The sequence below is a fragment of the Adhaeribacter swui genome, assembly GCF_014217805.1.
GTDB classification, from domain to species: domain Bacteria; phylum Bacteroidota; class Bacteroidia; order Cytophagales; family Hymenobacteraceae; genus Adhaeribacter; species Adhaeribacter swui.
The window spans coordinates 5075085-5305770 of record NZ_CP055156.1 but is presented as its reverse complement, the minus strand read 5'-3'; the positions used below and the strand labels follow the sequence as shown (position 1 = coordinate 5305770).

Sequence of the window (230686 nt, the reverse complement as noted above, 5' to 3'; positions counted from 1 at the left end):
ACGGCTTTCTCAACGAACCACTCCATCCGGTCTAAATTTTTGGTAGGCGCTACGGCTATATGTACTTTAAACGGCTTTTCTCCAAAATGTTGTACCTGATTAATAATTTGTAGAGCACATTTTTTAGGATTAGCATCCGTAATTTCGGCGGTGTAAAAGCCACCCTGTCCGTCTATTAAATTTACTTTGTCGCCTTTATTTAACCGCAAAACCCGGATACTGTGTTTCGATTCGTCTTCGGTTAAAATATAATTATCCTGGTTAATATCGGGCGTGTAGAAGAGGTGCATGAACTATTTTTAAAAAATTTAAAATTTGATAACGGTATTCTGCTTTTTTAAGAATGGCGTTTCAATATAAAAAGGATCCTGTAGTTGCGCCTACACTTTGTATATATAATAAATGTAGCATTTTCTTTTATTAGAAAATTATTAAAGTTGTAGAAATGAGCGGCAGATTGTAGATTTACTTTATTCAAATTTCGTATTTTTTTTAAAATTTTCTAAATCTAGTACATGGAACAAACTACAAAAGCCGCAGGGCACCCTAAAGGTTTATATCTGCTTTTTGCCACAGAAATGTGGGAGCGGTTTAGCTATTACGGCATGCGGGCGGTGCTGGTGCTTTTTCTAACCAAAGCAATGCTGATGGACAAAGCGTTTGCTTCTAAATTTTACGGGGGTTATACCAGTTTAATTTACCTTACGCCTTTAATTGGCGGCTATATTTCCGATAGGTACTGGGGCAACCGTCGGTCTATTTTGGTTGGTGGTATTTTAATGGCGGTAGGCCAGTTTATATTATTCGCGGCCGGTAGTGCGTATGGTACGCCGCTCGGGCAAGGTTTACTTTATTTGGGCCTGGGCAGCATGATTATCGGGAACGGCTTTTTTAAACCCAATATTTCGTCGATGGTGGGTACTTTATATTCGGCTACCGACAAACGGCGCGATGCGGCTTATACTATTTTTTACATGGGCATTAACTTAGGTTCCTTTATTGGTAACACCATTACCAGCTTAATTGGCGATACCGGTCGGCCTGAAGATTTTAGGTGGGCATTTTTAGCTTGCGGCATTGCGATGGTATTGGGTACCGGACTTTTTCAGTGGGGTAAAAACAAATACCTGCATACCCCCGAAGGCGAGCAGGTGGGTAATACGCCCATTAATTCGCCCGGCGTGAAAGGTGTGTTTGCCATTTTACCGGTGATGCTGGCCCTGGCCCTAGGATTTTTGTGGCTGGATTCTACTACTTTACCGGTAATTATGCCTTTGTTAATTTTATCGGCCGTAGGTATTGCGGCGCTGATTTTACTGGATAAATCGTTAACGCACGGCGACCGGCAACGGGTTTACGTTATTTTTACGGTGGCTTTTTTCGTGGTGTTTTTCTGGGCCGCCTTTGAGCAGGCGCCGGCCTCCCTTACTTTTTTCGCCGACGAGCAAATGAACCGTACCATTATGGGTTATACTTTGCCCGCCAGTATTTTTCAAAATTTAAATGCCTTTTTTATTGTTACCTGCGCTCCTTTAATGGCAATGCTCTGGACCGCCCTCGGCAAAAGAGGACAAGAACCACCATCGCCCATGAAGATGGCCATTGGTTTAGCTTTACTTGCATTTGGCTATTTGGTAATGTGTTTCGGAGTAAACGATTTGCAACCGGGCGTTAAAGTAAGTATGTTTTTCTTAGTGGCCTTGTACTTTTTACATTCCATCGGGGAGTTGTGCTTGTCGCCGATTGGCTTGTCGCTGGTAAATAAACTGGCACCTTTAAAATTTAGCTCGTTGTTAATGGCCGTGTGGTTTTTAGCCAACGCCGCCGCTAATTACCTGGCGGGCTTTATGAGCAGTTTATATCCGGAAGCCGGTAAACCTAGTCCTAAACTGCTAGGTTTCGAGATTACAGATTTGTACAGCTTCTTTATGGTATTTGTTTTTGCCGCGGCGATAGCTTCTTTAATCTTATTTTTGGTGAACCGTAAATTGGTAAAAATGATGAATGCACCGGCTTAGTCACAGCTAGCCAAATAAACAAAAAAGCCGGTTGGTATTATTACCACCGGCTTTTTTAGTTAGAATTTTTTACAAATAGATTTTAAATAAATATAATATAGCCAAGATTACTATGGTATATTCACCTGTAAACTGAATTAGCGGATTGGCAAAAGAACTTAGTTTAAGCGCTACTATGTTGGTACATTAAATCAAAAACAATTTCTCAGATTCATGTTTAAATATACTCTTTATCTGGCATATGCTGTTGCCTGTCTTGTATTTACCAGTTGTGATAAAATCGAAAAAATAGTACCCAAAGAAGTTATTGATAAAGGTACCGATAATTTTACTTCCTACGTAATTCCGGAAAACAACCATTTTACGAGCAATAACATTGGCCTGGTTACCTCTAACAAGCTTAAGTTTATTGTTAAATTCGACGAATCGGCGGAGTATACTACCCGCGATAAAGCAAACCAAGCCGATATAAATAAGCTATATGGTTTTTCGGACTGTGGCACCGACCACCAGAGTAACAGTGCGCGTTTTGGCTGGCGTTGGTATAATAACCGGTTAGAGATTTTGGCATACACCTATAAAGATCAGGTGCGGGCCGACAAGTTTATTACAACTGTTGATTTTAATAAAGAGTACGAGTATGAATTAGAAGCGCAGGACAGCAAATACATATTTAAACTGGATGGAAAAACCGTAGAAATGGAACGTGGTTGCAACGGTAATACCAGTAAATATAAGTTGTTCCCTTATTTTGGAGGCGATGAAACGGCGCCTCATGCCATAACTATTCAGATTAAGGATTTACCCTAAATAAAAGTGGAACAGATAAAATTTAAAAAATAATGCCAATAAAAAAGCCCCTGAAAACTCAGGGGCTTTTTGTTTATATAATGGGAGTGGATTACATCATGCCGCCCATGCCGCCCATGCCACCTGGCATACCAGCACCAGCACCAGCTTTTTCTTCTTCTGGCTCGTCAGAGATTACGCAGTCAGTAGTTAATAACAGACCGGCAATAGAAGCTGCGTTTTCTAAAGCTAAACGGGTAACTTTAGTTGGGTCGATGATACCAGCCGCGAATAAGTTTTCAAATTTATCTTCGCGAGCATTGTAACCGAAATCATCTTTACCTTCGCGAACTTTCTGAATAATTACAGAACCTTCGCCACCAGCGTTAGAAACGATCGTACGCAACGGAGCTTCCAAAGAAGTGCGGATAATGTTTACCCCAGTTAATTGGTCGTCGTTTTCTACTTGTACGTCTTTTAAAGCTTCAATAGCACGTACCAAGGCAACACCACCACCAGCAACAACACCTTCTTCAACGGCAGCGCGAGTAGCGTGTAAAGCATCATCTACGCGGTCTTTTTTCTCTTTCATTTCTACTTCAGTAGAAGCACCAATGTAAAGAATAGCTACCCCCCCAGATAACTTAGCTAAACGCTCTTGTAATTTTTCGCGGTCGTAGTCAGATGTAGTGGTTTCCATTTGCGCTTTAATTTGCGCAATACGGCCAGTGATATCGGCTTTTTCGCCTTTACCATTAACAATAGTAGTATTGTCTTTGTCGATGATGATTTTTTCGGCTTGGCCTAAGTAATCTAAAGTCGCGTTTTCTAATTTAAAGCCTCTTTCTTCCGAAATTACCTGACCACCAGTTAACACGGCAATGTCTTCCAACATCGCTTTACGGCGATCGCCAAAGCCAGGAGCTTTAACCGCTGCAATTTTTAATGAACCACGCAGCTTGTTCACTACCAAAGTAGCTAAAGCTTCGCCGTCTACATCTTCGGCAATAATAACCAAAGGCTTACCAGTTTGAACTACTTGCTCTAATACGGGCAGTAATTCTTTCATGGTTGATACTTTTTTGTCGTAGATTAAAATGAAAGCATTGTCTAAATCAGCTTCCATTTTCTCTGGGTTGGTTACAAAGTAAGGAGAAAGGTAACCGCGGTCGAACTGCATACCTTCTACCGTTTTTACTTCGGTTTCAGTACCTTTTGCTTCTTCTACGGTAATAACGCCGTCTTTACCAACTTTGTCCATCGCATCGGCAATCATTTTACCAATTTCGGAATCGTTATTAGCCGAAATGGTACCTACTTGCGCGATTTCGCTCGAATTTTCGATTTTTTTAGACTGTGTTCTCAGGTTTTCAACAACAGCGGTAACTGCTCTTTCAATACCTCTTTTTAAGTCCATAGGGTTAGCACCAGCTGCCACGTTTTTAGAACCGGCCGTGTAAATAGCCTGTGCTAATACGGTAGCCGTAGTAGTACCGTCACCAGCTTGGTCAGCAGTTTTAGAAGCTACTTCTTTTACCAGCTGAGCGCCCATGTTTTCAATAGCATCTTTCAGCTCAATTTCTTTTGCTACAGTTACCCCATCCTTGGTAATGGCGGGTGCACCAAACTTTTTGTCAATTACTACGTTCCGGCCTTTTGGTCCGAGAGTAACTTTAACAGCGTTGGCCAGTTTATCTACACCAACTTTAATTTTATTACGGGCATCGGTATCAAACGAAATGTTCTTAGCCATAATTTTAATTTTAAATTTTTAAAAAGTTCTTGTTATTAAATTACTGACAAAAGTACGGTTACCTTAAACTACCGCAAAAATATCAGACTCGCGCATGATTAAATAATCCTGGCCATCTACGGTGATTTCAGTACCAGCATATTTACCATAAAGCACTTGGTCGCCTACTTGCAATTGCGGTTTAACCAAAACGCCTTGCTCCGAAACTTTACCTTCGCCTACTGCCACTATTTCGCCGCGCTGTGGTTTTTCTTTGGCAGTGTCCGGAATAATAATACCTGATTTGGTTTTTTCTTCTGCTGCTGCAGGAGCAACAATTACTCTGTCTGCTAATGGTTTAATGTTAATTGCCATAGGTTTTTCTATAGTTTAAAGTAGATATGTTAATTTTTATTTAAATTCTGGGAGTAAAGGCTTCAGGTAGAACCTGCGTGAACCATTGCTACATTTCCTGTGCCAAGCGCCAAAAGCACTTAATAATCGTCAAAATTTCAGTTTTCTATTTTGTATCTCTGCCATAATTGTCAGAATTACGCTGTCATACTTTATGAAAACTGACAGGCACCAAACTGGTGAAACAGGTGAAATTTAAAAATTTATTTTTACTGTAAAAAAAAACCGGTATTGCAGGTGGCAATACCGGTAAATCGTATTCGGGTGTAATATCTTTTATTTAGCTGAATCTATGGTAACACCAGGAGTGCTTACGGCAGGCTGTTGCGCCGGAGCAGTACCACCTGGAGCCGCGTTGGTTCCAGCTGGATTAGTAGTACCGTTACTAGCTGGCGGAATAGCAGGTGCTTGGGTAGCCGCTGGTCGGTCTTGTTGCGCTTTTTCAATGTTCACGCTTCTGGATTGTACGGCGCCGCCGGCAGTATCTAAAATAATGTGCGAGGTTAAAGTTAATAATACTAAGCCTATGGCAAAACCCCAGGTTAATTTCTCCAGTAAATCACCGGTTCTTTTTACGCCCATTAACTGGCTGGAGCCAGCACCAAACTGGCTAGATAAACCCCCACCTTTAGAATTCTGAGATAATACTACCAAAATCAGCAGAACACAAACAAAAATAATGATACTAATCAGGGCAATGTACATAAACTATATTTGATTTCTAAGTTTTTCAATTTGAGCTGCAAAGTAAGTTCTTTTTTCCGGTATTTTCACTATTAGATGCTCATAAATTTTAATCGCTTTTTTTATTTTTCCTTGTTGCACCAAAATATTGGCGAGGTTTTCGGAAGCCAGGTTTTTCGTGTTTTTAGTGCTTTTAAAAGCTAAATCATCTTGTGGCTCCGAACGCAGCTTTTCGTTCGAAAATGTTTTTAATTTTGGATTAGCTTTTAAAAACTGGTCAATAATCTCGAACTGCCGGTTTACCGCAGTGGCTTTCGGCGGATCGGTAGGAGTAAGGTAATTTTGTTTGCTGTATTCCAGAATTAAATCCGGATAGAACTGCAGCGGCGTATGGTGCGTTAGCTCATCTTTTACCTGTAACAATTCTCCTAACCGGCTGGAGCCCATCCAGTAGCCTAACTGGTTTGAGGTGTATACTTCCTTGATAAACTCCTCATTGGTTGCAGGTTTTAATTCGCTGTTAAAATATTCGTCCGATTCTGGTTTAAATAAATAAGAATCAAAGCTGGCCAAGGTTTGATCCAGGGTATTTTCTTCCGTTTCGGCGGGTACTTCTAACTCATAGCGAATAATTTCGGGCGAAGCTGGTTGCCCGGTGTTACTTGCTTCAGCCGTAGTCGGTTGGTCTTCCGGAGTGGGTTCAGCTTCTTCTGTTGGTTGCGTTGTTTCGGAGGTACTCGTCCACTTTTCAACCTGCAGCATTTCTTCTAACTCCGACAGCGTTAAAGTATAAGCCGGCTCAAAGCTAGGCAACAGGATCGTTTCTTCTGTAATAGCAGGCTCAGGTTCCGGAATTTGATTTACGGCTTCATCCCGAATAAATACCTCTGCTGGTGCTAATGATAAGGTCTCTGGTTGGATTGTTGTATCCTCAGAAACAGCTTCGCCCTCGTAAATTTCATACTCTGCTGCTATTGCTTCATCTGTCGGAGTAGGTGTCATCTCAACCAAATCAGATACTGCGGTATCTTCAGCTCCTTCTAAATTTTGAGTTTCTGGCTCCGAAATTTCGGCACTAACCGGTTTATCTGGTTCCGTCTTAGTTTCCGGTAAATGCGTGATTTGGTTTTCTGCTACAAAAGCAGCTTGGTCTAAAGCCGTACCATCGGTATTGTGGCTGGCTACGTTGGTAGTTTCGGCAATAGCCGTTACCGGAATAGCGGCATCGGTGGTATAAATAAGTTTTTTTAATAATTGCCGGTTGGTGGCATAAGCAGCCGCTTTGCGCAACTTTTGGTTCGACAGCATGCTGCCTTTGTCGTAGGAAGCTTTGGCAATAAGTAAATGCGCCGTTTGGCAATACGGAAAATTGTTCACCAGCTTTTCCATTTCTTCCACATCCTGATCCGACAAAGTCGACACGTTGCGTATCATGTGGAGTAAAGCTGATTTATTCATGTTATATAGTTGGAAGATTGAAAAGTTAGAAAGTTGAAAGGTTGGAAAGAATTAAGTTTAGCTGAACTTAATATTTTTAAAAATTGAAGACGAAAGCAGCAAGATTTACAAGCTTATTTTCGAATCAATTTAATATCGAAAATAAGGAGAACTTTCTAACCTTTCAACTTTAAAACTTTCCAACCCATCTACCAATTAGCCAGGGATTTATTAAAAACATCCATAACTAACTGTTCAGTAATGCGGCGGATATCCGCATCGTTTATTTGGGAAATATTTTGGTTCTGCGGAAAGTCCCGGAACGCTGAAAATGATTGTTCAAAATCTTGCTTCGAATCTTTGTTGTTTTTGTAGCGAACCTGCAAACTAATAGTTAACCGGTTTACCGAAGCTACATCTAATTCGCCTTGCCGCTGCAAAGCCGCCGGGCTGAAATTAAAAGATAATATTTGTCCTTCGAACTGTAAATCCCCGTTTTGCGGAATCAGTTTTAAGTTGGTGTTCCGTTGAAAATAATCCCGGAATTCTTCACTTACCAATTGCGTCAGGTTAGAAGGGCCTTGCCCGGAGTTGTTTTCAAAATTGAGCACACTCATGGTTTTAATAGAAGGATCGATGTTTGTGCCCGTAAATGAATAAACGCCGCAGCCCGATAAACCAAAAATTAAAAAAAGAATAAAGTTGAAGGCAATGAGATTATAATTCTTCAATGTCGTACTGTTTAAGTTTACGGTAAAGCGTACGTTCCGAAATACCTAAATCATGGGCCGCATACTTCCGTTTGTTATTGTGTTTTTTAAGCGCTTTCAAAATCATTTCCTTTTCTTTACTCTCTAAAGATAAAGTTTCCTCTTCGGTTTCATGCGGAATATCTTCTACCTTATCGTAATCATCGGTGTGATGATCTACGGGCAGTAAGCGGTTATCCGGGGCTTCGGCGGCAGGGTAGGAGCGTCGGTCCAGATTATCCAGGTTTTCGAATAAATGACTATGTTCCTGCAAAATAGAAGCTTTGTTCGATTGCGGACTAATAAACTCGTACACTAGTTTTTTTAAATCCGTCACATCTTTTTTCATGTCAAACAAAACCTTGTACAGCAAGTCGCGCTCCGAAAAGTTTTGATCCGTGGCGCGGCTGCCCGGCAGTATCATGGGAAGGGTGCTAACTTCTTCCTGGGGTAAGTAGTGGCGCAGTTTGGAGCTGTCAATCTCGCGGTCGTACTCCAGTACCGAAATTTGCTCGGCAATATTTTTTAACTGCCGGATATTACCCGGAAAGCGGAAACGCTGCAATTCTATTACAGCATCAGGGGTTAAAGTAACCGGTTTTACGTGGTATTTCTCAGCAAAATCGGCGGCAAATTTCCGGAAAAGTAAATAAACGTCATCGCCCCGTTCCCGCAAAGGCGGTACGGTAATAGGCACCGTATTTAAACGATAATACAAATCTTCCCGGAAGGCACCTTCGCGTACCGCGTTTAATAAATTAACGTTAGTGGCCGCAACCACCCGAACATCGGTTTTTTGTACTTTTGAAGAACCTACTTTAATAAATTCGCCGTTTTCAAGTACGCGTAACAGGCGGGCTTGGGTGCCTAAAGGCATTTCGCCAATCTCATCCAGAAATATGGTACCGCCGTTGGTTACTTCAAAATAGCCTTTGCGGGCTTCCTGGGCACCGGTAAACGAGCCTTTTTCGTGCCCGAACAATTCCGAATCAATGGTGCCCTCGGGGATTGCGCCGCAGTTAATAGCAATAAACTGGCCGTGCTTCCGCGGACTAAGGGAATGAATAATTTTTGAAAAAGATTCTTTTCCGCTCCCGCTTTCGCCTGTAATAAGTACCGTCATATCGGTAGGTGCTACCTGCACGGCTACCTGAATGGCGTAGTTCAGCAAAGGCGAATTACCAATTATACCGAACCGTTGTTTTATACTTTGGATCTCTGATTGATTCATTTAATATAAAGTCCATGAACCATATTCTATGGTCCACAGAATTTTTAAAATTTTAAAAAAGGATCCTTCCTAAACTGTTCCTGCAAGAATCTAACATGTAAGGAAGTATCAGCAGTTGGTAGTCCATCAATAGTGGACTACTGGCCAATCGACTAATTTATGGCTTCTCCCATTAAAGTACCTACCGAGCAATCCGTGATTAATACATCCACATAATCGCCTTTTTTAAAGTGCTTTTTAGGGAATACCACTACTTTATTCTGGTCGTTGCGGCCACTTAAATGTTCCGTTGATTTTTTAGAAAAACCTTCGACTAATACCCGGTGCACCTGGCCGAGCGCTAATTGGTTACGCTGTAACGAAAGCTGTCTTTGTTTTTCAATGATTTCGGCTAAGCGGCGTTTTTTAACTTCCAGGGGTACGTCGTCTTGCAGTTTACGGGCAGCCAGAGTACCAGGACGCTCGGAATAGTAAAACATGTAGGAGTAATCGTACTGCACGTAATCCATTAAAGTAAGCGTATCCTGGTGTTCTTCTTCGGTTTCGGAGCAAAAGCCGGCAATCATATCCGACGAAATGCCACAGTCTTCGCCTAAAATCCGCCGGATAGCATCTACCCGGTTCAGGTACCAGGCCCGGTCATAGGTCCGGTTCATAAGTTCCAGAACGCGCGAATTGCCGCTTTGTACCGGCAAATGAATGTATTTGCAGATGTTGTCGTACTTTTTAATGGTGTATAACACCTCGTCGGTAATGTCTTTGGGGTGCGAGGTAGAAAAACGAACGCGTAAATCCGGACTTACCTGCGCCACTTTTTCCAGCAAACCGGCAAAGTTTACCTGCACCAGGTTATCTTCGGAAGCATAATGGTATGAGTCTACGTTCTGGCCCAGTAAAGTAACTTCTTTAAAACCGTTGTTTACCAACTCCTGCACTTCGCGGATAATGGAAAAAGGATCGCGGCTGCGTTCCCGGCCCCGGGTAAAGGGCACCACACAGAAAGAACACATGTTATTGCAACCCCGCATAATGGATACAAAAGCAGAAACGCCGTTGGAGTTTAACCGGATTGGGTTAATATCGGCGTAAGTTTCTTCCCGTGATAGCAGCACGTTTACCGCTTTCTGCCCGTTATCTACTTCGTTAATCAAGTTAGGCAAGTCGCGGTACGCATCCGGGCCCACCACCAAATCCACAATTTTTTCTTCTTCCAGGAAGTTCTTCTTTAATCGCTCGGCCATACAACCCAAAACCCCTATAATTAAACCGGGCCGGCGTTTGCGCAATCCGTTGATGTGCACTAACCGGTGCCGCACGGTTTGCTCGGCTTTTTCGCGAATGGAACAGGTGTTCAGAAAAACTACATCAGCTTTTTCAATATCGGAGGTGGTGTCAAAACCTTCTTTGTACAGGATAGAGGTTACAATTTCACTGTCCGAGAAATTCATCTGACAGCCGTAACTTTCAATATATAATTTTCGGGAAAGGCCGGTATTGGTTTCAGCGCTGATTTTAGTTTCGCAAGCAGCTTGTTCGGCGGTGCGATTATCGATAAAATCCAGATCTACCACTAAGTTATTCATATACTAATTTTTGAAAGGCAAATTTACGAATTTAATTTTGAATGACAGAATGGCAGTTATACTTAATTTAAATTTGGTAATTACTTATAAAAACGTAATTATCTAATTAGTTATTTGCCAGGGTAATGAGGAAAGTGGAAAATAGGGTTATAAAGTTGCGGAAGCAACGGGGAAAGTTGGAAATTTTAAAAATTGCTCTACTATGGCTTACTATGGCGCGGATTTACTTCCGTGACTTACTATTTATTGGAGCAGTAATAGTTATCGTTCGCATAGCGGCGGCTGTTACTTAATTTCTACTTGAAGTTGTTTCATTGCTCAGGTTCTGTTCTTTTTGTCTTGACACAAAAAGAACCAAAAAAGTCAAGGCGCTAAAAACTCGCTGAACGCTCGGACAGTTTAGCGTCAAACTCTTGCACCTGGCTAAAGCTACTTGTTGCATAGTGTCCAAGGGTAATTTCCGGTGAATGGGAAATTTACTAAGTTGAGTTGTATGTGTTTGTATACGTTATATACCTTATGTACTTTATTACAGCTTAGGTTGGAGGACTTGCAGGAGGGCGGCGGCTTTTAGTAAACATTCCTGGTATTCTTGTTCCGGGTCTGAATCGTAGGTGATGGCGCTGCCCACCGCAAAACTGAGGTGCTTGGTCGAGGCATTGTACTGCATACTCCGGATTACCACGTTAAAATCAAAATCACCGTTGGGCAAAATATAACCCAGGCTCCCGGAATATAAACCTCTTGCAAAAGCTTCGTATTGTTCAATCAAACGCATGGCGGCAATTTTAGGCGCGCCGGTCATGCTGCCCATCGGGAAGGTACTTTTTAATATTTCTGTTAAAGAAGTTTGATTTGACACCTGCGATCGAATGGTGGTAATCATTTGGTGCACCTGCTTGAAACTGTATATGGCAAACATTTCTTCTACCACCACCGAACCAGTTACAGAGCAACGGGCCAGATCATTCCGCACCAAATCCATGATCATCATGTTTTCCGCGATTTCTTTTTCGTTTGTAGCCAGTTCATTTTTTAAAAAATTGTCTTCCGGGGTAGTTTTGCCGCGCCGGATGGTGCCTTTTATAGGTTGGGCAATCAGCATGTTTTGTGATTTTTTTAAAAAACGTTCCGGCGATGCGCACATCACGTATTTATCGTGCACTTTATAAAAGCCAGCAAAAGGCATCGGCGATAATTCATTTAAACCTAAAAACGCACTCACCGGGTCAAACCCTGGCGCTGACGCGTAAAACTCCTGGCAATAGTTTATCTCGTATACATCGCCTTCAATAATCCGCTGTTTAATGTTGTTTACCTGATTAATATATTCTTCTTTTGAAATGCGCTGTTCTATTGTTAAATTTCTATTATTTAGTGTTTTAGATTCCTGATATTCAAGAATGGCTTGATAAATTTTTAAACAATTGTCCTGAGGAGAGTTAATTATAATTTTATCCGCGGCAAAATGTATTTGTACTTCCGGGTTGAAAAAATGAATAACTGGAAATTGAATAAAATCCGGATGAGCGCTGCGAAGCGGTTCGATTTGGTTTTTAAGTTCGTAGCTCAATGTGCAACAAAGCACCTGTTTTTGCCGGCGCATTTCGGCTTCTAAGGATGCCAAAGCCTGATCTGAGTGAATGGGTAGAAACGTATTACTGGCGGCCAGAAAATTTAAAAATCCGTGATGCGGAAAGTCTATTTGGTTGGATTCGTAATAGGCTACTTGTTGATATAAGCTATTGGCCCATCCCAAAGCTTTTGTTTTAAAAGCGGTTAAAGGTTCCGGTAAGTGTATATGTAATATTTCTAGTTGGTACATAATGGGGCCGCTATTTTTAAATTTTTAAAATTTTAAATTTTTATACCGGTGCTTAAAACAAAAAAGGATGACCAACGGCCATCCTTTTTTGTTTTAAATTTTTGTTGATCTTATTAAATAACTGCTTTTTGTTCTACATCAGCGAAAATACGGCCGCAGTGCTCGCAAACAATAATTTTTTTGTGTGAAGCAATATCCGACTGACGTTGCGGGGGAACGGTGTTAAAGCAACCGCCGCAGGCATCGCGTTTAACCGTTACAACTGCTAAACCGTTGCGTACGTTTTGGCGGATGCGGGTATAGGCATTTAATAAACGGTCTTCAATATTTTTAACGGCTTTTTCCCGGTCCGATAACAGTACACGTTCTTCTTCTTCGCTTTCCGATACAATTACGTTTAATTCACCGGTTTTAGAATCTAAATCTTTGCGGCGTTCTTCCAGTTTTTGTTTGGTACCGGCTATTTCGTTGTGTTTTTGATCTATTTGGTAGTGAGCTTCTTTGATTTTTTTCTCCGAGATCTGAATTTCTAATTTTTGTAATTCAATCTCTTTGGTAATGGCATCGTATTCCCGGTTGTTACGCACATTAGATTGCTGATCTTCGTATTTACGAATTAAGCTCTCGGAGTCTTTAATGGCTTGTTTCCGGGCAGCAATCGTTTGATTTAAGTTTTCAATCTCTTCATCAAATTTGTTTACCCGAACTTCGTAACCGGCTATTTCATCTTCCAAGTCCCTAACTTCTTCCGGTAAATCACCCCGAACACGTCTGATTTCATCTAACTGAGAATCGATTTGCTGAAGCTTCATGAGGGCTTCTAATTTACTAGCTACGGTACTTTCCATGTAGTGCTTAACTATATCTGACAGGATTGGTATTTACTTTTGATAACAAGACTGCAAAATTAGAAAAATTATTTTTAATTATATCATAAAATAATTCCTTTGTGTAAACTTCGCTTTCGTAATGGCCAATATCCGCCAGTACAATTTTGTTTTCGGCGTCAAAATACTCATGGTATTTTAAATCAGCGGTTACAAATACATCGGCCTGTTGCCGGATAGCGTCTTTTATTAAAAAACTACCGGTGCCGCCGCAAACGGCTACCCGCTTTATTTTATTTTTTAAAAATTCGGTATGCTTCACTACCGATAATGCCATTTTTTCTTTTAAGTAACCAATAAATTCTGGTCCCGAAAGCCCAGCGGGTAATTCGCCCAACATGCCGGCGCCCACTTGTTGGTTCAGGTTAGCTAAAGAAATTACATCGTAGGCCACTTCTTCGTATGGGTGAGCAGCCAGTAAAGCCGCTACTACTTTACTTTCTAAATAACCCGGCAGTAATACTTCAATCCGGTTTTCGTCTACAAATTCCTGCTGGTTTATTTCCCCAATTGCCGGATTTGCGCCAGCCACCGGCTGAAAACTTCCAATGCCTTTTGCCTGAAACGACACATTCTGGTAATTCCCTAAAGTGCCCGCCCCGGCCTGGTGTAATGCATGCAGCACTTTTTTGGTATCGTTGAGCGGCACAAAAGTGATTAATTTTTTAAATAATCCGGATTTTGGCGCCAATATACGGGTGTTAACCAAGCCCAGTTTCTGACAAATTTTATTGTTTACTCCCGTAGACACGCTATCGAGGTTGGTATGGCAGGCATAAATAGCCAGATTATGTTGAATGGCTTTAATGATTATTTTCTCTACTGCGTTTTGGCCGGTAAGTTTTTTTAAAGGCTTAAAGATAACCGGATGATGGGCAATAATCAGGTTGCAATTATTCGCAATAGCTTCTTCCAACACGGCTTCGGTGCAGTCCAAGGTTAATAATACGCCCGTTATTGCATCCTGTGGGTTGCCGGTTTGCAGGCCCACGTTATCGTACGATTCCTGGTAAGCCGGCGGGGCAATTTGTTCCAATAAAGCAATTACCTCTTTAATTTTAGTCATTTTTGTTAACAGAATTAATGATGCCCAATAGATTGAAAGCTTGAAAATAGTTTATTTTTGCCCAAAATTACAGAAACATGAAGGTTATCGCGCGCTTACTGTATCCTTTTTCGCTGCTTTACGGTGGTGTCATGCGGGTGCGCAATACCTTGTACGATCAAAATTTTTTAAAATCCAACCATTTTACTGTACCCGTAATTAGTATAGGTAATTTAACGGTGGGCGGCACCGGCAAAACCCCGCACGTAGAATACCTTTTACGTTTACTCAATCATAAAAAAACAGCAACCCTAAGCCGCGGTTACAAACGGAAAATCAAAGGCTATATCCTGGCCGATGCTTCTGCCTCCGCCGAAAGCCTAGGCGACGAACCTTACCAATATTATTTAGATTACCCGCAGGTTACCGTAGCGGTTTCAGAAGACCGCGCCTTAGGCATTAAAAACTTGCTGGATCAAAAACCGGATTTAGACGTTATTGTTCTGGATGATGCGTTTCAGCACCGGGGGGTTACGCCTTCGCTGAATATTTTGTTAACGGATTACGCCCGTTTGTTTTACCAGGACTTGGTTTTACCGGCCGGGCGGCTGCGGGAATTTCCGGCGGGCGCCAACCGAGCCGATGTTATTATTGTTACCAAGTGCCCGGAGTTTATAGCGAACGCAGAAATGCAAAAAATTAAAAAATTGGCAGTTTCTTACGCCCAAAAAGAGATACCCGTTTTTTTTACGCGTTACCAATACGGTAATTTAGTTCCGTGCATTGCAAAGCAGCCGGTAAGTAATCAAATACTGGTTATTACGGCTATTGCTAATGCCAAACCATTAATCGGGTATTTACAAGATCAAGGTTATCAGGTGTTGCACCATTACCAATTTCCCGATCATCATGCTTTTACCAAATCTGATTTAAAGAAAATTTTTGCGGACTGGCAACGTTATTCCCAAAATAATCCGGTAACAATTATTACCACCCGGAAAGATGCGGTGAAGCTCGCCAATTTAATAACAGCACCCAACTGGCAAAACGTACCTTTATTTTACCTGCCCATAAAAGTTGCTTTTATTAAAGATCAGGAAGATTTTGATGCGCTTATTTTAAACCATATAGCTAACCAAAGTAAACCGGAAAATAACTAATTTTGAGCGTGAAGTATATTCTGCCCGTTGTATTAGCCCTAACCTGTTGCCTTTCCGGCTTGTTTGATGCCCAGGCTCAAATCTTAAACGACTCAACCGTTAACATTTACAGCCCCAAAACTACCCGCATAATTAAGGAAAATGATATTTTCCGGGGTAAATACGAATTGAGGCAAGTAGATACTACCTTAAATAACCTGCAACAAATTCGGAACTGGTACCACGATACTACTTTTTACCAGGACTTAGGCAATCTGGCTACGCCTGCTAAACGCTTGCATTTTTCGTTGCCCGACCAGATTGGTGCCCGGTATGGCCGTTCTATTTTCGACCGGTATAACTACAATCCGGCCAATCAAACGTATTTCGACTCTAAATCGCCTTATTCTCGGTTAAGTTACGTGCAAGGGGGCAACGGGCAACAAATTTTCGACGGTACTTTTAGCCGGAACGTGAACGAAAATGCCAGCGTAGGTTTTACATACGAACGGATTTCGAGCGAAAAGTTTTACGGCACCGCCACCACCCGGGGGGCCCGGCAAGTAGAACGAACCGGATTTACTTTGTTTACGCATATTCAGTCCAAAGAAAACCGGTATCATTTGTTTGCCAACGTAAATTATGCTGAACATGCCATTGTAGAGTCCGGAGGGATTCAGCGGGATGATCCCGAAAGCAGTGTTGATAGTTTATACCAAACCGATAACGTACAGGTATTTTTAAACACTGCCACGAACAAGGAATATCGTAAAAATGCCCATTTGGGTCAGGTATATCGCATCGCCAAAGATTACTTTAAAGTGTACCACACTTTAGATTACCGGTCGCAGTTTAACCGCTTTAAAGACACCGGGTTAAATTATTTTACTGTAAATAAAAAAAATGACAGCACCTATTTTTACCCCAATGTTTATTACGATACTCTTCGAACTTCCGATGCGAGTGAGTTCCGGATGTTCGAAAACTCCATTGGAGTAATGAGCGATAGCAAACTGCATTTCTTTCAGGCATATTTTAAAAACAGGAATGTAAGTTACCGCAACCAGTTGCTTAACGTGGAACAGGTTTTGCCAGGCCCGCTAAATGATTCCGTTCAGGTAGGATTCAAGAAGAATTTGAAGCAGTACTTTTTAGGCGGACACGGAGAATTTATTTTTCGGGATGTTTTTAATATTACCGTTAACGGCGAGTATCAGTTATTCCGCGATTACCGTTTGGATGCAGCCTTGCGGCTCAAGTTTTTAACCGTATCGCAATCGCGTACTTCTTATTCGCCTACTTTAACCCAGCAGCAGGTAATCTCTAACCATTTTGAATGGAAAAACGACTACCGGAATGTGGTGGCCGACCGGTCCGCTATTCGGGTAGATGGTACTTTGTTCCGGAATACGGTAAACCTGGAATTTGCCCGGACTAACCTGCAAAACTTTGTTTACTACAACGAAAAAGCTATTCCGGTGCAGGCTCCCGGCCAATTGCAGCTGTACACTTTAACCCTGAAGCACCATTTAGCATTGAAGAATTTTCATTGGGAGAACAATTTTAACTACACCGATAACAGCAAGGCCGAGGTAATTAGAATACCCCAATGGATGGTGAACAGCAAAGTGTATTTCCAAGGGCATTTGTTTAAAAAAGCTTTGTACGGTCAGGTAGGAGGGGAAGTGTACGTGCAGGACAAATACTTTGCTGATGCCTACATGCCTGCTACCCAGCAGTTCTATTTGCAAAACGGTTTTTCCATTCCAACCTATCCTTTAGTTGATGTTTTTGTAACGGCGGATATAAAGTCTTTTAACATTTTCGTGAAAATGGCGCACGTAAACCAAGGCTTCCCGGCAGATGGTTATTTTACTACGCCTATTTACCTGGGCCAGCCCCGCAACTTAACCTTCGGCATCCGCTGGATGTTTTTTGATTAAAGAGTTGGAAGGTTGGAAAGTTAAAAGGTTGAATATTTAAAAATTAGTATTAGTTGTTCTCCGATTTTCAGAAGATTGGTGCGTTAATTCTAACTGACCAATGGGATACATTTACTTGAGTTGAAAACAAAACATTTCTAGACAGAAGTTGAAGGTTAACTTTTCAACTTTAAAACCTTCCAACTTTTCAACTAAATAACCTGTAACTTTACACAATGGAAGAAATAAATAATCCGGGCAAAACTATATTAAAATTAAAATTACCGACCGACCCAAGGTGGGTAAATATTGCCGAGAAAAACATCGAAGAAATTTTGGTAGATCACGCCTACTGCGAACAAAAAGCGGCTACATCGGCTATTTCGTTAATTGTGAAATACCCCGACAAAACCAAATTGGTTGACGAAATGACGGCTTTAGTGGCCGAAGAATGGGGACACTTTGAGCGGGTACTGGAAGAGTTAAAAAAAAGAGGCTACCAATTAGGCCGTAACCGGCCCGATGAATACGTAGTGGAGTTAAGTAAACACATCCGGAAGGGCGATAAGCGGGAACGCCAATTAATGGATCACTTACTCATTAATGCCTTAATTGAAGCCCGCAGTTGCGAACGGTTTAAATTGCTCTGGAAAAACATTGCCGATCCGGGTTTGCAAAAATTCTACTACGAATTAATGGCATCAGAAGCCGGGCATTACGTGAGTTTTGTGAAACTAGCCAAAGAATACATGCCCGCCGATGTAGTAGATGCCCGATTGCAAGAATTGTTAAAGATTGAAGCCGATATCATTAATAACCTGGAGCACCGACCCGACCGAATGCATTAAGTACCGTTTACCAAAGTCTATTAATCTTTTCGCCTTTGAGGGTGTCTCCACCACCAAAACGGGATAGCTCCACAAAATACTACTCCTAAAAGCTATTGGTTGGTACCTTTAATTATTTGATTTTAGAATGCGAAACAGCTTTCATGTTAGTTGTTGTCCGTTAGGCGCTATCTGAAATTAATAAATTTTTAAAATTTTATTTAGCAGCTAGAAACGAATAACGAGTAACAACGACCAACTGCTACGTCTTCAGCTTTTTCTTTTTAGCTGCCGGGAATAAAATGTTGTTTAGAATTAAGCGGTAACCCGGCGAATTTGGGTGCAAGGCCAGGTCGGTGGGTTCTTCGCCCACGTGGTGCTGGTAATCTTCCGGATCGTGGCCGCCGTAAAAAGTCCAGGTACCTTTGCCCAACGTACCGTGCATATAGCGCACTTCGTTCGCCGATTTGGTTTCGCCCATTACAATCACATCCGATTTAACTAATTGCTTTTTAAAAGCGGTAGTCTGGCCCATAAAACCTTTTACCGTTTTTTCGTGGTTTTGGGTAAGCATGGTAGGGATTGGGTCCCACTTGGCCGAAAAAGTAAATAATTGAAAAAAGTCGTTACTTTCCATTAAACCCCGTTCGTGCTGCTGGTTATCAATGTTAGAGAACTCCGGATCGTAGGGATTGCGGCTTATGATAAAATCTTTAAACGCAAATGTTTTGCTGTAATCCAGTTTTTGCTGGGCATTGGGATCGGCAGCATCGCCGTCAAACATGGCCTCTACAATATCAACACCGTTGGCGGCCAGGGCAATATCGTAGGTATCGGTGGCCGAACACATGGCAAACATAAAACCGCCGCCGGCGCAAAATTCTTTGATTTTATTTGCTACCGCTAATTTTAACTGAGATACTTTATTAAACCCATTTTTCTTGGCAGTGGCTTCAGATTCTTGTTGCTGGGCAATGTACCACGGGTAATTGCGGTAAGTCATGTAAAACTTGCCGTATTGCCCGGTAAAATCTTCGTGGTGCAAGTGCAGCCAATCGTACTTGGGTAACACGCCTTCCATTACTTCTTCGTCGTAAATAATGTCGTAAGGTATCTCGGCGTAAGTAAGTACCAGCGTAACGGCATCGTCCCAGGGTTGCTTGGTTTTAGGGGAGTATACGGCTACTTTCGGCACTTTTTCCAATTTCATAACATCCATGTTCGATTCCGGCGCCGCAATTTGCGCCAATATTTGATTGTATTGCGCATCCGAAATAACCTGGTAACTTACACCCCGCACTACCATTTCGTTTTCCAGCCGGGAACTGTGCGGAAAAGCAAAAGCCCCGCCTTTATAATTTAACAGCCAATCTACCTCCACCTGGTTTTTAAGCACCCAGTAAGCTAAACCATACGATTTTAAGTGATCTTTCTGGGTGGCATCCATGGGTATGAGCACCTGCGACGCCAAGCTTTTTAAGGCGATACCTAGTAACAGCACGCAAGTGCCTATAAACTTATTAATCATTTGCTTTCCGGAATATTAAACTAGTGTAACTTACACATTTTTACCTTATAAACGCGTACTTTTTCAGAAATTGCCCTTAATTTTAAACAAACTTACCTGAACTGGTTTTAACGATTAAAATTTAAAGGTGGGTTACTTAAATGTAGAAAACGCATGAATTTAATTGAAAATATTAAAGAAGGTTTACGCTCGATTCAAAGTAACCTGTTGCGCACGATTTTAACCGCTTTAATTGTATCCATCGGCATTATGTCGTTGGTGGGAATATTAACGGCGGTAGATTCTATAAAATACTCCATCGATCAAACGTTTTCTTCGTTAGGTGCCAACTCTTACGATATTGTGAGCAAAGGCTATACCAACCGGTACTCCGAAAATGGCCGGCAAGGCCGGATTTATCCGCCCATTACTTACTTGCAAGCCCGGCAGTACAAAGAACTTACCGGCGATAATGGCCGGGTAAGTTTATCGGCTTTTATTTCGGGCGCTACCATTGTTAAAAACGGTAACGTTAAAACCAACCCCAACATTAACGTACAGGCCGGCGACGAAAATTATTTGCTCAACGAAAACTACAACGTAGAAGTGGGCCGGCCATTTTCTAACAGTGAGTTAGAAAATGGTGCCAATGTAGCCATTGTGGGTAACGAAATCAGTGAAAAGTTATTTAAAGGAAAAAGCCCGGTGGGCCATTCCATATTTATGCTGGGGCGCCGGTTTAAAGTGGTGGGCCAATTAGAAAAAAGCGGCAATAACATGGGGGGCGGTGGCGCGGACCGCTTAATCATTATTCCTTTAGTTACCGGCAACCAAATGCCTCGCCAAAAAGCACTTACCTACGAAATTAAAACGGTAGTTTTATCAAAAGAAAGCTTGTTTTACGCCATGGCCGAATCTACGGGCATTATGCGGAAAGTACGGCGCGACCCACTGGGACAGGAAGATTCTTTTGAAATTAACCGCAGCGACTCCATGCTGAAATCCATGAACGAAATAACCGGTTATTTAAAAGTAGGCGGCGGCTTGGTTGGGTTTATTACATTGCTGGGTGCTTCTATTGGTTTAATGAACATTATGATGGTTTCGGTAACCGAACGTACCCGGGAAATCGGCGTCCGAAAAGCTTTGGGCGCTACTGCCAAACAAATCAGACAGCAATTTTTAATTGAAGCCATTGTGATCTGCTTTTTGGGCGGCATAGCCGGCGTACTTTTCGGGGTATTGATGGGCAATGCCGTTGCTTCTTTAATTGGGAATGGGGGCTTTATAGTGCCCTGGTTGTGGGTATTTGTGGGTTTAATGGTTTGCGTGGGCGTAGGCTTAATTTCGGGTTATTATCCCGCATTCCGGGCTTCGAAATTAGATCCCATTGAATCGCTGCGTTACGAATAGGTAGTGCATTACAGGTCTGTACCAGGTGCAGCGTTGTACTTGTCCTCAAACTTTTCGATGGAATCCAACACTTTCTCCGGGTGAACATCTTGTTCCAGTTCCGAGATTTCCGGATTATGCGATTCCAGAATGTCCATTTTTTTGGCGATTTGGCTGACCAAAGTAACTAAGCGGGTAATTTCGTGCTCGGCTAGTAAACTTACCTGTAAATCTAAATCCGCGCGTTTATCGGCCATGGCGGCCATCCGGTTCTGGCTAATCAGCACAAAAGTTGACAAGAAAATGGCCTCTACCGAAGCAAACATGGCCAAAACTACCAACGATGGATCAAAAGGTTTAACCGGAAATAACTTGGAATTCCACAAAATCCAGGTGCCAAATAAAACCAGGTGAATGATAACGAACAGCATGCTGCCGGCAAATTTTGTGACGCCATCCGCTAGTTTATCTTGCCAGGTTCGATTGGCGGCTTCATGCTGCCGGCGCTTTAAAAGCGCGTTTATGTTACGTTCTACAATTTGCGCCATCCCGGAGGTTGCCTGTTGAGGCGTCACCGGTCCTTTTTCTACACTCATGCAATTACTTGTTTGCTTTTAACTCATCTTACGGCAATCAAGCACATTGTTTATACTGAATTTTTAAAATTTTAGCCAATCTCACCAGATCAGGTTTGTTTTTAGGTGCTCCGGGAAAAGAAAAAATTTAAAAAATGCAGAACTTCTGATTTATACATACTTATTTATCAGAAGCTCTGCCGTAGGTATAATTTATAGAAATTAAGCGTTATAAATCTTTTTGTAATACTCATCGGCCATCCGGCCTGATTCGAAAGTGGGAATAATTTCGGTCATGCTGTTTTTTACCATCTGCTGCCATTTTTCCGGCTCATCGTAGTACATGGGCAAAATTACGTTTTCGAGCATGTCCAAAATATTGCTGTGGTCAAATTCATCCATTTCAAACTCGGTCATGTTGCCTTCGGCGGGCGGCACGATAAAACTGTTGTGCTCGTGTTGAGCAAATTCCGGAATCCAGCCGTCGGGTATCGAGAAATTTAAAGCACCGTTCATGGCCGCCGTCATGCCGCTGGTACCCGAAGCTTCTTTGCGGATGCGGGGGTTATTTAACCAAATATCGGCGCCACCTTTTAATAATTTAGATAGTTTTAATTCGTAGCCCACCATAACGGCGCAATTCGGAAACTTTTTAGATTCCTGCACCAAACGGTCGAAGGTGCCAATGGCGCCGTAATCCATGGGGTACGGCTTGCCCGCCCAGATTATTTGTACTGGGTATTGGGTGTTGGTTACCAACCGCTCGAAACGAGCCAAATCCCGGAGCAGCAAATCGGCCCGTTTGTAACCGGCAAAGCGGCGCGCCCACACAATGGTAATTACATTTTCTTTATAAATATCGCCTACCTGGTTGGCAACTTCTTCGAACAATTCTATTTTTAATTCTTTTTTTCTTTTCGATAGGCCTTCATTGTCGTTAGTTTTTAAGGTCTGGTACAATTGGCTGTCAGCCCAATAATTAAAATTTTGGGCATTGGTAACGTGTAAAATCGGGCAAATATCGGGGTAGGCATTCCACATTTGGCGGGCCACTTCGCCGTGCATTTCCGAAACCCCGTTGGCAATTTTGGCCATGCGCAAAGCCACCAGCGTATGATTAAATATTTCGCCCCATTCGCCGGTAATTTGCCGCACTTCTTCGAGCGGGGTACCGCAGAAGTAGCTCATTTTGTTTAATAAATGAATGTCGTTTTTTTCGTTACCGGCTTCTTCGGGGGTATGGGTGGTAAATACCACGCGTTTTTTAACTTCGGCTAAATTTTTAAATTTATTGTACAGGTAAAAAGCCGCGGGCAAAGGGTGGGCTTCGTTAAAATGATAGATTTCCGGGTTGTATTCGAGCAGGTCCAGCAGTTTGGCGCCCCCTACGCCCAGTAAAATACTGGCGCCAATTTTGCCAGCCGTATCGGAGTTGTACAGGTAATAAGAAGTGGTACGCGCCAGGTAATCATTCTCCGGTAAATCCGTAGAAAGAAAAAACATCGGCACCGTGTTAAACACTTCAGGAGCCAGGTAATAGGCGGCTACCGTAACCGGTGAGTTGTTGATATCAATTTGAAACCGAATACCCGTATCTTTTACGAAATAATACAGCTTTTCCTGAAACAATACGTTCATGGATTGGTCGGCTTTGCGAATCTGATCGTAATAACCAAACTTCCAGAGAATGCCCACGCCAATTAAGTTTTGTTGTAATTCGTGGGCGCTGCGCATGTGCGAGCCCGCCAAAAAGCCCAGGCCTCCGGAGTAAATTTTTAACGGCTGGTGAATGGCGAATTCCATGGAAAAATAAGCTACCCGGGTTTTATAAGCGCTAGCGTAGGTGGGCGAAGGTTGTAAATCAGCGAATGTCATAGAATAGGCCTTGGTTCTTAAAACGTTAGATTTTAAATTTTTAAAAAATAAATGCGCGCTTTTCTTTTAAGTGGCAGCAGTTACTTGTTAAATATAGATAAAGTAATTTAAAAGCAACCCTTAATTTTGAGTTTGCGAAAAACACCGAACACAATCAACCGAAAAGTTTAAATTACAGTTATTGTGCTTAAAAAAGATTAAAGTAAAAACGATACTTATTGGTACATGAAAACAGTAGTAAAAAGTTGGGGTTTAATGGCTTTGTTGGTAAGCCAAACTGCCTGCGACGACAAAATTCAGTCGCCGTTCAGCCAAAAGGAAAAATTTAAAAAAACACCTACCGAAGTAACGGTTACCCCCATTATTGAAGAAGCCTCCGGCATTGCCGATAGTAAAACAAACCCGGGTAAAATGTGGGTGCAGGAAGATAGTGGCCGCCCCAACCAACTTTACTTACTGGACCATAACGGAACAGTAGTAAAACAGATAACCATAAAAGGGGCCGTAAACCGCGATTGGGAAGAAATGGCTTTAAGCAACACGGATGTTTTTATTGGTGACATCGGCGACAACGACAGTAAATACCCGGAGTATACCATTTACCAGTTTGCCGAACCAGCCGCTACCGCCACCACCGTAGATAATGTAAAAAAGATAAAATTTAAATACCCCGATGGCTCGCACGATGCCGAAGCCTTTCTCGTGGACCCTACCACCCAGGACATTTACATTATAACCAAGCGCGATAGCCCGGGTAAGTTGTACCGCTTAACTGCTCCTTTTAATTATGCCGCGGTAAATACGGCTACGTTGGTAGGCACTACCAAATACAGTGGCATTGTAGCCGCGGCCATTTCGCCGGATGGCAAAGAATTATTACTAAAAACCTACACCAGCCTGTACTATTATGCCCGGCCAAATAACGAAACACTGGCCGACGCCTTGCAGCGGGATTTCACTAACCTGCCTTATAATATTGAGCCGCAAGGCGAAGCTATTACTTTTGCCACAGACAATTCCGGATTTTTTACCTTAAGCGAGAAAGGTTTAGCCCAGCAAGTAAAGCTTTACTTTTACGGACGCGAGTAAAAACCCGCCACTTATTTCGGCCAGTTTAAATTGGAAGTGTTTTGCTTAAATAGTATTTAACCGGAAGCTACGCAGGCAAAAATTTAAAAAATCACTTTGTTCGGCATTTTTTAACCGGTAAACTGCCACAGAAAAACAACTACTGCGCATTTAAATTCCGGTGTGAACACCATAAGGAGCAGTTGCGTACTTGTAAATTCATGAATAATTTAAAAAATGATACGGCTGGTTCGGTAGCCATTACCTTGAGCCAGGCTACTTTTACCCGCCAAAACCAAGTAGTTTTCTCTGACTTGAGTTGGCAATTTAAACCCGGCGAACAATGGGCCATTTACGGAGCCGTGGGGGCCGGTAAAACTACTTTCTTGTCGGCTCTAGCGGGGCAATTGCCTTTGCGGTCGGGTAATTATGAATTGAAGGTACGGGTAAATACGGACGCTGAACTGCAAACCGTGGATCGTTCTAGCTTCCGGGCGCATTCGGCCTTAATTACTTTTCAGCAGCAAAACTCCTTTTTTAATTACGAGCGGGCGTTTTACCAGCAACGCTACCAAAGTTTGGAAAGTGAAATTGCCATACCTACCGTGCGCGAAATACTTGCCAATGTAACCACAACCTGTACTTACGCCGAGATAGAAGAAATTATAGACCTGCTACAATTAAAAGAGTTATTGCCCGAGACCTTAATTAAACTATCCAATGGCCAAACCCGCAAGTTGCAAATTGCGCGGGCTTTGCTGCAAAAACCAAAACTACTCATCCTGGATAATCCTTTTACCGGTTTAGACGAAAAATCGCGACAGCAACTAAACGCTATTATTAACAATGTAATAAAGCAGGGCACGCAAATTTTACTGGCCACTAACCAACAGGAAATCCCCGAAAGCATTACCCAAGTGCTTTGGCTGGACGATTTTAAAATAAAAGCTGTCTTATCGCGCGCCGACTTTTTTAAAAAATTACAAACAGAGGGCGCCGCAAAGGATGAGAATTCGGATCAAAGCCAAGATTTACAATTAACTACTATACCTAAAGCAAAAATTGACTTTGCAACTGCCGTAAAGTTTGAAAACGTATTTGTGCGTTATCAGAATAAAACCATTCTGGAAAACATTTCCTGGACGGTGCAGAAAGGGGAGAAGTGGGCCTTAATCGGGCCTAACGGTTCGGGTAAAACCACCATTCTATCTTTAATTTATGCCGATAATCCGCAGGCTTTTGCGAATAAAATTTATTTGTTTGATAAACGGAAAGGCACCGGCGAAAGCATCTGGGATATTAAAAAACGCATGGGGTTTGTGTCGCCGGAGTTGCATTTGTATTTCCGGCAACCCTTATCGGGGCAGCAAGTAGCGGCCACCGGTTATACCGATACCCTAACCCGGCCTAAAACTTTAACTACCGAGCAGGAAGCGCAAATTCAGAATCATTTTGCTTTTTTTGACCGGTTAGATTTACTCACCAAACCATTCCTGCAAATGTCAGCGGGCGAACAACGATTGGTTTTACTTATCCGTTCGGTGCTTAAAAATCCGGCTTTGTTAATCTGGGACGAACCTTTACAGGGATTAAGCCGGGAGTACATCCAACGGGCTACCCAACTTTTAAAAAATTACTGCACCCCCGATACTACTTTAATTCTGGTATCGCATTACGCCGACGAAGTACCGCATTTTGTAAATAATTACTTTTACCTGAAAGAAGGACGGTTAGACCGGATGATGCAATACCCCATAGAGGAAGAAACAATCGCCTGATTTTAATAAAATGTAGGTAAAAGCTTCTTGCCAAAAGTTAAACTTTATGTTATAAATCAGGTTATTAGGTTAGAAATAAAGCGGATTAGATTGCTGAATTTTGAGAAGCGTTACGTTTTAAGATTTTCTGGAATAATATATTTATAAACCCACAATTGCAGCAGCGAGTACATTCAAATTTTTAAATTTTTTGGGATGCGGCGTACTTTAAGTAACCAGTTTAAGCGAGTTTGGGTTGTTGTGGGACTACTTTCGGTCGGGTTAACGCAAGAAACCTTTTCCCAAAACTATTTCGGCATTAAGTACTTTGGTTTAAGCCTGCATCCCAAAGGAGACCCTAATGCACCGTTAATGCCCCTTAACCCCGATAATAAAGGGTATTTTGTTTTTAACTTAGGCGGCATGGCCTCCTACGAAAGCTTTATAAAACCAGATAAATTTTCGGTGAAAGGCATTCAGGCGCTTTATACCGATTGTGCAGCGCTCCTGGGTGGGTTTACGCACATTGGTTTCCGGGCCATGATTTTTAAAAATAAGCGACACGAGCTGAGTGGGGGCATGGGGCCCACCTTTATCTACCGCCGCAACTGGTATAGTTTGCCTGGCTACCAGGATTCGGGTTTTTTTAACGGAAAACCGGATGCTAAATGGCAGTATAAGTTTATTCCGTACGCCGGCGAGCTGGAGTACAATTACCAACTAACCGATAAACTGGATTTCTCGACTACCTTTGTGCCCGGCTATCCCAGCTTAATCAGTTTATCTTTTGGGGTACGTTTTCGGTTACATAAAGAACGGGAGAAACAGCCTGTAATTCCGGAAACTCCGGTATCTGCGTTACCGGTACTCACTAATTAATGCTGATATACTTCCGCGTATACTTCTTCGGCCTCCATTAAACCTGCCGCGTTTACCCCGGTTAAACGAACCCGTTTTAACTCATTTACCAGAATAGGATCATATTTCACCTGTACCCGCAAATAATTATTGGTAAAGCCTTCCATCAGGCCATTGGTTACATCGGCCTCAAACAATACGGTAGTTTCGTAACCCACGTGTTGTTCGTAGAAAAAGCGCTTTTTCTTTTCAGATAAAATGCGCAACATATTGGCTCGCCGGTTTCTTTCGCCTAAGGGCACGCTGCCTTGCAAGTTGATGGCTTTGGTATTTTGCCGCTCCGAATACGGAAAAACGTGCAGGTAACTAATATTGAGTTCGTTTAAAAAATTATAGGTATCGATAAAATCTTCATCGGTTTCGCCCGGAAAACCCACGATTACATCTACGCCAATGCAGGCGTGCGGCATTACTTTTTTAATTTCCATTACCCGCTCGCGGTATAATTCCCGCTGGTAGCGCCGCCGCATTAATTTTAAAATTTTGTTCGATCCGGATTGCAAGGGAATATGAAAATGCGGCACAAACCGTTGCGATTGCGCCACAAAACGGATAATCTCGTTGGTTAATAAATTAGGTTCAATGGAAGAAATCCGGAACCGGTCGATTTGGGTAACTTCGTGATCTAGTTGTTGGATTAAGTGGTAAAATGTTTGCTGGCGGCCTTGCCCCGGCAAAATGCCGAAATCGCCGAGGTTTACGCCGGTTAACACAATTTCTTTAACGCCAGATGCCGCAATTTCCTGGGCCGAATTTACTACTGAACTAATGGTTTGGCTCCGGCTCTTGCCCCGAGCCAGTGGTATGGTGCAAAAAGAACAGGAATAATCGCAGCCATCCTGCACTTTTAAAAAAGTACGCGTTCTATCGCCAATGGAGTAAGCATTATGAAACGTATTGGCTTCCGAAATAGCGCTTGCGTGTACTTGTGGCTTGTCTTTTTTTACAAAACCGTCCAGAATATCTACTAACTGAAATTTTTCGGCAGCGCCTAATACGGCATCTACTCCCGGAATATTCGAGATTTCTTCGGGCTTTAACTGGGCGTAACAGCCCACAATGGTAATAAAAGCGTCCGGAGAATGCTTTAAAGCTTCTTTAACTACTTTCCGGCATTTTTTATCGGCGTTGTCGGTAACCGAACAGGTATTAATTACATAGATATCCGCACGGTCTTCAAAATTCACTTTTTCAAAACCGCGCTCCTGAAAAATCCGGGAAATAGACGACGTTTCCGAGAAATTCAGTTTACATCCCAACGTATAGAAGGCCACTTTTTTCATTGCGCCGCAAAGGTACTTATTTTAGATGACAGACCCTAGTTTACGGAGTACATTTATCTAAACCTTTGATGTTTAGAGATGGTTTGTATTTTGAATTTTCGTGTTTTTTGTACTGGAGTTAGCATTATAATGATATAATTATCTTTTACTTCGTTGCGGCTGATGCTGGTTTATTCTCACACTATGGCGCGGATTTACTTCTGTGCCTTACGATTTATAAAGTGGATTATCGTTCGCATAGCTGCTGTACCAGCTTTGATGGCTTACTGGAGTTGTTTCATTGCTCGCTTCTTGTTCTTTTTGTCTTGATACAAAAAGAACCAAAAAAATCAAGACGCTAAAAACTCGCTGAACGCTCGAACAGTTTAGCGTCGTTCTTTGCACCTGGCTCAAGCTATTTGTTGCATGGGTGGCTTGTAAAATTTTAAATTTTAAAATTTTACTTTTTTAGTATTTCATAAAAAGCTGTTCTTTAGAATAGGAAACAAGAAACCTCTTGGGGGTAAAGGTTTGTCTAACTTCTAAGCACAAAACAAAATAGTAATGTGGTCTATGATCTGTTGTCTATAAATTACAGAATATGAGTTATCGACTATGGACTATGGACTATGACTAAAAACTAAAGACTATTTATCAATATAATCGCCGAAAGAAAGCTGCATGTAGGCTTTGCCGGTGGTGATTTGTTGTTCTGGAACGCCTGGGTCTTGGGTAATTACTTTTTTGGCGATGTTATCGTAGGTTACTACGCCCGCTGGCGTTACAAAGCCGAAGCCATCGTTAAACACGTAAAAGGCAAATGGTTTAGACGCGGGATTTAATAAATCTTTGCCCCACTTAAACTGCTCTGCCGGCAATTGCAATTGCTGCAAAACGGTGGGTACAATATCGGTTTGCGAACCAATTAAGGTGTTAGCCGGATATGCTTGTTTCAGGGCTCCGCCGGTAAGTAAAAAAGGAATCCGGAATTTACTGGATTTATAATTTGGGTCGTCGTTCGGAAAGCGGTGGCCATGATCCGCAGCCATTACGATTAAAGTATTAGCCCACCAAGATTGTTTTTTAGCTTCGCGTATAAATTTGCCGATGGCCCAATCGGTGTAATACATCGAATTTTTAAAAAGGGTAGCCTCATCTGTTCCCGGAAATTTAGCCGGTATCGGAATATCATAAGGTTCGTGGCTGCTCAGGGTAAATAAAGTAGAGAAAAAAGGTTGTTTTTCGGTTTTTAAATCAGATAACCACCTTTCTAATAATACGTGGTCGTGTACGCCCCATTTAGAGTTATAATCACCGGAATTAAAATCAAATTTACTTACCAGCTTTTCGTAACCGGCATTTAACAAATAAGATTTAATATTAGCAAAAGCCAGTTCGCCGCCATAATAATAACTGGTGGTGTACCCTTGCGCCTTCATTATAAGATTTAAATGTGGCAAGTGTTCGGTTTTGCGCGGCAGTTTTATAATAGAGGTAGTAGTTTGCACCGGATAACCACTTAGTAAAGCCACCAAACCTTTTTCGCTACGGTCGCCGCTGGCATAAATATTTTTAAAAAGTAAGCCTTGTTGCGCCAGCGAGTCCAGGTTGGGCGTAACCCCAGGTTCGCCGCCTAAGCAACCCACTAGTTTACCCGTATAACTTTCCAGAATAATAAATAAAACGTTCGGCCGGTTTACTTTTAAAATAGAAGGAGATAAATCTTTATCGGTAGCCGGCAGCGCGTACAGCGAATCCACCAGATTTTTAGCCAGCCTAGGCTCCAGGTAATTGTAAGGGTTTTTAGTAGATACCAGATTGCGCTTGTTCAAAGAGTACAAAACGTTCCAGGGTACATTCACTGCTGCGTGGTTGGCGAATAATTTATTAGAAAAATAAACATCGCTTTGGTTTAGCGGAATATGTTGTAAGCCGCCGCGCATGGGCACAATAAGCACCAGCAAGCACCAAGCCGCCATTATTTTAGATTTTATAGAAGCTTGCTCCGGCGAATTTGCCTGTAAATGAGGTTTAACTATCCGGAGGTAAACAAAAATTAAAAAGGCGATTAGTAAAACCAGCAAGCCGGAAAGTAAAAAAATAGGCGTAGCAGCTACCGAAGCCATCATTTCGCCGGGCGTATTCAGGTATTGCAGGGGAGTAGCATCTAACCGAAATCCCCAAGCTTTGTACAGTTCCAGGTCGGCGAGGCATATAATAGAAGTAAGTACGATAATGAGCAGCGTATAAATAGTTACTGCTTTGCTCAGGTTGATGCTTTTTTCAAAAGTTTCCAGCAAAAAACAAAAAAAAGGCAAAATGCACAGGTACGCCGCAAAAGAAGCATCCATGCGCAACCCATTAACAAAAATTTTTAAAATTTCAACAGGATTCAGGTCAGCGGTTTGGGTGTGTTGGTACGCTAAAAATAAAGCTTTAATAATTAGGCCAACAAACAGCCAGAAACCATAATACAGGGCAGGTCGGAGGTAAGCTTGTTTCACTTAGCAAATATATATTTAATTTAAATTCACCGGAGAAACTTGTTTATTGTTAAAATTGAAAAAACGATGTTAAAATTATCTGTTAACCTTTAAAAACAGTAATTTTTAAAAAAATACTCTTTGATTTAAAGCAATGTGTTAACATATTTCTATCATTTTTAAAAAAAAATGTTTAAAATTTTAATCGATGCATTTTGAGGGAAAAGATTAATTATTACCTTTGACCATATCATAAACCTTTAATCAAACTATGGCCGTACTTCGTTTTAAAGCGCTAGAACTGGTTGATCACCGCAAACCAGTTGATGTACCACTAACCACTCAAAAAATTTCTGAATACTTTGGTAAGAACGTTTTTGGCATGGAAGCCATGCGTACTACCATGTCTGGTGAGTATTTTAAAAAACTGGTTGCTTCTATTAAACATGGCACCAAAGTAGACCGCGCCGTAGCCGATGCGGTTGCTGCCGCTATGAAAACCTGGGCTTTATCTAAGGGTGCTACGCATTACACCCACTGGTTTCAGCCACTAACCGGCGCCACTGCCGAAAAACACGATTCTTTCTTTGATTTAAATAACGATGGCCAAGCCATCGAAAACTTTAAAGGTTCGGCTTTAGTACAGCAAGAACCGGATGCTTCTTCTTTCCCGAACGGTGGTATCCGGAATACCTTCGAAGCCCGCGGTTATACTGCCTGGGACCCAACTTCTCCGGCATTTATCATGGAAACTTATGGTGCTAAAACCTTATGTATTCCTACGGTATTTGTTGCTTACACCGGCGAAGCTTTAGATTACAAAACGCCTTTACTTAAATCTTTAACTTTCCTGGATCAGGCAGCAGTAGAGGTTTGCCAGTACTTCGATAAAGATGTTACCCGGGTAACAGCTACATTAGGTATTGAGCAAGAATACTTCTTAGTAGATAAAGCTTTGTACGAAGCGCGTCCGGACTTAGTAATGACAGGTCGTACTTTGTTTGGCCACGCGCCAGCGAAAGGTCAGCAGCTCGAAGATCATTATTTTGGTTCTATTCCGCCGCGGGTACACGCCTTTATGGTTGATTTTGAGCAGGAAGCTTTAAAATTAGGTATTCCGTTGCGTACCCGCCACAACGAGGTAGCTCCGAACCAATTTGAGTGCGCTCCTACTTTTGAAGATGCCAACTTAGCCGTTGACCACAACCAGTTATTAATGGATGTGATGAGCAAAGTAGCGGAGCGTCACAACTTTAAAGCTTTATTGCACGAAAAGCCGTTTAAAGGCGTAAATGGTAGCGGTAAGCACAACAACTGGGCAATTTCTACCGATACCGGCGTAAACTTATTAAGCCCCGGCAAACGGCCAAAAGAGAATTTGCAATTCTTAGCGTTTTTTGCTTCCACCATTATGGCGGTTTACAAGCACGCTGACTTAATGCGTTCTTCTATTGCTTCGGCTAACAACGACCACCGTTTAGGTGCCAATGAAGCGCCACCCGCTATTATGTCGGTGTTTATTGGTTCGCAGTTAGATGCCGTATTAAACGAACTGGAAAACAACTCGCAAATTTCTATTGATAAAGGTGATAACCTGTACCTGAAATTAGGTATCGATAAAATCCCTGAAATCTTATTAGATAACACCGACCGTAACCGTACTTCGCCGTTTGCTTTTACCGGTAACAAGTTTGAGTTCCGGGCAGTTGGTTCTTCTGCCAACAGTTCTTCTGCAATGACCGTTCTTAATTCCATTGTGGCTGATCAACTAATTGACTTTAAAAAGAAAGTTGACGCCTTAATTGATAAAGGCAAGAAAAAAGAAGTAGCTATTGTGGAGATCATCCGCGAGTACATTAAAGCTTCTAAAGCGATCCGTTTCGAAGGCAATGGTTATTCACAAGACTGGGAAGATGAAGCCGCCAGCCGTGGTTTATCTAACGTACGTACCACCCCACAAGCTTTAGACTTTTTAGTAAGCCCTACTTCAGAAGATTTATTTATCCGGAATGGTATTTTCTCGAAAGTAGAATTACACGCCCGTCACGAAATTTTATTGGAAGAATACACCAAGAAAATTCAGATAGAGGCCCGGGTGTTAGGCGATTTAGCCAATAACCACGTAATTCCTACGGCAGTAGCTTATCAGAACAAATTAATTAATAACATTAAAGGTTTACGCGAACTAGGTTTAGATCAAGGCGAGTATACTGAATCAACCATTGAATCCATTAAATTTATTTCGAAACACATTAACATTATTAAAAAGAATGTGGAAGAAATGATTGAAGCGCGTAAAGTGGCCAACAAAATTGAAGATGCCCGCGAACGTGCCATTAATTACTGCGATGTGGTTCGGGCTTACTTTGATGTAATCCGTTACAGCGTAGATAAATTGGAACTAATGGTAGACGACGAAGACTGGCCTTTAGTTAAATACCGCGAAATGTTGTTCAAACATTAATTTATACAAACCCATAATAAAACAAGAAAGGCGCTGAAATCAGCGCCTTTCTTGTTTTTAAAAAAAATCATATTTTTAAAATTTAAAAATTAAGCCGCCGCCGCATTATTATCTTTTTTAAAAAAGTTTTTAAGCGCATTTATCTGGGGCACAATTTTGCTATGGTTAATCTGGGTAAGCCAAGTTTGTATATCGGTATTTTTAAGTACTTTTTTACTTACTCCTTTTAATAATACCGGCACCAATAAAGTAGCAATATTTACCGCTAAACCACCCGGAATACCTAAACGTAAAATTAAACGAGCGGCAACTTTCTGAATAATTTTATCAAAAAGCAAATTTTTACCGTGCCGTACCGATTGGTCCACCAGAAATTGCAATACAACTTTATATTGGCCATTTTTAATTTCGGCTTGTAATTCTTCTTTAATAGCGCTTTTGGTTAATGTCAGAATATCTAACACTTGCTGGCTCTTCATACCAAAAGCCTCTGCTTGCTGAAATATTTTACCCCGCCAATTAGCCCGGGAATGAAGTGGATCCATGTTCTTTAAAATCAAAAAATTAAAAATTAATACTTAAGTTAAAACAATTAAACGGTTAATAAGATTTATTATTAAGTTTTTTAAAATAATTAATGCCTTGTGTTAAATCGAGGAGTAACTAGTAATTTTGTGCATCCGGACACTAAGCTGCCCGGAAGTTTGTTTTAAAGAAAAACACCCGCATTTAACATGAATAATACGTATTGCCGCAGCTTAACGGAATACCTTCGTCGGCAAACTCGCGAAGTTTACATTGGAGAAATACCCTTGGGCGGAAATAACCCCATCCGGGTGCAATCCATGACTACCTTCGACACCATGGATACCTTAGGTTCGGTGGAGCAAACCATCCGGATGGTAGAAGCCGGTTGCGAGTACGTGCGGATTACCGCCCCAAGCGTGAAAGAAGCCGAAAATTTAAAAAATATTAAAGCCGAACTTCGCCGCCGCGGCTATCAGGTGCCTTTAATTGCCGATATTCACTTTACCCCGAACGCAGCCGAATTAGCGGCCCGTATTGTAGAAAAAGTGCGGATTAACCCGGGTAACTACGCCGACAAAAAAAGATTTGAAATAATTGAATATACCGATGCTACTTACCAGGCCGAACTGGACCGGATCCGGGAACGGTTTATTCCGCTGGTAAAAATTTGTAAAGAATATGGCACCGCCATGCGTATCGGTACCAATCACGGTTCTTTATCTGATCGGATATTAAGTCGCTACGGCGATACTCCCCTGGGAATGGTAGAAAGTGCCCTGGAGTTTCTCCGGATCTGCGAAGATTTAAATTACTACGACATTGTGCTTTCCATGAAGGCCAGCAATACCCAGGTAATGGTGCAGGCCTACCGGTTATTGGCGCAAAAACTGGAAGAAGAAGGTTTGCAGCCTTATCCTTTTCATTTGGGGGTAACAGAAGCCGGCGAAGGAGAAGATGGCCGGATAAAATCAGCGGTAGGTATTGGTACCTTGCTGGAAGATGGCATTGGCGATACGGTACGGGTATCTTTAACGGAAGCCCCGGAATTTGAAGCTCCGGTTGCCCGGTTATTAATTGACCGTTACGCTGACCGGGCCGGACACCAGCCTATTAAACCTGTTTGCCAGGTACCCCTTAATCCGTTTGCCTACTCCCGCCGCGAAACCCAGGAAGTTGGAAATATAGGCGGGCAAAATGTGCCCCGGGTAGTGGCCGACTTAAGCCGCTTAACCAACATCCAATACGCCGACCTGAAATGCGTAGGCCATTTATACTCCATGTTGCTGGATAAGTTTAACATGAACGATTTAGGGGCGGACTACATCTATACCGGCCAAAACCCTATTTCTTTTATGCTCCCCAATGGCTTAAAGGAGATTGTTGATTATCCGGTGTGGTTATCAGCCTTAAACCGATTGGATCGCTACCCTTGCATGCGGGCTAAGGAGTATGTAAATAATCCGGAACAACATCCGGAAGTTAATTTTGTATTGGTTACCATTAATGATTTAACTGAGCCTTTTCTTTACAAACTCCGGGCAGATTCTTCTGTTGTTTTAATGATAGAAACAACTAATGCCCATGCCATGGCTGAATTGCGTAAATGCTTTTTCCGGTTAATGAACAATGGCTTGCAAACGCCAGTAATTATAAAAAGAAGTTTCCCGAAACAGTTGGCAGAGCAAACCCAGTTATACGCCTCCACAGATGTTGGTGGTTTGTTGATAGATGGTTTGGGTGACGGCGTTTTACTAAGTACGGAGCTTTTAGTTGATAAACCGAAACCAGAATGGTTGCACGAAATTGATCAGTTAAACCGCTTATCGTTTGGTATTTTGCAGGCCGCCCGTACCCGCATGAGCAAAACCGAATACATTTCTTGCCCGAGTTGCGGCCGCACTTTGTTTGATTTACAAGAAACAACTGCCATGATCCGGAAGCGGACTGACCATTTAAAAGGAGTAAAGATAGGTATTATGGGCTGTATTGTAAACGGCCCAGGCGAAATGGCTGATGCAGACTACGGTTACGTAGGCGTGGGTAAAGGAAAAATAGCTTTATACCGCGGCCAGAGTGTAATTAAAAAATCAGTGCCGGAAGATGCCGCTGTAGATGAGCTTATTGAATTAATAAAAGAAGATAACCGTTGGGTAGAACCCGCAACTATACCCGTAGAACTTACCTCATAAAATTTAAAAAATCAGTGACTCAGCAGATGTTACTTTTTTAAATATTTGCCCGGAGTAAATTCTTTTATCTGCATTTTTGTTTTAAGTTAGAACCTTCATAACCAATAGCATATCTCATGGGATTATTCGATTTTTCAGAAGTGGCCACTTATTTCTTTCGTAAGAAAGATCCGAGACGTAAATCTAATTTTAACCTGCGCACCATGCATTTTATTAATAAGTTATCAATGAGCATGTTTTTGGCAGGATTAATTTACATGGCAATTAAATACCTGTTTTAATGAACATTGAAGATTTTCGGGATTATTGCCTCGCCAAACCTGGTGTTACCGAAGAAACTCCTTTTGGTGACAATACTTTAGTATTTAAGGTAGCCGGCAAAATTTTTGCCTTAACCGATATCAACGAGTTTGCGAGCGTTAATTTAAAATGTGACCCAGATAAAGCAATGGAGTTGCGGGAATTACATGATGAGGTGCAACCCGGTTATCACATGAATAAAAAACATTGGAATACCGTGAGCACCCAGGGCAATATTTCAGATAATCTTTTACGGGAATGGATTGACCACTCGTACGAATTAGTTTTTTCTAAACTTACGCGTGTTCAGAAACTAGACCTCGAATAGTTAGGAGCCTTCTCTTATATTAATATAACCCGGTAAGTTCAGTAGTTCTTACCGGGTTTTTATTTTATTTTATAAAATTCGTTTGTTTTAACCTTAGTAAAGTTTAATAATAAAAGTGTGCTATAAAAGTGAACTGAACTATACCTGGCCAAATAAATAAAATTTTAAAAATAGGACTTGTGCTATAATGCTAGATTTATCTTTAATTTAAAAGATAGAAACAAGCTTTGTTTAACACTAAGCAAAATACAATTAAGCGAAACTACTTGGCTTTAAATTGAGCCAGCCATTCTAAAGCACTGTTTACATCGGTAAACAATTTTGTTGGGTTTTTAGGCTTATTTACCATTACATAAAAGTTAGCCATCATTTTAAGCATCGGATTTGACACAATCATAGCACTTGCCAGCACCAATTCGTTCCCTTCATTGGCCATAAAGTCCCTGGCTTCCTTAGTGGTTTGTTTTACTTCCGATATATCAAACAAAGACGGATAGGAGTTTTTCTTCAAAAAGTTCAATCTATCTCTTACCGTAACGTGCGCAACGTTAATATCCAGAACTTCCATGGGCTTGAAGTAGCATTGGAATATTCCGTCTTGAACGAACATGTTGACATATTCGGTTTCTTTGGCTAGGGTTCTATCACCTTCTTGGAATTGTGACATTTAATTTGAATATAAAATGCAATATTGGTGTTGTTAAAACTCAAGAGCACAATAATAGCAAAAAAATATGGCAAAAATTAGACATAACAACATCATAGATACGGTTGATTCTGTATTATCGGTGTCTAAAAAGAAAGGTATTATTCATTTACATGCGCAAGACCAAACTTTAAACGGTCAGGTTTTAACTTTAAATGGCCACCAGGTACTTCATTTTGGTACTTGCGGTTATTTAGGATTGGAACATAATCCGAAGCTGAAAGAAGGTTCTATTGATGCAATCATGCGTTATGGTACGCAGTTTCCTATGTCGCGTACTTATATTTCCAACCCATTATACAGTGAGTTAGAGAGTATGATCCGGACCATGTATAATGCCCCGGTTGTTATTTCCAAGAACTGCACACTTTCGCACCTTACAACTATACCCAGCATTATTCGGTCCACTGATTTAGTTATTCTGGATCATCAGGTTCATGCCAGTATCCAGGAAGCTGTAAAAAAACTGCTGAGCCAAGGGGTAGCGGTAGAGATGATCCGGCATAATAATTTAGAAATGTTGGAAGACCGCATTAAAAAGCAAAGAAACAAATACGATAAAATCTGGTACATGGCCGATGGCGTGTATTCGATGTACGGCGATTTTGCCCCGGTTAAAGAGCTGATTGCTTTAGCGGAAAAATATGAGCAGTTGCATTTATACGTAGACGATGCCCACGGCATGAGCTGGGCTGGCAAACATGGTACAGGTTACGTAATGAGTCAAATGCCGGAAGGCTTGTACCGCAAAATGATTTTAACGGCAAATTTGGGCAAAGCATTTGGGGCCTGTGGCGGTTTGTCGCTTTTCCCGAACGAAGAATGGTATAATAAAGTAAATAACTTTGGTGGCCCTTTAACCTTTTCGGTACAAATTGAGCCGGCCACCTTAGGCGCTGCTATTGCTTCGGCCCGCATTCACTTAAGCGATGAGATTTACGAGTACCAGGAAGAGCTGCAACATAAAATAGAATACTTTAACCAGTTATTAAAGCGAACCAATTTACCATTGGTGCACGAAAATAACAGCCCGATCTTTTTTATCGGAACGGGTTCTATGGATACCGGAAATTACCTGGTGCAGGAATTGATTAACGATGGTATCTACGTAAATTTAGCTACTTTCCCAGCGGTACCAGCCAAAAATATCGGCATCCGGATCACCATTTCCTTAAACAATACCTTGGAGCAAATCGAAACTTTGGTCGACAAGTTACAACTCCACTTTAAGCGGGCATTAGAAGAAACTAACCAAACCGATGAGAAAATCCGGAAGGCCTTTAAAATGGCTCCTTTAGCCACATCAGTTGAAGTTAAAACTCCTGCAAACCCGGCCTCTTCGCAATTAATAGTTAAAAAATTTGATACCATTCAAAATATAAATGCCGCGGTTTGGAATAATTACATCGGCAACGACGGGATGGTTGATTGGAACGGCATGAAGTTTTTAGAAGACTCTTTCCGGGATAATGAAGAACAGGAAAATAACTGGGATTTTAAATATTACGTGGTAGAAGATGCCCAAGGCGAATTGGTGTTACTAACTTCGTTTGTAGTGGCGCTGCATAAAGAAGACATGTTTTCGCAGGCTTCGGTATCTAAAGTTATTGAGAAGGAGAGAGAGTTTAATCCTTACTACTTAACCTCGACAGGTATTTTCATGGGAAGTTTATTTACGGAGGGCAACCACCTTTACTTAAATAAAAACAACGCCCAATGGAAAGAAGCTTTTAAGTTGGTAATGGATGAGCTTTACCGGGTGCAGGAAAATACCCAAGCGAGTAACATTGTGCTACGCGACTTTGATGCGGAAGATAAATCCATGGATGAGTTTATGGTGGATCAAGGCTTTGTGAAAATAGATATGCCGGAGTCCTGCGTAATAGAAAACCTAAACTGGACTACAGAAGAAGAATACGTAGAAAGCCTTTCCCGCAAGAACCGGAGACACTATGTTCAGAAAATTAAAAGAAATGAGCCATTTTTTGATGTTAAAGTAAAAGCCCAGTTGGCAACGGAGGAACTAGAACACGCCATTACGTTGTTCAAAAACGTAAAAGACAATAACTTTTCATTAAACAACTTCTTATTCCCGGAAAAGCTTTTCCATTTAATGAACGAAAGTAAAGATTGGGAATTTGTAGTGCTGTATATTAAAGAAGAGTATTCTCAAAATAAATTGCCGGTTTCTGTTTGTTTTTGCCACATTAATTCGGCGCAAGTGTATAGCCCAATGTTAATTGGTATGGATTATGATTACTTAATGGAATATGGTGTTTATCGCCAAACATTATATCAGGTAATTAAGCGGGCTAATGCTTTAAAATGCGCTAAAGTAAACTTTGGTATCTCGGCCAGCATTGAAAAGAAAAGAGTAGGTGCCACGCTTTACCCCAAAGTAGGTTATTACCAGGCTAAAGATAATTACGCCATGGAGTTAATAGAAGCTACGATTGCCGTAGAAAAAGAGTAAAACTATTTTAAAAATATAGAAACTATTCAATTACGTGAATATTCTGAACGATAGAATCGAGGAAATTTCTACTCTGATTGCGGAAGTAGCCAATGGTAATTTTGACTACAAAATAGATGCTTCGGAAACTGGGGATGAGTTAGATGCCATAATTGCCGGCGTAAATATGCTGGGCGAAGAGCTTAAAAATTCTACCGTTTCCCGGGACTTTATGCAAAGCATCTATCAGGGAGTGGTGGATATGCTCTTGATTCTGAATACAGATTTTACTATCCGTAATGTTAATCCAGCCTTTGAAGAACTTACTGGTTATATAGAGTATGAACTGCATGATCAACCACTTTCTGATTTTGTTCAGCTACAGGATAACCCTTTTTTCTCAGAATTACTGGGGCGGTTTAAAACCGACGGCAAATGCTTAAACGAAGAATTACTTTTTACAATCAAGGATGGACATAAGCTGCCAACTTCCTGTTCACTATCTTTACTAAAAAATAATACTAAAGGAACCGACGGCATTTTAATTATTGCGAAAGATATTTCGAAGCAAAAACAAACGGAGCAAGAATTAATTGAAGCTAAAAACAAGGCCGAGGCAGCAAACGAGGCAAAAAGCAGTTTTTTATCTACGATGAGCCACGAAATACGGACTCCCATGAATGCCGTTATTGGTTTTACCCATTTACTTCTGAAAAATGATCCCCGACTGGATCAGGAAGAATACCTAAAGGTGCTTAAATTTTCGGCCGACAATTTATTAACTCTTATAAATGATATTTTGGACTTTAGTAAGATTGAAGCGGGTAAGATAGAATTCGAAAAAATTGATTTTAATCCAAAGAAGCTTATTAGTAACATATGCGATGCTTTTCAGCAAAAAGCTGACGAAAAAGGTCTGCGACTGAAGCTTTTATTGGATCAGGATTTACCATCTATGATTGTGGGCGACCCGGTTCGCTTAAGTCAAATATTAACCAACCTGATTAGTAATGCCGTAAAATTTACCAAAGAAGGTAGTGTGATGGTAATGGCGGAAGTAATTAAAATTACCCAAGCGAACACCACCATAAACTTTAAAGTAACCGACACGGGAATTGGTATTCCGGATAACAAGTTGGAGCTTATTTTCGAGAGCTTTACGCAGGCTAAATCAGATACCACCCGGGAGTATGGCGGTTCCGGTTTAGGTTTAACCATTATCAAACATTTGCTTAAATTGCAGGGCAGCGACATATTTGTGGAAAGTAAAATAGGAAAAGGCAGTTCATTTTATTTTGATCTTACTTTTGAAAACAGCAACCGTCCGGCGGCTAATAACAAAGAAACCGTAGTTTCTGCGCCAAAAAGCTTAAAAGGAACCCGTTTATTAATTGCCGAGGATAACCAAATTAATATTTTTCTGGTACGGCAGTTTTTAGAGCAATGGCAAATTGATTTTGATATTGCCGAAAACGGGTTAGTAGCGTTAGATTTGGTAAAAGCCAATGATTATGATTTAATTCTGATGGATTTACAAATGCCGGAGCAGGATGGTTATGATACTACGTTAGCTATTCGCCAGCTAGATGATGAAAAATACCAGAAAGTGCCAATTATTGCGCTAACCGCTTCGGCCATGTTGGATATTCAGGACCGTGCGTTTCAGGTGGGGATGAATGATTACTTAAGCAAGCCCTTTAACCCGGACGAACTTTATAACCGGATTGTTAAGTATTGTTTGCCAGCAAATGCAGATTGCGACTAGACATTGATATTGCTTCAATAGAATTTTAAAAATTCTTATTTTTATAAATTAAAAAAGCGGCTTAGGAGTTATCCTGAGCCGCTTTTTGTTTGCTGTAGATTTTATTAAACTACTACGTTTACAATTTTATTTGGCACTACAATTACTTTTTTCGGCGATTTTCCTTCTAAATATTTATCAATCACTCCCGAGCCAATTACTTCTTGTTCAATAAGCTCTTTAGCCATGTTGGTAGGGAAAGTAAGTTTACCGCGCATTTTGCCGTTCACCGAAATCGGGTATTCAAACGTGCTTTCTGTCAGGTATTTTTCTTCCCAAACCGGAAAACGGGCGTACGAAATACTATCCTGATGCCCCAGTAAATGCCATAATTCTTCAGCAATATGCGGCGCGTATGGCGATAAAATGATGGTTAATGGTTCCAGAACAGCCCGCTTGTTACATTTTAACGAAGTAAGCTCATTCACACAAATCATAAACGTGCTCACGGATGTATTAAAGGAGAAGCGTTCAATATCTTCTTCTACTTTCTTGATCGTTTTATGCAAGGTTTTAAGTTCGGCGGCGCTTGGCTCTTCCTCCGAAACGGAAAAACGGTTATCGGCATCGAAGAACAATTTCCAGAATCGCTTTAAAAACTTGTGTACCCCATCAATGCCGTTGGTGTTCCAGGGTTTAAACTGCTCCAGCGGGCCTAAAAACATTTCGTACATGCGCAAGGTATCGGCCCCAACTTTATGCACCAAATCGTCCGGATTAACAACATTGTATTTGGATTTAGACATTTTCTCGACTTCCCAACCGCAGATGTATTTGCCCTCTTCCAAGATAAAATCAGCGTCGCTTAAGTCTGAACGCCAGTTTTTAAAAGCCGCTATATCCAAAACATCGTTCTCCACGATGTTTACATCTACATGCAGGGGGGTAACTTCATGTTTATTTTTTAAATTATAGGAAACAAACGTATTCGTGCCGTTAATCCGGTATACAAAATTAGACCGGCCCTGGATCATGCCTTGGTTAATGAGCTTCTTAAACGGCTCTTCATTTGATACATAACCCAGATCTTTTAAAAATTTATACCAAAAACGCGAATACAACAAGTGGCCGGTAGCGTGTTCGGAACCACCAATGTATAAATCAACGCTGTTCCAGTATTTTTCTGCTTCCGGCAATACAAATTGTTCGTTATCATCCGGCGACATGTAGCGCAAGTAATACCAACTAGAGCCGGCCCAACCCGGCATTGTAGTTAACTCGTAATGATACTGGTCCTGATATTTCCAATCTTTTGCGCGACCAAGCGGCGGTTCTCCGGTTTCGGTAGGTAAAAACGCATCAATGTCGGGTAAAATTAACGGCAATTCACTTTCTGGTAATGGGTAAGGCGTTTCGTCTTTGTAGTAAATCGGAATAGGTTCGCCCCAGTAACGCTGCCGGCCAAACACCGCATCGTGAATCCGGTATTGTACCTTGCCTTTACCAATTCCCATTTCTTCAAATTTAGCAACTGCGGCTTTTATAGCTTCCTTCACGGTTAATCCGTTTAAGAAACCCGAGTTCATCATGATGCCTTCTTTGGCTTCGTAAACTTCGTCGGGCGTAGAGCCTTCGATTACCGGTATAATGGGTAAATTAAAGTGCTGGGCAAAGTTAAAATCGCGGCTGTCGCTGGCGGGTACGGCCATTACAACGCCTGTTCCGTAACCGGCCAACACGTAATCGGCAATCCACAATGGTATTTCGTCGCCGCTAATAGGATTGATAACGTAAGAGCCCGTAAAAACCCCGCTAATGTGTTTCACATCGCTCATGCGGTCGCGCTCAGAGCGGTTTTTGGCCGTGTTTACGTATTCTTCTACAGCTTCTTTTTGTTCCGGCGAAGTTAACTCGGGCACCCATTCGTGCTCCGGCGCAATTACCAGAAAAGAAACCCCGTAAATGGTATCGGGCCGGGTGGTAAATACCTTAAGTTGTTGCTCAGAATCTTTAATTTTAAAATTTAGTTCGGCACCAATAGATTTACCAATCCAGTTGCGCTGCATTTCTTTAATGGGTTCGGTCCAATCAATCTGATCGAGGTCGTTCAGTAAACGTTCGGCATAAGCTGAAATCCGTAAACTCCATTGCTTCATTTTTTGCCGGATTACCGGGTAGCCTCCCCGTTCCGATACGCCATCTTTTACCTCGTCGTTAGCCAGCACCGTACCTAAAGCCGGGCACCAGTTTACCGTAGCATCCGATAAAAACGCCAACCTGTAGTTTAATAAAATGGCTTGTTGTTCTTTTTCTGAAAACTGCTGCCACTCCTGGGCGCTAAACTGCGGAATTTCATCTTCGTGGCCCGCTGCCTTAACCTGGGTGTTGCCGCCTGCTTGAAACTTGGCAATTAAGGTACTAATGGGTTCGGCTTTATCGGTTTCCTGGTTATACCACGAATCAAATAATTTTAAAAAAATCCACTGTGTCCATTTGTAATACGCCGGGTCTGAAGTGCGCACTTCGCGGCTCCAATCAAAAGAAAAGCCCAGGTTAGCTAATTGTTCTTTGTAGTGGGCAATGTTTTGCTCGGTAGTTACGGCCGGGTGCTGTCCGGTTTGGATGGCGTATTGTTCGGCGGGTAAGCCAAAGGCATCAAAACCCATGGGGTGCAAAACATTAAACCCCTTAATACGTTTGTACCGCGCCACAATATCAGAAGCAATATAACCTAACGGATGACCTACGTGCAATCCCGCGCCGGAAGGATACGGAAACATATCCAGCACGTAGTACTTAGGCCGGTTAGGGTCTATCGTAACTTTAAACGTTTGTTGTTGATTCCAGTACTGCTGCCACTTTTTTTCAATTTGGTTAAAGTTGTATTCTGACATTGGGTTGCTTGATGTATAAGATTCGCAAGTAAAAGATTCCCGATAAGATTTAGACCAAACGCAAAATTACTTTTTTTTACGAATGATTAATATTTACCCGTAAAACATTGCATGAATTTTAAAAATGTTTTAAGTTAATTAAGAAGTTTAAGGAAGATGACTTGCCCCAGGGAATATCAGGAAAATGAGGCGGCTGTTTCGTTATTCGGGTTAGCGGCGGGTAGAGCTATAGTATTAATCCGCTTGTGCATTCTTCCTTTTTAAAGCCGGCTTATTGGTAAAATACAGGAAGCACCCGGACAAAGTGGATACGGACTAAGTAAAATTAAAATTTTTTAAAATTCTGAAACCTAAGAAAATTACCTGATTTAATTTTTGCATATAATAGCCAGATACTTGTGTCTTTTTACTTAAAATGATTGAGGTGCTTGCGTTTGTTGCTGTAACGGAATAAAATAACTCTTAACGTATACTTCTTGCTTGTGCTCTATGGAAAAAAGTGCTTTTAATCCTTTAAATGTAGCTGCGCATCAATCGACTGCAGCTACTGCCACTGCGGCCCATTCCGAAAACGAGGGGCTAGATTGGGAAACCGAAGAACTCGACGCGGATTATTTACAAACCGAATTTGAAACCGATCCAAGTTTACAAACCAAACCCGATGATCCGCGGATTCCACCTCTTTCGGAAACCGATACAAATATAACCGTAGGAACGTTTGCGAACCGGCAACCACCAATATCCTGGTCATTTCCGTCGTTACAAACCAATGCTACTTTATACAAGCAGGTTTTATCTGGCGATTCCGATCGCATTTTTTTAAAAAATGCAGTTAACCGGCTCGAATCGATTATTGCCAATAATAATTTGCTGGACAAAGCGCCGTACGGCATTGCTCCTAAATTAAAAACCTATAGTTACACCGATACTAACGGAGCCACTATAACCAAGCCCATGATAGCTACCAGCTCGCCCAACGATTATGTGAGCCTGGCAACCTACTGGTGGCCCGATCCGAATGCTGCCAACGGATTGCCTTACCTCGTGCACGATGGTAAAGTGAATCCCGAAAACAATGCCATTCCGGATCATAAGTTACTGCGTGCTATTTGCGCCGATATTCAGTTACTAGGCTTGGCTTATTATTTCACCAAAAAAGATGCTTATGCCAGTAAAGCTATTGCGCTGTTGCGTGCTTTTTTCCTGGATCCGGCTACCCGCATGAATCCGCATTTAAAATATGCGCAAATAATTATGGGGGTTAATGAGGGCTATGGCCGAAGTATCGGATTTGTAGATGCAGAGTTATTGCCCGAATTACTAAACGGCTATCAATTATTACAAGAATCGCCAGCGTTAGTAGATGCTCCCGAAGTAGATGCCGGCATGAAAGCGTGGTTCCGGGAATTTTGGAAATGGTTAACTACCCAATACTCCGCGGTACCCAAAAAAGGAACCGAGGCTTTTTATCATTGCCAAATGATGAAAGAAATAAAAGCGGCTAAAAACAACATCCGGAGTGCCTTTGAGCTGCAAGTAATTAGTTATGCTTTGTTTCTTGGCGAAGAAGCCTGGGCCATTAACGAAATTAACCAGGTTTTAAAAGATACCGAAACTTCCAAAGGGTTAATATCGGAGCAAATATTACCGGAATCTGGTAATTTTATAACAAAAGATAGCAGTGGCACCGAACAAACATTTCCGGTACCCGCCGGGGCAATGCCAAAAGAAATAAAGCGAGCGAAACCCGCCACCTACTGTCAAAAAAATCTGGATTTGTTACTGCGACTTTGCATTCTGGCCGAAAATGTAGGCATTGATTTATATAATTACACCAGCTCTACTGGTTCTTCAGTTAAAAAAGCCATTATGGCTATGCTACAGTTTACCTTAAATCCGCAGGATTGGCCCCGGTCGCAGTACGAAGATTTATCAGATCCCAAAGTGTATCGGCTGTTCCGGAATTCTATGCGGCGGGCAAGTGGGGCCTGGACCGATGATAAAGAGGTGCAGAATAAAGTACAAACCTACCTTCAGCAACTAGATAGTTTATTAGGCACCAGCTCGGGCTACTCCGAAGCCGCTTTCCGGAAAGGCATGGATTGGCAGTTGTTAATTCAAAAAATTGGTTACACTTTTTAAAAATTAACCAACCAACTACTTTACAATATTTGCGGAATTATATAAAGACCAAATTAAATCACCGGGTTAATCATCTTAAAAGCGGCAGAATTTAAAATTTTTAAAATTTTAGATTTTACCTGACTAAAACTTAGTATTTTAAAAGTTTCTAATTTTTAAAAACTTCTATGAGAAACAAATACCGGTGTTTTAGTGCAGCCTTATTCTTCCTGTTTTTTACTTGTAAAGGGCCGGAATCCGTTACCACCAATAATTCTTTTACCCGGACCGTAATAGATAAAGATCCGCCAGCCCTGCCTTTAACTCCGGAAGAAAGCATGAAAAAAGTGCAGCTACTGCCCGGTTATAGCCTGGAGTTAGTAGCCAGTGAGCCGATGGTGCAGGAACCGGTTGCCATTGCCTGGGACGGCAATGGCCGCTTGTTTGTAGCCGAAATGAATACCTACATGCTGGATGTTTACGGCACTGATAAATACAAACCCGTTAGCCGCGTTAAATTACTGGAAGATACCAACCACGACGGAAAAATGGATAAGGCTACCGTTTTCATCGACAACCTGGTATTGCCCCGCATGATTTTACCGCTCGATGACCGGTTACTAGTGAACGAAACCAATACCAACCATTTGTGGAGCTACCGCGATACAGACAACGATGGCATAGCCGATGAAAAAAAACGCGTATACGAAAACAACCTGGTAGATACCCGCAACCTCGAGCACCAGAAAAGCGGCTTAATCTGGAACCTTGATAATTACTTGTACGTTTCCCGGGACCCTATCCGGTTCCGGTACAAAAATGGCTTGATTGAGGCTGATTCGTTGGTGGAAGATCCGGGCGGGCAATGGGGCGTGGCGCACGATAATTATGGCCGCTTATTTTTCTCGGCGGGAGGGGCCGAAAGACCGGCCGTTTCTTTTCAGCAAAACCCGGCGTATGGCCGCCTCGATTTTAAAGACCAGTACAACGAAGCATTTTTAGCCACATATCCCATTATCGGAACCCTGGATGCGCAAGGGGGCCGTAAAAGAATGCGCCCGGAAGATAATACTTTAAATCATTTTACTTCCAGCGGTGGCCAAACCATCTTCCGCGGCGACCGCTTACCCGCTGGTTTACAGGGTGATTTCTTCACACCGGAGCCGGTAGGCCGGTTAATCCGGCGGGCAAAAGTAATTAATCAGCAAGGGAAATTAACACTGCAAAATGCCTACGAGCAAAAAGAATTTCTGGCTTCTTCCGATATGAACTTCCGGCCGGTAAATATGGCTACGGGCCCCGATGGTTGTTTGTACGTGGTTGATATGTATCACGGCATTATCCAGGAAAGCGAGTGGACCAAAGAAGGCAGTTACATTCGTCCGCAAATATTAGCCCGGGGTTTAGACAAAAACAAAGGCCGTGGCCGTATTTACCGCATTGTGCACGAGGCATATAAACCGGACACTACCAAACCTAACCTGTTAAACGAACCCGCCGAAAAGTTGGTCTCTTACCTGAACCACCCTAATGGCTGGTGGCGCGACAATGCCCAAAAGCTCCTTATTATCCGGAATGAGCAAACCGTAGTGCCAGCATTAAAAGCTTTGGTCACCGAAAAAGCCTCCTGGCTGGGTAAATTGTTTGCAAAAGATAAAAACAACCATTTAGGTAAAATTCACGCTTTGTGGACTTTAGAAGGTTTAGAAGCCATCGATCAGAAAACTTTACTGGCGGCTTTTAAAGACGAACATCCGCAGGTGAGAAAAACGGCAGTTTGGATCAGCGAAAAATTTGTAAAACAAAACAATGCTGAAATAATAGCGCAGCTAAGCCAACTCATGAACGATCCGGATGCCGAAGTAAAAATACAATTGGCCTTAACCTTACGGCAACTTAAAAACGAACAGGGCCGCAAAATGGTACAAAACCTGATCGCTCAAAATCCCAATGTACCCATGCTGGCCGAATCGGAGAAAAGCCGTTTGAAAACCGAAGAAACCTTAGCTCGCAGGAAAGAAGAAAACCGGAAACTAAGCCCCACCAACCGAGCTCTATTAACCAAAGGAGCCGTTATTTTCCAGCAGGTATGCGCCGCCTGCCACGGCCAGGACGGCAAAGGCATTGCCTTAGGGAGCAACGATATGGTAGCGCCGCCACTTTCCCGATCCAAAAGGGTTAACGGCGAAAAAGCCAACCTTATCCGGATTTTACTCCACGGTTTATCTGGTCCGGTAGAAGGGAAAACCTACCCCGATGTAATGCCCGCTATGGGCCATAACGACGATGAATGGATTGCGGCCGTTCTGAGTTACGTGCGCAACGACATGTACAACAAGGCGCCCCTCATTCAACCGGAAGAAGTAAAAGTTATTCGTTCGCAAACCGTGAGCCGCCAGAAGTACTGGACCTTAGATGACCTGGAAGCCTCCGCAAAATAGAAAATTTTAAAAAATTTCTTTTCGGGGAAAATGGATTTATATAAAAAGCTGATTAGCAGATATGGGATGCTGTTAATCAGCTTTTTATTTATAATTGCTCATTTTAAATTTTTTAAAAATGAACGTTGTTTAACAGCAATAGCTTTGATTTTGAATAAAATTTTAGAAACGTATAAACTGGCTAAAGTAAAATTTAATGTTACTTGTTTTATAATCAATCATTAAGTTTAGCGTTAAGCAAAAATAAATTTTAAGCAAATACATCCGCCTTAATTTAATTGGCAAGGTAAGGCTGAACCGCATTTTTTCCGGAATATAGCCTTTTATGTAAGCAGGATAAAGTATATTTACGTCCGTTTTTTTAGCGAATGGCAGGGTTCCATTCCTTATTGTTGATTTTGTTTCGATAGAATGGCTGAAAAGCAACATAAATCTGGTTACCAAAAGGTTGTTAATTTTCTCTGGCGGGGTTTTCTGGTAAGTATCGCTTTGCTGGTAATTTACGTAGTTTTTGTTTCGGTAAATTTTCTTTATTTGTTTGGCTCCTCGCCCGGTTTAGAAAAATTAGAAAATCCCAGTAGCGAAATTGCCTCCGAGTTATATACCACCGACGGTTTATTAATTGGCAAGTACTTTACCGAAAACCGGAGCCCGGTTCCTTATTCTAAAATTTCGCCTTTACTTATAAAAACCCTGGTAGCTACCGAAGATGTTCGTTTTTACCAGCACTCCGGCATCGATGCCCATGCTTTGGGTTCGATTCTATACTTTACCTTACGCGGCGAAAAACGCGGTGGCAGTACCATAACCCAGCAGCTTGCCAAAAACCTGTATAAAACCCGTACCGATGATTCCCGCGGGGCTTTAGGTCATATTCCTGTCCTGAATACCGTTATTAGTAAAACCAAGGAGTGGACTTTGGCGGTGCAGCTCGAGCGTAATTATACCAAAGAAGAAATCTTGGCCATGTACCTGAACACCGTGGATTTTGGCTCCAATTCTTACGGGATAAAAGTAGCGGCTAAAACCTTTTTCAGTACCTCGCCGGATAGCTTAAAGCCCGAAGAAGCCGCCATGATGGTGGGTTTGGTAAATGCACCATCGCGCTACAGCCCTAAGTTTAATCCTAAAAATGCATTGGCTAAACGCAATTTTGTGATTGACAAAATGGCCAAATATAAAATTGTAAGTAAAGTCGCCGCCGATTCTTTAAAAGCTTTACCTATAGCCCTGAAATATAAAGTAGAAAAACACTACGAAGGGCCAGCTACTTACTTCCGGGGAGCGGTAAATGATTTCGTTAAAAAATGGTGCGAAGAAGAAAATAAGAAAGTTGGTTACGAAAAGTATAATATATACACCAGCGGTTTAAAAATTTACACCACCATTGATTCGCGCATGCAAGCCTTAGCCGAGCAAGCCGTGGAAGAAAAAATGCGCGATTTGCAAAAGAAATTTAATCGGCACTGGAAAGGTAAAAACCCTTGGGTAGATGAGAAAGATCAGGAAATCCCCAATTTTATCGAAACCATTGCGCAACGCACCGAATACTACCACAAGTTAAAACGCCTTTACGGCAACGACCAGGCGAAGATTAACGAGCTAATGAATACCCCCCGTAAAATGACGGTTTTTACCTGGCAAGGGGAAAAAGACACCACTTTGAGTCCGCTGGATTCTTTGCGTTTTTATAAGCGGTACTTGCACGCCGGCATGATGACCATGGACCCGTTTACCGGCCAAATTAAAGCTTGGGTAGGAGGGATTAATTTTAAATATTTTAAATACGACCACGTGCGTCAGGCCAAGCGACAGGCAGGTTCTACCTTTAAACCCTTTGTTTACTTAACCGCCATTGATAATGGCTACTCGCCCTGCGACCGCATCCGCGACGAGCGGATTACCATTAAATACGTGGAGAACGGTAAGCCCATGGAGTGGCAGCCCAATAACGTTACGCGCTCCTACACGGGCATCAACATGACTTTGCGCCAAGCCATGGCGCGTTCGGTGAATTCAGTTACGGCGCAACTAACCGAGCAAGTAGGCTGGGACCGGGTAGCGCAGTACGCCCACCGCTTAGGCATTTCTACGCCCTTGCAATCGGTGCCTTCTATTGGCCTTGGCTCGGGGGGCGATGTGTCGGTGTACGATATGGTGAGCGCCTATGCTACTTTCGTGAATAATGGTTTCCGGAGCGACCCCATGTTTGTTACCCGCATCGAAGACCGTAATGGCAACGTAATTCATCAGTTTAGCCCACGGCAGAAAAAAGTTATCAGCGAAGAAACGGCCTTTTTAATGGTGCACATGTTAAAAGGAGGGATGGAAGAACCCGGCGGTACGTCGCAGGCTTTATGGGAGTACGACCTCTGGAAAAACGGCAACGAAATTGGCGGAAAAACCGGTACTACCTCTAATTATTCGGATGGCTGGTACATGGGCATCACCAAAGATTTAGTTTCGGGCGTTTGGGTAGGCGGCGAAGACCGCAGCATCCATTTCCGCACCTCAGCTACCGGTGAAGGTTCTAAAACAGCTTTACCTATTTTTGGCTTGTTTATGGAAAAGCTCTACAAAGAAAAAGAACTAGGTTATAAAATGGGCCGCTTTCCAAAACCAACTGTTAAAATCCGGAAGAATTATTATTGCCCTACGCCGCGGTACTCCGCCCCAAAAACCGACTCTTTGTCGACGGATCAATTATTAGAAAGATTAAACGACAGCTTACCCACCGGAATTTAAATTTTTTAAAATAGGCTTTTTATATATTTAAATTAATATATTTTTACTTCGATATGATAGAAGTTGTTAATTTAAATTATATAATTTATTGGAAGCAAATACCAACTTGTCGCTGGCACCTAAACCGGTGCGGGTAGATGGGATAGTAAAGGAAATAGTAGCCTGGATTTTAGTAATAGGCTTGTTTAGCACTACACTAACCTATCTGTATATCTGGCCCTATGTAGTCTTAAGTACCTGGCAAATTGCAGCCCTATGGGTTACGGGCATTTTATTCACTTTTATTCCATTTATTCAGAAATATTTTTGGGCTTTAAACCTTAGGTACGAACAAGATTTACTAATTCGGGTAGCCTTTATTGTACCAACCTTTATATCGGTTTTACTGCTCATTAATCATTTTGTACCATTGTCGGTTTACCACGAATCGCATCGTATAACTGGAACTTACGAAATCATCATCCGCAAAAAGAGAGCGGATGTCAGCTATGTAGGCCTTTACCTAGAAAACAATGCCTACGCAGGAGTAGAAAAAATCAGAACCATGCATCCCCGCCATGTGCCAACCCACCCACAGCAGATTACCTATACATTTAAGATGGGCATAATAGGTATAAAAACCGTTGAAAAATTTTTATGTGGAATAAAGGGAATAGTGCCGATATTAATCCTGAAGTCGTTACCCACATATTATCGGCACAATTGGTCAAATATTGAATAATTAAATAACTTAATGCCCTTATTTTTAAAAATTTTAAATTTAGATAATCTGGGTAGTGCTCTAGTTTAAAATTATGCAATTAATTATGTCACAATTTGCTTTAAAATCGTTATAATAGAGTATTGTAAGGGGTTTTAATGCAAGTGTGCGATGATGAAAAGCGTATCTAAATCAATAATAATTTTTATTTTTCTACTCATAGGTTTTAGTTGTATTTCTATAAATAGCCAGGCGCAACGCGTCGATATACAGGAGTGGCCGAAAGGCCGGGTTGTTTTAACTTCCGGTGATACCTTAAGCGGCCCTTTAACCTACCACCGCACTGAAGATATTGTGCGGGTTACCAGTCCGGATGGTTCGATCCAGGCTTTTGCACCGGTAAATGTGGCAAGTTTTACGGTATCAGATGGTCGGTTCTCCCAGACTTTTAAACCTTATATGTGGAACCGCGGGAATGATTACAGCGACTACAAAGCGCCTGCTTTTTTTGAACAACTGAGCGATGGCAATTACAGTTTAGTAAAACGCGAAACCATAGTACGCCGGAATATGAACGCAGGCCCGATGTACGCGGGCTATGGCCGGTATTACGATCCTTACGGTTATAACACCATGGGCCGATACGTAGAACAAGTGCAGGAACTATTTTACCTGCACACTCCCGATAATAACATAATTGCGTTGCGCAAACCTAAACGCGATTTAGAAGATCTGTTCGGCAAGAAAAGTAAAGAAATGAAAGCGTTTATTTCGGCGAATAAACTAGACTACGACAATGCCCGGGATCTGGTGTTGATTGTAAGCCATTATAACAAAATTATGCAGTAGATTGAAGCAACATCATTTTAGTAGCTAGAAGGCCATTCTTATAAAGAATGGCCTTTTGCTTTTAAGTATTTGGGGTTTAACCATTAGAAGAAATTTAAAAAAATAATTTTAAAATTTCTTCTAATGGATCTGGATTGGTAAAAAAGCGGCTTTAAACATCGGTAAAGCTGTTTTTTTTTAATGTAGAGCAGCTTTTTTGTGCTATTACCGAACAGTAATGACGGTTTAGCGTCCGTTTGCGAACAGTTTTTAGTAGTTAAAAGCTTGAAAAACATTGATTTTAAGCCGTATAGGCCTTTTTTCCTGGTTTGGCATACCCGTTGCAAACCTGATTAAAGAGATCAAGGGATTTAGGCTTGATTTAATCGCAGAATAAAACTAAAAACTAAAATAATAAAACTATGAAAAAGCTTATTCTTTCTTTCGTGTTATTTGTTCAGTTAGGCTTTGCCATGGCCAAGGACAACAAACCAACAATGGTGGTGCAAGTAAAAAACGACAACGTTAAAATGTTTCAGCAAGCCGGTACTTCCACCCCCATCTTGTACGCTATCTCTACCAACGACCGAGTTGAAATAATCCGTAAATGGAACACTTACTGGACCATGGTTAAAGTAAACGATAAAGTAGGTTATGTTTTACATTCGGAGTTAACGTATTTAAAAGAAAAACCAGAACCCCGGGCCATTGCTAAACGCTGATTTTTTAAATTTTTAAATTTAAAAAGGTGAACCTGTAAGTTCACCTTTTTTATTTTTTAGGAGCGAGTTCTTATATAAGGAACCTTAAGCAATGAATTTAAAAATCCGGAACCAGTAGTACTTCTTTCATGGGGTTTACGCCATTCCAGGTTCCTTCGGAGCTTAATACCTGAAAACGCGCAAACAGTTCTTCTTTATACCATTTGCCAGTCCGGGTTTTTTGCATTACTTGCCGGTGCGCCGGGTTTTGGTAGGCATAAGCCTGCATGTGTTTTTGATTTTGCCAAATGCTAAAAGTTGCTTGCCTTACAAACGGTAATTCGCCTAAACCAATGGAGGCCAATACCCCAGTTGCTTTTTCAAGAGCCTGGCTGGTTAAGGTACCGTTTTTCCAAAACGCCGGCAAAGCGCGCCAATTAATGGCAGCGCGGGTTAGTACCGCAATAGGTTGTTCCGGCTCAGGTTCTTTAATTAATTCCGGAAAAGGATTAAGCCCATCCCATAAACCGTGGGCTTTATACGGCAGCAAGTTAACGGTCCATGTTTCCTGGCAATGTTTCCGGTATTCATGAAATAAAGCAGAATTTTTAAAAAAGTCCTGAGCTGCGGCTGGGTTTTGCCAGGTAGCAAACAAGCCATACCGGTTAAAATCTGGTTTTAAAGAAAATACCCGACCCTGGCCACTACCCAATAATTTAAAAAATGTTAAACCCGGCACTTTTTTAAGAAGGGGAGGAGAAGTGCCCATCTGGGCTAAGCCCCAACGAACCTGCCCGGGTTTTAAACCAAACAAAGTTAATGTGGTAAAAGAGGCAGGTAAAGGTGGTGCGAGCAAAACAGCTATTTTTAACTTCCTAATATTATTAAAAACGAAAAGGAGCGATCATCGCCCCTTTTCGTTTTGGTAAGCTACAAATTAATTTTCTTATTTTCTCCCGGGTGGGCCGGTTCACCGGTTATAGTGGCTTTTACCATACCATATAAATGCACCAGGGTGCTGGAAGGGGCATCCCAGTATTCGGCCTGGTCAATAGTAACTTTAATCAAAGAAATATTTGGATCGTCTTTTCCCTGCGGGAACCAGGCTTTAAGCGGTTCGTGCCAGAGTTCATCAATTTTGGCTTTGTCCTTAACGTTGCGGGCTCTCCCGGATACAGATACATAGGTATTTTTTGCATCGTCCATGTAACTTACATTCACGTGCCGGTCTTGTTGGATTTCGTACGTTTTAGCAGAGTCCTCGGCGTTAAAAAACCAAAGAAAACCATCGGGTTTTACTTCCTGGGTGCGCATGGGGCGGCTCCGCAAAGTACCATCGGTTTCGGCGGTGGTAAACATGGCCGTTTTAATGTCTTTAATTAAATCAACAAGCTTTTCCAGATCCTGGTTGGGCGTATTTTCCATAGTTCTATTCAGTTTTATTTTGTTTGTTTCAGTACGATTCGCAACCCGAAAAGTTCTTTTGGGTATTTATCCTGCGTCTATACCTGGCTAATAGTAGCATCATCAATAACTTTCTGTAGTTTTAACCAATTGGCTGTAAAATGGTTTATCAGGTAAGTATATTTTAAAAATTTGAATTTTTTAGCCCACGCGTATTTGTCCGGTACCAACCAAGAAATTATGGTCGGTAATTTTATTGCGGATTCGGTAAAAGGCCGGCAAAAAGAGGCTTACCCCGAAGAAATTAAAAAAGGCATTGAGCTGCACCGGCTTATAGATACCTTTACTGACATGCATCCGGTGGTAAAAAGAACCAAAGACCGGCTACGGCCCGGTTACGGAAAGTTTGCGGGCGTAATTACCGATATGTTTTACGATCATTTTCTGGCGGCCAATTTTAATCGGTTTAGCGCTACTCCTTTGCTGGAATTTACGTTGCTGGTTTATGCCACCGTGCAAAAATTTGAGCCCTACTTACCCGCAGAGGTGCAGTATTTTCTACCTTACATGATTAAACAAAACTGGCTATTTCGCTACGCCCAGATTAGTGGAATCCAGGCTTCGCTGGAAGGGTTAAGCCGCCGGAGCGCTTTTGCCTCCAACATGGCTACTGCTACGCAAGCCCTGGAAACAGATTACCCATTATACCAGCAGGACTTTGAACTATTTTTCCCGGAGTTGCAAAATTATGTTAAACAGGCAATGGTTTAGGTTGATCGAGTTTATACCTGAACTATTAGCCATGTAATTGGAAGAGCGCTTTCGGGTAAACTACCTATGCAATCAGAATAAAGGTGTGTCGTATTTTAGGTTTCTTGTATTTTAAAATAATCTCGTCTAGCAAATAAGTTTCCTTCTGAAGGACAAAATAGATATACGAATAAAATTTTAAAACTTTTAAAATTTAAAATTCTGCTAGCCAACTATGCAACAGATAGCCGTTCCAGGTGCAAGCATTGACGCTAAACTGTCCCTTTGTTCAGCGAGTTTTGAGCGTCTTGCGTTTTTTTTGTTCTTTTTGTGTCAAGACAAAAAGAATCAGACCTTAACAATGAAACAACTCCACTCAACAATAAAGCAACATCAGCAGCTATGCAAACGAGAATTTACCGCTCAAATAGCAAGTCACGGAAGTAACTTCCGCGCCATAGTAGGTAAAAGCTCGAACGATAACCTGCTAACAACCAGTTAAGCTTTGCAAACCAGTGAACATTATTCCAAATAACTCATAAAAAAAGCGGGATGGTATTTCCCGCTTTAAATTTTAATAAATTTTGATCTAGATTAATGATGATGACCGTGTTCGCCGTGAACGTGACCGTGCGCTAATTCTTCTTTAGTAGCTTCGCGCACACCTACCACTTTGCCATCGAAGTGCATGGTTTTGCCCGCTAAAGGGTGGTTAAAATCCATTTGTACTTCCTCATCGCCTACTTCCACTACCTGGCCTTGCATTTGATTGCCTTCGCTGTCGGCCATCGGTATAAAGTTGCCGGGTTCCAACATGCCATCCGGAATAGCGCCATCTACCTCAAAAACATTTTTCGGAATATTTACCAGCGCGTTCTCGTCGTAGTCACCGTAGCCATCTTCTGATTCCAGCGAAAAAGAAAAAGTAGCGCCTTCTTCCAAACCGTTGAGATGTTCTTCAAATTTGTCGGGCAAACCGCTAACACCGTACAGAAAAACCATAGGGTTGTCGTTGCCGGCAGTTTCTACGTGGCTCTTTTGGCCGTTTTCGTCTATTACGCTAAGGTCGTAGGTGAGCGACACTACGGTATTATTGCTGATTTTCATATATCGTTTGAGTTTAGGTGAACAAAGGTAAGAATATAATTAAGCTTACCAGATTAATTTTGGGTATACGGCTATTCTGAAATATGGGTCAGCTCCCAGGCACTTTTATATGCACCAATGCTTTCGGTATAATTTAAAAAATCGGTGTAAAAAGGGTGCCGGGTTAAGGTAGCGCTGTCGCCCACAATAACCAGTTTTTTCCGGGCGCGGGTCATGGCCACATTCATGCGCCGGATGTCCGCTAAAAAGCCAATTTCACCCGCATCGTTGCTACGTACCATGCTGATGTAAATAATATCACGCTCTTGTCCCTGAAAAGAATCAACAGTACCTACCGATAACAAGCGCCGGTTTTGCAAATCAGCTAATTGCGGCTGGTGCTCCATTTCGTCTTTTAAGTAATTAATTTGAGCCCGGTATGGCGAAATAATGCCGATTTTTAAAGGGTGCTCCGGCATTTGGGTTACATCGTAATCTTTAAGTAAATGTAGAATATGCTGCAACAATAAATCCGCTTCTTCGGGGTTAGCCACGCTGGAACTTTCGAAAAAAGCTTTTTCGGTAAAGCCGCAACCGGCGGTATCAATAAACTCTACAGCTAAATTACCCGCGAATATCTCGTGAAAAGCTTCCAGGTCGGCCGCGGCTACACTATCGTGGGCCGTTAATTCGCCCCCGTAAAATTGTTGGTTCGAGAAACTCATAATTTGCTCGTGCATGCGGTATTGCGTTTTTAACATTACGGCTACCTCAGGTTGCCGCTCGATGCACTTCTCGAACAAAGTTTTGCTTAAACCTTTTTTATCTGCTTCCAGGGATTTTACGGTAGGAGGTAGCTGGCAATGATCGCCCGCCAGAATAACCCGGTTAGCCCGCGTGATGGGGATCCAACATGCCGGTTCCAGGGCCTGCGCCGCTTCGTCGATAAATACCGTGTCGTAGGTTAAATGCCGGATTACCCGGTTAGCCGAACCTACCAGCGTACAGGTAATTACCTGCACCCGGTCGAGCAAATCTTCAATAATATACCGTTCCAGGTTTTCGGCTTCCTGCAGCATGCGGCGGCTTTCTTCTTTCATTAAGCGACGCTGTTCCCGTTCTTCCCAGCCAAACTTGCGCTTAAACTGAAAAGCCATGGATTTGTACTCTTCGGCATTTTTGCGCAGCAGTTTAATGTTTTTATAATCCCGATGCGCCATAATCTGGGCATCCAGGGTATGTTCCAAGAGCAAATCCGACACCCGCGAAGGGTTTCCAATCCGGATAACGTTGATATCCTGAGCGGCTAGTTTTTCGATAAGTAAGTCGACGGCGGTGTTGCTGGGCGCGCACACCAACAAGCGGCGTTCGCTTTGTAAAGTGCGCATAATGGCTTGCACCAGGGTAGTAGTTTTGCCGGTGCCCGGCGGTCCGTGAATAATGGCTACGTCTTTAGCCAGTTCGATATTTTGTACCGCTTGGTTTTGCGATTCGTTTAATTCCGGAATCGGTAGGTAGCCTTTGTTTTCCCGGAAACGGGCCGGTTCCAACCCCAATACAATGTCCCGCAACTGGGCTAAGCGGCTTTTTTCCGCGTCCATTACCTTGCGCAAGGCAATTTCCATTTCGCGGTAACTCATCTCGTCGAAGGTTAAGTCAATGCCCAATTTTCCTTCGTCGATCCAATCGGGTAAATCTTCTTTGGTGGTAGCAAGCGTGAGTTTATTTCGCTTTAAGCTGGTAATTACACCCGTAAGTACTTGTCCGTCGTGGCCTTGCGCCCCCGAAGCATTGGAAAAAATCTGGGCGGCTTTGCCCGTCTGAAATAAATGCAGTTGATCTTTACCCTGGGTGCGTTCCAGTTCCACCACTACTTTACTGCCAAAGCCAATTTCGGTTTTAGTAATAACAATGGGATACCAGCACAAACCATTTTCTTTTCTTTCGCTAATGGGGCTACGGGTACTTTTTAACTTATACTGATTTAAGTCTTCTTCTTGCTCTATTTTGAGTAAGGCTTGCGTGCGCCTTAATTCTTCTAAAATGTCTATCATTTAGTTATTTAATTCGCTACTAATAATTTTTTAAAAATCAGTAGCTTAGGTAAGTGGTAAAAACTATAAACCATCTTATATAATCAATTTTAGGGGCAAAAGGTTTCGCTGTTTTAAAGTAAGCAGTTAAGTTAGATGTCCCTGTTTTTTGAAAAATTCAGGCTCAGGGTTTAGCGCCTTTTTTTACCGGTGTAGGCGGCCAGTTTCCGGCGAAGGTTTAAAGTATATAATAGCAATGCCAATAAACCCATACCGGTTAAAGCAATAATTTTATCCCGGTCAATTCTTTTGTTGCGCTCTTGCTCGGCCTGGCTGGTTAATTCGTTTATTTTCCGCTGCCGCGATTTTTGCAGATTTTCTAAATTGGCAATCTGGGTTTTTAAGGTGTATATGGTATTGGCTACGGCTACCTTATCGTCTTTTAATTGCTCGCTTACTTTGTTTTGTTCTACGGTTAAGGTGGCGGCTTGGCGCAGGGTAGTAGTTTTAATGGTATTTATAATTTCCGAGTCTTTCCGGATGATTCCTTTTAAGGTATCTATAATCCGGAGTAAGTCTTTTTTTGATTTTTTGCCCCAAAAGTTGCTGTTCTGGGCATTATAAAACTGATAGTCTTTTACTAATTGTTCGCGCTGGCTCAGTAAAGTCCGTAAGCTATCCTGGGTTTGGGCCAGAAGGGTAAAATTAAAAACCAGTAAAAGCGAAATCAGCAAAGTTTTTTTTAACATACAAGTACTAATAAATAAGTAGAGAGAACCATTGGTTTTGCCAGGAAAGATAGGCAAAAAGTTTTCCTTCTTACAACCTTACCCGCTTCCGGGACTAAGCCGCCTTGGTATTTATAGGATTGCTAACTGTTCTGAAAAGTAAAAATTTTAAAAATTTGTCGAAGTTATGAATCAGCATTACTTGAGTTTAATTAAGATAACGGCACCGGCATTTCGGCAGATTGGGATACAGGTTTACTTTTAGGCCGGAAGAAGTACACCACCAGAATAGGAAGTAACAGTAAATCTGAGAGTACGGCAAATAATAAGGTTAAACTAATGAGTAAGCCCACGTAAAAAGTACCTTCAAACGTCGAAAAAATTAAGGTGCCAAACCCGCCCATTAAAATACAGGACGTAATAATTACGGCTTTACCGGTAGTTAAGTACGTGCGTTTTACAGCGTAGTACAACGATTTACCCGCGAGTAACTCCAGCTTGAGTTTGCTGATAAAATGGATGGTATCGTCGATGGCAATGCCCAAAGCAATGGTAAAAATAATGGACGTAGATACTTTTAAGTTAATATCTGCCACACCCATAAAAGCACCGATTAACAGAATGGGCAAAATATTGGGCAGTAAAGTAATGACAATCATCTTCCAGGAGCGGAACATAAAGCCCACAATGGCTCCAATGAATAATATATCGAGCAGCAAACCTTCCATTAAGTCTCGGGTGAGGGTATCGTTGTTTTTATCCAGTAACACTGAGCTGCCGGTAAGGTGAGTTTTTAGCAAAGCCGGGTTGGTTTGTTTTTGCATAAATTCCCGGAACTGGTTGTTTAACTTAGTCGCTTTGGCGCTGCCAATATCCCCCATTTTGCCACTCAATCGGCCTTCTTTTAAATCGGTGCTTACTAACCGGGTGAGTTCGGGCCTTTTTTTAAAAAATTTTAATTGCTGTTGTAGTTTACGCCATTGGGCCTCAGTAGCGGGTAATTTATAAAAGCCGGGAGAACCGCCATTTACGGCCTTGTTTAAAGTTTTTACTACCGTAACCGGCGACAAAATAAAATTTAACCCGTAGGTGTTACCCAGATATTGCTCTATTTCTTCTATTTCCCGAAGAACCGGCAAACTATAAAGGGTTTGGTTCGGGCCGGCTTTTAAGAACAGCTCAAAAGGGCGCACGCCGGCAAAGTTTTCTTCAAAATATTTAAAATCCAGCTTTACCGGGTCATTATCCGATAAGTCATCCAATAAAGTAGTATCAATCCGGATTAGGGTAAGGCAATATACCGCACCCACGATAATCAGACTAATGGCGACTAGTATTTGAGTCCGGAACCGAAACACAAACAACAGCAAACGCCGCAGTAAAAAAGGCCAGGTGAGTGCTTCTTTTTTGGGGGCTGTACGGGGTGGTAGCGGCATTAGCAGCATCATGGCCGGCAGCATGGTCATGGAAAGTACGTAAGCCACAATAACCGCCACGCCCGTAAAAGCCCCAAAATTGCGGATGGGGCCAATATCGGCGGTAAGTAACGTAAAAAAGCCAATGGCTGTGGTAATGGCTGTAATAAAAGTAGCTAAACCCACGTCTTTTACCGTAGTAATAATCGCCTGATTTTTGGGTTTCCCTTCGGCTATTTCGGTTACGTACTGGGTTAAAATATGCACCGAGTCCGACATGCCCACCACAAACATGATGGTTGGTAAAAGCATGGTCATTAAATCAATGGTGGTGTTGGTGAAACCCATTAAGCCCATCGACCAGCAAATAGAAATTAAAACTACCAGCAAAGGCATTACCACGCCCCACCACGTCCGGAAAGTGATGTACAGAAAAATAACCACCATTACAATGGATATAGACATAAACAAAGCCAGCTCGTAGCGCATCCGGTCTACGAAAATAGATTGTGCCACCGCTTTGCCGGCAATGTGGTAGTTAGGTAAACCGAGCGTGTGTAGGTTGTGCTTAAGCGTAACCAGCAACGAATCGCTGGGGAGTTTAGTTAAGTTCGGCGAAGTTTGAATCAGCAACGAAACCGATTTTGCATCCGGCGAGAAAAGGGTACCTACTAATCCGGGCTCCTGGTAAATAGTAAGGCTGTCCTGTAAATACCGCCCGGGTTCGTTTGTGTGCAAGTAGGGTACTTCAAACAAGCCAAAAGTTTCGATAATGGGGCTGCGTAGGGTAGTGGGCGATTGCACCTGCTCCACGTGCCGGATTTTAGCGATTTGTTTGGTTAAAGAATCAATTTTAGATAAAAACGTTTGATTAAAAATGGATTTTTCAGCGGTGATGCCCAGCAATAGGTAATCGTTATCGTTACCAAATTTTTCGCGGTATTGTAAATAAAAATCTAAATCCGGATCATGGCGGGGAAAAAAGTGATCGAAGTTATAATCAAACCGTAACCGGGTAGTATAAAATACACTAAGGCAGGTAATTAGCGTAATAAGAGTAAGAACAAAATAACTTAATTTTTTATATAGCATTTCAAAATATAACGCCCGGGTTTGGCGTTCCCCAATAGAACCCATTACAAAGGTAAGTAACCCAATTTAAATCCTCATTGTTTGATTTTTTAACCACTATCGTCATGAAAAAAATTGTTCTTGCCCTTGTATGCTCTATGATAGCGTATTCGGGTAATTCTTCTTTAAAAGGCTCTTTGCTGGTGAATACAGTATCCTTCGCCGATTTGCCGGAACCGGCGGTTAGTACCAAAATAGCGCCTAAGCCAAGCCATCAGGTAAAACCAGCTAATAAGGTATGCGTTGCTCCGGAAAAAACAACTACTGTGAAAAGCGGGATTTGTAACGCTAAAGTAGAATATGTATTTAGCAACTGCAGCAGAAAATCTTAGTTTCTTTAGGACTAGAAGCAGGATAAAAGCTAATGTGATATTCTTTCCTGATTTCTATTAGGCTAAACCAAGCAACGGTTAAGTTAAATACTTTAGGCGGAAGCTGTGAGTGAATAAAAATTTTAAAAATATTAAATTCTGGAAAGTCTGCTTTTGTAAGCGGACTTTTTTATTTTTGACGAATCAGGTATTAGGAAGATAACAACAGAGAAATAGTAGATTTTTAAAATTTTTAAATTTTGATCTTATCTTAAACCGCCAATTTCTTATAAAAGCCTGTTTTTTTATTCGCCAACGTAAATTTATGCAGCAATACCTCCACCTCCTGAATCATATTATAAATACGGGTACCAAGAAAAAAGACCGTACCGGTACGGGTACTTTAAGCGTTTTTGGGTATCAGATGCGCTTTAATCTGACCGATGGTTTTCCGTTGGTTACTACTAAAAAGGTGCACCTCAAGTCTATAATTCATGAGTTGTTGTGGTTTTTAAAAGGCGATACGAATATCAAGTATTTAAAAGATAATGGCGTATCTATCTGGGACGAATGGGCCGATGAAAACGGCAATTTAGGTCCGGTATACGGCTCGCAGTGGCGCTGCTGGCCCACACCGGATGGCGGACACATCGACCAGATTACACAGGTAATTAATCAGATAAAAGCCAACCCCGATTCGCGCCGGTTAATTGTAAGTGCCTGGAACGTGGCCGAAATAAATAACATGAAGTTGCCGCCATGTCACGCATTTTTTCAGTTTTACGTAGCCGATGGTAAATTATCCTGCCAATTGTACCAGCGCAGCGCCGACGTGTTTTTGGGTGTGCCGTTTAACATTGCTTCGTACGCTTTACTTACCTTAATGGTAGCCCAGGTTTGCCAGTTAGAACCCGGTGAATTTATCTGGACTGGCGGGGATACACATTTGTACCTGAACCATTTGGAGCAAGCCGAATTGCAGCTAAACCGCGAGCCACGACCGCTGCCCCAAATGCACCTGAACCCGGCGGTTACCTCTATTTTTGATTTTACTTACGCTGATTTTAAACTCGAAAATTATAATCCGCATCCGGCCATAAAGGCACCTGTTGCTGTATAGAAGCCGGAAATATGAAATTTAACCGGCTTGCCGTTAACATCATTTTTATGATTAACGGCTTTATTTACGCAAACTGGATTGCCCGCTTGCCCCGCGTGCAGGAAATTTACCACCTCGATAATCAATCGTTGGGTTTGGTATTGCTCTTTGTATCCATGGGGGCTATATCTTCGATGCCGTTTACGGGGTGGCTCATTCAAAAAAGCAGCAGCCGTACCATTACTCTGTGCGGAGCCATTGCTTTTTGCGCGTTGGTGCCTTTTATTCCGTTATTACCCGAAGTATGGCAGGTACGCATATTGTTTTATTTTGTGGGTGTATCGGCGGGTTTGCTGGATGTAGCTATGAACGCCCAAGCCGTGCTGGTAGAGCAAAAATTTAAAAAACCCATCATGTCGTCGTTTCATGCGCTATTTAGCGTAGGAATGATGCTGGGGGCGGGTAGTGGGGCTTTATTTGCCAAGTTTGCTATTTCGCTATTCGGCCATTTGCTCAGCGTGGTACTTGGTTGTTTTGTATTGGTTTTGTTTGCCGCGCATTATTTAATCCGGGATCAACCGCAGGAATCTACGGAAGAAGAGGGGGCCGGTTTTCGGTTACCCAGCAAAGCTTTACTGGGCATTGGGGTAATTGCCTTCTGCGGCATGACCGGTGAAGGAGCCATTGCCGATTGGAGTTCTAATTACATGGAAAACATTGCCCACGCGGATGAAGCCTTGGCTCCCTTGGCCTTAGCAGCCTTCTCGTTAGCCATGACCGTTGGCCGACTTTTAGGAGACCGGGTGCGGGAGAAGTTAGGGGACAAAACATTATTGCTTTACAGCGGCTTCATTTCATTCATAGGTTTAGGCATTGCCTTAGCCTTTCCGGTACCTTATTTAATTATCGTGGGTTTTTTAATAGTTGGATTTGGCTTGGCCACAGTAGTGCCCATCACCTATAGCATTGCTGGCAATGCTCCCGGTTTGCCGCCCGGGGTAGGTTTATCTATGGTAACTACGGTAGGCTATGCCGGTTTTTTATTTGGCCCACCCGTTATTGGCTTTCTGGCAGATTGGCAAAACTTACGAATAGCATTGTTTTTTATAGCTGTGTTGTTTGCTCTCATGACCTTTTTAAGCTTTCGGAGCAAATTATAGTATACTGCTAAACATATGTAATTCTTAAATGGAAAATTCGTAAACCCTAAATCTGTAAATTTTTCAGTTAAAATAGGAGCTAAATGATTATCCATTTAGCCTTTCTCATTTTTATTTACCCTGATCTGTTCACTTGTTTTTCCTTGAATACCTTTCGGGGTAAAAAATATTTTAAAAATTTTAAAATATTTTTTACCCCGAAACCTTTATTGTACCCTTCTTTTAAATCCAATTTTGTTTTTGTTATATCTGCTACAAAATAAACGAGCTTACGCAAGCCCAAGCAAAGCTGGTAAATTTTAGCTGCAGAATAATTCCTCAAACTGTGGAATTATTCCACACACTCCAAAATACGACCTTGTTTATATATAACTTCTATATACTCTGTTTTAACGATTAATAAAATTTTTAGTATTTGGCATAATATTAGCTAAGCGCTGGCAAAATTATAAATTTTAGGGTTTGCAATGGTGGGAATAATTATGTTAATTGAATAGGTAAGCAGGAAAAATACAATTTTTTTGACGTGAATAGCCTCTTTTAGATGATTTATATTATAGTTAAGTACAAATTATTTTTGGTTGCACCTCTTGTTAAATAAATTTTTGGTTATAACTTTAATCCACTTTTTAACAATACCCATATATTTGAATTCATATTATTAACAAGTTTGTATTAAGTAATGCAACAGTTATAATTTAAATTTATCTTTATAAATACTGGATATTTCTAATATTTTGCTAAAATATAATTAGTGAGTTGATAATTATAGAAGATGATATTTTTGTATATCAGTTCCAGTTATTATAAGAGGGTATAAATTAAATTATATAATTAATCATAAGTAAATAGTTTAAAATGCCTTTTATATAACTTTTTGGGTGCTTTTTGTTCAATTTGCTTATTTGTTACTTGTGCAATTTTATGCTAATCGATTTTCTTTGTAATATAAAGTGTATATAGTTGAGATTTTGCATTTTCCTATTCTATACTACTAACCTTAATCAATCGAATGAGAACTAAACTACTACTCTTTTCCACTTCTTTATTGGCCTTATTAAGTGTTGGTTGCGAAACCGTAGAATCCTTAGAGCCGGAAGAAGTATCTAAAATTAGTACTGCTATCTCCAGTGATGCCTATGTAACCTCCGCCGATGGAAGCAGAAGCAACTTATTAGTTGAAGAAAGAATAGAGCCAACCCTTTCCAGTGTTTTTGGCAAAGAAATTTTTACCGGTCATGCGTATAGCGAAACCACCTCTATGGCAAGAACCGGGAGTAAATCCATGCGGTTTGAGCTAAGAAGCGGCGACCCGAATGTGCGCTCGGAGATTTGGCGCGAAAGTGAAACGGGCAATAACCGGTGGTATGGGATGAGTATGTATTTGCCCTCAGCAAACTGGGGAACCGACTCCGAGGCAGAAGGTTGGGACATTATTACGCAATTGCACCCAACAAACGATAACTCGAAAGAAGAAGGCCGTACACCTCCTATTGCCTTATCGGTGATAAGAGGGCAGTTAAAATTAGTAGTTTGCTGGGCCACCCAAGCTACAAATACAAACAGCACGCGTTCTGGTAAATTAAACTTTGAACTTGGTCCGGTAGAGAAAGATAAATGGTTAGATATGGTATACCACATCAAGTTTTCTTATTTATCAGATGGTATAATAGAGGTATGGAAAAATGGCGTTAAAGTGATTGATTACCGCGGTCCTAACTGTTATAACGATGCTAAGCTACCCCGTTTAAAGATAGGAATTTACAAAAGAAATTGGAATGGCGTTTCGAAACGCGTTACTTACGTAGATGATGTGCGGGTAGGTGATGGCAATGCTACTTATAACGACGTGGCCCCTCGTCTATCGTCTACTCCATCAGTTCCTGCGCCGCAACCACAACCTGAACCAGAGCCTCAACCCGAAACACCTACCACCAGCCACAAAGTGGAAAGTTTTACCTTAATGAACGCCGATAGTGATCAGCCTATACAAACGCTAACTAACGGGGCTGTTTTAAGTTTGTCAAAATTACCAACTAAAAATTTAAATATACGAGCTAACACTAATAACAACAATGGCGCAGTAGTATTTAACCTGTCTGGCGCAAAGACCTACAGCCGCAACGAAGGAACAGCACCATATGCTATATTCGGCGATACCAACGGCGATTACAAAGCGTGGGTACCAGCAGTAGGAAAATATACTTTAAAAGCAACTTCGGCGGCTGGTATCGTTACTACCATTAGCTTTAGTGTGCAAAATTAAATTTTTAAAAATTTTAAATTTTACTCTTACTTACAACACCAAACACCAATCAACTAAAAAACCGGTGGGGCTAAAGCAGGTACATGTTACCTATTAAGCTTCACCGGCTTTTTTTTGTGGCTTTATGATGCAATTAACTATTATTAAATTTTAAGAGATTACTGCTTCGTTCCATTCATTTTCCTGGCAAACCGGACACGGATTTTGGGCTTGTTTTAAGTTGGGCACCGTATAGCCACAATTACAACAAGCGTAAGTATTAGCGGCTACTTGTTGGGTATCTTTAAATTCTTTATCCCAGTTTGGCAAAATAGAAAGCCCCGCCTTTTTCTCCTGGTTTTTTAAAATAGTAAAGGCACCGTTGGCTTCCAGGTAGGCACGTTTTACTTTACCCAGGTTATCTATTTGCTCAAAACGGCATTGGGCAAAAACCTGTTCCTGGCTCATACGGCAATGCTGCAGGCATTCTAACTGCAATACGCCATCTTTTACCAACACATCTAAATCGCCCATGGCGTATTGTTCCATTCGGGGATTGTTATACGTGCGCCAGGCAATAAATTTCTGAAAGCCAATAATAACGACCGCTATAATGAGTACCGGCAATAAACCCCGGTCTGGTGCCAGAATAGCCACCCCGTTAGCGGCGGCCAGCGATACCAAGGCGGCCATTTCGGAACGGCTTAAACGGGCTGCCATACGTTTGCCCATAACCCGCATAGCCAAAGTTAGCACCAGGTACATAAAAAATACCCGGAATAAAACTTCAATCAAAAAACTCCAGGGCACTTCGCCCAGGAGTATGCGCATATAGTCGGTTATATGAATATCTTCGGGTTTCATCTATAATTTTTAAAACTTTAAATTTTAGGCGGCTACGGCGTAGGTCCAGTTCGTCTCCTGGCAATTAGGGCAAGCCTGATTTTTTAATTCGGGTTGTTTTACAATGTTACCACAATGCAAACAAGCAGCAAAAGTTTGATCGTGCGTCTCGGTTTGGTGTACGGGTTCATCCTTTTCGGGCAATACCGATAAACCGGGTTGCGGATTATCTTGCTTAAAAATGCTGAATAAACCCGACGACTCGAGGTATAAGCGTTTTACTTCGCCTAAATGCTGGATTTTTTGAGAACGCAGGCCCGCGAAAACCTGCTCTTTCGAGATATTGTACTCCTGCATTTGATTGAGTTGCAGCACGCCATCCTTCACCAGTAAAGCCACATCGCCGTAAGCTACAAGTTCCGCTTTCCGGAATTTTAAGGTGAGCAAATTATAACCCCTCTGAAAAATAATAGCGCAAGCTAAACCGAGTATTCCCAGTAAAACTCCCCGGTCGGGCAATTGCATGGGCACAGAGGCGATACCTCCTAAAGTAATCATAACAGCCAGTTCAGTAATGGTTAACTGGGCGTTCATCCGTTTACCAAGCAGACGCCAGGTAATCAGAACCGCGATGTACACAATAATAGTCCGGATAAAAACCTCCAGCATAAACTCCCAGGGGGTGTTACCCAACAATAGCCGTTGCCAGTCTCCTAAAAAAATCTCCTCTTTTTTCATAGCTATCCAAAATACGCGTTGGTACAGAAGAGGTTATGAATAAAAATTAAAGATAAATACGGAAAACTTTGCGGCCAGCCGCAACAAAATACCCGATTATTACGCAATTTTTAAATAAACCAGATTTTACATGCAAATCTCTTATTCAGGTATTTGCTTGCAAAAGATTTATAGTAAGGTTTTTAACAGGTTTTTAAAAAGCTTTTTTAAAAATTTAAAACTTATCTGTTGGCTGTTGGTTGAGGTAAGCAGAATAGCAGATATAATAATAAAATAATTTTAACCGGCATGAGCCACTACGTTTTAAAACGCGTCCAGAAGTTACCGATTAGTTTAGATTTGGCCTGGGATTATTTTTCGTCGCCGGATAATCTGGCCGAAATTACGCCGTCGTACATGGGTTTTGAAGTTTTGAGTAATTCTGACTCAGTGAAAATGTACCCGGGGCAAATTATAACTTACTACGTAAAACCATTGCTCGGCATTAAGCTTTTCTGGATGACCGAAATTACCCACGTAGCCGATAAAAAATATTTCGTGGATGAGCAGCGCTTTGGCCCTTATACCTTATGGCACCACACTCATTTTTTTAAAGAAATACCCGGGGGCGTAGAAATGCGGGACCAAGTACATTACAAATTACCATTCGGGCCATTAGGGGATCTGGTTCATGGCTTATTCGTTAAAAAACAACTAGAAGGTATTTTTGCTTATCGCAACCAGGTTTTAGAAAAAAAATTCGGCCGGTTTGGGGGATAAGGTTGGAAGGTTGAAAGGTTCAAAGTTGGAAAGTTAAAGTTTAGAATTTTAAAATTTAAAAAATTCTGATTTTCAACCTTTTTCATTTGCTATTTTTCCAGCATTTACCTTTAAAAAGCTAAAAGCACGAAAAATTAGAACCTATCCTAGAGCTGTTTATTGGCTTACAAGAATTTCTTAAAATTTAATCCCAATATTCAACTTTCCAATCTTACAACTGCAATTTTTCAAACTGATTTTACATTACTTTATTCTACAAACAATACCAAACCTTTAAGGTATTCGCCTTCCGGGTGGTAAATAGATACCGGGTGGTCGGCAGGTTGGGAGAGGTGGTGCATAATTTTAATATTGCGGCCAGCTTCAATAGCGGCAGCCATAATGGTGTTGTTAAACAAGTACCGGTCTACGGCCTGCGAACACGAAAAAGTAAACAACATTCCACCCGGTTTTATCTGTTTTAAAGCTTCGGCGTTTAAGCGTTTATAGCCCATTACGGCATTGTGGCGCACGTTGTGGTGTTTGGCGAATGCAGGTGGGTCCAGTATAATAATATCGTAAGGCTGCGGCTGATTTTTAAAAAAACTAAAGGTATCTACCGCAAAAGAAGCGTGGCGGTCGCCGGCCTGGTTTAAAGCAGCGTTACGATCTGTAAGTTCAATCGCTTTTTTAGAACTGTCCACGGAATGTACCAGCGTAGCCCCGGCATTTAACGCGTACACCGAAAATCCGCCGGTATAACAAAACGTATTGAGTACCGATTTGCCCGGCGCGTAGGTGGCCAGCAATTGCCGGTTTTCGCGTTGATCTATAAAAAAGCCGGTTTTCTGCCCGGTAATCCAATCTACGTAAAACTGATTATTGTTTTCGGTTACAATTTGGGCTTCTTCGCCGCTGCCCAATAAGTAGCTGTTTAAAGGAGCATCGGTAGCTTGTAAATGCAAAGTTTCGGCGCTTTTATCGTAAATAGCTTTTAAAGCCGGACCATAAACTTCCTGCAAAGCCAGCGCAATAAGTTGTTTCGCCTGGTACATGCCTAAACTGTGCGCCTGCATCACGGCGGTATCGCCGTAAACATCAATTATTAAACCGGGCAAACCATCGCCTTCGGCAAAAACCAGGCGGTAAACGTTGGTGTTGGGGTTGTTAATAAAGCCTAAAACCTGCCGGTAATTATATGCCTGCTGGATTTTGTTCCGCCAAAAGGCGGCATCGGCAGGAGTAGGTTCAAAAGAAATAATCCGAACTGTAATAGAACCTTTCTGATAATGACCCACGCCTAAAAACTCGTTCCGGCTCGAATAAACCTCTACGGTGTCGCCATCCAGCGGTTCTCCTGTAACTTTTTTAATGGCTCCCGAAAAAACCCAGGGGTGAAACCGCTTTAAAGATTGTTCTTTGCCGGCATGTAAAATTATTTTTGTCCGTTCGGTCATGAAAATGCTCCTTTAAAATAAACCGCAAAGGTAGGGGTTTCGTGGGTAAAAAGCAGGACTGGTTTTCTGGTAAATAAAATCAGCAATGAGATTTCATTTATTTTAGGAAATGAATTAACTCAAAATCATAAATTTTTAAAAATTTACCATTTGCCCGAACCGCTAAAAAGTAGCTGGTTTAATTTATCATGAATGGTATGCTGGTGGGCAAATTGCTTTTCCTGAATTTGCTGGATGGTACGTAATCCGGTTACATTGGAGGTAAAAACAAAGTCGGCCTGCATTAACTCCGAAACCGGATATAAACCTTCTTGTATGTCGATGTTTTGGGTTACCGCCAGCTTTAAAATATTTTTCCGGATAATGCCGGCAATGCAACCGGTTTGCAGGGCGGGGGTGTAAACGACATTATTTCTGATCCAGAAAATATTAGCTACTAAAACTTCGGATACAAAGCCTTGTGGAGTTATTAAAATCAATTCGTCTAGCTGGCGTTCTTTTTTTTCGAGACTGGCTAAAACGTATTGCGTGGCGAAGGGGCCTTTAAAAAATGACAAAGAAGAATACTGATTTTGAACGCTAGCGGCAAACCCGGCCTGGGGTATAAACGCCGATATAACCGGTTGTTCCTGTACGGTTATCAGGCTTTCGGCTTGATTTTGCTCCGGGGTAAACAACCCGCCCGGTGCTCGCCAAACATGGATTTTAGCACGCGCGAGCTTATCTTGTAATTGGTTCACTGCAGCCAGTTCCGATATTCTTTCTTCCAGCAAATTTAAATTTTGAAATTCTGCTGGTACCTGCATTTTTAAAAGTTGCATGGCCTGCATTATGCGTTCCAGATGGTCGGCCAGAAACCGGATTTTACCCTGCTCAACGATTAAAGTATCGAATAATCCATCGTTGTACTGAAAAGCACGATTGTTAAAAGAAATTTTAAAATTTTCTTCAGCTAATAATTGCAGGTTGTACAGCAGGTGCATGCGGGTTCCATTAAAATGAAAGTGCTAAGTTCCGCTTTCTGCTGGTTAAAATAAAATAGTTTTACTTCTGGCACGGGCCTGTTCTGTAGCCAACAGGTTACTTGCTGCAAAGCAAATTTAAACCAAGGCGTATTTTTTACCGGGTAAAGATTTTACGACGCCTTTAAACTCCAGGCCCAGAAGCACCGACGCTAAACGACTTACCGGAATCTGTACTTTCCAGGCAATGTTGTCAATTAATTCTTCTTTCATAGATAAAAGCAACTTAATTATTTGCCATTCGTCGGGTTCAAATTCTTCTACATTGTATAAGCTGGCTTTGCTAAATTTAGCTGTAGATGGAGCCAGGGCATTATCCCAGTTTAGTAATTCTTCTAAATCCCGAAGTTCGGTGTAAATAGCGGCTTTGTTGGTTTTAATTAAAAAGTTACAGCCTTCCGACACGGCATTATCGATATTGCCGGGAACGGCCATTACGTCGCGGTTATAACTGTGGGCAATGTCGGCGGTAATTAGGGCGCCACCTTTAATGGCGGCTTCCACAATAATGGTGCAATCGCCGAGGCCGGCAATAATGCGGTTGCGGGCCGGGAAGCGCGGTGCGTCGGGTTTGGTGCCAAAGGTGTTTTCAGTAATCAGGCCGCCGTTTTCCAGCATTTTTTCGGCGGTTTTCCGGTGCACGGCCGGGTAAATAATATCGGGGCCGCTGGCCATAATGCCCAGGGTTGGTAAGCCCGCTGCCACCGCAGCCCGGTGCGCAAGAATATCAATGCCGTAAGCCAGGCCACTCACAATAACGGGTTGGTGCTTCTGTAAATCCGTAACAATTTTTTCGGTGATGCGCCTGCCGTAGTCGGTTGCTTGCCGGGTACCCACAATACTCACCATTTTGCTATGGTTTAAATCTACGTTGCCTTTGTAAAACAAGAGGCAAGGCGCATCGGCCAGATGTTTCAAGCGGTTAGGATAGGCGGGGTTGGTGTAAAACAATAATTGAACCTGCTGCTCTTCGGCCAGTTTTATGGTGGTTTCGGCTTGCTGCAGCGCTGGTGTTGGATTAAAGTTCTGGACAAAAGTAGGCCCAATGCCGGGTATTTTTAATAATTTACCTTTGGGCGTAGTAAACACGGCTTTCGCGGAGCCGCAGTAACTAATCAGTTGCCGGGTAAGTAAATCGCCCACGCCGGGCAGCAAACCCAGGGCTACTTCGTATAACAAAGAATCGGAAGACAAGAAAACAATTAGGTTAAAGTTGTGTTGATGGTAATTTTAAAAATAATGCCAACTTTCTACGCGTTGATTTGCCTCTCTTACAAATTTTAAAATTTTTAAAAATTTACGATTTAGGTTGTTGGCTAAAGTGATTTTTATGGCGGGAATTTACTTCTTTATGATTCCTGTACTATGATGCGGATTTACTTCGGTGACTTGCTTTCAACGAATGCTAGCAAAACTATGGCGCGGATTTACTTCCGTGACTTGCTATTTGAGTAATAGATTCTCGTACGCATAGCTGCTGATTTAGTTGTATTTGCTGCTTGAAGTTGTTTTATTGCTCAGGTTCTGTTCTTTTTGTCTTGACACAAAGTAAGAAGCCCCTACCCCCAGAACCAACGAAAATCAAGACGCTAAAAACTCGCTGAACAACAGAACAGTTTAGCGTCAGATTTTGCACTTGGCTGAGGTTATCTGTTGCATAGCAAGCATTAAAAAGCTAAAGTTAGAAGTTTATACTAAACGGAAATTAGAAGGTAAATCTATAAATAAACCGCTTTTTTGAGCCTGGAATATAACGCACTACTTGTTTTAACGTAAGCAGAACCTGATTCTTATATGATTAAAACTATGGAAAACGCACAAAAACAGTTTGACGTGAAAGAGCTCCTATCGAACCCGAACAATTTGATGGAGGCATTCAGGAACCCCAGTAAATTTGGTTTAGATATATACCGGTCGCTATCGACCCGGAACAAACAATACCTGGCTTTTGCCGGAGCCGCCGGATTAATTGCGTATGGTGTTATTCTGGGCCGCCAAAAATAATCTGACTCGTAAAACCAAGGCCACCGGAAGGTGGCCTTTTTAGTGTGCTAGTTTTTTTATTTTTGAGGTTTATCCCGAATCAAAAATTTTAAAATTCGTAATGTAAGCTGTTGTAACTACCCCGTTGCAGGCGATACACCTCACCTCTAACTCCGGAAGGTGCTATTGGATTACCCCAGTTCACTTTTCATATTCACCAGAAACTCCCGGATTTTCTCCAGCGATTTTATAATCTCTACTTTATCTTTTGTTTGTACGGCACGGTGCTTTAACACTTCGCGCGCGCCTTGTATGGTATAACCGCGTTCTTTTACCAAATGGTACACCATCCGTAAGTTTTCAATATCTGCTTTAGAGAACAGCCGGTTTCCTTTTTTACTTTTCTTGGGTTTTAAAACTTCAAATTCCGATTCCCAAAAGCGAATCAGCGAAGGCGCTACCTGAAACATGGCCGCTACTTCGCCAATGCTGTAATATTGTTTTTCTATTTCTTTTTCCTTAAAAGGCATAACAATCTTTTATTTATTACCGGGTACCCTCGCTTTGCTTCTATGGCCTAAAACTGTATACGCTGTTTTACTTTTCAGTTTATTTTTAAAAATAAGCCATTAAAGCCCTTACGGGTATAAAATAAGAATAAGGTTACCGAATAATTTTAAAAAACATTACTTTTGCCCAAATGCCTATTTACGGATTTTGGCCGGTAACGTTCCTGAAGGCGAATTTGAATTATTTTTTCCTGATAAACAATCGGATCAAACCTTAACCTTGAATTAAGACTTAAAGAATATAAATGAATTCTTCGGAGATCAGACAAAAGTTTCTTGATTTTTTTGCTTCTAAAAACCATCACATTGTTTCATCGGCACCAATAGTGGTGAAAGATGATCCTACGCTCATGTTCACCAATGCCGGCATGAACCAGTTTAAAGATTACTTTCTAGGCAATAAACCATCGCCGTGGCCGCGGGTAGCCAATACCCAGAAATGCCTGCGCGTTTCGGGCAAACACAACGACCTGGAAGAAGTAGGTTACGATACCTACCACCATACCATGTTCGAGATGCTGGGCAACTGGTCGTTCGGCGATTATTTTAAAAAAGATGCTTTAAACTGGGCCTGGGAACTGCTCACCGAAGTTTATAACCTACCTAAAGAACGGATGTACGTGAGCGTTTTCGGCGGCGACGAAAAAGACGGCTTACCCGAAGACAGCGAAGCTTTTAAAATCTGGAAGAAAATTTTAGGCGGTGAGGAGCGGATATTGTTTGGCTCTAAAAAAGACAACTTCTGGGAAATGGGCGATACCGGCCCCTGCGGTCCGTGTTCCGAAATTCACATTGACTTACGCTCCGAAGAAGAAGTAACCCAGAAACCCGGTAAAGATCTCGTAAACAACGATCACCCGCAGGTAGTAGAAATCTGGAATAACGTGTTCATGGAGTTTAACCGCCTGGCCGATGGTTCGCTGGTGAAACTGCCTGCGCAGCACGTAGATACCGGCATGGGCTTCGAGCGGTTGTGCATGGCTATACAGGGCAAACAATCCAACTACGATACCGATGTGTTCCAGCCCATGATTCAGTTTGTGGCCGAACAAGCCGGCGTAAAATACGGCGACAACGAGAAAACCGATATTGCCATCCGGGTATTATCCGACCACATCCGGGCCATTGCGTTTGCCATTGCTGATGGACAGTTGCCTTCTAACAACAAAGCCGGTTACGTAATCCGCCGCATTTTGCGCCGGGCGGTGCGGTATGCCTTTACTTTTTTAAATTTTAAAAAACCGTTCCTGTACCAAATGGTGCCGGTATTGGCCGATCAGTTTGCCAACGTATTTCCGGAGTTAAAAGCCCAGCAAGCCTTTGTGCAGCGCGTAATTGAAGAAGAAGAACTGGCTTTTCTGCGGACCTTGGAAAATGGGTTGAAGCGCTTAGATGCTTTAAACGAAACCATTCAAGCAAACGGAAATACCATCGATGGCAAAACCGCCTTTGAATTATACGATACCTTTGGCTTCCCGGCAGATTTAACGGCTTTAATTGCGAAAGAAAAAGGATTTACCATCGACGAAGCGGGCTTTGAAACCGAAATGCTGGCGCAGAAAACCCGTTCCCGCAACGCTGCCGCTACCGAACAAGGCGATTGGATTTTCGTGGGCGAAGATGTACCCACCGAGTTTATCGGCTACGATGCTACTTCTACCGAAGCCCGTTTGGTGAAATACCGCCAGGTAAAAACCAAGAATAAAACCGAGTACCAACTGGTACTGGACCGCACGCCTTTTTACGCCGAGAGCGGCGGCCAGGTAGGCGATAGCGGTTTTCTGGAATCGGATTTGAGCAAGGTAAAAGTGCTGGATACTAAAAAAGAAAACGACTTAATTATTCATATTACTACTGAATTACCCCTGGATCTGGAAGCGCCTTTAGTGGCACGCATCGACGAAGAACGACGCCGGTTAATTCAGAAAAACCACTCAGCTACCCACTTGCTACACGCGGCTTTGCGCGAGGTGCTGGGCAGCCACGTGGCGCAAAAAGGTTCTTTGGTAAACGAAAAACTACTGCGTTTCGACTTTTCACACTTTACTAAAGTTACCGACGATCAGTTGCGCGACATAGAATCTATCGTGAATCAGCATATTCGCCAAGGCATTGCTTTAGACGAAAAACGCAACGTACCAATTGCCGAAGCGAAACAACTGGGTGCTACGGCTTTGTTCGGCGAAAAGTACGGCGAGTTTGTGCGGGTAATTACTTTTGATAAAGATTATTCGGTGGAGCTGTGTGGCGGTACCCACGTACCTAATACCGGCGAAATTGGCTTATTAAAAGTTGTTTCGGAGAGTTCGGTAGCGGCTGGCGTGCGCCGCATTGAAGCTTATACGGCTGGTTACGCCCAGGATTACATCAACGAGCAACTTGCCCAACTGGATGCAGTGAAAGAAGTTCTGGGAACCCAGCATAATTTAGCAACAGCCATCGAGAAGCTAGTTACTGAAAACGTTACTTTAAGAAAACAACTAGAACAATTTGAACTCAAGCAACTTACCGTTTTAAAAGATTCTTTGCTTACTAAAGCCCAGGAAATAAACGGCGTAAAAGTAATTGCCGAAAAAGTAGAAGTGAGTTCTTCGGATTATTTAAAAAAATTAGCTTTCGATGCGCGTAATTCTATGCCGGAAAATTTAATTCTGGTGCTGGCTGCCGAAATCGATAACAAACCCCAATTGGCGGTGATGCTGTCGGATAACCTGGTAGCCGATCGTAAACTGAACGCGGTAAATCTGGTAAAAGAGTTGGCCAAAGAAATAAAAGGGGGCGGCGGTGGCCAACCTTTCTATGCCACGGCCGGCGGCAAAGAGGTCGCTGGATTAAACGCCATTCCGGCAAAAGCTATTGCCCTGCTGCAAGCGGAGTTGCAGAAGTAAAAGCCTAACATTAAATTAGTATTTAGAAAAAGGTCGCTTTTAATAAAATTTTAAAAATCATAATCGAGCATCTAGTATCCAGCTACTAGAGTCTAAAATAAAATGGAAGAAAATATCCGAGACAAATACCAGCCCATTATCGGTTTAGAGGTACACGCGCAGTTGCTAACGGAAAGTAAAATGTTTGCATCTGATTTTACGGAATACGGCACCATGCCCAACACCAACATCAGCGTAATTACTTTGGGGCACCCGGGTACCTTGCCGCGGGCCAATGCCAAAGCGGTAGATTATGCCATTAAAATGGGTTTAGCGACTAATTGCCAGATTACCCGCCAGAATATTTTTGCCCGAAAAAATTATTTTTATCCCGATCTTCCGAAGGGTTACCAGATAACCCAGGATAAAACCCCGATTTGCCGTGAAGGGTTTGTTTTAGTACAAACGAGCCAAGGGGAGAAGCGCGTGGGTATTACCCGGATTCACATGGAAGAAGATGCGGGAAAATCCATGCACCTGGCCGGCGAAACCGAATCGTTGATTGACTTAAACCGGGCGGGCGTGCCGTTAATCGAGATTGTATCGGAGCCGGATATTCATACTTCCGAAGAAGCGTATAATTACCTTACCGAAATAAAAAAACTGGTGCGCTACCTGGATATCTGCGATGGCAACATGGAAGAAGGATCGCTGCGCTGCGATGCCAACGTATCGGTAATGCTGAAAGGAGCCAAGCAGTTTGGTACCAAGGTAGAGGTAAAGAACATGAACTCTTTCCGGAATGTGCAACGCGCCATTGAGCACGAAATAGATCGCCAGATTGAAATGCTGGAGCGCGGCGAAGTTATTGAATCGGAAACCCGGGGTTTTGATGCCGTAACCGGCACCACCAGCGGCCAGCGTTCCAAAGAAACCATGAACGACTACCGGTATTTTCCGGAGCCGGATTTAACCCCGGTTATTGTATCGGAAGAAATGCTGGAAAAAATCAAAGCCGAAATGCCGAGCTTGCCGCACGAACTATATGAGCGGTTTACGCAGGAATATAAATTACCGGAATACGATGCCAACGTGCTAACCGACCAAAAAGAAATTGCCTTGTACTTTGATGCGCTTTGCCAGCATACCACCAATTACAAAGCAGCTTCGAACTGGATGATGGGGCCCGTAAAATCCTACATCAACGAACTGGCTTTGCACATCAGTGAGTTTCCGTTGCAGCCGCAGCAGGTGGCCGAACTTATCGCGCTGGTAGATGCCGGTAAAGTAAACCATACGGCCGCTAACCGCAGTATTTTCCCGGAGCTCATACAAAATCCTTCTAAATCAGCGTTATCCATTGCAGAAGAGTTAAACCTGATTCAAGAATCGAATGACGGACAGTTACAGGAATTTATCGATCAAGTGCTGGCGGGTAACCCGAAAAAAGTAGCTGAATACAAGGCTGGTAAAACCGCTTTGGTAGGTATGTTTATGGGCGAAATTATGAAGTTAACCAAAGGCAAAGCCGATCCGAAAGCAGTAAACAAATTACTCCAGGAAAGTCTGGCCAAGTTGTAGTTGCCTTTTCCCTAGAATTTTGGTATGATTCGGGTTATAAGGTTGAACAGCCAGCAATGGTAAAATTTTAAAAATTAATCATGAAAAAAGTAATATTAGCTTTGGCCTTACCCCTTACCCTTTTGGCCGCTTGTAATAAAGTGGGTTCTAAAAATGGGGTGGATAGTGGCAGCTATAAAATTTACGGCAAACTAAATAACCAAAGTTCGGGCAAGGTATATTTAAGCGAATTGGGGGCGCAGCAATTTGTTTTTAAAGATACCGCTACGGTGTTAAACGATGGTTCTTTTACTTTTGAGGGTAAAGTGACCGAACCTACGGTTTACCGCATTTCTTTAACCGACCAGAACATGATTTTGCTCATGCTGGACAATAAAGAAATTCAGGTAGAGGCCGATGCTAAAGACATGCGGAAGACCTACGCCATTAAAGGTTCGGAAGAAGCGCAATTGTTTAAACAACTCACCGACAAGCTGGATAAAATGCAGACGGGCGCTATGCAGTTGCAGCAACGCTTTACCAAAGCTACCGAATCGAACAACGAAGATTCGGTAAAAGTGATTCAGGAAGCATACATGGCTATGCAAAAAAGCAACGGGGCTATAATAAAAAGTTTTATCCGGGAGCATGGCAAAACGGCCGTAGCGGCTTTTGCTACTTTAAATTTACTTAACCCGGAAACTGACCTGGCTTTTGCCGATAGCATGGCTACGGTTTTCAACAAAAATTTACCCGAGTCGCAGTACACCAAGGCTTTAGTTAGTAAACTGGAACCGCTAAAAACTTTAGCCATTGGTAAAGCCGCCCCCGATATTACGTTGCCCAGCCCTGATGGTAAACCACTTTCCTTATCTTCTTTAAAAGGGAAATATGTGTTAATCGATTTTTGGGCATCGTGGTGCGGCCCTTGCCGGCAAGAAAACCCTAATGTGGTTCGTATGTACAATAAGTACAAAGCCAAAGGATTTGAGATTTTTGGTGTATCGCTGGATAACTCCCGGGAAAAATGGTTAGGCGCCATTCAAAAAGACCAGCTTACCTGGCCCCACGTTTCAGATTTAAAAGGCTGGGAAAGTGCTGCCGCGCAGTTGTATAACATTCAAGCCATTCCGCAAACCGTGTTGCTCGATCGGGAAGGTAAAATTATCGCCCGTAACTTACGTGGCCCGGAACTGGAAGCCAAAGTAGCTGAATTACTGAATTAAGAAATTTTAAATTTTAAAAATTTGCCCAAACAACAAAGGCCTTCTTTTAAAGAAGGCCTTTGTTGTTTCTATAGTTTGGCATTTATTAGCTGTTTACTTTAAAAACATGGATTGCAGTGCACCCCATAACTGCTTTTTCTTATTTACATCTAACTCAATAGCAGCTAGATCTTCAGCAATTAATAAGGGAGTACGCCCAATACTAGCGGGTTTGTAATAACTAACCCGTGAATCTTCGGTCATATCCAGAATATTTTTGCCAAAAACCAGCAAGTGGTTCAGGGTTACTTCTTTGCTGAGATCGTGAATGTTCACGGACTTGGTTTGTTGCGCGTTTACGTAGCCCACATCCTGCGGCGTATACCGGATAGCACCCAGTATTTTAATTAAAAACTCATTTTTGGGCAAAGCAGAAAATGCCTGCTCCGGCAAAGATACCAGTATCACTAAACCTTTCTTGTTTTCGCCCACAAGGGGGTATTTTTTAACCGGCTGCGTGCTGCCCCAACGGTCTATTTCTTCCGGACTAATAGTTTCCTGCGGAACTACAGCCGCAGCGGGTGCCGGCGCAACTATCTCGGATGGCTCCGGTATAATAAATAAAGGCTCAGTATAGAGCTGCTGAAAAAATGCTAAATCCTCCGCGTGGCTTGTCATTTTTTAAAATTTTAAAATTCCAGAACAAAATACTGTGGCCAGTACGTTTATTCCGGTAGTTGTTCTTCTAAATTAAAGATAGATTTTAATTCTTTGGCTTCGTGCGGTTTCATGCGGCCCGCAAGTACCAGGCGCAGTTGCCGGCGCCGCAAAGCGCCTTCGTATAAACTATTTTCTTCGTCGGTTTCGGGGATTGCTTCCGGTACATCTACCGGTTTCCCATCTTGATCTAAGGCCACAAAAGTTAAAAAAGCTTCGTTGCTTTTCATTTTAGTCCCTGACGGAATATCTTCGGCCCACACGTTTACGTGCACTTCCATGGATGTGTTAAAAGCGCGCGTTACCTGGGCTTCCATGGTAATAACGTTGCCCAGTTTAATGCCTTGTTTAAATGAAATATTATCTACCGAAGCCGTTACTACAATGCGGTTAGAGTGTTTCTGTGCCGTAATTGCCGAAACGATATCGAGCCAATGCATGAGCCGACCGCCCATTAAATTGTTCAGGGTATTAGTATCGTTCGGCAATACTAATTCGGTCATGGTGGTAAATGATTCTTTAACGCTTTTGTGTTTCCGGATGCCCATACATCTAATTTATTCCGCAAAGATACCGAAATTTACCTTTCACCAGTTAACAATTACCAGTTACCAGTTACCAGTTATGGTTTAAAACTCATAACTCTCCAACCTTACTTATTCCAGCCCGATTTGCCCAGCAGGGGTACAAATTTAAAATCAGCGAAAACTTCGCGGGTAAATTCGTCTTCTGTTTCGCGCACCACGCGCACCATTTTCTGGCTTTGTTCGTCGCCTACCGGTATTACCAAGGCTCCGCCAACTTTTAACTGACCAATTAAACTTTTTGGAATTACCGGCGCGCCCGCCGTCACTAATATTTTATCAAAAGGCGCTTCTTCGGGCAAACCCTCCGAACCATCGCCGCAGTAAGTATGTGGGTTTAAATGATGCAGCCTAAAATAGTGTAGCGCTTTCCGGAATAATACTTCGTTGTACTCGATGGTGTACACTTGCGGAGTAATTTCCAGCAAAATGCAACACTGGTAACCTGATCCGGTACCAATTTCCAGAACTTTGTCGGTGGGCTGTAATTCCAGCAACTCGGTTTGGTAAGCTACAGTATAAGGCTGCGAAATGGTTTGGCCTTCGCCAATGGGGAAAGCCTTATCCTGGTAGGCATGTTCCAGAAACATTTTTTCGAAAAAAAAATGCCGGGGCACGGTGGCAATGGCTTGCAAAACCCGTTCGTCTTTTATTCCTTTTTCTCTCAGGAGTTTTACCAGAACTTTGCGCATTCCTTTGTGCCGGTAGGTATCTGTGTGCATGCGGGGTAGAGTTGTTAGTAAAATAATTCTTTTTTTATGGTTTAAAAATTACCTGTAATTTTGGTTTAATATTTTATTTAGCGTGTAAACGCATCGAGTGCCCTACTAAACGGCTAAACCGCGAAATTAGGAATCTGGTTAGATATAAAAAACGGATTTTATGATATACCGGAATTTACGATTAGCTTTATTCGGCGTTAAATAAAATGCTAACCGGCCATTTACCTGTTTAAAACGCTGTTTGTGCGTAAAGTAAAAAAGATAAATTTTGTTCTCGTCGATTTTATAGCTGCCTTTTTGGCCTGGGTTTTATTTTTTGTGTTACGCAAAATAATGCTGCAGGAAGGCCCTATTCAGGTAACTTATTCTTTGCTCGGCAACTCCGCCATTATTGCTTCTTTCTGGACCTTGCTTTACGCATTAACTGGCCAGTACCGCGAAGTTTTCCGTAAATCGCGGGTAAAAGAAATTTTAAATTTAGCGCAAATTTCTTTTTTTGGCGGCATCATTATTTTCTTTGTTTTATTTCTCGACGACGAGGGTATTTATAATTATCAGGCTTATTACAAAACCATTGGCACTTACCTGGCCGTTCATTTTTCTATGGCGGCCCTGGCTAAAACGCTGGCCATCACGCATAACCAAAACCTGGTTAAAAAAAGGAAAATTGCTTTTAATACGTTAATCATTGGGTCCAACACCAATGCCCGCGAGGTGTACCGCGAGCTGGAAAAAAACAACCGCCATTTAGGTTTACAAATTAAAGGCTTTGTGCACGTATACGATTCCTTTGGCCATTTTTACGAAGACGAACTGTGTAACCTGGGCCCTTACCGCGATATTGCCGATTTAATAAAGCAACACCAGATAGAAGAAGTAATTATTGCCATAGAGCCTTCGGAACACGAAAAAATTACTGAAATTTTAAGTTTGCTCGAAGGCGAAAATGTGCGCATCAGTATTTTACCCGATGTGTACCAGATTTTACTGGGCTCGGTGAAGGTAAACCATTTATTTGGTACCCCGCTTATTGAGGTAAAGCAAGATTTAATGCCGGTTTGGCAGGAAATTGCCAAACGCGTAGTAGATATCAGCGTGTCGCTGAGCTTTATGGTATTTTTTTGCTGGGTTTACTTTATCACGGCAATTTTAGTAAAATTATCGTCGCCGGGAAGCATTATTTACCGGCAGGAGCGCATTGGCAAGAGTGGCCGCCCTTTTTACATTTATAAGTTCCGGAGTATGGTTGCCAACGCCGAGACTAATGGTCCGGCCCTATCATCGGACCAGGACCCGCGCGTGACGCCTTGGGGCCGTTTTATGCGCAAAGTGCGCCTCGATGAGTTACCGCAGTTTTATAATGTATTAGTAGGCGAAATGTCGTTGGTTGGGCCAAGGCCGGAGCGGCAATATTTTATCGATCAGATTGTGCAGGCGGCGCCGCAATACAAACATTTGTTACGGGTGCGGCCCGGAATAACTTCGTTAGGCCTGGTGAAATTTGGCTATGCCCAAAACGTGCCGGAAATGATTAAACGCTTGAAATACGATATTCTTTACATCGAAAATATGTCCTTAGCCATGGATTTCCGGGTGCTGCTCTATACCATTAAAGTAATTGTGGAAGGCCGGGGAAAATAGGTTGCTGCAAGTTGTAAGTTGTATGTTAAAATCCTTGAATTAGTAGCATTAGTTTATTTTAATTTGATTGCTTGAAACCTACGGCTGTTTCATGGATAGGTAACAACCTGGCATATTTGTTTGTTATCGTTTGTAAGAATAGGATTGTTCGTAGCAGCGAAGCAATTTTTTTAAAAATTACCTTATTTTAAATTTTATTATCTGTGTTCACCGGCATTATTGAAACTCTCGGGAAAGTAACTAACATCCAAGAAGAGAATACGAATAAACATTTTACCATAAGCTCCGCAATTACATCCGAATTAAAAATTGATCAGAGTGTATCGCACAATGGGGTTTGTTTAACCGTGGTAGAAATTCAGGGTCAGGAATATACCGTAACCGCCATCGACGAAACTTTGCAAAAAACCAATTTAAACAGTTTAGCGGTAGGTGATTTAGTAAACCTGGAACGTTGTATGCCGGCCAATGGGCGGTTTGACGGACACGTAGTACAAGGCCACGTAGACCAGGTAGCTACTTGTGTAAGCGTAGCCGACCAAAACGGCAGTTGGCTTTACACCTTTATGTATGATAGCAGCACCGGCAACATAACCGTAGAAAAAGGCTCGATTTGCGTGAACGGTATTAGCTTAACGGTAGTAAACTCCCAGGATAACCAATTTTCGGTGGCCATTATTCCGTATACCTACGAGCATACCAATTTGCAACAAGTTAAACCCGGCAGCACCGTAAACCTCGAATTTGATATTATTGGCAAATACGTAGCTAAACTACTGGGTAAGTAACCTATAGCGGTTTCTTGTTTAGTAAATTTTTTAAAATTTACTAAACAAGAAAAATCCGGCAGCCAGAAAAAGGTTACCGGATTTTTTTATAAGGGTAAAGCGAGATAATTTAATCGCGGTTCACGATCTTACTAAAACTGCTGTTATCGCTGAGCAGAATAGCCAGCTTTTTCGCTTCAAATTCCTTAAAGAACTCGTCCCAGCTAATTTCTTCAAAGTTTTCGTTATCCTTGCTTTTATCCGGAAAGTGGATGCGCAGTACGCCTTCGCCTTTGCCATCTTTTTCGGTACCTTTTATAATAGACGGTACACCACCGTGTTGCTCCGCCCATTTTTCAATTTCTTTGCGGTTGGTGGTTTTCTTTGCTTCGCTCATAGTTTTATTTTTAAGTGATAGTACCCATACGCGGGTTGGTTCGGGTAAGGTTTAATTTTTAAAAACTTTGTTTTCCACAACCAAGCGCAAGCAAAAATTAAGCACTATGAGAATTACACCAGAACAAAACCACCAGGTTCCGCCGAAAACAGAAATCCAGAAAAGCTAAAAATTTAAAAATTGATTTGATCAACTTTATTCAAATATTAGAAGCAATAATTATTTTTATTCATAACGAAGTGGAAGAAGCTACATAAAAAATTAATAACCTTTCAACCTTTCAACCTTCTAACCTTTCAACTAATAACTAACAACCGTATGGCGGCTAACGCCATAACCGCCCCAAATGCCCAGGCCGCCCTTAATATTAGAACGCACCGTAGTCGGAAAACCTAAAGGGTTGCCGTTACTGGCCCGGTCGGCTTCGAGGGTAAACCAAAATTGATAATGCGCATAGTCGATGGTGGTCCATTTTAAACGCACGGTATCGCCTTTTTTAAAATAACTGTAGGTTTCCAGATCTACCTTGGCCGATTTCGGATAACCCCGTTCCAGCGGGAACTCGATGGTGCGATTATTAACAAATTCGTCGGTGAGCACCGAAGCCTGGTAGCCGGGGTAAAAAGGTTCGGAATTGCGGCTGGTAAAAAAACGGACGTTATTGCCCAAGGTGTCCGGATCCTGGTACCGGTACCACAAGGTAACTAAACTGTCGTTTTTAGGATTGGGATGCGGCCGGAACCACAAAGAATCTACGGGCGTGGGGCCCGGAATGCTGGAAGTAGCGGTTAACGTTTTACCTTCGGCCAGAATTTGCAAAAGGTAAATTTTCCGGGTTTCTCCTTTAAGTTCGGTTGAGGTATAAACCGATACTTTATTTGAAATCTCGGGGGTAGTAAAGCCGAATTGCTCTCGGATAGTTTGTTGTTGTGCCGCCGGTAAACTGGAAATAGTTACTTCCTGTAAAGGGTAAACACGACCATCTACCTGCACCGAAACCTGTGCCTGGTGTACCAGCGAAGAACTAAAATCATCTTGTTCCGAGATAGAAAATACGGGCTTGCTGCGGGTTAATATTACAAATGGTGGCGCTTCCGGCTCGATGTGGCCTTGTACAATTAGCTGCTCTTCGCCGGGGGCAAGTTCAATGGCAATTTCTTCTTCGCAACTAAAAAGCAGCCAACTAACTCCCCAGAAAAGTAAAATTTTAAAAAAAGGCTTCATGCTTAAAAACTAAAGTTCCAGGTTACGGAAGGTATAGGAAAAGGAAATACGCTAACCTTTTTTGCTTTTATGGATAAAGAATTGTTGTACGGACTGCCTTCGTTATCGATGTAATAAAAGAAAGGATTGTGGCGGCCATACAAATTATACACGGCAAAAGTCCAACTGCTTTGCAGCCAACCGTCGCGTTTTTTCTGGTAAGTAGCCGAAACATCTAAGCGGTGCGTAGCCTGCATCCGGAAACCGTTGCGGGCCCCGTATTGGTACACCACAGCGTCTTCTATTACATACCGCCGTTCGGGTAAAGTAACTGATTGCCCAGTGCCGTAGGTAAAAGTTCCGCCTAATGTCCAATTGGCGTGGTATTTATAAGACGATACCAGAGACAAATCGTGGCGGCGGTCGGAGCGGGCCGGGAATGGTTTTCCCTTATTTAAATCCGGGAAGGTGCGGGTAGTACGGGCTAAGGCATAACCCAGCCAACCCTGCCATTTCCCCTGGTTTTTCCGGACGAAAAATTCAGCCCCGTAAGAGCGTCCATTGCCCACCACAAACTCGTATTCCAAATCTTTGTTTAAAGGGCCGGGTACGTAACCATCGCGGTATTCTAATTGGTTTTCCAGGGTTTTGTAATACACTTCCACGGAAGCCTCGTACTGGTTTTCTTTTAAATTTTTAAAAAGCCCGGCCGTGTATTGCCACGAGTATTGCGGTTTTACCAAAACAGAACTGGGTACCCAGATATCCACAGGCAAAGCCGTATAAGCATTGGAAACCAAGTGCAAATACTGCGCGTTCCGCGAAACACCGCCTTTTACCGAAGAGCTATTGGTTACGGAGTACCGGAACGAAAGCCGGGGCTCCAGGGTAAGATATTCTTTTACTTTTTGATTAGCCCGGTAGGTTACGGAATCAATTAAATTGCCTGCGGGAGTTAAATTAAATTGCGTATAAGGGCCAGTTTGGCGCAACCCACTCCAACGCAAGCCTAAATTTAAAGCTAGCCGGTCGGAGAGGTTCCAATCATCCGAAAGGTACAGGGCGGCTTCGTGCACTTGCTTTCGACGCACCCGGTCCGTGGAAAAATCTACTCCTTCGTCGGTTTGAGCCGTGCCGGTGCGGGGCGTTACCAGGTGCTTGGTGTAGTGCAAACCGTACTGCAACGTATGCCGCACGCTAGGGTAATAATCAAAATCTACTTTTAAGCTGGCATCTTTTACGCCGGTATCCAGTTTAGAACTGTAATTATCAAAGTGCGAATCAAAAATAAACCGGTACTGATTATATACTGCCGACACATTTAAAAACAACTTATCCGAAAATAAGTGGTTCCAGCGGGCTACTGCTATTTTGTTGCCCCAGTTAAAATCTGCCTTAAACCGGCCATCCGACAAATCGAAAGAGCCTTTATCATTGCCTAAATAGCCGCTCAGGTACAGCCGGTCCTGGCGCGAAAGCGTGTAATTTACTTTGGCGTTAAGGTCGTAGAAAGAAAAAGGAACGCCACCTTGTTCGGTATTTTTTAAAAATGGATTGGCGAGCACATCCAGGTACGTCCGGCGCCCCGATACCATAAACGACGATTTTTGTTGCGCCAACGGACCTTCTACGAGCAAACGGGAAGCAATTAAACCCACACCGCCTTCGGCCCGAAGCTTTTCTTTATTTCCTTCCTTCATACTAATATCCAATACCGAAGCCAAGCGGCCGCCGTAGCGGACCGGCATGTTGCCCTTAATAACCGTGGTATTTCGGATGGCATCGCCGTTGAAAACCGAGAAAAAATTAAATAAATGGCCCGGATTATACACTACGGCCTCGTCGAGTAAAATTAAATTCTGGTCGACTCCGCCGCCCCGTACGTAAAAACCGGTATTTCCTTCGCCCCCGGATTTTATACCGGGCAAAAGCTGAACAGTTTTTAAAATATCGGTTTCGCCGAATAATACCGGTAAGGTTTTTACCTGCTCGATGGGTAAAATTACCTGGCTCATTTGCGTGCTTTTAACCTGTTCATCGGGTTTGCGATCGGAGATTACGACTTCTTCAACCTGCACCGAAGCCACCTCCAGGAGAATATTTTGCTGATAATTGGCTTTCAGATCAACTTTAAACTCGCGGGAACGGTATCCTAAGTACTGCGCCAAAATGGTATAAGAACCGGCGGGCAAGGTAATAGAGTAAAAGCCGTAATTGTTGGTAGTGCTGCCCTGGTTCGAAATTTCTTGCACGCGAATGGTAGCGCCAATTAAACTTTCCCCGGAAACTGCATCGCGAATGTAGCCGCTAATGGTAAACTTTTGCTGCCCGGCAACCAGGTTGGTTAAAAGAAGAAAAAATAAGGTAAAAAAAAGCTTGTTCAAAGAATTTAAAATTCGGCCTAAAAGTACTTTAGCTTAACAAATTTAGCGCAGGAAAGTTAAATTTTAATAGCCAGAAGAATTAGCACCAAATCTTGCTTCAATAAATACTAGAATGCAGGAAATGCTTTAAAGGGGTAATTTTTTACAACCTGATATAAAAATCCGCTTTAACTATAGATCAAGGGCGGGGTGCAAAGTAGGGGTAACGGACAGATAATTTCCGGAACCATAAGCCAAAAATGAATCCGAGAAGTATACCTAAAACGGCTCCTCCCAGAACATCACCAGGAAAATGCACGCCCAAATAAACCCGGCTGTACGATATAACAATGGCCCAGACAAACGCAAAAATTTTAAAATACCGGTAACGTTCGGGTAACATCAGCGCAAAGAGCATGGCAATGGCGAACGTATTGGCCGCGTGCGAGGACAAAAAGCCAAACTTACCACCGCAGCCCGCCACAATATTAATGGTTTCGGATAAAGAGGCATCGTGGCAGGGGCGTAGCCGGGCAAAATAAGGTTTTATAAACCTGGATGAAATGCCATCGGCAGCTATTAAGGACAAAGCCACCGCCAAGAACATGAGAATACTTTGCCGCCGAAACCGGAAAATTAAAAATGCTACCAATAAAGCATAAAAAGGAATCCAAAACCAGCGATCTGAAATAGCAATCATGATGGGATCCCAAAAAGAGGAATGATACCCGTTAATTGCCAAAAACCATTCGTGATCCAGTTGTTTTAGTTTGTCCAGCACGGTGCCCAGTTGTAGTTCAGGTAGTATATATCCGGCTGCAAAGTAAATAATTAAAAATGAATCACCCGATACCCCCAACTTTACTTTCTACTGGTAATTGCCAAGTAAGGATTAAGGCCAAGTAAAATTTAAATTTTTAAAATTCTTCTATCCAGGTTTGCTACAAGTAGCTGTTCCAGATGCAAGAGCTGACAATAAACTGTTCTGTTATTCAGCAGGTTTTTAGATATATCGTGTATTCCAGACTAACCGCATCTCCTTCCCTGTTTTTAGGGAAGGTGCCGAAGGCGGAAGGGTATTTGGATCAAGAAAAGAGCAGAACCTGAGTAAAGAAACAACTTTACGAAACAACTGCAGCTAGGCGAATGAGACTTTACTTTACAAATCCCAAGACACGGAAGTAAATCCACGTGATGGGAGGAAGGGCTATACTAAAAACTTACGATTTTATTAATTCAGCTTTAGCGCAATCAATCAGATGCGCTTTTCCATCGATGGTTGTTACTTGTAAAAGGTAATCTTTATTTTCTTTAACAAAGCTGTAAGATTGCCCTTCGCGGGTCAGCCATAATTTATGCGAAACGGTGTTGGTAATTTTACCGGCTGGTATATTAAACGCGGTACCCGCAATGCTGCCGGTGTGCTTGCCATTATGATACAATTGAATAACCGGTGCCTGGTTTTGGTACCAGAAATTAACGTAAGCAAAATATTGCCCATCATCCGATAAAACGCCATCGGTGTAGCCATCGTACAGGTAATGGCTCTTCCAGAGTAAAGTGCTATCTTTTGCCGCGTTTTTTTTATAAACAAATATCTCCCATTGACCATAAGGTGGATTAAGTTTAGCGGAGTTTTTTACGCCTTTCACGTGCGCTACAAATTGCTGATTAGATGATTTCACGCTGAAATCGCACCAACAAGGTGGTTGATCGGCTTTAGCCATTATCACGGGGAGTAAGGCTATTAGTATCAGTATTTTTTTCATGAGATTTTTTAATTAACACCACATGCGCAATAAAGCTTTAGTTATAAAACGCATGTAGAATAACTTTTGTATAACTATAAAGCCTGCTAAGCAGCAGGCTTTATAGTAAAAGAACAAAATTTTAAAAATTATTTGTAGTAAATCACTTTTTTGGTTAGGTTATCCTTGCCAGCCTGCATTTTCAGGATATACATACCGGGCATTACATTACCGGCGCTGGTATCCCAACGGTAGGTGTGTTGGCCCGCTTTTACGCGGCCTTTTACCAAAGTAATAATTTTTTCGCCGGCCGCATTAAATACGCTAATATCTACCTGGGTAGTTGTTTTAACGCGGTACTGCACCAGGGTAGCCTGGTTAAACGGATTCGGAGCCACTTCAAAATCATTGTCCAGGGCTTCATCGGTTATTTTAACCTGGGCTTGTACGTTAGCAGTTAAATCGGTAAAGTTGTAAGCGCTAGCTAAGCTGGTGAAATTTAAGATTAAGTCTTTTTCACTGAGTAAACTCCGCTTTTTAAACTGAAGCGTGAAAATATGAACCGCACCTTTAGCTCCCGCCGGATTCGCATTAACTACCATTAGTTTGCCCGCTTTTAGCTCATCCTGATTCACGATAGGATCGGCAAAGCCTTGAGACTCGCCACCACTAATGCTGATCAGTTCGAGAGCAGCCGTATTCCAGGTAACGGCGGCTGTAAAGCTACCTAAAGCTTCGCCAGTTGGACTCATGTCCACAATAACCGGTACTTCCATCATGGATTCGTCGGTTTTATTAACCGAACCATTGGCCGAAATCAGTACTTTGCCTTGGTTTAGAGTTTGGGCTAAGCGGGCCTTCGTGTCGGCGGGGCAGAAAGGAGTACCTACCGGGAATTTACTGTTGTTCCGCAGTTCGTAATCCAGAATAATCAAGCCATCGGTAGAGTTGGTTTTCTTATCCAGGTTTACATCGCCAAATCCTTGATCAATGCGAGTTTTAACAGCTTTAGGCACGGCCTTGCCGGCATCGTACGACAGCACAATTAAACCATCGGTAGAGTTTACTTTTGTGTCTTCGTTTACATCGCCCAGTACCCCGCCGCCTTTACTAACCGTTGGCTCGCAAATAGAGATTAACATTTTAGAGGTGAGATCGGCGTAAGTTTTGGCAGCAGCCATTACCGAGAATTCGGCTTTTAAGCTAATTTTTTCGCCTGCTTTGGCTTTGGTTATAAAATCGGTACTAAGAATATCTACAATACCCGCCATACCGGTTGAATTAGCACCGTTAAAGCTTAAAGTACCGGCGGCTTTATCTAACCGAACGTAACCTTTGTATTTATTCAGGAGCGAGGCGGTACCAACGGCTTCGAGTTGGGCCGGATCCCAACTGAGCTTACCGGTAAAGCTACCCAATAGGTTATGGGGCGCAGCCGATTTCCGTACATCTACTTTTAACCGGAAATTCCATTTACAGCCTTGCACCACTTTATCGGGGCAGTTATTTTGTACCACCACATTTTTAGAGCAATCCTGTAACAAGTTAAAAATAGAAGAAGCGCTACAGCCGGCCTCATCTGTTACAATAATACTGTAAATGCCATCGGGAAGCTTGCCCGCAATGGGTTCGTTTAAGTTGGTAAGATGGCTCCACTTGTAGGTGTATTTGCCGCGCCCGCCCGTTACGGCAATTTGTATACTGCCGTTTGCTTGGCCGCAGGTAGGTCTTTGCAGGGTTATTTTACCAATTTTAAGACCAGATTGGTTATCTGGGCAGTTCGTAGCGTTGTTGGGGTCGACAAAATCCGGTATGCCGTTTTGGTTTAAGTCCCCGACACTTTCTACTTTGTCCGGAATGTCATCGTTATCGGAATCTTCGTCTAAAGAGTTAGGGATGCCATCATTATCTACATCCGGAAACCTATCTTCCACATTATTCGGTATACCGTCTTTATCTGAATCTTCGGAATGGTCGGGTGGAAAATTGGGGCTGTTTAAGAAAAAGGAAGCCGTAGCCGTACGGGTAAAATACGGAACCGTAATACCCGGATCGGGGGTGCCCGGAAAAATTCTTTCGCCCTGGAACAATTTAGCGCCGCCCGAAACCACCGTTTGAATGGTAGCCTGGTAAATGCCACGGCCGTTATAATCGTCGAAGGTAGCCGAAACTTTACGCGTAAAAGGGTTTTTGGTAAACGTAATCGGGGAGTAAGAACTATCGGGTCGAAGCACAAAACCACTGTATTCCACCCCATCTTCTATTTCGGCGCCGTAAGCTGCCATAGCTGAGATAGTTACTTTTTCAGAGGGGGTTACTACTTTTGGGAAAGCATCGACGTGCAAATCCGGCGAAGGATTTTGGACAAAAGCTAAAACGTGCCCGAAAGTGGCCTGTCCTGTGGCCGACTCTAGCTTAATATTCCATTGCCCCGGAGCCGGTTTTGGTATCCGGATAATCTGATAATAGGTATCGGTACCAATAAAAGGCTGATCGCGGGGCGTAATTACGCTGCCATCGGGGCCTGTAATGGTAAACGTAGGAAACCAATTTTTAACTGTAGGGTTGCGGTTTGATAAAAATACAATAAGGCCCTGCGCATCGGCTTCAACGTTTACCGGGTAATTTTGACTTTCCACCAAAGCGCCCTGCGGCTTATCGGCGGGTTTGGGGGCGCCAATAATTATCTGACCATACAGCGAGAACTCATTGCGCGGCAGCACCAAACTATTGCCCGAGTGAATAGCGGCCAGTTCCATGTAAATTGGCGGGAGTTCATCGCCGGTGGGAGCATCCAGCATCCGGCCCCCGGTGGTAGAAGCAATGTTGGACAGCAAAGGCCGGTCGGCGCCATTACCTACTGGTATGGTAAACGTGCGGATGTTTCTACTTCTTAAAACCGGAATAACATCCTGGGGATTGGTGCCCCGGTTATTTTGGCCATCAGACAATAAGAACAAAGTAGGATTGGATCCGGTTTTACCAATCATCTCAAAAGCTCCGGAAATTAAGCCATCACCTATGGCAGTATTACCACTGGCATTTAAAGCATTAATTGAATTTTTTATAGTAGTGGCACTGGCGGAAGTAAGTAATTGCACCGGTTGATCTACGGTGGCAGCATCGCTAAAGGAAACTAAACCTAACTGGTAATTATTACCTAATCCCAAAGATACATCCACAAAAGCACGGGCGGCCGCTTTCGCAAATTCCATGCGGGTACCATCGCCGGCATCTCTTTCCTGCATACTACCGGAGCGGTCCATTACCAAACAAACCAGGTCGCTGGCATTTACGGTTTCTATAATGTTCAGGTATGCCCGGCAATTAGAGGGTTGAGCGGCTACCGGTAAGGCCGGTATAACCAGGCCAAGAGCGGGATAATTATTGGCTATAATTTGCCACTCCGAATTACCGCCGTGCATCTGGGTATGCTGCGTCGTTTCAAAACGGTTGGTAGTACCATTATATCCCTGGCAAGTGCTGCAATCAACGGCCATGCCGCTGCAGTTGTTATTTACACAAGGAGTACCATCGCCCCGCAATAAGTCGTGGTTGGCCGCTACGGTAAACTCGGTTTGATCAATTCCACTTTGTTGCATTAAAGTGTTATTGCGGGCATCAATGGTTCCCGGATCAAAGGCTGGCCCGATGCCGCACGGTCCGCCCCAACGGCATTGCTCGTCATATTCGTCGCCCAAGCCAAAAGCTAAATGGCCCAGTTCGTGAGCCAGAACGCCGCCATCAATACCGCCCTGGTACAGGTCGATGTGCGAACCCAGGGTACCTAAGCCGCTCCCATTTAAAAAGAAACTTACACCCGAGCGTCCATTTTGCGGCAGAATCCAGACGTCGGCCCGATCGTCGTTGGTGCCGCCGGCTGTAATGGTAACGGTGCCAAAAACAATTTGCCCGTCGGTAGCATCGCAAATAATATCACTGGCACCTTCTATGGCACGGCGCAAGCGGGTAATATCGGCAGGCGTGGGTAAGTAGCGATAATTTACCGAGAAGTTCATGACTCCCCGAATACCAAAACTATTGGATGGCGCCACGACAATGCGGCCGTCGCCAGCCCATGTCTGTTGGGTAATAAAAAAAGAGCCAATAAGAAATATTAAAAATTTAAAAAAGAAGTGTAGCGAGCGATATAAAAAGAAAGTAGAAACAGAAAAAGTAAATTTTTTAAAAAATACTCTCCATTCCAGGTTTTTAAACAAGTAAGGAAATATTTTCATAAGAAAAGATTAAAGTTTAAAAACACACAAACAAGCAATCAAGACTTGTAGCTCTTATTGAGAAAAGGGGGTTTTACTCGAAGAGTATGGCGTTAGCAGAAAAGCAGAATTTCGTTCAGCCTGAAAAAAACAGTATAAGATAGAAGTTAAAACAAGAGTCAAAACCCAAGGCTGAATGAGCAGTGGTAGGTTAGAAGGGTGATGTTAAAAGCTCTACTATCGGGTATTTTGTTTTTGAGTAAAGTGTAGTAGCATAGGGCAGAAGTTGAGAGCAGTTAATAAATATTTTAAAAAATGCATCAGGATAGTTATCTGTAAAGAATTTACAGTGGGGGAGTAATGGAATTAATTTTCTTGGCTACTATAGCAAGCATAACAGAATGCGGGATTAATTGCCGTTATTAACTTTGGCTATAATGTTATGAAAACAGGCTAATTGCAACAATAGCAATCCAAAGAGTTAGGATTGTTACGCAAGAATGAACAATGCCAGGTAAGCACAAAACAGGTTCTGAAACAAGAGAAAGATACGCGAACCTTAAATTAAAAAAGATTAAGAATTTAAATAATTAAGCTTACCTAAACAATCAGGAACAGTTTTAAAATCAATTATTTGATTTTAAGTGAATAGAGCCAATTAATTTAAAAAATATAATCTAAAGAAAATAAAGAAACCGGTAACGCACTAACGAAAGCCACAACTATTGGCCGCGGGAGGAAATAATTATATAAAATATTACTACAAGTAAATGTAATTACAAGTTGCTAAAATAGCAAGCTAAATATCTTATTTTAAATAAGTTAAATTTTAAAAATTTAGCTATTTACCTGTTTACAAAAGTAAAACCCGATGTCGGATAATTATATAAAAGCAGGGGTTTAGTTATATGATTTTTTCTTAAATTTAAAAAACTATGTTAAATAAGAACTTGAGTTTATTTAACCTGTAACCAGTTAACGCCTTTTTTTAAAAATTGCTGTGTTTGTTCTTCCGGACTATTAGGGACGGGTTTATAATTGTACCGCCAGGACGCATAAGTAGGTAAACTCATTAAAATTGATTCTACTCTACCGCCAGTTTCTAAACCAAACTTAGTGCCCCGGTCGTGCACCAGATTAAATTCTACGTAGCGTCCGCGGCGGAGCAACTGCCATTCTTTTTGCTCCTCAGTATAAGTTTTATGGCGGTTTTGTTCGATGATGGTAGTATAAGTAGGCGCGAAAACATCGGCTACATCCTGCACAAAAGCAAATAATTGTTCGAGGCTGATGCTTTCGTTGGCCGTTAACCGGTCGAAAAAAATGCCGCCGATGCCCCGGGTTTCCTGCCGGTGCGGCAAATAAAAGTAATCATCGGCCCACTGTTTAAAGCGATTATAAAAATCCGGATGATGTAGGTCGCATACTTTCTTGAGTTGCTCATGAAAATATTGGGACTGATCTAAATCTACGTAAATAGGAGTGAGATCGATGCCACCCCCAAACCAAGCCTCGCCATTACCCGCCTCCAGGTAACGCACATTCATGTGGGTAATCGGAATCATGGGATTTTGCGGATGCAGCACAACCGAAACGCCCGTAGCAAAGTAGCGGTTGTCGGGCATTAATAACCTGGCCGCTGCCGCCACAGGCATTTCTCCGGAAACAGCCGAAAAGTTTACGCCTCCTTTTTCGAAAATGGCTCCGTTCTGAATAACCCGGGAACGACCGCCACCGCCGGTTTCGTGTTGCCAGTTGTCTTCCTGAAAAGTTGCCTGGCCGTCGCTGGCCTCTAAAGCTTTACACAACCTATCCTGAAAATTGCGAAACCACGCTTCTACTTCTTTTTTCATTCTTTCGTCAGCTACTTATTATAACCCCGGTAATGCGCTTGCAATAGGTCTCTTTATCTTGCAAAATTAAAATTTTTAAAAAAGAGCCACATCTCGTCTGGCAACTACCTTTTTAAACAGGCTATTTCTGTTAAAACTGTTCAAAATTAAAAAGGGTTATTTTAAAACTGCTAAGAATTTTAAAAATAAAAATGATTAAGCGCGAAAATGTTTTATAAAATAAAAGAACAACGATTTTCTAAATAGGAATGTGAAGCAATTTAGGTTAATATAAACAGGGTTCAGTACTATGGCACGAATTTACTTCCGTACCTTCCGAATCAAGTCAGATAAACTTATAAATTCTGGTTCGCATAGCCTCTATTAACGCTTTATTGCTAAGTGAAGTTATTTTATTGCTTAAGTATTTGTTCTTTTAATCTTGACACAAATACCTTTCCGCCTACGGCGCCTTTCCTTATAACAGGGAAGGAGATGCAATTATTCTGGGATGATATATTCTAAAAACTCGCTGAACAACGGAACAGTTTAGCATCAACCTTTAATAAGCTTGAAAGAAAAGGTAATAAAAAGCTCTTTAACCCAAAACAGGGCTTTAACTAACCAGATTAAAATACATTAAGACAAAAAAGACTGGGAAAGTTAAATTCTTATAGGTTTGTTGTTAGTTAGTAAAAAATTTATATAACAGTATGTATAAGAAAAAAATATTGGATAAAAATAAAATCCAAAAAGTACGGTTTAACAATCTTGATTTAGCAGAACCTTTAACCGGTTTAGGCTTGGCCACCACAGGCTTAGCTCTATTAATTAACGGATTAGTAACAAACTTGTAATTGGTAGACGCATATTTATAGTTTGGTAAACTCTTCATGTAACTTTTAAATAGTGTTGTTTACATTAAATGTGTTAAAATCACTGCGGTAAATTTATAGAAGCCATAATAGCTAATGTAACATTTTCGATGAACCGCCTGATTTAACAGGTTAACTATTACGTTTAAGTACTTAACTCAATTGTAATACTTTTCAGCGGTTAAACTTATAAATTATTGTACGTAATATAGTGCAATCAAAAACCTTTATAAACTGTTAAAGTTTATTATCGCCTTTTTATTATTTAATATATTTAATATTTAGTAATGATCATGAATTAATTTTTAGGTATCATTATCCGGTGCTTCTACGATTATCTGAAATAATTGATATAAAATTAGAAAGGATAACCAATACCCAGGTTAAATGTTGTATGATTATTATTTCGGTTGAAAATATCGTTTAAGGTAAATTGATTTAGTACGTACCGTTTTCCTTTGGAGAAGGAAGGATCAAATACCTTAGTAGAAAAATCAAAACGGGCGATTAAAAAATTAAAGTCGAATCGCAGACCAGTGCCTACGCCTACGGCAAATTCGCTTAAAAAGTCTTTCCACTCAAATTCAGAATCCGGCCGGTTAACGTCTTTAGATAACATCCACGTATTACCTGCATCAATAAAAAAAGCCCCATTTAAATAGCCTACAATATTAAACCGGTGTTCCAGGTTAGTTTCTATTAATAGTTCGCCGGGTTGTTCCGTATCATAATCTTTTTCAAACAAAATATTACCGGCTATATCCCTCATAATTTCGTTTGATTCCGGGTCGCGTCGGGGCCTTTGGGCCTGGTAAGCTCCCGGCCCTAAACGACGGGGCCGCCAGGCGCGGATACTGGACCCCCCGCCACCGAAAAAATACTTATCGTAGGGTAAGCCTTTGGAACGCACCGGCTGGGCAATACCTACGTTAAAGCGGTACACCACAAAAGCTTTATTACTTAATTTATAGTATTTCCGAAAATCGCTGTTTATCCTGAGGAATTTGTATAAACGCAAATCCCCGACATGATCAATGATTTCATTATTATTAAATTGCTCGGCCAGTAAAGTAGTTAAACCGCCCGCTTCGGTATATAAGCGCCAGAACTGCCCCGAATTATCGTTTCTGAAGTTATTATAAAACCGCATAAAGTTAATGCTGGGTACTACCGCATTGGTAAAGCTTTGACCATAGGTAGTATTGCGGTTAAGCAAAGAATCGAAATCGGGAGAAAGGCGGGGCGTTTTAACTAAACTAACATCCAGAGGCGTAAGAACGTACTGCAAGGTGGGCGATGGTTGCCAAATATAATCAAAAGTAGTTTCCAGGTTTGTCCGGATGTATTCCCGTCGGTCTACGTAGGTATAAGCAATGTTTAAGCGGGAGCGGGGATTAAACCGGTTGAATTGTTTGTTTACCCGGAATGGTACTAAAAATTGCGGAAACGTAAGTCCCACGTTACCGCCCAGGTCTTTCATGTAAATAGATTCGTTAAAATCTAAGCTGCTGTATTGCCCCTGCAAACCGCCCCGCACCCCGATATCTAGAATTTCGGCCCCGCCAAAAATATTGCGTACTTTTAACCGTAAGTTTACAAATGGCCCAGGTAGTAAAGCCGTATAACTGCCCCCGGCTTCGCTGGTTTCCTGGTACTTTTTAGTAGGCGAAACATTTACGAAAGCATCTAACTGCGCCCCTTTCGTAGAATCCGGAACCACTACATAGTTTACTGAGTTAAACCGGAACATGTCCAGGTTATTTAATTGCTGCTGGGTTTGTTGGGTTAGATCTAAACTATACCGCTGTTTTGGATAAACGTTTAGCTTACTATCCAATACTTTCGGGTTAATTTTATGTCGGTAAGCCAGGTATTTTACATTATTATACCGGATCGTATCCCGCTTAAAGCCAAAGCGGTTTAATCCCGCATCAGATATAAAACTAACTTGCCGGATGCGGTATTGTTTGTGCGGTTGGTTATCCGCATCATTCGCGATGATGTAAGTGAAATGCGCCGAGTAAGGCGCAAAATTAGTATCTACTTTGGCCGTAATAAAAGGCTTGCGAAATTCGTAAAACCCCATGTTCCGGAGCAAAATTTCCAAGCGGTTACGTTCCTGGTCTATTATTTCCTCGTCGTAATTTTGGCCCGTTCTTAATAGTGCCTTACTGCGGGTAGAATCAACTAAATGCGCAATTACTGAGTCGGCAATGTTGTAGTTTAACTGGGTAATTTTAGTGGGCTGATCTTCTTTTACGATTAAAGTGAGGTATACTTTTTTATTTTTAATTTTTTCGGTGTGCGACACCTGGGCATGAAAAAAGCCTTTCGTGTTTAAATACGTTTTGATTTGCCGGAGGGTAGATTGGGTTTTAAGCGTGTCGTAAATAGCTGGCGGTTCTCCTACGGTCATCAGCCAGTTGCCTTCTTCTTTTTTCCGGGTCATAACTGCCAGGCGTTCTTCGCGTTTAGCTAATATATCCGATATTTTTACAGAATCGGTACCTGCTGCCGCTATTTTGGCGTTGGTTTGTACCCGGTACTCATCAATCCACCTTTGTATTTTAGCCGGGTTGTAAAATTTTCGGCCAAAGTAGTAAAGCGAAAGGTAAGGAGTAGCGCCTAATACCTTCCGATTTGCTTTTTGCTTGTATAAGGTGCTAATTTTGGCCGGATCATTTACTTCTACCCCTTGCAGCTTTATAGAGTACAAAAGGTTTTGTTGTTTTTCCAGGTGGTGGGTAGGTACGCACGAGGCAACTAACCCCCAGGTAAACATAATTATACTGATATAACTTGCTAACTTCAAAATTACTGGTGCTATGTTATCAAAAGCCGTTCTAAAATATATCAATTCTTTACAAGTAAAAAAATACCGGCACCTGCACCAGGCTTTTTTGGTAGAAGGAGCCAAAAGCGTGAAAGAATTGCTGCAATCGGATTTTACAATTGAGAAATTATTTATTACCGAAGAATTCTTTCGTAAAAGTACCGAAATAAACTTTAAAAACTTTTCTTACGAATTAATCACGGAAGAAGACTTGACCAAAGCCGGCACCTTTGCCAGTAATAACGCGGCTTTAGCCATTGCCCGGATGAAAGATCCTGGCTTTTTTAAACCCGATAGATCAGAATTAACGCTGGTGTTGGACGATATCCGGGATCCTGGAAATTTAGGTACCATTATACGGTTGGCCGATTGGTATGGGGTGCGCTCCCTAGTTTGTTCGGATAGTTGCGCCGACTTTTATAACCCAAAAGTTATTGCGGCTACAATGGGCTCTTTTACCCGGGTAAAATTATTTTACGTGGATTTAGTATCTTTTTTATCGGATTTACCGGCGGATATTGCTATTTACGGGGCGTCGTTGCACGGTGAAAATATCCATCGGTTAAACTTACAACCGTCCGGATTACTGATTATGGGAAACGAAGCCCATGGTATCCGGCCGGAAGTAGAAAAGTTTATGCATCACTTAATCAAGATTCCAAAATTTGGCGGGGCAGAATCGTTAAACGTAGCAAACGCGACCGGTATAATCCTGGATAATTTTTTTCGCAACCAACATGAAGTTTAGGCAAATACAACTTTAAGGGTTAGTTGTTAGAAACGCACATTTTTAAAAATTAAAATATTTAAAAATGTGCGTTTCACATAAGTATTTACTTAATCAACCAGCCAGTAGGAGTACTCATAAAAACGTTTACAATAAAATTTTGCAGTTTTATTATCTTATTGGAGGCATTCTGGAAGAAGCTAATTAATGATCTGTTGATTATATTTCTCTGAAATTCTTCCGGGATGACGGAAACGGATGGCATCCTTTTTATCTGATTCTTTTATTAACTCAAATTCTCGTTAAAAATAGAAAAGGAGATCTTCAACGGATCTCCTTTTCTATTTTTTAAATTTTTAAAAATTTTATTATTAAATCCGGAAGCCAAAGCTCACTACATTCATTTTGGGGCCGCGGTTTTCTTTAAATAAATCGTTCATATTGTATTTAGCAAACAAATTAATCCATTTATAGCCAATCATAAAGTTGAGGCCGTATTGCATATCTTCCAGGTTGTAGTTGCCGCGTTCTTTGTCTTTGTAGGTATTGCCTTCGCTTTGATACTTAATTTTGGTATGAGAACCTAAGCGGTAGCCAATAAATCCGCCGCCGCCAATTTTAAAAGATTCTTTGCCATTTTTATCTTTAAAGTTAAGCTCAATTATTACCGGTAAATTAATAGAGGAGGCGGTTAGTTTGCTTTTTTCCAACGATAAGTTAGGCTCATTGTAAAATACCGTAACATCATTTTCATCGGCAATCCGGTGGTTTTTGTCCAGCATGTAGTTGTTAAAAGCTAATTCCAGACCAGTGCGAACGTGTAGCGGGCTCCGAACCCCACCTATGCGGGTAGCGATGTATTGGTTTAAACTTACGTAACGGGAACCCAGCGGTTTTAAATCCAGGAGGCTGTTGTTGGTTTCGGGCAGGTTCACAAAAGTATTCAGGCCCAGGTCAATGGTACTAAAAAAACGGTGCCTTCTGTTCATTTTTCGTTCCATTTTTGCTTTCCGGGTGCTGTCGTCGCGCGAGTTAATCAATACGCGTAGGCTTTTTTCTTCGGGCTGATTGTCGCGATCATCTTCGTAATTAACCTCAACCTTTACTACTTCTGATGTCCGCTCAGACCAGTTTTGTTTGTTGCCGTTACCCGAACTCGTCATCCGGATTTTAACTTGCTCCGGAGCCTGGGTATTATTTAAATCTTTGGCTGGATAAAAAGTCATGGAGATTTCCGCGGAGCTGTTAGAACTGGATTTGCTCATGTTTTCTACTTGTTGTACATACTTGTTAAGCAAAACCATTAAAGAGTCGAGGCTATAATTTTGAAAATTTTTAAGCTGACTGGTGTTTTTAACTTGCAAAATTAAAGATGCCCCATCTGCCATTTTTATTTGAATGGTATCTTCTTGCAGAAAGCGGGGTTTGGCGGAGAAGGTAGCCCGGCTGTTAGCCATAGACACACCTGTAGCAGCAACCCAAATAAGGGCCGTAACTAGAAGTAAGCGTTTCATAAATGTGAGGATTAAAGATTAATTACTTTGGTATATTTTTGTTTAAAGAGTTTACTTTCTACATCAATGCGGTAGTTTGCATTTAAGCCTAAAGTGGATAATTCTACTTTTTCGCCGTTTTTTAAATTGCGGGCTTGTTTTAAAATATTTTTAACTAACCGGCCTTTTCTAGATACGTTTTCTTTGATAGCCTCTTCCATGGTAGCGTATTCGGGTCCGTTGGTAGCGGCTGCAATTACTTCCGGATCTTTTTTAATGATCACTTCCATTACTTTTTGTTCTTCCGGAGCTTCGGTAATTAAATTATTTGCGTTCGGTAAAGTTGTTGCAACCGTTGCTTCGGGGTTTGGCATTCCAGCCGAAGCAGTAATAGGTTTATTACTCTCAGGTATTGGCCGGGCTGCGGCTACCAAAATACCAGGCCGCAATTTTTTATCTTTTTTTACTGGTTTGGTGCTGGTGTTGGTGTTTTTAACATCTTTTCCTGATTTTTCCGTAACCACTGGTTCCATCGTGGGCAAAGCCGCAGGTAAGTCAGATTCGGACTCTGCTAATTTTAGTTCTTGCTGAGGTTCTACCTGCAATGGAACCGTAATGGGTTTTAAGGTAGCCAGGTTGTTATCTTTTTGGGTAATGGAGTTGTTATAAAAAAACAAAGCTCCCGAAACTAATACCAGCGTAACTACCGCGGCGGCGTAATACACCCACATCAAAGGGCGCTGCTTGGTTTCCGACTCCATTTTACTTTGCAACCGCGCCCAGGCATCCGGGGCAGGAGCGGGGGTATAGTTCGCAAACTTATTTTTAAAAAACTGATCTACTTCTTCTTCCTTCATAATACCGTTTACTTTAAAGCGTAATAGATTCCTGGTTTTGCAAGCGCCGTTGCAACATGCTGCGCGCTTTACTCAACTGCGACTTAGAGGTTCCTTCCGAAATATCCAGCATTTCCCCTATCTCTTTGTGCGAGTAGCCTTCTATGGCGTACAGGTTAAAAACAGCCCGATAACCCGCCGGCAACTCGTGCAGTAAGCGCAACAAATCTTCGGTGGCTAAATCTTGTTCGGCGTTTGCTTCGGTTGCCATTTGCAATACATCTTTCTCAATGGCTAAGTGCATGGGTTCTTTTTTTCGTAAAAAACCGAGCGCTTCGTTCACCATAATTCTTTTAATCCATCCTTCAAAACTGCCTTTATTCTCAAACTGACCTATATGCTGAAACACTTTTACAAACCCGGTTAACATTATTTCTTCGGCGTCCATTTGATTTTTTAAGTAACGCAGGCAAATACCCAGCATCAGCCCCGCGTACCGCTCATACAAAGCCTTCTGCGATTTTGCTTCTCCTTTTACTAAACCTTTTAAGAGTTCCGCTTCGGTCACGTGGATGAATAAAATTGTTTCAGATAGCTTTAATTAGGGTGTTTGCTTATTTAGATGCAAGACATGGTGGGGAGGTTGCCTGTATTTTTAAAAATTATAAAATCTAACAAGCATTATCAAAAGAAAAGCGCCTTTACAATTATAGCTGATTAAGTTTAAATTATTTAAGTAATTGTGAATCAAATAATTAATTTTTGATTAAGGTTTTAAGTAGTAAATTTAATTTTTTTTAAATTTTGGTTTAAACGCCGGCAAGTTATAAGTAAAAAAACATGTGTATACCGGTACGGGCCAAAAACAAAAAATCCTGACTACTTGGGGTAGTCAGGATTTTAAAATTTTAAAAATTAAAAATTTAGTATTCACCCACGGCCAGCATTACCAGCGTGCAATGGTGTAACGTTTTTATATTGTTCTCGGCCGCTTTTTGTTCTAATTCCGGGTTTTCAGTTCCCGGGTTAAAAATAATACGGTTGGGTTTTAAACTGATAATATAATCGTACCACGAAGGTTGATTTTGTGGCCCCACGTACAAAGTAACCGTATCTACATTGGCAACGGGAATTTTTTCTGTTTCAATTTTAATGCCGGCCACATCCCCTTTCCGCATTCCGACGGGTACCACTTCGTAACCATGTTGTTTTAGTTTATGAACCGCCCGGTAAGCAAATCGTGAAGGATTGTCGGAGGCTCCTAATACCACTGTTTTTTTCATAATAACCAATAATTAAACACCAGCAATTTGCAAGTTTACCGGTATAGATGATAAACTAAAAATTAAATACACTAAATAAGAAAATAACCACTCGGTAGTTGTTTTCTTATTTGGCTTGCGATTATAGGCCTTTTTTTAAGATGGAACAACCCAGACAGTAATTCGTTTAAGAAATTACCCGATTTTTAACTTTTAAAGCTATTTTTTCGGCGCAACGTTCCCCATCCATGGCCGCCGACACAATACCGCCCGCGTATCCGGCACCCTCACCGCAAGGATACAGATTAGTAATTTGTACGTGTTCCAAGGTTTCGCGGTCACGCGGAATGCGTACGGGAGACGAGGTACGGCTTTCTACTCCAATTATTTGAGCCTCGTTGCTTAAATACCCTTTCAATTTGCTGCCAAAATGTTTAAAACCTTCACGCAACCGGTAAGCAATGCCCGCCGGTAAAACCTCGTTCAGGTCTACGGAAGTTAAACCGGGCTGGTACGAAGTTTCTAAAAGCTGATTTGATGTTTTAAATTGCGTAAAATCTTTTAAAAGTTGAGCCGGGGCTTTTTGGGTGCCACCCGCTACCAAACAAGCTTTTTGTTCCAGTTCCTGTTGCAGGCGCAAACCCGCCAAGGCTCCGTGGGTTTCTAAATCCATGTCCTCCGTTTCAATGGCTACCACTATGCCGGAATTGGCATACTTAGAATCACGCCGACTAGGCGACATGCCGTTTACCACTACTTCGCCGGGAGCGGTTGCCGACGGCACAATAAAACCACCCGGGCACATGCAAAAAGAAAAAATGCCCCGTTGCTTTTGCTGGTACGTAACCTGGTGAACCAAAGCGTACGAAGAAGCCGGCAAGTAAGACCCCCGGTTATCGCAATGGTACTGAATAGAATCAATTAAAGACTGCTGGTGCTCTACCCGAACGCCCATGGCAAAGGGTTTAGCCTCGATGTAAATGTTTTTGGCGGCTAATAATTCATAGATATCCCGGGCCGAGTGACCGGTAGCTAAAATAACGCTTTCGCCTTCAATTGCTTTACCATCCTGCGTTATTACTCCCTTAATAGTTTGATGCTCCAGAATAAAATCTGTAACCCGGGTGTTAAATAAAATTTCGCCTCCGGCTTGTGAAACCGCTTCCCGCATGTTGGCTATAATTACGGGTAATTTGTTGGTTCCAATATGCGGATGGGCATCGAACAAAATATCGGGGGTAGCGCCGTGTTGTACTAAAATTTGCAGCACGCGGTTTACATCGCCCCGTTTTTTAGAACGGGTATAAAGTTTACCATCAGAGTACGTTCCGGCGCCGCCTTCCCCAAAGCAGTAATTAGAATCTGGATTTACCGTATGTTCTTTGTTAATAGCAGCCAAATCGCGGCGGCGGCTTCGCACGTCTTTTCCACGTTCTATAATAATAGGTTTTAAACCTAATTCAATGCACCGCAAGGCCGCAAACAAACCAGCCGGGCCAGCCCCCACAATAATAACTGAAGGCGCTTTGGCTACCTGCGGATAGGTATAAGTAGGAGAAAGAATATCAGCCGGCGGATCTTGAAAATAAACATCTGCCCGTACCCGCAACAACACATTCCGGCCGCGGGCATCTACCGATCGTTTTATTTTATGAATAAAGGAAACATCTTCCAGGAGAACACCCGCTTTTTTTAAAATTGCCTGGTGCAGTAATGCTTCGTCGTAGGCTACTTCGGGGGGAAGTACCAATTCTAATTCTTTTTTCATGAAAGCCGGCCGGGTATTTATCCCGGATTATTAGTATAAAAAGATACCCTGAAAACAATGTTTCGGGTAAGCAAAGTTCGGTAAATTTTTAAATTTTATCTAATGCCCGGCTCTTGTTTACTTGTTTTTAGCGGCAGAAAAAAGGCGCATAAATAAAAAGAAGCAAGTAGCGCTACGGTTTAAACACCTGCTAATTTTACTGGTATTTGCATCCATCCGGATTAATACGGTAGGGCTTTTTAAACAAATACGGAAAATCAAAATTCAACCCGGATTATTCCGGAACCTTTCATCTTTTTAGAAGCTAAAAGCGTATTTTCAATACAACTAACACTACTTTATTCACTATTCACCGGATATACTATTGGATGGAATTAGGAGCCAACTATCAGGCTTTTAAAACACGCTATGACAAAAAATAAAAAGAAATTTGAACAAACTTCGGAGTGCCCTTCACCCAAAGGAATTTTAATTGCCATTGGCGGAAAGGAGAACAAAGGTCAGGAACCAGCGGAAAATTCAGAACTTGGGAACAATGAAAATTTTATTACCCTAGGTATTTTAAATTGTTTTAAAACGGAGCTTAAAAGAGAAAATCCATTAATCGGGATTATACCAACCGCCAGTTCGGTTCCGGAAGAATCGGCCAACGATTACCTGAAGGCTTTTAAAAAACTGGATCTTACCAACGTGCAGGTGATCGATATTCGGTGCCGGGAAGATGCTAGTAAAGAAGAATTTTTAAAATTAGCGGAACAGGTAGACGGAATTATGTTTACCGGCGGCGACCAACTCCGGTTAACCGCCATTTTTGGCGGCACCGAATTTTTAAATATTTTAAAATTCCGGTATACCTACGATAACATTGTAATAGCAGGTACCAGCGCCGGCGCCATGGCCATGTCAACTCCCATGATTTACGAAGGCCCAACCAACGGCGGCGGTTTCTTAAAAGGCGAAGTGCGGATAACAACTGGGTTAGAATTTTTAAAAGACATTGCCATAGATACGCATTTTATTGCCCGGGGCCGCATCGTTCGCATGACCCAGGCCATTGCCACCAATCCCGGTTGCATTGGCATTGGGCTGGAAGAAGATACCGGCATTATTGTGCGGGAAGGCCGGAATTTAGAAGTTATTGGCAGTGGTTTAATCGTGATCGTAGATGGTCACCAATCCACAGAAACTAACGTACACTTAGTAGATACCGGTGCCCCCGTAACCATACGTAATTTAATAGTGCATATGCTCGGTCAAGGCGACCAGTACCAGATAAATGTGTCGGATAGCTTTCACAAGTAACAAATGCATGTTTGATAAATCTGTATTTTTTAAATAATTGTACGTAACATTCCCCTTCATGGAAATCATCGACTTAAGGATCATGCGTGGTCCTAATTACTGGTCTGTTAAACATCCTAAAATTATTGTCTTAAAAGTTGCCTTAGGCGAATTTTATCAGGTTTTAACCAATTCATTAAAAGGTTTTCCGGAAAGACTCGAAGCCATGTTTCCGGAAATGTACGAACACCGGGCTGCGGAAGGAAATGAAGGCGGATTTTTTAAAGCGGTTCGGGAAGGCACTACTTTCGGTCATGTAATAGAACATATTGCCCTAGAATTACAAAAACTAGGCGGCATGGATTGTGGCTACGGACGCATTTTCCCCTCGCCGGATGCTGGCAGTAACTATATTATTTTTTCTTACCAGGAAGAAAGAGCCGGCGAATATGCCGCCCGGGCCGCCGTGCGTATCACCGAAGCCTTAATTAAAGGAGCTAAGTATAATTTACAAAAAGATGTAGACAAGCTCCACGAAATCCGGGAAGATGAGCATATCGGGCCCAGTACCTATTCCATTGTGGCCGAAGCCGTCAGCCGGAACATTCCCTTTATTCGCTTAAACCGCAATTCGCTAATTCAACTAGGCTACGGGGTTAATCAGAAACGCATACAGGCTACCATGACCTGCCGCACCGCCGTTTTTGCCGCCGAGTTGGCCGGAGATAAAAATGCTACCAAAGCTATGTTGGAAGAAGCCGGCGTGCCCGTGCCCCGCGGCACTACCGTGTACGATGCCGCCGAATTAAAACAAGCTATTGCCGAATTAGGATACCCGATTGTAACCAAACCCCTCGATGGCAATCATGGAAAAGGAGCCACTATTAACATTAAAAACTGGAAAGAAGCCCTGAAAGGTTTAAATGAAGCCCAAAGGTACTCCGAAGCCGTAATCGTGGAGCAGTTTATTCAAGGCTTTGATTTTCGGCTACTGGTAATCAACAAAAAGTTTGTGGCCGCGGCTAAACGTACTCCGGCCATGGTAATAGGCGATGGGGTTTCTACTATCCAGGAGTTAATAGATCAGGTAAATTCGGATCCTAGACGAGGTATTGGGCACGAAAAAGAGCTAACCCGGATTAAAGTAGATAAACAAACCAATGCTATTTTGCGCGACAAAGAATTAACGGTGAAATCTGTTTTACCCCCCGGGGAGGTTTTATTTTTAAAAAGTACGGCCAATATAAGCACCGGTGGCACGGCCACCGATGTTACCGATATTGTTGATCCGTATAACGTATTAATGGCCGAGCGGATTGCCGGAATTATTGGATTAGATGTATGCGGCATTGATGTAATGACCACCGATATTGCCATTCCTTTAAACGAAGCCCGGGGAGCAGTTCTGGAAGTAAATGCCGCTCCTGGCTTCCGGATGCATATATCACCGACCGATGGATTACCCCGCAACGTAGCCGAACCGGTAATTGACATGTTATTTCCCCGCGACTGCCCTTCGCGCATTCCGATTATTGCGGTAACCGGCACCAATGGTAAAACTACAACCACGCGTTTAACGGCGCATATAATTAAATCGGCGGGCTATCAGGTTGGGTTTACTACTACCGATGGTATTTACATTCAAGATCGTATGCTCGAAAAAGGCGATACTACTGGTGCTCGCAGTACGGAGTTTGTGTTAAAAGACCCTACCGTAAATTTTGCCGTGCTAGAATGCGCCCGGGGCGGAATGCTGCGGTCTGGTTTAGGGTTTCAGCACTGCGATGTGGGTATTGTTACCAACGTGGCCGCCGACCACTTAGGCTTACGCGATATTAATACCCTAGAAGATATGGCCCGGGTAAAAGGGGTAATCCCGAAAACTGTTTTTCCGGAGGGTTACGCCGTTTTAAACGCCGACGATGATTTGGTTTATGCCATGGGCAAAGAAGTAAGCTGCCGGTTAGCTTATTTTAGCATGGACGAAAATAATCCGCGCATTATAAAACATATCAGTAAAGGCGGTTTAGCTGCCGTTCTGGAAAACGGGTACATTACCATTTATAAAAACAGCTATAAAACCCGGGTCGACCGGGTGGTAGATATTCCGCTTACTTTTAATGGGCGGGCACGGTTTAATATCGAAAACGTGTTGGCCGCTACTTTAGCCGCTTACGTGTCGCATGTACCCGTTTATGATATTAAAAATGCCTTGCGCACCTTTATTCCGTCGCCGGCTAAAACTCCGGGAAGAATGAATTTATTCCGTTTTTCAAATTTTGAAGTTCTTATTGATTACGCCCACAATCCAGCCGGATTAAAAGCCATTGGCGATTTCTTGAACGGTACGCCCGCCTCCCACAAAGTAGGCATTATCGCGGGCGTTGGGGACCGTCGGGATGAAGATACCGTAGAACTGGGTAAATTAGCCGGCGAGTTATTCGATGAAATTATTATCCGGCAAGATAAAGATTTGCGGGGCGCCGACCCGGAAAAAATAATTTGTTTACTAACCCAGGGAATAAACCAGAGCGGAGCGAAAGAAATTAAAGTAATTCCGGAAGAGTTGCGCGCCATAACATATGCCCTGGAAAACGCCTCCCGCGATTCTTTAATTTGCATTTTTTCGGAAGATATTACAGATGCCATTAAACTGGTAGAAAATTTCCGGATTACGCAAGACTGCCGTATTCTGGTAGATTAATCAGTTAGAATAGAAAACAAAAAAGCCGGATGCAGTAAGCTGCATCCGGCTTTTTTGTTAAATTTTAAAAAATTATTTTAAAGTAAAACCAGTTTTACCGATCAGCACGCCATCGGCGTATAGTTCAACGGTGTGGGCACCACGTTTGTAGGCAGCACCTTTGGCGTATATAAACGATACATTTTGCTGGGTGTTATCAAAAACAATATCGCGTTTTGCGGTAAAATAAGTTTCCTGACCCTCCAGCATAAAGGTGCCCGATCCGGTAGAAAGGTTATAAACGGCGGAACCATCCGGTTCAATCAAGCGCATTAAAATTTCTTTAGATTCTTTTTGCGCTACATCGTTCTTGGCCAGGTTAAAAGAAACTTTAATTTTTTCTACCCGCTTGGCCCGGTACTCGGCGTCGGAGTCTTCTTTTTCTTTACCGCGTTTATTAATTATATTAATCTGGATGTTTTCTGCGGATAAGCGGGAAGCTAAAGCTACTTTCTCGGTAAGGGAAGTATTCGTAGATTTTAATACGCGCAACGTATCTGATAATTGGGTGCTGGTTGTTTTTAATTGCGTATTCTCGCCGGTTAATACCTGGTTATCGGCTTTTAACTTAGCAATTTCGGCATCTTTTTGTTTTAGTTGATTTTCTAAATTAGCGGCGCGGGCTTTAAATATACGCTGGTCTTTTAAGCTAAACGAACTGTTCCGGAAAGATTGTAATTTTAATAAATCGGCATTAATGGAAGCAATGCGGCTTTCCAAAGAATCGTTAGCCAAACCTAAAGTTTGCAATTCTTTACTTTGGCGTTCAAAATCGGCTTTTAAAGCTTCATAAACTTTTATTTGATTTTCCAGCTCGCTGTTTTTTACCCGAATGATTTCTTCCTTTTCTTCTACTTGTTGCGTTTTCTGGTGCTGCATGTAGAACAGAATGCCATTAATCGTTAATAAAACAATAATGAGTCCGACGACCAATAGCTTTCGGTTATTATTGGAATTAGTTCCTTCGGGTAAAGTTCCTGCCATTTGATTCTTTGATTTTGTTTCCATTAGATTTATTATACACGTTCTACAAAAATACTCTTATCTCATACGATTGCAAACATCCCTTAAAAATACTTACCGGCTTATTTGGGTACAGCATAGTTTTTAAGTATTAGGGCAGTAGTAAACTTTAGGTTCTTAGGCAGGATATTTCAATAACCTTGCCACTTAGAGGTTCAGGGATCTTAAAATTTTTAAAAAATTCCAGTTAATATCTTTGTTTTGTTATATAATAAAAAGTGTTTTTTACCTGAGAATGCTTTAAAGCCTTTAACAACAAAGAGTAATTAATTGCGGTAAAACAGTAACGTAGAGGTGAATTTTTAAAAAATTTATTTATGAAGAAACATCCTAGAAAAAGTACGGGCCTGATTTAAATACTCGTCCGTTAAAGTCTTGGGGGCATTAATAATAAAATTGTTACTTGTAATTCTTTACCTTGCTCTTAATTTAAATACCTTTGCCTGCAAGTGAAAATAAGAGTGCCTTAACTAACATCAAACCAATTATGATTGCTATTCCCGGATTAAAGCATACCGATTCAAACAATTTCTTTTTAATGGCCGGACCTTGTGCGATAGAAGGAGAAGAAATGGCTTTAGAAATAGCGGAAAAAATTAAAGTCATCACGGATAAACTTCAAATTCCCTGGATTTTTAAAGGTTCTTACCGCAAAGCCAATCGTTCGCGGATTGATTCTTTTACCGGCATTGGCGATGAAAAAGCTTTAAAAATTCTAAAAAAAGTAAATGAGCAGTTTGGCGTGCCAACGGTTACCGACATTCATGAAGCGGCTGAAGCCGCTATGGCGGCAGAGTACGTGGATGTATTGCAAATTCCGGCTTTTTTGTGCCGCCAAACGGATTTGTTAGTAGCGGCTGCACGCACGGGTAAAGTAGTAAATGTAAAAAAAGGCCAGTTTCTTTCGGGCGAAGCCATGAAGTTTGCCGTAGATAAAATTGTAGAATCAGGTAACGATAAGGTAATATTAACCGATCGGGGAAACACCTTTGGGTATTCTGATCTGGTAGTGGATTTCCGGAATATTATGGACATGAAAGCCCACCAGGTTCCGGTGGTGATGGATGTAACGCATTCTTTGCAACAACCAAATCAAGCGTCCGGGGTAACGGGCGGTAAGCCAGCTTTAATTGAAACCATTGCCAAAGCAGCCATTGCGGTAGGGGCCGATGGCATTTTTATCGAAACGCATCCGCAGCCCAGCATTGCTAAATCCGACGGCGCCAACATGTTACCCTTGGATCAACTGGAAGGTTTACTCGAAAAATTATTAAAAATCAGAAAAGCAGTTACTGCTTAAAACCGGATGTTAAAATGTTGTTTAGGCTGGTTTTTCCGAAAAAACACCAAGCCTAAATGAAATAAATCAACCGAGATAGTTACCGCAGGATGGGCGCAGATCTGGCGCCAGGCCTGCTGCATTTCCGGCGACCAGTTAATATCGTCGAAAACAAAGACGCTGGCTTCGGTGGCTTTAGCCCGGCACCAATCAAAATACCGGAGCGTAGGCGCTAACCGATGGTTGCCATCGAACAATACAAAATCAACACACGGCAGGTTAGGCAAAAGAGCAGGTAAGGTATCTTCGAAATTACCCGTAATTACATTTACGTTGTTTATTTTTAAATTTTTTAAATTTTCAGATGCCTGCTGGGCTGTTGTGGGGCAGCCTTCTAGAGAATAAACGGTAGCCTTAGTATTGGCGGAGGCCAGGTAAGCGGTAGTAAGACCCAGCGAAGTGCCAAGCTCCAAAATAACGGCTGCATTTTGAAAATTCACTAATCGGAACAATAACTGGGCTAAGTCCGGGGGAGTAGCGGCATTTAAGACAATATGCCGGATGGTTTTGGTTAATTTATTAGTGACCCGCGAACCTGCGCCAAAATCCTGAACCTGTATAATGTCGCGGCAGACCTTCAGTTGTTTCCGAAGATCTTCTATCTCGGAAAAACTGTAAAAATTACCCTTATGGCGGATTACTTGATTGTGTAAACTAAAAACAAAAGGCGAGTGGATGCCGTGTAATCGCGTGGATTTTAAAGAATGTTGCAAGTAAAGAAAAACCTGCCGGAGCGCAAAAATCAAGCTGAAAGTAAAATTTTAATTTAATTTGTAAGGCACAATAAGTACAAATTCCGGAATGTTTACGGTAAATAAACTACCATCTACTAAACGTTCCATGGTGTAATTGCCCCGCATTTTACCAATACCGGTTTTTAAATTGCAACCCGATACATATTCGTGTGAGTCGCCGGGTTCCAGCACGGGTTGCTGGCCCACCACACCTTCACCTTCCACTTCCCGGATTACCGCATTAGAATCGTAAATATACCAATGCCGTCTTAATAACTTTACGGTAAACTCACTGTTATTCTCAATAATAATTTTGTAAGCAAAAACAAAATGCTGTTGCGTGGGACTGGAATAATCGGGTAAGTAATTGGTGGTTACCGTTATTTTTACGCCTTCAGTGGTGGTGGTATCCATAATGCAAGCTTTTTTGTTAAACAATAACACCTAATTTTAGGCAATAGTTTTGGTAATACAAGGAAATAGGGTAAAAATACTGCTTTAAATAAAATATAAAAATATTAATCTATGAACGTAAAGATAGAGAAAAGTTGGCAGAACGAGTTACAACCGGAATTTGACAAAGATTATTTTAAAAATTTAATCGCTTTTGTAAAGTCAGAATACGCTACGCATACGGTATATCCGCCCGGAAGTCAAATCTTTAATGCTTTTGATAAATGTCCTTTAGATCAAGTAAAAGTAGTAATAATTGGCCAGGATCCGTATCATGGACCGGGTCAGGCGCATGGATTAGCCTTTTCGGTAAACGAGGGAGTTGCCATTCCGCCTTCTCTACGTAATATTTTTAAAGAAATCCACGATGATTTAGGTAAACCCATTCCTAAAAACGGCAACCTGGAACGTTGGTCTAAGCAAGGTGTTTTGTTATTAAACGCTACCTTAACCGTTCGAGCAGGCACCCCCGGCTCGCACCAGAAAAAAGGTTGGGAAGAATTTACCGATGCCGTGATTGAAATTGTATCGGAAAAAAAAGACCATTTGGTTTTTATGCTTTGGGGCGCTTACGCCCAGAAAAAAGGAGCTATTATCGAGCAAAAAAATAAACACCTAATCTTAAATGCAGCGCATCCATCTCCTTTTGCTGCTGATAAAGGTTTTTTTGGCTGTCGCCATTTTAGCAAAGCCAATGCGTATTTAAAAGAGCATAACCTACCCGAAATAGATTGGTAAAAGTTCTTTTAACCAGTTTTGTCTTTACTATTATCAGGTATACAAGTAGCAATTATCCAAGAAATACCAATTTTAAAATTCATGGACATCCTTGCTTCTATTTTAACGCCTTAAATGGAGCTATAGATATTAGCCAGTTTTCATCTAGCCGGAAGTTGAAAACTTCCGCTTATTATTACCCACCAGCTACAAGCTGGCGGGAGACGGAGAATAGAATTGGTACCATTGTATTCCAACTAGTGAACGTTGGGTTTTTTAAATTTTTATTAAAAAGAAAGGGCTGAAATCTTCAGCCCTTTCTTTTTGTGATACGTTTATTTTTAAAATATTTATTTAATAACGTTAAAAATTCGGTTCCAGCGAATTTTTCCTCCCACGCCGCCATTCGGATTAGCTGACATCCAGATGAGCACCGCTTTACCCACGATATGATCTTCCGGCACAAAACCCCAAAAGCGGGAATCAGCGGAGTTATGGCGGTTATCGCCCATCATAAAGTAATAGTTTTGTTTAAAGGTGTAAGATTTAATTTCTTCACCATCGACAAAAATCTGGTCACCTCTTACTTCTACCTTATTGTTGCCTTCATACTTCCGGATTACGGTTTCGTATAATGGTACCGTCATAGAATCTAATTGAATGGTCTGGCCTTGTTTTGGTATTTGCAAGGGGCCATAATTATCTTTATTCCATTTAAAACGCGACGGCATATTGGGGTAAACGGTGGCATCGGCTACTCCCGCAGGATCTTTTAAAAGCTGAACTTCTTTAATAAAATCCTCGCCGCGCAACTTTTGCGCCGTTGCTTCGGAGGTATGAATAATGTATCCTCCCTGAACCAAGCTAACATCGGTAATATCATTTGCTTCAAAAACAACCTGTTCGTTAATTGGCCCTTTCGGAATTAAATAATAGCTGTACTGTACTTTTTCCGGATCGTGCTGAAGTTTATCGTTCACGTATACTTTCATGTCGCGCACTTCTACTTTATCGCCAGCAATACCAATACAGCGTTTAATGTAATTCGTTCTTAAATCGGCTGGATATTGATCTTCCGGAGGATAATTAAATACGACAACATCGCCGTTTTTAACACTTGAAAAGCCAGGTAAACGGTGGGATTTTAACTGAAAAGCGTCGGAGTAAGACGGGATATTGGTGCCCCAGATAGTTTGGTGCGTAAGCGGTACCTGCAAAGGCGTACGCGGCGTACGCGGCCCATAATGCAGTTTACTCACAAACAGATAATCGCCTACTAACAAAGATTTCTCCATAGAAGGAGTGGGAATGGTGTAAGCCTCAAAGGTTGCCCAACGGATTAAAGTAGCTGCCACTACCGCAAATAGTATGGCATCGCCCCACTCTCGGAAAAAGCTTTTAGGAGGTTTCGGCTTTTTCTCAGTTTTAGTTAACATCTTAATATTCATAATCTACTTTAACCTGTAACTTACAAATTTAGCATATCTTTCATACCAAATACGCCTTTTTTATTTTGCAACCACTCCGCCGCCATTACAGCGCCTTCCGCAAAACCGGTGCGGCTTTGGGCATCGTGCATGAGCTCTATCGTATCATTGTCTGATTCGTAGCGCACCACGTGGGTACCTACTACATTTCCAATTCGTTCCGAGATAATACTTATCTTTTCGTCTGCTTGCTCGGGGGCTAATAACCAGCCTTCTTTTGCGGGGTAATTGGCTACAATACCATCTACCACTGTAATAGCAGTACCGCTGGGTTTATCTACTTTTTGCGTATGATGAATTTCCTTAACGGCTACTTTAAACTGCGGGTAAGCTTGCATTTTACTTGCGATATACTCGTTAAAATGAAAAAATAAATTAACGCCCACGCTGTAATTAGAAGCATAGAAAAAAGCGCCATTATTTGCTTCACAAATGGCTTTAGCTTCTGCAAAGTGCTCTAACCAGCCCGTAGATCCGCAAACCACCGGAATATTATTTTGTAAACAATAAGCTACATTTTTAAAAGCCGACTCCGGATGCGTAAACTCGATGGCCGCATCTACATTAGCTCCCGAGTAAGAGCTTAGAGTATCGTGGTTGGTAACATCTATTACTCCGGCAATTTCGTGGCCGCGCTGCTTCGCAATTTGTTCAATGGTGCGGCCCATTTTACCGTAGCCGATTAAAAGTATTCGCATCAGTTTTTAATATTAAATCTTAAAGCAATTCCGGGGGCATACTGAAAACCAGGCCCCGGTATGATAGTGGGTTCAATTCTATAGGAAAGTTCGTCGCTGATATCAAAGCCTTTTAAATGTGCGTCTACGTACGCTTCACTCACATTAAGGCCCAATAATAATAGCGCAAATATAATGTTGTAATCGCGGTACCGCCGGTAATTTTCTACTCCGCGGGATAAATACTGTATGTGCCTGGCTTCATCTACAACTCCTTTTTCATTTGCAAATCTACTAGCAAAGACATCAACAGTTTTTGGATCTCCATCCTTAGCAATATTTAAAGAAGATCTAAATAGTAAATAGTTTTTATGCCATTTGTTAAAGAAATAACCAATGGTAATACCGCCCGCATAAATGATAGGTATTTTCCAATAGCTTTTGTTATAGAACTGACCGGCTCCCGGAATGATAGTGGAGTACAAGGCAGCGCGCGAAGGTTTATCCCAGGATTTTAAAGTTCCGAAAAGTCCGCCGGTAAGCGAATCAGGGAGAACGGCGGTAGTTGTTACAATGGTGGTGTCGTTACTGGTAGTAATTACTTGCCCCCAAGAAGCAGTAATTTTAAAAAAACAAAGCACAATACAAATTACCAGTACGCGAACTCTTACCATCATTAATAATTTAAAATTTCGAGTATCCGGTTTAAATCGTCTACGGATATAAACGGAATTTTAATTTCGCCTTTACCAGCGGCATTGGATTTTACCTGAATTTTAGTACCGAAATGCGTAGACAAACGGGATTCCACTCGTTTAATTTCGCCGGCTTGCGGATGTTCAGATACTTCCGGTTTAGTTGGCTCCGGTTTAGTATCATTTTCTTTCCCGATTTGGCGAACCAATTCTTCTACTTTACGCACCGACAAGTCTTCGGCTACAATGCGCTTGTAAACTTCCAGCTGCTTGTCGATATCGGCAATGTTAATTAAAGCCCGGGCGTGGCCCATGCCAATCTTATTATCGCGTAAACCAATCTGAATATCGGGCGGTAATTTTAATAAACGCAAGTAATTGGTTACAGTGGTTCTTTTTTTACCTACCCGGTCGCCAAGTTCTTCTTGTTTTAAATTACACTCACTCAGTAAACGTTGGTAGGAGAGGGCTATTTCAATGGCATTCAGGTTTTCGCGCTGAATATTTTCAATTAAAGCCATTTCCAGCATTTGCTGGTCGTTGGCTTGCCGGATATAAGCCGGAATACTTTCTAAACCAGCTAATTTAGAAGCCTGTAAACGCCGCTCTCCGGAAATTAACTGGTAATTATCATCCGAAAGTTTGCGGACCGTTATGGGTTGAATAATGCCTTGAATCTTTATGGATTCGGCTAATTCTTCTAAAGCTTCCGCATCAAAATGGGTACGTGGCTGAAATGGGTTAGTTTGAACAGTATGAACAGGAATTTCGGCAATGGCGTTTACAGCAGCAACCGGAGCACTTACTGGATCTACTTTTTTCTCGTAACTTCCGGCAATCAGGGCATTTAATCCCCGGCCTAAACCTCCTTTTTTCTTAAATTGATTTTTATTGTCAGACATTTAAATGCTTCTGATTTGAAACTACTTTCCGGGCAATGTTCAGGATAAATACCTAAAACAGTAAGCCGGAAATTATCGTGCTTGAACCACGGTGTTTTTTTCTACAATTTCACGGGCTAGGTTCAAATAACTGATCGCCCCTTTGCTATCAGCATCGTGCATGATGGCGGGCAATCCAAAGCTAGGCGATTCGCTCAACTTTACGTTGCGCGGTATGATGGTATCAAATACCATTTGCTGAAAATGTAGTTTTACTTCTTCAACTACCTGGTTAGACAAACGTAAGCGAACATCATACATCGTAAGCAAAATGCCTTCAATCTCCAACTCCTGGTTTAAACGCGACTGAATAATTTTAATTGTGTTTAACAATTTACCAAGTCCTTCCAGGGCAAAATACTCGCATTGTACCGGAATGATTACTGAATTAGCCGCTGTAAGCGAATTAACCGTAATTAAACCCAGAGAAGGCGAACAATCGATAATGATAAAGTCGTATTTGTCTTTAACCGGGGCTAAAGCTTCCTTCATTTTCTCTTCCCGGTTCGGTAAATTAATCATCTCTACTTCCGCGCCTACCAAATCTATATGCGATGGAATCAGATCCAGAAAGTCGATGGAAGAAGAAATTATAATATCAGCGGCATTAATACCGTCCACCATGCATTCGTAAATGCTGGTAGATATGTCTTTCGGGTCGTAACCAATGCCCGAGGTAGCATTCGCCTGCGGGTCAGCATCAACCAGTAAGGTTTTATACTCCAAAGCTGCCAGGCTTGCCGCCAGGTTAATAGCTGAAGTTGTTTTACCTACCCCGCCTTTTTGATTGGCAACTGCAATAATTTTTCCCATGGTAATGCGTTGTTCCTGAGCTTATAAGGTTATAGTTTCGCCAATAGCCAATAACAATAATTCCTTGTTGGCTTCTTGCACTGTTTGTTTGGCTTTGTCTTTATCTAACTGAATATTCGGGAATGTATCAAAGTGCATCCCAATAATTTTCTGGGTATTTACCCACTCGGCAGCTACAATGGCATCTTCTACGTCCATGGTTAAACTATCGCCAATGGGCAAGAAGGCGGCATCTACTTTCTTAAACCGGTCTGCAATTAACTTCATATCGTAAGTTAAAGCCGTATCGCCGGCAAAGTAAAATACCTTATCCGTGGTTTGGATTACATAGCCGGCCGGGTTACCACCGTACGTACCATCGGGTAAAACACTGGAGTGTACCGCCGTAACCATTTTTACAGAACCAAATGGCAGTTGAGTTTTGCCGCCAATATTCAGGTGAATTAATTTTTCTACCCCTTTTTGTTTAAACCACTCCGCAATATCGTAGATAGCGATTAAGGTAGCATTGTCTTTTTTTAAAAAATATTCCGCATCCGCCATATGGTCCATGTGGCCGTGCGATAAAAGAACGTAATCGCAGGTAATTGATTCTTTATCAATCTTTTTAGCTAATTCGTTGTAGGTAATAAACGGATCGGTAATAACTTTGGTGCCGTTAATTTCTAATAAAAAACAAGAATGGCCGAGGTACGTTACGTTCATAAAAAATAGTAAACAGGATTAATTTTATTTACTCCAATACTGCCGCAAAGATAAACTATTTTAGGGAGAAATTTTATTCTGAATGAGCCGACGCCTATTATTTTTCTATTGCCTTACGCTACTATTATTTGGTTGCCGAAAACAACACAACCAGCCAACAGCAGATAAAGTATTTCGGTATAATCAACCGGAATCCTTAACTTCTTTGGACCCGGCTTATGCCCGTAACCAGGGAAATATATGGGCGGTAACGCAGTTGTACAATGGCTTAGTAGAACTGGACCAGCAATTAAAACCCGCGCCCGCCATAGCCCGCTCCTGGGAAATTTCCCCGGATGGTAAAAAATATGTGTTTCATCTACGTACCGACGTTTATTTTCACGATCATCCTGTATTTCTGCAAGGAAAGGGCCGCCAGGTTACCGCTGCCGATTTTGTGTATTCTTTTAAACGCATTCTGGAACCTAAAACTGCCAGCACCGGCAGTTGGATTTTTAAAGGTAAAGTGTTAGAAGATATTAAAGTCCAAGTTTCAGATACTTGCTTTAAAGCATTAAACGATAGCACTTTATTGGTTTACTTAAAAGATCCTTTTATTCCGTTTTTAGGCATTTTAAGTATGCCTTATGCTTATGTGGTACCCCGGGAAGGAGTAGAAAAATACGGGAAAGATTTTAGAAGTAATCCCATTGGTACCGGGCCATTTCGGTTTAAGCTATGGGACGAAGAAAATGCCATTATTCTGCACAAAAATAAACGATACTGGAAAAAAGACCAACAAGGTAATTCTTTGCCTTACCTGGATGCCGTGCAGATTACGTTTATAAACGACCGTAAATTAGAATTTTTAACTTTTCTGCAAGGTAAGATTGACTTTTTGTCGGGGGTGAAAGGCAGTTCCAAAGATTTAATTTTTAATCCGGATGGTACCGTGCAATCCGATTTTGCTGGTAAGTTCCGGGTGCAGAAAATGCCTTATTTAGATACCGAATACATCGGTTTTCAGTTAGACCCTAAAAACCTGACAGATTACAATAAAGCACTCCAAGATAAACGCGTGCGGCAAGCACTGAATTATGCTTTAAATAAAAAAGGCTTAGTGGCTTATTACCGTAATAACTTGGGTATACCGGGTCATTCCGGAATCGTGCCGCCGCCTTTGCCGTCGTTTAATAATAAGGTGGTAAAAGGCTATTCTTATCAGCCGGAGAAAGCGCGTAAATTATTGCAAGATGCCGGTTATGATGCACAAGATCCTTTAAGGTTGCGTTTAAACACCGTTGCGGAGCATAAAGAAATAGCCGAGTTTATGCAGAAAAACTGGGCCGAAGTAGGCGTACAAGTAGATATTAATATCAGCCAGTTTCCGGCTCACCAAGAAGCGGTAGATAACGGTCGGTCCGCTTTTTTCATGAAGTCCTGGTTCGGCGATTATCCGGATGCGGAAAACTTTTTGGCCTTATTTTATAGCCCCAACTTTTCACCCGCAGGGCCTAATAAAACACATTTTAAAAATTCAACTTTCGACCGCTTATACGAACAAGCCCGACTGGAACAAGATGAGCAAAAGCGCTATGCTTTGTACCAGGCCATGGATAAAATAGTAGTGGAAGAATCACCGGTGATCATATTGTTTTACGACGAGGTAATCCGCTTAACCCAAAATAACATTACCGGTTTGCAAGCCGATGCTATGAACAACTTGAAATTGGAAACGGTAAATAAATCGTAGATTTCCGCGGATTAATCGGATTTCACAGATTTTAATGTACAGATTCTGCACAGATAATAATGTACAAATTTAGATATGCTCAGATTATTAGTCAAAGCTGTTTATCGATACATCGTCTTGACCCAGCTAAATTTTAAAATTTAAAAAATCAGGATTTTATAGCAATGATTACATAGGCATTAACAACGGGAATGCCTTTAAAACAAAGAAGCCCTACTTTCAAAAGTAGGGCTTCTCAAATAATATAGAATCAGTGTAATCCGAACAATCCGCAAAAATCCGCGATTTATTTTTTACTACCTTTTTTTTGTTGGGCTTCGCGTTCGGCAGCAGCTTTCATGGCTTCCTGCAAGCGCTTCTGGAACCCGCCGGGTTGTTTATTTTTATTTTTTTCTTTGTTGGCGATTAACTTTTCGCGGATCTTATCTTCGTTCACAAAGCGCTTAATTAACTCTTGCTGCCCAAAAGTAATAATGTTGGACACGAAGTAGTAAAAACTTAAACCGGCTGGTAAGGAGTTCACCACAAACAAAAATATTAAAGGCATTAAGTAAGAGTAAAACTTCATCGGCCCCTGAATACTGGTGTTAACCTGGTTATTAGACCAGGTATACAAAATGGTAGAAGCTGTCATGAGTAAAGTAAACATACTTACGTGATTGCCATAAAACGGAATGGTAAACGGCAAACGGGCAAATACATCGTAGGTAGATAAATCGTGCGCCCACAAAAACGGTTCTTGCCGCAACTCAATAGAGTTCGGGAAGAAGTTAAACAAAGCAAATAAAACCGGAATAGAAAGCAGTACCGGAATACAGCCACTCATGGGGTTTACACCTACTTCGCTGTAAAGCTTCATGGTTTCGGACTGGGTTTTCTGCATATCGCCCTCGTGCTTTTCTTTAATGGCATCAATCTCGGGTTTTAAAACCCGCATTTTAGCCATCGAGAGGTACGATTTATAGGTAAGCGGTAACAGTAAAGTTTTGATAAACAATACCAGTAAAACAATGATGATACCGTAGCTGGAAATAAACCGCTCCAGGAAGTGGAAAACCGGTATAATTAAAAATTTGTTAACGTAGGCAAAAATACCCCAACCTAACTCCAGGTTCCGTTCAAAGTCATAAGGTAATTTCTTTAAAACGGTGTAATCGTTTGGCCCGAAGAAAAACGTAAACTCACCTCCGTTGCCCAGCACATCTTTGGCCGGTATAGCTAAGGTTGTGGCAAAGGTTTTCACCTCGGTGGTGTCGGCTTCGTTAAAGCTAACTTTTAAATCTCCGCTGGCAAAGCTGTTTTTGGCAATAATGGCGGCAGAGAAAAAGTTTTGCTTATTAGAAACCCATTTTACCGGCGCATCTAATTTTTTAGTTTCTGATTCGTTGGCTTTACCTACCATATAATCAAAATCTTCCTCGGCCGTCATAAAGTTTAAACGCGAATGATCCCGATTTTGCTTTAAGTCAAATTCAGTTTTCTTTAACCGGTCGTTCCAATTAAATGTCAATAGTTTATCACCGATAACTTGATTTAAACCTTTAAAGTTGATTTTGTAATCCAGGGTAAACCCATCCGGCGACAACGAATACGTTTGATCAATAGCCTGACCCGGTGCTGGTTCAGCGCGGAAGGTTAAAACCTGCGCCCCATTCTGATTGGCAACGGGTAGCGCTCTAAAGTATAAATCAGATAACCGTACTACTTGGCCCGTATTAGTTTGAAAGCTGATATCGGCGTAGCTACTTACTTTATCGAATAAGATTAAAGGCTTTTTATCCCAGGTCTTGTAGTTCTTTAATAAAACTTCTTCTACTTTACCCCCTTTGCTGTTTAAAGTAATGCGTAAGTTCTGATTTTCCAGAACTGATTCCTGCGCAGTTCCTTGCGCTACTGACCCAAATTCGCCTAAAGTTTTGGCTCGGACAGAATCAGGTATGGTGACTTGTGGATTAACGCTTGAACTAGTAATACTGGTAATAGTTTGCTTTTCCTGAACCGGTTTTGGTGGTTCTTTAGGGGCAAAAAATGTCATGTATACGATCAGCAGGACCGAAATGATAACTAAGCCTACTGCTTGATTTTTCTCCATAAAGTGTTGATACTAACCTTTTAAATAATCGTTTTTAGTTTTGGTGTGTTGAATGGCTGCTTTTATAAATTTTACAAAAAGCGGATGGGGATTTAAAACCGTACTTTTGAGTTCGGGGTGATATTGCGCAGCGACAAACCAGGGATGATTTTGAAGTTCAATTACTTCAACCAAATTAGTGTCGGGGTTAATGCCCGTGGCCAACATGCCTTTTTCTTCGAATGCTTGCAAATACTGGTTGTTAAACTCGTAACGGTGCCGGTGCCGCTCACTTATCTTGGTTTTACCGTAGATGTGTTGCGCCCGGCTGCCTTTTTTTAACTCACAAATATAGGAACCCAATCGCATAGTACCACCTTTCTGGGTCACATCTTTCTGGCCTTCCATTAAATCAATAATTGGATTTGTGGTATCGGGGTTCATTTCGGTAGAGGCGGCATCGGCTAAACCTAACACGTTGCGGGCAAATTCAACGGCGGCGCATTGCATACCCAGGCAAATACCTAAAAACGGTATATTTCTTTCGCGTACAAATTTTATGGCCTCCAGTTTACCTTCAAAACCCCTACTACCAAAGCCAGGAGCTACTAAAACGCCATCAGTCTTGCCCAGCAAAGACTCAATATTATCGCGGGTTACGTATTCCGATTGAATGGTTTTTATGCGCACCTTACATTCGTTGGCCGCTCCCCCGTGAATAAATGCCTCGATAATGGATTTGTAAGCATCCGGTAACTCCACGTATTTACCCACCAAAGCAATATTTACCTCTTCGGTTGGGTTTTTTAACCGGCCTAAAAATTCCTTCCAGGAGTCTAGGTTTACTTCGTGTTTGCCCGTTAATTTCAATTTTTTGATAACCCGTTCGTCCAGCTTTTCTTTTTTCATTAAAAGCGGCACGTCGTAAATCGTTTCGGCATCTAAAGACTCGATCACGGAATTAACTTTTACGTTACAGAACAAGGCAATTTTTTTGCGCATTTCCATCGGAATAGGGTGCTCCGAACGGCAAACTAAAATATCGGGCTGCACGCCGGCTTCCGAAAGCGCTTTAACTGAGTGCTGGGTAGGCTTGGTTTTTAATTCACCGGCCGCTTTTAAGTAAGGCAGCAAGGTTAAATGAATTACTAGGGAATTATTATGCGGCAACTCCCAACGTAATTGCCGAACGGCTTCAATAAAAGGCAACGACTCAATATCGCCTACGCAACCGCCAATCTCGGTAATAACAATATCATACTCGCCGGTTTGGCCCAGTAACAATAAACGGCGCTTAATTTCATCAGTAATGTGAGGTACAACCTGCACGGTTTTTCCTAAGTAAGCGCCTTGGCGCTCCTGGGTAATTACGTGGTGGTAAATTTTACCAGTTGTTACGTTATTGGCCTGCGAAGTAGGAATATTTAAAAAACGTTCGTAGTGGCCTAAATCCAGGTCAGTTTCGGCCCCATCATCGGTTACAAAACACTCACCATGCTCGTACGGGTTTAAAGTACCGGGGTCGATGTTAATGTAAGGATCAAACTTTTGAATGGTGACGGAGAATCCTCTGGCTTGTAATAGTTTGGCAAGTGAGGCAGAAATGATGCCTTTACCGAGGGAAGAAGTAACCCCACCGGTAACAAAAATATATTTAGAATCCATAAGTATTTTAAGGCTTATGGGATACAAAGATACGCAGAATTTCTGACTTAACAGTTACTAGGGCGCGGTGATTTCCTAAATTTTAAAAATTAAGTAATTCAGCTTACCGCAAGTTTTTTGTTTGGGTTATTATAGCTTTACTTTATATGTTGTTTAATACATTGCTGATATTCATTAGTTTACTTTATTTTAATTTGATGGTTTTTATCTGCCACCTTTATCGTCGTTGTTTATTTTTTTGGTTTGTTTACCACCGCTAGTGTTCATTTGCCCGAAGCGCCACTCAAAAGTAAGCCGCACGGAGCGGTTTACGTACACGGAGCTATAATCACTGATAAAGGTACTGGACTCTTGTTTACCGGTTTGCCGGATTGCCCGCTTAAAGGGATTATTCAGGCCTAAGGTTAAGCTGGCTTTTTTATCCCAAAATTCCCGCTTACCGGCCAGGCCATACCAGTAATAGCCGCTGTTAGTGCCTTGTAGGCTAACCCACCCGGAGCCAAAATTGCCGTTTGCCTGAATAGAATATTCTTTTGGTAATTTGTAGGTGCTGTTAAAATTTAAATTCCAGATGAAACCATTATTCCGCTGGTTTAAAGCGGTACTACGCAAATCAACAAAGCGAAAATCGCCACCCCCATTTAAGTTCCAGTTTTTATTTGGTTGGCCCGACAGGTTTATGTTTAATCCATAAGATTGGCGCGTGGCAATATTCTGGGGTTTGCTGAGCGATACACCATTGGCATTTACCGTAGTCAGGTATTCAATGGCATTGTCCGTGAACCGCCAATAAAGGGCAGTGTTAAGCGATAAACCTTTTTTAGTGTTTAAGTTATAACCTATTTCCGGAGCATGATTAATTTCGGGTTGCAGGTAGGGGTTGCCCGTGTTTACGTTCAATGTATCGCTGGCATTTAACCACGGGTTTAAGTACCAGATTAAAGGACGTTGAAGCCGTTGGGTATAACTAAATTTAAAAGTTTGGGTTTTTACACTCTTAGATACAGTAAAACTCGGAATTATATTAGTGTACTGATTTTTAATCTTAGTTTGATTAGTAACAAAGTCGCCTTTGATGTTGGTGTGTTCCAGCCGGGCTCCCAGGTTTGCACTCCATTTTCGTTTAGTATCCAGCCGCAACGAAGTATAACCCGAGGTAACCTGTTGCTGGTAATTAAAATCATTAGACAAACTGGGGTTTAAAATTAGCTCACCAGCCTCATCTAAAGCTTCCTCTACGCGGTACTCGCTCCCAATATCCCGCCGGATGCCTTTTGCCCCGATTTCCCATTTAATATTTGCCGTATCGCGTTTACTTTTTAAAGTAAAAGGATGGGTGTAATCAATTTGCACGGTGTATTCTTTGTTGCGGCTATAATTGGAGCTGTGCTGCCGGTAGGTAAGCTGCTCGGTCATGGAGTAGCTATCGGTATTGTAAAAGTAATTATCCGGCATGCGGCTGAACTGAGTTAAAAAAGCAAACTCTTGTTCGGGTTTTTTAAAATTTTTGGTGTAGCCTAAGTCCAGTTGGCCATTACCATACGGGTTCCGGAAGCGGCGGTCGTTGCGAAAAGCTTGTAGTTCCTGACCGGCCGGGTTGGTTAAGCGATTAAATAAGATGCTGTTGTTGGGGAAATTGCCGCCCCACACATTAGCCGAAAAATTAATCCGGCTTAATGAATCCGGGTCGTAATCAAAACTCATTTCGCCGTAACCGCCCGTTCCCGTATTATCGGCTTGGCCCGATTGCTTTAAAATATTAACGGGAGTGTTGTTTAGCAGGGTAGTGCGGGTAGATTGGTTTTCCCATTGGTTGCGGTATTGGTAACCATTGGCCGAAAGAGTTAAGCCTATTTTCTTTTTCTTTAAATTTAAATTTGTGCCTACTGAGCGGTTGTAATTTCCTAGAGTAATATTGGTAGACCCGTTAAAACCTTGCAAACCTTTTTTGGTAATAATGTTAATGACGCCGGCCGATCCTTCGGCATCGTATTTAGCACCGGGGCTGGTAATTACTTCCACAGATTTAATTACGTTAGCCGGCATTTGGCGTAAAGCATCAGCCAGGTTGCGCGCCATCATGGCTGAAGGTTTCCCGTTTACCAAAACTCTTAAATTGCTGTTACCACGCATTTGCACGTTGCCATCCAGGTCTACGGTTAAGGTGGGAACTTTGCGCAGCACATCCGCAGCGGTGCCACCGGCATTCGAAATATCTTTTTCGGCATTATACACCAGGCGGTCGCCTTTATCTTCAACCAAGGCTTTTTGCCCCGTAACGGTTACGCCGCTCAATATTTTCGTGTCCGGCGTAAGCAATAAGTTATTTAGCTGTATTTCCGGTTTTTCAACACTTACGGTTATCGCTATTTTTTTTGACTTATATCCGACAAAGGAGAGAACTAGTTGATATCTACCCAAGGAAATATTGGTAAGGGCAAAATGCCCGGAAGCTTCGGTGGTGGTGCCGGTGATAAGTTTAGCCTCTTGTTGCAGGGCGGCCGTAGCATAAGCAATGGGTTTAGCCGTAACCGAATCCAGGAGCGTGCCAGAGATTTTACCGGTCTGAGCCACCTGGGCATGTAAAAAGCTAAGACTGCCAAAAACCAGAGCAAGGGTAAAGAGGATTTTCATAGAAAGTATTTAAAAAATTAAAATTTTAAATTCTATTCCGGTTACCACTAATATTCGAACCTTAAAATCTCTTGGGAATAGGTAATGCGTTGTAATTAAGCTATTAACTTAACCTGGGGCAGCTTCTAATTTTAAAAAGTCAGAACAAGGTTTATTCTCATTTTTTAGCTAGTATATTAATTAGGGTAATTTTGGGCAACAAACGCGCTGTTGATGAATCAGGATCAGCAAAATCCCGGCTTTTTGGTTAAACCTGCGGATTAATAATGTAACGATGCAGAACCCTTGGTTTTTACATAAATAAGAAGCCGAAAAAATTAAAAATTTATTTTTATGAAGCTTTTCACCTAAGATTTAAATCAAGTCAGTTGTTTTAGATTTAACTAATGCAGCAGTATAAATTATTTAGAAACGGGTGGTTCATTGTTAAATAGGTTCTTTTCTTAATTCAAACTCACCTTATTTAGGTATTAGCTTTAAAGACAAAACCGGCACTTAGCTGAAGTTCTTTTGCTAAGTGCCGGTTTTAAAATTTTGTTAGCCACAAGTTATTTTATAGGGCAAGAATTTTAATTTTTTAAATTTTCTAAATTTAAAGAACCTAAAAGGTATTTCATCCGATTTGTTAAAATTCAATGCGATAATTAAGTACTGGAATCAAGCCTGTTTGCGTACTTATTTTAAGCGATTGGGTATCCTCGTCGTAGTATTGGTTGTACATGTTCAAGCGGTTAGTGACATTTTGGATATCCAGCGACAAAATGTAAGAAGCTTTAGGGCGGTTTTTCCGGTAGCTTACCCGCAAATCGGTTCGGAAATAATCAGGTACCTGGGCTTCAAAAGCTTTATCTTCGTAATACACGGCTTTGTTTTGCAACCGCGATTGTTCCAGGTTAAGAGGAGTGTACCGGTTGCCGCCAGCCCACAATACCCGGAAGTTTAAGCCAATTAAGTTTGCCTTGTCTTTGCCCACTTTAAATTCTTTACCGCCCAAGGAATTTAAAATATGCTGCCCGTTAAACCGGGTGTTTCTTTCTATGCCGTCGGCGGCGATATATTTAGAATTATACAGAGAACTGGTAATTAAAAAATAATAGTTGTTCGTAAAGAATTTTTCTAAACTCAGTTCTAATCCGTAATTTCTACCGCTTCCTTTACTCACTAGGCTATCGGCCATCAGGCCGGAGTAGGAGTTTAAGGCGGCTAAAGTACTGGTGGGATCCGGGCTGATAGCCAGATTAAATAGTTTTTGATAATAGGTTTCTACTTTAAACCGCAAATTTTCGCGCAGCAATTGATCATACGATAACACATAATGGCGGGCCCGGCTTAGTTTTAGGTCTTTGTTGGCTTGCGAATACTGTCCGTTACCTAAAGCTTGTTGCGCAAAATAAACTGCCATCGATTCGTTGCGGCTGTGCGTGCCGTAGGCCGCCCCCAAAGATTGGGTCGGCGAAAAATTCCAGCGTATTCCTAAACGGGGCTCCAGGGCGCTATTCCCGTTTAAGTCTAATCGCATGTAATGCAAGCCCGTGTTTAAGGTTACATTTTCTAAGAGCCGGTACTTCCACTGCCCGTAAGCTTGCAGTAATCCGGTGCCGCCGGCATTATCCACGAAGGTATCGATGCGGTCGTTATAATCTTCGTTACGGCCCCGGCTAAATAAATTAAAGTTTAAGTTGCTGTAAATAAATCCTACTCGTAAGGTGTGTTGGTTATTTATTTTCTGGTTGTATAATACCGAGGCGCGGGCAGCATAATTTTTAAAACTTTCCTGGTAAAACGTGTTGGGTTTGTAATCGGTACCAATAGAATCGTAGCGGTACCGGGTAAAATTGCCCGAAAGTGACAACACGGATTCCAGATAAGCTTTGGAATTTAAAAAATAGACGTGGGATAAACCGGCAGCGCCCATGCCGGATTTAAAAATTTCGTCTACCTGGTCGGCTTTTTCCTTCCATTCCGAAGCGTCGCGGGTAGCTTCTTGTACCTGACTGCTGTAACCTCCAATTCCCCAAAAATTAAAAATTCCGGCTTTTTTGGTGGGCAAATGCACTTTAAAAGAAAAATCCTGAAATTCGGGAATGGCATCGCCAGCCACATTTATGTTGATCTTATCCAGTAAAGCTAAAGTAGAATACCGGTAATTTGCTAAATATGAGCCTTTATAGTTTTTCTTAATTGGGCCTTCCGTAGCAAAGTCCACGCCCAGAACGCCCGCCTGAAAAGCATGTTCTCGTTTTTCATTATTACCTTGCCGCAGTTTCATATCAAAAATCCCCGATAAGGCATTGCCGTACTCCGCCGGAAAAGCGCCGGTAAAAAAATCGGAATTATCAATCATGTTTACGCTCAAAATACTGATTCCTCCGCCCGAAGCGCCTTCTTCGCCAAAGTGGTTGGGGTTGGGCACCTCAATACCTTCTAAGCGCCACAAAATGCCTTTCGGTGAGTTACCCCGAACTACAATTTGGTTGCCTCCGTCGTCAGTAGAGGCTACGCCGGCGTATGACAAAGCAGCCCGGGCTGGATCGTTCACGCTGGCGGCATACCGTTTGGTTTCTTCCACCGAAATAGAACGGGCACTCAGGGTAGCCATGTCGTTCAGGGGTTTTCCTTTTTCGGGTTGGGCCGTAATTACTACTTCGTCCATTTGCCGGACAGATTCGGTTAAGCCAACAGTCAGAATAATTTCTTTGCCCGAGCCAAGCAGCAACTCCGGTATTACTTGTTCTTCGTAACCGATGTAATTTATTTTTAAGGTATGCCGACCCAACGGTACTTTTTCTAATTTAAAATTTCCGTCGGCGTCGGTGATTGTTCCTTTTACCGGATTTAAAGAAGAAATATGCACCGCTGCCCCCACCAAAGGCCCTTGCGATTCCCGGTCGATAACCCGGCCCCGGATGGTTTGGGTTAAACTCTGACCTAATACCGGTAATTGAAAAGCCATTATAAAAAGGAGTAGAAGAGTTACCGCTAGTTTTTTAACTGGGCTGGTTGTTTTTACCGGTTTTATTGTTTTTTCCCATTGGCGGGTATATTCGGCCTGGGCTTTTTCCCAACCTTGCTGGTAATTAGCCGCCGATAAGATTTGATTCAGGTTTAAATACGTTTTCATAGATTGATTTTTTAGGCAATAAGGAGCTGGTAACTGCGTAAATCAGTTTTAAAATTTAGGCTGGTAAAAAGAGAAAGGTAGCAGGAAACCTACCCGGGAGAGATGGTTACTTTTTTTTAAATTTTAACTATTTTGAAACTACTTGAAGCCAAGGCTAAACTGGTAATTTTTCAGGACAAACTTTCCGCTGTTCTATTTTGGAGCTTTCCACAATTACCTTTAATCCGGTTTGCGGCGGATAGCAGCGGGGCAACTTCTGGAATTTTAAAAAATTTAAAAACGGATGCCCACGTTAAAACCAATACCAATTTTAACATTGGTGCCATCCATGCCGGTTTTGTTGTAAAAGGTGTTTTCAGGAAGGGTAGAGCCTACTTCCGATTCGCCGGGTTGCTGGTACTGCGACACCATTACGTTTAAAGTTGGTCCGGCGAACAAAGCTAAATTACGACCTAATTGCACAGTGCCCAGTAACCGAAACTTGTTCAGCAGGTTTAATTCGTAATCTTCGAATAAACCATCTGGGAAATTTTCGTAGCTGTCTTCGATTACATAGTAAGATATTAAGTCGGTGTTTACATGGAAGCGCTTGTAAATAGTCCACTCCGAGCCAAAGCCAGCCCCGTAGCCCCAGCGTTTTTGATCGTCGAGCTCGGCTCCTAAAGCAATCAGCGTATAGAACTTTGGTACTCCTAGCTTAAAGGTAAAGTTAACGTTAAAGTCTTCGGCAGCGTAAAATTCCACGTGGCGGTAGCCATTGTGCTTTACCAGAGTAAATACCCCAATCGGTACGCCATCTACGCTGTCGGCAATATTAATAAAGCCTAATTGCGTGCCTTTTACATATTTTGCTTTGTTCATAAAGCCAGCCATTTGTACCCCGTGTACATTTTTGGCCACGTTTAGAAAACCGGCACCTTGTGCTCCCACTATGTTTTTAGTTACGTTTAAAAAACCGGCAAACTGGGCGCCCTTGCTGTTGCCATTAGCTATGTTTAAGAAACCGGCAAATTGTCCTCCTTGCAAACTATACCGATCCGCTACACTATCTTTCAGTGGGGTAAGTTTATTACGGTTACCAATGGCGTTAAAAAAGCCCGCAAATTGCGCCCCCTGCACGTATTTTTTATCTACGTTACCCAACCCGGCAAATTCCACTCCTTGTGATCCGGCCGCGGTTCCGGCTATGGCGTGGAAAGAAAATTGGTTTACAAATTCATTGGCTCGGGCGCCGTTGGAACTGAAAGGATAAATAAAGCCCACATGATAAGGTCTGATTTCCAGAGAATCTTCGTCGAAGGCGCGGGGTAGCTTAACCGTTAACTTAAGGGGCTTTGAATCTGAAGGAACCATGTTCGTGCTATCGCTGCCGGGTAATTCCGCAGTTGGCGCTGGGGCACCTGTTTGATTTATGGTGTTGGTAGCTTCTGGTTCCGGTTTTTTTTCGGTGGTTTTTTGGGGCGTAGCTGGTTTTGGCTCTACTCTGGTATTGTTTTGGGGCTTGGGGGAAGCTGATGGAGCACCAGGGGGCAAATTATTAAAAGTAGCTGTTTTGGGCAGATTTTTAGGCAAACCTTTTTTAATGATTACCTGACCGTTTTTCTCTAAGTAACCCACATCCGTTTTGGCCAGCAGCATATCCAGTACATCCGCTAAGGGTTTGGCATCGATTGCAGCAGAAATGCGGTTTTTAGCCGGCAAATCGTTGTTGAGGTACGAAAAAGGGATAGCGTATTTTTGTTGTATTTTTTGTAAAACCTGCGGCAACGTAGCGTTGTTTACCTGCAGCGTAATTTTAGTTTTAAGATGTTGCGCCTTGGCCGCTTGCCCAAAAAAAAGAAGGCATAGAAATGCTATTATGAAAAATCGAGGTGATTTCATTCTGGTAATTTTTTAAAAATTTAAATTTTATTTACATCCCGGACCATCCAAATAATAGGAGGTCCCTTTTTGCGTAATGGTTAAATTGCCCGTTACCGCCAGAATATCCAGCACTTCTTTCAGGTCCGGATTCTGGAAAGAAGTAGTAAACCGGCAGTAACGCAACGATTCGTTTTGAATGGTAATCGATACATTAAAATAATTTTCCAGGTCGGTAACCAGTTGGTCTAATTGGGTATTGTTAAAGGTTAAGCTTTTGGTTTTCCAGCTCTCGAAGTTTGTATTTTGAATAACTTGCTTGTGGGCAGTTACTCCTTTTTCTGCAATAAACCCTTCCTGACCCGGTACTAAAAATATCGCATCGTCGGTGGCGGTGCGGGCAAAAGCCACTTTGCCTTCTACCACTTGTACTTTAACCGGTTCCTGGGAGTAAGCCCGTAAGTTAAAAGCCGTACCAATTACTTCGGTTTTAGTGCCTTCCGCAAAAATGGTAAAACGTTTTCCTTCGGCTTTGGCCACGTTAAAAAAAGCTTCGCCGGATAAGCGTACCGTCCGGTTTTCTTTCTGAAAATTGGTTGGGTACGAAAAAGTACTATTTTGATTTAAAGCCACCGTGCTGCCATCGGCCAGCCGGATGGTTTTGGTTTGATGCGCGGCGGTTCTAATCTCGGTCCACTCGGGCGAAGCAGGTTTAATTAAGAAATAAGCCAAGGCCACCAATACTACCGAAATAGTTGCCGCAACGGCCCACCGGAAAATAAAATTTTCTTTTTTAGAAGCCGTTACCGGGGGTAGCTGCCGGGTTTGTACCCGTAACTGCAGGCGTTGCCAACCACGCTCTACATCTGGTTCGTAATCCGGAGTAGGTAAAGCGGTGTTATTCCAAATTTGTTGCGCTTGGCGTTTTGCTTCGTTAAATTCGGGTGATTGCGGGGGCATCCCGATTTTATCTTTTTCCGAAGCATTGCCACTCACTTTTTTGGCTACTTTTTCCCAGAATGTAGATTGGTTGTCATCCATTTATGCATTTACCCATTAAAATAAGGTTTACCTTAAAGGTAAATTTTATTTTAATCTTATAGAAAAGAATTTAATCGACCTGCACCACGCTGCCGCTGCCGGAAATTTTGGTACTTACCGCCGGATTGCCTTTGTAGCGAACCCGGCCCGAACCGCTTAATTTCGCCTCTATTTTATCGGTAACGCTTACGTCGCATTTACCGGAGCCACTTATTTCAATATCGGCGGTTTTGGTGCTAAGGCCAAAGGTTTGAATGTTGCCGGAACCCGAAATATCGATTTCCTGGTGTTGGGCGTCGCCGTTTAACTCCATATTCACTGAGCCCGAAATATCGCTTTCGATGGTGTGCGCATTTTTCACGTTTAAGTAAATGGTGCTGTTGCCCGAAGCCCTTATATCTAAATCATCGACCTGAAACTCGTTTAAACCGCGCACGGAGTTTGCACCCGAAACCGATATGCCGGTTAACTCGGGCGTGGTAAGGTAAATTTTTACCGGGCGGTTTAACCGCACTCTTTTCCGGTCGAATTCAATATACAGTTTGTTGTTTCTTACGTGGGTGCTCACTTCGGTTAGCACGTTAGCCTGACCTTCGAGTAAAATATCTTCGGCCGGGCCTTGTTTTAAGTAAATTTCAAATTCGCCCCCGGCATCTACGGCGCTGAAATTACCTACCGGGCGGGTGCGCGATACCACATCCCCGTGGCCGCGTAACACTTCGTCGTCGCAGGAAGAAAATATAAAAAGAGAAGCTAGTAATAAGAAGGCGGTGTTTCGTTTTTTAATTAAATAAGTTTTCATGTTTTAAAGGTTTTGGATTGTTTAGATTAGATTGTTTAAATGAAGGGGTGCCTTTTGTCTTCTTCTATAAAACAACTTCATCGATCTTTACCCTACCTTGATTTGAAAAAAAATTAAAAAAAATCTGAAATTAAAAGTAAAACCAAGCCCACGAGGTACTCTTTCAGGTTTTCGCGGAGCCGTTGCAAGGCTATTCCCATGTGTTTTTCCACGGATTTAATCGAAATATCCAGTCGGTCGGCAATTTCTTTATAGCTCAGTTCTTCAAACCGGCTCATCGAAAAAACTAATTTGGTTTTGGGCGGAAGGGCATCAATGGCCTGTAAAATCTGGTTTTCGGTTTCGAGCAAACTGATCTGTTTCTCGGCAGTGTCAGTGTCGGGTAAAACTGCATCCAGCATGTCTATCTCGGTTCTGGATTTTTGTTTTTTTAAAAAATTTAAGGCGGCGTTGTAACAAGAGCGGTATAAATACGCTTGTATGGCCTGGTCCATTTGTAAGGTGCCGCGTATTTCCCAAACTTTTAAAAAAACTTCCTGCACAATATCTTCGGCAAAGCTGGCATCGCGCAAAGTGCGGTACAAACTTTTACAAAGGGGAGCATAAAATTGGCGGAACAGCGCTTCTACTTTCTCTTCCGGCGACAGAGAGGCATACAGGGATAACGTTGGGCTGCCGGAGTTTTCCGCGATCATACACCAGAATAATTGCTCCTGCAAAAGTATTTATTTCTGATATAATGTTGCTTAACTATAGCAATTTAGTTGTAAAAAATAGGTTAATTTTTATAGTAATTGCTACATAGGCTTCGCCGGAGATCCAGGTTTTTATAAATTTATATAAAAAGCAAACAGGGATTTTGTTTCTGCCCCGGATCGGAACAATACAAAATCCCTGTTTATAAAATTAAATAGCGACGTAAATACCCGCTTTATTGTCTTACAATTTTTAAAGTTTGCTTCATGGTGGCGTTTTTAACATGTAAGTAATACACGCCCGCCGCCGGCATTTGCCGCGAAAAATCGAGTGAAAGGGGAGAAGCAGCTTCGGTGGCATCAAAAGTTCCTTCGGCTAATTTGGCTCCTGTTGACGAAAGTAATATGTATTGTGCCTGGCCGGTAAAAGTGGATGGTAATAAAAGAGCTACATTTCCATTTTTACTTGGATTAGGGTAAGCCACTACGGCATTTGATTCGGAAGTAATAAGCGCTGAGGCTATTTGTTTAGTTACCATGGCACTGGCCGTATTAACTACTTTAAAATTTAAAACTACCGGTTCTCCGGCAGTACCTTTTCCGGCCGCGGCAGAGTAAGGCGTTACCTTTAACGAATACGTGCCTACTTCCATTGCCTGGCCAAGGATATCGCCATCTTTATCGCCGAACAGTACCAGAGGGCTGGTGGTTTCTACCCGTTTGTGGTTAATTTGGCCACTTAGTTCAAAAACCACGCTTTGGGTACTTGCTTTATTTACAATAGCTTCAAAAGTTAGGTTTTTAGCCGGAAGTTTGGCTAAATCTAAAGTTGCTCCGTTTTGTAACGCGGAAATCACTTTATCGGCATCAGCGTTTATTACATTTATTTTAGCAATTTGCGGCGGAATAAGAGCAAATTGGGCATTTACTGTTTTATTGCCATTCATGGTAATGGTGGCGGTGGCATTGCTGCCGGATACATTGCCCGTCCACTCCACAAACTGATAACCCGCATCCGGTATGGCTTTTAATTGCACGATGGTTCCTTCGGCGTAAGTAGTTTTATCCGGCGTTTTAGTAACGGTTCCTTTACCCGATATATTTATTTGCAGCGCGTATTGTTTCGCCGGATTAACCTTCACTGTAACCGTCCGCTCGGCATACAGAATGGGAGAGCCGTTATCGGTTACTCTAACTAAAAATCTATAAGTTCCGGTTTTTTTGGGAGTCCAGCTAAAACTTCCGGTTTTACTGTTTATTAAGGCGCCGGAAGGCGCTTTAACTAAGGAAAAATTTAAAATTTGGCTCGTATTTGAATCAGAAGCGGCTACTGTAAATTGTAGTGTTTTACCTACCGTAATATTTTTGTTGCTGATAGCTTTAATCTGGGGCGCTTTATTAATATCCTTCCGGCGAATCAAAGCTTCCAAGTAATAATAATCCGCGTAAATTAAAGGCGCATCAATTTCGGTTTTTCCGGGTTTATTGCCGGTGCTGTGTAGTAAAATAAACCCATAATTTTTACCTACCGGTGAAATGTATTTGGAAGCCAGGTTGGTCATAATCTTATCAGCAGCTGTCCAAAGCGAATCTTTGCGGTTACTGTATTGGCTTAACTCATACAAAGCCGAAGCTATTACGGCCGCCGCAGAAGCATCGCGCGGCTCTTGAGGTATCAAGGGGGCGTTAAAGTCCCAATAAGGAATGCCATCTGCGGGTAAATTCGGATGATTTAAAATGTAAGTGGCAATTTTTTCGGCATGATCCAGGTATTTTTTATTTTTTGTTTCGCGATAACACATCGTATAGCCATATAAGCCCCAGGCCTGGCCCCGCGCCCAGGCCGAAGAATTGCTATAACCCTGCGCCGTGGTTTTCTTTAATACGGCGCCGGTTACTGAATCGTAATCTACTACGTGCCACGAACTGTAATCGGCCCGGAAATGATTTTTTAAAGTGGTATTGGCGTGAGATACCGCGATTTTATAAAAAGTAGAATCGCCAGATAAACGGGTAGCCGCGAAAAGCAATTCTAAATTAATCATGTTATCAATAATTACCGGATTATGCCAGCGGTTAGTGCTGTGGTCCCAAGAGCGAATGCAGCCCGTGTTCGGATTAAACCGGGTAGCCAGCGATTTAGCGGCTTGCACAATGGCCTGCCGGTAAGCGCTGTTATGGGTTAGACGGTAGGCTGGGCCAAAGCTGTTATATACTTTAAAACCTACATCGTGGGTTCCGGTGTCGTATTGCTCATTAATTAGCTTAATGGTAAAAGCCTGGGCCTGGCTTAACCAGTATGGGTCTTGGGTATGTTCGTACAAAAACCACAAATTGCCCGGAAAAAAACCACTGGTCCAATCCCGCGGAGCTACCAATCTTAATTTACCCGATTCGGTAATGGTGCGAGGCAGTTCCTGCACTTGTTGCGTACTGCTGATAATGTTGTCAATCTCCTGCAGCATAACTTCGGTTTGCTTTTCGGCATGCGTAAAAGCCTTATTAACATCCAGCTTTGCTTGCCCGAAAACCGCGGAGGAACAAAATAAAATAAGAAAGAGGAGCGTAAATTTATAATTCATACAATGGGTAGAAAGAATTGGATATAGATAAAAACTTGAATGCGGATAATTTTAGAACTAAATCTGTTTCGTTTGGCTGTTTCAGGCATCAACATTAAACCAGAACAACAGAGGCTACTCTTTTGGCTTGGTTTAATGCGATTAATAATATAAATTTTTAAAACTCGGTTTAATGTGAAGTATGTTATGGCAAATCAGAAATTTTAAAATTTTATAATTTTTAAAAGCTAATGAAGTAAAATTTAAAGCAATAATTTACGTGTATTCCGGTAAAGTTCAAAATTTTAACTTAATATTTAAATTACATAAATTAATATTTCTTAATATATAGCAACTTAAGTCCACCAGATACCTGCAGTATAATTAATCAATCTTTACCTTTGTGACGTAGGTTTTTATAAAACCGCAGTTTTTAAATTTATTTCTATGAACGATTATACATCTTTAAACGATCTGGGTGAATTTGGATTGATTGACGTTATTAAACAAACCGTTATTATCCAGAATGCTTCAACCAAAACCGGTATCGGCGATGATGCTGCCGTGATTGAACCCGGTCAGAAGCAAATTGTGGTGTCAACGGATATGCTGGTAGAAGGTATTCACTTTGATTTAACATTTTGTCCTTTAAAACACTTGGGCTATAAAGCCGTGGCCGTAAATGTATCGGATATCGCGGCCATGAATGCCGTACCCACGCAAATTACGGTTAGTGTGGCCGTTGGAGCGCGGTACACTTTAGAAGCCATTCAGGAATTATACGCCGGTATCCGGGCGGCTTGCGCCAGTTATAAAGTTGATTTGGTGGGCGGCGATACTACTTCGTCTAATGCTGGTTTGATAATCAGCATTACCGCCATCGGGGAAGTACCAGCGGGCGAAGCTGTTTTGCGCAGCACCGCCCAGGTAAACGATTTAATTTGCGTAACCGGCGATTTAGGAGCTTCTTATTTAGGTTTGCAAGTATTAAACCGCGAAAAGCAAGCCTTTATGGCCAACCCCGACATGCAACCCGAATTAGATAAAAAAGAATACCTGGTGCAGCGCCAGCTAAAACCCGAGGCCCGCATGGATGTTGTCTATGAACTGAAAGAACTAGGCGTAAAACCAACTGCCATGATTGATATTTCGGACGGCCTGGCTTCGGAGTTGATGCATATTTGTACTCAATCGGGGGTAGGGGCGACTATTTTTCAGGATAAATTACCCGCTGATGAACAAGTTCTGGACACCGCCGAAGAATTTAAAATTGATCCGGTAACCTGTATTTTAAACGGCGGCGAAGATTACGAACTTTTGTTTACGGTAGCTTTATCGGATTATGATAAAATCCGGAACCACCCGGATATTACCATTATTGGTAAAATTTCCGAAAAGCAAGAGGGCGTCCGCATTGTTATGCCAAGTGGTAACGCGTATCCGCTGCAAGCGCAGGGCTGGCGCCATTTTTAAGTTTATTTTTTATGTTAAATAGTTTTCTGGATTTTTAATTATTTTTTAAATTGTAAACGGGTGCCGCATTAAAGACCAGCGCTTCTTCGTTCCATATTTAATAGGATCAGGTTTTTAGAGTTTAAATGGGTCAATTATGCTCCAGGTAGTAATCACCGGCTTTTTGCTCTTTATTTTGCCAAGCCTGGTACTTGGGCAGCCCCACGTACACCATTACTCCCGGGTAGATACCTACCCGGTAGGCGGTTCCCTCCGGATTGAAAAAGATCATCCTTTAATATTGATTGGATCTTTCGAAACCAATATGCCTTCGTTGATCATGGATCCGGAAAATTTAAAAATTTTAAAAACTTACCAGGAACCAGCCGAGATTCAGTTTTTCGGCAATAAAGGTTTAAACGGCGTAATTGTAGCGGAATTAATTACGAAAATACCTTTACTAAAATTAGAAGAAGTACTGGATTATTATGATGTGCCACCGGAAAATCGCCATTTGCCCATTATGATCGACCGAAACTTAGTTGATCCTAAACTGTTTCTGGCGGATATAAAAAAAATTAAAAAAATTGAAGTGTTCGAGGTAACCCAGCAAGATGTTTTATTCAGTTTGGTATATAACCATTGGGCAAAAGTGGTGGGGCAGAAATTTTTGAATGTTGTTACAGTAGAGGATTAAAAACTATCTAAAAACTAAAAGGGACCAGCGCTGGTCCCTTTTAGTTTTAGATAGTTTACATTTTTAAATTTTTTAAAAAGACACCTGATACTGTAGCCAAGCCGAGCTGGCATCGTGTTTCCGGATTACAGCTCCGTCGGTTTGCTGATTGAACACCGTGCGTAATTGGTAATTAAGCGACACCTTGGATTGGTGTTTGTTGATTAACCAGTTAACACCACCGTCCAGTATTTTTACAGGATCATCTAAACGCTCGTAGCCGGATTGCCGGTACGAAACATAGGGCATTAAAGTGCCTTGATCGCCTAATAGGTCTGGTGCTAAACGCAAGCCTACCTGCGCATATACCGATTCGCCGGTGCCAAACATGGGGTAAGTATTGCCTGGCCCATTAAAATTACCCGGATTGTTGTTGCCGTTAGCCGGGTTCATAATGCCGTTGTTTCGGATGTAATTATGGCCATAATCGGTGTTAAAATAGCCTAGGTAAGCCGATAAAGCGTATTTATTATTTTGCAGGGGCACATCGGTAAAAGCCGCCACCGACCATAGCAGCATATCCTGGTATATTGGGGTGGTTCCATCGGTAGTGTACCAGGTAGCATTTTTCTGGTAAATAATACCGCTTTCCAGGTTCACTATTTTTTTGTCGCCTAAATAGGTGCCCGTCATGTAGGGGGTAGTATGCGGTTCTTTGTCCAGGAAATTATACATGAAAAATCCCTGGTACTGTTTGGTGTGGCCGAAGGTGGTAAAACTAGCATTATTGCTCAAAACGGGTGCAGTTTGGCCGTTCGTCTGAATCGGAAACGGGTCCGAAATAGCAATCCGGTAATCCAATTTCCCTAGCTGACCGCGGGCATACACGCTTAACTTCCGGGCAAATTCATCGGTTTGGTCCACGGTGGCTTGCAAAAACACCGGCACATCGGTGGTCATGATAGTACCAATGCTGGGCTGCGAAAACCGGCTTAAGCCACTCGTAATGGTTAAACCCGCGCCTATCTTTAATTTATCATTATTCTTTAAAACTTTGTACTCGCCCAAGGCATCGTGAAAGAAGGCGGATAGTTTACGGTTACCGGCATTTTGCGCCAGAAAATTAAAATTATTTAAACCAAATTGGGTGTAAAAAAAGGTACGATCCGAAATCTGACCGTATAACTGCATGCGGGTGCGCCGCAGCCCAACATCCGTGGTATGGCTTTTGGGTTCGCCGTTTACGGTAGTTCCGGGGTTGCTTTCGTTCCAGCGTGCCCAAACCTGATTTAAAAAAGTAGCTTTAATGTATTTCGATCCATCAGGGGATAAATTGTACCGCATTTCGGATTTCGGTTTGCTGGTCTCACTAGTGGAAGGGGTAATTTCCTGAGCAAAAACAGGCGTAACGCAGCCAGAAACTAGAGTAAAAATACTTTTTAAAATTTTCTTCATTATAGGAAAAAGGCAAATAAAAAGGTTGAAAAATCAGGCTATCTTACTGGCGACAGCCCCTTACAATCGGCCAATTTACTAGCCCCGGTAGAAAATACCTGAACCAACAGAAATAAAATTTTAAAAAATCTGATTTTTTTAAAATGCTAATTAAACAAAACACAATGCTGATTTGTCGGGATCTGTAGAAAATAAGTACCTATTCCGAATGATTTATCTTTTCGCCTCCCTTAAATCAATGTGAACTCGATCTAAGAGGAACGTAGCGCTTTATTCAACTCCAAGTCCGTCATTGTGCAAGAATCTAATCGGTTAACAACTGGCTAGATTCTTGCACAATGACTGGAATAGGTAACAAGTACGTTCTTTAAGTTCTTATATGCTTATTTCGAACTCTCGTTAATTTAGATTATACTCCGCGTACCCTGAATTTTAAAACAGATTCTAGTGGGCGGTGCAAGTCTTAAATCTATTACCAATTAACTTCTATTAATCTTCATTAATCTTCCGGGAAGGGAATAAAAACAAAATTGGTAAACTCCACATCTACCACAAAAAGGCAGCAAAACTCATCCGGGTTCTTATAGGCTTGCTGAAAATCTTCTATTTTATCCATTGCAATAATTTTGCGGCCAACAAAGTCGTCCAGGTAAGAAGCATAAATGTGCCACTGCAAGGCTAGCTCGTCGGCGTTAATCAGCAAAGAGCCAATAGGCGTGGCTTCTTTAGTAAACACAAAAATAGGGTACGGCGAAATATTGCGCTTCCGGATTTGATAAGAAGCTTCTTTGAGCGTGTCGGCAACCACGGCAAAATCTTGCGTAATGGTACCCAAGTACTTGCCATTCAATTCGGGATCGTTCTGCATATTACTTCTTAAATATCTTACTCCTAAATAACTTATGGAATTTTAAATTTTAAATATTTCTTATTTCTGGAACAGCAAGGTTTTACTTAGCTTCCAGCGCCACAATATTTTCTACGTGGTGGGTTTGCGGAAACATATCTACGGGCTGTACCCGGGTAACCGTGTATTTTTCGGATAATAATTCCAGGTCGCGGGCTTGGGTGGCTGGGTTACAACTTACATAAACAATACGTTGGGGGTTAATTTCCAGCAAACGGGCTACTACATCCGGGTGCATGCCGGCCCGGGGCGGATCTGTAATGATTACCTCGGGTTTACCATGTTGCTGCACAAACTCCGCTGTAAGTACGTCTTTTAAATCGCCGGCGTAAAATTGCGTGTTGCTCACATTATTAATGGCCGAATTTAACTTAGCATCTTCAATGGCGCTGGGTACATACTCAATGCCGATAACCTGACGGCAATGGCGGGCCACAAAGTTGGCAATGGTGCCGGCGCCGGTGTATAAATCGTAAACCAGCTCGGAGCCCGTTAAAGCGGCCATTTCTCGGGTTAAGCGGTATAATTCGTAGGCTTGTTCGGAGTTGGTCTGATAAAACGATTTAGGACCTACCCGGAATCGCAAACCTTCCATTTCTTCGTGAATGTAAGGTTCGCCTTTATAACAAATTACGTTTAAATCATGAAAGGTTTCGTTGCCTTTGTTGTTTACCACGTACTGCAACGAAGTTATCTGCGGAAAAGCCTGGTGCAAAAAGTCGAGTAAACCCGTAATTTTTTCCTGGTCATCGTGGTACACCTGTAATATCACCATCAAATCGCCCGTATTTGCCGTCCGGATAATCAGGTTCCGCAAAAAGCCCTCTATCCGGTATAAGTTATTAAACTCAAGTTGGTGCTCCTTAGCGTATTTTTTCACAGATAACCGGATACCATTGGATGGTTCGGCTTGCAGATAACAATGTTTGATATCCAGTATTTTATCGAACCTGCCTGGTATGTGAAAACCTAATGCATCGCGGTCGAACTCGTTACCCGATTTAATTTGTTCCGTGGTCAGCCAGGCATTGTCCGTAAAAGTATACTCCAGCTTATTGCGGTAATAAGTTGTTTTATCGGATCCCTTAATGGGGTCTATGGTTGGTAGTTCTAATTTACCAATTCGCTGCAGGTTATCTTTAACTTGTTTTTGCTTGTAATGCAGTTGCGTATCGTAGCTGATGTGTTGCCATTTGCAGCCGCCGCAAATTCCAAAGTGTTCGCAGAACGGTTCCACCCGTAAATCAGAATAAGAAACAAACCGGATGGGAGTGCCCTCCCAGAAACTTTTCTTTTGCTTGGTAATCCGCACATCCACCACATCGCCGGGAGCTACGCCTTTTACAAATACCACCCGGTTTTCGTGCCGGGCCAGGCAATTGCCTTCAGCAACCATTTCCTCAATCCGGAGATTGGTAATAACAGGTAAATTTTTATTTTTTTTCACAGTACGGCAAAATTAAGCAGTTTTACCGGAGGCAAAAAATTTGAATGAATTAATCGGGAGTTGAGGTAAAAACCCGATGGGTTTGTTTTAGATATTTTACCTTTGTTTTAGTGTAAATACAGCCAGATGAAAGATAAAGTAGTAATTATTACGGGAGGAACTTCCGGAATTGGTAAAGCTTGTGCTATGGCTTTTGGCCAGGCTGGGGCAAAAATTGTTTTTTCCGGCCGCGATGCCCAAAAACTAAAATTAACCGCCGACGAATTAACCCAGCACGGTATCGTAAACTTACCGGTAAAAAGCGATGTAAGTATAGAAGCGGAGGCGCAACAATTAATTCAAGCCACCCTAGCGCAGTTTGGCGGGTTAGATGTACTAATTAACAATGCCGGTATTTCCATGCGGGCTTTATTTCAGGACTTGGATTTGGCAGTAATTAAGCAAGTAATGGATATTAATTTTTACGGAACTGTTTACGTAACCAAGTACGCTTTGCCTTATATTTTAAAAAGCAAGGGCTCCATTATTGGGGTATCTTCTATTGCGGGCTACCGAGGTTTACCGGGCCGCACCGGCTATTCGGCTTCTAAATTTGCCATGCAGGGATTTTTAGAGGCTTTACGTACCGAGGTAATGCACCAGGGGGTGCACGTGATGGTGGCTTGTCCGGGTTTCACGGCTTCCAATATTCGCAATACAGCTTTAAATGCGAATGGCAACGTGCAAGGCGAATCGCCCAGGGCCGAAGAAAAAATGATGACGGCCGAAGAAGTAGCCAACCGGATATTAAAAGCAACCCAAAAGCGGCAGCGCGAAGTAGTAATGACGGCCCAAGGAAAATTAACCGTATTTTTAAATAAATGGCTTCCCGGCTTAACCGACAAACTAGTTTATAATGTAATGGCCAAAGAAAAAGACTCGCCGTTTAAAACCATAAATAAATAGCTCCGAGGCAGCGGTTGCTTACCTTCTTAAAATACGTACCATGCACTATAGTTATAGGGGCAGATTTTAAAATTTTTTAAAAATTAAGTCTAACCGAACTAAGGCAAAAGTAAAATATTCTGCTTCCGGATATACGCCCGCTGGTTTTTCCAGAATACTTCGTACCAGATATCTTTTTCGCTGATTAATTTTAGTTTGTGTCCGGCTCCGGCGGTTGCTACCCATTCCGCTCCGGCGGAAGGGGCGGACATTATAGGTATCCGGTTATACCGGATAATGCCTTCCTGGCCAAAATCGAGGTAATTGATATAGTAAAAAATAAAACCCAGATACAGCGTAAAGCCAATTTTAAAAGATTTACGCACCGGTTTTGTTTTGCGGCGCAAAAAAGTAAAAGTAATAACTACCACGGCCACTATTAAAAGCCCTTCTAGAATATCGAGGTAAAATTTCCGGAATTGCGTTTTAAAAAACTGCAAATCGCCGTATTCGTAGCCGGTAAGCTGGTGAGTTTGGGCTAATTCTTCCATCTTACGTAATACCGCGCGGTTGGGAGTTTTGGAGTAATACAAATGCAGATAATACATAGCTCCGGTAAAATCGCGCAAACCTTCTTTAATAAAAGCCATTTTTAAAAGCATGGTCGGAGAGTATTGTTGATCTTTTACCAGTATATTCTCATAAACCGAGAAAGCTTCTAAATATTTCTTTTGATTAAATAAAGAATCTGCCGTTGCAACCCGAAAATTATATTCCTGACTATAAACCGGTTGAGTTAAGCCAATAAAAAAAACGAAAAATATCAGTAAATATTTAGCCCAAGTATTTTGCATTCTAAAAATTCTCCCTTAGTTTTGCATCGCAATTCAGGGAAATATCTCCCGGTTGTAAAGATAATAAAAAGATTCCGTAGCTCAGCTGGTAGAGCAATACACTTTTAATGTATGGGTCCTGGGTTCGAATCCCAGCGGGATCACAAAAAATAAAAAGCCTGGTAAAGTTTACTTACCAGGCTTTTTTTGGTTTTAAGCTTCTTATTTTTACTTTCTGTGAACTCAATTTTTACTTAAGGGGTTAGCTAATTTATTTAGAGTTTAATTATCGCATCTTCGGTAAATAAAAATTTTTAAAAGATTTATTGTTTTACTTAATATAAATCTAATATTTGCAATTAAATGGAATAAAATTTGAATAACATAGATTTTGTACTATGTTATCCGTTTACCATTTAATCCAGCAAAAATTTATTTTGTCTTTAGAATGACAAAGGCGTTATTAAAATATATTTTAAGCCTCGGTATACTCCTGTTAAGTGTGTATGGTAATCTGTATGCGCGTAGCTATCAGGAGTGTATTTGCCATTCTTCCCAAAAATCTGTAGTTAAATCGGAGCAAACCAGTTTGGGCACTACCTCCGATTTTCACTCCCTCATTGTTAAAGCAAGGCTATTTGGTACAGAAAGCGAAAGCTGTAAAATGGTAGCCTCCGAAATAGAAGAAGAGAAACACGAATGGATTTCGTTTAAAAAGTTCTTAGCGCATAATAATTACTTTACCTCGCTCTTCTACATCTTGGCCTTTGGTTATTTTGCCCTCTTCTTTAAAAAGCGCTTACCTACTTGTAAGCATTCCGTTTATTTTGCCGCTTATAAGTGGTTTCTCCTGTTCCGGGTTATCCGGATATGATCTAAATTCTATTAAGGCACTCCGCCTTACTTTTCCCTATTTCTTTATTTAGTTAATACAACTTAGTTAAACCAAAATCTTAATAGCGCTAAGCTAAAGACAAAGGTAAGCCTGTTTCTAAATCAGGCGCACCCCTTAAACAATTTTAAGTAATCCTTACTTTTTAAAAATCAACATTCATCATGAAAAAAAATTTCATGCCCATGCTCCTTGTCATGGGCCTGGTTGCCCTGTTTTGCCAAACTAGCTGTCATTCAGAAAAAGCAAAAGCAGAGGGTGAAAAAGAGGCGAGTTTTTTAGTTACTAGCCCTTTCAAGAAAGACACCCTGTTAACCAAAGAATATGTTAGTCAGATTCGCTCCATCCGCCACATAGAATTAAGAGCCCAGGAGAAAGGCTACTTGCAAAAAATTTATGTGGACGAAGGTCAATTTGTTAACGAAGGGCAATTATTATTTCAAATAATGCCTAACCTGTACGAAGCAGAGCAACAAAAAGCCCAGGCCGAGGCCAGCTTCGCGGAAATTGAATACCAGAATACTAAAAAATTGGCCGAAAGTAAAGTAGTAGCCCCGAATGAGCTGGCCATGGCTAAAGCCAAATTAGATAAGGCAAAAGCCGAACTGGCTTTAACCAAAGTGCATTTGCAGTTCACCGAAATCCGGGCTCCTTTTAGTGGCATCATCGACCGCTTTCACGTTCGGCCGGGTAGCCTCGTGGAAGAAGGTGAGTTGTTAACCGAGCTTTCTGATAACAGCAAAATGTGGGTTTATTACAACGTGCCGGAAGCCGAGTACCTGGATTATAAATCTTTGCCCAAAAATGATAGTCAAACCAAAGTAAAGCTGTTAATGGCAAATAATAAAATGTTTGATTACCCGGGGGTAGTAGAAACCATAGAAGCAAACTTTGACAATGAAACCGGCAACATTGCTTTCCGGGCCACTTTTCCTAATCCTAAAGGTTTATTGCGCTACGGCGAAACCGGCAACATTTTAATGGAAGTGCCGATGAGTAATGCCTTATTAATTCCGCAGAAAGCCACCTTTGAAGTACTGGATAAAAAGTACGTGTACGTTGTGGATAAAAACAATGTATTACGTTCCCGGGAAATTTCAATAGCTGCCGAATTACCGCACATCTACGTGGTACAAAAAGGATTAGAAGAAAATGACAAGATTCTGCTGGAAGGCTTACGCCTGGTGCGGGAAAACGAAAAAATTAATTACAAATTCATGGAGCCCCAATCGGCGATTGCTCAACTAGAGCTATACGCTGAATAATCAAGCATCCGAAAAAGCAAAAAACATGTTTAGCAAGTTCATACGCCGGCCCGTATTCGCCATTGTAATATCGGTCATGATCGTTTTCGTGGGAACTTTGGCGATTAAAAAATTGCCAATTTCGCAGTTTCCAGATATTGCCCCCACTACTGTTAATATTTTTATCGCTTACCCCGGTTCCAGTGCCGATGTACTGGTTAAATCTACCTTAATTACCCTGGAACAGGCCATCAATGGGGTACAGGATATGCGCTATATTGCTACCGATGCCACCAGTGCCGGGGAAGCTACCCTCCGGATTATTTTCGAACCAGGTACCGATCCCAACGATGCGGTAATCCGGGTAAAAACCAGGGTAGACCAGGTGATGCCGCTATTACCGGAATTGGTACAGCGGGAAGGGGTGGTAATTACACCCATTCAGCCTAGTATGTTGATGTACGTTAACCTGTACTCGAAAAACAAGAGTATGGATGAGAAATTCTTGTTCAACTACGCTACCGTTAAAATGATCCCGGAAATTCAACGTACCAAAGGGGTTGCCCGGGCGCAAATTTTAGGTAGCCGCCGGTATGCCATGCGGATTTGGTTAAACCCCGATCGGATGCGGGCTTATAATATTTCGGTTGAGGAAGTAATGAAGGCTTTAGGCGAGCAAAGTATTATTGGTCGCCCTGGCCGGTTAGGTCAAAGCTCCGGAATTGCAGCCCAGTCGTTGGAATATGTGCTCACTTACAAGGGCCGATACAACGAACCAAAAGAGTATGAAAATGTAATTGTCCGGGCCAATGCCGAAGGCGAAAGCATCCATTTAAAAGATATAGCAACGGTAGAACTGGGCAGCGAATTCTTTGATATCTACTCTAACCTGGATGGTCACCCTTCGGCGGCTATTGTACTACGCCAGAACTACGGTAGTAATGCCAGCGAGGTAATTGATGAAGTAAAAGCCAAACTCGAGGATATGAAAGGTTCTTTCCCTCCGGGCATGGATTATAAAATCAGCTATGACGTTTCTAAATTCCTGGATGCTTCTATCGAGCAAGTACTGCATACTTTACGAGATGCCTTTATTCTGGTAGCCATTGTGGTGTTTATTTTCTTGGGCGATTGGCGCTCTACCTTAATTCCGATTCTGGCGGTGCCGGTATCTTTAATCGGGGCATTCTTTGTTATTCAGTTTTTTGGCCTCTCCATTAACCTAGTAACCTTGTTTGCTTTAGTATTGGCCATTGGTATTGTGGTGGATGATGCGATTGTGGTGGTGGAAGCAGTTCACGCAAAAATGGAAGAAGAGCCGCACCTGTCTCCGTACAGCGCCGTGAAGAAAGTACTCGGCGAAATCAGCGGTGCGATTATCGCGATTACGGCGGTAATGGTTTCCGTATTTTTACCTATCTCGTTTATGTCCGGACCAGTTGGTACTTTTTACCGGCAGTTTTCTATTACCATGGCCAGCTCCATTGTTATCTCGGCCTTAATTGCGCTTACCCTTACTCCGGTATTATGCGCCATGTTATTGAAAAATCATCATGGGCACGCCAAGAAGAGGAATCTGCTTACCCGGGCACTTGATAGCTTTAACCGGGGATTTGATAAACTCACCGGCAGATACGTGGGCTTATTAAGACATATGGTTAGCCGCAGGTGGCTTACTTTTGGAATCTTACTGGCCTTTGGAGCCGGTATTTTCTACGAAAATCAAATTTTACCGGCGGGCTTTATCCCTAACGAAGACCAGAGTACCATTTATGCTATTATTCAAACCCCGCCCGGCTCTACCCTGGAAAAAACCAACCAGGTTTCGCAAAGACTTCAGAAAATATGCGAAGAGATAGATGGGGTAGAATCGGTATCTTCTTTGGCCGGTTACGAAATTATGACCGAGGGCCGCGGTTCTAACGCGGGAACTTGTTTAATTAACTTAAAACCATGGTCGCAACGCAAGCACAACGTGAAAGAAATCATGGAAGAACTGGAAGAAGAATCCAAAGGTTTGGGTGCGGTAATCGAGTTTTTTGAACCACCAGCTATTCCGGGCTTTGGTTCATCCGGTGGTTTTTCTATGCGTTTGTTGGATAAAAATTCGGATACCGACTACCACGAGTTCGATAAAGTGAACCAGGAATTTATGGATAATCTGCGGAAGCGGCCAGAACTTGCCGGTTTATTTACCTTTTTCGCGGCTAACTACCCGCAGTATGAATTGCAGATAGACAATAATCTGGCCATGCAAAAAGGGGTATCTATTGGAAAAGCCATGGACAACCTGAACATTTTAATTGGTAGTACCTATGAACAAGGCTTCATTAAGTTTAACCAGTTTTTTAAAGTTTACGTCCAGTCTGATCCTAAATTCAGAAGATTGCCTTCGGATTTATTAAAGCTTTATGTAAAAAATGATGCCGGCGAAATGGTGCCGTACTCTTCCTTCATGAAGTTGGTAAAAGGGCAGGGACCCAACGAAATTACCCGGTTTAACCTGTACAACTCGGCTGCCATCCAAGGCTTACCAGCTAAAGGATATACCACCGCCGATGCTATTCACGCTATCCAGGAAGTGGCTGCCACTACTTTACCTAAAGGCTACGATATTGCCTGGGAAGGTTTATCCTATGACGAGTCCATTCGAGGAAATGAGTCGCTGTATGTGTTCCTGATTGTGTTGGCCTTCGTGTACTTTGTTTTGGCCGCCCAGTACGAGAGCTTTATAATTCCGTTGGCGGTAGTGTTTTCGTTGCCGGTAGGGGTGTTTGGTTCCTTTATGCTACTCAAATTAATGGGCCTGGAAAATAACATTTATGCCCAGGTAGGGCTCATCATGTTAATTGGGTTGCTCGGTAAAAACGCCGTGCTTATTGTGGAATTTGCGGTGCAGAAGCGACAGGAGGGAGCCACTATTTTCGATGCCGCCATTGAAGGGGCAAAGGTACGTTTCCGGCCAATTCTGATGACTTCTTTCGCCTTTATTGCTGGTTTGATACCATTAATTATTGCTACGGGCGCAGGAGCTATTGGTAACCGGACTATTGGTGCATCTGCCTTGGGTGGTATGTTCTTCGGAACGGTATTCGGGGTAATTATTGTGCCTGGTCTGTATTACATTTTTGGTCATTTGGCCGATGGCCGTCATCTAATCAGAGATGAAGAAGAGTCACCATTAACCGAAGACTACGTTCATTCCATTGACAAATTTCCCCTCTTAGAAGAAAGTGAAAACCATGCGTAATAAAAAATTTTTAAAATGGGTGGGAATAGCTTTTATTTCCCTGTCCTATACGGCTTGTAGTTTGCCGAATTTAGTACAAAAAAATGCCAACACAACAATGCCTGCGAGTTACAGCAACTCGCAGGATACGGTGAATACCGCAAAATTGCGTTGGAAAGAATTTTTCACCGATCCCAACCTGACGGCGCTCATTGATACCGCACTGCAGCACAACCAGGAACTAAATATTACGCTGCAGGAGATTGCTATTTCCCGGAACGAAATACGCGCCAGAAAAGGGGAGTACTTGCCATTTGTGGGTATAAGAGGCGGAGCCGGTCTGGATAAGGTAGCGCGCTTTACCAATATCGGGGCAATGGAAGCTACCACCGAAATTAAACCGGAAAAAGAAATGCCCGAACCCTTGCCAGATTTTTTAGTGGGCGCCTATGCTAACTGGGAAATAGACATCTGGAATAAGCTGCACAATGCTAAAAGAGCCGCGGTAAGCCGGTATTTAGCCAGTGTTGAAGGCCGGAACTTTATGGTGACCAATCTGATTGCCGAAATTGCTAATTCGTATTACGAATTGCTGGCCCTGGACAACCAGTTAGCCATTGTGCAGCAGAATATTAAATTGCAAAGCAATGCCCTGGAAATTGTAAAACTGCAGAAAGAAGCCACCCGGGTAACGGAGCTGGCGGTGCGGCGGTTTCAGGCGCAGGTGCTCAATACCCAAAGTTTGCAGTACGACATCCAACAAAAAATTACTGAAACCGAAAACCGGATTAACTTTTTAGTGGGTCGGTACCCGCAGCCGGTGGCAAGGACTACGCAAAGTTTTGTAGATTTAGTACCAAATGCCGTTCATGCAGGTATTCCGGCGCAATTGCTATTTAATCGTCCGGATATTAAAAAAGCCGAATTAAACTTAGCGGCGGCCAAGCTAGACGTTAAAATTGCAAAAGCGCAGTTCTATCCATCGTTAGGTATTTCGGCCGGAATAGGGTATCAGGCATTTAACCCAACTTATTTGTTTAAGCCAGAATCTTTGCTCTATACTTTAGCCGGCGATTTGGCGGCGCCATTGGTGAACAGAAATGCGATTAAATCATTATACAGCAGTGCCAATGCGCAACAAATTCAGGCCGTATACAATTACGAGCGTACCATTTTAAACGCGAACATGGAGGTAGTTAATCAACTGGCTAAAATCAATAACCTGGAAAAAAGTTATGATTTAAAAGCGAAAGAAGTAGAAGCTTTAAACCAGTCGATAGATATATCCAATACGTTGTTTACTTCGGCCCGGGCCGATTACATGGAAGTTTTAATGACGCAGAGGGATGCTTTAGAATCAAGGTTTGATTTAGTAGAAACCAAAATGCAGCAAATGAATGCCATGGTTAATATCTATCGCGCCTTAGGTGGTGGCTGGAATTAATTACGGGTAGATTATATTTGCCTGTTTAGCAGGTTAAAAAGCCGCTTTGCATAAAGTAAAGCGGCTTTTTTTTGTATCATTAAAAATGGCAATTCCGAAGTAAATTAAATTGGCCCAACTTTTTATAAATGCTTTTCTTTCGTTTTGCCATTAATCAAGAATCCGATTGTGGTTAAAATGTTAAATTTTAAAAATTTTATTTTCCACAACACAATCATACCGGCAAAAGCGTTTTAGTAGCATGAAGTATTTTGTAGCGGAAGGTTCGGTAGTTCGGCAGATTTGGGGGAACAGCGATACCATTTTGTTTATTTTTGCGGGTGCCGCGGCGGAGTTCGCTTTAAACAAAGCTGTAGATTGGCTGTACTTCACGGGACGATTGCCTGCTGATCCGCTCGGCCGTCTATTTTCAACGGTGGCGTATGCACGCTTAATCGTATTTTCGGAGAAAGAAGATGCGCTTAAAACTATTGATAAAATGGCTGCTATCCACGCTGCCGTGGAAGCGAAACGAGGCTTTAAAATACCAGATTGGGCTTACCGTGATGTTTTGTTTATGCTGATAGATTACTCTATCCGAGCTCATGAATTAATGCACCGCCCCTTAACCCAAAAAGAGAAAGCAGAAGTATGCTCGGTTTTTTTGCAGGTAAGCCAACGGATGCAAATTAAAAACTTACCCGAAAATTACCCGGAGTGGCTAATGATGCGGGAAGATCATCTGCAGCAAGATTTAATGATTAGTAATTTTACCACGGATTTGTATCGCCAATACCAAAAACATTTAGGTTTGTTTCGCTTTTATTTACTAAAACAAGGACAGCTTTTAATTGTACCGCTGCGGGTAAAAACCATGCTATTTCCGGGTAAAACTGCTTTGTTAAAGCCGGTAGTGGCGCTGTATAAATTTAGCCGGATTTTAAAATTGGACGAAATTTTAAAAAAAAGTATTTTGCCCCCGGCCTACTGGGCGCAAATCCGGGATTTAGATAAAGCGCCTACCTACTCCAAAGTTTTTTAAAGTTTTGATGAACCAGAAGTATTGTATTTATACAAAAGCTTTATAAGTTTATTGCCCAACACCTATACTTGTTAAAATGAATAAAAAAGTATTATTGATTATAATTGTAATTGCCGGAATTGTAGGATGGATGTTTGTGAGTCGTAAACAAACCGTATTAGAAGAAGACACCAACACACCGGTGCAAGCCAGTGCCCCCCTGGCGCTCCAAAACGATTTACCCAATTTACCTTTACTCAAACCCGACCAGACCAAACTTTCTACGAAGGAATTAAAAGGCAAAACAATTATTATTTTCTTTGAACCAGACTGCGAGCATTGCCAGCGCGAGGCCAACGAGATGCAAAAGCATTTACCGGCCTTTGCCAATTACAACGTGTATTTTGTTTCGCCGGCCCCCATGGACCAAATGCAGCAGTTTTTTATGAAATACAATTTATCGGGGCCCAACATATCTTATGCGCAAACACCGAACAGTAATATTCTGCAGGAATTTGGGGCAATACCGGCGCCATCCATTTTTATTTATTCGGAGCAAGGTAAATTGGTAAAAGCTTTCAAGGGCGAAACCCCCATGGATAATATCCTGCCTTTGTTGTAAAATAAACTTTTAAAAAAAGCTTTGGTTTACAGTACTATCTAGTTCGTACAGTAAACCAAAGCTTTTTTATTAGAGAACAGGCGGGTGCAAACAGCAAGGTATTAACCGGAAAATAGACCGGTAAATTTTAAAAATTTAAATATTTTAAATTTCTTCTATGCTATCGGTGACTATAAATTTAAACCACGGATAGTCACTAAATCTTTTTCTTCATCAATGTCGGTTAATTGGGGCAGTAAGGCTACGGTTTGGCCCGCTGTTTTTACATTGTTTAAAGTATCTTCCAATACCGTATCGGTGCTCCAGTTTTTATTTTTAAAAAAAGATTCCTGCATCGATTTAAGGCCTAACAAGTAATAACCGCCGTCTACTGCCGGCCCAATCACCACATCGTTCTGCGCTAGTTTTTCAAACGCTTGTTCAATAATAGATTCGGTGAGTTCGAAGCAATCGCTGCCAATTATACAAACCTGCTCGTAACCGGCGGCAAAGGCTTGGGCAAAGGCATTTTGCATCCGCTCCCCCAAATCACCTTCCGATTGAATGTACTTTTCGTAATACGGCGGTTTAAATAAATCTTCGGTTACATAATCAGAGTAATATACGGCCTTTGTTACCGGCAAAGCCACGGTAACTTCAAAGGTTTTTTGTAAAAGTAATTGATATATTTCCAGCGCTTTTTCGGAACCCAGTGTAGCTGCTAAACGGCTTTTAACCTTACCCAATACGGCATTTTTTACAAAAATTAATAACAGTTTTTTATTCATAAACTTTAATTCCTTTTTTCAGCCAAATGCCCCACACCCGGTTATAGGCATGCACTTTTTCGGTAGGTTGATTATAACGATCTACAACCGGGTGCCCCTGGTTTTTCCAGGTAAAGATGCCGCCGTACAAATTACGAATATTCTTAAAACCCGCTTCTTGTAACTTTTCCCCGATTTTTTCGCTCCGCACCCCCACCGAGCAATAAAGAATAACCGGCATATTCGGATTTATATCCTCTAATTCAGATAAAGTAAAAGGTTTGTAATTAACAAACCTGGCTTGCGGCAAGTGGCTAACCTCGTATTCGGCCGGAGAGCGTGTATCCAGTAATATAAAAGGCGTTTTTTGTTGGTAAAGACTTGTAAGTTGATCTGGTTGAATGAGGGGTACCGTTTGTTTGTATAATAATTTAAGTTGCCGGTCAAATGCATTTTGCCCGCACCCGGGTATGGTTAAAGTAAAAAGCATTTGCGCTAACGAAAGTAGTTTTTTCATTTTATACCGTAGTCCGCCGCCATCGGTGCTTGCCTTTGCAGGGCGCCTGTAGCCATGTGGGTTCACAATAATAGTCTGATTATTTAATTTTCCTGCATCAAACTGGCGGATGTGTAATTAGTTTCAGATTTTTAAGCGTTTGAAATTGCCAGGCGAAAGTAAAATATAAAAATTTAATTTGTATACACGATTCTGATTATTAACCAAAAGGGTTAAAGCCAACATACGCGTGCCACGGCTGAATTGGCTAACCAGTAAAATTAAATTAGTTTCGCTCCGGGAATAACCCATTTCAAAAACAAAATTTTAAAAAAAATTATTTACCGCTTACACTATGAAGCATTATTTAATATGCCTGATTTTGAGTTTTGTTTGTTTAAATAGTATAGCGCAATCTAAAACTCCGGGTATGTATCAAAATCCGGTAATTGCGGGCGACTTTGCTGATCCATCTGTTATCCGGGTAGGAAATACTTACTACGCAGTTGGCACTTCTTCGGAATGGGGCCCGGCTTATCCCATTTATCAATCTAAAGATTTAGTGAACTGGCAGTATGTAGGTCCGGTTTTTAAAAGTTTACCCGACTGGACCATGGGCAGTTATTGGGCGCCCGAACTGTATTACCGCAACAATACTTTTTTTGTGTATTACACCGCGCGCCGTAAAACCGATCAGCGTTCTTACATTGGGGTGGCCACAAGCAAAGATTTAAGCAAAGGTTTTACCGATCACGGTTGTTTACTGGAATGGACCAGCGAAGCCATTGATGCCTTTGTGTTGGAAGATGCTGGTAAATTGTATATTACCTGGAAAGCCTATGGCCTGGACAAAGGCAAAGCCATCCAGATACTCGGCCGCGAGCTCACCCCCGATGGCCTTAAAGATACCGGCAATGTATTTACTTTGTTGCAAGCCGAACCGAACAACTGGGAAGCCGGCGGAGCCGAAGGACAAGCTATATTTAAAAAAGGCAAATATTTTTACATGACCTATTCCGGCAATACCTGCTGCGGTCCCGAATGTGATTACCAGGTAGGCATTGCCCGCGCCGAAAAATTACAAGGTCCCTGGGAAAAATTTTCCGGTAACCCCATTTTAAAAGGCGATGAAAACTGGAAATGTCCCGGCCACGGCACCGTAGTAACTACCCCGGATAACCGCTACTTTTACCTGCACCACGCCTACAACGGCACCGACTTCACTTACGCCGGTCGGCAGGGGGTATTAAGCGAATTAGTTTGGGATAACAACACAGGTTGGCCCACTTTTAAATACGGCATTAATACGCCGGTGCAAGCAGAAGCGCCAGTAAAAGTGGTGCAGCAGCAAAACCTGAATGTAGCGGCAGATTTTAAAAAAAAACCTCAGCATATTCCTTGGGTTTGGGATGTAAGCCAGCCCTTACCAGCGTATACCGTGAACAAGGGCTATTTGCAAATCAAGAATAATAGCGTATTACCGGTTGGTAGTTTTTTAGGCATGGTAATTAAAAAAGGCACTTATACTTTTACCACCGAAGTAGTGCCCCAAGCAGAAGTTTTACAAAGCATTTGTATTTACGGCGATGCTAAAAACGCCTTAGGATTTGGAGTGAGCCAGGAGTCATTGGAACTTTGGCAGATAAAAGACGGAAACAAGAAAATTTTAAAAAAGCAATCTTTACCGGATAACAAAACTCCCGTTTACCTGACATTATGGAGCAAAAAAGGAAAGAATTACCAATTTTCCTGGAAACACAAAGCCGGCAAAACCAACACGCTGGAAGTACCTAATGTAGACAGTTCGTATTTACCCCGCTGGGACCGGGCTCCCCGGGTAGGTTTAAGCGTAAGTGGCAAACAAAACAGCGCCGGCAAAATAAGTTCTCTTCTGCTGCAATACGATTAAATAAATGTGGGTCAGCTAAATCATAAAAATTTAAAAAATTTACCCGGTATCTAAATCAGTTTTAAATTAATTAGTGAAATTTTTCTTTTAAGATGGCAATCTCTATGGGCGGTGAAATGCGCTCGTAGAGAATGTTATAAGCGGCCGAAGTAATAGGCATAGGTACCCGCAGCTTTTTATTCAGCTCATGAATAATTTTAACGGCGTAATAACCTTCGGCAATCATGTTCATTTCTACCTGTGCCGATTTTACCGAATAACCCCGGCCTACCATATTACCAAAAGTACGGTTCCGGCTAAATTGGGAGTACGCGGTTACGAGTAAATCGCCGAGGTACGCGGATCCGCTTAAATTACGCGCTCCTGGGTGGATGGCCTGCAAAAATGCTTCAATCTCCTGCATGGCATTAGAAACCATCACCGCCTGAAAGTTATCGCCGTAGTTTAAACCATGGGCAATGCCACAGGCCAGCGCAATAATATTTTTCATGACGGCGCAGTATTCAATGCCATAAATATCTTCTACCGGCGTAGCCCGCACGTACCGGTTGCGCAGCAAAGCGCAAAAACTTTCGGCTAATTCCTTATCTAAAGCGCCAATGCTTAAATACGATTGTTTTTCCAGGGCTACTTCTTCGGCGTGGCAAGGTCCGGCAATTACGCATTGCTGATTCATGGGTACCCTAAAATTTGTTTGTAGGTATTCCGTTACCAGGCAGTTTTTTTCGGGAATCATACCTTTAATAGCCGACACCAAAAACTTGCCCGAGAAAATATCTGCTGGTAAATTCTGTAAAACCGATTCTACAAAAGCGGCGGGCACCGCTAAAATAACCCACTTTGCTTGTTTAATAACCGCTGCTAAATCCGTAGAAGGTTCTACAAACTGCAAGTCGAAAGTAACGCCGCTTAAATACCGGGCATTATGCCGGTAAGTTTGTAAATGCGCTACATCGGCTGCGTGCCGGAACCACCATTTTACCGGATTTTTGTTTTCCGAAATTATTTTTACCAGGGCAGTAGCCCAACTGCCGCCACCAATTACCGCTACGCTTTCCAAGGATTTAGTTTTAAGTTATAGTATCCAGTAGATGTATTAAGTTCTAAAATTAGGACAAGGTTTTTACTTTTAATAATTACCAATTGTAAAATCCAGTTGCAAAAGCATAAAGTCAGGGTATACCGTTTAATAATTTTTTAAAATTTTAAATTTTCCGGCTTGTAATTACTTTACATTGAAGGTGTTTGTATTCCCATCAGTAGTGCATTGCCACTAGCTTTAGCTGGTGGTACTAATTTGGTTCAATAAAAAAGGGTAGCCATTAGCTACCCTTCAGAAATTAAATTATGCTTAATTTTTAAGAATTACCTTCTTTTTCATCGCCTCCTGTTTTGTTCAAAGATTTTTCATCTTTCACAATAACAGCCGTACCATTTTTTAACTGAGAGGTTACTGCCCGGAACGGACCCGAAATTACTTCCTGACCGGGTTTTAAGCCGCTGGTAATTTCAATATTGTCAAAATCGCTGATTCCGGTTTTAACTTCCACCATTTTGGCTTTGCCGTTTTCCTGCACAAAAATTACTTCTTTCAATTTGTCGTTGGCAGCATCAGATTTGGCTTTGTTGTTTGCGTTGTCCTGGTTTTGGTTTTGCTGATTGGCCGGTGGCGCGGAGTTGTTGGTTCCTTCGCCGTTTTCGTTGCGCGTGGTTACGGCCGCTAAAGGTACCGATAAAACATTGTCTTTTTGTTCGGTAATAATATCCACGGAAGCCGTCATGCCCGGCCGGAAAGGAGTAGCATGTTTCTTTTTTAAATTATTGTAAGAATCGCTTAACAACCGGATACGCACTTCAAACTCGGTAACAGCCTCCAGGGTGGTGGCATCTTTAGCGGTGTTGGCTATGGCCGTAACTACGCCTCGGAACTTGGTATCGTCGTTGGAGTAGGAGTCTACTTCCACGATGGCCGAATCGCCGAGACCTACCCGGATGATATCGTTTTCGTTAACATTTACCCGTACTTCCATGGAGTTTAAGTTGGCAATCCGGAGCATTTCGGTACCCGCCATTTGCGATGTTCCTACTACCCGTTCGCCACGTTCTACGCTTAATTTAGAAATGGTGCCGCTCACGGGCGCGTAAATGGTGGTTTTCCGGAGGTTTTCGTTGGCATCGTTTAAGCTGGCCTGGGCGCTTTTTAAATTAAATTCCGATGCCCGGACTCGCTGGCGCGTCGATTCAATTTCCTGTAAACTGGCTTCGTACTGCGCTTTGCTCTGGTCAAAATCGGCCTGCGAAATCACTTTTTGCTTAAACAATTCTACGTTCCGCTCGTGGGTTAGGCGTATGTTAGTGCTGCTGGCAATTAACTGCGACAATTGCGCTTTGGCCTGGGCCAGGTTAGCCCGTTCGGTATTTACCCGGGCTTGCTGGGCTTCTACCATCGATTTGTAATTATCGGCCCGTATACGCAGCAATAATTGCCCTTTTACCACGGAGTCGCCTTCTTTTACGTGTAATTCCGTGATTTCACCGGATACGTCCGGACTAATTTTTACTTCTACTTCGGGCTGCACCTTGCCCGAGGCACTTACTTTTTCAATAATTTTAGTTTGCTTGGCTTTGGCTACCGTTACTTCTACGCCGTTAGGCTTTCCTATCCAGCCTTGTTTTTTTGCCACGGCCAGACCCGTTATTAATAACAGTGCTATAGCTCCTAATATATATAATAAGCGGTTTGATTTTCTTTTCGCCATTAGTGTTGCGGGTTAAATAAGCTAGAAAGTTATTTTTTTACCTTGATAGAAATCTAAAACTTTTAATCGGAAGGTGTACTCGTACTTTGCCTGTATTAGATCCAGTTGCGCTCGGGTAAAGTTATTGCGGGCCACGTTGTAATCCGTTGAATTGAGAACCCCATTGTTGAACCGGATTTCGGCGTTCCGGAACGTTAGCTGAAACGATTCTAACTGCTTTTTCATGGCAATAAATCGTTTTTGCGCCGCCACCGCATCGGCGTATGATTGTTGAATGGTTTGCCGGAGCTGGTTGCGGGTAATTTCGGTATTTAAAACGGCATTCTTGTGATTAATTTTTGAGCGTAACACGCCGTTTCGGGCACTGAAGCCATTAAAGATTGGAATGCTTAAATTTAAAAACAACCCAATACCGCGGTTATCCTGTAATTGGGTAAAATATGTATAATCTTCCACCACCGGCTGTCTGCGGGTAATGGCGGTAGTGACTGGTAAATTAGGGTCGCCATTTACAAAACCAACGGTGGCTAAGGTAGTTACTTCTGGCCCTTGATCTACCACCCGGTCCTTCAGCAGGTTAAAATGAGCCGTATTAAAATTTCCACCCAAGGATAATTGCGGCAGCAAGGCACCCTGGGATACTTTAACGCCCACCAATGCACTTTGAGCCCGTAGATCTGCCGCTTTAATTTCGGGCATGCGCTGCTGGGCTACATCAAATACATTATCGGCGTTGAAAGTAATAACATCTTCATCCGGATCTTTAATGTCCGGCTTTACTACTTTAAAATCAGGTAAATTTTGCAAATCCAGCAATTGCATTAAGTTAACCGCCGCAATATCGCGCCGGTTTTGGGCATTAATAATGCTTACCTCGTCGGTAGCGATTTGGGAATTAATCTCAAAAACGTTGTTTTCGGCCACACTACCCGCCTGAAAAAGCTTTTGGGTGCGGGCAGCCTGGTCTTTAGAACTGGCCAATTGCAATTTGGCGGCAGCTAATAATTCGTCGCTCAATATTATTTCTAAGTATTGCGAAACAATGTTTAACAGCACATCATTCTGAGTCTTTTCTAAATCTGAAAGCGAAGCCTGGTAATTCAGGTACGTTTGTTTAATGGAGTTGCGCAATTGAAATCCATTAAAAACCGGCACGTTGGCATTTACCTGAATGTTGTTAGTTCGGGTATTGCTGTTCACCAAAACCCCGGTAGTAGGGTCATTATTTAAACCCGAGTTAAAGCTGTACGAAGTACTTGCCCCCACAGTAGGCAATACGTTATTACGGGCTTGTTTGGCGTTTATAAATGCCAGTTCCCGGTTTAAGCCGGATTGTTTTAAAAGCAAATTATGCTCTAAGCCATATTCCACGCATTCTTGTAAGGTCCAGGTAGTTTTTTGCGGTTGCGATTGGGTTTGAGAGGTACTTTGCACTTGTGCTCGACCGGTGTAATTAGCCAGCATACCGGTGAGCAGCATACCGGCAACAAGCATTTTTTTGGATTGATTTACCATTATAAATCGATGTTAGGAATGTAAGTTAACTTTTTAATCCAACTAAGCTGGCCTATGTACTGCAGCGTAATGGGTTTTAAGCCGGTATCTACCTGAATAAAATGCCGGGCTAAATCGTTTTTAGCCCGCCGGGATACGTTCATGGTGGCAATATTGCAATCGTCGTGGGCAATTACGTTGGCGATAAACGCAATACTGCCTTTTACATCGTCGGCGTCGATGATGAGGGTGTGCAAATTAGCCGAAAAGTCACAAGTAAAGTCATCTACTTCCACAATGCTGATGACCCCACCGCCCCGGCTTTCGCCCACTACGTCTACCTGATTGGTAGCTCCGGTTAGTTCTAGTTTAATGGTATTGGGGTGCAGGGTAGAGGCATTACCCACCGACCGGAAAGTGTATTTTAAACCGGCGCCGGCGGCCAGATCTAAAGCATTTTTAATCTGCGGATCGTCGGTGGCAAAATCCAGTAAACCGGCAATTACGGCCCGGTCGGAACCGTGTCCTTCGTAGGTGCGGGCAAAAGAATTATAAAAAGTAATAATGGCGGTTTGGGGCGCTTCTCCTAACAGGCGTATAGCAGCTCGGGCAATGCGCACCACGCCAGCGGTATGCGAACTGGAGGGACCAATCATTACCGGCCCGATCATATCAAAAATACTGCTTTTCTCCGCCATCTAGTAAATAACGTTTGGGTGCATTTAGCGCATCAAATTTAGTGTTTACCAGCAATTAATAAAGATTTCCAGATTTTTATTTAGCTTCCGAGACAGGTGGCCCAACTTCCGGGTAAACCAGTTGTATAATGCAGATGGATTATTAGCCGGTTTTCAGCGTCTCGCTTTTTTAAAATTTTAAGGGCCTAACGTATCTGCAAGTAAGCAGTAGCAGAGGCCGGAATATGCCCGGTATAGATAAACCAGGAGAAAGTGAGGCGCATGCCAGCCCAAATAGTTTAAACTTCAAGCGTTAGAACCGGAAATAAAGAAGCAGATGCAAATTATTTTATTATGGTTGCCCGCTTTAACCGGAGATTAAAAATTTTGCCTTAAGTTTACGGATTCACAACCTCTGATTTTTACATGAGCATTCATTTTGAACCCAAAGTACTGGAGCAGCTAAAAAAATTAGAAGAAAAGTATGCCGCCTTGGGTCAGGATTTAGCCGCTTACCTGGAAGGGCTCTATCATTCTGATTTTTTAAATTATTGGGATTACATTCATCTGGATACCTTGTTAAGCCTGCAAACGCCACGTACAACTATTCCGGACGAAAAGATATTTATTCTTTATCACCAAATTACGGAGTTGTACTTCAAGCTTTGCTTGAACGAGTACGAACAAATTGGCAATTTGCCGGCCGATGCCCTTCCGGAGTTAATACAACGTTTAAAACGAATCAATCGCTACTTCGAAAATTTAATTGATTCGTTTGATGTAATGGTAGATGGCATGGATCCGAACCAGTTTCTGCAGTTCCGGATGGCGTTAATGCCGGCCAGCGGCTTTCAATCGGTGCAGTTCCGGATGATTGAAATTTGCTCCACCGATTTGCAAAACCTGGTAGATAAAGAAAAACGCAAAGCCTTGGGCCTGGCTGCCAGCCAGGACGAAATGATGGGTTGTATTTACTGGAAAGAAGGTGCTACTGAGTTGGGTTCCGGTACCAAAACCTTAACCTTATTGCAGTTCGAAGCAAAATACACGGAGACCTTATTAAAACTGGCGCTGGATTATAAAAACAAAAACGTATGGGCCGTGGTTAAACGATTACCCGAAGCCGATCAGCAAAACCCCAAGTTAATCCGGCAACTAAAAGAACTGGATAGCAACGTAAACGTAAACTGGCCCTTGATGCATTACAAATCGGCGGTACGTTATTTACAAAGCGAGAAAGGGAGCATAGCGGCCACCGGCGGTACGAACTGGCAACAATACTTACCGCCTAAATTTCAAAAGCGCATTTTCTTTCCGGAAATCTGGAGCGAACAAGAAATTGCTGATTGGGGCAAGGGCTGGGTAGATAAAGTTTTAAGTGAATTATAAATATATAAAATACTTATAGCAAATAATATAATACGGATTTATTACGCTTCACAGCATTTACGTAAATCCGAATTTTTAAAAAATTTTATTTTCTAGCTGTTCTTACCGGAGTTGTTACTTTTATCGCCCAGATTGGCCAATTATTCGTTCATGCAGTTATTATTTTATTTGCTTTTGTTACTGGCTTTTCTGTTTTTAACCGGATGTACTGCCTCTGGCGATTCTAAGCCGCAAAGTACCTTTAATACCAACAGCCAACCGGTTTCGCATGCACTATTTACCAGTTTATTACAAAAATACGTAGACGAACATGGCCGGGTAAATTACCGGGGTTTGCTCCAGGATAGTGCTTCTTTAAATCAATACCTGCAATTACTTTCTCAAAATCCGCCGGGGCCTAACTGGACCACCAACGAAAAACTGGCTTACTGGATAAATGCTTATAATGGGTTTACCTTGAAACTAGTGTTGCGCCATTATCCCGTAAAAAGTATAAAAAATATTGGTAATAAATTAGCCATCCCCTTTGTGAATACCGTTTGGGATATTTCTTTTATTAAAATTGGGGATAAATCATTTACCCTTAACAAAATAGAGCATGGTATTTTAAGAAAAGATTTTACCGAACCCCGCATTCATTTTGCAATTGTGTGCGCGTCTCAATCCTGCCCCAAATTACGACGTGAGGCGTATACCGCCGCTAATATAGATACGCAGCTAAACAATCAGGCCGAAATTTTTATCAATGATCCTTTCCGCAATAAAATACAAACCAATCAGGTTCAGATTTCAAAAATATTTAGCTGGTTTAAGGGTGATTTCACCCGCGAAAAATCTTTAATTGCTTACCTCAACCAATATTCTACAATTAAAATAAACCCGGATGCCCGGGTAAGTTCGTTGCCTTATAACTGGAATTTGAATGAGTAATTCTTAACCTAACTAGCAAGCGCCTGAAAGGTGAGTTTTTGAAGAGATAAAATAAGGTAAACAGTTAAAAAATTAGCGTTTTACCTGCTTCCAGCTTCATGCAATGTAAAGGGAGCGGAAAATATTAGCCAGTTTTCATCTGGCCGTAAGTTAAAAACTTCCGCTTATTAGTATCAACCAGCTACAAGCTGGCGGTAGATAGGAGAGTTGGAGAATAGTTAAATGCAAGAATCTAACTAACCGGTCAGTTAGATTCTTGCAAAATAACCTAAATCAAAACTTTCCAACTTTCCAACCTTCAAACTTTTCAACTTTTCAACTCACTACTATTGCGACCAGGCGGTGGGTTCGCGGTCCCAGCGGTGTTGTTTTAGCTGATGAAGTAAATCTTGCGGCAAGCCTTGGCCGTCGCTGGCTTTCAGGTTAGCTTCAGCGTGGTTAACTTTGCGCATTCCCGGAATTACGGTGCCCACCTGCGGATTACTTAGAATAAAACGCAAAGCCATTTCGGGCATGCTCATGCCGGCCGGTAGCAAAGGTTTTAACGCATCGGCGTGCTCCACGCTGGAAATTAAATTTTCCGGTACAAAATAAGTGCTTCGCCAATCATCTTTCGGGAAAGTAGTTTCTTTCGTAAAGGTTCCGGTTAAAGTTCCTTCATCAAAAGGCACCCGGGCAATAATACCCACGTCTAACTTTTCGCATAACGGGAATAATTGATCTTCCGGCGCCTGATCAAAAATATTATAAATTACCTGTACCGCTTCAATTAAACCGGTGTGCAGTGTATTTAGTACGTTGTTAGGTTCCCAGCGATTTACACTTACGCCCATGGCCTGAATTTTACCGGCTTTTTTTAAATCTTCCACGGCCCGTTGCCAGCGTTCATCCTCGGCCCAAGCATCTTCCCACACGTGAAACTGTTGCAAATCAATAGTTTCTACATTTAAGTTTTTTAAACTTTTCTCGGTGTACTCCACAATGTGGTCGTAGGGAAAACAATCTTCCAGTTTAGATTGGCGGTTAGAGGGCCATTGAAAGTTTTTCGGCGGAATTTTAGTAGCCAGGTACAACTTCTTGTCCGGGTACCTTTTTTGTAAACTGCCTAAAATTTGTTCGCTTCTGCCGGAGCCGTAGCCCCAGGCTGTATCGAAAAAATTACAACCGCGTTCTACGGATAAATCCAGCGATTTATTTGATTCATCGTCGTCGGACCCCGTCCAGCCGGCTAAGCCCCACATGCCGTAGCCAATTTCGCTGACCTGCCAGTTGGTGCGACCAAATCTTCTGTATTCCATAATTTTTATTTATATATAATATAGTAAGTAAAATCTTAGGATATGCCCTGTTTCTGGTAAAACAAAAATTTAAAAATTTTGTAAAGCGGTGTATAATTTATGAACCGGTAAGCCCATTACGTTGTAAAAAGAACCTTCTAAGCGCTCAATGGCCACCATGCCAATCCAATCCTGGGCGCCGTAAGCCCCGGCCTTGTCAAAAGGTTTTTGGGTTTGTACGTACCAGGTGATTTCCTGCTGGGTTAGATTTTTAAAAAATACCCGTGTTACATCGTGCAATATTACTTTTTTGGTACTAGATAGTAAGCAAACACCGGTAAATACTTCGTGCATTTTGCCGGAAAGCTCTTGCAACATGGCATACGCCTCCGATGCATCCGCAGGTTTATTTAATACCATGTCTCCCAGACACACAATGGTATCGGCGGTAATTAATACTTCTTGCGCTTGTAAATCCGGGAGGTACGCATCGGCTTTTTTGCTGGCCAGGTACTCGGCAATTTCTGCACGTTTTAAATAATCCGGAAAAGATTCTTCCACGTCTTTCACGCGAACCGAAAAATCTAAACCTAGATTCTTTAATAATTCGTGCCGCCGGGGCGAGTTAGAAGCAAGCACTATTTTCGAGGTAAAATTCATTTTGTTTGATTGAACTAAATACAAAGCCCGAAATAACTTTAGGGTAAAAAAAAGTTGATTTTTGGGGCATTAAGGCGCCGCTATAACAAACGGTTTTTACTTGCTCCATGGTTACCGCATTGGTAATAAAAGCCACGGCAGCTTCGCCATGATCTACCCGGGCCAGGCATTCGGCAAAATTACGAATGTATTGAATCTGCTCGGAATAGCGTTGGGCTTCCTGGGCAATGCCCAGGATTTTTTCAAAAACAAAATAATGCAGAACCGTTAAATCCAAGGCTTTTACTACATCTGGCAGTTGCCAGTTAATTTGCGCGTGTACCTCGGGTTTTAGCCGTATTTTGTAAGGCTTGCCGTATAAATACATGCCAAAAGCCCACGGTTTGCCCACGATAATTTCGTTTAAATCATAAGGATCCGAAAGCTCGGTTAATGTAAAGTAAATAGCCAAATTTTTTAAAAATTCTTCGCTGGATAAGGAAATTTGGGTTACCAGCCGGTGCGTGGGTAATATGCGCACAGCACAAGCCTCGGTATTGGTTAAATAAATAAAATGGTAATTATAAGGCTCCTGGCCGGTGTGGTTTTGGTTGCCCGCCATCTGGCTCTTACGGTATTGCAACGATCCCTCGTACCGGTGGTGTCCATCGGCCAGCAAAACCGGTTTATCTTTTAAAGTATTAACAAATTCTTTAATTATCCGGGCGTCTTGAATCACGGCTACCACATCGCGCACGCCCTGGTAATCTTCTGATTCGTGCAGCGGCGCTTGTATGGCTTCGTCCATGTACTTCTCCAGCATAAAATCCGGATCGGTGTATAAACCATGCGTGGGGCTTACCTGCATTTGGGTAGCTGCCAGCAAAGCAATGCGGTCGTTTACCGAAGCCGGCAGGGTGTTTTCGTGGCGGAGCAAAACTTTTTCGGACCAGTCGTAAGCCCGCATGTGGCACATAAAACCCTTCCGGCAATATTCCTGGTCGGAGCCCGGCAACCGGAAATACTGATAATACACGTAAATGCCAGGTAAGTAATCTTGCCGCAAAATGCCTTCGGTTTTCCAGTTTTGTAAGCGTTCGGCTGCTTCCTGAGCCGGATCAATGCCTTGCGGTACCGATAGGTGGATGCTGTTAAAAGGATTTTGGTACAAAGCTTCCCGTTGTTTTACCGAAACCACATCAAAAAGGGGAGAAGTTAAATCCTGTATGTTTTTGCTCAGTTCCTGGTTGTATCGCCAACCCCGGAGCGGAATTATTTCGGCCAAAGTTTTGGGTTTAAGTAGAAGAAATTTTAAAAAATTTAAATTTTAAAGATTGATTTAAGGAGCTAACCGGCCAATTTGCCAACTAAGGTTATCCGGATTTTTAGTGTAAATAATGCGGTCGTGCAGCCGGTTGGGCCGGCCTTGCCAAAACTCTACCAAGATGGGTTGTACCACGTAACCCCCCCAGTGTTCAGGCCGGGGTATTTTATTTAGGCCAATAAATTTATGTTCGTACTCCGCATTTAATTTTTCCAGTTCTGCGCGGTTGCTCACGGTTTTACTTTGCGGACTAGCCCAGGCTCCAATCTGGCTACCCAAAGGGCGGCTCCAGAAATATTCATCCGATTCTTTATCCCGAGCTTTTACTACCTGACCTTCTACCCGTACCTGGCGCTCTAATTCGGGCCAGAAAAAAGTAAGGGCCACCGCTGGGTTGTTGGCCATATCTTGCCCTTTGTGGCTTAGGTAATTCGTAAAAAAAAGAAACCCCTCGGGCGGTACGCCTTTCAGTAACACTACCCTGGCCGAAGGTACCCCCGCCTGGTTGGCGGTAGCTAATACCATGGCCGTGGGTTCCGGCACATTGGCGTCTATTGCTTCTTGCAACCAGGTATTAAATTGTGCCAAGGGATTCGGTGCTACCAGGCTTTCGTCGAGTACTTGCCGTGCGTAGTTTTTCCGGATATCCGCCAGGTTTAAACTAGAATTCATATATTTAAAAAATTATATTTTTAATAGACTTAATACAAATTTTTAGCGGTAATTTCGTATATCCTATTAATTTTTTGTAATTTGCTTGCTAAATTCTGTCTTCTTTTCGTAATACAAATAGGTATTATACCGGAAAAAAGAAGATAACTTTTCAAATCTGAGAAAATAAATTTTATAAAGTAGATTATTTTCTAAAATACTACTACTATTAACCCAGAATAACGTAAAGCGATAGGATATTTACCTAATTTTAAAAAATCCGAAGCTAGCAAGTATTATGGCGAAAGTTAAAAGTGGCAGTATCTTAATTTCTGAGCCTTTTCTGGGGGATCCGAATTTTGAACGCACGGTGGTACTTATTTGTAAACACGATACGGAAGGATCTTTTGGTTTGGTATTAAACCGGAAGGCTAATCTAAAACTAAGCGATGTGCCCGAATTGGAGCACTTAAACTTTGATATGGAGTTGCACCTGGGTGGCCCCATGGAGCATAATACCTTACATTATATTCATCAGATTCCAGAACTGGAAGAATCTATTGTTTTGGGGCCTAACGTATACTGGGGCGGGGATTTTGAGCAGTTAAAAGTTTTACTAAGTTCCGGCGCTGTAGATACCGACGATATCCGGTTTTTTTTAGGATATTCGGGTTGGTCGGCCTCGCAACTGGAAGATGAAATAAGAAATAACGTTTGGATTGTAAATAATACCGCAACCGATAATTTATTTAACTTAAATGTAGAGTCGCTTTGGCGCGATATACTAAAACAAATGGGAGGTAAATACAAAATTTTGTCTAATTACCCCATCGACCCAAGTCTAAATTAATACAACCCGGCTTTGTACATAAGCAAATGCATCATGTTAGATAACGAAAAAAATAATCTGCCCGATAACGAAAATACTTCTGGTTTAAGCGCACCGGCAACCGACAATCATCTGCAGCAAGTATTGGAAAAAAGGCTAGCCGAAATTAACGCCCGGAAAGAAGAAGGAACGCAAGCTATGGGCGGTAACCCCGGTCCGGGATTAGCAGATCCAACGGTAGTGCCTCAGGACGAACTGGCCACCGGTACAGATAAACCAGCTAATAATGTGGTGGTCGAAAATGCCGGAGATGCTGGAGCAAGCGAAAATACTTCTGCGGCAGCCAGCGATAGCCCGGCATCACCGCAAGGTACCGTAAATGCAGCTTTACCACCCATTGAAAGCAGCGTAGTGAACCAAGCTGATGAGGTATCGGGCTTTGAAGGCGATTTAACCAGCAGCCAGGATATTGCCCCGGATGAACCCATGTCCGAAACCATTTCGGATGCGGTAGAGCCTAATGCTTCGGAGTCGACGACCGAAGCTCCGGCCCAAGCAACTGCCGAAAGCCCGAATACGGACGAAAATCCGGCCGCACCGGAAATGAGCACTGCCGGCATTATACCGAAACAGGAACAAACTGCTGCTCAACAAACTCTGGCTAGCAACCCCGACGAGGCCAATGCAGCAGAAGCAAACCAGGAACATCCGGATGAAGCACATTCCGATGATTACATTCCCGAAATAGATTACAGCACCTTACCGGTGCCCGAACTAAAAAAGCAATTAATAAAAGCTTATAAAACTTCGGACCCGCGCAAAAATGCCCGGCAGATTTTTGAAATGTACCGGCAATACGAATTGCGCCTGGCTGCCGAAAAACACGAAGCTTTAGATAAGTTTATTGCCGACGGCGGCGACAGCGAAGATTTTGAATTTCATAGCAGCCCCGAAAACCAGGAAATTGAAAAAGGGTTTCAGCAGTTCCGCGATAACCGCAACCGCGAGTTAAAGAAAGAAGAAGAGCAAAAAGAAAAAAACTTAAACCGTAAAAACGAGCTTCTCGAACAACTGCGCAACCTGGTAGACGCGGCCGAAACGAAAAACAGCGCCGATAAACTAAAAGCCATCCAGAGTGAGTGGAAAGCGATTGGTGCCGTACCTACTTCCGACTCGCAGCAGTTATGGAACTCGTATCACGCCTTGCTGGATAAGTTTTACAATAACCGGAGCATCTTTTTTGAATTAAAAGAACTCGACCGCAAGAAAAACTTACAGCAAAAAATGCAGTTAGTAGAACGGGCCGAAAGTTTATTGCAAAACCCATCCATTAACGCTTCGTTGCAGGAGCTGCGGCATTTGCACGAAGAATGGAAAAATATTGGTCCGGTACCCAACGAATCGCGCGACGCTATTTGGGAGCGTTTTATTCAAGCTTCTGAAAAAATTCACGAACGCAAAAAAGAATACCTGAACGTACGGAAAGCTCAGGAACAGGAGAATTTGCAACGTAAATTAAACGTGCTGGAAGTAATTGCGCCTTACCAAACTTTTAACTCCGACCGGATTAACGATTGGCGCGATAAAACCGATGAAATTCAGAAAATAAAAGAACAGTGGGATTCTATTGGTTTAGTGCCCAAAGAAAATGCCGATGAAGTAAATAAGCGTTTCTGGAGCAGCTACAAAGCTTTTTACCAGCATAAAAATGCGTTTTTTAAACAGCTCGACGAGCAGAAAATGCAAAACCTACGGCATAAAACCGAACTCTGCGAGCAAGCCGAAGCATTAAAAGACAGCACCGATTGGGACGAAACCAAAGAACGCTTAATTCAGTTGCAGAAAAAATGGAAAACCATTGGCCGGGTGCCCGATAAGTACTCCGATAAAATCTGGAACCGGTTCCGGGCAGCGTGCAATGAGTTTTTCGACCGGAAGCAAAATCAGCAAAGCCTGAAAGAGGCCGAGCAGGAGCGGGCCGCATCTGAGAAAATAGCTTATTACGATAAGTTAGCTAGCCGGCTGAGCCACTCCGCTACTACCATTGGTTCTTTAGAAGAGTTTAATACCCTTTTAACGGAATGGCGCAGTTTTGATGAAGCCGGCGGCCGGGCCAATCCAAAATTAGAGGAGCGCTTTTTTGATTTGCTGCAAAAGTACCTGGATACGGTGCCCGACCTGAGTTACGAAAGAAAGAACGATTTAATTTTTCAATTGCAACTCGATCGTTTGCGCCAGCATCCGGATGCCAGCCATAAGCTATACCAAAAAGAACAAAATATCCGGAAAGAAATCAGTAGCCTGGAGAACGATATAAGCACTTTAAAAACCAATATCGAGTTTTTTGCCAGGTCAAAAAATGCGGAAAAGTTGCGCGAAGAGTACCAGCAACGCATCGAAGAAGCCAATACCCGCATGAATATTTTAAAAAAACAGCTTCGGGTAATCCGGTCTTAAAAAATATTCGTTTTGATTTTCAATCATTTAAAAAAAAATAGTGAAATACCGGAAGGCGGCATTTGCATTATTAAACAGCTTTACTAATTTTGTACCCGCTAACAAACACGTAGCACTAATTTAATGAAAGCCTCCTTAGCTCAGCTGGTAGAGCAACTGACTTGTAATCAGTAGGTCGTTGGTTCGATTCCGACAGGGGGCTCTTAATTTTAAAGCACTTATAAGATTTTGTCTTGTAAGTGCTTTTTTGTTTTCGCACAATTTGCATACTTATTCAGCTTTAAAACATACTTAGTTAAAAATATTAATCCTGTTCCAATTTTGTAACTGAACAATAGAACAATTAGCACTAATATCAGTATGTTCGACAAAAATTATTAGCTTTTATAACACATGCTGAAATATTTATCAACACTCTCAATGATATCAAAGTAAAGCTAAATGGTAAGGAGTATGATTATATAAGAGCTTGTGGTTTACTGAGGCACCTTTTAATGGATAAGCATCCTCTTGTTCATATAGTTAATAGAATTTATAAATTACGTATTTATTTTGAAGGGTCTTTTGAATTCAATCCTCGACCTAATGCTTTATTATACTGGAAAAGCATAGAACCATTTAGAGGAATGATTACTAAGGTTGAACTACCTCAATTTTTAAAATCAAACATTCTATTGTTTTATGATCATATATATAATGTCCAGGATATAATACAATATACTTCTCATATAACGTGTGGTGTCCATTCTCAACCAGCAAAAACAGAAAGAGAATTAAATTTACAATCTTGGATTGCAGACGCAGGAATATCGTACATGTCTATTAGAGCAATTTGTGTTGTAAGTTTGAATGCTCTATTGCCGTTAGAACTAGAAATAAAAAAAGATTTGCAGTAAAGACGGATCCGCACCTGCAGTATTAACATCGTAACTACCAGCATCGGAAACGCTGGTGTTTTAAAGCATCGGATTATAATTTAGCGAAAATAAAATATCGGGGTTTTACCTTCCTTAACTGTATTTTCCGGATTTGTGTTTGAGAAGGGTAGTGGTTTTATCTTTATTATCCATAGCCTTAATTCAAATCAATGTTATTAGAGCCTATCAAAATAGCATTTCTTAATTTTCGCAAGTGGAAGTAAGTGTCTGAGTTGCCTTTATCTAATATACCTTCATTAATAGTATAGAGAACCAAGTAGTACAATTGACTTTCTTAATACAAAATAGATAATAAATTTATTTAATATGGATGATAGTTTCTTGGTTATCGGAACGCGTATGAATATCATTGATACTATTTACAGGAAAAATGCTAATCCCGCCAGATAACTTTATTTTGACATAATCATCACCAACGTAAATAATCTTGCATCTATGATCGTAATTGCCCGTTGAACGTAAATACAATGCAATTGGCTGATCTTTGAACTTAGTTAGCAACTCCTTAAATGTTTTAGGATTCTCTTGAATTGGTATTGTGTAGCTTGAATTAAATTGAGGGCTTGCTAATCCTATAACACTTAAAAAGAATAGTGATGAAAGAAGTTTAAGCATAACTGTTTGTTTAATTGTTTAAAGAGTTATTAATATACAATTAAATCCATTCGGTATTTATTCTATCTTAAACTTGTGCCGATAATCCTGTTTATAAATTAAAATACGCATGTATTTTTTGCATGCACTACATCATAGCATTAATTAACCTCAACCTTTAAATCTCTTCAGGTGCTATTCTACTAACCGCATTCCTATAAAAAGGCGAAATCACCCTATTTACTCTTTAGACATCCCATTGTTCTTTAGTCATATTGGAAGTTTCCTCCCTCACATAACCCCATCAAAGCTCGTATTACTCTTATCATTTTCTTTCTGGCATTATAAATCCCTATTCCTAATGTATGTAAGCAATCCTTTACTACTTGTATTAGCATAAGAGATAATGAAATTAATTGCTAAATATTTTAGATTATTATTAAATATTAGTATTATTGCTAATATAATTAGTTTAATAAATTGTGATAGTCATCTTTTAGTTAGCTGAAGTTTCTATAAATGCTACACTGTATCTTGAACCATATTAATATTTGGAGCTTTTTTTGTATATGTAGTATATTATATATAGTTTGATTATGCCGGAAACGCACATTATTTATTTTGGACTAGCATTTCTAACGAGTTTTAACTTGCTGCTTGTTTTTATAAGCTTAAACTTTTTCTTAAAGAACAAACAAGCGCATTATGCTTTGCAGGCAGAAAAATTCGCGCTGATGAATAAGCACGAAAACCAAAGGCAATTACACCAGTCTTTAAAGTTTTTTAAAAAAGATAAACCATTACTTAGTTGTTATCAATCGTTGTTCTCGAAATACTTACCCAGCAATAATTAAATAATCTGTGGCTGAAATTTCAAAATTTTAAAAATCCAATAAACGGATTGTAACTAATGCCCGGAGGTGCCGTTACTACGAGTCCGAAAGAGATTTGGGGTTAGTTATACAAAATTTTAAATTTTATGAAAGCAACAGAAGCAAACCAATCGGCTAAACAAAACCCGCAGGAACAATACCGGCAGCCGCCAACCCCGGAGCCGCCGCAGTCTGTACCGGGGAGCGAAGCCGAAATGCAGTTAAAGCCAGATCACGGCGAAACAAGCTATAAAGGTTCCGGCAAGTTAACTAACCGAAAAGCAGTAATTACGGGGGGCGATTCGGGTATTGGCCGGGCGGTTGCCATAGCATTTGCCCGCGAAGGTGCCGATGTGCTGATTTCTTACTTAAACGAAGACGAAGACGCGAAAGAAACAGCCAGGTTAGTGGAAGAAGCTGGCCGCAAAGCCGTGTTGGTTCCCGGCGATATTAGCGACGAAGAACATTGCAAACAGATTATAGAACGGGCAGTAAGCGAATTAGGTGGCCTGGATATTCTGGTGAACAATGCTGCTTTTCAAATGGAGCGCGAATCGTTGCAGGAAATTTCGACGGAAGAATGGGAAAAAACTTTCCGGATTAACATTAATGCCATGTTTTTCTTGTGTAAAGCCGCGGAACCACATTTAAAACCAGGTAGTACTGTGGTAAATACCACGTCGGTAAATGCTTACAAGGCTCCTCCTAAGTTAATTCCTTATTCGGCTACTAAGGCTGCCATTCAAAATTTCACGGTTAGCTTAGGCCAACTCTGGGCCGATAAAGGTATCCGGGTTAACTGCGTGGCTCCAGGACCAATCTGGACGCCTTTAATACCCAGCACCATGTCGGAAGATCATGTAAAAGCGTTTGGCGAAAATGTGCCTTTAAAACGGGCAGGGCAGCCCGCCGAGTTAGCGCCCATTTATGTTTTGTTGGCGTCTCAGGACTCCAGTTACATGACTTGCTCTACGGTGCAGGTTACCGGTGGGTACCCTACTATTTAAAAAAGATATTACTTATAATACCATTAAAGCCCAACCGTTCTATATAGGCCCGGTTGGGCTTTTAAATTATCATTAATGAGGTATTAAATTTTTAAAAATTTCAGAAAAGTACCATCTCAATTTTCAAGCAAATAAAGCACAACCTGAAAAATATGTATTTGTTTCACAATGGTTTCCAATATCTTCTTACTGGCATAGTATTTAATATTGGTATATGAAAAATCATCATAATTGCGCTAAAATGAACTTATCGGATTTTAACAAAGCTACGCAAGAAGAATGTACCGCCTGGTTACTGCAAAATGGAACTTACCTGGCCGACCGGCACTGCCAAGGTAGTAAAGTACGATTGTACCATTTAGGAGATTTCTACGCCGAGGTTTTTCACCGGTCCTGGGATAACCAAGTTTATTTTGTAAAAGGTTTTAAAAACGAAAACGTATTAAAACTATATCTGCATACCATTCAGCTCGCCGAATTATAATTGTTCCGGTACAAAATTTTTCTGTTTTGTAAAGTTATCTATTGTCAGTAATCTGCGTAATTAAGGTTACCCGACTGTTTTAAAATAAGTTTATTTAAAAAGCGGTTAAACTTTATAGCGCGCATGGCCACAAAAAGACCTAGTTTAAAAATTCATAAAACCACCATGTGGATTTTTATTTGTGTGGTGCTGGTATTTGTAGTGATAACCTTGATCGCTTTAAATGATAGCGCAGAACGGAATGGCCGTAAATTAATGCCAGGCAAACACGGCATTAAATACAAAAAAGAACGAAGCAACAAAGACGGATAGCTACCGGTATTTGCCTACAATTATTAGCTATTCTGTATTTTAAAGCTATTTATTGGTGCCGTACACTTCTTTTAGTTGCTGCGTTAAATATTGATAAGCCAGGGGGATTTCTTTGGCCGCATCATTTACTTTAGCTTCCACCACAATCGGGCCTTGGTATTTTATTTTTTTCAAAGCTTGTAAGTACGGCCTAAAATCTTCTCCTACTACGCCAGGCACTGTTCTTTTTTCTTTTTCGGCAATTTCTACGTGCACAATTATTTTGCCCGCATCAATAATATGTTGCGGCGGCTCGTTTTCTTTTAGCATGTGGTAAATGTCGGCGTTTAACCGAAAGTTGGGGTGGTTTACCTTTTTCACAATTTCGGCGGTTTCCTGCACGGTATTTAAAAAGTTGGTTTCCGTGCTGTTTAAGCTTTCTATGGCAATGGTTACGTTGTGTTTTTTGGCCAGTAAAGCCATTTGCCGGCACAAAGGAATAAACTTTTCTTTCGCTAACTCATTGCTATAACCATCGGGTAAGCGGCGGGAACCGCCACTGCCCAGCACAATAACCGGAATATTTGCTTTTTTAGCCCGGGCAAATACCTGATCTACGTGGGCCAACACTTTAGCTTCGTCTACTTCCGGACCTGCTATTTTTAAACTTCCAGGAAATAAAACATTACATAAGTAAATCTTGGTACGGGCTTTTTTGATTTTTTGTAAGTTCTCCTGAAACTGCTCTTCCGATAAAGTAGGCGACAGCATTTTACCAACCGTTTCCCCGAGCAAATGAAAACCCGCGGCATACGCCAAACTATCTTGCTCAATGGATTCTACTAAGCCTAATTCGGGTATTTTTTGTGCCTGCGTTGTTACGTAAGGCGAAATACTAAGCAAACTAACAAGCAAGTAATGGTGAGCGCGCATAAGATTTTTAAAATTTAATTTTTTAGATTCTTAAAGTAAACGCTTTTCAGGTAATTGCCAAGTAACCATCGTTATTCTCTGAATAATGCATCGTTATTTAATAGGTTAAAACCAGAAGTTAGCTGTTGCCCTAAGGCTCTACCTCTTATTTAAGCAGGCGTTTTACCTGAAGGTATTGCCAGCTTGATGCTCCTGTTACATTAAAAATTTTTTAAAAATTTACAATTTAGGGTAGCCATAAAAGATCTGGTGTACGAAAGCTTGGTTTATACAATTAGCCTTATAACTTTGAAGATGCAGAAAAGAAGCTTTTTGCTTTAACGGATAGCGCTGGCCAATTGTTAAAATTTAAAAAATGGGTCAGTATGCTTTAACTTCTTTGCCTGCGCGGCTAAGCTATTTTTAATCAGGTAATATGCGATTCATCTTTAAACCTTTTAGTAAACAAACCAAGCTGTTTTGGGTGTCGGCGGTGGCGCCCGCTATTTTTTTAACCGGTTTTACCAAAGACGATCCCACCGGAAAAAAGATTGTACGGTTAACTGCCGCCGAAGCTACTGCCCGGGCCAAGGCTATTGAAGCTACCGAAAATCCAATCTTAGATGCGGGATTGAGCATGCACGTGTGGGGCGTTGATTCTTTAATTGCCGACCCGATTGCCATTGACATAGATGATAAAGGCCGCTTGTTTTATACCCGCACCAACCGGCAAAAAAGTTCGGAGTTTGATATCCGGGGCCACCAGGACTGGGAAATTCCTTCCATCAGTTTGCAAACCGTGGAAGATCGCCGGGCATTTCTGCGCAAAACTTTAGCTCCCAACTTAAGTGGCCAAAATAATTGGTTACCCGATATGAACCAGGATGGTTCGCATGATTGGCGCGACTTAACCGTGCAAAAAGAATACGTGTTTCGGGTAGAAGACACGGATGGGGATGGTATTGCGGATTTCCGGCAACTGGTTGTGGAAGATTTTAACGACGAAGTTACCGATGTGGCCCACGGTGTACTAGCGCATAACAACGAACTATACGTTACGGTTGCTCCGGATATGTGGAAGCTGCGGGACAAAGACGGTGATGGTTTAATGGATGAAAAAAAATCGCTGATGACCGGTTTTGGCGTACATATTGGTTTTAGCGGGCACGGCTTATCTGGTTTAGAAGTAGGGCCCGATGGCAAAATTTACTGGCAAATTGGTGATATTGGGTTTAATGGCAAAGGGCCTGATGGTAAAAAATGGGAATACCCGAACAGTGGCGTAGTAGTACGTTGTAATCCGGATGGTTCTGATTTTGAAGTTTTTGCTTCTGGTAACCGCAATACTCACGAATTTGTATTCGATGAATACGGTAACCTGATTAGCCACGATAACGACGGCGACCATGCTGGCGAAAAAGAAAGATTGGTTTACATTGTAAACGGCGCTGATATTGGCTGGCGCAGCAACTGGCAATATGGCAAATACCGCGACCCGGATAATAATACCTACAAAGTATGGATGGACGAAAACATGTACAAGCCCCGCTTTGAAGGACAAGCCGCTTACTTTACGCCAACCATCGCCAATTACGTTAGCGGCCCGGCGGGTATGCTGTACAACCCCGGCACGGCGCTTAGCCCGAAATACAAGAATCACTTTTTTGTAGGCGAGTTTACCGGCAGTGCTGCCCGGTCGGGCATTCATGCGTTTACTTTAAAACCGAAAGGCGCAGGTTTTGAACTCGGTGAAACTAAAAAAATTGTGGGTAACGTGTTAGGCACGGGTATCGATTTTGGTCCGGATGGAGCCATGTACGTAGCCGACTGGATTAATGGCTGGGGTACCAAAAACAACGGACGCATCTGGAAACTTGATGATAAAAGCCAGACAAACTCGCCGGAACGGCAATTAACAAAAACTTTACTGGCCGCTGATTTTGCAAAAAAAACGGATGCCGAACTGAGCGAAATTTTAAAAAATCCGGATATGCGGGTTCGCCAGAAAGCGCAGTTTGAGTTAGCCAACCGCGGCGAAAAAGGAGCCGCTATTTTCCAGAAAAATATAAAACAAAGCAGCAACCAGTTAGCCCGGGTGCACGGCATCTGGGGCATGAGCCAATTAGCTCGCCAAGATAAAATATATGCGAAAACCCTGGTAGCTTTATTAAAAGACAAAGATCCGGAAATTCGGGCGCAGGCGGCCAAGTGGCTGGGCGATATGAAATACGCCGAAGCGGGTAAAGCGTTGGTACCGGTTCTACAAGATAACTACAGCCGGGCACGCTTTTTTGCCGCCGAAGCCTTAGGCCGGATCGCCTACGAACCTGCCGTTAACCCCATCATTGCCTTATTAAAAAATAATAACGACGAAGACACTTACCTTCGACACGCAGGTAGCCTGGCTTTAGCCCGTATCGGCAAAGCCGAACCTTTAGTTGCTTTAGCCAAAGATCAATCGCGAGCCTTACGTATTGCGGCCGTGGTAGCCTTGCGGCGCATGAGCCACCCGGGAATTGCCAGCTTTTTATCTGATCAGGATGAATTTGTGGTTACCGAAACTGCCCGGGCCATTAACGATGATCTGTGTATTCCGGCGGCCTTACCGGCTCTGGGTAATTTGTTGGCTACAACTAAGTTTACCAACGAAGCACTTATTCGGCGGGCGATTAACGCGAACCTACGGGTAGGCAGCCCGGAAGCAATGCAAAATTTAATTAATTACGCGCAAAAAGAAGGAAACCCGGTAGCCATGCGGGCCGAAGCACTGGATGCTTTAAGCACCTGGGCAAAACCATCTGTGTTGGACCGGGTAGATGGCCATTTGCGGGGAGTAGTACAACGCGATGCCGCCTTATTGGTAAATAAAACCAGTAATTTATACATTAACATGCTGCAAAACCCAGAATTGCCTTTGCGTATGAGCGGTGTAAAAGCTATTAGCAAGTTGAAAATAGCCCAAGGTTCCGAGGCTTTATTTTCCCGTTTAAAAACAGACAAAGAGCCTTCCATGCGGGTAGAAGCTTTACGTGCTTTAGCTGCTATGCCAGATAAACAAATCAGTAAAGCCATTGAGCAAGCTTTGTCGGATCAGGAAAAAACCGTAAGGGTAGCTGCCCTGGACTTGCTCGGAAAAACCAATATGGCGCCAGATTTAATGGTGTCTTTGTTGAGCGAAGTAATTAATACCCGCACCACCGAAGAAAAACAAGCCGCTTTATTAACCCTGGGCAAATTACCGGTTAAAAATACCCAGAAAGTATTTAATCAATTACTTACCCAAATGGCCAATGGCAAGCTTGCTCCCGAAATACAACTAGAATTAGAAGAGGCGATTGATAGTACCCGGTCCACGCAGTTAATTTCGCAGTATAAAAATCAATCTGCCAAATTATCGCCGGATGCCTTAATGGCTTCTTTTAAAGGTAGCTTACTGGGTGGCGAGCCGGAAACCGGGCGCCGGGTTTTCTTCCGGCACCAAACCGCGCAGTGCATCCGTTGCCATTCTTACGACGACCTGGGCGGCAATGCCGGTCCCAGATTAAATGGCATTGCCAACCGGCTATCCCGGGAGCAGTTGTTAGAAGCTTTAATTAACCCCAGCGCAAGACTGGCGCCGGGTTTTGGCACGGTTACCCTTACCCTGAAAGACGGCAAAAGCATTAGCGGCATTTTACAAGGAGAAACCAACACGAATATCACGGTAAAAGTAGGGGACCAGCCTGAAAAAACTATCCGGAAAGATCAGGTTGCCAAACGTACCAATGCGCCCTCCAGCATGCCCGAAATGCGTTACCTCTTAACTAAACGCGAAATCCGGGATGTGGTAAGCTTTCTGGCAACCTTAAAAGAAGAAGAATAAAAAACCATAGTTTAGCTACTCAAACCACGAGTATAAAATTTAAATTTTTAAAATTTAGAAATTTTAGAAAAGTTGTAAATCAGATTAAAGGTTAGGAATGCAGATAATGATTATTCCTAACCTTTTTTAATTCTCCTTTTTGCTAGCCAAACACTACGGCCATTTAGTAGCAGTGCAAAGGGATTTCTGTCTGGTTTTAATATATAATTTGTTTAATATTAAAAATAATTTTATTATTGTTTTAATTATAATGTTTTATAGATATATTATATAACTAATCAGCAGCATCTTACTACTAAGATGGTCTATAAGATATTGCATCCTGCACCTAACGGTATGTTTCTTAAGCACCTTGGATTAACTTTAATCGTTTCTTTACTCTTTTGCTCATTCAGAGTAAAGGCGCAAGATGCAGCGTTGCCATTGCTTTTAGCGGGTAAAAATGATACTACCAAAGTAAACCAATTAATTAAATACGCCGATAAATTAACCGATAACCAGCCGCAAGAAGCTCTGCCCATTCTAAACAAAATAGTTAATTTAAGTAATCGCTTAAATTACCCCGATGGTACCGGAGCCGCCTTATACCTGATAGGCTACGTGCACCTGAGCAGTGGCAACTACCCGGTTGCCATGCGTTATTACCGGCAAGCGGCCGCTAATTATCGGCTATCGGGTAATTTGCGTAAAATAGCCAAATGCCAGACCAGCATAGGCAATGTGTATGGGTACCTGGGCAAAACCGATAGTTGCATCAGCCATTTTATCTCGGCCATTAAAATTTTAGAAGAAAACAAGTACCAGCCCGAGCTTTCGCGTACTTACCTGAACTTAGGGATTATGTACGATAACATCGAGGAGCATCAAAAAAGCATCTTTTATGTGAAAAAAGCCTTGGCAATATCGCGGGAGCTAAATGATACCTTTTTACTTAACCGCGAATTAGCCGAATTAAGTGCGGCGCACCGCCAGTTAGGCAACTTTAAACAAGCGTATGCTTATGCCGCCGAATCATTGCGGCTTTCTAAAGCCAAGGGTACCGATAAATCCATGCTCAGTACCGCTTACGACACCTATTCCAACGCCTGCGTTGACTTAAAAAGGTACGACGAAGCCATTTCGGCGGGAAAAGAAGCTATAAAATATGCCTCCGAAATCGGGCAAAATCAACTTTATATATCGGCGGCCATGGGTTTAGCCGGCGCCTATAAAGAAAAAGGAGAACACCGGCAAGCCATTACCCTGCTGGAAGCCACTTTGAAAAAATGTCAGGACAATGGCAATGTGATGTTTTTACGGGAAGTATACCGGTTTTTAGCCGAAGGAAATTACGCTTTAGGCAATTACCGGCAAGCCTACCAGCACTACGAAAACTTTAACCGCTACGAAGATACGCTCGCTAACCAGGAAAACCGGAAAGCTATTGCCGAGATGGAAATTAAATACCAAACGGCGCAAAAAGAAAAAGCTTTAACCGATAAACAACTGCAAATAACCCAGAAAGACTTACAACTACAACGCAATCAAAAATTTACATTGGTTAGTGTGGCTGCTACCCTGGTTGCCATTCTGGTAGCCAGTTTAATTTACCTGAACTTAAGAAACAAGCGGCGCATTTACACCCGGCAATTAAAAGAAGTGCAGCAGCAAAAAGAAATACAGGTGCTGGAAGCTTTAATGCAAGGCGAAGAAAAAGAACGCAGCCGTATTTCTAAAGATTTACATGATGGAGTGGCCGGCATGTTGGCGGCCGTTAAAATGCACGTAAATAGTTTATCGCTGCAAAATGCACTGGTACTGGAACAAACCGTTTACCGGCAAGCGCTCCATTTATTAGACGAAGCTTCGTACGAAGTTCGTAAAACGGCCCACAATCTTATGCCCGAAATGCTCATGCAACATGGCTTGGATGAGGCTCTACGGCGCTATTGCCAGAATATCAGCAACGATCATACCTTGGTAGTGCAATACGATTCGTGGGGCGAGATTAAACGATACAAGGAAAGTTTTGAGCTATCGGTTTACCGGATAGTACAAGAACTTTTAAATAATATCATGAAACACTCCCGAGCCGACCGGGCCATTGTGCAGTTAAGCCAACGTAATAATATTCTTTCTACTACCATTGAAGACAATGGCATTGGCTTTAACCGGCAAGAAATGAAAAGCGACGGTTTGGGCCTGCGCAGCCTGCAAAGCCGGGTACAAGCCATTAACGGTAAATTAGAAGTAGAAGCCCAAGCAGGTAGTGGCGTGAGCGCTTATCTTGAATTTGAAACCAGCGGATTAGAAGTATAACCTATGTATCCATTACACCTAGCCATTATTGATGATCATCAGGTAGTTATAAATGGTTTAACAGCCATGTTTACTAACCACCCGGATGTTCGCATTGTTTTTACTACCACCAACCACCAGGAATTGCTGCGGTATATAGAGCAAGAGCCAATTGATGTTATTTTGTTGGATATTCAAATGCCCGAAATCAGCGGCATTGATCTTTGTAAGTTAATCCGGAAACAGCACCGCGAAGTTAAAATTATTGCCTTCAGCAGTTTTGATGATACGCATCTAGTAAAGCAAATCTTACGCAATGGTGCTTCTGGCTACGTTTTAAAAAACGCTGATTTAAATACCATCATGAAAGCAATTAATACAGTAATTCTGGACCGGGAATTTGTGGACAGTAACATTCAAAAGTTGCTGGTGCAGGAAAGTTTAACCGGGCAACGGCGCTCGTTGTACGAAGTACCTTTAACCAAACGGGAAAAAGAAATTTTAAAATTAATTGCGGAAGAGTTTAGTAATCAGGAAATAGCCGACCGGCTTTTTTTAAGTTTACGCACCGTAGAAACCCACCGGTATAATCTTACGCAAAAGTTAGATGCTAAAAATACCGCTGCCTTGGTAAAAGAAGCTATAAAAAGAGGATTGATCGAATAAAGCCTTTTATTATAGTGGCTTCAGTTTCTTCTGTCAGAACGAAGATGGCCGTAATTCATTCGTTTGCGTAGAAGCACTTTATTAAACTTAATCCTTTTTTCAACCTACTTAAAACTATGAATTTTATCGTTAATTTATTGGTAAGCGCCGGTGTGTTAATGCTGATGGCTTACATTTTACCGCAAGTAAGAATTAAAAGTTTTGGAACTGCCTTATGGGTTGCCTTTTTGGTTGGTATATTTAACGCCACCATTGGTTTTCTTTTGCGCCTGCCACTTAATTTAGTTACTTTCTTTTTATTAAGCTTTGTGGTTCGGCTGGTAGTTACCGCTATTATTATAAAATTAGTAGATAAACTGGTGCGCAATTTTGAAATTAAGGGTTTTTGGCCGGCCTTAGTAATAGCTATTGCTTTGGCTATTGCGGGTACTTTAGTAAACCGGGAAGAAGCTGAAGATCGTTATCAGTATAATTCAGCATCCGTTACCGCTCAACGCGCGCCGCTTACCTAAATTTTTTAAAAATTTAAAATCTAACAAGAGCTTGTTCCGGCATAAAAAGGAACAAGCTCTTGTTAGATTTTATCCTTTGCTCCAGCGTTTCCTTTAATGGCGTATTTTACTAAAAATTCAAAAATGCTTTGTTCCCCAATAGCTTACACTAATAAATCCCGCTATTGCCCGCTGTTTTGCTTGACGTATTTTAGAAAATTAATTTTTTATTTTGCGCTTTAATTGAAGGTTAAGCTATTAACTATCAGCTAAGTTATTGCTATAAAATTACCCTCTTCTATAAAATTTTATTAAAAGTTAAGCTAGAGTTTTATGTAAATTATAATAAAAGTCTAGCTTTGCTTTAGAATTAAATACATTACCATGACTGCCTATTCCAGTGGCTCTTTGCACAAGTTCCGAAATCTCGTTGGGTTTAAATACGAAATGTATAACAGTTTATTCTCGTCGCTGCCCTTTTACCGGGTAGAAAAAACGGGCGTGCTGTTATCCTTGTTTTTGTTACACTGCGAAGAAGGTTTAAAAAAAGAATCTAGTCCAAACGACATTATCACGTCTTTTTTTAAACAATATACTTCTTACGCCACCGAGCAAGAACAAACCGATTTGCTGTTCCGGTTTGTGCAATTTGCCGAACGACAGGTGGTTTTGTTTGATGCCCTGGAAGATGCCGCTTTCAACGAGATTAACGACATGCAAGGGATTGGTACCCTGAAACACCTAGAATCAGAAATCTCGCAGCACCGGGCTCAGGATAAACTCGCAGAAAAGCTCAAGGATTTTTCAGTAAGATTGGTATTAACTGCGCATCCAACGCAATTTTATCCCAGCGAAGTACTGGGTATTATCAACGATTTATCTAAAGCCTTAAACAACAATAATACGGCTTTAGCCAATTCGTACTTACAGCAGCTTGGTAAAACGCCATTTTTTAAAAAAGAAAAACCAACTCCTTACGATGAGGCCATTAACCTGATCTGGTTTCTGGAGAATGTCTTTTATCCTGCTACCGGTCAAATCTTATCTTATTTAAAAAATACTTTTCCAAATGCCGTTAATCCAAATAATCCTTTAGTCCGGATGGGCTTTTGGCCTGGAGGCGACCGTGATGGAAACCCGTTTGTAACCGCTGAAAATACCTTAAAAGTTGCCGAAGCGCTGCGTGGTGGTATTGTAAAATCTTATTATTTAGAAGTACGCCGTTTAAAAAAGCGTTTAACGTTTAAAGGAGTAGCCGGTATTTTGGCCGATTTAGAGCAACGCCTATATAATAACTTATTTGTGCCAGGATACAAAGCTGATTTAACGGTTTCCGAAATTAAGGAAACAATGCAGCAAATCAGAAGTACCATTCTGCGCCTGCATAACGGACTTTTTGTAAACCAGGTAGATTCTTTTTTAAATAAAGTGGATTTATTTGGGCTGCATTTTGCTTCCCTGGATATTCGGCAGGATTCGTCGGTGCATAGTAGGTTAATGGAAGTTCTAGCCACGCAAACCCAGGTATTACCCGATAACTATTTAGATCTTTCGGAAGAAGATAAAATTGAGGCTTTATTGGCCGTAAATAGTACTATAACCCCGGATATTTTTGAAGAAGATTTACTGCAGGATACCATTGAATCCCTCCAGGCAATCAGAACCATTCAGCAATTTAATGGGGAGGCCGGTTGCCACCGTTATATTATTAGCCATAGCACCAGCGCTTTAAATATTATTGAAGTGTATGCTTTGTTTTTACTTGGCGGCTGGACTCCTGAAAGTATTACTATTGATATTGTACCGCTCTTCGAAACCATCGAAGATTTACGCAATGCCAGCTCGGTAATGCAGATTTTATACGAAAACAAAGTATACCGGCAGCACCTGCATCAACGTGGCAATGTGCAAACCATTATGCTGGGCTTTTCGGATGGCACCAAAGATGGGGGTTATTTAATGGCAAACTGGAGCATTTACAAAGCAAAAGAAATGCTAAGCCAGATCTCTAAACAATACGACGTAGAAGTGGTGTTTTTTGATGGCCGGGGAGGCCCGCCTGCCCGCGGAGGTGGCAAAACACACCAGTTTTATGCCTCTATGGGGCACAATATTGCAAACAAAGAAATTCAGCTTACCATCCAAGGGCAGACCATTAGCTCTAATTTTGGTACGGTAGATGCCGCCCGTTATAACATGGAGCAACTCATGCACGCCGGCATTAGCAATGCCCTTTTCTCTAACCGGGAAAAAACCTTAACCGAACCGGAAGAAAACTTGTTAGTAGCTTTAGCAAACGAAAGTTTTGCCGCCTACAACACCCTGAAAAATCATCCGGACTTTCTGGAATATTTAAATTACGTAAGTCCATTAAGGTATTACGCCGAAACCAATATTGGTAGCCGCCCATCTAAACGCAAATCTGGTCAGTTAAACCTGGATGATCTCCGGGCAGTACCATATGTAGGAGCCTGGAGTCAGTTGAAGCAAAATGTACCTGGTTTTTACGGAGTAGGTATGGCTTTAGAAAAGTTAAAAAATGAAGGTAAATGGCCCGAGCTAAAAGGGCTGTACCAAGATTCTATGTTCTTTAAAACTTTGCTGGATAACTGCGAAATGGCAATGAACAAGTGCAGTTTTCCGGTAACCGCTTATTTGGCGAATCATCCGAAATACGGGGTGCTTTGGAAAATTATGTACGAAGAATTTGAAAGAACTAAAAAATATCTGCTGGACTTAGCCGGTAGCGAAGAATTAATGGCAGATAAACCCATCGATCAGCTTTCCATTCATTTGCGCCAACGGATTGAGTTACCCCTTATCACCATTCAACAATATGCCTTAACCAAAATCCGGACTTGGGAAGAACAGCAATTAATGGTGGATGAAAAAAAGATTTACGAAAAATTAGTAATGCGTTGCTCCTTCGGCATCATCAACGCCGAAAGAAACTCTGCTTAACTAAGCTTCCCTTACTTTAAGTAAAAAGCCCTAAGTTTTTAAAATTTAGGGCTTTCTCATTTTCTAGCAATTTATCAGAAAGGTAGATGATATTGTTCTGGCTTTAAACGGTAGGGTAGGGGAGGAGCCTTAATATGATCCGGTAATCAGATATTAAACAAAATTGAATTCTTGGAAATAAAACTTTTACCCACGGCAATGAGGGGAAAGCTTCAAAGAGTAATCCTATAAAGTAATTGTAATTACCTCACACTAGTTCTCCGAAAGTCCCCTAAATTATTAGACTTAAATTAAAGCTTGTAATTGCTTTGCAAGGATTTTAGAAATGGGCTAAAGAAAATGATCTGGAAAGATAGTCCTGTAATAATGCATCTATCTATCTGATCTACATAATAAATATATATTTAAAATCTTATCTTATTAAAAAGTTATTGATGTTTAATTATTTAAGATAAGATAAATCTTATAAATAAAATAAATTAAAAATAAATTATGAATATTTAAGATAAGATTAAATCATCAAGCATGAGTGTTAATACTTACAATTTTTGTTGTGTTGATAATATATGTTTATCCATAGTTGTGCACAAATGTGAATAAGGGGTAGTTATCCATAATTACTTAAACTTGGCTGATAATCTTATATTTCTTATTTTATTCTTATATTTAAGTTACTCTAAATCCTTGAAAGTGGAACCGCAAAACTTAAATTGCCCCCAATGTGCTACTCTTGTTTTGGAAGAAGCATTTTTTTGCTTTAACTGTGGCACTCAAGTTAAATGCAAGAGCTGTAAAGAAGTAATTCCGGTGGAGGCTAATAATTGCACGGCCTGCGGCGTGCCGGTTGTGGCTAGAGAATCTAAGGGGCAAGTAAATACTTTTAAATTGCGCGAAAACAAAGAAGAAAGAATTTATGAAATTAAATTCACGAACGAAGTTGGTAAAGAAATAAAGGAAGTAATTGCAGATCTACTTAAAAACAAAGACCTGAGCTCCAGCAATCCCGCCTACCTGTTAAATCCGGAAGAGCACAAGCAATTAAATGCACTCGAAAATTCAGAATTAAAGTTTACTGAAACCAATAGCCCTACTAAGCGCTTAGAATCGGGTTTGCATTCTACAGCACTAGCACCAGCGGGCATGCAGCAGCCAGAATACCCGCACCTGAATGATTTAGAGATTTTGCTAAATTTGAAAGAAAATGAGTGGTTATTGGTTTTTGCTTTTTACTACTCTAATTACGGAGTTAATACTTTTACCAAAGACATTGTTTGGCAGGTTTACAAAGATCGCCGGAAAACCGAAACGCGGTTTAAAAATCTGGGTACCAACTGGAAATCGCTTTTTAAAAAATTCATTGTTACCGTTAAAGAAAACGAATTTCGGTTTACACCGGCCGGATTACACAAAGTTAAAAGCGTATTGTCGCCGAATTATTCTAACGACAAAATTAGCACCTCTGGTCAGAAAGGTAGAAATGCAAACAAAAGCCGGCCTAACTCCATCCGCACCATTCCGGTGTCCCGCAAAGTTGTAGCCAGCAGTATTGTCCCGAATGAGTTTGACGTATATCAGAATGCCTATAAACCATCGTTAGAATCATTTTTCCGGGAAAAAAATCCTGGTTACGGCAATCCGAACCGGATTGTAACCATTGCTTACTACATAACAAAGCTGAATCATCAGGAATATTTTACCGAAGGCAATATTGATTTTGCATACCGGATTTTGAACTTAGGTGGTAAGCCAGCCCACTTGAAGCAAATTATTATAAATTTAAAAAATGAAAGAATTTGGTTTCAGAAAATCCTGGATCAAAGCGTAAACGGCTGGAAATTAACCAGACAAGCCGAATTGTTTGTGGAAGAAAAACTACCTGTCCGAGTGTAATGTTTAAGTATTATGTTAAATAGGGGTTAAATTAAAGTTGCTGACCTGTCTTTTAATAACCGACTAGTAACTAATAACTGGCCTACATGCCTTTGGGTATGTTCCGCGGCATGAACCAATAAACCCAACATGGTAGAGGGTATTTTGGCTCGCCCCACAAAGCGTACTTCGGTTAGTTTGCTGCTGTCGGTGGTGCGTAGTTGGGCCAAGGCAAAATCAACTTGTTGGTTAAATTTTTCCGTTAAATAAGATAAAGTAAAAATTGCCGGATCCGGATTACTTTCATCCGAGAGGGCTTTTATTTGAGCAGCATCTAAGGATTCGCCACGGGCATAAGTAAATAACCGATCCAACACACCCGATAAATGTTGTAAGTGAAAACCAACCGTAGCTAAGTTGCTTAATTTCTGCCAAAGTAATGCATCCGGAAAGTTTTGGGTTAATGCATTAACTTCTTCACGGGCCTGTAACAACGCATGCGCTACGGGTTGTAACAAATCCGGTATTCCGGGTAGCGGGCCACGTAGCCAAACTTCTAATTGATTATTTTCCATTACCATTTATTTTTTCTGTTTAAGTTTAGTTATTGTTCCTGATATACTGGCGGATATTTTAATATTTATGTTTAACCTAGCAAACCTAAATTTTAAAAAATTTAAAAAGTAAATTGTTGGATGGTCCGCGAACATAATTTCAGGAATTTAACTTTTGTCTTATAATTTATATTATGTTAAATAGACTCGCGGTGTATATTTCCCGCTACTCCCATTATTCTACTATCAACCAACACTACTATTTTATTATTCTTGTAGGGTAACATAATTCGGTACTAAGGAATCTACTTCTATAAAGCCCAACCTAATTGCCTTCGGTACTGCGGTTAAAAAACAAAATTATATTTAATATCTACACTAGATTTATTAAAAAATTGAATTATATTTATCTTAAATTATACTAATCTGTAAGCTTATTATTTAAAATCCACTAATTCCTTTCTTTCCAACTTTAATTTTATGAAAAAAAATTTTACAATTAATCATGGTAGCCTCAAATGGCGAATGATTAATAAGTCGAAAGTAATTCTACTTTTTGCTTGTATCATCGGCATTCAGGTAAATCCACCCGCGTTTGCCTATAACAAGGTTAAAAACAACGAAAACCCTACATCAGAACCTTCAGCTTCTACTGCATTTGCCGGCGAAAAAGTTACTAGCTTTACATTAATCAATGCCGATACCGACCAACCTATTCAAACACTTACGAATGGTACAACACTCTACTTAGCTAAACTACCCACTAAAAATTTAAATATCCGGGCAAATACTTACCCCGCTAAAGTTGGTAGCGTTTACTTTTCCTTAACTGGCGCTCAGGTACATAACCAAATGCAAACAGACGTTCCTTTGGCGTTATTTGGCGATGCTAGCGGCGACTATAATCCTTGGATACCCACCAACGGCAATTATACATTGAAATGTACGCCTTACTCGGGAGCAGCCGGTTCCGGCACGGCTGGAACCTCATTAACCATTAACTTTACCGTTAACACCGGCACAACAAGTGTACGCCCCTATGTAACCGCGGTGCGCCCAGCTAATGGCGCTACCAATGTGTCATTAGATCAATCTGTTTCGGTGGATTTAAAATACCCCGGTGGAAATTATATAAAAACCTCAACGGTTAACACTAGTACGGTTAAACTGTTTAAGGTTTATTCTACCGGCAAGGTGCAGGTTACGGGTACAGCGGTTAACTCTACGGCAGCCGGCGACGCAGTTACTTTATCGGCTACTTTGGTGCCAAATACTAATTACGAGTTTCAGATTACCGATGGCGTAAAAGATGATAACGGCAACGCTTTAATTCCGTTTTCTTCTAAATTTAAAACAACGGCTACTACGCCGGATTGCGGCTATTTGTGTAATGTTTCCTTCACAGAAAAAACCTTAATAACCAATTCTTTTAGCACTACCGGCTTTACTACTTTGGTTATTGGTCCGGACCGGCGGTTGTATGCTGCTACCTCGGCCGGAAAAATTGAACGTTGGGACATTAAATCAGATGGTACAATTGCTAACCGGGTTACTATCTCGCCTTTTGGTACTGCTAAGCGTTTACTAATAGGTTTTAGGTTTGCCCCTAATGCCACAGCCACCAATTTATTGGCTTATATCAGCCACTCTGCCCCGGTATTTACCAACGCGGCAGAATGGTCCGGTAAAATTTCCCGCATTAACCTGAACACTCCTTCTAAACCGCAGGTAGTAGATTACGTGGTTAACCTTCCCCGCTCCTACAAAGATCATTCAACTAACAGCATTGATTTTGGACCGGATGGCGCTTTGTATTTCCCGCAAGGTAGTAATACGGCCATGGGAGCTCTGGACGGTGCTTGGGGTAACCGCCCGGAAAAGCTGTTAAGTGGGGCTATTTTACGTCTGGACCTAACCAAAGCGCAGCAGCAAGGTTTGCCTGTTAACGTTAAAACGCAAGAAGGTGGTACTTATAACCCGTACGCCTCTAATGCGCCTTTAACTATTTTTGCTACTGGGGTACGTAATGCGTATGACTTGGTATGGCATTCTAATAAAGAACTGTACGTACCTACCAATGGCTCGGCGGCGGGTGGTAATATACCGGCTTTGGTAAAAGGTTCGGTTTGGTCTAATGGTACTACTTATACCGGAGCTACCGTTCCAGCTTTAACGGATGTGCGCCAAACCATGGGCGATTATCTTTTCCGGGTGGTAAAAGGCGGTTATTATGGTCATCCAAATCAGCTTCGGCACGAGTATATTATGAACGGGGGTAATCCTACCAGCGGGGTTGATCCGGCTGAAGTAACGGAATACAAAGTAGGTACGCCAAAAGAACCTAACTACCGGGGCTACGCTTATAGTTTTGGTTTAAATAAGTCGCCGAATGGTATTATAGAGTACAAGAGCAACGCTTTTAATGGTAAACTAAAAGGTAAAATGTTGGTTTGCCGGTTTAGCGGCGGCGATGATATTATGATATTAGACCCTGATGCTACCAATAAAAGCAAAATTACGGCTACTGAAGGCATTAAAGTACCCGGTTTACGTCGACCGTTTGCGAATCCCTTAGATATTATTGAAGACGTTAAAACGGGTAATTTGTATATTTCTGAATACTACGACAGCAATGGCGATGGCCAGCCCCGGATAACTTTGTTAAAAGCGAATATTCCGGCTACCAGTGCTGCCAGTACAGCTATAGCGGATGCCTCGATTACCGAAGCCGATGCTATTTCGGTAAAACAAACCAGTTTAGAGATTAACGTGTTTCCAAATCCTAATCCGGGCAATAACATGAACATAGAAGTTAAGAATTTTGCAGCCCAGTTACCGGTAATATTTACTTTGCAAAATGTGATGGGCCAGGTAGTACATACTTCTTCTATTATTACCGACGATCAAGGCAATGGTAGTACCGAAATTACTTTAAAACAGCAATTAGGAGCGGGTGTTTATCTGTTGCAAGCTGCCGGAGGTACCCGCAGCATCCAAACCAAAGTAGTAGTTAAGTAAAACTTTACTTTTTACGATAATAAAAAAACGGCTGCCTCGGTAGCCGTTTTTTTGTTTCAGAAATTAAAATTTTTAAAAATTTAAAATTTTCCGCTTTAAAAAAACGCAAAATCCATTTCACCGACAATTCACCACTTTTTACCGATATTTAGTTCTTGGTTGCCTTATTGCTATTGTTAAGCCGGCCTAAAGTTGATTATCTTTCATAAAAAAATACGCTATGAGCATGCAGCACACAAGTTCTTCCTCTGGTAAAATTGTTGCCGGATTAATCATAATGGCCGTGGGTTTTGTTTTCTTACTGCGCCAAATGAATTACCCCTTGCCGCACTGGCTTTTTTCCTGGCCCATGATTTTAATTGTTGTTGGTTTAATAAATGGCGCTAAATCTGGCTTTCGGCATTTTGGCTGGCTAATATTAATTGGCTTAGGGATGGCTTTTTTATTGGATCAAATGTATCCGGTATTTCAAATTACCCGTTATGCCTGGCCTCTATTTATCATTGGTGCAGGTTTATTCATGATTTTAAACCGGAACCGTTCTTTCCCAGGCCGTGAAGAACGCCGGCAGCGCTGGCAAGAACGCCGGGAACAATTTTTTAATCATACCAATGCAACCTCAGCTACAACTCCGTACCAAACCGCGGAACCACCCGTTACTACCCTGCAACCCGACCCCCAGGTATACGGCAATTCAAACCCGGAACCAACCGCATCCGCCATACACAACAGCGAGTTTATAGAAATTACTGCCGTATTAGGCGGTATCAAACGCAATATTTTATCTAAAAATGTTACCGGTGCCGATATTACTGCTTTTATGGGAGGTGCTGAACTAAACTTTTCGCAAGCCGATATCCATGGCCGGGTAGTTGTGGATGTAACGTTAATTATGGGTGGCTGTAAGCTGATTGTTCCTTCAAATTGGCAGGTAATTTCAGAAATTACGGCCATTATGGGCGGCCTGGACGATAAACGAAACATTATACCTGCTACTAACACGCCAAACCAAAAAGTTTTAGTTCTGAAAGGTGTGGCCTTAATGGGAGGCATTGATATAGCCAGCTACATCTAATGCAGCAGGTTTTTATTGCTTCAAAATAAGAATTTTAAAAAAATTGCTCTTATGGAGTTCTCCTCTCCTTTTACTCAATCCCGGGTTTTACTAATCTTAAGTGTGTGCTGGCTCATGTTAGCTTTGCTGCAAGCCTACGCGCTTAATAGCTTTGGGTGGGAAGGAGATGTGGTAATTTCGGATAGCGGCATTAGTACAATAATCTTGTTATTGTTGGGGTTTGTATTAGTTAATATTTTGCGCTTTTACCGTCCCCGGCCCGACCGTTATTGGTTTTTAATTTCTTACTGCACTGTGTTTTCTTTAATGTGGCTTTTCTTGTCGTACGAATTCCTGACGCTGAGCAACGAAGAAGAAAAAAATTATCAGGTATTTCTGATCCGGTCTTTACCTATCCGGTTTATTTTTGGCTTTTTTACCATGGGCTGGATTACCATGCTCACCATAATCTGGCACAATCAGCAAGACCAGAAAGCGCACCAACGCCGGCGGGCGCATGCCGAAAAACTAGCCCGCGAAGCCGAGTTATTAAATTTACGGGAACAACTAAATCCGCATTTTTTATTTAATAGTTTAAATTCCATCAGCGCCCTGGTAGGCACCCGCCCCGCCGAAGCCCGGCACATGATTCACCAGTTATCCGACTTTTTACGCGGAACTTTAAAAAAAGAAGAAGATCAATGGGTAAGCCTGGCCGAAGAACTGACGCATTTGCAACTATACCTGGACATTGAAAAAGTGCGGTTTGGCCACCGGTTACAAACCGAGATTACCGCCGAACCAGGCTGTGCCGAAATGCGCCTCCCTCCTATGTTATTACAGCCTTTAGTGGAAAATGCTATAAAATTTGGTTTATACGACACTACAGGCACCGTAGTGATTAGCTTGCAGGCGCAATGTATTGAAAACTATTTACGATTAACGGTTCAGAACCCTTACGATCCGCAAACTTCCCGCCCCCGGCAAGGTACCGGTTTTGGTTTAAGCAGTGTGCAGCGGCGGCTTTATTTACTTTTTGCCCGCAACGATTTATTTGCCACCCAAACGGAGGGCAACCTATTTACTACCACCTTAATTATTCCGCAACTAGCATGAAAGCATTAATCATTGACGATGAACCATTGGCCCGCTCCTTGGTTTTAGAATATTTGCAAGCCTATCCCCAAATACAAGTAATGCAGGAATGTAATGATGGTTTTGAAGGGGTAAAAGCCGTACAGCAGCATCAACCCGATTTAATTTTTCTGGACATTCAAATGCCTAAAATTAATGGTTTTGAAATGCTGGAGTTAATAGAAGAACCCCCAACCGTTATTTTCACCACGGCTTTCGACCAATACGCTTTAAAGGCTTTTGAAGCCCACGCCGTAGATTATCTTTTAAAACCGTTTAGTCAGGAACGGTTTAATAAAGCCATTCAGAAATTGTTGGAACAAAAAGGCGCTGCCCCGGACACCAAAGCCAAAACTACCGCTTTACTGGAAACAGCGGCCCAATCGTCGGAAAAGCACGACCGGGTGGTGGTAAAACTAGGTCATAAAATTAATATTATTCCGGTGGATGATATTCAGTATTTAGCGGCCGATGACGACTACGTAAACCTGCACACCGCCTATGGTACTTTTTTAAAAAACCGCACCATGAGCTACTTCGAAAAGTCGTTGGACGCGCAGCAATTTGTGCGGGTGCACCGTTCTTACATGGTGCAAATAGCGCAAATTACCCGCTTAGACCCTTACCAGAAAGACACCTACATCGCAAAACTTCGGTCAGGAGCCGAAATTCCGGTGAGCCGGGCGGGGTATAGCAAGTTAAAAGCAGTATTGGAATTATAATTAACCAAAAGCAGCATAAACAAAAAAACCACTGGCCCTTAAGGAACCAGTGGTTTTATAAATTTAAATAATTTTAAATTATTCAGCGTCGAAGTTATACAAGCTAGGCTTTACCGATCCTAACATTTGGTTGCGGCTATCCAGAATAGCCTGATAAGTATTAAAACTTACCTGAGCATACGGATCTTGTTCAAAAGTTACCCGGCTCACAATTTTCTCCTCTGATGAAGTTTTAACCTGGTTAGAACCAGCAGTAGCGGCAGAATCTTTTCCTGTATTAATCCACCCGGTGGATGCACTTTTTGTTTGATTAACTTCTTTCATTTTCCTGTTCCTTTTAAAGATCTACCTAAATTTTACTTACTTCTGACTTTGTGTATAATACTACCAATATTAAATTTTTGTTACATAGCCTTAAATTTTTAACTCTCTTACCAATAATGTAATTAAAAATATTGAAAATGAGCCAATTATACAACCCAAGCACAATGAAACCGGCTTTTAAGTTCCTAAACACAATACCTTAAAAATCAGGATAAATACTGTTTTAGATAGTAGATATAGTAATATTCAAACAGAGCTATTATCTGAAAAAATGAAAATTAAAATAATAAATTAGCTTTTTAAAAGAAGAGGCTTGTTTTTAATTTACTAAATTACTGATTTAAAGCTGTTTACATTTATGTTTTGTCGAAAAAATAGGAATCAGGAACGGGTATAATACAAAAAGTTATTTTGTTAAACAGAATAATTCAAAGAAGTGTATTATTTAAAAAATTTAAATTTTTTTCTACTTTTTTGCTTTATCTTCTAAATAAGTAAGGATTTTTTTTACTTCTGTGTCGGTCTCGGTTAATTTATTCTGGCAGAACTCGATTAAATCAGAGGCGCGTTTTACTTTAATGGCCAATTCATCTACCGGTATGGTTTCGTCTTCTAAAGCTTCCACAATCGTTTCCAGTTCTTCTAAGGCTTGTTGGTAGGTTAAATTGCTGTTTAAGTTATTCATAACTTGATCGGGTTTCGGTAATGGTGCTGATAATTTCGGAATCCTGGAAAATGGTGGTAATCTCGTCGCCCGGTTTCACATCGGCCGCATTTTTAATAATGGTATCGCCCCGGAAAATAATGGCATAGCCGCGCTTCAGCACGTTTTCTGGACTAAGTAATTTTATGGTGTTGCGCAGATTAGCTATTTTGTGCTGTTCCGATTTAACGTACGACTCCGAACTGCAGGTTAAACGGTAAAGTACTTTCTCCAGTTTAAAACGTTGGTTACTTACCAGCCGGTTAATTAACTGGATTACCGTGCCAGAAATAGGCCGCAGCTTTTGCTGTTGCTGGTTTAAACATTGGTGGGTATTATGGATTACTTTAGCGTGTAAATTCTGGAGAATTAATTTTTGGGCGCCTAATAGTTCGTTGGTTTTAGATATTACTACTTTTTGCAACTGCAGCAAGTTTTCTTCAAAAGAGCGATTATGCGCCACAATGGTAGCCGCCGCCTTGGTAGGTGTTTTAGTAGGCAAACAAGCCATTAAATCGCAAATAGATTCGTTACGTTCGTGGCCAATACCGGTTATAACGGGTATCGGGAAACGGGCTACCGCGCGGGCTACCGTATACGAATCGAATGCGCTAAAATCCAGTTGGCTACCCCCACCCCGCACAATTACCACCGCATCGTAGGTTATACCGGATTGGTAAATTTTAATAAGTTGCTGGCAAATTTGGTTGGCCGCTTCGTTGCCTTGTACCTGGGCAAAATATTCATCTACCTGAAACGTATACTGGTATTTATTTAAATAAAGTTCGTGCACAAAATCGTTGTACCCATCGGCTTGGGCCGAAGAAATAAGCGCCAGCCGCTGAATAACCGGCGGAAAAGTTAGCTGTCGGTTGCGGGTAATAAATTCGCCGTTAACTAACTGTACCGCATCCGGATTTTGATCCAATAATTTTTGCAGTACCGCTTGGCGGGTTAAAGCCAGTTTGCCAATGGTGTAATTACAATCAATCTCTTCAATTAAAACCGTTAAGCCATAATGGATGTGGTACTGAATCCGGACTTTAAATAAAACTTCAATATTATCTTTAAATGCCTGGCCGGTAGTTTCTTCGAAGTTGCGGATTGTAGCGTAACAATTTCCCCAGATTTTAGCCTGAATAGAAGCCAGCACTTCGTGGGAGTTCTCAGCTTTTTCGACTAAAGTAAGATAACATTGGCGTTTGTCGCGGTAGTTTTTAATACCCGAGGTTTCGGCGATTACGGCGTAGGTTTGCTCCCGGAACACCCCATCAATGGCGTACTGAATAAGCTGGTTGAGCTGGGATAGTTTTAAAGGAGCCGAGGTTTGCATACTATTAACAAATCTAACGAAATTGGCGGGCAATTCAGAAACCAGATTGATAAAAAAATTAGCATTAAGTTAAAAACGCTAATTTTTTAGCTACCTCGCAACATTTGCCTCAATCTAAAGCCGGTAGTATTAGTAATATATGAAATATTTATTACCCGAAATAAAAAAGGATAGCTTTTAGTAGCTATCCTTTTTATGTACCGTTTTTTAGTGCGAGGCCTGCGCTTCTTCGGCGTAATCAGACCGGTTATTGCGCTTATGAGCGGCATCTTTCATGGGGTCATTGTCCCGATCGCTTTGCGTTTCACAGGATTGCAGGGTAAGGAAAGTAAGCGCTAAAAAGCCGGCATAAATAAATTTTTTCATGTTAGATGAAGGGTTATGTATAATCGTATTATTGGTTATTCGGTTTATTCGTTTGCGGCATCTGGCGGCTCGGCGAATTATTTTCAGTACCCCGGGTTTCGGAATTACCAGCATTGTTCTCAGTTATGGAAGTAGCCCGGGCAGCATCCTGATCCTGCGCACTATTCTGGCCGGGTTTTTTAGCCATTCCGGCACTATCCATATTCGAGACTCCACTATCCGGCTTTATATCAACCGGCGATTCCATGCTGGTGTTTCTGTTATCCGTAGGGGCATCGGCCTGGTTATTTTCTATCTGACCGGCACCATAACCTTCGGCCGGCGTTTTGTGATCTTTCGACTGACACGCCATATCGGTAGTTGCCAACGCCAGCAAAAATACATACAATTTCTTTTTCATAGCTTTTATGGTAATAATTTTTACGCTTCTGTTCAATAATTAATAATTGTTCTTTTTACTTATCGGCGGAGTAAAAGTTACCTAATCTTACTTTACAGCGGTAAAAACCCAGTTTTAAATTAATTAAGCGCGTATTTCTCTCTGTAAATCGCATCACCAGCCTGGTAATAACAAAAGCTTAATAAATCCAAAATTCTACGGAAGGCAGTATTCAGGTAATGCTGCCTTCCGTAGAATTTTAATTTTTAAAATTTATTCAGTTCTGGAAAACAAAAGCGCTATTAATTAAAATATTCTTTTTCTAATTCTTTATCGTGCCCGTAGATATCGTCGCGGAAATGAACCCGGCCTTTATCATCTACCCACGAGGTAAAATACACAATGTACACCGGTATTTTTTCGGGTAAGTTTTCGTACTGTTCGGTGCCGGCGTGCATGGCTTCTTCAATGGTTTGTTCGTTCCATTGGAGTTTGCCTTCGAGCAGAAACTGCGCTAACTGCACTGGTTTTTCTACCCGGATACAGCCGTGGCTGAAGCCCCGCTGGGTCTGGTTAAACAGTTCGGCGGCGGCTGTATGGTGCAAATACACTTCGTGCTCATTCGGGAAAATAAATTTTACGTCGCCCAAGGGGTTTTTAGGGCCAGGCCGCTGGCGGATCATATATTTAAAATTTTCTTTAGTAATGGAGCCCCAATCAATAGAATGCGGATCTACAGGCACGGCGTTTTTACCGGAGCCTTGCACCACTTCCATGTCCATTCTTTCGAGCCAACCTGGATCGGCGAGTAAATGCGGCATCATCTCGTTTTGGATAATAGAAAACGGCACGTACCAATACGGCGAAAAAACAATGTACTCTAGCTTATCGCTGAATATGGGCGTAGAGTTCATTACTTTACCCACAATTACGCGCATGTGAAATACGGACTTGCCTTTATCTTTGGCGTATAACATAAACTCCGGAATATTCACGAAAATATGCTTACGCTCCATTTCTTTGGGTTTCGGAATCCAGCGCCACCGTTCCATATTAATGATAATCTGGTCAATGCGGTCATCGAGCGACACGTTCATCATGCGCAAGGTTTCTTTGTTTAATTTGCCGTCTGGCTTTAAACCATGCCGTTCCTGAAAATCTTTCACGGCATTATCGAGTTCGGTATCATAAACCAACGAATCCGGATTGTTAGGTTTTATCTTATTGGCCGGCAACAAACGCTGGCGCAGCAAAGGAACCGCCGGCGACTTCTGCCCTACCTGTAAATTACTTTTAACGTTAGTAATTTTGGGCCAGCCCCCATTTTTCCGGATTTCGCGGTATTGCGCCAAGGCCGTGCGTAACTGGTTGTATTCTTCGTGTAGCGGTTCAAACTGATAATACGGGTAGCGGCTGCTTCTTTCGCGCAAAATGGTTTGTAGCGCTTTATGCAGTTTAATTTTATTTCTTTTTACACTCCATTCAATATTATCCAGTTCCCGCGGATTTACGGTGCCCCGATAAAAATCAGAAGCATAATTAAAGTAAGCGGCCGACAAAGCCACGTCTATTTCCTGTTGCAAACGATGTTTAACAGAGTCTTGTTTAGCGGCCTCGTATTGGGCAAACAAAGCTTTAAAATCTTTTACTTTGTAGTCTTCGGGGTTTAAACCTTCGCGGGTTGCTTTGTTAATTACCTGCAAAAACGTGTTGGCCTGCGGCACAATTTTATCATTTTTAAACCACCCTAAGCGGTACCCGCGGGTGCGGTAAAACAACATGGTGGTAGCCCGGTGTTTTTTAAGTTTTGGTTCTTGCTTCAGGTAATTTTCAATAAAGGCGCTGTCGGTTTTTATACTGGTTTTCTCGTTGGCGGCTTCTTTACCGTCTTTGGTTTTATTTTTATTACAAGCCGTTAACTGAATTAAGAAAAATAATAAAATACCAAGGTAAGTGTAACGATAATAGTTGCGTTGGTTAAACATAAATTCGGATCGGGTTCTATACTCTAAAATCTTTTTTTAGCGCAAACAACTGCTGGTTGCTCAAGCTAATTTTTTAAAATTCCCTTACCTGCTACACAAGTAAGGGTTTCTATTTTTTACTGGTAAATGGCAAAAAATGTTATCGCAACTATCCCGGCGCTTTACCAGCATAAGCTTTTTATTTTTTAAGTTTTTACTTTATTTACCCGTAAATCCGTACTTAAAACAATAATTTTTTTAAATTTTTACTTTTTTAGGTACCCACAATTAAAGCTAAATTGTGCCTAAACTGAGACTAAACCAGTATAGTTAAAATCAAAATTCCCTTGAATTTTTTCTGCGATGCACCTAAATAAAAACCTGATTATAGCTGATACCCATAGTTTTGCAAAGCCGCAACAAGCCGTGGTAACGCACTTGCAACTGCAGTTACATGTAGATTTTATAAATAAGCAATTAACCGGTCAGGCTAAGTACCGCATCCAGCAACAGCCTGGGGCCAACCAGATTATTCTGGATGTAAAAGATTTAGTCATTCAGCAGGTGCTGGTGCAAGACGAGCCGGCTCATTTTACATTAAGTGCGCCCCAACCTTACCTGGGTCAAACTTTAGCAATAGAATTAACCCCAACTGCCCACGAAATAACTGTTATTTACCAAACTACTCCCGCGGCGGCCGCTTTACAATGGCTGGAACTGGAGCAAACTGCCGGCGGTAAGTTTCCATTTTTATTTACCCAATCGCAAGCTATTTTGGCCCGTACTTGGCTGCCCTGTCAGGATTCGCCGGCTGTGCGGTTCACGTACGAGGCGCACATTCAAGTGCCGGCGGGCTATTTAGCTTTAATGAGTGCCGAAAATCCGCAGGAAACCAACGGGACCGGTGAATATCATTTTACCATGCCGTTTGCCATTCCATCGTATTTAATGGCGCTGGCGGTAGGTCGTTTGCAATTTGCTGCCCTGGGAACGCGCACCGGCGTTTATGCCGAACCAGAAGTATTAAACGCCGCAGCTTACGAGTTTAAAGAAATGGAGCAGATGTTAGAATCGGCCGAAGATTTGTACGGCAACTATCCTTGGGGCCGGTACGATTTGCTGGTATTGCCGCCCAGTTTTCCGTTTGGGGGCATGGAGAATCCGTGCTTAACGTTTGTAACTCCCACCATTATTACCGGCGATCGCTCGCTTACCAGTTTAGTGGCGCATGAGTTAGCGCATTCTTGGTCGGGTAATTTGGTAACCAATGCAACCTGGAACGACTTTTGGTTAAACGAAGGCTTTACCGTGTATTTTGAACGCCGGATTATGGAGTATTTGCACGGGCCAGACTACGCCGATATGTTAAAAGTTCTTGGCTACCAGGATCTAATAAAAACCATCCAGGAATTAGGCCCTAGCAATCCGGATACCTGCCTGAAACTAAATTTACTTAACCGCGACCCGGACGAAGGATTAACCGAGATTGCCTACGAAAAAGGTAATTTATTTTTGCTTACCCTGGAAAATGCCGTTGGCCGCTCCCGCTTTGACGCTTTCTTAAACGAGTATTTTAAAATTTTTAAATTTCAATCGAATACTACCGAGTACTTCCTGGAGTTTTTGTACGAGTTTTTCGCCCCGGAACAAGAAATTATCTCCACGCTAGTAAAACCCGAAAACTGGATTTATCATCCCGGTTTACCCGAAACGGCCATAGAAGTAAAGTCAACCCGTTTTATACAAGTAGAAGAAGCGGCTGCGCACTGGCATAAAAACCAAAATTTAGCAGGAATAAATACCGCGGGTTGGAGCACGCAGGAATGGTTGTATTTTTTAAATTTGATTGAAGCTCGTTTAGACGCTCCCGCCATGGAGTTACTGGATAACGCTTTTGAATTTACCCAATCCGGAAACGCTGAGATTTTAGCAGTTTGGTTAGAAGCTGGCTTAAAAGCCCGGTACGCTCCCGTAATGCCAGCACTCGAAAAATTTTTACAGCAGGTAGGCCGCCGGAAGTTTGTTCTGCCTTTATACCGGCAGCTTGCTGCTAACAAACATTACGGCGAAAAAGCCCAGGAAATTTTTAAAAAATCGCGGGCTAATTACCACGCTGTTACCCGCCTATCAATAGAAAAACTGCTGAATAAGTAAATTAATTTATAAGTTGTTTTAAAAAGGAAAATCCTGCATGCTGCTTTTAAAGCAACATACAGGATTCTCACTTCTAAATTACACTATACTTACTCAAATATACAAATAGTTTTAAATTATATTCAAAAATTTAAATATAATTTTTTTAGTGATTTTCGGCTTTAATATTTACCGAAGATTCTGCAATATCAGTAAGCAAGGTATCGGTTTTTTTCTCTTCGTTTAAAGTCTCCAACAGCAGGTTTAATGCTTCGGTGTGGCCCAAATATTTGGCGTAGGTGCTGGCCGTACCATAACCCGCAATTTCGTAATGCTCTACCCGCTGCGCGCTGGCAATAATACCGGCATCCATTACTTCGGCGTCGGCATCTTCGCTCATCATTTCTTCCGCTTCTTTCAATAAACCTTCCATGGCTTTACACTTAATAGCTTCGGCCTTTAAATTCATCGATTGGAAAACTTGCTCCAGGCGTTTTACCTGGTTTTCCGTTTCGGTCATGTGTGTTTGAATGGCTTCTTTTAATTTGGGCGATTTAGCAGTAGAAAGCATTTTGGGCATGGCTTTCAGCAGTTGCTGCTCGGCGCCGTATAAATCTTGTAATTGGTGAACCAATAAATCATTTAAGGATGTCAGTTTCATAGTCTTAAAATTTAATTAGATTAATGTATAAATAAAATACTCCCTCTGCTATACGCCCGCCTCCAACGAAGGTTAATGATTTAATGAAAAGATAATTTAGTTAAAAGGGGCAAGCTAAAAACTTTAAATTTTCGGATTAGGCACCTTTTAAGGCTGGATTTTTTTAAAATTTAAAATTTTAGAAAAATTAAAAAACTGGAAATGGAGCTTATAACCAGGTTGCTATTTTATGTTTATCCAGAATTAACTGCGTAAATTTGGAAGGTTGCTGTGGTAATAAAACTGGAACTTGTAACCAAAAGCCCGTAATTTGCATACATAAGCCAGGTTTAGAATTTTAAAACCGGGCAATTTTTATGATTTAAGACCGCAGATTACTCGTGAACACACCCAAAGGAAAGATTATTGCCATTGGCGGCAACGAAGATAAAGGCACTTACCCGAACTCGCGCAGTCAGCGCAAATACTACTTAAACTTTTTTGAACTGGGTATTTTAAAACGCTTTACCAACGAACTGGGCAAAACCAATCCCCGGATTGAAGTAATTACCACGGCTTCCATGATTCCGGAGGAAGTAGGTGTGATTTATCAAAAAGCTTTCGGAATTTTAAATTTTACAAACATTGGCCTGATGCACATCCGGGCTTTGCCCGAAACCGATTTACCGCTTTACCTGGACCGCTTAAAAGCCGCCGATGGCATCTTATTTTCCGGAGGCGATCAATACCGCATTACCCAGGCATTTGCCGGAACAGAATTTCTGCGGATTTGCAAAGAGCGTTACCACAACGAAGAAAACTTTGTGATTGCCGGCACCAGCGCCGGGGCCATGGCCATGTCGGGGATTATGATCCGGCGGGGCAGCAGCTTTGAAGCGCTTATGAAGGGTACCGTAAAACTAGACTCGGGACTCGACTTTTTAGCCAACGTAATCATTGATTCGCACTTTGTGAAACGTGGCCGGTTTGGCCGGCTCATGGAAGCAGTAGCCTTGCACTCCCGCAAAATTGGCATTGGCTTAGGCGAAGACACCGGCGTGCTGATTACCCACGGCAATTTAATTGAAACCATTGGCTCTAACCTGGTAATTATTGTGGATGGGCACCACATTAAACACAACAACGCGCCCGAAGCAAAACGCGGCGAACCTTTATCCATCGAAAATTTAATTATGCACGTTTTAGCCAAGGGCAATGTATACGATATGTACCTGCGAGAATTTTACAAAGATTCCGCCTCGCACCACCGCCACGTGCAGGATATCCTGGATAATTTGTCCTGAAAATTTTAAATTTTTAAATTCTTACAACAGTAAACCGCCGGCGCTATTTATAAATACCTACGTAAGTTGGTTCCTGATTTTTTTTACTGGCGCGGTACATGCCTTCCGAATTAAAAGATAATACAATGTCGCCTAGCTGGTTAATTGCAATAAGTCCGCCTTCGCCGCCTTGTTTTACTAACTTATCGTGCACCACGTAGTGGCACGCCTCGGCTAGCGATAAACCTTTGTATTCTATTAAACAAGCTACATCGTAGGCCACTACCGCCCGCATAAAATACTCGCCGTGGCCCGTGCACGACACCGCGCAAGTAGCATTGTGGGCGTAGGTACCGGCGCCAATAATAGGGCTATCTCCTATCCGGTTAAACTTTTTGTTCGTCATGCCGCCGGTGGAAGTGGCTGCGGCCACATTACCAAACTGATCAACAGCTACCGCTCCCACGGTGCCAAATTTTCTATCGGTTGTAGCTTCCGGCAACGCGCTGTGATCCAGCACTACCTGGTCGGCTTTAAGGGCAGCCAGCCATTGCTCGTGGCGGGCGGTATCAAAAAAGTAGCTATCGGGTTCAAAGGCTAAATCTAAACTTCGCCCAAAAATTTCAGCTCCATCCCCTACTAATAACACGTGTTCGGAATGTTGCATCACGGTTTTGGCCAAAGTAATCGGGTTGCGCACTTGCCGCACGCCGGCTACCGCTCCAGCCATACCCGTAGCACCATACATTATAGCGGCATCCATCTCGTGTTTTCCTTCGTGGGTAAAAACCGAGCCCCGGCCCGCGTTAAATAAAATGCAATCTTCCAGGTTCCGGACGGCCGCTTCTACGGCTTCTAAAGAACTTTTTCCCTGCAGTAAAATTTGGTGCCCTACCTCTACTGCTTCCTGTAAAGCTTGCCGGTACATAACTTCTTTTTCCGGGGTCATTAAGGCGGATAAAATGGTGCCGGCACCGCCGTGGATAGCAATGGCTATGGGGTTCATACGCTGATTTTTTAAATTTTTTGCTGATTACAAACTTCTCTTTCGGCTATTAAAAAGGTCTTATTTAGAATCAAATTAATCCCTAAATTATCTTTTCCGGAAGGAATTATTCGTGGATTTAATACGTATATTTGCTACAAGTAAATTGTTTTTCATTCAAAAAAATCAGGATTATGTCTTTTGAGGTTCAAGGAAGATTACACGAAATATTCGATGAGGTTCAGGTAAGTGAGAAATTCCGGAAACGCGAATTTGTGCTGGAAATTCCAGATGGTTCTTTTACGCAGCACGTTAAGTTTCAGTTAACGCAGGACAAATGCAGCGTAGTGGATCAATACAAAATTGGGGATGAAGTAAAAGTAAACTTTAACCTATCGGGTAAACCTTTTACCAAGAACGGCACTACCATGTATTTTACTAACTTGCAAGCCTGGCGCATGGAGAAAGCTGGTGCTGGTGGTGGTAATGCGGGTAACGGTAGAGCGGAGCAACCAGCTACCAGTAGTCCTTTCTTAACCGAAGAAATAGATAACGATCTTCCATTCTAAGTAGGTCTTGTTCTGTTTATGAGTAGAATGCGGGTAAATAACCCGCATTTTTTTTGTGCCTCGTATAAACGTAAGCCGAGCGGTTTTAGCAAATTTTTAAAATTTTAAACATTCGGCAAGGTATTTTTTTTATAAAAGCATGAGTGAGAAAATAGCCTTAATTACCGGCGCGAGTTCCGGCATCGGGAAAGCCACGGCTTTGGAGTTAGCTAGGCAGCAATATGTCCTGATTATTGTGTCGCAGAACGAACGGCGCGGTTACCAGGCTATTCGGGATATTTACCAGGTAGCCCCAGCCGCCGAAGCCGAGTTTATTCCCTGCGATTTATCGGACCTTAACGCGGTGCGGCGCTTAGCCGATACGATTCACCAAAAGTACAGCCAGTTAGATGTATTAATTAATAATGTCGGCATATTACCCGGCGAGTATGAACTTACCCCCGATGGGTTTGAGCGGGCCTGGGCTACCAATCATTTAGGGCCATTTCTGTTAACCAATCTGGTATTGGATTTACTGCAGGAAGCGCCCGCCGCCCGGATAATTAACGTATCTTCGGAGGCGCACCGGATGGGGAAGATTGATTTGGAGGCTGCGGTAAACCCCCAAAAATACAGCGCTTTTATAGCTTATTGCAACTCCAAACTGGCTAATGTGTTGTTTACTTACGAACTCGCACGCCGACTAAACAGTACCAACATAACCGCGAATGCCATGCACCCAGGCATAATTGCTAGTAGTTTTGGCCAAACCGGCAGCGGTTTGTTAAAGTGGTTTTTTAAAGTAGCGCGGCCATTCATGCAAACGCCTGAAAAAGGCGCTGCCACCAGTATTTACCTAGCTACTTCGCCGGAGGTAGAACAGCAATCAGGCCTTTATTATAAAAATCAAAAGCCGGTTAAATCATCCCTACTTTCGTATAATAAAAGTCTGGCGCAGGAGTTATGGCGTATAAGCGCCGAACAAGTTAAATTATAGCGAGGTACTGGCTCATCTGCTTACAAACAAGTTTATCTATGCACGATTTGTTGCGTTTAATTGCGATTGGCGAAAACGAGCAATTAGATTTTAAAAAAAATATTACCCATCCGGATAAAATTGCCCGTACTTTGGTTTCGTTTGCCAACACCCGGGGTGGTACTATTCTGGTGGGGGTGCAAGATAACGGTACCATTAGCGGCGTAGACCCCGAAGAAGAAAAACATACGTTGCAACTGGCGGCCCGGCATTACTGCAAACCTCCACTGTTGCTAAAATACCGCGAAGTAGAAATAGAAAACCGGTTAGTGCTGGAAGTAATTATCCCCGAAAGTACCCAAAAACCCCATCTGGCCCAGGTAAAAGAAAACGACTGGCGCAACTACGTACGGGTAAAAGACCAAAGTGTGCAAACCAGTAAATTAGAAATGCCGGCAAAGAGTACCGAGGCAGCTTTAAGCGAAGTGGCCCGCCCCTTAAACCTGGATAAACCCGATTATCAGGTGCTGGATTATTTAAAAAATAACCGGCGGATTACCTTACCGGAATTTATGAAGCTGGCCCATATTTCGAAAAGGCGCGCTTACCGCATTCTTATAAAATTAGTGTTGCACGGGTATTTGCGGTGGCACGAAAAGGAAAAAGAAGATTTTTATACTTTAAGTTAGTTTACCAAACTGAATTTTTAAAAAATTTAAATTTATCCTTAGCGCTAGGGCAATTGCGGCGAACGGGTTTTTAACTCCCGAAAAATTTCATCGCTGGGTTTATCTTTTGCTGCAAAGAATATCTGCTCCCCGTTTTTTTTGGTAATTTGAATAAAGGGCGGGTTTTTCGTATGCATCAATAATTTTACCTTTTTACCCGCGCGGGTGCCAAAATACCCTTTCCGAACGGAGCTCGCTGCAAAACCATTCTTCCGGATGGTAATAGCGGGTAATTGCGCGACTAAGGCAATCGACTCTATGTCAGAAATGGGTATTAGCTCGCCGTACACCCCGGTTAGCTCAATAGATTGAGGATTAATTAAAAGCTGGTTTTCCTTAAAAGCCAAGCCAAAAATACCAATTACAAAAGCTAAGGCCGCTACACCAATAACCAGCCCTACTTTGGTTTGCTTGGCAAAAACATTACCACTGAATTTTTGGCTACTCCAGATAAAATACAAGTAAGCGAGTATGGGGTAAACACCCACAAAAACACCTCCGGCATTTTCGCTGATAAAAGTATGTACCAGCAAGCCAATCAGAAAAAACGAAAGGCCTAAGAAAATGTGGAATTTGCGGAAAAAAGGAATATAACCCGCTAAGTAAAATTTTTTCTTATCGGCTTCGGATAAGGTGTTATAGCCCGATAAAAGATACGGGGCATTGCTTTCAGTAACAATAAAGGCAACTACCAAGAACAACAAGCTAAGGCCGCCCAGAACATAAAGCATTCCCCTAAATTTTTAAATTTTTTAAATTTCTAAAATATTAAAAAGAAGCTGTAAGGTTTACAAAGACTTTAACTGCGGCCCGGATTGGTAACGTTCGGCCGTTTCGGCTTCTTCGTGGCCATCCGGGTAAATGGCTTTAATGGGCCAACCGTTTTCGTATACTACCGTTTTGCGTAAAGAACCATCGGGGTTATAGTACTTCCAGTCGCCAATCCAGTAATAATGAATCCGATCTTTGGTATTTTCCTGTACGGCTTTGCCAGTGTGCGCAATCTGGCCATTTCTGTGGTAATAAGTCGCATTCAAAATCCGAAAGTCTTTTTTAGAGTCGTACTTTTCCACCAAATACAACTGGCCGTTGGGGTAAAAGTATTTCCATTTTTTTACCTGCTTGCCGTTTTTGTAGCGGCCTTTACTGGTTATTAAATCCGGATCGTTTTTATCTTCTTTGTAGTTCCAGCGGCCTACGTGTTCTTTTTCTTTATTGAGTTTATTTTTACCAAATACATTTTTGAGGATTTGCGCCTGCGCGGTTGGCTTTATGGCCAAACCCAATAGTATCAGCAATCCGAGGCGGAGTATAATGTTCATGATGCTATAATTTAAATGATGGCGTTTGTACCGGTTAACTAGCGTAATATAAGTAATTTACCAGGCAACTTAAAGTTTCTGTTTACTTTTAACGCCGAGCTAACTTGTTTATGAAAAAAGAAGAGATTTATTTTTAAAGAAGTCTTTTCATTTCATAACACTATTGGCCTTTAGAATGTTGCGGTAGCGCTAAAAAAAAAGAATTAACTGCAGCGGCTTTGCTTTTAAGCCCAGGTAAAAAGGCCAGTCAAAAACCCAAATTGCGACACCAGGTTTTTATCTTTTCCCGTAGAAATATTCCGGCTAACTTACTAGGAGTTCCGCTCCACAATGGCTAAACTACCATACTATTTACCCGCATTACTTTCTTGTGTATGACCGAAATTCAAAAAAACAAAAGAGCTCCTGCCCGTAAAAAGACGGAAGCACCTGCCAAAGTAAAAAAAGTATTTGTGTTGGATACCTCCGTCATTCTGTACGACCACAGCGCCGTAGAGCATTTTGAGGAGCACGACGTAGCCATACCCATTACGGTTCTGGAAGAACTGGATAATTTTAAAAAAGGCAATGATATAAAAAACTTTGAAGCCCGCGAGTTTATCCGCTTCATCGATCAGTTGTCGCACGAAAATATGCTGCAGGATTGGCTGCCCTTAAGCGGGAAGAACAAAGGCAATTTCCGGGTACTGATGACACACGATTCGCCGGTAGACGCCGAAAAAGTTTTTAATGAAAGAAAGGCCGACCACAAAATTTTAAATTCGGCACTGCAGTTACAGCACGAAATGCCCGGTACCAAAGTAATTTTAGTTACCAAAGACATTAACCTACGTTTAAAAGCCCGGGCCTTAAATTTACCTGCCGAAGATTACGAAACCGGCAAAGTGCAAAACGTAAATGCCCTGTATACGGGCAACGACCTACTCGAAAACGTACCCGCTAATTTAATTACCGAACTTTACGAAACCGGAATATCCACTAACCTGGAAGTTTTAAAACAAGAACCACCGGATAATCATTATTATATACTAAAAAGTTATAAAACCTCGGTACTGTCGTATTATAACCCCGTAGAACGGCGGCTGGAGCGGGTAGATAAATTAACCGGCTACGGCATAAAACCCCGGAATGCCGAGCAGGCCTTTGCCTTGCACGCCATCATGAACCCCATGGTAAAATTAGTAACCATTCAGGGCGTGGCGGGTACCGGTAAAACTTTGCTGACATTGGCCGGGGCGATAGAACAACGCCGGAATTACAAACAAATTTATCTGGCGCGTCCCATTGTGCCGCTGAGTAACCGCGATATTGGCTTTTTGCCCGGCGATATTAAATCCAAAATAAACCCGTACATGGAGCCGCTCTGGGATAATTTAAAATTTATCTCGAACCAGTTTGCCGAAACCAGCAAAGAACATCAGAAAATAAGAGAATTAACCGAACAGGAAAAGCTGGTAATTACGCCGCTGGCTTATATCCGCGGCAGGAGTTTATCAAATATTTTCTTTATCGTGGACGAAGCCCAGAACCTAACGCCCCACGAAATAAAAACCATTATTACCCGGGCTGGCGAAAACACCAAAATTGTGTTTACCGGCGATATTTACCAGATAGATACCCCCTACCTGGACACGCAAAGTAACGGGTTATCTTATTTAATTGATAAGGCTAAAAACCATCCCTTGTACGCCCACATAACTTTGCTAAAAGGCGAACGGTCGGAGTTGGCAAACCTGGCTAACGAGTTATTATAACTTACAGAAGCAAACAAGTCGAGCTAAAAAGGCGGCGTTGGTATGGCACCAGCGCCGCCTTTTTACTTGAATCTGCGTTAGATTAACTTTATTTTAAACCGTATACTCAAAAATTTAAAAAATGAAGTAACCTATGCGCTTAGTAGAGTTAACGTCACAGAAACCGCTTAACTACAAAAACTTTTTCCTGCAAGGCTTACGCGACCACCCGGATTGTTTCCGGACCAGCCCGGCGGATGATTTATGGACTTATTTCCCTACGGAGGGATCTAGCGAGAGCTTTACGCTGGCAGTAATTACATCCACCGAAGAGTTAATGGGCGTAGTAAGTATGGAACGGGAAACTTCTGCGAATATGCGCCACAAAGCTTTGTTGTACCGCATGTACGTGGGTTTACCGTACGCAGGCCAGGGTATCGGTAAAATTTTGATACAAAACACCATTGCCAAAGCCCGCCGTTTACCCGGCCTAGAACAAATTTACCTTACCGTAATTGCCAGCAACGTAAAAGCTAAAAAACTCTACCAAAGCTTTGGTTTCGAGGTGTTTTCTCATGAAAAAAATGCCCTAAAAACCCCCGCCGGCGTTTATTACCACGAAGAGCAAATGGTTTTATTTTTGTAACTTGTATGCTTTAGCTTATAGATTTTATTCTGTTAAATAACGATTCTTTAAAATTTGCATATGATGAAACTCGTGCGCCGCAATAATGGTAATTAAACCCCGCACCGTAACCGGGGAATTATTAGCCATGCCTTCGCGGAGCAAAGTTTGCTGGTTAAAGCTGCTGAACAAAGTAATGTTGCTCAACCTTTGCCACTCGTACTCCTGCCATAAACTCGCAAATTCCCGTTCTTTAAAAAAAGCGTGGTTTACGTATTCATTTTCGTCAAAGCCCGGCAACGTTTGTTGGTCGCCGCGGGCAATGCACAAGGCCCGGTAAGCCAGAATACGTTCCGTATCTACCATGTGGCCAAATAATTCTTTAATGCTCCATTTGTCAGGGCCGTACGCGTAGTTTAATTTTTCGTCGGGCAAATTTGTGAGTATGGTTTTTAACTCCGCGGCTTGTTGTTGTAATCGCTGAATTATATCCCCTTCCGGAATTTGCACCAGGTATCTTTGGGCAAAAACAGCTACTTCGTTTAAGGGCGCTTTGGCAATCATAGGGTTTAGGGTTAGTTCCGGAATAAATGTAAGCGTTTGTGGTTTTTGCCCCAAAATTTTATTCTAAATAGTAACCTGGCAATTGGTTATCTCGGGCGCATAAATTATCGTATATACTCTAAATTTTAAAATTTAAGCCCATGAGTACATTATCGGATAAAGGTTTAGAAATTTCTAAAAAAGCTATTTTTCACATGTTGGTAAAACGGGCTGCGACGCTGCTGGGTAAACCCGTAAAAATCGGTCTGCTTTTAAAGGAAGCTTACGACAAGTTAATCGACGTAAAAAGTCCGAAAAGCGGGGTTGCGCAAATGAAAGAAGTCTTTTTCACCTTCATCCGGTTGGTGCGGGCTTATATTAACGGCTCTTACCGGCAAATACCCAACCGGGCTTTAATTCTGGGTTTAGCCACTTTGCTGTATTTACTCTTACCCATCGATATTATCCCGGATTTTTTGCCCTTGATTGGTTATTCTGATGATTTAAGCCTGATTGCCTGGTTTGTAACTACTTTCCAAAGCGAGATAACCCGGTTCCAAAGCTGGGAAACCCGCTACCTGGACGAAGAAGAACCCATGGTAGCCGTGGTTTAAGCTTTAAACTTACTGAATTAGTTTTTCTGCTCCGGATAAATTTATTTTGGAGCTGAAAACTGATTTATGAAAAATTCTGGCGCACGGGTAAGTATTTTGGGTTGCGGTTGGTTAGGTTTACCTTTAGCCGAACACCTTATTAACTTAGGATACCAGGTAGCTGGCTCTACCACCACGCCCGAGAAACTGGAAACACTCCGGCAAAAACAAATACAACCCTACCTGATTAATCTGGTTGAAGAATCTTCTACCGCTGACTTAACAAGTTTTTTAAATTCTGATTATTTAATCATCAGCTTTCCGCCGCGCCTTCGGGCCGGGCATGAAAAATTTTACTTACCGCAAATACAGCGTTTGTACCAGGCCATGCAAACTTCGTCTGTTCAGTACGTGTTGTTTGTTTCTTCTACATCGGTGTACCACGACGTAAACCGGGTAGTTACGGAAGAAGATTTAGAAGCACTAGATACCGAAAGTCCGCTTTACCAGGCCGAAAAACTTTTAAAACAAAGTACTCAGCACGCTACTACTATTCTACGGTTTGGCGGTTTGGTGGGTGGTAACCGGCATCCGGGCCGGTTTTTAGCGGGTAAAACCGGCGTAGCCCAACCCGAATCGCCGGTAAACCTGATTCATTTATCAGATTGTATTGGCCTGATCACGCAAATAATCGCGCAAAAAACCTTTAACGATACCTTTAATGCCGCGGCCGATCAGCATCCTACCCGTCAGCAATTTTATACAGCGGCAGCTCGGGCTTTGCAATTAGAACCGCCGCAATTTGCATCTTCGGTAAATCCTGCTTTTAAAATCATCTGTAACGCCAAAATAAAGTCGCGGCTTACCTTTGAATTTATTTACCCGGACCCTATGTTTTTCTTTTAAGCTCCGTTGTATTAGCGGGTTTTAACCGATATAATGACAGAAACCATTGTAGTGATTGGCGGTGGGGCCGCAGGCTTTTTTGGGGCTATTACCTGCGCCGAAAATAACCCTACCGCTAAAGTAATTTTACTCGAAAAAACAAACAAACTACTTTCCAAAGTTCGGGTTTCCGGCGGCGGACGATGTAACGTAACGCACTATTGTTTAAACCCCAACCACTTAGCGCAGTATTACCCCCGGGGAGGTAAATTTTTAAAAAATTTGTTTAAAACCTTTGGCGCCCCCGAAACCATTGCCTGGTTTAATGCGCGGGGTGTTAAATTGCACACCGAGCCCGATGGCCGCATGTTTCCGGTGAGTAACAGTTCCGAAACTATTGTTAATTGTTTACTGCAAGGAGCCCATAAAGCCGGCGTTAACATCACAACCAGTTTGGGGGTAGAACAAATAACACTACCAGGTTCAACACCGGATGGGCAATTTCACTTAAGGCTAAGTAATGGCACTACCCTAAAGGCCAACAAAGTTTTAATTACCACGGGCGGTGCCCCCAAAATAGAAAGTTACCAATGGTTACGCGATTTAGGTTTACGTATTCAGGAGCCGGTTCCATCTTTGTTTACGTTTAATGTGCCCGAATCGCCTTTACGGGATTTAACAGGAGTGGCCGTAGGTCGTGCCAAAGTAAAAATCAGCGGGCAGAATCTGGAAAATGAAGGGCCTTTGTTGATTACGCACTGGGGCTTTAGCGGCCCGGCCGTACTGAAACTTTCGGCCTGGGGCGCCCGGGTGTTACAGCAATTAAATTATCAATTTACGGCCTTAATCAACTGGGTTCCCGACCATACCGAAGAATCGTTGCGGGAGGCTTTGCTGCAATACCGGCAAGAGTATGCCCGTCGGCAGGTAACCAGCCATGCTTTATTTAATTTGCCCCAACGCCTCTGGAAAGCTTTAACCGCTTTGGCCGGCATAACCGACCAAATAAAGTGGGCTGAGTTGCCGGCTAAAAATCAAAACAAATTAGTGGAGTTCCTGCTCCGGGCACCTTTTCCGGTTAAAGGTAAAACTACGTTTAAAGAAGAATTTGTTACCTGCGGCGGCGTGGATTTAAAAGAAGTAAACCCAACAACCCAGGAGAGCCTGAAAATTCCGGGCTTATATTTTGCCGGCGAAGTTCTGGATATTGATGGGGTAACCGGGGGCTTTAACTTTCAGGCGGCCTGGACTACAGCTTTTCTGGCGGGCAAAGCCATGGCCGCCAACCAAAATAATTAAGCTTTAGGTAATTATAACTACACATCCTGTATTTTTAAGTAACATTTTCCCGCCGATATCAGTTTATAGGACAGAAATAATTCTAAACTCTGTTTTTAATAAAGATAAAACTATGGACAAAGAAAAAGATATTGTAGCGGTGGTACACCACCTGATTGAACGGGCCAAAGATGGCGAAAAAGGGTACCGTACCGCTTCCGAAGATGTACACGAGCAAGATTTAAAAAGCTTATTCCGGCAATACGCAGTACAGCGCGACAACATGATTACCGAATTACAGGATCAATTGCACCAAATGGGTAAAACCCAGGACGAGAGTGGTTCTATTGAAGGAACCATACACCGCACCTGGTTAGATTTATCTTCGGCTATTGTGGCCCGGGACCGGAAAAGAATTTTATCGGAGTGCGAGCGCGGTGAAGATTACGCCGTATCGGCATACGAAAAAGCTTTAAAAGCTGATTTACCGGCCAATTTAAAATCGGTGGTAGAAAAGCAATACCAGCAGGTAAAAGAAGCCCACGACCGCATCCGCGACTTACGCGACGAAGCTTAATTTAAAAAAATAGAATTTTACAGAAGCAGAGGCTACCAAGCCTCTGCTTTTTTTGTTCGCGCATTTTCAAAATTTCAGGCCAACTAAATAATCCTGTTTAGTAAAAAGCTCAGATTGATAAAAATTTTAAATATTTATTTTGCTTACTAAAATTATCTACGCCAGCGGTTTATAATTCTCCTGAATTTTAATTATCATGTGGCCACTTTGTTCCCAAAAAATGCAAATGTTTTGACTGGTTCTTATTTTAAACCCCAAAACTAAACGCAGGGAATGGCTCTAAATTTAAAATATCATGATTTTTAACCGGTGGATGAACGGTAAAACTTTTTACAAGAATTATAATTGGATAGTATATGCCGGTTTAGGTTTTGGTTTACTGGCCGGTTTGCCCTCTTGCCGAAATGGCAAAAGCCAGGTGGCTGCCACCACAACTGCTGTAATTAATCCCGATTCCAGCATCAATGCAACAGTAAAACAAGTACCGGCCACGGTTCAGGTACAAAACAATTATTCCACCGACGAACATACCATTTTAGAAGGCAAGCAAGTCTTTCAGAGCAACTGCACGGCTTGTCATAGTTTTGAGCAAAAAGGGATTGGTCCTAATTTGGCGGGTGTTACTTCCCGGGTTAGTAAAAGTTGGCTCACACAATTTATCTCCAATGCGCCCGCCGTTATTAGTTCCGGCGATGTCCACGCCACCAAACTAGTGGAAGAGTATAAACAAGTAATGCCTGCTTTTACCGCATTAACCCCCGAGCAAGTAGAAGATATAACGGCTTACCTGCATTCGCAGCAACCTGAAACGGAAGACCCCAACACAGCAAAACTAGGAACGCCTTTAAATGATCCCATTCCGGCCAAAATTCCTAAATCTGAATTATTATTAAGCCTTGAGGCGGTAACAACAGCGCCGTTAACGAGCAACGAAATTCCGCTGGCCCGCATTAATACCATGGTTGTTTTGCCGGGCAAAAAGCAGCGGGTTTTTCTTCAGGATTTGCGGGGTAAGCTCTACGAGATGGAAGGCTCTACCCTGCGGGAGTACCTGGATATCAGCAAAGAAAGGCCTGCTTTTATCCCCACGCCGGGCTTAGCCACCGGTTTTGGTAGCTACGCTTTTCACCCGGATTTTTACCAAAATGGCTTGTTTTACACTACCCACACCGAAAGCGCAAATACCGCCCCAGCCGATTTTGTCTATGCCGATTCTATAAAAGTAGCTTTGCAGTGGGTTTTAACGGAGTGGCATTTACCTAATCCGAGTGCACCGGTTTTTGCCGGTAAAGGTCGCGAACTCTTGCGGGTTAACATGGTTAATCAAATTCATGGCGTGCAGGAAATAACCTTTAATCCTTTTGCCAAACCGGGTTCGCCTGAATATGGTTTGTTATACATTGGCATTGGCGATGGTGGCGCAGCCGAACAAAAATATTCTTTTTTATGCAACTCCAATAAAACTGTGTGGAGCACTGTATTGCGCATTGACCCGCGGGGTAATAATAGCAAAAACGGTAAGTACGGCATTCCGGCTATTAACCCTTTTGCCCAGGACAATGATTCGAATACCTTAGGCGAAATCTTTGCTACCGGCTTCCGCAATCCCAACCGGATTTACTGGGCACCAGATGGTAAAATGTTAATTTCGGACATCGGCTTAACCAACATCGAAGAATTAAACATTGGCGTTGCTGGCGCAAATTACGGCTGGCCTGCCCGCGAAGGCACCTTTTTACTAAATTATACTGGTAAAATGGATAAAGTTTATCCGCTGCCCACCGATGACCAAACCTATCATTATACTTACCCGGTCATTCAGTTCGACCACGACGAAGGCAATGCTTTTTCTGCGGGATTTGTGTACTCGGGCAGTATTCCTGCTTTAAAAGGCAAATACATTTTCGGGGATATTGTGAGCGGGCGCGTGTTTTTCGTGGAAAGTAGCCAGTTAAAACTTGGGCAACAAGCCCCCATTCAGGAATTTACGCTGCAATTTGCGGGCAAAGCTGCCACCTTTAAAGAAATTACCGGGCACCGGAAAACCGATTTACGATTTGGCATGGGGCTGAACCATAACTTGTTCATTTATACCAAAACCGATGGTAAAATATGGCGGGTAAATGGGTGCTCGCCCAACAAGAAAATTTAAAATTTAGCTGGTTAGTTACTTACCTCGTGTATTTACCGGTTATTTTAAATTTTTAAAATCAGGTACTTAACTTTTCTATATACTTTCCATCTGGAATGATTCAAATCAAAAAAGACTTACAAGCTGCCCACCTGCAACCTTTATTGCAAAAGTTTTGGGACTTATCCGGACAAAAAATCAGAAACATAGAACAACAGTATGATACCAGCCAGGGCTCCCCGGTTTTTACTGTTAAAGGCCATTACACCACCCGCGGCTGGACCGAATGGACCCAGGGGTTTCAGTTTGGCTCAGCCATTTTACAATTTGATGCTACTGGAGAAGTTGAATTTTTAAATTTTGGGCGCAGTAAAACCGTAGCCGTAATGGCGCCGCACGTGAGCCACATTGGTGTGCACGACCACGGTTTTAACAACGTAAGTACCTACGGCAATTTGCTTCGATTAATGCGCGAAGAGAAAATTGATTACAACGCGTGGGAAAAAAACTTTTACGAACTCGCCCTGAAAGTTTCCGGAGCCGTGCAGGCCAGCCGCTGGACGCCCATTAAAAATGGTGGTTTTATCCATTCTTTCAACGGTCCGCATTCTTTGTTCGTGGATACCATCCGTTCTTGCCGGGCTTTAATGCTCAGCCATCAGTTAGGCCATCTGTTACAAGCAGAAAACGACGTGCGGATTAATCTGCTCGAACGGGCTTTATTGCATTGCCAGGCTACCGCCCAGTATTCCGTTTATTACGGCGAAGGCCGCGACTCCTATGACATTTGGGGCCGCACTGCCCACGAAAGTATTTTTAACACCAAAGACGGGAACTACCGTGCCCCTAACTCGCAGCAAGGCTATACGGGTTTCAGCACCTGGACCCGCGGTTTGGCCTGGGCCATGTGCGGCTTCGCCGAAGAACTGGAGTTTCTGCAAACCATCTCGGATACCGAATTACTCAACTTTGGTGGCCGGGATGAGATTGAAACTTACCTGCTGAAAGCGGCCCGGGCTACCTGCGATTTTTACCTGGCCCACACCCCCATTGATGGCTTACCCTACTGGGATACTGGAGCGCCCAACCTGCATAAACTAGGCAATTACCTCGACCAACCCGCCGATCCTTTTAACAACCAGGAACCGGTAGATGCTTCGGCGGCCGCCATTGGCGCTCAAGGTTTACTGCGCCTGGGAAAATTTTTAAAAGATAGAGGCGAACAGGAGGCGGGTGAAACATATTGGCAAGCCGGGTTAACCGTAGTGCAAACTTTACTGCAGGAGCCGTACCTGAGTACCAACCCGGACCACCAGGGAATCTTATTACATTCGGTGTATCACTGGCCTAATGGTTGGGATTACGTACCCGAGGGCAGCACCATTCCGCGTGGGGAATCCAGCATGTGGGGTGATTATCACATCCGGGAAGTTGCGTTGTATTTACAAAAAATTAATAACCAGGAACCTTATTATACTTTTTACAACGGCGTGCAGTAATGGCGAAAGAGTTAACTGATTTCAAAAATTTATGCGTGCATACCATTACCACCAAACCGTGGCCTATCGAAAAAGCCGCGCAGGAGTTTTCGGCGGCGGGTATTGGTGGCATTACCGTGTGGCGCGATGCTTTAGCGGGGCGGGATATTAGAAAGACGGGCAATATGCTCCGCGACCTGAACCTGGAAGTTGTATCGTTGTGCCGGGGCGGTTTTTTTCCGGCGCTCACCGCATCCCAGCGCGAGGCAGCTATTGCGGATAATTTAAAAGCCATCGACGAGGCCGAAGCACTCGGGGCACCTATGGTGGTATTGGTGTGCGGCGCTGCTCCTGGTCAGTCTTTAACGGAGTCCCGGCAACAAATTCAGGATGGAATTATGGCTTGTCTGGAACACGCCGCAGCGGCCAGGGTAAAACTTACCATCGAACCGCTGCATCCCATGTACGCCGGCGACCGCTCGGCCATTAACACGCTGGCCCAAGCCAACGACATGGCCGAAGCCATTAACTCGCCGCACGTGGGCGTTGCCGTAGACGTGTACCATTTATGGTGGGACCCGGACCTGGAAAATCAAATTAAACGCTGCGCCGCGCACAATAACTTAGCGGCTTTTCACATCTGCGACTGGAAAACCCCTACCCTGGACATGCTCAACGACCGGGGCTTAATGGGCGAAGGCTGCATTAACTTAAAACAAATCCGGGGCTGGGTAGAGGAAACCGGTTTTAACGGCTTTAACGAGGTCGAGGTTTTTTCTAATATTTATTGGCACCAAGATCAACAGCAATTTTTAAAAAAAATTACATCGGCATACCTGCAGCACACTTAATAGTACTGGTACAATACCCGATTTTTAGGAGTAGGCATTAAAGTATACGGGTTAATGAGCAGCGGCAAATTGCTTTTTTAAATTTTTACATTTTCAGGATTACGTTTAATTTAAAAATTTATTCTTCCGGATAATGAAAGTTGCAATACGTAAATCGGTTTTGATTTTATCGCTGGGCTTTTGTTTGAGCTGCCCGGTTTTTGCGCAGGATCAGGTAGATGAAAGTATGCTCTGCCGGGGTGCTTATTTTACCGAACCAGAAGGAAAAGCCGCCCTGGAGCAATTTGCCGCCACGTACCACGACAAAGCTAGTTGGGAAAAAAGGGCCGCTATCATCCGGCAAGGCATTATCACGGGTGGGCAGTTTAGCAATCTGCCCAGTAAAAATCCGTTAAAGCCCATTATCCACAGCAAACGGGTATACGATGGGTATACCATAGAAAATGTAGCTTTTGAAAGCTTTCCGGGTTTCTTTGTGACGGGTAATTTGTACCGGCCTACTGAGAAAAAATCGATTTACTCGGCTATTTTATCTCCGCACGGGCATTACAAAGAGCAAAAAACGCAAGGCCGCTTTCACGAATCGGTGCAGAAACGCTGCGCTACCATGGCCCGCATGGGCGCTATAGTTTTTACCTACGACATGCTGGGTTACGGCGAATCAGATCAGGGAATTCACCAGGTACCTCAGGTACACCCCAAAGCCTTAACTTTACAAATAAACAATGGCTTGCGCGCCGTCGATTTTTTACTTTCTCTGCCCGAAGTTGACCCCAAACGCATCGGCGTAACCGGCGAATCGGGTGGTGGTACGCAAACTATTTTACTTACGGCACTGGATAAGCGCATTGCGGTATCGGTGCCAGTAGTGATGGTTTCGGCGCACTTTTTTGGCGGTTGCAATTGCGAAAGCGGCATGCCGGTGCATAAAAGCGCCCAGCACCAAACCAGCAACGTAGAAATAGCCGCTTTAGCCGCTCCCCGTCCCTTGCTCCTGGTATCCGACGGGAAAGACTGGACTAAAAACACGCCCGAAGTGGAATATCCGTACATCCGGAATATCTACAAACTCTATAACCAGGAAAACTTAGTTCAGAACGTTCATTTACCCGACGAAGGCCACGATTACGGCCCCAGCAAACGCTTAGCAGCTTACACCTTCTTAGCGAAACATTTAAAACTAGACCTGAACAAAGTAAAAAATCGCGAAGGAAAAATAGATGAAAGCTTTGTAAAAGTAGAAACCCGGGAAAATCTGGTAGTCTGGAATAAAGATCATCCTAAACCAACCAACGCCATTGAATCCGACGAAGCCATAACTAAAATGCTTCAGGCTTATAGCATAGCTTCCAAAAATTAAAATTTTAAAAAATTACATTTTACAACACGCAACTAGTAACTCATAACTCTCAACTCATAACTTTTAACTCAACAAAATGGCTCCCACTATCCACCAGGTAGGTATTATCATGAACGGGGTAACCGGCCGCATGGGCACGAACCAACATTTAATGCGCTCCATCGTCGAAATTATAAAACAAGGTGGGGTAAAAGTAAGTCCTTCGGAGTTTATCATGCCCGATCCGATTTTAGTGGGCCGGGATGCCGTAAAGCTGCAGAAGTTGGCGGAACAATCGGGCGTAACCAAGTTTACCACCGACCTGGATAGTGTAATGCAGAACCCACAATACCAGATTTATTTCGATGCCCAAACCACCGGCCGCCGGGCTGATGGCGTGCGGCAGGCCGTGAAAGCCGGAAAGCACGTGTACTGCGAAAAACCCACTGCCGTGAGCACCGAAGTAGCCCTGGAACTATACGAGCTGTGTAAACAAAACAACATTAAAAACGGTGTGGTGCAGGACAAATTATGGTTGCCGGGTTTGCTGAAATTAAAACGCTTAATCCAGAATGATTTCTTTGGCGAGATATTGTCGGTACGCGGCGAGTTTGGCTACTGGGTTTTCGAAGGTCACACTATTCCGGCGCAACGCCCGTCCTGGAACTACCGCAAAGAAGATGATGGCGGCATTATCGTTGACATGTTGTGTCACTGGCGCTACGTGCTCGATTATATTTTCGGGAAAGTAAAAGCGGTTTCGTGTTTGGGCGCTACCCACATTAAAGAACGCATCGACGAAAATGGCCAGGCTTACCGCTGCACCGCTGACGATGCCGCTTACGCCACTTTTGAATTGGAGAACGGCATTATTGCACACTTCAACTCTTCCTGGACCGTGCGCGTGCGCCGCGATGACTTACTTACCCTGCAAGTTGATGGCACGAAAGGCTCGGCAGTAGCCGGTTTGCGGGAGTGCTACACCCAACATTACGGCAATACCCCCAAACCCGTCTGGAACCCCGATATTCCGCAACCCATCAACTTCATGGAAGGCTGGTCGAAAGTACCGGAGCAGGAAATTTTTGAAAACGCTTTTAAAGTGCAATGGGAATTGTTCCTGAAACACGTGGTAAAAGACACTCCTTTTCCCTGGGACTTACGCGAAGGTGCCAAAGGTGTGCAACTCGCCGAAAAAGGCTTGGAAAGCTGGGCCAAACGCTGCTGGGTAGATGTACCGGAATTGTAGATTAGTCGATGATCCACAGTTCGCAGCTTAAATTTAAAAGTAATTAGTTTTCGCTTAAGTTTTTTATATAAGTAATTGGATAAAGTTAAATTACTATAGTGTCAATAGGGATTGTTGCTGTATGTTATTGATTAGTAAAATTTTAATTACTTAAAAGTTTAACATCTAATATCTTGATACTAATGTCTCTTTACTTAGTTCGAGATTGTATTTCTAAATATTTAGAAATTATAAAAATTTCATGAGAAAAGTAGCTTTTATAACGGGCGGAAGCCGGGGTATTGGGTTAGGAATTGCCACGCAATTGGCGCAGGCAGGTTTTGATCTGGCAATTAACGGGGTTCGTCCAGCCGAAGCAGTCAATGAAGTAATAGCGGATCTGCAACAACTGGGGGCTAAGGTTATTTACTGTCAGGGCGATGTAGCTTCGACCACGGACCGAGCACGGATGCTGCAGGAAATTAAAGAGAGTTTCGGTGCGCTGCATGTGCTGGTAAATAACGCTGGCATTGCCCCCAAAGAGCGGAAAGATATTCTGGAAGCCACCGAAGAAAGTTTTACCCACGTACTCACCACTAACCTGCAAGGTCCTTATTTTCTGACCCAGGCTGTGGCTAACTGGATGATCCAGCAGGCAACGCAAGCAACAGAGTTTTCGGGTTGCATTGTAAATGTTTCTTCTGTATCGGCTACCGTGGCTTCGGTAAACCGCGGCGAATATTGTGTGGCCAAAGCAGGCGTGAGTATGGCTACCCAGTTGTTTGCAGCGCGCCTGGGCGAATACAATATTCCGGTGTACGAAGTGCGTCCCGGTATTATTAAAACCGACATGACCGCGGGCGTAACCGAAAAGTACGACAAATTAATTGCCGGCGGTTTAACCGTGCAACAACGTTGGGGCGAAGCTTTAGACGTAGGTAAAGCTGTGGCCGCTTTAGCGCTGGGCTATTTCCCCTATTCTACCGGTCAGGTGTTAATGGTGGATGGCGGTTTAACCTTACCTCGCTTGTAGAAATTCTAAAATTTTAAAAATTTTTTAAAACGTAACTACCTAAATCCTGCGGTATGACTTCCAGCCCTCCTTTTAAGCAATTGTTAAAAGTACCCGTAATTGTAGCTGCCCTGGGTTACCTGGTAGATATGTACGACTTGTTTTTGTTTAACATTGTGCGGGTCCCCAGTTTAAAAGATTTAGGTTTATCCGACGAAGAGCTGTTTCACAAAGGATTGCTGATCCTGGATATGCAAATGGCCGGCATGTTAATCGGCGGCATACTGTGGGGAATTTTGGGCGATAAAAAAGGCCGTTTGTCGGTGCTGTTTGGTTCTATTTTGTTGTATTCGCTGGCCAATATTGCCAACGGATTTGTTACATCTTACGAACAGTATCTGCCTTTGCGTTTTATTGCGGGCATTGGCTTAGCCGGAGAACTGGGTGCGGGTATTACTTTAGTGGCCGAAATTTTACCCAAGGAAATACGTGGCTGGGGTACTACGCTGGTGGCTACTACCGGGGTTTTTGGGGCGATACTGGCTTATTTTGTGGCCGCTACTTTCGATTGGCGCGTGTCTTACTTTGTGGGCGGGGCTTTAGGCCTGGTATTACTCTTAATGCGGGTGCGGGTGTTTGAATCCGGCGTTTTTCTGCACTTAAAACATAAACAGGTGCAACGGGGTAATTTTTTTATGCTTTTTTCCAGCGGCGCCCGGTTTACCAAATATTTATATTCCATTTTAATTGGTACGCCCATCTGGTTTGTTTCGGGAGTGCTTATCTTTTTTTCACCGGAGTTTGGCGCCGCTTTAGGCGTAACTGAACCTATTGTGGCGGGCAAAGCCGTGATGCTGGCCTTTGCCGGGCAGGTAGGCGGCGATTTAGTGTCTGGATATTTGAGTCAGCGGTTTCAAAGTCGTAAAAAAGGCATGCTGCTTTTTTTGCTGGGTTCTTACGCTTTAATGCTGGTGTATTTACTTGTAAAAACGCAAAGTTTAACAACGTTTTACTTTTTCTGCGCCGCTTTAGGCTTTTTCAATGGTTACTGGACTTTGTTTATCACCATTGCGGCCGAATTGTTTGGTACTAATTTGCGGGCTACGGTGGCTACTACGGTGCCTAATTTGGTACGTGCTTCGGTAATTCCCATTTCGGCCTTGTTTGTTTTTGCCAAAGCACATTTTGGTCTTACCATAGGCGCCGCTCTGGTGGGAGGCTTGATTGTGGCTATTGCGTTATGGGCCTTATCGCGGCTGGAAGAAACTTTCCATAAAGAATTAGACTACCACGAAGAAGATATTCCCAATTTAACTACCGTACCCGAAGTTGGTCAAACTACTTCTGTAGTTGAAAAAAAATAATCGATTTTATGGTGTAATTGCTTATTCCCGCATTTCGATCAGGCTCTGAGATTTAAATTTTTAAAAAATTCCTTTTCTAAGAAATAAAACAAAAGCCATTTAGCTTCTTGGGCTAAATTCAGGAAGATTTAAGGTTAACACTCCCAATTCCGGGGTTTTTGGGGGTGTAATTTTTGTGCTTAATGCGTAAAAATGAAAGTAGCCGCTCGTATAACAAGCGGCCACAAACCAACCTAACCGGGTATTATTTACAATTATAACTGTAGGTTTGGGAGGTAGTTGTACCGGCCTGCGTTTTGGTGGTAATCTTAGTTGGCAGACCGTTGTTGTTGTATTCGTAAGTAATATCCTGCGATTGTATTTTATCTACCGCATTAGTTAATTTGTTCGTAGCTACCACTTTAGTAACGTTGTTCACGGCCAGTGGCTCTACGTTAATAATCGGTGTGCTTTTAACGGGGTTTTCTTTCGAATCGTAAGTATAATCGTAAGTGTATGCTAATGTTGGAGCCTGACCCACGCCCATGGCAACGGCGTATTCTTTATGATTGGGGTTGCCTTTGTTATCGTAGGTAAAAGTCATATAACCGGCTAAACTTAAAGTTCCCTTATCCGCCAGATCCAGAAACATGTTTACTTTACTAGTTTTATTCTGGCCGTTGTACTCGTACTCGTAGCGGGTAATATTTTCCATTTTGTTAGAATCCTCCTCTTTCGAATAAAAATTCATTTTTGTTGGATTGCCATTCGCGTTCAACTCCACGGTAAAATATTCCTGCAGCACGTTATTGGCATTAAACATCGACATTTTGGTGGCTTTCCCGGCATTATTGTACTCAAAAGTCATGTACTCGGTAACGGCATTGTTTTCTTTGGTATTTACCCGGGTCAGTTTTCCTTGGGCATCATAAATAAATTCTGAATTTTCCAGCCCCGTAGCGGTATTTTCAGAAATAGTGGCGATCTGGCAAGATTTGCCTTGATTGTTATGGTTATCTCCGGGGTTAGGCTGCGGATCGTTTTTCTTAGAATCTTCGCAGGAAGCAAAAATGCTCATGAAGGTAAATCCTAACAAAGCAATAGTAAGTTGTGGTTTTTTCATGGTTCAGGCGTAGCAAGTAGTAGATGGATTAAATGTTTAAATTTTTAAAATTTTAATGGTTTAGAAGGATTGTAAAGGGCTTTGCCGCTTGGAGTAATACAAAGGTAGGTTGCCTTTACGCCGTACACTTGCGCGTAAATCAGTAATTACTAAAATAAGTACTACTACTTACCACCTGGTTTTATTGGCTTTTTACCCAAATATCCGATCAATCAATTGGCAATCTTGCAAACTATAATCCGGTCAAAATTTTAAAAATTTAATCAGCCAGGAAATTTATAGGCCAGGTTCATGCGAATGTGCTTTCTGAAAATTTAATAAAGCTAAAATTTATAGGTGTTTTACCAGTTATTTAAAACCTGAAATTTATTTGTCGTATTGCTAAAATAAATTTTTAGACTAATCTAAAATTAAACTTTAGATTCTTATATTTGCCTAGCCATGAAGTATTATGACTTAATCTTAAACTCATGCTACGCTCTGGTTTTGCTCTGAACAGACATCCGGAAAAAGAAAAAATTTAAAATTAGTATAGGACACTCTTGCAGAACAGAAAAGTACCCTATGTATTTTTTAAGTTGATGTAAAGAATAGATTTACAATTTTATATCATGGTTTTACTACAATATATATAGGAATAATGCGGAAGTTTAACCTTGGCTTTTTCTGAACTTTTTTTATTTACCACAAAACTTTCTTTGCCCATGAAATTTACGCTTACCCTGTTTTTTTTACTTTTCCTGATTAGTACTGGCTACGCCCAGAATGGAGTAATTAAAGGGCGCATTATGGCCAACGGGGAACCGTTGTCGTATGCCTCCGTCGGCATTGTAGGCACAAGGTTGGGAGCAACTTCTAATGATAAGGGTTATTACGAAATTAAAAATGTGCCGGCCGGTACCGTAGAAGTAGGCGCTTCGAATGTAGGTTATCAAACTGAAAAAAGTACCATAACCTTAACCGCCGGCGGCATGGCCGTGGTAGATTTTACTTTAAAAGAAATTACCTCGCGCCTGGAGGAAGTAGTAGTAACCGGCGTAACCCGGGCTACTGAAGTCAAAAAAAGTCCTATTCCCATTGCTACTATTTCTAAAAAAGAAATCAACATCAACGTAAATTCCAACATTATCGATGCCATTGTAAAAGGCGTGCCCGGCGTAAGTGCCACCACAACGGGGCCCAATATCTCCAAGCCTTTTATCCGCGGATTAGGTTATAACCGGGTATTAAACATGTACGATGGCATCCGGCAGGAAGGGCAACAATGGGGCGACGAACACGGCACCGAGGTAGATCAATACGGTATTGAACGGGCCGAAGTGGTAAAAGGCCCAGCCAGCCTCACCTATGGCTCCGATGCCTTAGCCGGCGTAATTAACATGATTCCGGCAGTGCCCAAAGGCGTAGATGGAAAATTAAAAGGAGACTTTTTAACCGATGTGCACAGTAACAACGGCTTAATTGGTACCTCCTTGGGCGTTTCGTACAACAAAAGTGGCTGGACGTATTACCTCCGTGGCACGCAAAAACGGGCGCATAATTATCGGAACCGAATAGACGGATTGGTGTATGGCAGTGGTTACCGCGAGTACAATGTTAGCGGCACCGCGCGGGTAGATAAAGCCTGGGGCTTTTCGCAAATATCTGCTACGCTCTACGACAACATGCAGGAAATTCCGGATGGCAGCCGTGATTCGTTGAGCCGGAAGTTTACTAAACCCGTAATGGAAGGCCAGCAGGACGATATTAAAAACCGACCCGTAGTACCAAGCGATGAATTAAAAACCTATAACATTGGGACGCTACACCAGGCCATCCAGCATTACCGGGTTTATACGCACAACCAGTTAATTTTGGGGCAAGGCAACCTCAATGCTTCGTTTGGTTTCCAGCAAAGCCGCCGCCGCGAATATTTGTTCCCGACCCTACCCGATAAAGCCGCTCTGTACTTAGTTTTAAACACCTTAAACTATGATTTTCGGTATAACTTACCAGCCTGGCACGCCATTGAAACCTCGGTTGGTGTAAATGGCATGTGGCAAACCAACCAAAGCAAAGATGCTACCGACTTCCCGATTCCGGATTATACTTTGTTTGATGTGGGAGCTTACGTGTTTACTAAAAAGAGCTTTGGCAAGGTTGATATTTCCGGGGGCATTCGCTACGATACCCGCCATTTAACCTGGAACGACTTTTACACTGGCCTGGATGGAGCTGGTTTTGGTCAGCGGGTGGCAGCAACTACCCCAAACGCTTACCTGCAATTTCCGGAGTTTACGCACCAATACCACGGCGTTTCCGGCAGCATTGGGGCTACTTATAATTTATCGGAGCGCCTGTTGTTTAAAGCTAATTTAGCCCGGGGCTATCGGTCGCCTAACATCAACGAAGTAGGCTCGAATGGGTTAGATCCGGGGGCGCATATCCGGTATCAGGGCAACCGCGATTTTGTGCCGGAGTTTAATTTTCAAAAAGACTTCAGCTTTTTAGCCTATCTGGAAAACCTGGATGTTAGCGTAGAGTTATTTGACAACCGCATCAGCAACTACATTTTTCAGGCGCGCTTAAGCGATGCCCAAGGCCAACCGGTTCTGGATGAGCAAGGCAACCTTACTTACAAATATCAGCAAGCCAAAGCCCAGTTATACGGCGGCGAGTTTACTTTAAATTTTCACCCAAAATCGCTGAAGTGGCTCAACTTTAACAACAGCTTAGCTTATGTAAAAGGCCTTAATAAAAACGATAAACTGATTGAGCAGTACGGCGATGATGCTAAATACTTGCCTTTTATTTTACCTCTGCACTTCCGTTCTGAGCTCCGCGGTACTTTACGCAAATCCGTGGGGCCGTATACCGGCATTTACGCCCGTATAGAATTAGATACTTATGCGCGGCAAGATAAAATTTACGCCGTAGATAATACCGAAACTCCTACTCCGGGTTACTCCCTAATTAACGTGGGCACCGGAACTTCGGTGAAACAAAAATCCGGGCGGGTATTTTGCCAGTTGTTCTTTCAGGTAAATAATTTATTTGATGTGGCGTATCAATCGCATTTAAACCGCTTGAAATACTTTGAATATTACCAGGCATCGCCTAACAACCGGTTTGGCATTTACAACATGGGGCGCAACATTAGTGCTAAAGTCATCATCCCTTTTTAACTTATCATAAACTAAAAATTTTTAAAAATCCCGATGTTAAGCCTTTTAGCATTGGGATTTTCTTTATTCAAAAATTTGTAAATACCGGGTTATCGACTTATCAAAGGCCTGCCGGGCTTCTTGTTTAATTTGGGCTTCAAAGGCACCGTACATCCGCTCGAATGATAAACCCTCTAGGGCCTGTTTAATAGCCAGAATAGCCGGCTTGTTTAGCGGAATCAAGTTGGGGTAAGAATACATGAACGAAACGGATTGGCGGTCCATAACTACCTGAATGGTATCGCCCGAAAAAATTACACCTTTGCCATCGCTTGCCTGCGGATAGTAAAGCACATTTGCCCCCGGAAAATGCCCCCCGCATTGTATAAGTAGCAGATTACCGGGCATTATATGGGTTGATTCATCCCAAAAAATTATCCTGGAGTAACTTTGCATCACCCATTCTTTATCTTGGGCGTGGATATGAACCGGCACCTCACCAAATGTCTGGCTCCAATTAACCAAAGTTGAAAAGTAGTGCGGGTGCGAAATGGCGATAGCGGTAATTCCACCTAGTTCATTAATACGAATGATAGTTTCTTCATCCAGATAGGTAATGCAATCCCAAAGAATGTTGCCTTGGGGAGTTTGAATAAGGTGGGCCCTTTGCCCAATAGCGAACTTAGGATAGGTTTGTATAGAATAAACGTTAGGCTCGACTAACTCTATTTGGTTGCGGTATTTGCCCTGCATTTCTGGTAGCGTAGTCCAGGTCTGTCCTTGCCAGTTTACGTATTGCCGGTCATCGGTACAAATTTTACATTCTGCCGGTGGTTCAGTTTGGACAGCATATTGCACGCCGCAAGTTGTACATATGAAGTTTGTAGCCATAAAAATCTCGGTTTAACTTCGAATATCTGCAAATTTTAAATAATTCAGGCAATTTATTGATATAGGTAGTTCCGGGTAAAAATTAAACTTACCTTTATGAACAAATGTTCATTCATTTGTTAGGTACATGTCCACCAGATTTATCCAAAAGCGGGAAGCTACCATGGAAGTTATTCTGAAGGTAGGTTTAGAATTATTTGCTAACCACGGTTTTCATCCAACCACTATCCGGATGATTGCCGAAAAGGCTGGAATTTCGTTAGGCTTGCTTTATAATTATTATAAAAGCAAAGAAGAAGTGCTGCAAGCTATTTTCCGGAAAACCCTGCAGGAAATACAAACCGGCTTTACTACTTTTAACCAACCAGAGCAGAAAACAACTTTAAAAGCTTTTATCCGGCAGTACTTTCGTAGTGTAAAACTGAACCGGGATTTCTGGAAG

General features: G+C 42.1%; 183 protein-coding genes and 2 tRNA genes (2 of these 185 only partly in view). 90 read left to right on the top strand and 95 right to left on the bottom strand.

Annotated features, from left to right (window positions below):
- Positions 1 to 290, bottom strand: partial view of a 16S rRNA (uracil(1498)-N(3))-methyltransferase gene (locus tag HUW51_RS21945; protein WP_185271741.1) — the start only. Its footprint begins 430 nt before the window's first position; the window shows 290 of its 720 coding nt (coding positions 1–290); it begins with the start codon at positions 288 to 290; its stop codon lies beyond the left edge, outside the window.
- 225 nt (positions 291 to 515) lie between these two features.
- On the opposite strand from HUW51_RS21945, the gene HUW51_RS21940 reads away from it, so the two are divergent.
- Both HUW51_RS21940 and HUW51_RS21935 read left to right on the top strand, forming a co-directional pair.
- A complete protein-coding gene (locus tag HUW51_RS21940; protein ID WP_185271740.1) occupies positions 516 to 2018 on the top strand; it encodes a peptide MFS transporter in 1503 nt (500 codons plus the stop codon).
- A gap of 213 nt (positions 2019 to 2231) precedes the next feature.
- Complete coding sequence (locus HUW51_RS21935; protein WP_185271739.1) at positions 2232 to 2828, top strand: hypothetical protein; 597 nt, start codon at positions 2232 to 2234, stop codon at positions 2826 to 2828.
- A gap of 91 nt (positions 2829 to 2919) precedes the next feature.
- Here HUW51_RS21935 and groL read toward each other — a convergent pair whose 3' ends face one another.
- From groL to HUW51_RS21885, 10 genes are all read right to left on the bottom strand, one after another.
- Positions 2920 to 4560, bottom strand: coding sequence for a chaperonin GroEL (groL, locus tag HUW51_RS21930; protein ID WP_185271738.1), 1641 nt, complete (start codon positions 4558 to 4560; stop codon positions 2920 to 2922).
- A 63-nt stretch (positions 4561 to 4623) separates the two neighbouring features.
- Positions 4624 to 4914 carry a co-chaperone GroES gene (gene groES / locus HUW51_RS21925; RefSeq protein WP_115372585.1) on the bottom strand — a complete coding sequence of 97 codons (291 nt, stop codon included), beginning with the start codon at positions 4912 to 4914 and terminating at the stop codon, positions 4624 to 4626.
- A 315-nt stretch (positions 4915 to 5229) separates the two neighbouring features.
- Positions 5230 to 5658, bottom strand: a complete 429-nt coding sequence (secG, locus tag HUW51_RS21920) for a preprotein translocase subunit SecG (RefSeq protein ID WP_185271737.1) — start codon at positions 5656 to 5658, stop codon at positions 5230 to 5232.
- A 3-nt stretch (positions 5659 to 5661) separates the two neighbouring features.
- Positions 5662 to 7095: a hypothetical protein gene (locus HUW51_RS21915; RefSeq protein WP_185271736.1), complete on the bottom strand. Its 1434-nt coding sequence runs from the start codon at positions 7093 to 7095 to the stop codon at positions 5662 to 5664.
- A 188-nt stretch (positions 7096 to 7283) separates the two neighbouring features.
- Entirely contained in the window at positions 7284 to 7805 is a 522-nt protein-coding gene (lptE, locus tag HUW51_RS21910) for an LPS assembly lipoprotein LptE (protein WP_228466825.1), read from the bottom strand.
- Entirely contained in the window at positions 7792 to 9054 is a 1263-nt protein-coding gene (locus HUW51_RS21905) for a sigma-54 interaction domain-containing protein (protein ID WP_185271735.1), read from the bottom strand. Before HUW51_RS21905 ends, lptE begins: the two co-directional genes overlap by 14 nt.
- Before the next feature lie 152 nt (positions 9055 to 9206).
- Positions 9207 to 10637 (bottom strand): tRNA (N6-isopentenyl adenosine(37)-C2)-methylthiotransferase MiaB, encoded by a 1431-nt coding sequence (miaB, locus tag HUW51_RS21900; protein WP_185271734.1) that lies wholly within the window; start codon positions 10635 to 10637, stop codon positions 9207 to 9209.
- 529 nt (positions 10638 to 11166) lie between these two features.
- Complete coding sequence (locus HUW51_RS21895; protein ID WP_185271733.1) at positions 11167 to 12462, bottom strand: anthranilate synthase component I family protein; 1296 nt, start codon at positions 12460 to 12462, stop codon at positions 11167 to 11169.
- Between the two features lie 113 nt (positions 12463 to 12575).
- The gene (locus HUW51_RS21890; RefSeq protein ID WP_185271732.1) at positions 12576 to 13310 is read right to left on the bottom strand and encodes a zinc ribbon domain-containing protein; all 735 of its coding nucleotides are present in this window, start codon (positions 13308 to 13310) and stop codon (positions 12576 to 12578) included.
- 7 nt (positions 13311 to 13317) lie between these two features.
- Positions 13318 to 14415, bottom strand: coding sequence for a Nif3-like dinuclear metal center hexameric protein (locus HUW51_RS21885; RefSeq protein ID WP_185271731.1), 1098 nt, complete (start codon positions 14413 to 14415; stop codon positions 13318 to 13320).
- A 77-nt stretch (positions 14416 to 14492) separates the two neighbouring features.
- Here HUW51_RS21885 and lpxK point away from each other — a divergent pair, with 77 nt between their 5' ends.
- The 3 genes from lpxK (at position 14493) to miaE (ending at position 18303) form a co-directional block, all read left to right on the top strand.
- Positions 14493 to 15554, top strand: coding sequence for a tetraacyldisaccharide 4'-kinase (gene lpxK, locus HUW51_RS21880; protein WP_185271730.1), 1062 nt, complete (start codon positions 14493 to 14495; stop codon positions 15552 to 15554).
- A gap of 8 nt (positions 15555 to 15562) precedes the next feature.
- Complete coding sequence (locus HUW51_RS21875) at positions 15563 to 17476, top strand: putative porin (protein ID WP_185271729.1); 1914 nt, start codon at positions 15563 to 15565, stop codon at positions 17474 to 17476.
- Between the two features lie 215 nt (positions 17477 to 17691).
- The gene (gene miaE / locus HUW51_RS21870; RefSeq protein ID WP_185271728.1) at positions 17692 to 18303 is read left to right on the top strand and encodes a tRNA-(ms[2]io[6]A)-hydroxylase; all 612 of its coding nucleotides are present in this window, start codon (positions 17692 to 17694) and stop codon (positions 18301 to 18303) included.
- 241 nt (positions 18304 to 18544) lie between these two features.
- On the opposite strand, the gene HUW51_RS21865 is transcribed toward miaE, so the two are convergent.
- On the bottom strand, positions 18545 to 19810 hold the full coding sequence (locus HUW51_RS21865) for an asparagine synthetase B (protein ID WP_185271727.1): 1266 nt from the start codon (positions 19808 to 19810) through the stop codon (positions 18545 to 18547).
- Positions 19811 to 19963: 153 nt separating this feature from the next.
- On the opposite strand from HUW51_RS21865, the gene HUW51_RS21860 reads away from it, so the two are divergent.
- Positions 19964 to 21202 carry an ABC transporter permease gene (locus HUW51_RS21860; protein ID WP_185271726.1) on the top strand — a complete coding sequence of 413 codons (1239 nt, stop codon included), beginning with the start codon at positions 19964 to 19966 and terminating at the stop codon, positions 21200 to 21202.
- Between the two features lie 8 nt (positions 21203 to 21210).
- Here HUW51_RS21860 and HUW51_RS21855 read toward each other — a convergent pair whose 3' ends face one another.
- Both HUW51_RS21855 and glgP read right to left on the bottom strand, forming a co-directional pair.
- Positions 21211 to 21777: a DUF1003 domain-containing protein gene (locus tag HUW51_RS21855; RefSeq protein ID WP_185271725.1), complete on the bottom strand. Its 567-nt coding sequence runs from the start codon at positions 21775 to 21777 to the stop codon at positions 21211 to 21213.
- 201 nt (positions 21778 to 21978) lie between these two features.
- Positions 21979 to 23631 carry an alpha-glucan family phosphorylase gene (gene glgP / locus HUW51_RS21850; RefSeq protein WP_185271724.1) on the bottom strand — a complete coding sequence of 551 codons (1653 nt, stop codon included), beginning with the start codon at positions 23629 to 23631 and terminating at the stop codon, positions 21979 to 21981.
- A 225-nt stretch (positions 23632 to 23856) separates the two neighbouring features.
- Between glgP and HUW51_RS21845 the strand changes: the two genes are divergently transcribed.
- From HUW51_RS21845 to HUW51_RS21835, 3 genes are all read left to right on the top strand, one after another.
- Positions 23857 to 24720, top strand: a complete 864-nt coding sequence (locus tag HUW51_RS21845) for a hypothetical protein (protein WP_185271723.1) — start codon at positions 23857 to 23859, stop codon at positions 24718 to 24720.
- Between the two features lie 200 nt (positions 24721 to 24920).
- Positions 24921 to 26477, top strand: coding sequence for an ATP-binding cassette domain-containing protein (locus HUW51_RS21840; RefSeq protein WP_185271722.1), 1557 nt, complete (start codon positions 24921 to 24923; stop codon positions 26475 to 26477).
- A 195-nt stretch (positions 26478 to 26672) separates the two neighbouring features.
- Entirely contained in the window at positions 26673 to 27335 is a 663-nt protein-coding gene (locus HUW51_RS21835) for a hypothetical protein (protein ID WP_228466823.1), read from the top strand.
- On the opposite strand, the gene mtaB is transcribed toward HUW51_RS21835, so the two are convergent.
- Together mtaB and HUW51_RS21825 are read right to left on the bottom strand one after the other, a co-directional pair.
- Positions 27332 to 28657 (bottom strand): tRNA (N(6)-L-threonylcarbamoyladenosine(37)-C(2))-methylthiotransferase MtaB, encoded by a 1326-nt coding sequence (gene mtaB / locus HUW51_RS21830; protein WP_185271720.1) that lies wholly within the window; start codon positions 28655 to 28657, stop codon positions 27332 to 27334. The two genes, HUW51_RS21835 and mtaB, sit on opposite strands and share 4 nt — an antisense overlap.
- A 626-nt stretch (positions 28658 to 29283) precedes the next feature.
- Entirely contained in the window at positions 29284 to 31140 is a 1857-nt protein-coding gene (locus tag HUW51_RS21825) for an LTA synthase family protein (RefSeq protein ID WP_185271719.1), read from the bottom strand.
- 250 nt (positions 31141 to 31390) lie between these two features.
- On the opposite strand from HUW51_RS21825, the gene HUW51_RS21820 reads away from it, so the two are divergent.
- Entirely contained in the window at positions 31391 to 33583 is a 2193-nt protein-coding gene (locus HUW51_RS21820; RefSeq protein WP_185271718.1) for a glutamine synthetase III family protein, read from the top strand.
- 89 nt (positions 33584 to 33672) lie between these two features.
- Here the strand turns inward: HUW51_RS21820 and HUW51_RS21815 are convergent, their stop codons facing one another.
- Positions 33673 to 34128 (bottom strand): hypothetical protein, encoded by a 456-nt coding sequence (locus HUW51_RS21815; RefSeq protein WP_185271717.1) that lies wholly within the window; start codon positions 34126 to 34128, stop codon positions 33673 to 33675.
- Between the two features lie 189 nt (positions 34129 to 34317).
- Here HUW51_RS21815 and ispG point away from each other — a divergent pair, with 189 nt between their 5' ends.
- The 3 genes from ispG to HUW51_RS21805 all read left to right on the top strand — a co-directional run bounded on the left by ispG (position 34318) and on the right by HUW51_RS21805 (position 36928).
- Entirely contained in the window at positions 34318 to 36300 is a 1983-nt protein-coding gene (ispG, locus tag HUW51_RS21810) for a (E)-4-hydroxy-3-methylbut-2-enyl-diphosphate synthase (protein WP_185271716.1), read from the top strand.
- A 116-nt stretch (positions 36301 to 36416) separates the two neighbouring features.
- The gene (locus HUW51_RS24895) at positions 36417 to 36581 is read left to right on the top strand and encodes a DUF6728 family protein (RefSeq protein ID WP_317175611.1); all 165 of its coding nucleotides are present in this window, start codon (positions 36417 to 36419) and stop codon (positions 36579 to 36581) included.
- Positions 36581 to 36928 (top strand): MmcQ/YjbR family DNA-binding protein, encoded by a 348-nt coding sequence (locus HUW51_RS21805; protein WP_185271715.1) that lies wholly within the window; start codon positions 36581 to 36583, stop codon positions 36926 to 36928. Before HUW51_RS24895 ends, HUW51_RS21805 begins: the two co-directional genes overlap by 1 nt.
- A gap of 262 nt (positions 36929 to 37190) precedes the next feature.
- Here the strand turns inward: HUW51_RS21805 and HUW51_RS21800 are convergent, their stop codons facing one another.
- The gene (locus tag HUW51_RS21800; protein WP_228466821.1) at positions 37191 to 37595 is read right to left on the bottom strand and encodes a DUF7793 family protein; all 405 of its coding nucleotides are present in this window, start codon (positions 37593 to 37595) and stop codon (positions 37191 to 37193) included.
- Positions 37596 to 37662: 67 nt separating this feature from the next.
- Here HUW51_RS21800 and HUW51_RS21795 point away from each other — a divergent pair, with 67 nt between their 5' ends.
- Together HUW51_RS21795 and HUW51_RS21790 are read left to right on the top strand one after the other, a co-directional pair.
- Complete coding sequence (locus HUW51_RS21795) at positions 37663 to 40107, top strand: GNAT family N-acetyltransferase (RefSeq protein WP_185271713.1); 2445 nt, start codon at positions 37663 to 37665, stop codon at positions 40105 to 40107.
- Positions 40108 to 40141: 34 nt separating this feature from the next.
- Complete coding sequence (locus HUW51_RS21790) at positions 40142 to 41851, top strand: PAS domain-containing hybrid sensor histidine kinase/response regulator (protein ID WP_185271712.1); 1710 nt, start codon at positions 40142 to 40144, stop codon at positions 41849 to 41851.
- Positions 41852 to 41955: 104 nt separating this feature from the next.
- Here HUW51_RS21790 and leuS read toward each other — a convergent pair whose 3' ends face one another.
- A complete protein-coding gene (leuS, locus tag HUW51_RS21785) occupies positions 41956 to 44724 on the bottom strand; it encodes a leucine--tRNA ligase (RefSeq protein ID WP_185271711.1) in 2769 nt (922 codons plus the stop codon).
- Between the two features lie 489 nt (positions 44725 to 45213).
- Here leuS and HUW51_RS21780 point away from each other — a divergent pair, with 489 nt between their 5' ends.
- From HUW51_RS21780 to HUW51_RS21755, 6 genes are all read left to right on the top strand, one after another.
- Positions 45214 to 46866: an alginate lyase family protein gene (locus HUW51_RS21780; protein WP_185271710.1), complete on the top strand. Its 1653-nt coding sequence runs from the start codon at positions 45214 to 45216 to the stop codon at positions 46864 to 46866.
- Between the two features lie 167 nt (positions 46867 to 47033).
- A complete protein-coding gene (locus HUW51_RS21775; protein ID WP_185271709.1) occupies positions 47034 to 49286 on the top strand; it encodes a DUF7133 domain-containing protein in 2253 nt (750 codons plus the stop codon).
- Positions 49287 to 49697: 411 nt separating this feature from the next.
- A complete protein-coding gene (locus tag HUW51_RS21770) occupies positions 49698 to 52031 on the top strand; it encodes a penicillin-binding protein 1A (RefSeq protein ID WP_185271708.1) in 2334 nt (777 codons plus the stop codon).
- Positions 52032 to 52119: 88 nt separating this feature from the next.
- A complete protein-coding gene (locus HUW51_RS21765) occupies positions 52120 to 52752 on the top strand; it encodes a hypothetical protein (RefSeq protein WP_185271707.1) in 633 nt (210 codons plus the stop codon).
- A gap of 150 nt (positions 52753 to 52902) precedes the next feature.
- Positions 52903 to 53580 carry a hypothetical protein gene (locus HUW51_RS21760; protein ID WP_185271706.1) on the top strand — a complete coding sequence of 226 codons (678 nt, stop codon included), beginning with the start codon at positions 52903 to 52905 and terminating at the stop codon, positions 53578 to 53580.
- A 401-nt stretch (positions 53581 to 53981) separates the two neighbouring features.
- On the top strand, positions 53982 to 54281 hold the full coding sequence (locus HUW51_RS21755) for an SH3 domain-containing protein (protein WP_185271705.1): 300 nt from the start codon (positions 53982 to 53984) through the stop codon (positions 54279 to 54281).
- Between the two features lie 97 nt (positions 54282 to 54378).
- Here the strand turns inward: HUW51_RS21755 and HUW51_RS21750 are convergent, their stop codons facing one another.
- On the bottom strand, positions 54379 to 55116 hold the full coding sequence (locus HUW51_RS21750; protein WP_185271704.1) for a spheroidene monooxygenase: 738 nt from the start codon (positions 55114 to 55116) through the stop codon (positions 54379 to 54381).
- A 74-nt stretch (positions 55117 to 55190) separates the two neighbouring features.
- Positions 55191 to 55685, bottom strand: a complete 495-nt coding sequence (locus HUW51_RS21745) for a pyridoxamine 5'-phosphate oxidase family protein (protein ID WP_185271703.1) — start codon at positions 55683 to 55685, stop codon at positions 55191 to 55193.
- 171 nt (positions 55686 to 55856) lie between these two features.
- Between HUW51_RS21745 and HUW51_RS21740 the strand changes: the two genes are divergently transcribed.
- A complete protein-coding gene (locus HUW51_RS21740; RefSeq protein ID WP_185271702.1) occupies positions 55857 to 56435 on the top strand; it encodes an acyl carrier protein phosphodiesterase in 579 nt (192 codons plus the stop codon).
- A gap of 573 nt (positions 56436 to 57008) precedes the next feature.
- Here the strand turns inward: HUW51_RS21740 and HUW51_RS21735 are convergent.
- The 4 genes from HUW51_RS21735 to HUW51_RS21720 all read right to left on the bottom strand — a co-directional run bounded on the left by HUW51_RS21735 (position 57009) and on the right by HUW51_RS21720 (position 62813).
- Positions 57009 to 57521 carry an FKBP-type peptidyl-prolyl cis-trans isomerase gene (locus tag HUW51_RS21735; RefSeq protein WP_185271701.1) on the bottom strand — a complete coding sequence of 171 codons (513 nt, stop codon included), beginning with the start codon at positions 57519 to 57521 and terminating at the stop codon, positions 57009 to 57011.
- A 71-nt stretch (positions 57522 to 57592) separates the two neighbouring features.
- Positions 57593 to 59554 (bottom strand): AAA domain-containing protein, encoded by a 1962-nt coding sequence (locus tag HUW51_RS21730; protein WP_185271700.1) that lies wholly within the window; start codon positions 59552 to 59554, stop codon positions 57593 to 57595.
- A 170-nt stretch (positions 59555 to 59724) separates the two neighbouring features.
- The gene (locus HUW51_RS21725; protein WP_185271699.1) at positions 59725 to 60282 is read right to left on the bottom strand and encodes a hypothetical protein; all 558 of its coding nucleotides are present in this window, start codon (positions 60280 to 60282) and stop codon (positions 59725 to 59727) included.
- 191 nt (positions 60283 to 60473) lie between these two features.
- Positions 60474 to 62813 carry an efflux RND transporter permease subunit gene (locus HUW51_RS21720; RefSeq protein ID WP_228466818.1) on the bottom strand — a complete coding sequence of 780 codons (2340 nt, stop codon included), beginning with the start codon at positions 62811 to 62813 and terminating at the stop codon, positions 60474 to 60476.
- Positions 62814 to 62872: 59 nt separating this feature from the next.
- On the opposite strand from HUW51_RS21720, the gene HUW51_RS21715 reads away from it, so the two are divergent.
- The 4 genes from HUW51_RS21715 (at position 62873) to HUW51_RS21700 (ending at position 67643) form a co-directional block, all read left to right on the top strand.
- The gene (locus HUW51_RS21715) at positions 62873 to 63139 is read left to right on the top strand and encodes a hypothetical protein (protein ID WP_185271698.1); all 267 of its coding nucleotides are present in this window, start codon (positions 62873 to 62875) and stop codon (positions 63137 to 63139) included.
- Between the two features lie 304 nt (positions 63140 to 63443).
- Positions 63444 to 64238 (top strand): thymidylate synthase, encoded by a 795-nt coding sequence (locus tag HUW51_RS21710; RefSeq protein WP_185271697.1) that lies wholly within the window; start codon positions 63444 to 63446, stop codon positions 64236 to 64238.
- An 11-nt stretch (positions 64239 to 64249) separates the two neighbouring features.
- Positions 64250 to 65377 carry an MFS transporter gene (locus HUW51_RS21705; RefSeq protein WP_185271696.1) on the top strand — a complete coding sequence of 376 codons (1128 nt, stop codon included), beginning with the start codon at positions 64250 to 64252 and terminating at the stop codon, positions 65375 to 65377.
- 1012 nt (positions 65378 to 66389) lie between these two features.
- On the top strand, positions 66390 to 67643 hold the full coding sequence (locus tag HUW51_RS21700; RefSeq protein WP_185271695.1) for a polysaccharide lyase: 1254 nt from the start codon (positions 66390 to 66392) through the stop codon (positions 67641 to 67643).
- 150 nt (positions 67644 to 67793) lie between these two features.
- Here the strand turns inward: HUW51_RS21700 and HUW51_RS21695 are convergent, their stop codons facing one another.
- Both HUW51_RS21695 and HUW51_RS21690 read right to left on the bottom strand, forming a co-directional pair.
- Positions 67794 to 68486: a DUF421 domain-containing protein gene (locus tag HUW51_RS21695; RefSeq protein ID WP_185271694.1), complete on the bottom strand. Its 693-nt coding sequence runs from the start codon at positions 68484 to 68486 to the stop codon at positions 67794 to 67796.
- A 24-nt stretch (positions 68487 to 68510) separates the two neighbouring features.
- On the bottom strand, positions 68511 to 69203 hold the full coding sequence (locus tag HUW51_RS21690; protein ID WP_185271693.1) for a DUF421 domain-containing protein: 693 nt from the start codon (positions 69201 to 69203) through the stop codon (positions 68511 to 68513).
- A 288-nt stretch (positions 69204 to 69491) separates the two neighbouring features.
- Here HUW51_RS21690 and HUW51_RS21685 point away from each other — a divergent pair, with 288 nt between their 5' ends.
- Positions 69492 to 69962 carry an SRPBCC family protein gene (locus HUW51_RS21685; protein ID WP_185271692.1) on the top strand — a complete coding sequence of 157 codons (471 nt, stop codon included), beginning with the start codon at positions 69492 to 69494 and terminating at the stop codon, positions 69960 to 69962.
- A 248-nt stretch (positions 69963 to 70210) separates the two neighbouring features.
- Here the strand turns inward: HUW51_RS21685 and HUW51_RS21680 are convergent, their stop codons facing one another.
- The 3 genes from HUW51_RS21680 to dprA all read right to left on the bottom strand — a co-directional run bounded on the left by HUW51_RS21680 (position 70211) and on the right by dprA (position 73614).
- Positions 70211 to 71398, bottom strand: a complete 1188-nt coding sequence (locus HUW51_RS21680) for a class I SAM-dependent rRNA methyltransferase (RefSeq protein ID WP_185271691.1) — start codon at positions 71396 to 71398, stop codon at positions 70211 to 70213.
- Between the two features lie 143 nt (positions 71399 to 71541).
- Complete coding sequence (locus tag HUW51_RS21675; RefSeq protein WP_185271690.1) at positions 71542 to 72381, bottom strand: aminotransferase class IV; 840 nt, start codon at positions 72379 to 72381, stop codon at positions 71542 to 71544.
- Between the two features lie 117 nt (positions 72382 to 72498).
- The gene (dprA, locus tag HUW51_RS21670) at positions 72499 to 73614 is read right to left on the bottom strand and encodes a DNA-processing protein DprA (protein ID WP_185271689.1); all 1116 of its coding nucleotides are present in this window, start codon (positions 73612 to 73614) and stop codon (positions 72499 to 72501) included.
- Positions 73615 to 74226: 612 nt separating this feature from the next.
- On the opposite strand from dprA, the gene HUW51_RS21665 reads away from it, so the two are divergent.
- Positions 74227 to 74424 carry a hypothetical protein gene (locus HUW51_RS21665; protein ID WP_185271688.1) on the top strand — a complete coding sequence of 66 codons (198 nt, stop codon included), beginning with the start codon at positions 74227 to 74229 and terminating at the stop codon, positions 74422 to 74424.
- 170 nt (positions 74425 to 74594) lie between these two features.
- Here HUW51_RS21665 and HUW51_RS21660 read toward each other — a convergent pair whose 3' ends face one another.
- Positions 74595 to 74933 (bottom strand): MerR family transcriptional regulator, encoded by a 339-nt coding sequence (locus HUW51_RS21660; protein WP_185271687.1) that lies wholly within the window; start codon positions 74931 to 74933, stop codon positions 74595 to 74597.
- Positions 74934 to 75217: 284 nt separating this feature from the next.
- Between HUW51_RS21660 and alaS the strand changes: the two genes are divergently transcribed.
- The 3 genes from alaS to HUW51_RS21645 all read left to right on the top strand — a co-directional run bounded on the left by alaS (position 75218) and on the right by HUW51_RS21645 (position 80625).
- Positions 75218 to 77860: an alanine--tRNA ligase gene (gene alaS / locus HUW51_RS21655; protein WP_185271686.1), complete on the top strand. Its 2643-nt coding sequence runs from the start codon at positions 75218 to 75220 to the stop codon at positions 77858 to 77860.
- A gap of 102 nt (positions 77861 to 77962) precedes the next feature.
- Positions 77963 to 79420 (top strand): Asp-tRNA(Asn)/Glu-tRNA(Gln) amidotransferase subunit GatB, encoded by a 1458-nt coding sequence (gatB, locus tag HUW51_RS21650; RefSeq protein WP_185271685.1) that lies wholly within the window; start codon positions 77963 to 77965, stop codon positions 79418 to 79420.
- Between the two features lie 80 nt (positions 79421 to 79500).
- Positions 79501 to 80625 carry a TlpA disulfide reductase family protein gene (locus HUW51_RS21645; RefSeq protein ID WP_185271684.1) on the top strand — a complete coding sequence of 375 codons (1125 nt, stop codon included), beginning with the start codon at positions 79501 to 79503 and terminating at the stop codon, positions 80623 to 80625.
- 93 nt (positions 80626 to 80718) lie between these two features.
- Here HUW51_RS21645 and HUW51_RS21640 read toward each other — a convergent pair whose 3' ends face one another.
- From HUW51_RS21640 to HUW51_RS21630, 3 genes are all read right to left on the bottom strand, one after another.
- Positions 80719 to 81282 carry a hypothetical protein gene (locus HUW51_RS21640; protein ID WP_185271683.1) on the bottom strand — a complete coding sequence of 188 codons (564 nt, stop codon included), beginning with the start codon at positions 81280 to 81282 and terminating at the stop codon, positions 80719 to 80721.
- A 47-nt stretch (positions 81283 to 81329) separates the two neighbouring features.
- A complete protein-coding gene (locus HUW51_RS21635) occupies positions 81330 to 81824 on the bottom strand; it encodes an acyl-CoA thioesterase (protein WP_228466817.1) in 495 nt (164 codons plus the stop codon).
- Between the two features lie 149 nt (positions 81825 to 81973).
- Positions 81974 to 82627, bottom strand: a complete 654-nt coding sequence (locus HUW51_RS21630) for a protein-L-isoaspartate(D-aspartate) O-methyltransferase (protein WP_185271681.1) — start codon at positions 82625 to 82627, stop codon at positions 81974 to 81976.
- 243 nt (positions 82628 to 82870) lie between these two features.
- Between HUW51_RS21630 and HUW51_RS21625 the strand changes: the two genes are divergently transcribed.
- Together HUW51_RS21625 and HUW51_RS21620 are read left to right on the top strand one after the other, a co-directional pair.
- A complete protein-coding gene (locus tag HUW51_RS21625) occupies positions 82871 to 84268 on the top strand; it encodes a sugar transferase (RefSeq protein ID WP_228466815.1) in 1398 nt (465 codons plus the stop codon).
- 203 nt (positions 84269 to 84471) lie between these two features.
- Positions 84472 to 85056 (top strand): riboflavin synthase, encoded by a 585-nt coding sequence (locus tag HUW51_RS21620; RefSeq protein WP_185271680.1) that lies wholly within the window; start codon positions 84472 to 84474, stop codon positions 85054 to 85056.
- 109 nt (positions 85057 to 85165) lie between these two features.
- Here HUW51_RS21620 and HUW51_RS21615 read toward each other — a convergent pair whose 3' ends face one another.
- From HUW51_RS21615 to hemF, 7 genes are all read right to left on the bottom strand, one after another.
- Entirely contained in the window at positions 85166 to 85432 is a 267-nt protein-coding gene (locus tag HUW51_RS21615) for a hypothetical protein (RefSeq protein ID WP_185271679.1), read from the bottom strand.
- A 300-nt stretch (positions 85433 to 85732) separates the two neighbouring features.
- Positions 85733 to 86656 (bottom strand): DUF4249 family protein, encoded by a 924-nt coding sequence (locus HUW51_RS21610; protein ID WP_185271678.1) that lies wholly within the window; start codon positions 86654 to 86656, stop codon positions 85733 to 85735.
- Positions 86657 to 86658: 2 nt separating this feature from the next.
- Positions 86659 to 89019 carry a TonB-dependent receptor gene (locus tag HUW51_RS21605; RefSeq protein ID WP_185271677.1) on the bottom strand — a complete coding sequence of 787 codons (2361 nt, stop codon included), beginning with the start codon at positions 89017 to 89019 and terminating at the stop codon, positions 86659 to 86661.
- Between the two features lie 178 nt (positions 89020 to 89197).
- The gene (locus HUW51_RS21600; RefSeq protein ID WP_185271676.1) at positions 89198 to 89779 is read right to left on the bottom strand and encodes a phosphatase PAP2 family protein; all 582 of its coding nucleotides are present in this window, start codon (positions 89777 to 89779) and stop codon (positions 89198 to 89200) included.
- 439 nt (positions 89780 to 90218) lie between these two features.
- Complete coding sequence (locus tag HUW51_RS21595) at positions 90219 to 90767, bottom strand: hypothetical protein (RefSeq protein WP_185271675.1); 549 nt, start codon at positions 90765 to 90767, stop codon at positions 90219 to 90221.
- Between the two features lie 128 nt (positions 90768 to 90895).
- Positions 90896 to 94984: a VWA domain-containing protein gene (locus HUW51_RS21590; RefSeq protein ID WP_185271674.1), complete on the bottom strand. Its 4089-nt coding sequence runs from the start codon at positions 94982 to 94984 to the stop codon at positions 90896 to 90898.
- A gap of 935 nt (positions 94985 to 95919) precedes the next feature.
- Complete coding sequence (gene hemF / locus HUW51_RS21585) at positions 95920 to 96816, bottom strand: oxygen-dependent coproporphyrinogen oxidase (protein WP_185271673.1); 897 nt, start codon at positions 96814 to 96816, stop codon at positions 95920 to 95922.
- Positions 96817 to 97508: 692 nt separating this feature from the next.
- Here hemF and HUW51_RS21580 point away from each other — a divergent pair.
- The gene (locus tag HUW51_RS21580; RefSeq protein ID WP_185271672.1) at positions 97509 to 97652 is read left to right on the top strand and encodes a hypothetical protein; all 144 of its coding nucleotides are present in this window, start codon (positions 97509 to 97511) and stop codon (positions 97650 to 97652) included.
- A 376-nt stretch (positions 97653 to 98028) separates the two neighbouring features.
- Here the strand turns inward: HUW51_RS21580 and tamL are convergent, their stop codons facing one another.
- Positions 98029 to 100482, bottom strand: a complete 2454-nt coding sequence (gene tamL, locus HUW51_RS21575; protein WP_185271671.1) for a translocation and assembly module lipoprotein TamL — start codon at positions 100480 to 100482, stop codon at positions 98029 to 98031.
- A 13-nt stretch (positions 100483 to 100495) separates the two neighbouring features.
- Here tamL and HUW51_RS21570 point away from each other — a divergent pair, with 13 nt between their 5' ends.
- Entirely contained in the window at positions 100496 to 101251 is a 756-nt protein-coding gene (locus tag HUW51_RS21570; RefSeq protein ID WP_185271670.1) for a TrmH family RNA methyltransferase, read from the top strand.
- A gap of 350 nt (positions 101252 to 101601) precedes the next feature.
- Here HUW51_RS21570 and HUW51_RS21565 read toward each other — a convergent pair whose 3' ends face one another.
- The 5 genes from HUW51_RS21565 to HUW51_RS21545 all read right to left on the bottom strand — a co-directional run bounded on the left by HUW51_RS21565 (position 101602) and on the right by HUW51_RS21545 (position 106589).
- Positions 101602 to 102744 carry an outer membrane beta-barrel protein gene (locus HUW51_RS21565; protein ID WP_185271669.1) on the bottom strand — a complete coding sequence of 381 codons (1143 nt, stop codon included), beginning with the start codon at positions 102742 to 102744 and terminating at the stop codon, positions 101602 to 101604.
- 11 nt (positions 102745 to 102755) lie between these two features.
- Positions 102756 to 103580, bottom strand: a complete 825-nt coding sequence (locus tag HUW51_RS21560; protein ID WP_185271668.1) for a hypothetical protein — start codon at positions 103578 to 103580, stop codon at positions 102756 to 102758.
- Between the two features lie 13 nt (positions 103581 to 103593).
- Entirely contained in the window at positions 103594 to 104127 is a 534-nt protein-coding gene (locus tag HUW51_RS21555) for an RNA polymerase sigma factor (protein WP_185271667.1), read from the bottom strand.
- Between the two features lie 355 nt (positions 104128 to 104482).
- Positions 104483 to 104842, bottom strand: coding sequence for a CoA-binding protein (locus tag HUW51_RS21550; RefSeq protein ID WP_185271666.1), 360 nt, complete (start codon positions 104840 to 104842; stop codon positions 104483 to 104485).
- A 166-nt stretch (positions 104843 to 105008) separates the two neighbouring features.
- The gene (locus HUW51_RS21545; protein WP_185271665.1) at positions 105009 to 106589 is read right to left on the bottom strand and encodes an NAD(P)/FAD-dependent oxidoreductase; all 1581 of its coding nucleotides are present in this window, start codon (positions 106587 to 106589) and stop codon (positions 105009 to 105011) included.
- 408 nt (positions 106590 to 106997) lie between these two features.
- Between HUW51_RS21545 and HUW51_RS21540 the strand changes: the two genes are divergently transcribed.
- Both HUW51_RS21540 and cphA read left to right on the top strand, forming a co-directional pair.
- Positions 106998 to 107891, top strand: coding sequence for a cyanophycinase (locus tag HUW51_RS21540; RefSeq protein ID WP_185271664.1), 894 nt, complete (start codon positions 106998 to 107000; stop codon positions 107889 to 107891).
- A gap of 58 nt (positions 107892 to 107949) precedes the next feature.
- A complete protein-coding gene (cphA, locus tag HUW51_RS21535) occupies positions 107950 to 110574 on the top strand; it encodes a cyanophycin synthetase (protein ID WP_185271663.1) in 2625 nt (874 codons plus the stop codon).
- Between the two features lie 72 nt (positions 110575 to 110646).
- On the opposite strand, the gene HUW51_RS21530 is transcribed toward cphA, so the two are convergent.
- On the bottom strand, positions 110647 to 111621 hold the full coding sequence (locus HUW51_RS21530; RefSeq protein ID WP_228466813.1) for a hypothetical protein: 975 nt from the start codon (positions 111619 to 111621) through the stop codon (positions 110647 to 110649).
- 502 nt (positions 111622 to 112123) lie between these two features.
- Here HUW51_RS21530 and kdsA point away from each other — a divergent pair.
- Positions 112124 to 112936 (top strand): 3-deoxy-8-phosphooctulonate synthase, encoded by an 813-nt coding sequence (gene kdsA, locus HUW51_RS21525; protein WP_185271661.1) that lies wholly within the window; start codon positions 112124 to 112126, stop codon positions 112934 to 112936.
- Here the strand turns inward: kdsA and HUW51_RS21520 are convergent.
- Both HUW51_RS21520 and apaG read right to left on the bottom strand, forming a co-directional pair.
- On the bottom strand, positions 112933 to 113721 hold the full coding sequence (locus tag HUW51_RS21520; RefSeq protein WP_228466811.1) for an O-methyltransferase: 789 nt from the start codon (positions 113719 to 113721) through the stop codon (positions 112933 to 112935). The two genes, kdsA and HUW51_RS21520, sit on opposite strands and share 4 nt — an antisense overlap.
- Positions 113722 to 113736: 15 nt before the next feature.
- Positions 113737 to 114123, bottom strand: coding sequence for a Co2+/Mg2+ efflux protein ApaG (gene apaG, locus HUW51_RS21515; protein ID WP_185271660.1), 387 nt, complete (start codon positions 114121 to 114123; stop codon positions 113737 to 113739).
- 111 nt (positions 114124 to 114234) lie between these two features.
- On the opposite strand from apaG, the gene ung reads away from it, so the two are divergent.
- Positions 114235 to 114900 (top strand): uracil-DNA glycosylase, encoded by a 666-nt coding sequence (gene ung, locus HUW51_RS21510; protein WP_185271659.1) that lies wholly within the window; start codon positions 114235 to 114237, stop codon positions 114898 to 114900.
- A 329-nt stretch (positions 114901 to 115229) separates the two neighbouring features.
- On the opposite strand, the gene lepB is transcribed toward ung, so the two are convergent.
- The 6 genes from lepB to HUW51_RS21480 form a co-directional block, all read right to left on the bottom strand.
- The gene (gene lepB / locus HUW51_RS21505; protein WP_228466809.1) at positions 115230 to 116315 is read right to left on the bottom strand and encodes a signal peptidase I; all 1086 of its coding nucleotides are present in this window, start codon (positions 116313 to 116315) and stop codon (positions 115230 to 115232) included.
- Between the two features lie 32 nt (positions 116316 to 116347).
- Entirely contained in the window at positions 116348 to 117064 is a 717-nt protein-coding gene (dapB, locus tag HUW51_RS21500; RefSeq protein ID WP_185271657.1) for a 4-hydroxy-tetrahydrodipicolinate reductase, read from the bottom strand.
- Positions 117064 to 117720 carry a DUF5683 domain-containing protein gene (locus HUW51_RS21495; protein WP_185271656.1) on the bottom strand — a complete coding sequence of 219 codons (657 nt, stop codon included), beginning with the start codon at positions 117718 to 117720 and terminating at the stop codon, positions 117064 to 117066. Before HUW51_RS21495 ends, dapB begins: the two co-directional genes overlap by 1 nt.
- Positions 117720 to 118640 carry a ParB/RepB/Spo0J family partition protein gene (locus HUW51_RS21490; protein ID WP_185271655.1) on the bottom strand — a complete coding sequence of 307 codons (921 nt, stop codon included), beginning with the start codon at positions 118638 to 118640 and terminating at the stop codon, positions 117720 to 117722. Before HUW51_RS21490 ends, HUW51_RS21495 begins: the two co-directional genes overlap by 1 nt.
- Before the next feature lie 72 nt (positions 118641 to 118712).
- Positions 118713 to 119492, bottom strand: a complete 780-nt coding sequence (locus HUW51_RS21485) for a ParA family protein (protein WP_185271654.1) — start codon at positions 119490 to 119492, stop codon at positions 118713 to 118715.
- A gap of 21 nt (positions 119493 to 119513) precedes the next feature.
- On the bottom strand, positions 119514 to 120197 hold the full coding sequence (locus tag HUW51_RS21480; RefSeq protein ID WP_185271653.1) for a metal-dependent hydrolase: 684 nt from the start codon (positions 120195 to 120197) through the stop codon (positions 119514 to 119516).
- An 82-nt stretch (positions 120198 to 120279) separates the two neighbouring features.
- Here HUW51_RS21480 and HUW51_RS21475 point away from each other — a divergent pair, with 82 nt between their 5' ends.
- Entirely contained in the window at positions 120280 to 121929 is a 1650-nt protein-coding gene (locus HUW51_RS21475) for an ABC transporter substrate-binding protein (protein WP_185271652.1), read from the top strand.
- Between the two features lie 286 nt (positions 121930 to 122215).
- On the opposite strand, the gene yidC is transcribed toward HUW51_RS21475, so the two are convergent.
- The 9 genes from yidC to HUW51_RS24890 form a co-directional block, all read right to left on the bottom strand.
- Entirely contained in the window at positions 122216 to 124021 is a 1806-nt protein-coding gene (gene yidC, locus HUW51_RS21470) for a membrane protein insertase YidC (protein ID WP_185271651.1), read from the bottom strand.
- Between the two features lie 12 nt (positions 124022 to 124033).
- A complete protein-coding gene (locus HUW51_RS21465) occupies positions 124034 to 125665 on the bottom strand; it encodes a CTP synthase (RefSeq protein WP_185271650.1) in 1632 nt (543 codons plus the stop codon).
- A gap of 204 nt (positions 125666 to 125869) precedes the next feature.
- Positions 125870 to 128299 carry a TonB-dependent receptor domain-containing protein gene (locus HUW51_RS21460; protein ID WP_185271649.1) on the bottom strand — a complete coding sequence of 810 codons (2430 nt, stop codon included), beginning with the start codon at positions 128297 to 128299 and terminating at the stop codon, positions 125870 to 125872.
- Between the two features lie 625 nt (positions 128300 to 128924).
- On the bottom strand, positions 128925 to 131420 hold the full coding sequence (locus tag HUW51_RS21455; protein ID WP_228466807.1) for a TonB-dependent receptor: 2496 nt from the start codon (positions 131418 to 131420) through the stop codon (positions 128925 to 128927).
- 273 nt (positions 131421 to 131693) lie between these two features.
- Positions 131694 to 133301, bottom strand: a complete 1608-nt coding sequence (locus tag HUW51_RS21450) for a DUF4974 domain-containing protein (protein WP_185271648.1) — start codon at positions 133299 to 133301, stop codon at positions 131694 to 131696.
- 27 nt (positions 133302 to 133328) lie between these two features.
- Positions 133329 to 134321, bottom strand: coding sequence for a FecR family protein (locus HUW51_RS21445; protein WP_185271647.1), 993 nt, complete (start codon positions 134319 to 134321; stop codon positions 133329 to 133331).
- 70 nt (positions 134322 to 134391) lie between these two features.
- A complete protein-coding gene (locus HUW51_RS21440; RefSeq protein ID WP_185271646.1) occupies positions 134392 to 135123 on the bottom strand; it encodes a head GIN domain-containing protein in 732 nt (243 codons plus the stop codon).
- Positions 135124 to 135236: 113 nt separating this feature from the next.
- Positions 135237 to 135818, bottom strand: coding sequence for an RNA polymerase sigma-70 factor (locus HUW51_RS21435; protein ID WP_185271645.1), 582 nt, complete (start codon positions 135816 to 135818; stop codon positions 135237 to 135239).
- Between the two features lie 236 nt (positions 135819 to 136054).
- Positions 136055 to 138400 carry an InlB B-repeat-containing protein gene (locus HUW51_RS24890; protein ID WP_185271644.1) on the bottom strand — a complete coding sequence of 782 codons (2346 nt, stop codon included), beginning with the start codon at positions 138398 to 138400 and terminating at the stop codon, positions 136055 to 136057.
- A gap of 426 nt (positions 138401 to 138826) precedes the next feature.
- Between HUW51_RS24890 and thiL the strand changes: the two genes are divergently transcribed.
- Together thiL and HUW51_RS21420 are read left to right on the top strand one after the other, a co-directional pair.
- Positions 138827 to 139852, top strand: a complete 1026-nt coding sequence (gene thiL, locus HUW51_RS21425; RefSeq protein ID WP_185271643.1) for a thiamine-phosphate kinase — start codon at positions 138827 to 138829, stop codon at positions 139850 to 139852.
- A 136-nt stretch (positions 139853 to 139988) separates the two neighbouring features.
- Complete coding sequence (locus tag HUW51_RS21420; RefSeq protein WP_185271642.1) at positions 139989 to 140528, top strand: hypothetical protein; 540 nt, start codon at positions 139989 to 139991, stop codon at positions 140526 to 140528.
- 72 nt (positions 140529 to 140600) lie between these two features.
- Here HUW51_RS21420 and HUW51_RS21415 read toward each other — a convergent pair whose 3' ends face one another.
- From HUW51_RS21415 to rlmD, 3 genes are all read right to left on the bottom strand, one after another.
- Positions 140601 to 141962 (bottom strand): hypothetical protein, encoded by a 1362-nt coding sequence (locus HUW51_RS21415; RefSeq protein WP_185271641.1) that lies wholly within the window; start codon positions 141960 to 141962, stop codon positions 140601 to 140603.
- 499 nt (positions 141963 to 142461) lie between these two features.
- The gene (locus HUW51_RS21410; RefSeq protein WP_185271640.1) at positions 142462 to 142830 is read right to left on the bottom strand and encodes a hypothetical protein; all 369 of its coding nucleotides are present in this window, start codon (positions 142828 to 142830) and stop codon (positions 142462 to 142464) included.
- Positions 142831 to 142912: 82 nt separating this feature from the next.
- On the bottom strand, positions 142913 to 144265 hold the full coding sequence (gene rlmD / locus HUW51_RS21405) for a 23S rRNA (uracil(1939)-C(5))-methyltransferase RlmD (RefSeq protein ID WP_185274624.1): 1353 nt from the start codon (positions 144263 to 144265) through the stop codon (positions 142913 to 142915).
- A gap of 177 nt (positions 144266 to 144442) precedes the next feature.
- On the opposite strand from rlmD, the gene HUW51_RS21400 reads away from it, so the two are divergent.
- Positions 144443 to 145261, top strand: coding sequence for an SDR family oxidoreductase (locus HUW51_RS21400; RefSeq protein WP_185271639.1), 819 nt, complete (start codon positions 144443 to 144445; stop codon positions 145259 to 145261).
- 98 nt (positions 145262 to 145359) lie between these two features.
- Here the strand turns inward: HUW51_RS21400 and HUW51_RS21395 are convergent, their stop codons facing one another.
- A complete protein-coding gene (locus HUW51_RS21395; RefSeq protein WP_185271638.1) occupies positions 145360 to 146094 on the bottom strand; it encodes an SH3 domain-containing protein in 735 nt (244 codons plus the stop codon).
- A gap of 70 nt (positions 146095 to 146164) precedes the next feature.
- Here HUW51_RS21395 and HUW51_RS21390 point away from each other — a divergent pair.
- From HUW51_RS21390 to HUW51_RS21360, 7 genes are all read left to right on the top strand, one after another.
- Positions 146165 to 146237: transfer RNA gene (locus tag HUW51_RS21390), tRNA-Lys, on the top strand.
- A gap of 284 nt (positions 146238 to 146521) precedes the next feature.
- On the top strand, positions 146522 to 146947 hold the full coding sequence (locus HUW51_RS21385) for a hypothetical protein (protein ID WP_185271637.1): 426 nt from the start codon (positions 146522 to 146524) through the stop codon (positions 146945 to 146947).
- Between the two features lie 182 nt (positions 146948 to 147129).
- Positions 147130 to 148230: an efflux RND transporter periplasmic adaptor subunit gene (locus HUW51_RS21380; RefSeq protein ID WP_185271636.1), complete on the top strand. Its 1101-nt coding sequence runs from the start codon at positions 147130 to 147132 to the stop codon at positions 148228 to 148230.
- Between the two features lie 25 nt (positions 148231 to 148255).
- Positions 148256 to 151459, top strand: coding sequence for an efflux RND transporter permease subunit (locus HUW51_RS21375; protein WP_185271635.1), 3204 nt, complete (start codon positions 148256 to 148258; stop codon positions 151457 to 151459).
- On the top strand, positions 151452 to 152882 hold the full coding sequence (locus tag HUW51_RS21370; RefSeq protein WP_185271634.1) for a TolC family protein: 1431 nt from the start codon (positions 151452 to 151454) through the stop codon (positions 152880 to 152882). The genes HUW51_RS21375 and HUW51_RS21370 overlap by 8 nt, the downstream gene beginning before the upstream one ends.
- A 241-nt stretch (positions 152883 to 153123) precedes the next feature.
- Entirely contained in the window at positions 153124 to 153903 is a 780-nt protein-coding gene (locus tag HUW51_RS21365; protein ID WP_185271633.1) for an oxygenase MpaB family protein, read from the top strand.
- Positions 153904 to 153979: 76 nt separating this feature from the next.
- Positions 153980 to 154504 carry a peroxiredoxin family protein gene (locus HUW51_RS21360; protein WP_185271632.1) on the top strand — a complete coding sequence of 175 codons (525 nt, stop codon included), beginning with the start codon at positions 153980 to 153982 and terminating at the stop codon, positions 154502 to 154504.
- A 170-nt stretch (positions 154505 to 154674) separates the two neighbouring features.
- Here HUW51_RS21360 and HUW51_RS21355 read toward each other — a convergent pair whose 3' ends face one another.
- Positions 154675 to 155271: a TIGR04282 family arsenosugar biosynthesis glycosyltransferase gene (locus tag HUW51_RS21355; RefSeq protein WP_185271631.1), complete on the bottom strand. Its 597-nt coding sequence runs from the start codon at positions 155269 to 155271 to the stop codon at positions 154675 to 154677.
- Positions 155264 to 155767, bottom strand: a complete 504-nt coding sequence (locus tag HUW51_RS21350) for a rhodanese-like domain-containing protein (protein WP_185271630.1) — start codon at positions 155765 to 155767, stop codon at positions 155264 to 155266. Before HUW51_RS21350 ends, HUW51_RS21355 begins: the two co-directional genes overlap by 8 nt.
- Before the next feature lie 334 nt (positions 155768 to 156101).
- On the opposite strand from HUW51_RS21350, the gene HUW51_RS21345 reads away from it, so the two are divergent.
- Positions 156102 to 157655: a glycoside hydrolase family 43 protein gene (locus tag HUW51_RS21345; protein WP_185271629.1), complete on the top strand. Its 1554-nt coding sequence runs from the start codon at positions 156102 to 156104 to the stop codon at positions 157653 to 157655.
- A 70-nt stretch (positions 157656 to 157725) separates the two neighbouring features.
- On the opposite strand, the gene HUW51_RS21340 is transcribed toward HUW51_RS21345, so the two are convergent.
- From HUW51_RS21340 to sdaAB, 4 genes are all read right to left on the bottom strand, one after another.
- Complete coding sequence (locus tag HUW51_RS21340; protein ID WP_185271628.1) at positions 157726 to 158715, bottom strand: NAD(P)H-dependent glycerol-3-phosphate dehydrogenase; 990 nt, start codon at positions 158713 to 158715, stop codon at positions 157726 to 157728.
- Positions 158716 to 159013: 298 nt separating this feature from the next.
- Positions 159014 to 160414, bottom strand: a complete 1401-nt coding sequence (locus HUW51_RS21335) for an efflux RND transporter periplasmic adaptor subunit (RefSeq protein ID WP_185271627.1) — start codon at positions 160412 to 160414, stop codon at positions 159014 to 159016.
- A gap of 21 nt (positions 160415 to 160435) precedes the next feature.
- A complete protein-coding gene (locus HUW51_RS21330; protein ID WP_185271626.1) occupies positions 160436 to 161929 on the bottom strand; it encodes a TolC family protein in 1494 nt (497 codons plus the stop codon).
- Positions 161929 to 162606 (bottom strand): L-serine ammonia-lyase, iron-sulfur-dependent subunit beta, encoded by a 678-nt coding sequence (gene sdaAB / locus HUW51_RS21325; protein WP_185271625.1) that lies wholly within the window; start codon positions 162604 to 162606, stop codon positions 161929 to 161931. The genes HUW51_RS21330 and sdaAB overlap by 1 nt, the downstream gene beginning before the upstream one ends.
- A 405-nt stretch (positions 162607 to 163011) precedes the next feature.
- Between sdaAB and HUW51_RS21320 the strand changes: the two genes are divergently transcribed.
- Positions 163012 to 163974 (top strand): tryptophan 2,3-dioxygenase family protein, encoded by a 963-nt coding sequence (locus HUW51_RS21320; protein ID WP_185271624.1) that lies wholly within the window; start codon positions 163012 to 163014, stop codon positions 163972 to 163974.
- A gap of 150 nt (positions 163975 to 164124) precedes the next feature.
- On the top strand, positions 164125 to 164904 hold the full coding sequence (locus HUW51_RS21315; protein ID WP_185271623.1) for a DUF547 domain-containing protein: 780 nt from the start codon (positions 164125 to 164127) through the stop codon (positions 164902 to 164904).
- A gap of 326 nt (positions 164905 to 165230) precedes the next feature.
- Here HUW51_RS21315 and HUW51_RS21310 read toward each other — a convergent pair whose 3' ends face one another.
- The 4 genes from HUW51_RS21310 to pdxH all read right to left on the bottom strand — a co-directional run bounded on the left by HUW51_RS21310 (position 165231) and on the right by pdxH (position 168816).
- Positions 165231 to 166202, bottom strand: coding sequence for an aldo/keto reductase (locus tag HUW51_RS21310; protein ID WP_185271622.1), 972 nt, complete (start codon positions 166200 to 166202; stop codon positions 165231 to 165233).
- Between the two features lie 69 nt (positions 166203 to 166271).
- Entirely contained in the window at positions 166272 to 166841 is a 570-nt protein-coding gene (locus HUW51_RS21305) for a Maf family nucleotide pyrophosphatase (RefSeq protein WP_185271621.1), read from the bottom strand.
- Positions 166807 to 168105 (bottom strand): DUF1015 domain-containing protein, encoded by a 1299-nt coding sequence (locus HUW51_RS21300; RefSeq protein ID WP_185271620.1) that lies wholly within the window; start codon positions 168103 to 168105, stop codon positions 166807 to 166809. The genes HUW51_RS21305 and HUW51_RS21300 overlap by 35 nt, the downstream gene beginning before the upstream one ends.
- A gap of 54 nt (positions 168106 to 168159) precedes the next feature.
- Complete coding sequence (gene pdxH / locus HUW51_RS21295) at positions 168160 to 168816, bottom strand: pyridoxamine 5'-phosphate oxidase (protein WP_185271619.1); 657 nt, start codon at positions 168814 to 168816, stop codon at positions 168160 to 168162.
- A gap of 277 nt (positions 168817 to 169093) precedes the next feature.
- Here pdxH and HUW51_RS21290 point away from each other — a divergent pair, with 277 nt between their 5' ends.
- From HUW51_RS21290 to HUW51_RS21275, 4 genes are all read left to right on the top strand, one after another.
- Positions 169094 to 169645 carry a YqgE/AlgH family protein gene (locus HUW51_RS21290; protein WP_185271618.1) on the top strand — a complete coding sequence of 184 codons (552 nt, stop codon included), beginning with the start codon at positions 169094 to 169096 and terminating at the stop codon, positions 169643 to 169645.
- A gap of 33 nt (positions 169646 to 169678) precedes the next feature.
- On the top strand, positions 169679 to 172081 hold the full coding sequence (locus HUW51_RS21285) for a DUF349 domain-containing protein (protein ID WP_228466805.1): 2403 nt from the start codon (positions 169679 to 169681) through the stop codon (positions 172079 to 172081).
- Positions 172082 to 172210: 129 nt separating this feature from the next.
- A tRNA-Thr gene (locus HUW51_RS21280) sits at positions 172211 to 172283 on the top strand.
- A gap of 292 nt (positions 172284 to 172575) precedes the next feature.
- A complete protein-coding gene (locus HUW51_RS21275) occupies positions 172576 to 172977 on the top strand; it encodes a hypothetical protein (RefSeq protein WP_185271617.1) in 402 nt (133 codons plus the stop codon).
- A gap of 339 nt (positions 172978 to 173316) precedes the next feature.
- Here HUW51_RS21275 and HUW51_RS21270 read toward each other — a convergent pair whose 3' ends face one another.
- Entirely contained in the window at positions 173317 to 173634 is a 318-nt protein-coding gene (locus HUW51_RS21270; RefSeq protein WP_185271616.1) for a hypothetical protein, read from the bottom strand.
- A gap of 958 nt (positions 173635 to 174592) precedes the next feature.
- Here HUW51_RS21270 and HUW51_RS21265 point away from each other — a divergent pair.
- From HUW51_RS21265 to HUW51_RS21255, 3 genes are all read left to right on the top strand, one after another.
- Positions 174593 to 175492: an SDR family oxidoreductase gene (locus HUW51_RS21265; protein WP_185271615.1), complete on the top strand. Its 900-nt coding sequence runs from the start codon at positions 174593 to 174595 to the stop codon at positions 175490 to 175492.
- Positions 175493 to 175706: 214 nt separating this feature from the next.
- Entirely contained in the window at positions 175707 to 175976 is a 270-nt protein-coding gene (locus HUW51_RS21260) for a hypothetical protein (RefSeq protein WP_185271614.1), read from the top strand.
- 123 nt (positions 175977 to 176099) lie between these two features.
- The gene (locus HUW51_RS21255) at positions 176100 to 176288 is read left to right on the top strand and encodes a hypothetical protein (protein ID WP_185271613.1); all 189 of its coding nucleotides are present in this window, start codon (positions 176100 to 176102) and stop codon (positions 176286 to 176288) included.
- Between the two features lie 45 nt (positions 176289 to 176333).
- On the opposite strand, the gene HUW51_RS21250 is transcribed toward HUW51_RS21255, so the two are convergent.
- Positions 176334 to 177200 (bottom strand): sugar phosphate isomerase/epimerase family protein, encoded by an 867-nt coding sequence (locus tag HUW51_RS21250; protein WP_185271612.1) that lies wholly within the window; start codon positions 177198 to 177200, stop codon positions 176334 to 176336.
- Positions 177201 to 177615: 415 nt separating this feature from the next.
- On the opposite strand from HUW51_RS21250, the gene HUW51_RS21245 reads away from it, so the two are divergent.
- The 6 genes from HUW51_RS21245 (at position 177616) to HUW51_RS21220 (ending at position 189326) form a co-directional block, all read left to right on the top strand.
- Positions 177616 to 181041 carry a DUF7133 domain-containing protein gene (locus tag HUW51_RS21245; protein WP_185271611.1) on the top strand — a complete coding sequence of 1142 codons (3426 nt, stop codon included), beginning with the start codon at positions 177616 to 177618 and terminating at the stop codon, positions 181039 to 181041.
- A gap of 336 nt (positions 181042 to 181377) precedes the next feature.
- Positions 181378 to 183339: a tetratricopeptide repeat-containing sensor histidine kinase gene (locus tag HUW51_RS21240; protein ID WP_185271610.1), complete on the top strand. Its 1962-nt coding sequence runs from the start codon at positions 181378 to 181380 to the stop codon at positions 183337 to 183339.
- Between the two features lie 3 nt (positions 183340 to 183342).
- Positions 183343 to 183984 carry a response regulator gene (locus HUW51_RS21235; protein WP_185271609.1) on the top strand — a complete coding sequence of 214 codons (642 nt, stop codon included), beginning with the start codon at positions 183343 to 183345 and terminating at the stop codon, positions 183982 to 183984.
- A 116-nt stretch (positions 183985 to 184100) separates the two neighbouring features.
- On the top strand, positions 184101 to 184496 hold the full coding sequence (locus HUW51_RS21230) for a phage holin family protein (RefSeq protein WP_185271608.1): 396 nt from the start codon (positions 184101 to 184103) through the stop codon (positions 184494 to 184496).
- A gap of 363 nt (positions 184497 to 184859) precedes the next feature.
- Positions 184860 to 187436, top strand: coding sequence for a phosphoenolpyruvate carboxylase (locus HUW51_RS21225; RefSeq protein WP_185271607.1), 2577 nt, complete (start codon positions 184860 to 184862; stop codon positions 187434 to 187436).
- A gap of 690 nt (positions 187437 to 188126) precedes the next feature.
- Positions 188127 to 189326: a zinc ribbon domain-containing protein gene (locus tag HUW51_RS21220; protein WP_228467059.1), complete on the top strand. Its 1200-nt coding sequence runs from the start codon at positions 188127 to 188129 to the stop codon at positions 189324 to 189326.
- 26 nt (positions 189327 to 189352) lie between these two features.
- Here the strand turns inward: HUW51_RS21220 and HUW51_RS21215 are convergent, their stop codons facing one another.
- Positions 189353 to 189880, bottom strand: a complete 528-nt coding sequence (locus tag HUW51_RS21215) for a DinB family protein (protein WP_185271605.1) — start codon at positions 189878 to 189880, stop codon at positions 189353 to 189355.
- Between the two features lie 459 nt (positions 189881 to 190339).
- Here HUW51_RS21215 and HUW51_RS21210 point away from each other — a divergent pair, with 459 nt between their 5' ends.
- The 4 genes from HUW51_RS21210 (at position 190340) to HUW51_RS21195 (ending at position 195787) form a co-directional block, all read left to right on the top strand.
- Positions 190340 to 192877: an Ig-like domain-containing protein gene (locus tag HUW51_RS21210; RefSeq protein ID WP_185271604.1), complete on the top strand. Its 2538-nt coding sequence runs from the start codon at positions 190340 to 190342 to the stop codon at positions 192875 to 192877.
- A 220-nt stretch (positions 192878 to 193097) separates the two neighbouring features.
- A complete protein-coding gene (locus HUW51_RS21205; RefSeq protein WP_185271603.1) occupies positions 193098 to 193952 on the top strand; it encodes a LiaF transmembrane domain-containing protein in 855 nt (284 codons plus the stop codon).
- Between the two features lie 51 nt (positions 193953 to 194003).
- The gene (locus tag HUW51_RS21200) at positions 194004 to 195047 is read left to right on the top strand and encodes a sensor histidine kinase (RefSeq protein WP_228466803.1); all 1044 of its coding nucleotides are present in this window, start codon (positions 194004 to 194006) and stop codon (positions 195045 to 195047) included.
- Entirely contained in the window at positions 195044 to 195787 is a 744-nt protein-coding gene (locus tag HUW51_RS21195) for a LytR/AlgR family response regulator transcription factor (protein ID WP_185271602.1), read from the top strand. The genes HUW51_RS21200 and HUW51_RS21195 overlap by 4 nt, the downstream gene beginning before the upstream one ends.
- 78 nt (positions 195788 to 195865) lie before the next feature.
- Here HUW51_RS21195 and HUW51_RS21190 read toward each other — a convergent pair whose 3' ends face one another.
- From HUW51_RS21190 to HUW51_RS21165, 6 genes are all read right to left on the bottom strand, one after another.
- Entirely contained in the window at positions 195866 to 196111 is a 246-nt protein-coding gene (locus HUW51_RS21190; RefSeq protein WP_185271601.1) for a hypothetical protein, read from the bottom strand.
- 466 nt (positions 196112 to 196577) lie between these two features.
- Positions 196578 to 196796 (bottom strand): exodeoxyribonuclease VII small subunit, encoded by a 219-nt coding sequence (gene xseB / locus HUW51_RS21185; RefSeq protein ID WP_185271600.1) that lies wholly within the window; start codon positions 196794 to 196796, stop codon positions 196578 to 196580.
- Entirely contained in the window at positions 196789 to 198147 is a 1359-nt protein-coding gene (gene xseA / locus HUW51_RS21180; RefSeq protein ID WP_185271599.1) for an exodeoxyribonuclease VII large subunit, read from the bottom strand. The genes xseB and xseA overlap by 8 nt, the downstream gene beginning before the upstream one ends.
- A 207-nt stretch (positions 198148 to 198354) precedes the next feature.
- Positions 198355 to 198513, bottom strand: a complete 159-nt coding sequence (locus HUW51_RS21175; RefSeq protein ID WP_185271598.1) for a hypothetical protein — start codon at positions 198511 to 198513, stop codon at positions 198355 to 198357.
- A 28-nt stretch (positions 198514 to 198541) separates the two neighbouring features.
- The gene (locus HUW51_RS21170; RefSeq protein ID WP_185271597.1) at positions 198542 to 198913 is read right to left on the bottom strand and encodes a hypothetical protein; all 372 of its coding nucleotides are present in this window, start codon (positions 198911 to 198913) and stop codon (positions 198542 to 198544) included.
- A 281-nt stretch (positions 198914 to 199194) separates the two neighbouring features.
- Entirely contained in the window at positions 199195 to 200877 is a 1683-nt protein-coding gene (locus HUW51_RS21165) for a L,D-transpeptidase family protein (RefSeq protein ID WP_185271596.1), read from the bottom strand.
- 342 nt (positions 200878 to 201219) lie between these two features.
- On the opposite strand from HUW51_RS21165, the gene HUW51_RS21160 reads away from it, so the two are divergent.
- Complete coding sequence (locus HUW51_RS21160) at positions 201220 to 203010, top strand: M1 family metallopeptidase (RefSeq protein WP_185271595.1); 1791 nt, start codon at positions 201220 to 201222, stop codon at positions 203008 to 203010.
- Positions 203011 to 203155: 145 nt separating this feature from the next.
- On the opposite strand, the gene HUW51_RS21155 is transcribed toward HUW51_RS21160, so the two are convergent.
- On the bottom strand, positions 203156 to 203650 hold the full coding sequence (locus HUW51_RS21155; protein ID WP_185271594.1) for a YciE/YciF ferroxidase family protein: 495 nt from the start codon (positions 203648 to 203650) through the stop codon (positions 203156 to 203158).
- Positions 203651 to 204030: 380 nt separating this feature from the next.
- Here HUW51_RS21155 and HUW51_RS21150 point away from each other — a divergent pair, with 380 nt between their 5' ends.
- On the top strand, positions 204031 to 204933 hold the full coding sequence (locus HUW51_RS21150; protein ID WP_185271593.1) for a cyanophycinase: 903 nt from the start codon (positions 204031 to 204033) through the stop codon (positions 204931 to 204933).
- 43 nt (positions 204934 to 204976) lie between these two features.
- On the opposite strand, the gene HUW51_RS21145 is transcribed toward HUW51_RS21150, so the two are convergent.
- Positions 204977 to 205918: an isoaspartyl peptidase/L-asparaginase family protein gene (locus HUW51_RS21145; RefSeq protein ID WP_185271592.1), complete on the bottom strand. Its 942-nt coding sequence runs from the start codon at positions 205916 to 205918 to the stop codon at positions 204977 to 204979.
- A gap of 173 nt (positions 205919 to 206091) precedes the next feature.
- Between HUW51_RS21145 and HUW51_RS21140 the strand changes: the two genes are divergently transcribed.
- From HUW51_RS21140 to HUW51_RS21130, 3 genes are all read left to right on the top strand, one after another.
- Complete coding sequence (locus HUW51_RS21140; protein WP_185271591.1) at positions 206092 to 206466, top strand: DUF3127 domain-containing protein; 375 nt, start codon at positions 206092 to 206094, stop codon at positions 206464 to 206466.
- A gap of 139 nt (positions 206467 to 206605) precedes the next feature.
- Positions 206606 to 207442, top strand: a complete 837-nt coding sequence (locus tag HUW51_RS21135) for an SDR family oxidoreductase (RefSeq protein WP_185271590.1) — start codon at positions 206606 to 206608, stop codon at positions 207440 to 207442.
- 38 nt (positions 207443 to 207480) lie between these two features.
- Entirely contained in the window at positions 207481 to 208110 is a 630-nt protein-coding gene (locus HUW51_RS21130; protein WP_185271589.1) for an RNA-binding domain-containing protein, read from the top strand.
- Positions 208111 to 208154: 44 nt separating this feature from the next.
- Here HUW51_RS21130 and HUW51_RS21125 read toward each other — a convergent pair whose 3' ends face one another.
- Positions 208155 to 208880 carry a DUF3784 domain-containing protein gene (locus HUW51_RS21125; protein WP_185271588.1) on the bottom strand — a complete coding sequence of 242 codons (726 nt, stop codon included), beginning with the start codon at positions 208878 to 208880 and terminating at the stop codon, positions 208155 to 208157.
- Between the two features lie 57 nt (positions 208881 to 208937).
- On the bottom strand, positions 208938 to 209471 hold the full coding sequence (locus tag HUW51_RS21120) for a toxin-antitoxin system YwqK family antitoxin (RefSeq protein ID WP_185271587.1): 534 nt from the start codon (positions 209469 to 209471) through the stop codon (positions 208938 to 208940).
- Positions 209472 to 209845: 374 nt separating this feature from the next.
- Here HUW51_RS21120 and HUW51_RS21115 point away from each other — a divergent pair, with 374 nt between their 5' ends.
- Positions 209846 to 211225, top strand: coding sequence for a PhoH family protein (locus tag HUW51_RS21115; RefSeq protein ID WP_185271586.1), 1380 nt, complete (start codon positions 209846 to 209848; stop codon positions 211223 to 211225).
- 133 nt (positions 211226 to 211358) lie between these two features.
- Positions 211359 to 211850, top strand: coding sequence for a GNAT family N-acetyltransferase (locus HUW51_RS21110; protein ID WP_185271585.1), 492 nt, complete (start codon positions 211359 to 211361; stop codon positions 211848 to 211850).
- Positions 211851 to 211874: 24 nt separating this feature from the next.
- Here HUW51_RS21110 and HUW51_RS21105 read toward each other — a convergent pair whose 3' ends face one another.
- Positions 211875 to 212447, bottom strand: a complete 573-nt coding sequence (locus tag HUW51_RS21105; protein WP_185271584.1) for a DinB family protein — start codon at positions 212445 to 212447, stop codon at positions 211875 to 211877.
- 86 nt (positions 212448 to 212533) lie between these two features.
- On the opposite strand from HUW51_RS21105, the gene HUW51_RS21100 reads away from it, so the two are divergent.
- From HUW51_RS21100 to HUW51_RS21050, 11 genes are all read left to right on the top strand, one after another.
- Entirely contained in the window at positions 212534 to 212986 is a 453-nt protein-coding gene (locus HUW51_RS21100; RefSeq protein WP_185271583.1) for a YkvA family protein, read from the top strand.
- Between the two features lie 66 nt (positions 212987 to 213052).
- A complete protein-coding gene (locus HUW51_RS21095) occupies positions 213053 to 213871 on the top strand; it encodes an SDR family oxidoreductase (RefSeq protein ID WP_185271582.1) in 819 nt (272 codons plus the stop codon).
- Between the two features lie 33 nt (positions 213872 to 213904).
- Positions 213905 to 215149 (top strand): BaiN/RdsA family NAD(P)/FAD-dependent oxidoreductase, encoded by a 1245-nt coding sequence (locus HUW51_RS21090; protein WP_185271581.1) that lies wholly within the window; start codon positions 213905 to 213907, stop codon positions 215147 to 215149.
- A gap of 112 nt (positions 215150 to 215261) precedes the next feature.
- On the top strand, positions 215262 to 215705 hold the full coding sequence (locus tag HUW51_RS21085) for a ferritin-like domain-containing protein (protein WP_185271580.1): 444 nt from the start codon (positions 215262 to 215264) through the stop codon (positions 215703 to 215705).
- A gap of 295 nt (positions 215706 to 216000) precedes the next feature.
- Positions 216001 to 217857 (top strand): PQQ-dependent sugar dehydrogenase, encoded by a 1857-nt coding sequence (locus tag HUW51_RS21080; RefSeq protein ID WP_228466801.1) that lies wholly within the window; start codon positions 216001 to 216003, stop codon positions 217855 to 217857.
- Positions 217858 to 217952: 95 nt separating this feature from the next.
- Positions 217953 to 219335 carry a glycoside hydrolase family 88 protein gene (locus tag HUW51_RS21075; protein WP_185271579.1) on the top strand — a complete coding sequence of 461 codons (1383 nt, stop codon included), beginning with the start codon at positions 217953 to 217955 and terminating at the stop codon, positions 219333 to 219335.
- Positions 219335 to 220165, top strand: a complete 831-nt coding sequence (locus HUW51_RS21070) for a sugar phosphate isomerase/epimerase family protein (protein WP_185271578.1) — start codon at positions 219335 to 219337, stop codon at positions 220163 to 220165. Before HUW51_RS21075 ends, HUW51_RS21070 begins: the two co-directional genes overlap by 1 nt.
- A gap of 133 nt (positions 220166 to 220298) precedes the next feature.
- The gene (locus tag HUW51_RS21065; RefSeq protein ID WP_185271577.1) at positions 220299 to 221525 is read left to right on the top strand and encodes an alpha/beta hydrolase family protein; all 1227 of its coding nucleotides are present in this window, start codon (positions 220299 to 220301) and stop codon (positions 221523 to 221525) included.
- A gap of 76 nt (positions 221526 to 221601) precedes the next feature.
- Positions 221602 to 222753 carry a Gfo/Idh/MocA family protein gene (locus tag HUW51_RS21060; protein ID WP_228466799.1) on the top strand — a complete coding sequence of 384 codons (1152 nt, stop codon included), beginning with the start codon at positions 221602 to 221604 and terminating at the stop codon, positions 222751 to 222753.
- A gap of 241 nt (positions 222754 to 222994) precedes the next feature.
- Complete coding sequence (locus tag HUW51_RS21055) at positions 222995 to 223765, top strand: 3-ketoacyl-ACP reductase (protein WP_185271576.1); 771 nt, start codon at positions 222995 to 222997, stop codon at positions 223763 to 223765.
- 53 nt (positions 223766 to 223818) lie between these two features.
- Entirely contained in the window at positions 223819 to 225108 is a 1290-nt protein-coding gene (locus HUW51_RS21050) for an MFS transporter (RefSeq protein WP_185271575.1), read from the top strand.
- A 244-nt stretch (positions 225109 to 225352) separates the two neighbouring features.
- On the opposite strand, the gene HUW51_RS21045 is transcribed toward HUW51_RS21050, so the two are convergent.
- Positions 225353 to 226210, bottom strand: a complete 858-nt coding sequence (locus HUW51_RS21045; RefSeq protein WP_185271574.1) for a hypothetical protein — start codon at positions 226208 to 226210, stop codon at positions 225353 to 225355.
- A gap of 704 nt (positions 226211 to 226914) precedes the next feature.
- Between HUW51_RS21045 and HUW51_RS21040 the strand changes: the two genes are divergently transcribed.
- The gene (locus HUW51_RS21040; protein ID WP_185271573.1) at positions 226915 to 229374 is read left to right on the top strand and encodes a TonB-dependent receptor; all 2460 of its coding nucleotides are present in this window, start codon (positions 226915 to 226917) and stop codon (positions 229372 to 229374) included.
- Between the two features lie 63 nt (positions 229375 to 229437).
- On the opposite strand, the gene HUW51_RS21035 is transcribed toward HUW51_RS21040, so the two are convergent.
- A complete protein-coding gene (locus HUW51_RS21035; RefSeq protein WP_185271572.1) occupies positions 229438 to 230244 on the bottom strand; it encodes an MBL fold metallo-hydrolase in 807 nt (268 codons plus the stop codon).
- A 127-nt stretch (positions 230245 to 230371) separates the two neighbouring features.
- Here HUW51_RS21035 and HUW51_RS21030 point away from each other — a divergent pair, with 127 nt between their 5' ends.
- A protein-coding gene (locus tag HUW51_RS21030) for a TetR/AcrR family transcriptional regulator (protein WP_185271571.1) crosses the window boundary here: on the top strand, positions 230372 to 230686 show its 5' portion. It continues 246 nt past the right edge of the window; 315 of the gene's 561 nt are visible here — the first part of the coding sequence; its start codon is at positions 230372 to 230374; its stop codon lies beyond the right edge, outside the window.

Coding starts and splice junctions, on each gene's coding strand:
- HUW51_RS21940 (WP_185271740.1), top strand. CDS start 516: ATGGAACAAACTACAAAAGCCGCAGGGCACCCTAAAGGTTTATATCTG.
- HUW51_RS21935 (WP_185271739.1), top strand. CDS start 2,232: ATGTTTAAATATACTCTTTATCTGGCATATGCTGTTGCCTGTCTTGTA.
- groL (WP_185271738.1), bottom strand. CDS start 4,560: ATGGCTAAGAACATTTCGTTTGATACCGATGCCCGTAATAAAATTAAA.
- groES (WP_115372585.1), bottom strand. CDS start 4,914: ATGGCAATTAACATTAAACCATTAGCAGACAGAGTAATTGTTGCTCCT.
- secG (WP_185271737.1), bottom strand. CDS start 5,658: ATGTACATTGCCCTGATTAGTATCATTATTTTTGTTTGTGTTCTGCTG.
- HUW51_RS21915 (WP_185271736.1), bottom strand. CDS start 7,095: ATGAATAAATCAGCTTTACTCCACATGATACGCAACGTGTCGACTTTG.
- HUW51_RS21905 (WP_185271735.1), bottom strand. CDS start 9,054: ATGAATCAATCAGAGATCCAAAGTATAAAACAACGGTTCGGTATAATT.
- miaB (WP_185271734.1), bottom strand. CDS start 10,637: ATGAATAACTTAGTGGTAGATCTGGATTTTATCGATAATCGCACCGCC.
- HUW51_RS21895 (WP_185271733.1), bottom strand. CDS start 12,462: ATGTACCAACTAGAAATATTACATATACACTTACCGGAACCTTTAACC.
- HUW51_RS21890 (WP_185271732.1), bottom strand. CDS start 13,310: ATGGAAAGTACCGTAGCTAGTAAATTAGAAGCCCTCATGAAGCTTCAG.
- HUW51_RS21885 (WP_185271731.1), bottom strand. CDS start 14,415: ATGACTAAAATTAAAGAGGTAATTGCTTTATTGGAACAAATTGCCCCG.
- lpxK (WP_185271730.1), top strand. CDS start 14,493: ATGAAGGTTATCGCGCGCTTACTGTATCCTTTTTCGCTGCTTTACGGT.
- miaE (WP_185271728.1), top strand. CDS start 17,692: ATGGAAGAAATAAATAATCCGGGCAAAACTATATTAAAATTAAAATTA.
- HUW51_RS21865 (WP_185271727.1), bottom strand. CDS start 19,810: ATGATTAATAAGTTTATAGGCACTTGCGTGCTGTTACTAGGTATCGCC.
- HUW51_RS21860 (WP_185271726.1), top strand. CDS start 19,964: ATGAATTTAATTGAAAATATTAAAGAAGGTTTACGCTCGATTCAAAGT.
- HUW51_RS21855 (WP_185271725.1), bottom strand. CDS start 21,777: ATGAGTGTAGAAAAAGGACCGGTGACGCCTCAACAGGCAACCTCCGGG.
- glgP (WP_185271724.1), bottom strand. CDS start 23,631: ATGACATTCGCTGATTTACAACCTTCGCCCACCTACGCTAGCGCTTAT.
- HUW51_RS21845 (WP_185271723.1), top strand. CDS start 23,857: ATGAAAACAGTAGTAAAAAGTTGGGGTTTAATGGCTTTGTTGGTAAGC.
- HUW51_RS21840 (WP_185271722.1), top strand. CDS start 24,921: ATGAATAATTTAAAAAATGATACGGCTGGTTCGGTAGCCATTACCTTG.
- HUW51_RS21835 (WP_228466823.1), top strand. CDS start 26,673: ATGCGGCGTACTTTAAGTAACCAGTTTAAGCGAGTTTGGGTTGTTGTG.
- mtaB (WP_185271720.1), bottom strand. CDS start 28,657: ATGAAAAAAGTGGCCTTCTATACGTTGGGATGTAAACTGAATTTCTCG.
- HUW51_RS21820 (WP_185271718.1), top strand. CDS start 31,391: ATGGCCGTACTTCGTTTTAAAGCGCTAGAACTGGTTGATCACCGCAAA.
- HUW51_RS21815 (WP_185271717.1), bottom strand. CDS start 34,128: ATGGATCCACTTCATTCCCGGGCTAATTGGCGGGGTAAAATATTTCAG.
- ispG (WP_185271716.1), top strand. CDS start 34,318: ATGAATAATACGTATTGCCGCAGCTTAACGGAATACCTTCGTCGGCAA.
- HUW51_RS24895 (WP_317175611.1), top strand. CDS start 36,417: ATGGGATTATTCGATTTTTCAGAAGTGGCCACTTATTTCTTTCGTAAG.
- HUW51_RS21805 (WP_185271715.1), top strand. CDS start 36,581: ATGAACATTGAAGATTTTCGGGATTATTGCCTCGCCAAACCTGGTGTT.
- HUW51_RS21800 (WP_228466821.1), bottom strand. CDS start 37,595: ATGTCACAATTCCAAGAAGGTGATAGAACCCTAGCCAAAGAAACCGAA.
- HUW51_RS21795 (WP_185271713.1), top strand. CDS start 37,663: ATGGCAAAAATTAGACATAACAACATCATAGATACGGTTGATTCTGTA.
- leuS (WP_185271711.1), bottom strand. CDS start 44,724: ATGTCAGAATACAACTTTAACCAAATTGAAAAAAAGTGGCAGCAGTAC.
- HUW51_RS21780 (WP_185271710.1), top strand. CDS start 45,214: ATGGAAAAAAGTGCTTTTAATCCTTTAAATGTAGCTGCGCATCAATCG.
- HUW51_RS21775 (WP_185271709.1), top strand. CDS start 47,034: ATGAGAAACAAATACCGGTGTTTTAGTGCAGCCTTATTCTTCCTGTTT.
- HUW51_RS21770 (WP_185271708.1), top strand. CDS start 49,698: ATGGCTGAAAAGCAACATAAATCTGGTTACCAAAAGGTTGTTAATTTT.
- HUW51_RS21760 (WP_185271706.1), top strand. CDS start 52,903: ATGATGAAAAGCGTATCTAAATCAATAATAATTTTTATTTTTCTACTC.
- HUW51_RS21755 (WP_185271705.1), top strand. CDS start 53,982: ATGAAAAAGCTTATTCTTTCTTTCGTGTTATTTGTTCAGTTAGGCTTT.
- HUW51_RS21745 (WP_185271703.1), bottom strand. CDS start 55,685: ATGGAAAATACGCCCAACCAGGATCTGGAAAAGCTTGTTGATTTAATT.
- HUW51_RS21735 (WP_185271701.1), bottom strand. CDS start 57,521: ATGAAAATCAGCAATAATACCGTAGTGTCGCTCACCTACGACCTTAGC.
- HUW51_RS21730 (WP_185271700.1), bottom strand. CDS start 59,554: ATGATAGACATTTTAGAAGAATTAAGGCGCACGCAAGCCTTACTCAAA.
- HUW51_RS21725 (WP_185271699.1), bottom strand. CDS start 60,282: ATGTTAAAAAAAACTTTGCTGATTTCGCTTTTACTGGTTTTTAATTTT.
- HUW51_RS21720 (WP_228466818.1), bottom strand. CDS start 62,813: ATGGGTTCTATTGGGGAACGCCAAACCCGGGCGTTATATTTTGAAATG.
- HUW51_RS21715 (WP_185271698.1), top strand. CDS start 62,873: ATGAAAAAAATTGTTCTTGCCCTTGTATGCTCTATGATAGCGTATTCG.
- HUW51_RS21710 (WP_185271697.1), top strand. CDS start 63,444: ATGCAGCAATACCTCCACCTCCTGAATCATATTATAAATACGGGTACC.
- HUW51_RS21705 (WP_185271696.1), top strand. CDS start 64,250: ATGAAATTTAACCGGCTTGCCGTTAACATCATTTTTATGATTAACGGC.
- HUW51_RS21700 (WP_185271695.1), top strand. CDS start 66,390: ATGAGAACTAAACTACTACTCTTTTCCACTTCTTTATTGGCCTTATTA.
- HUW51_RS21695 (WP_185271694.1), bottom strand. CDS start 68,486: ATGAAACCCGAAGATATTCATATAACCGACTATATGCGCATACTCCTG.
- HUW51_RS21690 (WP_185271693.1), bottom strand. CDS start 69,203: ATGAAAAAAGAGGAGATTTTTTTAGGAGACTGGCAACGGCTATTGTTG.
- HUW51_RS21685 (WP_185271692.1), top strand. CDS start 69,492: ATGAGCCACTACGTTTTAAAACGCGTCCAGAAGTTACCGATTAGTTTA.
- HUW51_RS21680 (WP_185271691.1), bottom strand. CDS start 71,398: ATGACCGAACGGACAAAAATAATTTTACATGCCGGCAAAGAACAATCT.
- HUW51_RS21675 (WP_185271690.1), bottom strand. CDS start 72,381: ATGCACCTGCTGTACAACCTGCAATTATTAGCTGAAGAAAATTTTAAA.
- HUW51_RS21665 (WP_185271688.1), top strand. CDS start 74,227: ATGGAAAACGCACAAAAACAGTTTGACGTGAAAGAGCTCCTATCGAAC.
- HUW51_RS21660 (WP_185271687.1), bottom strand. CDS start 74,933: ATGCCTTTTAAGGAAAAAGAAATAGAAAAACAATATTACAGCATTGGC.
- alaS (WP_185271686.1), top strand. CDS start 75,218: ATGAATTCTTCGGAGATCAGACAAAAGTTTCTTGATTTTTTTGCTTCT.
- gatB (WP_185271685.1), top strand. CDS start 77,963: ATGGAAGAAAATATCCGAGACAAATACCAGCCCATTATCGGTTTAGAG.
- HUW51_RS21645 (WP_185271684.1), top strand. CDS start 79,501: ATGAAAAAAGTAATATTAGCTTTGGCCTTACCCCTTACCCTTTTGGCC.
- HUW51_RS21640 (WP_185271683.1), bottom strand. CDS start 81,282: ATGACAAGCCACGCGGAGGATTTAGCATTTTTTCAGCAGCTCTATACT.
- HUW51_RS21635 (WP_228466817.1), bottom strand. CDS start 81,824: ATGACCGAATTAGTATTGCCGAACGATACTAATACCCTGAACAATTTA.
- HUW51_RS21630 (WP_185271681.1), bottom strand. CDS start 82,627: ATGCACACAGATACCTACCGGCACAAAGGAATGCGCAAAGTTCTGGTA.
- HUW51_RS21615 (WP_185271679.1), bottom strand. CDS start 85,432: ATGAGCGAAGCAAAGAAAACCACCAACCGCAAAGAAATTGAAAAATGG.
- HUW51_RS21610 (WP_185271678.1), bottom strand. CDS start 86,656: ATGAAGCCTTTTTTTAAAATTTTACTTTTCTGGGGAGTTAGTTGGCTG.
- HUW51_RS21595 (WP_185271675.1), bottom strand. CDS start 90,767: ATGAAAAAAATACTGATACTAATAGCCTTACTCCCCGTGATAATGGCT.
- HUW51_RS21590 (WP_185271674.1), bottom strand. CDS start 94,984: ATGAAAATATTTCCTTACTTGTTTAAAAACCTGGAATGGAGAGTATTT.
- hemF (WP_185271673.1), bottom strand. CDS start 96,816: ATGAAAAAAGAAGTAGAAGCGTGGTTTCGCAATTTTCAGGATAGGTTG.
- HUW51_RS21580 (WP_185271672.1), top strand. CDS start 97,509: ATGTATAAGAAAAAAATATTGGATAAAAATAAAATCCAAAAAGTACGG.
- HUW51_RS21570 (WP_185271670.1), top strand. CDS start 100,496: ATGTTATCAAAAGCCGTTCTAAAATATATCAATTCTTTACAAGTAAAA.
- HUW51_RS21565 (WP_185271669.1), bottom strand. CDS start 102,744: ATGAAACGCTTACTTCTAGTTACGGCCCTTATTTGGGTTGCTGCTACA.
- HUW51_RS21560 (WP_185271668.1), bottom strand. CDS start 103,580: ATGAAGGAAGAAGAAGTAGATCAGTTTTTTAAAAATAAGTTTGCGAAC.
- HUW51_RS21550 (WP_185271666.1), bottom strand. CDS start 104,842: ATGAAAAAAACAGTGGTATTAGGAGCCTCCGACAATCCTTCACGATTT.
- HUW51_RS21545 (WP_185271665.1), bottom strand. CDS start 106,589: ATGAAAAAAGAATTAGAATTGGTACTTCCCCCCGAAGTAGCCTACGAC.
- HUW51_RS21540 (WP_185271664.1), top strand. CDS start 106,998: ATGACAAAAAATAAAAAGAAATTTGAACAAACTTCGGAGTGCCCTTCA.
- cphA (WP_185271663.1), top strand. CDS start 107,950: ATGGAAATCATCGACTTAAGGATCATGCGTGGTCCTAATTACTGGTCT.
- HUW51_RS21530 (WP_228466813.1), bottom strand. CDS start 111,621: ATGGAAACAAAATCAAAGAATCAAATGGCAGGAACTTTACCCGAAGGA.
- kdsA (WP_185271661.1), top strand. CDS start 112,124: ATGATTGCTATTCCCGGATTAAAGCATACCGATTCAAACAATTTCTTT.
- apaG (WP_185271660.1), bottom strand. CDS start 114,123: ATGGATACCACCACCACTGAAGGCGTAAAAATAACGGTAACCACCAAT.
- ung (WP_185271659.1), top strand. CDS start 114,235: ATGAACGTAAAGATAGAGAAAAGTTGGCAGAACGAGTTACAACCGGAA.
- lepB (WP_228466809.1), bottom strand. CDS start 116,315: ATGTTAACTAAAACTGAGAAAAAGCCGAAACCTCCTAAAAGCTTTTTC.
- dapB (WP_185271657.1), bottom strand. CDS start 117,064: ATGCGAATACTTTTAATCGGCTACGGTAAAATGGGCCGCACCATTGAA.
- HUW51_RS21495 (WP_185271656.1), bottom strand. CDS start 117,720: ATGATGGTAAGAGTTCGCGTACTGGTAATTTGTATTGTGCTTTGTTTT.
- HUW51_RS21490 (WP_185271655.1), bottom strand. CDS start 118,640: ATGTCTGACAATAAAAATCAATTTAAGAAAAAAGGAGGTTTAGGCCGG.
- HUW51_RS21485 (WP_185271654.1), bottom strand. CDS start 119,492: ATGGGAAAAATTATTGCAGTTGCCAATCAAAAAGGCGGGGTAGGTAAA.
- HUW51_RS21480 (WP_185271653.1), bottom strand. CDS start 120,197: ATGAACGTAACGTACCTCGGCCATTCTTGTTTTTTATTAGAAATTAAC.
- HUW51_RS21475 (WP_185271652.1), top strand. CDS start 120,280: ATGAGCCGACGCCTATTATTTTTCTATTGCCTTACGCTACTATTATTT.
- yidC (WP_185271651.1), bottom strand. CDS start 124,021: ATGGAGAAAAATCAAGCAGTAGGCTTAGTTATCATTTCGGTCCTGCTG.
- HUW51_RS21465 (WP_185271650.1), bottom strand. CDS start 125,665: ATGGATTCTAAATATATTTTTGTTACCGGTGGGGTTACTTCTTCCCTC.
- HUW51_RS21460 (WP_185271649.1), bottom strand. CDS start 128,299: ATGAAAATCCTCTTTACCCTTGCTCTGGTTTTTGGCAGTCTTAGCTTT.
- HUW51_RS21455 (WP_228466807.1), bottom strand. CDS start 131,420: ATGAAAACGTATTTAAACCTGAATCAAATCTTATCGGCGGCTAATTAC.
- HUW51_RS21450 (WP_185271648.1), bottom strand. CDS start 133,301: ATGAAATCACCTCGATTTTTCATAATAGCATTTCTATGCCTTCTTTTT.
- HUW51_RS21445 (WP_185271647.1), bottom strand. CDS start 134,321: ATGGATGACAACCAATCTACATTCTGGGAAAAAGTAGCCAAAAAAGTG.
- HUW51_RS21440 (WP_185271646.1), bottom strand. CDS start 135,123: ATGAAAACTTATTTAATTAAAAAACGAAACACCGCCTTCTTATTACTA.
- HUW51_RS21435 (WP_185271645.1), bottom strand. CDS start 135,818: ATGATCGCGGAAAACTCCGGCAGCCCAACGTTATCCCTGTATGCCTCT.
- HUW51_RS24890 (WP_185271644.1), bottom strand. CDS start 138,400: ATGAATTATAAATTTACGCTCCTCTTTCTTATTTTATTTTGTTCCTCC.
- thiL (WP_185271643.1), top strand. CDS start 138,827: ATGAACGATTATACATCTTTAAACGATCTGGGTGAATTTGGATTGATT.
- HUW51_RS21420 (WP_185271642.1), top strand. CDS start 139,989: ATGCTCCAGGTAGTAATCACCGGCTTTTTGCTCTTTATTTTGCCAAGC.
- HUW51_RS21415 (WP_185271641.1), bottom strand. CDS start 141,962: ATGAAGAAAATTTTAAAAAGTATTTTTACTCTAGTTTCTGGCTGCGTT.
- HUW51_RS21410 (WP_185271640.1), bottom strand. CDS start 142,830: ATGCAGAACGATCCCGAATTGAATGGCAAGTACTTGGGTACCATTACG.
- rlmD (WP_185274624.1), bottom strand. CDS start 144,265: ATGGTTGCTGAAGGCAATTGCCTGGCCCGGCACGAAAACCGGGTGGTA.
- HUW51_RS21400 (WP_185271639.1), top strand. CDS start 144,443: ATGAAAGATAAAGTAGTAATTATTACGGGAGGAACTTCCGGAATTGGT.
- HUW51_RS21395 (WP_185271638.1), bottom strand. CDS start 146,094: ATGCAAAATACTTGGGCTAAATATTTACTGATATTTTTCGTTTTTTTT.
- HUW51_RS21385 (WP_185271637.1), top strand. CDS start 146,522: ATGACAAAGGCGTTATTAAAATATATTTTAAGCCTCGGTATACTCCTG.
- HUW51_RS21380 (WP_185271636.1), top strand. CDS start 147,130: ATGAAAAAAAATTTCATGCCCATGCTCCTTGTCATGGGCCTGGTTGCC.
- HUW51_RS21375 (WP_185271635.1), top strand. CDS start 148,256: ATGTTTAGCAAGTTCATACGCCGGCCCGTATTCGCCATTGTAATATCG.
- HUW51_RS21370 (WP_185271634.1), top strand. CDS start 151,452: ATGCGTAATAAAAAATTTTTAAAATGGGTGGGAATAGCTTTTATTTCC.
- HUW51_RS21365 (WP_185271633.1), top strand. CDS start 153,124: ATGAAGTATTTTGTAGCGGAAGGTTCGGTAGTTCGGCAGATTTGGGGG.
- HUW51_RS21360 (WP_185271632.1), top strand. CDS start 153,980: ATGAATAAAAAAGTATTATTGATTATAATTGTAATTGCCGGAATTGTA.
- HUW51_RS21355 (WP_185271631.1), bottom strand. CDS start 155,271: ATGAATAAAAAACTGTTATTAATTTTTGTAAAAAATGCCGTATTGGGT.
- HUW51_RS21350 (WP_185271630.1), bottom strand. CDS start 155,767: ATGAAAAAACTACTTTCGTTAGCGCAAATGCTTTTTACTTTAACCATA.
- HUW51_RS21345 (WP_185271629.1), top strand. CDS start 156,102: ATGAAGCATTATTTAATATGCCTGATTTTGAGTTTTGTTTGTTTAAAT.
- HUW51_RS21335 (WP_185271627.1), bottom strand. CDS start 160,414: ATGGCGAAAAGAAAATCAAACCGCTTATTATATATATTAGGAGCTATA.
- HUW51_RS21330 (WP_185271626.1), bottom strand. CDS start 161,929: ATGGTAAATCAATCCAAAAAAATGCTTGTTGCCGGTATGCTGCTCACC.
- sdaAB (WP_185271625.1), bottom strand. CDS start 162,606: ATGGCGGAGAAAAGCAGTATTTTTGATATGATCGGGCCGGTAATGATT.
- HUW51_RS21320 (WP_185271624.1), top strand. CDS start 163,012: ATGAGCATTCATTTTGAACCCAAAGTACTGGAGCAGCTAAAAAAATTA.
- HUW51_RS21315 (WP_185271623.1), top strand. CDS start 164,125: ATGCAGTTATTATTTTATTTGCTTTTGTTACTGGCTTTTCTGTTTTTA.
- HUW51_RS21310 (WP_185271622.1), bottom strand. CDS start 166,202: ATGGAATACAGAAGATTTGGTCGCACCAACTGGCAGGTCAGCGAAATT.
- HUW51_RS21305 (WP_185271621.1), bottom strand. CDS start 166,841: ATGAATTTTACCTCGAAAATAGTGCTTGCTTCTAACTCGCCCCGGCGG.
- pdxH (WP_185271619.1), bottom strand. CDS start 168,816: ATGAATTCTAGTTTAAACCTGGCGGATATCCGGAAAAACTACGCACGG.
- HUW51_RS21290 (WP_185271618.1), top strand. CDS start 169,094: ATGGCGAAAGTTAAAAGTGGCAGTATCTTAATTTCTGAGCCTTTTCTG.
- HUW51_RS21285 (WP_228466805.1), top strand. CDS start 169,679: ATGTTAGATAACGAAAAAAATAATCTGCCCGATAACGAAAATACTTCT.
- HUW51_RS21275 (WP_185271617.1), top strand. CDS start 172,576: ATGGATAAGCATCCTCTTGTTCATATAGTTAATAGAATTTATAAATTA.
- HUW51_RS21270 (WP_185271616.1), bottom strand. CDS start 173,634: ATGCTTAAACTTCTTTCATCACTATTCTTTTTAAGTGTTATAGGATTA.
- HUW51_RS21265 (WP_185271615.1), top strand. CDS start 174,593: ATGAAAGCAACAGAAGCAAACCAATCGGCTAAACAAAACCCGCAGGAA.
- HUW51_RS21260 (WP_185271614.1), top strand. CDS start 175,707: ATGAAAAATCATCATAATTGCGCTAAAATGAACTTATCGGATTTTAAC.
- HUW51_RS21255 (WP_185271613.1), top strand. CDS start 176,100: ATGGCCACAAAAAGACCTAGTTTAAAAATTCATAAAACCACCATGTGG.
- HUW51_RS21250 (WP_185271612.1), bottom strand. CDS start 177,200: ATGCGCGCTCACCATTACTTGCTTGTTAGTTTGCTTAGTATTTCGCCT.
- HUW51_RS21245 (WP_185271611.1), top strand. CDS start 177,616: ATGCGATTCATCTTTAAACCTTTTAGTAAACAAACCAAGCTGTTTTGG.
- HUW51_RS21240 (WP_185271610.1), top strand. CDS start 181,378: ATGTTTCTTAAGCACCTTGGATTAACTTTAATCGTTTCTTTACTCTTT.
- HUW51_RS21235 (WP_185271609.1), top strand. CDS start 183,343: ATGTATCCATTACACCTAGCCATTATTGATGATCATCAGGTAGTTATA.
- HUW51_RS21230 (WP_185271608.1), top strand. CDS start 184,101: ATGAATTTTATCGTTAATTTATTGGTAAGCGCCGGTGTGTTAATGCTG.
- HUW51_RS21225 (WP_185271607.1), top strand. CDS start 184,860: ATGACTGCCTATTCCAGTGGCTCTTTGCACAAGTTCCGAAATCTCGTT.
- HUW51_RS21215 (WP_185271605.1), bottom strand. CDS start 189,880: ATGGAAAATAATCAATTAGAAGTTTGGCTACGTGGCCCGCTACCCGGA.
- HUW51_RS21210 (WP_185271604.1), top strand. CDS start 190,340: ATGAAAAAAAATTTTACAATTAATCATGGTAGCCTCAAATGGCGAATG.
- HUW51_RS21205 (WP_185271603.1), top strand. CDS start 193,098: ATGAGCATGCAGCACACAAGTTCTTCCTCTGGTAAAATTGTTGCCGGA.
- HUW51_RS21200 (WP_228466803.1), top strand. CDS start 194,004: ATGGAGTTCTCCTCTCCTTTTACTCAATCCCGGGTTTTACTAATCTTA.
- HUW51_RS21195 (WP_185271602.1), top strand. CDS start 195,044: ATGAAAGCATTAATCATTGACGATGAACCATTGGCCCGCTCCTTGGTT.
- HUW51_RS21190 (WP_185271601.1), bottom strand. CDS start 196,111: ATGAAAGAAGTTAATCAAACAAAAAGTGCATCCACCGGGTGGATTAAT.
- xseB (WP_185271600.1), bottom strand. CDS start 196,796: ATGAATAACTTAAACAGCAATTTAACCTACCAACAAGCCTTAGAAGAA.
- xseA (WP_185271599.1), bottom strand. CDS start 198,147: ATGCAAACCTCGGCTCCTTTAAAACTATCCCAGCTCAACCAGCTTATT.
- HUW51_RS21175 (WP_185271598.1), bottom strand. CDS start 198,513: ATGAAAAAATTTATTTATGCCGGCTTTTTAGCGCTTACTTTCCTTACC.
- HUW51_RS21170 (WP_185271597.1), bottom strand. CDS start 198,913: ATGAAAAAGAAATTGTATGTATTTTTGCTGGCGTTGGCAACTACCGAT.
- HUW51_RS21165 (WP_185271596.1), bottom strand. CDS start 200,877: ATGTTTAACCAACGCAACTATTATCGTTACACTTACCTTGGTATTTTA.
- HUW51_RS21160 (WP_185271595.1), top strand. CDS start 201,220: ATGCACCTAAATAAAAACCTGATTATAGCTGATACCCATAGTTTTGCA.
- HUW51_RS21155 (WP_185271594.1), bottom strand. CDS start 203,650: ATGAAACTGACATCCTTAAATGATTTATTGGTTCACCAATTACAAGAT.
- HUW51_RS21145 (WP_185271592.1), bottom strand. CDS start 205,918: ATGAACCCCATAGCCATTGCTATCCACGGCGGTGCCGGCACCATTTTA.
- HUW51_RS21140 (WP_185271591.1), top strand. CDS start 206,092: ATGTCTTTTGAGGTTCAAGGAAGATTACACGAAATATTCGATGAGGTT.
- HUW51_RS21135 (WP_185271590.1), top strand. CDS start 206,606: ATGAGTGAGAAAATAGCCTTAATTACCGGCGCGAGTTCCGGCATCGGG.
- HUW51_RS21130 (WP_185271589.1), top strand. CDS start 207,481: ATGCACGATTTGTTGCGTTTAATTGCGATTGGCGAAAACGAGCAATTA.
- HUW51_RS21125 (WP_185271588.1), bottom strand. CDS start 208,880: ATGCTTTATGTTCTGGGCGGCCTTAGCTTGTTGTTCTTGGTAGTTGCC.
- HUW51_RS21120 (WP_185271587.1), bottom strand. CDS start 209,471: ATGAACATTATACTCCGCCTCGGATTGCTGATACTATTGGGTTTGGCC.
- HUW51_RS21115 (WP_185271586.1), top strand. CDS start 209,846: ATGACCGAAATTCAAAAAAACAAAAGAGCTCCTGCCCGTAAAAAGACG.
- HUW51_RS21110 (WP_185271585.1), top strand. CDS start 211,359: ATGCGCTTAGTAGAGTTAACGTCACAGAAACCGCTTAACTACAAAAAC.
- HUW51_RS21100 (WP_185271583.1), top strand. CDS start 212,534: ATGAGTACATTATCGGATAAAGGTTTAGAAATTTCTAAAAAAGCTATT.
- HUW51_RS21095 (WP_185271582.1), top strand. CDS start 213,053: ATGAAAAATTCTGGCGCACGGGTAAGTATTTTGGGTTGCGGTTGGTTA.
- HUW51_RS21090 (WP_185271581.1), top strand. CDS start 213,905: ATGACAGAAACCATTGTAGTGATTGGCGGTGGGGCCGCAGGCTTTTTT.
- HUW51_RS21085 (WP_185271580.1), top strand. CDS start 215,262: ATGGACAAAGAAAAAGATATTGTAGCGGTGGTACACCACCTGATTGAA.
- HUW51_RS21080 (WP_228466801.1), top strand. CDS start 216,001: ATGATTTTTAACCGGTGGATGAACGGTAAAACTTTTTACAAGAATTAT.
- HUW51_RS21075 (WP_185271579.1), top strand. CDS start 217,953: ATGATTCAAATCAAAAAAGACTTACAAGCTGCCCACCTGCAACCTTTA.
- HUW51_RS21070 (WP_185271578.1), top strand. CDS start 219,335: ATGGCGAAAGAGTTAACTGATTTCAAAAATTTATGCGTGCATACCATT.
- HUW51_RS21065 (WP_185271577.1), top strand. CDS start 220,299: ATGAAAGTTGCAATACGTAAATCGGTTTTGATTTTATCGCTGGGCTTT.
- HUW51_RS21060 (WP_228466799.1), top strand. CDS start 221,602: ATGGCTCCCACTATCCACCAGGTAGGTATTATCATGAACGGGGTAACC.
- HUW51_RS21055 (WP_185271576.1), top strand. CDS start 222,995: ATGAGAAAAGTAGCTTTTATAACGGGCGGAAGCCGGGGTATTGGGTTA.
- HUW51_RS21050 (WP_185271575.1), top strand. CDS start 223,819: ATGACTTCCAGCCCTCCTTTTAAGCAATTGTTAAAAGTACCCGTAATT.
- HUW51_RS21045 (WP_185271574.1), bottom strand. CDS start 226,210: ATGAAAAAACCACAACTTACTATTGCTTTGTTAGGATTTACCTTCATG.
- HUW51_RS21040 (WP_185271573.1), top strand. CDS start 226,915: ATGAAATTTACGCTTACCCTGTTTTTTTTACTTTTCCTGATTAGTACT.
- HUW51_RS21035 (WP_185271572.1), bottom strand. CDS start 230,244: ATGGCTACAAACTTCATATGTACAACTTGCGGCGTGCAATATGCTGTC.